Origin of the sequence: Streptomyces cinnamoneus (assembly GCF_002939475.1) — a bacterium.
Taxonomy (GTDB): domain Bacteria; phylum Actinomycetota; class Actinomycetes; order Streptomycetales; family Streptomycetaceae; genus Streptomyces; species Streptomyces cinnamoneus_A.
The window spans coordinates 2,171,804-2,400,602 of sequence record NZ_PKFQ01000001.1 but is presented as its reverse complement, the minus strand read 5'-3'; the positions used below and the strand labels follow the sequence as shown (position 1 = coordinate 2,400,602).

Here is a 228,799-nt window from a genome sequence, read left to right as displayed (position 1 = left end):
GTTACGGCACGACCTTCTCGATCTTCACGCTGCCGCTGCCCGCGACCGTCCCGGCTGCGGTGACCAGCTGGACGTCACCGAGGAAGGAGCGCCCCTCGGGGGCCGCGCCGGCCACCACGACCTGGGCCGTGAGGGGGGCGGTCCCGCCGGCGGCGAGCTTGACGGGCCGCGCGTCGGTCTTGATCTCGCCCAGCGAGGGGGCGAAGTACACGTCGCGGTAGTCGTAGGCGGTCGAGCCCGCCGGCACCGAGTAGCCGGTCACCTCGACGGTGTACTCGCCGGGCTCCGGCTTGACCAGGTTCACGGCCTCGTCCGAGCCGCCGCCGGCGGAGGAGCCGACCTGCTTGCCGTCCTTGTAGACGGTGAGGTCCAGATCGGCCTTGGGGTCGGCCGCACCGCTGATGACGGCGGCGAAGCGGCTGACGCCCTCACCGAGGGTGACCTTGCTGGTCTGCTTCGCCCCCTGCTGGATGACCGGCCGGTCGATCTTCGAGGAGCCGAGCTGGCCGCCCTTGAGGGAGCCCTCCAGCGCGGCGAAGCCGTTGGTGGCCTGCCAGGTGACGGCCGCCGGGGTGCCGACCTTGGCCTCGGGGACCGACTGGAGGGCGGGCTCGAAGGAGACGCCCAGCGCCGTGGCGGTCACGGTGTAGGGGTTGTCCAGCAGCGGGGACGTGCGGCGGGACTCGACCTCGATCTCCCAGGTGCCCGGCAGCGGGTTCGCGTAGGAGCGCAGGTCCGGGCGGCAGGTGTCGGCCGGGTTGGGGTAGTTCGGGTAGCAGTTCGGCGTGGACGTCGGGTCGACCGGGACGCCGTAGGGGTTGATGGCGATGAAACGGGTCTGGCTGCCGGCGGCCAGGCCGCTCATCGCGACCTCCAGCGTCTTCGCGCCCTTGGGGACCGTCACGAAGTAGGAGGTCGTGGCGTTGCGCTGCACCGTGCCGGAGGCCTTGAGGACGTACGACGGCTTGGCGAGCGGCTCGGCGACCACGACGGTCGTCATGATCTGCTTGTCGACGCCCTCGGTGCGGTCGTCGTCGACGGTCAGGATGGCGCTGTGGATGCCGGCGCTCTTGGCCTTGGCCTTGACCTTGACGGTCACGGGCGTGTTCAGCGGCAGCTTGACCTCGTCGTCGCCGGCGAGCTTGAAGGTGCCGTCGTTGTGCCGCCACTTCAGCTCGTGCCACACGGCCTTGTCCGGGCCGGAGGTGCGGGTGATCGTGACGTCGTAGGTCCGGCTCTCGCCGGCCTTGAGGCCGCCTTCGCGGTCGTAGACGCCGGTGCCGTAGCCGGGGGTCTTGAGCGAGCCGGACAGCGCGGTGGTGACCGGGGCCTTGACGGTGTAGTCGTGGGCGGTGGCGCCGTGGCGCAGCGCGTCCCAGGCGTCCTCGATGTTGATCAAGCCGGCGCCCTGCTCGTGCGCCTGGAAGCCCTTGATCTTCTTCGCGGTGCTGGTGAGCGCCGTGCGCAGGTCCGCCGGGCTCAGCTTCATGTGCTTCTGCTTGGCCGCCGAGATCAGCAGCGCCGAGGCGCCGGCCGCCTGCGGGGAGGCCATCGAGGTGCCCTGGAGCATGCCGTAGCCGGGCGGCAGCGCGTAGCCCGCCTCGGCGACGGGGGCGCCGGGCTCCCAGGTGGGCGTGGTGTTGACCGAGGCGCCCGGGGCGGTGATCGTCGGGGTGAGGCCGCCGTCCTCACGCGGGCCGCGCGAGGAGAACGGCATCATCGCGTAGGGGGTCTTGACCTGCGAGCCGTAGTTGGCCGCCCAGGTCTCCCGGGAGACGGAGGCGCCGACGCTGATGACCTTGTCGGCCAGGCCGGGGTCGCCGATGGTGTTGGTGCCGGGGCCGCTGTTTCCCGCCGAGATCACCAGCTGGACGCCGTAGGTGTCGATGAGGCGGGTGTAGAGCTCGGAGCGGGCGTTGTTGCCGTCGTTGAGCGCCGGCAGGCCGCCGATCGACATGTTGACGATGTCGACGCCGTGGTTCACCACGAGGTCGATCATGCCCTCGGTGAGCGCCACGTTGGTGCAGCCGCCGGTCCAGGTGCAGGCCCGGGAGGAGACGATCTTCGCGCCGGGGGCGGCGCCGTTCATCCGGCCGCCGAAGAGCCCGTGGGCCGCCGTGATGCCCGCGACGTGCGTGCCGTGCTCGGACTCGATGACGCCGATGTTGACGAAGTCGCTCTTCTTGCCGACCCAGTCGCCGCCCAGCGGGTCCAGCGGGACGTCCTTGCGGATCTGCACGACGAAGGGGATGCGCTCGGCGATCGGGGTGTCGGGGTTGTCCTTGCCGAAGTAGCCGACCTGGAAGCCGTCCTTGTACGGCTTCATCTCCTCGTCGTCGGTGAAGTCCCCGTCGTCGTCGAGGTCGACGCGGACGGTTCCCCTGGCCTTGTCGTACAGGACGGCCCAGGAGTCCTTGGTGTCGCCGTCCCGGTTGAGGTCGCCCTTCATGTCGCCGCCGGCGGTGACGCTCTCACGGAACAGGCTGACCTGGTACGAGCCGGCGGGCGCGGTGTAGGTGCGGCCGTTGTAGGAGAAGCTCGGGCCGGAGGCGTCGGTGAGCATCGGCCGCCAGGTGCCGTCCTGGTCGGTGACCGGGTCGGTGGCGGTGACCCAGTCGACGATCTTGCGCTCGCCGGTGGTGGTCTTCTGCAGCGCCGGGTGCGCGAGGTCGACGCCGGAGTCCAGGACGCCGATGGTCACGCCCCGGCCGTCGGCCTCGGGGTGGTCCTCGACGAAGCCGACGGCACCGGTCTCGAAGGCCGGCTGGTAGGGGTTCTTCGCCGGGGTCCGCCTGTCGGGGGCCGGGTACTTGCGGTCCTTGGCGAGGGCCGGCGCGTTCTGCGCGGCGTCCGCGCGGGGCGTCGGGTCCGGGAGCCGGATCTCCTGCTTGAGGTCGATGCCGTGCACCGAGGACAGCTTCTTCGCCTCGTCGATGGCGGCGTCGGCCTTGGCCGTCGGCACCGTGGCCCGCACGTAGCCGAGCTTGTCGTAGGCCTCGCCCACCGACGCGCCGTCGATGGCGCCGAGCTTGCCGGCGACCTGGCCGGTCTGGCCGGGCGCGGTGGCGATCATCATGGTGACCGTCTCGTCGCCCTTGGCCTTGGCCTTGGCGAGCAGCTCGGCGTCCTGCGAACCGAGCTTGTCGCCGCCCGAGTTGGGCGCCTTCACGGGCCCGGTGGGCGGCGCCACCGTCCACGGGTCGTCGACGGCGAAGGCGGGCGCGGCGCCCGCGGCGGTGAGCGCGGCCACGAGTCCGGCCGCGAGGGCTATTCGGACCGCGGGTCTCGCGCCGCCGCGCGGCGTGTTCGCGGATTCGGCTGTGGGGGTCATCAACATCCCTGACTGGAAGTAACGAGGTGAACAAAAAGGGCAACGACGACGCGTCCGGAAATCGGAACCGGATGACCGATCACTTTCATGGAAGTGACGGGGGTTTGGGGAGAGTTGTCAGGGCAGGAATGTAAGGATGGCGTAAACCCGCCACGCACCACACGGGATGAAGCAGGACGGACACCGTGAAGCGGTCAGGGGCGTCACCGCAGCTCAGCACCTCTACGACAAACGGGCTAGAGCGCCGTGCCCGCGACCGGCCCCGCTGTTCCCTCGCGGGTGAACGCTGAGTGAGCGTCAGCACTCCAGGGGACGAGTGGTGTATGTCAGTTCGCAGTAGCCAAGATCGATGTGAGGTGATCGGCGGCGACCGTTGCGGCCCAGTTCACGCCCAGGCCACCCGCGCTGCCAACGATCCTCACTGACACCGCCCGCCGCCCGCCGCCCGCCGGCCAGACCGCCTGCCTTCGCGTTCGCACTGGGGAGACCGCCATGCATCGCAGATCCCGCAGAACCGCAGCCTCGCACCTCGACCGCCGCGCCTTCCTGGCCGCCGCGGGTGCCGTCACCACGGCCGCCGGACTGGACCTCGCCGTGGGCGCGGGCAGCAGCCCGGCCGCCGCGGCCCCGGCCGGCCCGGACCCCGACCCCGCGGCGGCACAGGCCGCCGCGCCCACCGGCGCCGGCACCACCCTCGCGTCCGTCGCCGCCCCGCGCGGATCGGGCGGCTACCGGCGCCTGGGCGACGGCCCGGGCTGGCCGCGGCTGGTGCGGTCCGAGCTGGCGGAGGCACGCCGGGGGCGCGAGGACCGGCGCACCACGCTCGCCTCGTTCGTGCAGTTCACCGACCTGCACCTGACGGACGTACAGCACCCCCTGCGCTACGAGTTCTTCCGCTCCGGGGAGCCCGGCGCCTGGCGGCCGCACGAGGCGCTGACCCTGCCGGGCGTGGTGTCCCTGGTCGAGCGGGTCAACAGGGTGCGCCGGGGGCCCGCCACCGGTACCCCGTTCGGCTTCGTCATCACCACCGGCGACAACGGCGACGAGAACGCCAAGATCGAGGTGGAGTGGTTCCTCACCGCCCTCAGCGGCGGCCGGATGAATCCCGACACGGGCGACCCGAACCACTACGAGGGCGTCCAGGACAGCGGCCTGAAGCTCTACTGGCACCCCGAGAGCGCCCTGCGGGACCAGGACAAGGCGCTCGGCTACCCCAGGATCGACGGCTACCTCGCCGCCGCCCGCCGCCGCGTCACCAGCCCCGGGCTGAACGTCCCCTGGTACTCCACCTTCGGCAACCACGACCTGCTCTCCGGCGGCTGCTACCCGGCGGCCGGCTCCTTCATCGCCGACGTCTGCGTCGGCAACCGCAAGCTCCAGTACATCCCGCCCGCCGAGGCCAAGTGGCTGATGGAGGGCGAGGCCGCCGGCGCGGACCCCAAGGGCAAGCGCATACAGGACATGCTGAAGGCCCACCGCAGGGAGATGCGCACCGTCACCGCCGACCCGGGCCGGGTGCCGCTCACCCCCCGCCAGTACGTGGCCGCGCACCTCGACCCGCGCTACACCGGCCGCGGCCCCGTCGGCCACGGCTACAGCAAGGCCAACCTCGACTCCGGCACGCTCTACTACAGCTTCCGGATCTCCGACCGGGTCATCGGCGTCAGCCTCGACTCCACCGACCCGGGCGGCCACTACCAGGGTTCGCTGGGCTCGGCGCAGTTCACCTGGCTGGACCGCACGCTCGCGGCCCACAAGGACCAGTACGCGATCATCTTCAGCCACCACCCGAGCTGGAGCATGAGCAACACCGTGCCCGACCCGGGCCGCCCCTCCGAGAAGCGGCACGGCGGCGACGAGGTGCTCGCCCTCCTGGGGCGCCACAACAACGTCCTGGCCTGGGTCAACGGCCACAGCCACCGCAACCGCATCCGCCCGCGCGGCAGCTTCTGGGAGATCGCCACCGCCTCGCACGTGGACTATCCGCAGCTCGCCCGGATCATCGAGGTCACGGACAACCACGACGGCACGATCTCCCTGTTCACCACCCTCATCGAATCCGCGGCGCCCTACCGCACCGACTTCCACGACCTCTCCCAGACCGGCCTCGCCGCCCTCTACCGCGAGCTGGCCTTCAACTCCCCAGGGGCGGACACCTCCCTGGCGGGGGACCCCACCGACCGCAACACGGAACTGGTCCTCGCCCGGCGCTGACGCGAGCTCACCTCGGCAGGACGACGACGTAGGCACCGGGCTCGCGGTCGGCCGACGCCACCAGCGCCGTACGGACGACCGCGGCCTGCTGCTCCAGCGCCGCGGCGTCGCGCAGCATCCCCGGCGCGAGGCGCACGACCGTGATCCCGAGCCGTTCCATGTGCGCGCGCCCGCGGAGGTGTTCGGACCAGGGGTCCTCCTCCTGCCGGGGGTTGCGCAGGTCGAGTTCGAGGGCCACCGCGTGGTCGGGCCAGTAGGCGTCCACGCCCACCAGGAAGGGGCCGCCGGGCAGGCGCAGCTCGACGTTCCACAGCGGGGCCGGCAGGGCGTGCGCCCGCACCATCTCGTACAGCCGGCCCTCGGCGATCGCCCGGCCCTCGGTGACCAGCGCGTCCACCGCGTCCGCCACGTACGGCCGGCGCAGCAGCCGGGCCCGTGACAGCTCCCCGACGAGCGCGCCCGCCTCGCAGTGGCCGCCGCGCACGGCCTCCGCCAGGAGCCGGCGCACGGCGGCCGACTCGGTCATCCGGGCCACGGTGTCGGCCACCGCCCGCTCCGCCGGGGCGACCGGCACCCCCGTCAGCAGCTCCGTGCGCGGCAGGGTGTGCGCCCGCACCAGCCGGACGAACCCGGTGGGGCGCAGCCGGCGGGTGCGCGGCAGCAGGACGTCGATGTGGTCCAGGGACAGCAGCGAGGGCACCGAGGTGAAGCGGTGCAGGGCCAGGGCGGCCGGCCCGGTGATCATGGCCTGGCCGTAGGAGTCCGCGCCCGCGTCCCGGGGCGCGGCGGAAGTCGGCCCCGGCTGGGCGGGCACCCGGGCGCGCGGCAGGGTGTACATCAGGGCCGCGTGCAGTCGCTCCTCGCTGGTGGCGGGCCCGGTGTGGAGCAGGAAGACGCCGGGCAGCAGCTGTTGCCAGGGGCCGCCGGGACGGCAGCGTTCGGCGACGGTGGCGGCGGGGACGCCGTGCTCCCGCAGCTGACGGCTGGTCAGGATGCGGTGACGGACGTCGGACAGGTGGTGCAGGGGGCGGGGGGAGAGGGGGGTGTTCGGGTTCATGCCCCGGCCATTCCCGCTCCCCGCCCGCCCTCTAACCGCTGTTACGCGCCCGTCGGGGAATCACGACGGCGCCGTACCGGTGAAACGCCGGAACGGCGTCAAATGCCGCGCCCGCACCGGTGGTTGGCTCGCACAGGCGTTGCGGCGTGCGACGTCCGTCCGGTTCAGACGGCGGCCTTCGCGTCGCACTCCTGGGCGCGCAGCGCCCGGGCCAGGTCGTCCCGCGCCTCCAGCACCAGGCGCCGCAGCGCCGGGGCGGCGTCCGGGTGTCCGGCCAGCCAGGCGTCGGTCGCCTCCAGCGTCCGCGGGTCGTCCTGGAGGGAGGGGAACAGCCCGCGCACGACCGCCATGGCGATCTCGATGGACCGCTCCCGCCAGACGCGCTCGACCGCCTCGAAGTAGCGCGGGGCGAAGGGCGCCAGCAGCTCCCGCTGTCCCGGCTGGTCGAAGCCCGCGATGGTGGCCTCGGCGAGGGCGTTGGAGAGGGCGTCCGAGTCCACGACCGCGGCCCACGCCTCGGCCTTGACCTCGGCCGAGGGCCGGGCGGCCAGGCAGCGCACCTGGTGCCGCTTGCCGGAGGCGGTGTTGTCCCGCGCCAGCTCGGCCGTCAGCTCGGGCTCCTCCACCGCGCCGCGGGCGGCGAGCGTGCCGAGGAACGTCCAGCGCAGCTCCTGGTCGACGTCCAGGCCGTCGATCTTCGCGGTGCCGTCCAGCAGCCCGCGCAGCAGCTGGAGGTCCGCGTCCGAGGCGGCCTGCCGGGCGAAGAACCGCGTCCACGCCAGCTGGTGGCCGCTGCCGGGCTCGGCGGTCCGCAGCTCGCGCAGCGCGCTTTCGGCCAGGGCGGCGCCGCCCTCCTCGCGCCACGCGGGCGTGACGTAGTGCGTGAGGGCGGTGGAGGCCTGGGCCTGGACCATCTGGAGCACACCGATGTCGGTCTCGGCGCCCGCGAAGCGCCGCACCAGGTCCAGGTAGTCACGGGCGGGCAGCAGGCTGTCGCGCGTGAGGTTCCACAGGGCGGACCAGCACAGGGCGCGGGCGAGCGGGTCGGTGAGGTCGCCCAGGTGCTCGCGCAGGGTGGCCAGCGAGCCCTCGTCGAAGCGGACCTTGCAGTAGGTGAGGTCCTCGTCGTTGACCAGGATCAGCTCGGGGCGCTCGGCGCCGGCCAGCTCGGTGACCACCGTGCGGGGCCCGGCGACGTCGACCTCGGCCCGGGCGTAGCGCTCCAGGGCGCCGCCCGCCTCCGGCCTGCGGTAGAGGCCCACGGCCACCCGGTGCGGGCGCAGTTCGGGGTGCGAGGGGGCGGCCTCCTGGAGGACGGCCAGCTCGGTGATCCGGCCGGCCGCGTCGTAGGTGGCCTGCGGGGTGAGGGAGTTGACGCCCGCCGTCTGGAGCCAGGACCGCGACCAGGCCGCCATGTCCCGGCCGGAGGTCTCCTCCAGCACCTCCAGCAGGTCGGTCAGGCGCGTGTTGCCGTAGGCGTGGCGCTTGAAGTACCGCCGTGCGCCTTCGAGGAAGGCGTCCCGGCCGGCGTGGGCGACGAGCTGCTTGAGGACCGCGGCGCCCTTGGCGTAGGTGATCCCGTCGAAGTTGAGCTTGGCGTCCTCCAGGTCGTGGATGTCGGCCGTCACGGGGTGGGTCGAGGGCAGCTGGTCGGCCCGGTAGGCCCAGGCCTTGCGGTTGTTGGCGAAGGTCACCCAGCCGTTGGTGAAGCGGGTCGCCTCGGTCAGCGAGAAGGCGCCCATGAAGTCCGCGAAGGACTCCTTGAGCCACAGGTCGTCCCACCACTCCATGGTCACCAGGTCGCCGAACCACATGTGCGCCATCTCGTGCAGGATGACGTTGGCCCGGCGCTCGTACGACGCCTGCGTCACCTTGCCGCGGAAGACGAACTCCTCGCGGAAGGTCACGCAGCCCGGGTTCTCCATGGCGCCGATGTTGTACTCGGGCACGAACGCCTGGTCGTACTTGCCGAACGGGTACGGGTAGTCGAAGTTGTCGTGGAAGAAGTCCAGGCCCTGCTTGGTGACGGTGAAGACGTCGTCGGCGTCGAAGTGGCGGGCCAGGCCCTTGCGGCACAGCGCGCCCAGCGGGACGTCGAGGACCGTGCCGTCGGGCAGGGTGCGGCTGTAGTGGTCGCGCACGACGTGGTACGGGCCGGCGACGACGGCCGTGATGTACGTGGAGATCGGCAGCGTCTTCGCGAACCGCCAGGTGGCGGCGGTGCCGTCGACGGCCTCGGGCTCCCCCTCCTGCGCGCCGTTGCTCAGCACCGTCCAGCCGGCGGGGGCGGTCACCGAGAAGGCGAAGGGGGCCTTGAGGTCCGGCTGCTCGAAGTTCGCGAAGACGCGGCGGGCGTCCGCCGGCTCGTACTGCGTGTAGAGGTAGACCTCGCCGTCCTCCGGGTCGACGAAGCGGTGCAGGCCCTCGCCGGTCCGGCTGTAGGCGCACTGCGCGTCGACGACCAGCTCGTTCTCGGCGGCCAGGTCCGCGAGCGCGATCCGCGAGCCGTCGAAGACGGCCTTGGGGTCCAGCTCGTGCCCGTTGAGCGTGAGGCGGGTGACCGAGGGGGCGACGAGGTCCGCGAAGCTCCCGGCGCCGGGCTCGGCGCAGCGGAAGCGGATCGTGGTCACGGAGCGGAACGTCCGCGGCTCGGCGCTCTCGCCCACCGCGGACCGCAGGTCGAGCGCCACGTCGTAGGCGTCCACGGTCAGCAGGCGGGCCCGAAGCCGGGCCTCCTCGCGGGTCAGGTTCTCACCGGGCACGACGTGGCTCCTCGTCTTCGTCACGTATATCGAACACCAGGAATCATGGCACGGGGGGTGGTTGTTGAATCACTGACCGTCCAGCTCTTTCAGAGACGTTCAGAGATGTTCAAACCCCGCAGAGGAGATCGCGTGACCGCGGAGAGAGTGACCGCCGACTTCTGGTTCGACCCCGCCTGCCCCTGGGCCTGGATGACCTCGCGCTGGATGACCGAGGTGGAGAAGGTACGGCCCGTCGACGTGCGCTGGCGCGTGATGAGCCTGGCCGTGCTGAACGAGGACAAGCTCGACCAGGTGCCCGAGGAGTACCGCGCGTACCTGCGCACCGACGCCTGGGGGCCGGTGCGGGTGTGCGTCGCGGCGGCCGCGGAGTTCGGCGACGAGGTGCTCGGCCGGCTGTACACGGCGATAGGCACCCGCTTCCACAACGAGGCGCTGCCCCGTGACCGCGGGACGATCGCGGCGGCCCTGGAGGAGGCCGGCCTGCCGGCCCGCCTCATCGAGGCCTACGACTCGGACGCCTTCGACGAGGACCTGCGCCTGTCCCACAAGGAGGGCATCGACAAGGTCGGCCAGGACGTCGGCACCCCGATCATCGCCGTGCCGGGCCCCGAGGGCCAGGAGGTCGCCTTCTTCGGCCCCGTCGTCACCCCCGCCCCCCGGGGCGAGGCCGCGGCCAGGCTCTGGGACGGCACGCTCCTGGTCGCGGGCACGCCGGGCTTCTTCGAGATCAAGCGGACGCGCACCGTGGGTCCGGTCTTCGACTGACCGGCGGCGGGAGAGGGTGGCGGGGCCGGGCGGCGACGCGCGGGACGCGGGGGTGCGCCCCGGCGGGCGCGGCCGACGCGCGGCCCCGCGGCCGCTCCATTAATGTCCCGGTATGGATCAGACCGACCTCACCCGGCCGCTGGGCCGCGACGGCGGCTGGCCCGAGGCGGAGGCGCCCTGCGCCAACGCCGCCTACGGGGAGCTCCCCGTCCGCGCCTACGACCTGCTGACCCTGGCCCTGTGCCACGTGCTGGGCGCCCTGTGGGCCCTGCTGGGCCTGCGCCGCGCGGCGGGCGCGCTGCGGCACTACCTGCGCCGCAGCGGCACCCCCTACCGGGTGGACGCCGAGGCGCTGCTGACCCTGCCGGCCGTACGGGCGGCGGCCGACGGCCAGCTGGCGCGGTGGCGCGCCGAGGCGCTCGCCCGCTGGCGCGCCGGGCCGGGCGGCCCCGCCGCCTACCCCGCCGACAGCGGCTGGCGCGACGTGCTGCTCACCCGCGAGGTGAGCACCGACTGGTGGCTGGCCCTGCGGTGCGCCGAGTTCCGGCTGACGGGCACGGTCCGGGTGGACGCCGCCGGCCACACCGCCGTGGACTACCGCTTCGCCGTGCAGAAGGCGTGGAACTTCGACCGGGGCAAGTCCGAGCTGGGCGTGCCGTTCGCCCCGTTCGCCCGGCTGCACGAGACGGGCCTGGCCAGGGAGTTCCTGGTGACGGGCGAGGCGTTCGGGCACGCCTGAGCACGCCCCCGGCGGCCGGCGCCCCGAGAAGTGGTGCAATGGAGACAGGCCCCCGCGCGATGTGACCGCGCGGGGGGCCTGTCTCCTGCCCGCTCCGTGAAGGGTGAGAAGACGATCACGAGCAGGCGGTCCGTGCCCCGGCCGGGGTCAGGGGGCCAGCAGGATGCTGTTGCCCTTCGCCTTGGCGGCGGCGTAGCGGGCGGCCACGTCCTGCCAGTTGACGACCTTCCACATGGCCTCGATGAAGTCCACCTTCTGGTTCTTGTACTGGAGGTAGAAGGCGTGCTCCCAGGCGTCGAAGACCAGGACCGGCACCGAGCCCTGGCCGACGTTGCCCTGGTGGTCGTAGACCTGCTCGACGATGAGGCGGCCGCTGACCGGCTCGTAGGCGAGGACGCCCCAGCCCGAGCCCTGGGTGGTGGCGGAGGCCTTGGACAGCTGGGCCTTGAACTTCGCGAACGAGCCGAACGACTCGGCGATGGCGTTCGCCAGCTCGCCGACGCCGTCCTGCTCCAGGGGCTCGCCGCCGCCCTCGCCGCTCATGTTCTGCCAGTAGATGCTGTGCAGGATGTGCCCGGAGAGGTGGAAGGCGAGGTTCTTCTCCAGGCCGTTGACGGCGCCCCACTGGTCCTTGTCGCGTGCCTCGGCCAGCTGCTCCAGGGTGTCGTTCGCACCCTTGACGTACGCCGCGTGGTGCTTGTCGTGGTGGAGCTCGATGATCTCGGGGCTGATGACAGGGGCCAGCGCCGAGTAGTCGTACGGAAGTTCAGGAAGTGTGTAGATGGCCATGCCGAGCCCTCCGACTGCTTACTGCAATTAAGTTGCAGGTAGACGCTATCAGCAAGAGCATCTGAAACGCGGTCATGGGGGTGGGACTCGGTCCAAAGACGGAGGCGGGGTAGGTCCTGGAGATCAGGACCTACCCCGCCTCGGGGGAACGGGTGGTGGGGGCGCGTCAGCCGGTGACGGCCGGCGCGTCCTTGGCGGCGTTCAGACGCTGGCGCACGTATCCGGCCGCCGCGAGGACGAGGGTGAGGCCGCCGGTGAAGTACAGCTGGATCCGGGTGTCCTCCTCGCGCAGCATCAGCGCCAGGACCCCGACGATGCCGGCCAGGGCCAGCCAGGTCAGGTACGGGAAGAGCCACATCCGCACGATGAGCTTGTCCTCGGGGATCCGCTTGCGCATCATCAGCTGGGCCACCGCGATGAAGCCCCACACGACCAGCACGGCCGCGCCGACCATGTTGAGCAGCCATTTGAAGATGGTCTCCGGCCACCAGTAGCTCAGCAGCACCGCGACGAAGCCGAAGGCTGCGGAGGCGACGACCGCGACGCGCGGCACGCCGCCGCTGACCTTGCCGAGGAACTTCGGGCCCTTGCCGCGGGCCACGAGCGAGTACGCCATGCGGGAGGAGCCGTAGATGTTGGCGTTCACCGCGGAGAGCAGCGCCGCCAGCACGATCACCTTCATGATCTGGCCGGCCCCGGGGATGTCCAGGTGGTTCAGGACGGCGACGTACGGGCCCTTCTCGACCACCGCCTTGTCGTTCCAGGGGATCAGGGTGACGACGACCAGCATGGAGCCGACGTAGAAGAGGCCGATCCGCCACATCGAGGTGCGCACGGCGGTGGCGACGCTCTTGCGGGGGTTCTCCGACTCGGCGGCCGCGATGGTCACCGTCTCCAGGCCGCCGTAGGCGAAGACGGAGGCGAGCAGTCCGACGACGAGGCCGTTGACCCCCGTGGGGAAGAGGCCGCCCTCACCCGTGAGGTTGTCGCCGCCCGGGGCGTCGGTGCCCGGCAGGACGCCGGCGATGGCGAGGATGCCGAGAATGAGGAAGATCCCGATCGCGGCCACCTTGAGGGCGGCGAACCAGAATTCGAACTCACCGAAATTCCGCACCGCGGCCAGATTCGCCACGGTGAACATGATCATGAACAGCGCGACCCACATCCAGGAATCGGTGCCCGGGAACCAGCTGGTCATGATGGATGCCGCGCCGATGGCCTCGGCGGCGACGGCCACGCACAACAGGGTCCAGAACACCCACCCGACGGCGAATCCCGCCCAGGGGCCGATGGCGCGCTCCGCGTGCACCGAGAAGCTGCCCGAAGCCGGATTGGCGGCGGACATCTCGCCGAGCATGCGCATCACGAGCATCACCAGAAGCCCGGATGCCGCATAGGCCAGCACGATCGACGGGCCGGCGGCGGCGATGCCCGCGCCCGAGCCGACGAAGAGGCCGGCGCCGATGACGCCACCGAGGGCGATCATCGAAAGATGGCGCTGCTTGAGGCCGTGCGAGAGCGAGGGCCCCTCGGCGATCGACGGCTTGGCCTCGGGGGGCCCGGACACCGGCGGGGAGGGTATACCAGTCATTTTCGTGTGCGCCCCGTTGGATGAGTGCGGAAAAGTTGCCTCAGTGTGGGGGCCAGGTTCACTCAGGACAACACTTTTGACAGAGGAGTCCGATATTCGGACGGCCATGCGACCGTCCGTGCCTGACATATCGCCACATGCGGAGTTCGTTCAGCGGATTCGATATCGGTTCGATATCAGGGTGTCTGCCGGGTGCGCCGGTCCCGGAACTCCCGGAGCACCGCCACGAGAAGGACGGCGCCGGTCGCCGCGGCGGACCACAGCAACTGCGGACGGGCGTCGCGGTCGGTCAGCATCAGCACGAGCACCCCGCCCATGCCGGCCAGCGCGGCCCAGGTCAGATAGGGGAAGCACCACATGCGCAGCGTCAGCCGCTCGGGCATCTCCCGCTCGATCCGCCGCCGCAGCCTCAGCTGTGACGCGGCGATCAGACCCCAGACGAAGAGCAGGACCGCGCCCACCGCGTTGAGCAGATAGCGGAAAATCGAATCCGGCCACTCGAGGTTGAGGATCACCGAGGCGAAGCCGAACGCCACCGACGCCAGCACCGCCCTGCGCGGTACCCCGCCGCCCGAGACCTTCAGCAGCCCCCGCGGCGCCTCACCGCGCTCGGCCAGGGAGAAGACCATGCGGGAGGAGCCGTAGAGGTTGGCGTTCAGGGCGGACAGCAGCGCCACGAAGACCACGATGTTCATGATCTGCCCGGCACCCGGCACCCCGACGTGGTCCAGCACGGCCACGTACGGGCTCTTGCCGGCCTGCATCGACGACCAGGGGAGAAGGGTGACGATGACGAGCATCGAGCCCACGTAGAAGAAGAGGATGCGCCACACCGCGCTGCGCACGGCCCGGCCCACGGCGCGCGCCGGGTCGTCGGACTCGGCGGCGGCGATGGTGACGACCTCCAGCCCGCCGAAGGCGAAGACCACCGCGAGGACGCCGGAGATCACCCCGCTCCAGCCGTTCGGCAGGAAGCCGCCCTGCCCGGTGAGGTTGGTCATCCCCACCGCTTCGGTGTCCGGCAGCAGGCCGAAGATCGCCAGCAGGCTGAGGCCGAGGAAGAGCACGATCGCGCCCACCTTGAGGGCGGCGAACCAGAACTCGAACTCACCGAAGTTCTTCACCGCCGCCAGGTTCGCGGACGTGAACACCACCATGAACACCAGCACCCAGGCCCACTGCGGCACGGACGGCAGCCAGCCGTTCGCGATCTGGGCGGCACCGGTCGCCTCCACGGCGAGCACGACCACCAGCAGGAACCAGTACAGCCAGCCCACCGTGAAGCCGGCCCACCGCCCCAGCGCCCGCTCGGCGTGCACCGAGAACGCGCCCGAGGCGGGCATCGCCGCAGAGAGCTCCCCGAGCATCCGCATGACCAGCATCGCGAGCGCGCCCGCGATCAGGTACGACACGATGATCCCGGGCCCGGCCACGGCGATGCCGGCACCCGAGCCGACGAACAGCCCGGCCCCGATCACCCCGCCGAGGCCCAGCATCGTGAGGTGGCGCTGTTTGAGCCCCGCGGCCAGCGGTTCCTTCTCGCCGCCGGCAAGGGGCTCGGCGGCGGACTGTGCGTCGTGCATGGGGCTCGTTCTCTCGGATCTGTGCGACAGGCGCAAGAGCGCAAAGGTGCAAACGGGTGAGGACCAGAGTCCCCCGGCCGGGCTGATCTGGCCAAGCCGCACGGGTCCTCTCGTGACGAGCATCACGTTTCCACCGCCAAGTGTTCCTAACGGTGCACACGCGCTCGGAACCCGCCAAGCCCGGCCGCTCGCCTTTGTCACTGCCGCCCGGTGCCCATCAGGTGACGCTCGGCTAACGTCGGGCTGTCCTTATACGTCTTTCACCTCGCGGAGTACCGATGGCCACCGCCGTTGCCCCAGTCACCCGGACCGGTACGGTCCTCGCCGACCTGCTCCCCGCCTCCTCCGCCGGCCGGGCCCGCGTGCGCGACGCGGCCCTGATCCTCGGCGGCGCCGCGCTGACCGGCGTCACCGCCCAGATAGCCGTGCCGGTCCCTGGCTCCCCGGTCCCGGTCAGCGGCCAGACCTTCGCCGCCCTGCTCGTCGGCACCGCGCTGGGCGCCCGTCGCGGCTTCCTCTCCCTCGCGCTGTACGCCGTGGCCGGCATGGCGGGGATGCCGTGGTTCGCCGAGGCCCGCTCCGGCGCCGCCTTCCCGTCCTTCGGCTACGTGCTCGGCATGCTGCTGGCCGCGACCGTCGTGGGCGCGCTGGCCCGTCGCGGCGCCGACCGCTCCGTGCTGCGCACGGCGGGCACCATGGCGCTGGGGTCGGCCGTCATCTACGCGGTCGGCGTGCCCTACCTGGCGCTGGCCACCCACATGCCGCTGTCCGAGGCGGTCGCCGTGGGCCTGACGCCCTTCCTGATCGGGGACGCCCTCAAGGCCGCGCTGGCGATGGGCGCGCTGCCGGCGGCGTGGAAGCTGCTGGGCCGGCGCGGCTAGCGGGAACGCGGCGGTCCTCGCCCCGCCGGTGAGACCGGCGGGGCGAGGACCGTGCGGCACCTCAGTGGCGGCCCTGCCTGCGGGCCGCCGCCCACAGGCCCGCGCCGCCGCCGATCAGCAGCAGCGCGACGGCCCCCACCGCCGCCAGGAACGTGGCGGAGCCGCCCGTGTGGGCCAGCTCGTCCCCGTCCTCGTCGTCCCGGTCGTCAAAGTCGTCGTCCCGGTCCCGGCCGGGGGAGCCGGCCGCCGGGCCGTCCTTGCCGCCGGGGCTCCGGCTCGGCGGCGCCGTCCGCGCCGGGCCGCTGCCCGGCCCGCCGGGACTCGCGCTGGAACTCGCGCCGGGAGTCGTCCCGGCGCTCGCGGAGGACGTGCCGCTGCCGGACGGCGTGCCGCTCGGGGACGCGCTCGCGCCCGGGGACGTGCTCGCACTCGGGGAAGCGCTGTCGCTCGGCGTGGCCGAGCCGGACGGCACGTTCTTGGTCCCCAGCAGCAACGGCGTGTCAGGCGCGTCCGAGCTGGTGTCCGTGGTCCCGAAATGCACGGGACCCTGCTGCCACAGCAGCGTCTTGCCGTCGGCCAGCGTGACCGGCAGACAGATCTGCCCCGTGTTTCCCAGATCGAAGTGCGCCGAGACGCGGTACGTACGGCTCTGCCCCGCCCCGAGTTTGTCGATGGCGCACACGTATCCGCTGTTCGAACCCGCCGGGAGTTGTTCGGACGGGATGGCGGTACACCCCTCCACGCCCGTGATGCGCATTCCCTGGAACCCCACGACCTTCAGCCGGACCGCTCCGGTCTCCTTCGCCTCGTTGTTGTGCACCGTGGCCGTCAGACTGGTGTTCCCCGACTTTTTGTTCACCGCTATTTTTCCCGGCAGTTCGGTGCTGACCTTGTAGCCGGCCGGCGCACTGGGCCCCGGGCTCCCTCCCTGGCTGCTCCCGGGCGTGGGCTCCGCGGCCAGGGCACCGGACGGCAGCACCAGCACCGCCGCGGCGGCCGCCGGCGCCCAGAGGCGCGTTCGCCGATTCCTCCGGAACATTTTCGCTCCCCCCTATCTCCACTCCATGCAGAAGTATTTGAATAGGTACCACAAGATTCCAGTACCGAAGGGTGCGGAAGTCCTATTCCGCAATGGGGGCGGGCCTGGTGGGGAATTCGAGTGGTGAGATGCAGGGGCGACTCGTGGTGGGCCGTTACCGGCTGCTGGAATTGATCGGGCGCGGGGGAATGGGGCGGGTGTGGTGCGCGACCGACGAGATCCTCGGCCGGCGGGTGGCGGCGAAGGAGATACGGGTCGACGGCCTCGTGGGCGAGGAGAGCGCCGTCCAGCGCGAGCGCAGCCGGCGCGAGGCGCGGGCCACCGCCCGCATCGACCACCCCAACGTCGTCCGCGTCTACGACGTCGCCGAGGAGGGCGACCGGCTGTGGATCGTGATGGAGCTGATCGACGGGCGGTCCCTGGACCAGGTGCTGACGCACGCCGGCCCGGTCGGCCCGCGCGAGGCCGCGCGCATCGGCCTGGGCCTGGTCGGCGCGTTGCGCGCCGTGCACGCGGTCGGGGTGCTGCACCGGGACATCAAGCCGGGCAACGTCCTGCTGACGGCGGGCGGCCGGATCGTCCTCACCGACTTCGGCATCGCGGCCATGCAGGACGCCGCGGCGCTGACGATGGCGGGCACCCTGGTCGGCTCGCCGGACTACATGGCGCCCGAGCGCGTCGAGGGCCGCCGGCAGGGCCCGCCGTCCGACCTGTGGTCCCTCGGGGCGACCTTGTGCGCGGCGGTCGCCGGCCAGTCGCCCTTCAGCCGCGCCACGACGATGGCGACCCTGCACGCCGTCCTGTACGAGCAGCCTGTGATCCCGGCGGAGGCGGGACCGCTGCGCGACCTGCTGGCCGGGCTGCTGCTCAAGGAGCCCGGCCAGCGGCCCACCCTGGACGCCGCCGAGGAGGCCCTCGCGGCCCTGCTGGAGCCGCTCCCGCACCCTCCGACCGCCCTGTCCGAGCAGCCGCCCCCCGCGCCGCCGCCCGCCCCCGCGCCGCCGCCCGTCCAGCCGCACCGGCCGCCGCCCGGGGCCCCGGTGCAGGACGAGCGGCCGGGGACCGCCCCGGCGCCGCCCGGGCGCAGGAGGGCCGTGCTGGTCACCTGCGGGGCGGTGGCCGCCCTGTGCGTGGTGGTGGCCGCGGTCGTGCTCGCCGGCCGGGGCTCGCAGGGCGGGGGAGGGCAGACGCCGGACCCCGGGACGCGGGGCCCGTCGGTCAGCACGGCGTCCAGCACCCGGGCGTCGTCCCCGGCGTCCCCCTCGTCCCCGCAGGACACGGCGACGGCCGCCACAGCGGCGCGCCGCGCGGAGGACGGCTTCAGCTGGGTGCCGCCCGCCGGCTGGAACCGCACCCAGCAGAGCCCCAGCGACGTGACCTACACGTCGAAGGACGGCGCCGTCGAGCTCTCCGCCAAGCAGGGCCGGACGACCGAGGACCTGCTGACGCACTGGCAGCGGTTCGAGGAGGGCTTCCACGGCACCCCGGGGTACCGCAAGATCCGGCTGGAGCGCACGACGTACGCCGGAGACCCGGCGGTGATCTGGGAGTACGCCTTCCTCCAGGGCGGCCAGCCGCGGCACGGCCGCCAGCTGGGCTTCGAGAGCGGAGGGCGGACGTTCCAGGTGAGCGTCTGGTACGCCGACCCGGCGGAGACCACCGCCCTGCGCGTCTACGAAAGCGTGAAGGAGTCGTTCCGCACCGGCTGACGGTGCGGGACGACTCCTTCGGGGGTGCTGCCCCGGCCGGGGCGGCGGACTACTTCTCGACCGAGGCCGCGGCGCCGCGGCGGCGGCGGTCCAGGACCACGCCGATGCCGAGGACGACCACGCCCACCAGGGTGGAGAGCAGGACCTGCTCGCGGTTGTCCCCGCCGTCCACGACCATGTAGCCGAGCACGAAGAGGATCATGCCGATGGTCGCCCAGGTCAGGTACGGGAAGAGCCACATGCGCACCCGGAGCTTCTCCGGGGCCTCGCGCAGGATGATGCCGCGCATCTTCAGCTGGGTGAAGCAGATGGCCAGCCAGACGAAGAGGGCGATGGCGCCGGAGGCGTTCAGCAGGAACTTGAACACCGTGTCGGGCCACATGTAGTTGAAGAACACCGAGATGAAGCCGAAGACCACCGAGCCGATGATCGCCGCCGCCGGGACGCCGCTCTTGTTGGTGACGGCGAACGCCTTCGGCGCGTCACCGCGCTGGCCGAGGGAGAAGGCCATGCGGGAGGCGGTGTAGAGGCCCGAGTTCAGGCAGGACAGGACGGCGGTCAGCACGATCACGTTCATGATCTGGCCGGCGTGCGGGATGCCGATCGAGTCGAGCGCCGCGACGTAGCTGCCCTTGTCGGCGATCTCCTTGCTGTCCCACGGGAGGAGGGAGACCACGACGAGGATCGAGCCGAGGTAGAAGACGCCGATGCGCCAGATGACGCTGTTGGTGGCCTGGGAGACCGCACGCTGCGGGTCCTCGGACTCGCCGGCGGCCAGGGTGACGATCTCGCTGCCCATGAAGGAGAAGACGACCATCAGCACACCGGTGAGGATGGCGCCGGGACCGTTCGGCAGGAAGCCGCCGTGCGAGGTGAGCAGGTCGAAGCCGTGACCCGGGTTGTCGGAGCCGGGGAGCACGCCGAAGACGGCGAGCAGGCCGATGATGACGAACGCGGAGATCGCGACGACCTTGATGCCCGCGAACCAGAACTCGAACTCACCGTAGGAGCTGACCGAGGCCAGGTTGGTGATGGTGAGCACGATCATGACGATCAGCGCCCAGCCCCACTGCGGCACGGCCGGCATCCAGCCCTCGAGGATCTTGGCACCCGCCGTCGCCTCGACCGCCAGCACGACGACCCAGAAGAACCAGTAGAGCCAGCCGATCGTGAAACCGGCCCAGCGGCCCAGCGCACGGTCGGCGTAGGCCGAGAAGGATCCGGAGGTGGGGTTGGCGGCGGCCATCTCGCCGAGCATCCGCATCACGAAGACGACCATCGCGCCGACGAGGGCGTACGAGATCAGGATGCCGGGACCCGCGGCGGCGATGCCGGAGGCGGAACCCACGAAGAGGCCCGCGCCGATGACGCCGCCAATGGCGATCATGGACAGATGGCGGTTCTTGAGGCCGGCCTTGAGGCCGTCCCCGCCGGACGCGGGGGCCTGGCCGGGGTCGCCGGTCGCCTTCGGCGTCATAGTCGGCGGTGTCGCGCTCATGTGCACGTCCTTCTGGTTGATCCTTCGATGCTCGGGTTACGAGCCCCCGCATTAGAACTTTTTAAAGGCGCCTTTCGGAAGACCCGAATCCATTTCGTTGTATTCACAGAGAGTCACCAAGGGCCGGTGGCCGATCGCCGCCGCGGGACGTGCCACACTCGGACGCATGCGCGTGTACCTCGGCTCCGACCATGCCGGCTATGAACTGAAGAACCACCTCGTCGAGTGGCTGAAGGCCCAGGGCCACGACCCCGTCGACTGTGGTCCGCACATCTACGACGCCCAGGACGACTACCCGCCGTTCTGCCTCCGCGCGGCCGAGAGGACCGCCGCGGACGAAGGCAGCCTCGGCATCGTGATCGGCGGCTCGGGCAACGGCGAGCAGATCGCCGCGAACAAGGTCGAGGGCGTACGGGCCGCCCTGGCCTGGAGCGAGCAGACGGCCGCGCTCGGCCGCGAGCACAACGACGCCAACGTGATGAGCGTCGGCGCCCGCATGCACACGGAGGACGAGGCGACGAAGTTCGTCGAGATCTTCCTGGCCACGCCGTACTCGGGTGACGAGCGTCACACGCGCCGCATCGAGATGCTCAGCCGCTACGAGCGCACCGGTGAGCTCCCGGAGATCCCGGCCCACCACCCGCAGCAGGACTGAGGCGGAGCCTCGTCGACCACCCGCCCGCCGGGCGCCGGGGCCAAAGGCCCCGCGCCCCGGCGGGCGCGGCGGCTCCGGGGCCGACGACGAGACCGTCCGGGAGGACGACGCACCATGCCCGAAGGGCATACGATCCACCGCCTGGCCGCGGACCACCGCGACCTGTTCGCGGGCCGCCCCGTCCGCGCGAGCAGCCCCCAGGGCAAGTTCGCCGACGGCGCCGCGCTGATAGACGGCCGGGTCTTCGAGACCGCCGAGGCGCACGGCAAGCACCTCTTCCTCGGCTTCGCCGGCACCGGCTGGGTCCACGTCCACCTCGGCCTCTTCGGCAAGTACACCCTCGGCGGCGGCCAGGCCCCGCCCCCCACCGAGACGGTGCGCCTGCGCCTCGCGAGCCCGGACGCCCACGCGGACCTGCGCGGCCCGACGGCGTGCGCCCTGATCACCGACGCCGAGAAGCAGGCGGTGCACGACCGCCTCGGCCCCGACCCGCTGCGCCCGGAGCACGACGGCGAGGCCGCCTACGCCCGCGTCTCCCGCAGTCGCAGCAGCGTGGCCGCCCTGCTCATGGACCAGAAGGTCGTCGCCGGCGTCGGCAACGTCTACCGGGCCGAGGTCCTCTTCCGGCACGGCGTCGACCCCTACCGCGCGGGCCGTGACCTGACGCGGGCCGAGTGGGACGCGATCTGGGCGGATCTCGTGGAGCTCATGCGCGAGGGCGTGCGCAACAACCGCATCGACACCGTGCGGCCCGAGCACACCCCCGAGGCCATGGGCCGGCCGCCGCGCGTGGACGACCACGGCGGCGAGGTGTACGTCTACCGCCGCGCCGGCATGCCCTGCCACGTCTGCGGCGACGCGATCCGCACCGCGGGCCTGGCCGCCCGCAACCTCTTCTGGTGCCCGGAGTGCCAACGGGCCTGAGACGGCGGCGGCGGGCGGCGCCCCGGCGTGCGCGGAACACCGCGCGACCGTCGTCCGCGTCCACGGGCTCCGGCAAGCGCGGATACGCGCCATGTGTTGCGTATGAGGTTGCTGAGTCGGCCGGTTCACGGGCGTCGAAAACCGGCCGCGGATTCCTTTATCACCGGAGCCGGCCGGCCGTGAGCAGTACGCGGATCTTCGTCGCCGAATCCCGTACTGAGCGGCGCATTCCCGTTCAAGAGAACGAAGCTCGCATATGGTTGCTCTCCGGGTGCCGGCCGGGTGCCCCCGAGGCGACCGTGTCGGCGCGGCGTGAATCGACGCACCGCCGAATGGGTGGATAAGGTCCCGATGCAATGACTGGCGGTGCGGAGACTCCGACGGCCCGGATGCGCAAAGCACTGCACCGGGCCCGCACGAGCGTGCGCAAAGCCGGTGTCGACTACTTCCGCGGCGACGGCTCCGACTCCGTCGCCCTCACCGCGCTGTTGCTGTCCGTGCCCGCCCTCGCGTGGGGCACCGTCGTACAGCCGGAATGGTGCGCGCCGGCCGCCCTCGTCCTGCCCATCGTCGCCGGAGGGCTGCTGCTGCGCCCCGCCAGTCTCCTCGGGCTGTACGCGGCCGCTGCCGCCGCCCTCATCCTCGAGTCCGCGGTCCTGGACGACCCGTCCGCCTCCGGCGCCGGCCGGGTCTCGCCCGGCACCATCCTCGTCGTCGCGGCCGTCGGCTTCCTCGGACTGCTCATCGCGCAGTTCCGCAGCCGTGTCGGGGTGCCCTGGCGGCGCGGCGGGACCATGCTCTTCGACCTGCGCGAACGCATCCGCGTCCAGAGCAAGCTGCCCAAGCTGCCCCACGGCTGGCACCGGGAGATGGCCCTGCGCCCGGCCGGCGGCCAGTCCTTCTCCGGCGACTTCGTCGTGGCCGCCCGCACCAACGGCGGCCGCACCCTGGAGGTCGTCCTCACCGACGTCTCCGGCAAGGGCATGGACGCGGCCTCCCGCGCCCTCCTGCTCTCCGGCGCCTTCGGCGGCCTCCTCGGTTCCCTCCCGCCCCACGACTTCCTCCCCGCCGCCAACGGGTACCTCCTGCGCCAGGACTGGGACGAGGGCTTCGCGACCTCCGTCCACCTCGTGCTCGACCTCGACACCGGCGACTACGAACTCCTCTCCGCCGGCCACGTGCCCGGCCTCCACCTCACCGCCGGTACGGGCCGCTGGGAGGAGAAGGCCGGTGAGGGACCCCTCCTCGGGGTCTACGACGGCGCCCAGTTCGACTCCGTCAAGGGCACCCTGCGCCCCGGCGACGTCCTCATGCTCTTCACGGACGGCCTGGTGGAGACGTCCGAACGGGAGCTGACCGAGGGCATGGACCGCCTCACCGGCGAGGCCGACCGCTACGTCACCTCCGGCTTCCACGGGGCGGCCTGGCACCTGATCGAAGCGGTCGCCAAGGACGTCAACGACGACCGCGCGCTGCTGCTCATCTGCCGCGACTGACGGGGCACCGCCGCGCCCGCTCCGGACGCCTCCGGTTGTCAGTGGCGGCTGCCATGATCTGGGCGTGGACGAGAGGACTCTCACGACGTTCTTCACGGCATCGAAACGACCTCCACGGTCTCGTAACAGAGGCCCCGTCAGGTGGGGGAGAGCTTGGTGGTCACCTCGGTGATGTTGGTAGACATGTTCGGGTAGCCGTGTGACGCAGGTGAAGCAGCGGGGGTGAGCTCGATGAAGTTCGACATGGGCAGTACGACACTGTCCGGGCTGGTTTCGAAGACGCGGGGTTCCAGTGATGACCTGGGCGGTCTGATCCGTCAGCTCATCGTTGCCGCACAGCCGTTGGAGGGGAAGTTCAACGGGGCGGGCAAGGCGGCGTTCGACCAGTTCAAGTCGCACTCGGACGAGGTGACGGCGGCGCTGAACAGCTCGCTGAGCGCCATTCTGGGTGGTCAGTCGGGGATGGACTCGTCGTTCGGTCAGGGTGACCAGGAGTCGGCGGACAACGCGCGCCAGCAGATGGCGGCGGCGAACTTCGACGCGGCCCGTTTCTCGGGCCGGTAGGAAGCGGGGGAGAACAACGATGGCTGGTGCGGGTGCGGATCGCCGTAGCTATGACACGGGTGCTTCGAGTGAGGTGCAGGGTTCGTTGCAGGGCATCATCTCCCGTCTGGAGACGGTGCTGACGGAGCGTGACGGCGCGGTGAAGGCGGCGATGGCGGACTTCCGGGCGGACGGGGTCTCGGACGCCTACCACGACAAGGAAGTGCGCTGGAACCGGGCGGCGACCGAGGTACGGCAGATCATGACGCTGCTGCGGTCGACGATGGAGAAGAACGACGGTACGGCGCAGTCGACGCTGGCCAAGGCGAAGGCCGCTGTCGACGCCATCGGCTAGAAGCCGGCAGCACGGAGTACGAACGGGGGAGGGGTCGGCGTGGGTGGCAAGTGGGACATCCAACTGGACGGCGTGCGCGCCGCCTTGGGTCACACCGGTGAAGTCGCCGGCAAATTCGAGGAAGAGTTCACGTCCTACGGTGAGCACGTGTCGGGCGCGGCGACATCGGCGGGCACGATGGCCCTGGGGGGAGCGACGGCGCCCGAGGGCGGTTTCGTCGGTCCTGTGGGCGCGGCGCTGAAGGAGTTCGCGGACGGCACGGAGAACGACCTCCGCTTTCTCCCCGTTCGTGCGGGCAAGTCCATCAAGGGCGCGCGGGAGGCCGCCGAGGCGTACCAGCAGGGCGACCTCGAGATGGCCCAGAACAAGGAGGACGCCGCCCTGAAGGCGCCGACTCCGGAGGAGCTCAAGCCGCCGAAGGACGCCAAGAAGTGATCGAGCCGGGCAAGATACCCACTTTCACGGGCAAGCTGGACGTCCTGGAGACGCACGCGGCCGCGCTCAAGACCACGGCGTCCAACATCCGTGGCACCGGCAAGGACGTCCACAACGCCTTCCAGGCCCTGGGCCCGTCCTTCGACACCCCGCACACGCCGGAACTGCTCGCGACCACGGCTCCCGTGCGCGACAAGGCGGACGACTTCGCGAAGAAGCTCGAAACCGTCAGCGGTGCCCTGTCCACCTTCGCGACGACCGCGAAACCGCTGGTCGACAAGATGGACCGGCTGCGGCACGAAGCCGAGACGTTCGTCAAGGACAACAAGGGCGACGACGACTGGAAGAAGGACCAGAAGAAGGTCGATCAGAACGAGCACCTGGTCCATGAGGTCGGCGCCACGTGGGCGGCGTTCCAGGCGGCCGAGCGCGACGCGGCGAACAAGATCACCGCGCTGGTGAAGGACGGCACGCACTTCGTCCTCGACGACGGCTCGCACAAGGCAGGCATGTACGGCTTCAAGGCGGACGACGTCGCGAAGGCAGACGAGACGCCGTGGGGCAAGGTCGACGAGCGCGAGTACACGGGCCTGCGGGCGGCGTGGGAGTGGACGAAGGACAACGTCGGCGGCGCGCTGAAGGGCTTCTTCGTCGACGGCGTCTGGGGCACCCTCAAGGGCCTCGGCAGCATGGTCAACGTCTTCGACTGGGACAACTTCAAGAAGACCTGGTCGGGCATCGGCGACGTCTTCGGCGGCGTGAGCGCGTACCTCATGACGCCGTACGACTGGGCCATGGACAAGATGTTCGGCCCGGTCGACCACAGCGACACGGACCGCCAGAAGGCGGCTCTGCGTGACTTCGGCAAGTCGATGGTCGCCTGGGACGAATGGGGCAAGGACCCCTCCCGCGCCTTCGGCACCGTCCTCTTCAACGCGGTCACCCTCGGCTCGGGCACGGCCCTCAAGCTCGGCAAGGCGGGCAAGCTGGGGGCGGCCTCGGAGGCCGTCGCCGCGGTGGGCAGGGCCGGCGCGCTCGCCGACCCGATGACGTACATCAGCAAGGCGGGTGGCGTCGCCAAGCTCAAGGTCGGCGACTTCTTCAACGGCCTGAAGGCGTCCCAGACGGGCCTCGACGACCTGGGCCGCAACCTGCCCGCGGGTAAGGGCGCCCACCCGGGCGAGGTGTCGGTGCCGCCCGTGCACGGGGGCGAGGCGTCGGTGCCGCAGCCGCACGCGGGGGAGACGCCGTCGGCGCCCACGCGTCCGGCACACGGGGCCGAGGCCCCGTCGGCTCCGTCTAAACCGGCTTCGCAGGGCCTCCCCTACACCGACCACGCGGGCAACGAGCGGGTGGTCGGCGGCGACGGCGTCATCAGGGACAAGCACGGCGACCCGGTCCCGGACACGGAGCCGGTCAGGGAGCCGCACAAGTCGGACCTGCCGAACAACGCGCACGAGACGGCCCCCGCGAAGGAGGACGCCAAGGTCCTCGAGGGCGCGGGCGGCCCCGGCCACGTGGAGGGCGAGGGCGCCCACCCGGCGTCGCCGCACTCCCCGCCCGCGCAGCCGACGAGCACGCACCACCCCACCGACGGCGGCCACCCGACGGGCGGCGGCAGCGGTGGCCCGAACACCACGCCCCACACGGGTGGCGGCCACGTCTCGGACCACCCGACGGGCGGCGGCTCGGGCTCGCACGGTTCGCAGGGCGGCGGCTCGCTCCCGCCGGCCCACGGCGGAGGCGGAGGCCACGGCACGCCGGGCCACGGCGGCGGTCACGACGGGCCGGGCCCGGAGGGTGGCCACGGCGGCGACGCCCACCCGGCCTCAGGCGACCACGGTCATGACGGGTCGCAGAGCTCGGAGCCGCGTCACGAGCCGTCCGAGGCGCCGCACGACGTGGACTCCGGTGCCGGTCACGGGTCGGACGATCACCAGCCGACGACGGATGCCGAGGGCGCGGAGCATCGCGGTGGGGACGAGGCGTCCCACACCATGCGGTCGGACTACATCGCTCCGGACGACCCGAAGTCGAGGGTGCCGGCTCTCCCCAAGGAGCACGGCGACATCGTCCTCTCGACCGGTGACCATGTGTACTTCGAACCGGGCCTGACCACGATCGGGTACGACGACATGTCGCGGCTGAACCGCGAGATGACGGCCCGGATCGAGGGCTATCACGACGTCGTCGTGCACGGGAACAACAAGGGCTTCTTCATGCCGGGCAGGAAGAACGCAGCCGGAGTGGACTTCCCGCCCGGTGAAGTGAGCGCCGGCCACATCATCGAGGCGATCCGGAACAACCCGAGCTACAACGGTGGTCCCATCAGGCTCATCTCCTGCCACACGGGTGTGCTCAAGGAAGGCGAATTGGGCATTCCTGCCGCCCAGGCAGTGGCCAACGAGCTGAAGGTTCCGGTGATGGCACCGACGGACGAGGTGGGCATTTACCCGTCCCGAGGCAAGGGGCAGCAGCCGGAGGTGCAGAATGGCGGATATTGGAGAACCTTCCTTCCCCTTCTCCAGTAACTCAGCGAAAGGAAGACTCCCATGAAGATCCTGGGTCTCCACCAGGAGACGTGGCCGTCGGCCCCGGGCGCCGTCGGCAGCATCCGGGACGACGTGACGGACTCGCCGTGCCCGGACGAGAAGGAGATCGCGTCCTACCTCCGCGGTGGACACGTCCTCTTCGCGTCCATGGGTGTGGTGGACGACGTGCTCGGGTCCGGCGAGAGCATCGTCGGCGGCGGCTCCCTGTTCACGGACGGGGAATGGGTGTGGCGCGGTGATCTCTGGTTCTATGTGACCACCTATCACCTCCTGCTGCCGGACGAGTTCGTGAACAAGGCGCGCGCAGCGGGGTTCCACGTCCCCGCGGTGGAACAGGATCGCCTCATCGAGCTCACCGACGAGATCCAGGCGATCAGGTCGAAGAGGTAACCGCGACACCGGCTCGCGGGAGTGGCCCGGTGACCGGAGCGGGAACCTCCAGGTGGTCCCTCCGGGCCGGCATCAGGCGAGGAAAGGACCGGCGGCTCCGTGGCCCGCATAGACACCCTCCTCGGCGTCGACTTCGACGGCCGGGCCGTCGACGATCCGTATGACGTCGTCGACGAGGGTCTGGACGACCCCCGGCACCGGGAGCGCGTGCCCGGGCTCGTCGCGCTCATGCACGATTCCGCCGCGTCGGACCACGACCGGCTCACCGCCTGCATCGCGCTGCTGACGTGGGGCGAGGCGGCCGGGCACGAGGCGGTCGTCGCGGGGGCCGCGGATCCGAAGAAGGCGGCCTGGTACGACAGCTGCATCGACCGGAAGTTCTCCGTCGACAACACCTTCGGGCACATCGCGCGCGCCATGGCGTCCTACGGCAGCAGCGGCATGTGCGAGGAGAAGGGCACGCAAGCCGGTCGCGTCGAGGCCGTCCGCGCCCTCATCCGCATCGCCGACACCGAGTACTTCGACGAGCAGCTGGAGTGGGCCGTCGCGAGTTGTGCCGAGGAGCCGGGCGTCGTCGACGACGTCGAGGACGTCATACAGCGCGGAGTCCTCCGGCTCTCCGGCGACACACGCGTCATCGGGTTCGACCTCGCCACCCAGCTCGTCGACCTCGCCTGCGCCGTCTCGGACGCCGACCCCCGCCGGGCCATGCGCCTCGCCGCCGAGGTGCTCTTCGTGGCCCCGAGCGACCGGGCCCTGAAGCACGCGGAAGCCATCGCATCGCGGGCGGACGGCCCCGACGAGGAGCTCTTCGCCGGACACCTGCGCAGCGTCGGCGCCGCCCTGCACTCGTTCGTCAAGATCCGGCAGAACGCCTCAGCAGCACGTACCCCGACCGCGACAGACAGGACAGCCACCGCATGACCAAGGACGTGATCGCGCTCACCCGGCGCATGCCGGACGCCATGAGCGTCCTGGCGGGACTGCTCGCCGGTGGTCCGGACGTGCGGGTGGACACCGTCGGCGACGGCGCCGTGATCCAGTTGTGCGACGCCGAGGGCCGGCCGCTCGTGTCGGTCGAGACGCCGGTGATGGTCCAGGTCCCCGACGAGGCGGACCGGCTGCTCGGACCGGGGGCGGAGCCGCCGGGCGAGGAGCCGCAGTGGTGGGTGGAGGCGCGGGCCACCACCGGTGTTCCCGAAGCCGAGCGGCTGGCCGGTGCGTTCGCCGCCCGTCTGACGATGCTGCTGGGCGGCCGTGTGTGGCCGCCGGACGCCCCCGGCACCCAGGGCGCCGCGCATCCCGTCGACATGTCGGGGGTGACGGCCGTACCGGTTCCGGCCGCCGCGCAGCCGGCCGTCGACATGTTGACCGAGCAGGCGGCCGTCGTCCTCCAGGACCGTCCCGTCGTCCCGATGACGAGCTGGCTCTCGGAGGCCCTGCGGGCCACGGTGGAGAGCGACCGGTCCCTCCAGGTCATCACTCCGCCGCACTGCCGCCTCTCCCTCCCCACCCGGCTGCTGCTGCAGTCCGTGCCGTCGCGGTGGGTGGTCCAGGACGAGCGGTGCGGCTACTACGACGGGCTGACGGGCGCGGTGCTGCGCTGGCAGGAGAACGCCTTCGTCCCGGACCGGGACGACAGGGGCGAGACCCCGGTGGCCGACTCCTTCGCGGAGTTCCAGCCCACCGACGAGCGGCAGCTCGTCCTGTCCTTCCGCACCCTGCACCGGCCCGATGCGGACCTCGTCCTGGGCGGCGCCGTCGAGGCCGCCTGGCAGGCGCTGACCGGCGCTCTGCCGGCCGGCTGGGGCACGGCCGAGCCGGCGGGGCTCGTCTGGTCCCGCCGCCAGCTGACCGACCTCGCCTACCGGCGGGCTCCCGAACCCACCTGGACCGTGGTCGTCGGCGACGCCGACCGGCCCGCCATCGCCACCCTCCGTGTGATCCGCACCCCGGAGGGCGTGGAGGAGGACGTCACCCTCACCGTCGGCTACGGCGCGGGCGAGAAGCCGCCCCTGGAGGCACTGCCGGAGCTGGCCGCCGAGCTGGTGACCGGGCACGGCCTGAAGACGATGCTGTGTCAACTGCGGGCGGCCCGCCGCGACCTGACCGCTCCCGCCCGCTTCGAGCGCCCCCCGATGCCGTACGCCTTCGTCCTGGGCGCCGCGGAGGTCCGGGAGGCGGGCCGTGAGCTGGCGAGTCGTACGCCGCTGGCGCGGACGCCCGTTCAGCTGGGCCCCGACGCCGCCCCCGGCTTCTACTACCCGCTCGGCGACGGCGAGTCGGAGGAGTGCTGGGAGACCTTCGGCGGGCTCGTGCGGCATTTGCGCGGTGCCGAGGCCAGTTGACCCCCGGAGCGCGTGCCGAGCCGGAGAACGGGCGGTGTCCTGCCGCGGTTCCACCGGCCATCGCCCGGATTGTCCCCGCGCTTTGCATGTGTATTGCAAGGTTGGTAGACATGGCGGCCGGTACGCGCCCCGCGTGTGCCCGATGAGGGATTCTTTGATTGATACGGGGGACATTCGTGGCGACTCCGCCGCAACCACAGCCTTTTTCTCAGCCCCAGCCTTTCCAGGCTCCCCAGCAGCCCGGGTTTCCGCAGCAGCAGCAGCCCGGCTTCGCGCCGCAGCAGCAGGGCATTGCGCAGCAGCAGGGCTTTCCGCCCCAGCACGGCATGCCGCCCCAGCCCGGCTTTGCGCAGCACGACTCGCACACCTACTGCCGCATCTGTGGGGGATTCCCCGCCGTCAGGACGACCGTCCGCGGGCATCAGGGCATTCTGATCATGATGCGGTTCCTCCACCTGGACGGGCCGTTCTGCCGGAACTGCGGAATGTCCGTGTGGCGCGACATGACCGGCAAGACCATGCTGCAGGGCTGGTGGAGCCCGCTCTCGCTCGTGCTGATCACGCCGCTCACCCTGCTGTGGAGCCTCGTGGTCAGGGCGAAGCTGACCAAGCTCCCGCCGCCGGTGCCCGGACAGCCGGGGCCGCAGCTGGACCCGGGGGTGCCGCTGCGCAAGCGACCCGCCATGTTCGGGTTGTTGCTGCCCGTCGCCTGGGTGCTGTTCATCGTCTTCCAGGCGGCCCGCGGTTCATAGGAAGTCTGAAGGAATCCCATAGGAAGTCCGTAGGAAGTCGGTAGGACGTCCTGGGGAGTTCGCAGGCGGGCGGCGGCGTCGCCGTGCGGCGGCCGCCCGCCACATTCTCGTACCAGAGGCCCGGACGAGGCGGGGGACGATGGCGAAGGATTACGACAGTCAACTGCTGGAGTCCGTCTCGGTACGGCGCCGGCGTATGCGCGACGCGCTGCTCTTCGGCGCCCAGCGGGCGCGCCGGACGGCGGACGAGAAACTCGGCAAGGTATTCGCGGGAATAGCCATTGCCGCGGTGCTGTGCGCCGGTTGTGTGGGCTGGTCCTTCATTCAGAACACCCTGGCCAAGCAGAAGGAACAACAGAAGCAGCAGGAACGGCGATACGCGCCGGCGGCGCCTTCACCGTCCACCGCCACCGAACCGTCCCCTGCGCAGACGGAAGCGGCGAAGCAGCCGAAAGGAACGCACTGAGTGACGGAAGTCCACTCCAGAGGCCGAGTGATAGGTTCTGCCGCGTGGTGAACGTGGGGGTCGATCGGCGTACGGAATTGAGCAGGGTGACCCTCGTCGGCGACCGCCGTCGAGTAGACCTCGTTCTGCCCGCGGACGAACCGATCGGGCTGCTGCTGCCCGACGTCCTGCGGCTGTTGGACGACAAGGCCGGTGAACGCCCGGCCGCCCGGCACCTGATCACGGCTGACGGTACGGTTCTGCCGCAGGACGGCACCCTCGCCGGGGCCGGCGTGCCCGACGGCGCGTTGCTGCGGCTCGTGCGCGTCCACGACGCGCCCTCCGCCCCCGTCGTGCACGACGTCACCGACGAGGTCGCCGAGGACCTGGACGTACGGGCCTGGCGCTGGCGCCCCGAGGCGCGGGAGTGGACCGCGGTCCTGGCCGCCGTCGGGCTGGCCGTGACCACGGGCGTGCTCGCGCGCACCGGACTCGGCGGGGGAGCCGTCGCCGCCCCCCTCATGGTGGCCGCCGCCCTCGCGGCCGCCGTCGGCGCGGTCGTCGCGAAGGCCGTCAGCGCCGGCCGGACCCTGGGAACGGCCCTCATGCTCACCGGTGGTGCCCTCGGCACGCTCGCCGCCTGGACCGCCGCCGACGCCCACGCCTGGCCGGGCGTCGCGCGACTGGCATCGGTCGCCGCCGTGCTCGCCGTCACCCTGACCCTGCTCGGCCTGTTCTCCCGGCTCGGACGGGGCGGGCTGATCGGCGCCGGAGCCGTCGCCGCGGGCACCGCCGCGTGGGAGGCCGTCGCGGCGTTCCAGAGCGACCCGGCGCGCCTCGGCACCGTCATGGCCGTCGTCTCGGTCGTGGTCCTCGGTCTGCTCCCGCGCCTCGCGCTGACGTCGGCCGGTCTGACCGCGCTCGACGACAGCCGCTCCGGCGGTGCCTCCGTCAGCCGGCACCGGGTCGAGACGGCGCTGGTGGCCACCCACCGGGGCCTGGCCCTGGCCACGGTCGCGGTCGCCGGGTCCGCCACGGCGGGCGGGCTGCTGGCCGTGGCCGAGGCCCCCACCGCGTGGACCGTCACCCTCACGGCCGTGCTCGCCGTCGTCCTGCTCTCCCGCGCCCGGGCGTTCCCGCTGGTGGCCGAGGTGGTGGCGCTGCTGGCCGCGGGCCTGCTGCTGCTCGTCCGCCTCGCCGTGCTGTGGATCGACCACACCCACGGCGGGGTGTACGGGCCGCTCGCCGCGCTCTGGCTGGCGACGCTCGTGCCGCTCGGCGTCCTCGCCGTCCGGCCGCCGGAGCACGTGCGCGTGCGGCTGCGCCGTGCCGTGGACCTGGTCGAGACCACCGGCGTGATCGCCCTGTTCCCGCTCGCGGTCGGGGTGTTCGGCGTGTACGTACGCCTGCTCCACCAGTTCTAGTCCCGGGAAGGCGGGGAGAGACACATGTCCCAGGACGAGGACTGGCAGAAAGACGTCCTGCGCAGCCTGCGCGGGCTGACGGAAGGGCCCGGGGAGGCCACGGAGGCGACGGAGCCCCCACGGCCCGTAGCGCCGCCCGCCGGGCCCCCGGCGCAGGCCGTGCAGCCCGTACCGCCCGCACGGCCACCCGCCGGCCCCCCGCCCCGGCCGCTGCCCACGCCGGTGACCATGGAACTGCCCCTGCCGGCCGAGCTGGTCAAGGGCAAGCCGCTCAGCGGCGACTCCGCGGCCCGCCGCACCTCCCGCTCGCTGCGCCGCCTGGTCGGCTCCTCCGCCACCCGCGACGTGGAGGAGGCCACCCGCACCGCGCAGGCGCTGCAACAGCCGCTGACCACGGGCCGGCAGATCGTCGTCACCAGCATCCGCGGCGGCGCCGGCAAGACCACCGTCACCGCGCTGCTGGGACGCACGTACGCGCACTACCGCCAGGACCCGGTGCTGATGCTGGAGGCGGACGCCGTCCTGGGCACCCTGCCGGCGAGGCTCGGGGTCACCAAGGTGCGCTGGACCACCAGCGACCTGGCCCGGATCCTGGACCCGTCGATGCAGCTGACCGACGTCGTCGGCTACCTCGTCCAGGCGCCCGGGCGCGGGTGGCTGCTGCCCGGCAGCCAGGGCCGCGTCGGCAACCGGCTGGAGCTGGCGGAGTACCGCGCGGCGATGGTGGCGCTGCGCCGCTACTTCGGCGTCACCGTGGTCGACTGCGACACCCTGCCGAGCGAGCTGTCCCGCACCGCCCTCTCGGCGGCCCAGGCACGCGTCCTCGTCACCCCGGCCACCGCCGAGGGCGTCACCAGCACCCGTGCCGTCCTGGACTGGATGGCCTCCGTGCCGCGGCCGAGGATGCTGCCCGGAACCGTCGTGGTCCTCACCGCGTCGTCCCCCCACACGACCCTCGACGTGGCCGCCGCCAGCGAGCACCTGCGGCTCGACGGCGTCAAGGTGCTCGCCCTCCCGTACGACCGGCACCTTGCCGGCGGCGGTCCCGTCCGCACCGATCTGCTGGGCCAGGGCACCCGAGAGGCCGTCACCGAACTGGCAGCCGAAGTCCTCACCAGCGCCATGAGCAGGCGCCCGTCGAGCAGCGACCGATAAGCAGGTGTCCCGATGACCACCCGCATAGTCCACCGCCCTGCCCGCACCACCCGTCCGCTGCCGGTCCCCGAGGCGCGCACCATCGAGCCGCCGCCCAACCTGCCCGAGGGCAAAGCGGGCGGCGCCCTGCACTCCCTCATGCCGATCGCCGGCGTGCTCAGCTCCGTCGTCATGATGACGGTCGTCCGCAACAGCCAGTTCGCGGCGCTGGGCGCGATCGTGCTCGTCGTCACCGTCGTCGGCTCGGTCGGCATGCTGCTCTCCCAGCGCGGCAAGGCCCAGCGCACCCGCCGCCAGCAGCGCGAGCGCTACCTGGAGTACCTCGAAGAGCTCCGAGAGGAGCTCGGCGCCGAGGAGCGCGAGCGCCGCGAGGCCGCACGCGTCCTCGACCCGCCGCCCGAGGCGCTGTACGACGTCGTGCGCGACCCGGCCCGGCTGTGGGAGCGGCGCCGCCTGGACGGCGACTTCCTGCGCGTGCGCGTGGGCACCGGCCGGGTGCCCGTACGGGAGCTGGCCGTCGGCCGGCCCGGCGGGGGCGTGCTCACCCCGCCCGACCGCTTCATGCTCAACGAGGCCGGGGCGCTGAAGAGCCGCTTCTCCACCGCGGCCGACCTGCCGCTGACCGTCCCCCTCGACCGGGCCGGCGATGTCAGCGTCGTCGGCGACCGCGAGGGCGTGCTCCGCGTGGCTCGCGCCCTGCTCACCCAGACCGCCGTCGCCCACGCCCCCGACGACGTCGCCGTCGCCCTCGCCTGCCCCGGCGACCGCATGGCCGCGTGGGACTGGCTGAAGTGGCTGCCCCACACCCTCGACCCCGAGGAGCACGACGGCCCCGTCGCCGCCCGCCGCATCGCCCCCTCCCTCGCCGCCCTCGGCGCTCTGACGGGCCGCGACCTGCGCCGGCGCGCCGCCTATGCCGCCGAGGTGCGCCGCGGGCTGTCCGGCAGGGACGCCCTCGGCATGGCGAGCCGCCTGCTGGTCGTCAGCGACGGCTACGGCGAGGACGCCACCGAACTGCCCCGCCCCGACGAGGCCGTGGCCCTGCCGGACATGGGCGTCACCGTGCTGCACCTCGTCGCCGAACGCGTCCAGGAGCCGGGTCACGTCGCCGTGCGCGTCACCGTCGACGGCGACCAGGTCCACATCGAGGACCTCCGCGGCGCCGTGCCCTCGTCCGCCCGGGGCACCGCCGACCCGGCCACCGCCGCCGGCGCCGAGGGGCTGGCCCGGCTGCTCGCCCCGCTGCGCCTGTCCGCCGAGACCCTCGTGGACGCGCCCCTGTCCGGCCCCGTCGGCTTCACCGAACTCCTCGGCATCGACGACCCGGCCGCCCTCGACGTGCGCGCCCTGTGGCAGCGGCGCGGCGAACGCGCCTTCCTGCGCGTGCCCATCGGCGTCGGCGACGGCCGCGAGGCGGTCCTGCTCGACCTCAAGGAGTCCTCCGAACTCGGCATGGGCCCCCACGGCCTGTGCGTCGGCGCCACCGGCTCCGGCAAGAGCGAACTCCTGCGCACCCTCGTCCTCGCCCTGGTGGCCACCCACCCGCCGGAGGACCTCGCGATGGTCCTCGTCGACTACAAGGGCGGCGCCACCTTCGCGCCCTTCGCCGGCCTGCCGCACGTCGCCGGCGTCATCACCAACCTGGAGAACCAGGCCGGCCTCGTCGAGCGCGTCCACTCCTCGCTCGCCGGCGAGGTGCAGCGCCGCCAGCGGGTCCTCAAGGACGCCGGCAACGTCGCCGACATCGGCCACTACGCCGCCCTGCGCGAGACCCGCCCCGACCTGGAGCCGCTGCCGCACCTCTTCGTCGTCATCGACGAGTTCGGCGAACTGCTCACCGCCAAGCCCGACTTCATCGACCTCTTCCTGTCCATCGGCCGCATCGGCCGCTCCATCGGCGTGCACCTGCTGCTCTCCAGCCAGCGCATCGAGGGCGGCAAGCTCAAGGGCCTGGACACCTACCTCTCCTACCGGCTGGGCCTGCGCACCTTCTCCGCCGACGAGTCCCGCACGGTCCTCGACACCACCGACGCCTTCAACCTGCCGCCCATCCCCGGCTTCGGCTACCTGAAGGTCGACGTCAGCGCCTACGAGCGGTTCAAGGCCGGCTTCGTCTCCGGCCCCCACCGCGGCCCCGCCCGGACCACCGGCGAGGACACCGCGCCGGCCGTCCTGCCCTACCCGGCCTACAACACCCTCGCCGCGCCCGGGGCGGGACCGGAGGGGAGCGGGCCGGCCATGCGCCACCGCGACCCCGGCCCCACGGTCCTGTCCGTCATGGTCGACCAGCTGCGCGACGCCGCCCCGCCCACCCGCGCCATCTGGCTGCCGCCGCTGCCGCGGGCGGTCACCCTCGACGGCTGCGCCGGACCCGTCCGGGCCGACGCCCACGGCCTGCGGCTCGCCGCACGGCCCGGCCCCATGAAGGTGCCGCTCGGCCTGCTCGACGACCCGGCCAGGCAGCGGCAGGGCCAGTGGATCCTCGACCTCGGCGTCGCCGGCGGCCACGCCGCCGTCATCGGCGGCCCCCAGTCCGGCAAGACCACCCTCCTGCGCACCCTCGTGCTGTCCCTCGCGATGACGCACACCCCGCGCGACGTCGCGGTCTACGGCCTCGACCTCGTCGGCGGCGGCCTCGCCGCCCTGGCCGGGCTGCCGCACGTCGGAGGCGTCGCCGGCCGGGCCGACCGCGAGCGCGCCGCCCGCACGGTCGAGGAAGTGCGCGGCATGCTCGCCGAACGCGAGGAGCTCTTCCGCGAGCACGGCATCGACTCCCTGGAGCGGCTGCGCGAGCTGCGCGCCGAGGGCCGCCTGCCGGAGCTGCCCTCCACCGAGGTCGTCCTCGTCATCGACGGTTTCGGCGCCCTGCGCGACGACTTCGACGGGGCGTTCACCCAGATCGAGGACGCCGTCACCGACCTCCTCAAGCGCGGCGGCGGCTACGGCGTCCACGTCGTGGCCTCCATGCTCCGCTGGAACGACGTCCGCATCGCCACCCAGGCCACCTTCGGCACCCGCGTCGAGCTGCGCCTGAACGACCCCGCCGACAGCAGCGTCGACCGCAAGCTCGCCGAGACGCTGTCCCCCGACGAGCCGGGCCGCGCGCTCACCGACGGCAAGCTCTTCGCCCAGACGGCGCTGCCCCGCATCGACTCCCTGGCCACCACCTCCGAGCTGGGCGCGGCCGTCGAGCAGGCCGCCGCGGCGATCCGCTCGTCCTGGCCGGGCGACGGCGCCCGCCGGGTCCGGGTGCTGCCCCACCGCGTCCCGGCCGCCGCACTGCCCTCGCCGGCGGCCGAGCCGAACCGGGTGCCGGTCGGGCTCGACCAGAGCGCGCTGGCGCCCGTGCTCCTGGACCTGTTCAAGCGCGACCAGCACCTGGTGATCCTGGGCGACAGCGAGTGTGGGAAGACCAACCTGCTGCGGCTCGTCGCCCAGGGGCTCATGCGGCGCTACAGCGACGAGGAGATGGTCTTCGCCGTCATGGACCCGCGGCGCGGCCTGCGCAAGCTGGTGCCCGAGCCGTACCGCGGCGGGTACGCGCACCACGCCAAGGTGTGTGGGGGACTGGCCGCGGGCATCGCCACCGAGCTGGAGAAGCGGATGCCGGACGACCTGGCGAGCCAGGATTCCCTGGAGTCGGGCACCTGGTTCACCGGGCCGCGCGTCGTCGTCCTCGTCGACGACTACGACATCCTCACGACCGCCGGGCAGCAGCCGCTCGCCCCGTTCCTGCCGTTCATCCCCTCAGCGCAGGACATCGGCCTGCACTTCGTGGTCACCCGCCGGGTGGCCGGCGCCTCCCGGGCGCTGTACGAACCGTTCCTGATGGGCCTGCGCGAGAGCGGCACGACGGCCGTCGTCATGACCGGCGACCGTCAGGAGGGCCAGCTCTTCCCCGGCGTGTACGCCGACGCCCAGCCGCCGGGCAGGGGCACGCTCGTGCGCCGCGGCGAGCCCGTCCGGCTGATCCAGACGGCACTGGCCGAGGACGACCACTGACGCGGGCCGGCCGGGGCGCGCCGCCGGCCCCTACGGGGCGGCGGGCTTGCGGCCGGCCTCCGCGCGGAAGGCCCAGTCCATCCGGGGCTCCACGACGTAGCGGAAGACCCGCCGGACGGGAGCGCTGCACAGCACGCTGATCATCGTGACGGCGAGGACGGTCACCACGACCAGGCCGGCGGGGCTGCGGATCCAGTCGGCGGCCTCGTACCACTCCTGCCAGCGCGAGAGCTTGATCAGGAAGCCGTGCAGCAGGAACCCGTAGAGGGTGCCGCCGCCGAGCGCGGTGAACCACGTCGTCCGGCGCGGCACCCAGGCGAGGAAGCCGGCCGTGAGCACGGCGGCGACGCCGAACAGGGCGAAGACCATGACGGGCGCCATCCAGAGCGGCGCGTGCAGCTCCTGGACGCTGTAGTTGTGGAAGAGCCAGCCGTCGTCCCAGGTCGGCGCCAGCCAGTACGCCGCGCCCAGCGCCGCCGCGAAGGCGGGGACCGCGGCGATCCGCACCCAGCGCCGGTCCACCAGCTCGAAGTGCGAGCGCTTCATGCGCAGCCCGATGACGAAGAACGGCAGGAACTGGAACACGCGCTGCAGGTCGAAGTCGGCGCCCAGGTCCGGGCAGACGGCGGCGAGCACCGCGATCACGAAGGCGACCGGCACGGGCCACCGGAGGACCTTCCAGACGGGCGTGGTCAGCCGCCAGACGAAGAGCGCGGCCAGGAACCAGTTGAGGTAGTAGGGATTGAGCAGCGAGATCGGCTCGGGGGGCGCGTCCTCCCCCCAGTGCTGGAACCAGGTGTACGCGACCTCGAAGATCACGTACGGCACCACGATGCTCGTCATCAGCCGTTTGACCTTGGCCGGACTCATGTCGAAGCCGCGGGAGAAGTAGCCCGAAATAAGGATGAAGGCCGGCATGTGGAAGGCGTACACGAGCATGTACAGCGCGGTCGCGGCACGGCTGGTGTACGTCAGCGGCTGCCACGCGTGACCGAGGACGACCAGGACGATCGCCAGATACTTCGCGTTGTCGAAGAAGGGGTCGCGCGCCGCCGGGGTGGGGGTCCCGGCAGGGGCCTCGGCGGGACGTGACAGGGGAGCGGTGGCCACCGTGGCGGGAGTGGCGGTGGGGGACATTCGAGGCACCCTAGCGGCGGAACCTGAGCCGGTAAAACCCCTCGGAAGGGTGATGGTGGGCGGCCGGTCCGGGGCCCGTCCCCCAGGTCGCCTTTTGTCGGACTTTTGCTCCGTCCGCATGGATTCAGCCCGTATGCAGCCCCTAGAAACCCCTGGTTATCCGGCGATGAATCGTCACGGCACCACATTTGCGGGCGAGTTGGTGGCACGATGGTGGACGAGTGGGGGGCGTGCGGAGGACATGGCTCCCGGGCCCGGCCAGGTGTCTGTCGACCGAAGGTGTGATCAGTGTGGTCATTTCACTGTCCGTGGTGCTGCTCTTCGGGATCATCCTCGTGGTCATGGTCCGCAGCAACAAGCTCAAGATGGGACCGGCCCTCGTCGCCATCCTCTTCGGCTTCTTCCTCGCCTCCACGGGCATGGCGCCGTCGATCAACAGGCTCGTCAGCTCGGTCGCCGAGACGATAAACAACATCAAGTTCTGACCGGGGGGCCGCGGCGACCCGAACGGTCCCGCGGCGCGTCGACGGCCTCAAGGCCCGCGCGCGTCCACATACACACAACGCCTCCGGCCGGGACCGGAGGCGTAAGTGACGTGAGTCTGGAGCGGGCGACGGGAATCGAACCCGCGTAGCCAGTTTGGAAGACTGGGGCTCTACCATTGAGCTACGCCCGCGCGCACCACCGGGACGCACGAGGCGTTCCGCACGAAGGCGGCGTGGCACGGTGTGCATCGTAGCGGGTCGGGGCGGTGCGCCGCACGTCACCCCCACACCTCACGCGCGGCCCGTTTCCGGCCCGCGGAAAGCGGCGTCCGGCCCCCCTGCGGCCATGTACCCTACGTCTCGCACCGACGGGGTGTGGCGCAGCTTGGTAGCGCGTCCGCTTTGGGAGCGGAAGGTCGTCGGTTCGAATCCGGCCACCCCGACCAGCATGATCACCTTGTGGGCCCCATCCTGCTTGCGGTTACTATGCAAGCTGCGCGTCTGTGTGTCTCTGTACCGGGCGCGATCGGCTGAGCAGCAACATCCGCTGACCAGCCAAACCCCAGCAGTCAGCCCCAAGGAGACCGAACCGTGAAGAGCGCCGTGGAGACCCTGAACCCGACTCGGGTTCGGCTCACTGTCGAGGTGCCCTTCGAGGAGCTCAAGCCCAGCCTCGACGCGGCGTACAAGAAGATCAACCAGCAGGTCACGGTGAAGGGCTTCCGCCAGGGCAAGATCCCGGCCCGCGTCATCGACCAGCGCTTCGGCCGTGGTGCGGTGCTGGAGGAGGCCGTCAACGACGCCCTTCCCAAGCTCTACACCGAGGCCGTCAACGAGGCCGAGCTGAACCCGCTGGGTCAGCCCGAGGTCGACATCACCGAGCTGAAGGACGGCGAGCTGCTGGCCTTCACCGCCGAGGTCGACATCCGCCCGGCCCTGGAGATCCCGGACTACTCCGGCATCGAGGTCACCGTCGACGCCGTCGAGGTCACCGACGAGGACCTTGAGAAGTCCGTCGAGCAGCTCCGTGAGCGCTTCGCCACCACCTCGCCGGTCGAGCGCGCCGCCGCCGAGGGCGACATCGTCACCGTCGACCTGGAGGCCAAGGTCGAGGGCGAGGTGCTGGAGGACGGCGTCGCCAGCGACGTCGACTACACCATCGGCTCCGGCCAGCTCCTCGAGGGCATCGACGACGCCGTGACGGGCCTGGAGGCCGGTGGCACCGCCACCTTCACCTCCGAGCTCAAGGGCGGCTCCGCCGAGGGCAAGGAGGCCGAGATCACGGTCGTCGTCAAGGCCGTCAAGGCCCGCGAACTGCCCGAGCTGGACGACGACTTCGCCCAGATGGCCAGCGAGTTCGACACCCTCGACGAGCTGAAGGCGGACAGCCGTAAGCGCCTTGAGCGGATGAAGAAGTTCGACCAGGCCACCCAGGCCCAGGAGAAGGTCCTCGAGGAGCTGCTGAAGCTCGTCGAGGTCCCGATGCCGGAGAAGCTGCTCGCGGACGAGGTCAACACCCGCAAGCACAACCTGGAGCACCACCAGCTGGGCCAGATCGGCATGACCCTGGACAAGTACCTGGAGATGCAGGGCAAGTCCGCCGAGGAGTTCGAGGCCGAGCTCAAGGAGCAGGCCGAGAAGGGCATCAAGACCCAGTTCGTCCTCGACGAGATCGTCAACAAGGAGAAGGTCTCCGTCGGCCAGGAGGAGCTCACCGAGCACCTCATGCGCCGTGCGCAGTCCTCGGGCATGGCCCCCGACCAGTTCGCCCAGGCCGTCGTCGAGCAGGGCCAGGTCCCGATGCTCGTCGGTGAGGTCGCCCGCGGCAAGGCGCTCGCCACCGTCGTCGAGGCCGCCACGGTCAAGGACTCCAACGGCGAGGTCGTCGACCTCGAGGACGAGGACGAGACCGAGACCGCCGTCGAGACGGTCGAGGCCGCCGAGGCCGGCGACGAGAAGACCGAGGCCTGAGCCTCACCCCTCCTTCAGGCCGCCCGGCTCGCATGAGCCGGGCGCCCTCCGGGCCCCACGGATCCCGCGCCCCGCGGAATCCGTACGGGCCCGCCTGGAGCCCTTGCGGACGGGCCCGGACGCTGACCCCCCGCGCCACCGGCGCGAGGGCTCACGGCCGGGCCCGCCGCGCTCCCCGGCCCCGCCGTGCGTCCGCGCCGAACCTGCGCTCAGAGCGAACAGTTACGGATGCGGGATGGCGCCTGCCGACCAGCGCGTTAGGGTCCGTAGATACGAGGGCAGGGGAGACTTTGGCAGCGCGCCGGCGAGCAGTCCGGCCGTGCCGGCCCCGGCCCCGGAGAAGACGCGGAGACGGCCCGTTGCCGTCAGAGACGAGCAGGTGGATACGTGACGAATCTGATGCCTTCCGCCGCCGGTGAGATCGCCATCGGTGGTGGCCTCGGCGACCAGGTCTACAACCGGCTGCTCGGGGAGCGGATCATCTTCCTGGGTCAGCAGGTCGACGACGACATCGCCAACAAGATCACCGCGCAGATGCTCCTCCTGGCCGCCGACCCGACCAAGGACATCTACCTCTACATCAACAGCCCCGGCGGTTCGGTGACGGCCGGCATGGCGGTCTACGACACCATGCAGTACATCCCGAACGACGTGGTCACCATCGGCATGGGCCTCGCCGCCTCGATGGGCCAGTTCCTCCTGACCGGCGGTACGGCGGGCAAGCGCTTCGCGCTGCCCAACACCGACATCCTCATGCACCAGGGCTCCGCGGGCCTCGGCGGCACCGCCTCGGACATCAAGATCCAGGCCGAGCAGCTGCTGCGCACCAAGAAGCGCATGGCCGAGATCACCGCCGCGCACACCGGCCAGACCGTGGAGACGATCATCCGCGACGGTGACCGCGACCGCTGGTTCACCGCGGAGGAGGCCAAGGAGTACGGGATCATCGACGAGATCATCACCCACGCCTCCGGCGTTCCGGGCGGCGGCGGCACCGGGGCCTGAGCCCCGGGCAGTACGTACCGCCAGCCAGCCGCACCCAGCCCACCGACCGCCACCAGGATGGTGAAACCCGCATGAACATCTCGTCCCCCAGCGGCCTGTACACCGGCCCGCAGGCCGAGGCTCGCTATGTCGTCCCGCGCTTCGTCGAGCGCACCTCGCAGGGCGTGCGCGAGTACGACCCGTACGCGAAGCTCTTCGAAGAGCGCGTGATCTTCCTCGGCGTCCAGATCGACGACGCCTCCGCCAACGACGTCATGGCGCAGCTGCTGTGCCTGGAGTCGATGGACCCCGACCGGGACATCTCGATCTACATCAACAGCCCCGGCGGTTCGTTCACGGCTCTCACGGCCATCTACGACACGATGCAGTTCGTGAAGCCGGACATCCAGACGGTGTGCATGGGCCAGGCCGCCTCCGCGGCCGCGATCCTGCTGGCCGCGGGTACGCCCGGCAAGCGGATGGCCCTGCCCAACGCCCGTGTGCTGATCCACCAGCCGTCCAGCCAGACGGGCCGCGAGCAGCTCTCCGACCTGGAGATCGCCGCCAAGGAGATCATGCGGATGCGCACGCAGCTGGAGGAGATGCTGGCCAAGCACTCCACCCAGCCGATCGAGAAGATCCGCGACGACATCGAGCGCGACAAGATCCTCACTGCCGAGGAGTCGCTCGCGTACGGTCTGGTGGACCAGATCGTCTCCACGCGCAAGTCGTCCGTGGCGGTCTGACCGCACCCGTCGGTCCGACAGCTCCCGGCCACCACCGTGCCGCCGACGACGGGCCCTCCCTTGGCCGAGTAGGGCCAAGGGGGGCCCGCGCGGGGGGCCCGGCAAGGTACCGTCGATAGGCAAGCACCCGGGTTCGCAGAGCAAGGCGGATCCCAGGCGAAGGGGAAGCACCTCGTGGCACGCATCGGTGACGGCGGCGACCTGCTCAAGTGCTCGTTCTGCGGCAAGAGCCAGAAGCAGGTGAAGAAGCTCATCGCGGGTCCTGGTGTGTACATCTGCGACGAGTGCATCGACCTCTGCAACGAGATCATCGAGGAAGAGCTCGCGGAGACCTCCGAGGTGCGCTGGGAGGAGCTGCCCAAGCCCCGCGAGATCTACGAGTTCCTCGAGGGCTACGTCGTCGGCCAGGAGGCCGCCAAGAAGGCCCTCTCCGTCGCCGTCTACAACCACTACAAGCGCGTGCAGGCCGGCGAGAACGGCGGCCACAACCGCGACGACGGCATCGAGCTGGCGAAGTCCAACATCCTGCTCCTGGGCCCCACCGGCTCCGGCAAGACGCTGCTCGCCCAGACGCTCGCCCGCATGCTGAACGTCCCCTTCGCCATCGCCGACGCCACGGCCCTGACGGAGGCCGGCTACGTCGGCGAGGACGTCGAGAACATCCTCCTCAAGCTGATCCAGGCCGCGGACTACGACGTCAAGAAGGCCGAGACCGGCATCATCTACATCGATGAGATCGACAAGGTCGCCCGAAAGAGCGAAAATCCGTCGATCACACGAGATGTGTCGGGCGAGGGCGTCCAGCAGGCCCTGCTCAAGATCCTTGAGGGCACCACGGCCTCGGTTCCGCCGCAGGGCGGCCGCAAGCACCCCCACCAGGAATTCATCCAGATCGACACCACGAACGTCCTGTTCATTGTGGGCGGTGCCTTCTCCGGCCTGGAGAAGATCATCGAGTCCCGGGCGGGTGCGAAGGGCATCGGCTTCGGCGCCACGATCCGCTCGAAGCGCGAGATCGAGGCCAGCGACCAGTTCCAGGAGGTCATGCCGGAGGACCTGGTCAAGTTCGGCATGATCCCCGAGTTCATCGGCCGTCTCCCGGTCATCACGAGCGTCCACAACCTCGACCGCGAGGCGCTGCTCCAGATCCTCGTCGAGCCGCGCAACGCGCTGGTGAAGCAGTACCAGCGGCTGTTCGAACTCGACGGTGTCGAGCTGGACTTCGACCGCCCCGCCCTTGAGGCCATCGCCGACCAGGCGATCCTCCGCGGGACCGGCGCGCGAGGCCTGCGCGCCATCATGGAAGAGGTCCTGATGTCGGTGATGTACGAGGTGCCGTCGCGCAAGGACGTGGCCCGCGTCGTCATCACGGCGGACGTCGTCCAGTCGAACGTGAACCCGACGCTCGTCCCGCGCACACGCGGCAACGAACCGGGCGAGCGCCACGAGAAGAGCGCGTAGCGCGCGCAGCACCCGTGCGAAGAGGGGGCGCCCGGCCGACCGGCCGGGCGCCCCCTTCGTGCTGCGCGGCGGGGCGGGCGAGCAGCCGCTGGTGAAGGCCTCTGGAGGCGCGAGCGATCACTTGTTCGGGCGGCTGGGGCCGTTCAGGCGTGCGAAAGGGCCGCCGTGTCGCCCTCAGACGGTCGCGGCGGCCCCTGTGAAGCGGGGTGGGGTGAGCGGGATAAGCGGCTCACTTGTTCTTGCGGACTTCGTTGCGGACCTTGACCGTCGCGTCCGAGAGTTCCTTGGCGGACATGCCCTCGCCGGTGGCGGAGGTGACGCCGCCCGCGATGCCGCCCGACGTCTTCGAGACCACCTGGCGGACGATGCCCATCGCGCTCGAGTCGCCCCAGATGCACACGCTGAGGTCGCCCGTGCTCGAGACGGCGCCCATGGTGTAGGTGGACTTCTTCGTCTCGCACTTCATGACCGCGCCGTCGAACCCGGCCGGGGTGAACTCCGTCCAGGCCGTGACCGTCTGGATCTGGAGACCCTTCATGGTCTCCTGGTTCTTCTTCTCGCTCTCGTCCATCCTGGCGATCATGGCGTCGACCGTCTTCTTGGGGTCGGCGAGCTGGCCGTACGCGCCCACCACCATGAGCTTCTGCTTCTCGGCGCTCGTGTAGGAGCCGGAGACGCCGGTGCCGCCCTCGATGCCCATCTCCTTGGCCTTGGCGTCGTCGGCGAGGCTCTTGGAGTCGTCGCCCGACTGGCCGCCGGGCGCGGTGACCTTGGTGTACTTCCCGTCCAGCAGCGCCTGCGGCAGCTCGATCGTGTAGGGCTGCACGGCCTTGGCGCTGCCGCTGCCCCCGCCGCCGTCGTCGTCCTTGCCGCCCTTGAGGAACACGAACCCGCCCACGACCGCGCCCACCACCACGAGCGCGCCGATCGTGATGCCGATGGCCTTGCCCTTGCCGCCGCCCTGGGGCGGCACCGGCGGCGGGTACTGGCCCGGCATGCCCGGCATGGGCTGCTGGCCGTAGGGGCCGGGGGGCTGGGGCTGGCCCCAGGCGCCGGGGGGCGGCGGCGGGGCGCCGTAGGGGGCCTGTGGCTGCTGGGGGTAGCCGTAGCCGGGCTGGCCGGGTGCGCCGCCCTGGCCGTACGGGTTGGGCCCCTGGGGCGGCTGCGGGGGCTGGCCGTACGGGCCCGGCTGGTGGTAGCTCATCGTGTCCTCTTCGACGCAGGTCTCACGCGACAGTTCTGCGCCATCTTTCCCGATGTCTTATCCCGGCCTTACCCCGGGGCGGCAACGGTTTCGGAACAACTCTCCACCAGCGATTACGGCCTGATCTCGGTGCGCACGTCCCGGCGCACCTTCGCCGCGAGGGTGGCGGCCTCGCTCAGGGAGGTCTCCTTGCCCGTGGCGACGGCCGCCGCGTCGATGGTGAACACCTCGGCCGCCGTGCTGTGGTCGGCCCAGACGCACACCGGCATCGTCATGGGCCGGTCCTGTGTGAGGGTGTTGGAGACGCGGGCGGTCTGGCACTTCATCACGGCGTCGTCGAGGCCGTCCGGGGAGACCTTCCGGGGCGGGCCCACCAGTTCCAGTCTCTCGCCGTTCTTCTCCTGCTCGGAGAAGTGCGCGAGGGCGGCGAACATGCCGTTCACCACCGCCTCGGGCTCCTTGATGCGGCCCCAGGTGCCCGTCCAGCGGATCTGCTTCTTGTCGAGCCCGGTGCCGCCGTCGTACGCGGCCGAGGCGGTCTCCGGGTCGGTGACGCCCAGGCGCCTGAGGTCCCGCAGGTCCGAGCTGTTGAGCCCTTCGCCCGCGCCCGCGGCCTTCACGTAGGCGCCGCCCAGGATCGTTGCGGGCGTCGTGAGCATGTAGCGCTTGCCGTCGCCGCCCACCGGGTCGTGGCCGCTCCTGGTCTTGTAGAGCAGGAGCCCGCCGCCGGCGATGGCGGTCACCAGGACCAGGCCCGCGAAGACGACGCCGACCACCTTGCCCGCCCGGCCCCCGTTCCCCGGCGGCACCGGCGGCGGGTACGGGCCCGGCGCGCCCGGCTGCCCGTAGGCCGCGTACGGGTACGGACCCGGGGCGGGCTGCTGCGGGTGGGCGTAGCCGTGGCCCTGGCCGTAGCCGGGCTGCGCGGGCGGGCCGGGCTGGCCGTACGGGCCGGGCTGTTGCGGGTACGTCATGGCGTTCCGGGGTCGTCCTTCGCTGGGGGTCAGTGGTTCTCGACGCGGAGGCCCTGGCGGAGCGTCACCGTCCGGGACGCGGCCTCGTCGAGGCTCAGCGCCTTGCCGCGCTCGATCAGCGCGATGTCGGCGACGAACACCATGCCGAGCGTGCTGGTGTCCGCCCAGACGCAGACCGGCATCGTCATGTTGTCGGGGCCCGAGGCCGTGCCGCCCTTTTCGCGGCTGCTCATCTTGGTGAGCTGGCACTTCATGACGGCGCCCGGCTCCAGCCCGGCCGGGGTCACCTTCTGCGGCTGCCCCTGCGGGTCCGTGCGCACGTCGGAGCCGCCGTTCTTGCCCGTCCCCACCTTGATGCTCATGAACATGAGGTCCACGGCCGCCTCGGGGTGCTTGAGCTCGTCGCCCCAGCCGCCGGTGAACGTCATCAGGCGCTGCGGCCGGCCGCCCGCGCCCGCGCCCGCGGTGTACACGGCGTCGACGCTCTTGGGATTGGTCAGGCCGAAGGCCGTGAGGGCCTGCACGTCGTCCTGGGAGGTCGATTCGCCCGAGCTCTGGGTGGGGTCCTTCTTGTACTCGCCCACCGTGTCCGGCGTGATCAGCTTGTAGCGCTTCGCGGCCGGGGAGGCGCTCGGCGAGGGGCTGCCGGAGGCGCCGGGAGAAGAGCCGGCCCCGGCCTTGCCCGCCTTGGCGCCGCCGTCGCTCTTGCCGTCCTTCAGGAGGAACAGGCCGCCGGCCACGAGCGCGGCCGCCACGACGACGGCGCCGACGACCAGGCCGGTCCGCTTGCCCTTGCCGCCGCCCTGCGGCGGCACCGGCGGGTACGGCGAGGGGTAGTGGGGCGCCCCGTAACCGGGGGTCGGGTACTGCTGCGGCGCGCCCTGCGGCGCGCCCTGCGGCGGCCCGTACGGCGTGCCCTGCGGCGGCCCGTAGGCGGGCGGCTGCTGCGGTTGCTGCGGCGGTGGCCCGTACGGGCCCGGCTGCTGGTGGCTCATGGCGTCCCCCGGAGGTTCTCCCCGCCGCGGGATCCCACGGCACTGTCAGGTCCCGGACATCCTTGCCGATCGTGTGTTCGGTCCTCGCGGCGGGGCCGGTCCGGGGCGCGGCCGGGGGGTGGAAACGGGTTCGTGAGCTGTCACCCCCGCCCCGTAGAATTCCGTCCGTGACCGATAACACTCAGCGCCCCGACAGCGGGCCGAACGAGCGCACCCCCGAACTGCCGACCCAGTACGCGCCGGCCGAGGTAGAGGGGCCGCTGTACGAGCGCTGGGTGGAGCGGGGCTACTTCGAGGCCGATGCCAAGAGCGACAAAGAGCCCTACACGATCGTCATCCCCCCGCCGAACGTCACCGGCTCGCTCCACCTGGGCCACGCCTTCGAGCACACGCTGATCGACGCCCTCACCCGCCGCAAGCGGATGCAGGGCTTCGAGGTCCTGTGGCAGCCCGGCATGGACCACGCCGGCATCGCCACGCAGAACGTGGTCGAGCGCGAGCTGGCCAAGGAGGGCAAGTCCCGGCACGACCTCGGCCGCGAGGCGTTCGTCGAGCGCGTGTGGCAGTGGAAGGCCGAGTCGGGCGGCCAGATCTCCGGCCAGATGCGTCGTCTGGGTGACGGCGTGGCCTGGAGCCGAGAGCGCTTCACCATGGACGAGGGCCTCTCCAAGGCCGTCCAGACGATCTTCAAGAAGCTCTACGACGACGAGCTGATCTACCGCGCCGAGCGCATCATCAACTGGTGCCCGCGCTGCCTGACGGCCATCTCCGACATCGAGGTGGAGTACCAGGACGACGAGGGCGAGCTCGTCTCCATCCGCTACGGCGAGGGCGACGCCTCCATCGTGGTCGCCACCACCCGCGCCGAGACGATGCTCGGTGACACGGCCGTGGCCGTCCACCCCGAGGACGAGCGCTACAAGCACCTCGTCGGCACGGAGATCGAGCTGCCGCTGACCGGCCGCCGCATCCCCGTCGTCGCCGACGAGCACGTCGACCCCGAGTTCGGCACGGGCGCCGTCAAGGTCACCCCGGCCCACGACCCGAACGACTTCGAGATCGGTCGCCGCCACGACCTGCCGTCGCTCACCGTCCTGGACGAGCACGGCGTGATCACCGCCCACGGCCCCTTCCTCGGCCTGGACCGCTTCGAGGCCCGCTCGGCCATCGTCGGCGCGCTGCGCGCCGAGGGCCGCATCGTCGCCGAGAAGCGCCCCTACACCCACTCCGTCGGCCACTGCTCGCGCTGCAAGACGACGCTGGAGCCGCGGCAGTCCATGCAGTGGTGGGTCAAGACCGCTCCGCTGGCCAAGGCCGCGGCCGACGCCGTCCGCGAGGGCAAGGTCAAGATCCACCCCGAGGAGATGTCGAAGCGCTACTTCGACTGGGTGGACAACCTCCACGACTGGTGCATCTCCCGCCAGCTGTGGTGGGGCCACCGCATCCCCGTCTGGTACGGGCCGAACGGCGAGATGGTCTGCGTCGGTCCGGACGACGAGGCGCCCACCGGCGAGGGCTGGCACCAGGAGACCGACGTCCTGGACACCTGGTTCTCCTCCGGCCTGTGGCCCTTCTCCACCCTCGGCTGGCCGGAGAAGACCGAGAGCGTCGCGAAGTTCTACCCGAACTCCGTCCTCGTCACCGGCTACGACATCCTCTTCTTCTGGGTCGTCCGGATGATGATGTTCGGCCTGTACGCGATGGACGGCACCCCGCCGTTCCACACCATCGCCCTGCACGGCATGGTCCGCGACCAGTTCGGCAAGAAGATGTCGAAGTCCTTCGGCAACGCCGTCAACCCGCTGGACTGGATGGACAAGTACGGCTCCGACGCCGTCCGCTTCACCCTCGCCCGCGGCGCCAACCCCGGTGTGGACGTGCCGATCGGCGAGGACTGGGTCCAGGGCTCGCGCAACTTCGCGAACAAGATCTGGAACGCGACGCGCTTCGCGATGATGAACGGCGCGACGGTCGAGGGCGAGCTGCCGCCCGTCGAGAAGATGTCGGCCACCGACCGCTGGATCATGTCGCGCCTCAACGCGACCGTCGCCGAAGTCGACGCGTACTACGACGACTACCAGTTCGCCAAGCTCTCCGACGCCCTCTTCCACTTCGCGTGGGACGAGGTCTTCGACTGGTACGTCGAGCTGTCGAAGACGACGTTCCAGGCCGGCGGCGAGCAGGCCGGGGTCTCCGCGCGCGTGCTCGGCGAGGTCCTGGACGTCACCCTGAAGCTGCTCCACCCGGTGGTGCCCTTCGTCACCGAGACGCTGTGGACCACGCTCACGGGCAAGGAGTCGGTCGTCGTCGCCGACTGGCCGAAGGACAGCGGCTTCCGTGACGCCGCCGCCGAGGCGGAGATCGAGAACCTCCAGCAGGTGATCACCGAGGTCCGCCGCTTCCGTGCCGACCAGGGCCTCCAGCCCGGTCAGCGCGTCCCGGCGCGGCTCGACCTGTCCGGCACGACGCTGGCCGCCCACGAGGACGCCATCCGCCAGCTGCTGCGCCTGCAGCCCGCCGAGGACGGCTTCCAGGCCACCGCGACCCTCCCGGTCGCCGGTGCCACGGTCGCCCTCGACCTGTCCGGCACGATCGACGTCGAGGCCGAGCGCAAGCGCCTGGCCAAGGCGCTGGCCGCGGCCGAGAAGGACAAGGCGCAGTGCACGGCCAAGCTCGGCAACGAGGCGTTCCTCGCCAAGGCCGCCGAGGCCGCCGTGGAGAAGATCCGCACGCGCCTGACGAAGGCCGAGGCCGACATCGAGCGGATCAGCGCCCAGCTGGCGGCCCTGCCGCAGGGCTAGCAGCCCAGGCCCGGCGGGCCCGCGGCCTCACCGGCCCGGGCCCGCCGGTCTGCCGGCCCATCGGACGCCCCCTAGCGGGCCCAGGGCCTGGAACGACCCGGGTCCCACATGGGGCCCCACGGTCCCTCCACAGGTCCCTCCTCCACCCGGTCGAGGGGCCTGTGCTGGTTCCGGTCCCGGCGGTCGCGCACGGGCGCGAAGAGCACGTAGGCCGTCGAGACGACCACGAAGCCCAGCCGGATCAGGCCCTTGACCGACTCGTCGGGCACGAGGAAGACGCTGCCGTAGAGGACGATCAGCGCGATCCAGCTCCACCACGGCACCAGGCGCCGCTGCCCGCACACGTCCCACAGCAGTGTGCCGAGCAGTACGGACGCCGTGTAGTACGTGTAGACGCTGGGGTCGAGGACGATGCGGGCGTTGGCGCCCAGCAGGACGACCGCGGCCCAGCGGCCGCGCCAGACGGCGATCGCGCCGAGGCCGAGGCCGAGCGCGGCCTGCGCGGGCCGGGCCCAGTCCGGGGTCTGGGGGGTGTTGCCGCCCAGCCAGCGCAGCGCCGAGGCCGGGTTGTTGGGGATGGTGAACTTCGCGGCGGCGAAGGAGTCCGGGTCGACGACGAAGAACGGCAGCCAGGCGAGGGCCACCAGACCCGCGCACCACAGGCCCGCGCGCAGCCAGCGGTCCCTGGGCAGGGCCAGCAGCAGCGGCAGGAAGGCCAGCGCGGTGGGCTTGGAGTCCAGGGCGAGGGCCATGCAGATGCCGGTCGCGGCGGCGTCGCAGCGCGTCAGGCAGCGCACCGCGAGGGCGGTGAAGAAGAGCGCCAGGACGTCGTCCAGGTGTGCGAAGCGGACCGAGACCTCGATCCACATGGGGATGAAGGCCAGGCCCGCGACGAGCACGCGCTGCCGCAGCCGCTGGTGGTTGGTGCCCGTGCCCAGGAGGTGCCGGGCGGCGCTGCGGCCGGCCAGGACCAGGATCACCAGGCCCAGCACCGACATGAGCGCCTCGGCCAGCACCTGCCCCACCGCTGCCGGGAAGGGGTTGAACAGGCCGGCCACCAGGAAGCTGACGGGCCCCATCTGCAACTCGGGGTGGCGGGCGTAGAGGTTGAGCCCGCCGTCGCCCGAGGAGCCGCCGTCGTAGATCAGCTCGCCGCCGGTGCGCAGGTAGTGCCAGGAGAAGCCGCCGCTGGGCTCGACGACGACGAACCAGAGCACTGCCCACGCGGTGAGCAGCAGCAAGTGCGTCCGATTGCTGAGTTGTGGTATCCGCACAACGCTCCGTTCCGCCACCCGGAACCGTTCCGGGCATAGATATCACCGGCGGTCAGATGGCGGAAGGGTGTGCGGAGTTGCCCCGGCGGCCACTTCTGTGACCGAACTCATGGTTTGCGGACGGGGGCTCAGGCCTCGATGGCCACGGGGCCGGACTCGACGCTCTCGGCGTTGCGCCGGGTCTTCGCCCAGCCGTTGCGGCCGCGCAGCATCCGTACGAAGCCCCGGGCGGACGCCGGGAACAGGTGGTACGCGTACAGCCACAGCGCCAGCCCCCACAGCAGGGCGGTCAGCAGCGAGCGGTCGGCCGCGCGGTCCCGGCGGTAGACCGGGCCCCACAGGACGAAGGGCGTGACGGACACCACGGCCAGGGCGACGACCAGCGGCCACAGCGCCAGCATGCCGCCGAAGGCCTCGCCCGCGCCCTCCCGGGCGGTCGTCAGGCCGAGGAAGGCGAACATGACGGCGCACAGGGCGAGGGTGACCAGGTGGGCGACCGGCTGGAGGAAGGTGTAGAGCGTCTCCAGGACGCCCTTGCCGCCGTAGTGGCGGGAGGAGACGATGCGCGGCGCGTAGCGGACGCACTGGAGGTTGCCCTGCGCCCAGCGGGTGCGCTGGGTCAGGAAGCGGCGGCCGTGCGGCAGGCCTTCCTGGGAGACCCAGGTGTCGGCTATGTGGGATATCCGGTCGCCGCTGAGGATCATGTGCAGGCCCAGTTCGTAGTCCTCCAGCAGCGCGCCGCGCTGCCAGGGGCGGCGCTCGGCGGCGGCGATGCGGTCGAGGGAGGCGAGCCGGGTGAACTGGCCGTTGCCGCCGAGCCCCACGGAGCCGGTGCGGCCGCGCAGCAGCTGCATGCCGGCGTTGGAGACGGAGAACTCCATGTCCTGCATGCGCACGAGGAGACGGGCGACGGCGTTGCCGATCCGGCCGCGGTCCTCGCCGAGCGGGCGGGGGTCGTCGGTGTTGCGCATCCGCACGCTGACCTGCACGCCGCCGGTCCCGGGGTCGCCGAAGCCCTGGGGGCCGGAGACGCGGGCGAGGGCGTGCGGGTCGAGCTGTCCGTCGGCGTCGATGACGCAGACGACGACGCGCTCGCGGTCGACGTCCTTCGACAGGAAGTCGTTCAGCTCGTCGTAGGCGGCGTTCAGCGCGGCGCCCTTGCCCTGCCGGGCGTGGGGGCGGTGCCGGCGGACGAGGTGGACGCGCCGGTCCTCCTCGGCGAGCCCGGCGACGATGGCCCCGGTGCGGTCCTCGCTGTCGTCGTCTATGACCCACACGTGCGCGTCGGGATGGTCGGCCCGCAGCCGGTTCACGGTGGTGCCGACCACGGCCTCCTCGTCCCGGCAGGGGACGAAGAAGTGCCAGTCGAACGCGCCGGGGTCGCCGTTCTCGACGGCGGGGCGGCGCAGGTACGCGTGGCGGGCGCCGGCCCAGTAGAGGAGGAAGCAGAGGAGGAGGAAGAAGGGAAAGGCGAGGAGGATGGGGCTGGAGAACATGCGGGTGGGGGCTCCGGTGCGGGTGCGGGGTGGTCGGTGCGTGTGCGGCGTGGAAGAGGCCCCGGTCCCGCCCTTTCGCCGTTCCTCGTCCTCAGGCGCCGGACGGGCTGGAGGGTCCAGCCCGTCCGGCCCTTTTGCGGACCGGGGTCCGGGGCGCGGCCCCGGCGACGGGAAGGGGAGGGGAGGGGTGGGGGAGAAGGGCCCTTACGCCGCTGTGGCCAGCTCCGCGGGCGCCGCGATCGCGACCAGGAGGTTCACGATCCGTTCCGACGCCAGTCCGTCCCCGAAGGGGCTCGGCAGGGCCGCGAGCCGCGCCAGGCCCTCGGGGCCCTCCGCCAGCCGGCGGCGGGCCGCCTCGCCGATCTCCCGGCCCGGCCGCACCAGGTCTGCGAACTCGGCCATCGCCTCGGGGCGTTCCGTGGAACGCCGCACCACGACCAGCGGGCGGCCGAGCACCGTGCACTCCTCCTGGATGCCGCCCGAGTCGGACACCAGCAGCGCCGCGTGCCGCGCCAGGGCGAGGAACTCGGAGTAGCCCAGCGGGGCCGTCACCGTCAGGGGGGCCAGCAGGTCCGTGAGGCCGGCGGCCTCGATCCGGCCGCGCGTGCGCGGGTGCAGCGGCAGCACGACCGGCCGCCCGGCCGTCGCGAGGGCGCCCAGCTCGCCGAGGATCGCCCGCAGCGCGTCCGGCGCGTCGGTGTTCTCCGGCCGGTGCACGGTCGCCAGGACGTATCCGTCGGCGGTCAGCCCGCGCCCCGCCAGCAGCCGGGTGCGCTCCCGCTCGCCGGGCAGCTGGCCCAGCACCGCCTCGACGACGGTGTTGCCGGTCACGGCGACCCGGGCGTCGTCGACGCCCTCGGCGAGCAGGTTGGCCCGGTTGTCCTCGGTGGCGGCGCACAGCACGTCGGCGAGGCGGTCGATGAGGACGCGGTTGTGCTCCTCGGGCATGGCGCGGTCGTGGCTGCGCAGACCGGCCTCGACGTGCACCAGGGGGATGCCGCGGGCGTTGGCGGCGAGCGCGCCGGCGAGGGCGGCGTTGGTGTCGCCCTGGACCACGACGGCAAGCGGCGGCTCGGTGGTGAACAGGTCGTCCAGCTGCGCGAGGGCGGCGGAGATCTGCACGGCGCGCGGCCGGCCGCCCACCCCGGTGAGGAAGGTCGGCTCCGGCAGGCCCAGCTCGGTCAGGAAGCGGCCCGACAGCTCCTCGTCGTAGTGCTGCCCGGTGTGCACCAGGTGAGCGGCGGGGCCCAGGAGACGCACGAGGTCCGTGAGCTTGACGAGCTCGGGGCGGGTACCGAGGACGATCGCGACGCTGCGCGGGGGCAGGGGGGACAGCACGGGCGTGACTCCTGGGGCTGGCGGGCAAGGACAGCTCCAGAGCCTGCGGGCGCCCGGTTGCCCCCGTGGGGGAGCCTCGGTTGCCGGACGGTTGCGAAGGGGGCACGCGGGACCATGGTCCCGCGGGGGTCAGGGACCTTCGGCCTCGTGCGCCGCCTCCCGGCCCGCGCCCTCCGCCCGGTAGCGGTAGCCCAGGCCGCGCACGGCCTCCAGCGGGTCGGCCGCCTCGTCCCCGGCGGCCTGGCGCAGCTTGCGGCGCAGCCGCAGCACGGCGAACTTCACCCGCTCCCGGCCGGTGCCCTCCGGGTCGTCCCACACCCGGTCGAGCAGCTGGTCGGTGGTGATCACCCGGCCCCGGTTGCGGACGAGCACCTGGAGGAGCCGGTACTCGATGTCGCTGAGCCGCGCCTCGTGCCCGTGCCACACCGCCGAGCGCCGCTCGGGCACGAGCCGCAGCCCGTCGCCGCCGAAGGAGTCTCCGGCCCAGCGGGCAGGGGCGCTGCGGCGCAGGAGGGCCTCGACGCGGGCGAGCAGCTCGTCGTTGCCGAACGGCTTGGGGAGGTAGTCGTCCGCCCCGGCGCGCAGGCCCCGCACCCGGTCGCTCTCGGCGCCGCGCGCGGTCAGCAGCAGGACGGGCAGGTCGCTGAGGTCACGGGTGCGTTCGAGGACCTCCCAGCCGTCGAGCCCGGGCAGCCCGATGTCGAGGATCATCAGGCCGGGCCGCTCGGCGAACAGCAGCCGCAGGGCCTCGCGGCCGTCGTCGGCGTGCACCGCCTCGTGGCCGGCGCGGGCGAGCAGGACCCGCAGCGCGAGGGCGAGGTCGGGGTCGTCCTCGACGACCAGGACCCGGGTCACGGGCCCGGCCCGGGCGCGGGCGGCGGCCCCTCGACGGGCAGCCGCAGCCGGAGGACCGCGCCCTCGCCCTCCCGCCCGCCGGCGGTGATCGTGCCGCCGTGGCGCTCGACGACGGTGCGGGCGATGGCGAGGCCGAGGCCCGTACCGGGGTAGCCGCCGCTGCGGGCGTTGGGGGCCCGGACGAAGCCGGTGAAGATGTCGTGGCGGTGCTCGTCGGGGATGCCGATGCCGGTGTCGGCGACCTCGATGTCCCAGTGGACGCCCCGGGGCGCGGCGGTGATCGTGATCCGGCCGCCGGGCGGGGTGAACTTGGCGGCGTTCTCCAGCAGGTTGCCGAGGACGTGCTGGAGCCGGTGGCGGTCGCCGCGCAGGGTGGGGCCGTCCGCGCAGTCGAGGACGGCGAACAACCGGGCCCGTTCGATCTCGCCCATGTGGTCCATGAGGGTGTCCGTCAGCATTCCCGGCACGTCCACGGGGGCGAACTCCAGCTCGGGCCCGCTGGCCCGCATGCGGGTGGTCAGCAGCAGGTCGGAGATCACCCGTTGCATCCGTCCGGCGTTGCGCCGGATGGCGTCGAGGAAGGAGGACTGCTCCGCGGTGAGGGCGCCGACGGCGGGATCGGCGAGCAGCTCGGCGAAGCTGCTGACGGCGGCCAGGGGGGTGCGCAGCTCGTGGGAGGCGGCGGCGGTGAAGGCGTTGCGCTGCCGGGCCAGCTGCGTGAGGGTCAGGTTGTCGCGCTCCAGGTCCCGCTCGCTGCGCTTGGCGTCGCTGATGTCGGTGAACAGCCACAGGGCGCCCAGGTAGGCGCCCTCGCGCCGCAGCGGCTCGACCTCGCGGCGGATGGTCCGCCCGTCGGTGAGCGGGATCTCGGCGACCCGGTGGGCGTGGCGGCGGGCCAGGATCTCCCCGGGTGTGTGGGGCAGGGCGAAGCCCGCGGAGAAGAACGCCCGCACGAGGGGGACGAGGGGGCGCATGGGGACGCCGGGGGAGAGGTCGGCCTTGCCGGCGAGGTCGAACATGTCCACGAACCTGCGGTTGACGGCCAGCACCTCGTCGGTGGGGCTCTGCACCAGAGCCCCGGCCGGCAGCGCCTCCAGGACCGCCTGGAGCAGGTCGCGGTCCTCGGTCCCCATGGCTCTCACCCGCCGAATCCACACTCGAACCGCACTCGAAGGAACCTTCCGGGACAAGACAGGAAAACCGTATGCCACGCCGGATGAGCGCGCTTCCCGTGCCGTGGGAGGTGCCCCGGCCCTCCGCGCGCCCCCGGTCCGTAGACTGGACCGCGTGACCGAGCGCCCCCTGAACGACGACACCGGCGACCACGAATCCGGAGAACCCGGTGAAAACGGCGTCCCCGACGAGTTCGAAGAGATCGTAGGAGCCGAGACCGACCGCGACCCCGACCTGGCGGTGATCGAGGCCGGCAGCCGCACCCTGCGCACCCAGGCCGGCCCTCCGCAGGGCGACGGCGTCCCGGCGCGCCCCGAGGACCCCGAGGTGGACCGGGCGCTGCGCGAGGTGGAGGCCGAGCTGGCCGGCCGCTGGGGCGAGACCAAGCTGGACCCGTCGCTGGTGCGCATGGAAGCGCTGATGGACATCCTGGGCCAGCCGCAGCGCTCCTACCCCTCGATCCACATCACCGGCACCAACGGCAAGACCAGCACCGCCCGCATGATCGAGGCCCTGCTGGCCGCCTTCGACCTGCGCACCGGCCGCTACACCAGCCCGCACGTGCAGTCCGTCACCGAGCGGATCAGCCTGGACGGCGCCCCCATCTCCGCCGAGCGCTTCATCGAGACGTACCGCGACGTCCAGCCCTACGTCCAGATGGTCGACGACCGCGAGGAGTACCGGCTCTCCTTCTTCGAGGTGCTCACCGGCATGGCCTTCGCGGCCTTCGCCGACGCCCCCGTGGACGTGGCCGTCGTCGAGGTCGGCATGGGCGGCACCTGGGACGCGACCAACGTCGTGGACGGCACCGTCGCCGTGGTCACCCCGATCGCGCTCGACCACACCGACCGGCTCGGCGAGACCCCCGGCGAGATCGCCGGGGAGAAGGCCGGGATCATCAAGGCCGACGCCACCGTCGTCCTCGCCCAGCAGCCCGTGGACGCGGCCCAGGCCCTCCTGAAGCACTCCGTCGGCGTGGACGCCACGGTCGCCCGCGAGGGCATGGAGTTCGGCGTCACCGCCCGCGAGGTCGCCGTCGGCGGCCAGCTGCTGACCCTGCGCGGCCTGGGCGGCGACTACGAGGACGTCTTCCTGCCCCTGTACGGCGCGCACCAGGCGCACAACGCCGCGGTGGCCCTGGCCGCCGTCGAGGCGTTCTTCGGCATCGGCTCGCAGCACGCCCGCACGCTCGACATCGACACCGTCCGCCGCGCCTTCGCCTCGGTCACCTCGCCGGGCCGGCTGGAGGTCGTGCGCCGCAGCCCCACCGTCGTGCTGGACGCCGCGCACAACCCGGCCGGCGCCCGGGTCACCGCCGAGGGCGTCACGGAGGCGTTCGGTTTCAGCCGTCTCGTCGGCGTCGTCGGCACCAGTGCCGACAAGGACGTGCGCGGCCTCCTGGAGGCCTTCGAGCCGATCTTCGCGGAGATCGTCGTCACCCGGAACTCCACCCCGCGCGCCATGGACGTGGACGAGCTGGCCGGCCTGGCCGTCGAGGTCTTCGGCGCCGAGCGGGTCCAGGTCGAGCCGCGCCTGGACGACGCCCTGGAGGCGGCCATCACCCTCGCCGAGGAAGAGGGCGAGTACTCCGGGGCGGGCGTCCTGGTCACCGGCTCGGTGGTCACCGTGGGCGAGGCCCGGCTGCTGCTGGGGAGGGGCTGATCATGCGGACGCTGTGTGCGAGCACCCTGATCGGGGAGTTCTTCGTCATCGGCTTCGCCGGCCTGGTCGCCATGCAGACCTCCGACCTGTCCACCGGCACCGTCTGGGCCGTCAGCGGGACGGCGATGGTGCTCAGCGTGCTGCTGTGCGGGATGCTCACCCGGCCCGGCGGGGTCCAGCTGGGCTGGGCGCTCCAGATCGGGCTGATCGCCAGCGGCCTCGTCGTGCCGATGATGTTCATCCTCGGGGTGGTCTTCGCCGGTCTGTGGTGGGCCTCGGTCCACTTCGGCCGCAAGGTCGACGAAGCCAAGGCCCGCTTCGCCGCCGCCCAGGCGGAGGCCTCCTGACCGGCGCGCCCTTCCCGGACCGGGTGATCCCGGTCCGGGTGCCGCCGCCCGGCCGGCCCCCTGTACTCTCTGCCCACCACACTCGATCGCCGCAAGGAGCCGCAGTATGAGCCAGCGCACCCTCGTCCTCCTCAAGCCGGACGCCGTGCAGCGGAAGCTGGTCGGCGAGATCATCGCCCGCATCGAGCGCAAGGCCGGCTGGACGATCAGCGCGCTGGAGCTGCGCACCCTGGACCGCGCGACGCTGGAGCAGCACTACGCCGAGCACGTCGGCCGGGACTTCTACGAGCCCCTGATGGGCTTCATGTCCTCCGGCCCCGTCGTGGCCATGGTCGTCGAGGGCGAGCGCGTGATCGAGGGCGTCCGGGCGCTGGCCGGCCCGACCGACCCCATCGCGGCCGCTCCCGGCTCCATCCGCGGCGACTTCGGCACCATCACGCGGGAGAACCTGATCCACGCCTCGGACTCCGAGGAGTCCGCCCAGCGGGAAATCAAGATTTTCTTTCCCGGCCTCGCCTGATACCGGATCAGACGAACGCCCATGGTGATCTGGGGCGACCGATTACTGTGTTTTCCCGGGGGTGAGCACCCGGGCTCCCCGGCCCAGTAATTCAACGGTCGCCCTTGGCATATGCGCGGCGAACGAGGGAACCTCTCACTCCGACACGACGTCACCATTACTGGGGCCGGGTCGTGTTCCGCCCACAATGGCGGAGGAACCCTCGCACCGCGTTCGAGCGGGCGAGACTACGATGAAGCCTCGGCGCCCCGCAGCGCACCACCTGCCGACCTCAAGTAAGCAATCGCTCCAGCTGGGAAGGCCAGACGTATCCTCATGGGGAACAACATGTCGTTCATCGGCCGTGACATGGCTGTCGACCTCGGGACCGCCAACACGCTGGTGTACGTCAGAGGCCGCGGCATCGTTCTCAACGAGCCGTCAGTCGTCGCGATCAATACGAACACCGGTGGCATTCTCGCGGTCGGCGCCGAGGCGAAGAAGATGATCGGCCGGACCCCGGGCAACATCGTCGCGGTGCGCCCGCTGAAGGACGGTGTGATCGCCGACTTCGAGATCACCGAGCGGATGCTCCGCTATTTCATCCTCAAGATCCACAAGCGGCGCTGGATGGCCCGCCCCCGGGTGGTCGTCTGCGTGCCCTCCGGCATCACCGGCGTCGAGCGCCGCGCCGTCATCGAGGCCTCCACCCAGGCCGGTGCCCGCCAGGTGCACATCATCGAGGAGCCGATGGCCGCCGCGATCGGCTCGGGCCTGCCCGTCCACGAGGCCACCGGCAACATGGTCGTGGACATCGGCGGCGGCACCACCGAGGTCGCCGTCATCTCCCTCGGCGGGATCGTCACCGCGCAGTCCATCCGGGTGGCCGGCGACGAGCTGGACAACGCGATCATCCAGCACATCAAGAAGGAGTACAGCCTCCTGCTGGGCGAGCGCACCGCCGAACAGATCAAGATCACCATCGGCTCGGCCTACGACCTGGAGCAGGACGAGCACACCGAGATCCGCGGCCGCGACCTCGTCAGCGGCCTGCCCAAGACCGTGGTCATCTCGGCCGCCGAGGTCCGCAAGGCCATCGAGGAGCCCGTCAACTCCATCGTCGACGCCGTCAAGACCACGCTCGACAAGTGCCCGCCCGAGCTGTCCGGTGACGTGATGGACCGCGGCATCGTTCTCACCGGCGGCGGCGCTCTCCTGCGCGGCCTCGACGAGCGGCTGCGCCGGGAGACCGGCATGCCGATCCACATCGCCGAGGACCCCCTGGACTCCGTCGCGCTCGGCTCCGGCAAGTGCGTCGAGGAGTTCGAGGCGCTCCAGCAGGTGTTGGACGCCCAGCCCCGTAGGTGACCGGTGCCGGCCCCCGGTTCCCCCGGCGCGCCGGGAGCACCGAAACAACCTGATATACAGGCAGAACGCTTCCGATGACCGCCCGGAACCGCAGCCGGACGGTCCCACGAGAAGGGCACGCCGCCGCACGTGAGGGACACACGAGAGAGCCGGCTGCTGCTGGTGCTGCTGATCGCGATCGCGTTCGCGCTGATCACGGTCGACATCCGCGGCGGTGAGCAGTCCCCGCTCGACGGCGCGCGGCACGCCGCCGCCTCGGTCTTCGGTCCGGTGGAGAAGGGCGTCGCCGCCGCCGTCGACCCCGTGGGCGACGCCGTCGCCGCCGTCCGGGACTCCGGCGACCGGAGCCGGCGGATCACCGACCTGGAACGCGAGAACACCGCCCTGAAGCAGAAGCTCGGCAGCGACGACCGCAACCGCGGCCGGCTCCGCGAGCTCGACACCATGCTGGGGACCGCCGCCCGCGGCCAGTACGGCATCAAGGGCGCCCAGGTCATCGCCATAGGAGCCGCGCAGGGCTTCTCCTGGACCGTCACCATCGACATCGGCAGCGACGACGGCGTCCGGCGCGACATGACCGTGCTCAACGGCGACGGCCTCGTCGGCCGCGTCACCACCGTCGGCCCCTCCACCTCCACCGTCCTGCTCGCCAGCGACCCCAAGTTCACCGTCGGCACCCGCATGGAGAAGACCGGCGAGCTCGGCTTCGCCGGCGGCCAGGGCGACCGCTCGCTGCGCGTCGAACTCCTCAACGGCAAGGCCGTCGTGCACGAAGGCGACCGGCTGGTGACCTTCGGCTCCAGCAAGGACAAGCCCTTCGTCCCCGGCGTCCCCGTCGGCGAGGTCACCCGCGTCGAGCCCGCCGGCGGCGGCCTCACCCGCACCCTCCAGGTCCGCCCCTTCGTCGGCTTCAGCAAGCTCGACCTCGTCGGCGTCGTCGTTCAGGCGCCCCGCGAGGACCCGCGCGACACCGTCCTGCCGCCCAAGCCCGAGGCCCCCAAGCCCGCCCCCACGGTGACCGTCACCGTCTCGCCCTCCCCGAGCGCCCAACCCCAGGACTAGACCGATGCGCCTCAACCGGATCCTGCTGTCGGCCGCGCTCGTGGTGCTGGCCCTCGTCGTCCAGGTCAGCATCTTCGCCCGCCTGCACCTGCCCGGCGCCGTGCCCGACCTGGTGCTCCTCGTCGTGGTCGCCCTCGCCCTCGTCCACGGCCACACCGCGGGCGCCCTCGTCGGCTTCGGCGCCGGCCTCCTCGCCGACCTCGCGCCCCCCGCCGACCACGCCACCGGCCGCTACGCGCTGGTGCTCTGCCTCATCGGCTACCTCGTGGGCCTCGTCCGGCCCGAGACCGGCCGGCTCCGCTCGGCCACGGTCCCCATGCTCGCCGTCCTCGCCGCGGCCATCGGCTCGACGCTGCTGTACGCCCTCGTCGGCTCCCTCGTCGGCGACACGGCCGCCCGTCACGTGGGGCTCACCGGCCTCGTGTGCACCGCGGCGCTCTACGACCTGCTGCTGGCGCCCTTCACCGTGCCGCTCATCATGGCCCTCGCCCGGCGCACCGCCGGTGACCCGCTCACGGCCGAGGGGACCGCCGTCGCGACGGCCGAGGGCCCCTACAGCCGGATGTCCGGCGGCAGCTTCCGCGTCGGCCGCGCGAGCCGGACGGGCCGCAAGAACCTGATGGGCCGCAGGAGCTGGATCGGCGGCCAGCGCGGCGGACTGCTGGTGCGGTCCGCCAAGAAGCAGCGCATCAAGATCAAGGGGGGCAAGCGGCTGTGAGCGGCAACCACCCCGACTCCGGCCGGACCTCACGCATCACCATCCGGCTGGTGGTCATCCAGATCCTCGTCTTCTCCCTGCTGATCACCCTCGCCGGCCGCCTGTGGTACCTCCAGATCCGCAACGGCGACCAGTACACGGCCGAGGCCGCCAGCAACCACATCCAGCAGGTCGTCGCCCCGGCCACGCGCGGCTCGATCCTCGACGCCCGCGGCGTGCCGCTCGCCGACAACGAGACCCGCCTGGTGGTCTCCGCCAACCGCACCGACCTGATGAAGATGAAGGACAAGGGCAAGACCGTCCTGGGCCGCCTCGCCGGCGTCCTGGGCCTGAAGCCCGAGGAGGTCGCCGCCAAGGTGCGGCTGTGCGACGCCAAGACGCCCAAGCCCTGCTGGGCCGGCTCGCCGTACCAGCCCATCCCCATCACCGACGAGGCCACCACCCAGCAGGCCCTCCAGATCCGCGAGCGCCAGGAGGACTTCCCGGGCATCACCGCCGAGCCCACCGCCGTCCGCCGCTACGGCGGCCCCGCGGGCTCCAACACCGCCCAGGTCCTCGGCTACCTGTCGCCCGTCACCGACGAGGAGATCACCAAGGCCAAGGACTCCCACACGCCGCTGATGCGCTCCGACCAGGTCGGCCGCTCGGGCCTGGAGCGCCAGTACGACGCCGAGCTGCGCGGCAAGGCCGGCGTCACCCGCTACGAGGTCGACAACCTCGGCCGCGTCATCGGCAAGGCCAAGAGCGACAAGGCCGTGCCCGGCGCCGCCGTCGTCACCAGCATCGACGCACGGGTGCAGGCCATAGCGGAACGCGAGCTCGACCAGGCCATGAAGGACGCCCGCAAGGAGATCGACCGCAACACCGGCGTCCCCTACAAGGCCGACTCCGGAGCCGTCGTCGTGATGGAGTCCAAGACCGGCCGCGTCGTGGCCATGGCCTCCAACCCCACCTACGACCCCAACGCCTGGGTCGGCGGCATCTCCGCGAAGGACTATCAGGCCCTGACCGGCAAGGACTCCGACTACCCGCTGCTCAACCGGGCCATCCAGGGCCAGGCCGCCCCCGGCTCCATCTTCAAGGTCATCTCGACCACGGCGGCCGTCAACGCCGGATACGACTTCAACGGCAACTACAACTGCTCCAGCTCCTACAGCATCGGCAACCAGGTCTTCAAGAACTTCGAGTCCAAGGGCTACGGGTCCATCGACCTCGGCCGCGCGCTGGAGGTCTCCTGCGACACCGTCTTCTACGACCTGGCCTACCGCCAGTGGCAGAAGGACGGCGGCAACAACCCCAAGCACCCCGCCGACTGGTTCTACAAGACCGCCCACCAGTTCGGCCTCGGCAAGGAGACCGGCATCGACCTCCCCAACGAGGTCCGCGGCCGCGTCCCCGACCGCGAGTGGAAGAAGCGCTACTGGGACGCCAACAAGGACGCCTGGTGCAAGCAGGGCGACAAGGACGACAGCTACGCCGGGAAGATCGCCAAGGAGAACTGCGAGTCCGGCATGCGCATGCGCGCCGGTGACTCCGTCAACTACTCCATCGGGCAGGGCGACACCCTGGTCACCCCCGTCCAGATGGCCACCATCTACGCCGCCATCAGCAACGGCGGCACCCTCTACAACCCCACCGTGGGCAAGGCCGTCGTCAGCCCCGACGGCAAGAGCATCCGGGAGATCGCGCCCACCTCGCACGGCAAGCTGCCCTTCGACGCCAGGACGCGCGACCAGATCGACGCCGCCCTCGCCGGCGTGGCCACCCAGGGCACCGCCGCCTGGCGGTTCGGCGGCTGGCCCCAGAAGCAGATCCCCATGCACGCCAAGACCGGCACCGCCGAGGTCTACGGCAAGCAGACCACCTCGTGGTTCGCCACCTACACCGCGGACTACACGGTCATCATGACCATCTCCCAGGGCGGCACCGGCTCCGGCGCCTCCGGCCCCGCCGTGCGCAACATCTACAACGCCCTCTACGGCGTCGACGAACAGGGCAAGATCGACGACAAGAAGGCCCTGCTGCCCCACCCCGAGGCGAAGCTCCCCAAGGTCGAGAAGGACGGCACCATCGAGGCCCAGCCCCTCCCGTCGCCGTCCCCGTCGCCGTCCGGCTCGGAATCGGCCTCCCCGTCCGCCTCCGCCTCCCCGCCCGAACCCGAGCCCGCCCGCCGGGAGGACGACGACCGATGACCGCCGCCGAGGGCTACCCCCTGCGCCGCTTCTCCCCCGAACGCGGCGCCTGGTCCCGTCTGACCGCCCGCGACTCCGTCCTGCGCCGCCTCGACTGGGTCATGCTGCTCGCCGCCCTCGCCCTGTCCGGCATCGGCACCCTGCTGGTCTACTCCGCCACCCGCAACCGCACCGAGCTCAACCAGGGCGACCCGTACTACTTCCTCCTGCGCAACGTCCTCAACACCGGCATCGGCCTCGCCCTCGCCCTCGGCGCCGTCTGGCTCGGCCACCGCGCCCTGCGCGGGGCCGTGCCGATCCTCTACGCGATCTCCCTGCTGTTCACCCTCGCCGTGCTCACCCCGCTCGGCGCGACCATCAACGGCGCACGCTCCTGGATCCAGCTCGGCGGCGGCTTCTCCATCCAGCCCTCCGAGTTCACCAAGATCACCATCACGCTGGGGATGGCTATGCTGCTGGCCGGCAAGGTCGACGCCGGCGACCGCCGCCAGCCCGACCACCGCACGGTCATGGAGGCCCTCGGCCTCGCCGCCCTGCCGATCGTCGTCATCCTGCTGATGCCCGACCTCGGCTCCGTCATGGTCCTGGTCGTGATCGTCCTCGCCGTGCTGCTCTCCTCGGGCGCCTCCAACCGCTGGGTCCTCGGCCTCGTCGGCGCCGGCGTCCTCGGCTGCGTCCTCATCTGGCAGCTCGGCGTCCTCGACGAGTACCAGATCAACCGCTTCGCCGCCTTCGCCAACCCCGCCCTCGACCCGTCCGGCGTCGGCTACAACACCAACCAGGCCCGCATCGCCATCGGCTCGGGCGGCCTCACGGGCGCCGGCCTCTTCCACGGCTCCCAGACCACCGGCCAGTTCGTCCCCGAACAACAGACCGACTTCATCTTCACCGTCGCCGGCGAGGAACTCGGCTTCGTCGGTGCCGGAGCGATCATCTTCCTCCTCGGCGTCGTGCTCTGGCGCGCCTGCCGCATCGCCCGCGAGAGCACCGAGCTCTACGGCACCATCGTGGCCGCCGGCGTCATCGCCTGGTTCGCCTTCCAGAGCTTCGAGAACATCGGCATGACGCTGGGCATCATGCCCGTCACCGGACTCCCGCTGCCCTTCGTCTCCTACGGCGGCTCCTCGATGTTCGCGGCCTGGATAGCGGTCGGGCTCCTCCAGTCGATCAAGGCCCAGCGGCCGATGTCCGCCTAGGGGGTGTCCAGGTGGCGCAAGGAGGCCCTGCCGCCCCCGGCGTCCGCCGACTAGATTCGGCGTCATGGCGGACACCGTGAGAGAGATCGAGCGGAAGTACGAAGCCGGAGACGCCACGGGCACGGCCCACCTCCCCGGCCTCGCGGGGGCCGGCCCCGTCGCGCGCGTCACCGACCCGGACACGGCGGAGCTGGACGCCGTCTACTACGACACCGCCGACCGGCGCCTCGCCGCCGCCGGCATCACCCTGCGCCGCCGCACGGGCGGCACCGACGCGGGCTGGCACCTCAAGCTCCCCGTCGCCTCCGGAACGCGGGACGAGATCCGCGCCCCCCTGAGCGACGACCTCCCCCGCACCCTCACGTCGCTGGTCCGCGCGCGGACCCGGGACGCGCCCCTCGCCCCCCTGGTCCACATCGCCACCCACCGCGAGACCCGGCACCTGCTCGCCGCCGACGGCACCCCCCTGGCCGAGGCCAGCGCCGACGCCGTCACCGCGACCCGGCTCACCGGCGGCGCGGACACCGCCCGGTGGAGCGAAATCGAGATCGAACTCGCCGCCGGCCAGGACCCCGCCCTCCTGGACGCCCTCGAACCCCACCTGCGCCGGGCGGGCCTGCGGCCGTCGGCCGCACCCAGCAAACTCGCCCGGGCGCTGAAGGAGACGGGTTTCGACGACCCACCGGCGCCGGCCGCCGCCCCGGCCCCCGGCCGCGCGGCGTGCGCCGGCGACCACGTACTGGCCTACCTGCGCGAACAGGTCGACGCCGTCACGGCCCTCGACGCCGGTGCCCGCCGGGGCACCGAGGACGCCGTCCACCAGATGCGCGTCGCCACCCGCAGGCTCCGCAGCGCCTTCCGCACGTACGGGAAGGTCCTCGACCGGCACGTCACCGACCCCCTCGGCGACGAGCTGAAGTGGCTGGCCGGCGAACTGGGCGTCGCCCGCGACCGCGAGGTCCTCGCCGAACGGCTGCGCGAGGGGATCGACGCGGTGCCCCGCCCGCTCGTGCGCGGCCCCGTCCGCGCCCGGCTGCGGATCTGGTCCGGCCGCAACCACGCCGAAGCCCGCCGGCGCGTGACCGCCGTCCTCGACGGCAAGCGCTATCTGGCCCTCCTCGACGCCCTCGACACGCTCCTCGCCGACCCGCCCCTGCGCCCCGCCGCCACCCGCCCGCCCGGCCCGGTGTTCGCCAAGGCGGTGCTGCGCGACTACGAGAGGCTGGCCGGCCGCGTCGAGCACGCGCTCTCCACCGACGCGGGCCAGGACCGGGACGTGGCCCTCCACGAGGCCCGCAAGGCCGCCAAGCGGGCCCGCTACGCGGCGGAGGCGGCCACCCCGGCGCTGGGCAAGCCGGCGAAACGGTTCGCCCGCCGGATGAAGGACGTCCAGTCCCTCCTGGGCGACCACCAGGACAGTGTCGTGGCCCGCGCCGCCCTGCGCACGATCGCGGGCCAGGCGGCGCTGGCGGGGGAGGACACGTTCACGTACGGCCTGCTGTACGGGAGGGAGGAACGGCGGGCGGCGGACGACGAGCGCGAACTGCCGCGGGTGTGGGCCGAGGCGTCGGACGAACGGTGGCGGGAGGGGCCGACCGCGTGACCGGCCGGCGACCCCGGTCGTTCGCACGGTGTTCCCGCCGCCGCGGGGGTGGGGAAGATCGCGCACGGGGGGCGATTCCCGGCACGTTACGCTTGAGAGTCGCCCCTGCCAGCTCACGAAGGTTCGCCCAGATGACTGCCGAATCGGTCTTCCCACAGCTTGAGGCCCTGCTCCCGCATGTGCAGAAGCCCATCCAGTACGTCGGTGGAGAGCTGAACTCCACCGTCAAGCCGTGGGAGGAGTGCGACGTCCGCTGGGCGCTCATGTACCCGGACGCCTATGAGGTCGGCCTGCCCAACCAGGGCGTCATGATCCTCTACGAGGTCCTCAACGAGCGCGAGGGCGTCCTCGCCGAGCGCACGTACAGCGTGTGGCCGGACCTCGAGGAGCTCATGCGTGAGCACCGCGTGCCGCAGTTCACCGTGGACAGCCACCGCCCCGTCGGCGCGTTCGACGTCTTCGGCCTGAGCTTCTCCACCGAGCTCGGCTACACCAACATGCTCACGGCCCTGGACCTGGCCGGCATCCCGCTGGAGTCCAAGGACCGCACCATCGACGACCCGGTCGTCCTCGCGGGCGGCCACGCGGCCTTCAACCCCGAGCCGATCGCGGACTTCATCGACTGCGCGGTCATCGGTGACGGCGAGCAGGCCGTCCTGGAGATCACCGAGATCATCCGGGCCTGGAAGGCCGAGGGCCGCCCCGGCGGCCGCGACGAGCTGCTGCTGCGCCTCGCGAAGACCGGCGGCGTGTACGTGCCGCGTTTCTACGACGTGGAGTACCTGGCCGACGGCCGCATCGCCCGTGTCGTCCCGAACCGTTCCGGCGTGCCGTGGCGCGTGTCCAAGCACACCGTCATGGACCTGGACGAGTGGCCGTACCCGAAGCAGCCGCTGGTGCCGCTCGCGGAGACCGTTCACGAGCGGATGTCGGTCGAGATCTTCCGCGGTTGCACGCGCGGTTGCCGTTTCTGCCAGGCCGGCATGATCACGCGCCCCGTGCGGGAGCGAAGCATCACCGGCATCGGCGACATGGTGGACAAGGGCCTCAAGGCGACCGGCTTCGAGGAGGTCGGCCTCCTCTCCCTGTCCTCCGCCGACCACACCGAGATCGGTGACATCGCCAAGGGCCTGGCCGACCGCTACGAAGCGGACAAGATCGGTCTGTCCCTGCCCTCGACCCGTGTCGACGCGTTCAACGTCGATCTCGCGAACGAGCTGACCCGTAACGGCCGCCGTTCCGGTCTGACGTTCGCGCCCGAGGGCGGCTCCGAGCGCATGCGCAAGGTCATCAACAAGATGGTCTCGGAGGAGGACCTCATCCGGACCGTCGCCACCGCCTACGGCAACGGCTGGCGCCAGGTGAAGCTGTACTTCATGTGCGGCCTGCCCACCGAGACCGACGAGGACGTGCTCCAGATCGGCGACATGGCGGTCAACGTGATCGCCAAGGGCCGTGAGGTGTCGAAGTCCAACGACATCCGCTGCACCGTCTCCATCGGCGGTTTCGTGCCCAAGCCGCACACCCCGTTCCAGTGGGCGCCGCAGCTCTCCGCCGAGGAGACCGACGCCCGTCTGGAGAAGCTGCGCGACAAGATCCGCGGCGACAAGAAGTACGGTCGCTCGATCGGCTTCCGCTACCACGACGGCAAGCCCGGCATCATCGAGGGCCTGCTCTCGCGCGGTGACCGCCGCGTGGGCGCGGTCATCCGCGCGGTCTACGAGGACGGCGGCCGCTTCGACGGCTGGCGCGAGCACTTCAGCTACGACCGCTGGATGAAGTGCGCCGAGCAGACCCTGCCCGAGCAGGGCGTCGACGTCGACTGGTACACGACGCGCGAGCGTACCTACGAGGAGGTCCTGCCCTGGGACCACCTGGACTCCGGTCTGGACAAGGACTGGCTCTGGGAGGACTGGCAGGACGCGCTCGACGAGACCGAGGTCGAGGACTGCCGCTGGACGCCGTGCTTCGACTGCGGCGTCTGCCCGCAAATGGACACGTCCATCCAAATTGGCCCGACGGGCAAGAAGCTGCTGCCGCTGAGTGTCGTTAATCCTGTGACGAGCGGAAACAGCTGCTGATTCGGGATCAGCGCCACGGTTGGTAAATGCACAGCCCCTCATGCGGCCCGTCGCCATCAGGCGACGGGCCGCACTGCTTTGAAGCGGAAGGTGCGGGGTGCTGGAAGTCCAAGCGCTGAGGCGGGTGAAGTTCATCGCGAGGTGGAAACCTCAGGAACGATGTCGCCAGTGCGGGCTCATTTCCGTACAACCGGGATGACTGATTTGTCGCGGAAGACCACCCGAATGTTCCACTCTTTGTGACGGCGTAATCCCCCACGGATCACTAGCATTGGCCTGAACGTTCAGTGAGCAGAATCTCCACCAGGGCGGCGTAGGGTAATCGCATTTTCTGGCGTCGGAATTCTGTGCACTAGGAGGTCAGTATTCAGGGCCGTCTGAAATGAGTTCTACCGAACCCTTCGAAGGAGGTGGGCGCCTCGATGAAATCGGACGTCTTTACCGTTTCCTATTGGCGCGGATTCATGGCGTGGGCGGCTGCCGTCCTCACGCTGGCGCTCGTTGCCGCCGGGATGGCACTGACGCCTACCCGCGCGAGCGCGATTGGGGTAGCCCCCAATCTCGGTACGGCAGACAGCTACGCGGTCCTGGGCGGCCAGAGCGTCACCAACACCGGCCCCTCCACGATCAATGGGGACCTTGGTGTGAGCCCGGGGTCCTCGGTGACCGGATTCCCTCCCGGCACGGTGAACGGAACCATTCACGCCGCAGACGCGCAAGCGGGCCAGGCGCAGAGCGATCTGACCATCGCGTACGACAGCGCCGCCGGTCAGGCGCCTGACGCCACCCTCACCTCCCCCGGAGATCTCGGCGGCATGACGTTGAACCCGGGGGTCTACAAAGCAGCGTCGTCGATCGACATCACGGGCACGCTCACGCTCGACGCCCACGGCGACCCCAACGCGGTCTGGATCTTCCAGATCGGATCGACGCTGGAGACGGCCTCCGGCAGTTCGGTGTCCCTCATCAATGGCGCGCAGCCGTGCAATGTCTTCTGGCAGGTGGGCAGTTCCGCCACGATCGGGACCGACTCCAGCTTCGTCGGCACGATCATGGCCCTGACATCGATCTCGGTCACCACCGGGGCGACCATCGACGGCCGCGCGCTCGCCCGCAATGGGTCGACCACGTTGGACACCAACACCATCACCCGGGAATCGTGTGCGGCCGGCACGGGCGGCGTGATCGCCGGCACGACGGGTGGGGTCACCGGCATGACGACGGAGGGAACCGCCGGCATGATCGCCGGTCCGGCGTCTGGGGGCACGACGACGACTGGCGGCCCGACGACCGGGGGTCCGGCTGGCGGTCCGACGACCGGGGGTCCGGCCGGCGGTCCGACGACAGGGGGCCCCGGAGGTGCGGTCGCGGGTGGTCTGCTCGGGGGGCCGATCACCGGAGGCCTGCTGGGAGGCCCGATCATCGGAGGTCTGATCGGGGGCACGACCACCGGCGGTCCGGGTGAGGGGCACCACCATCACCACCACCACGGTGAGGATCACGACCACGGCGATCACGACCACGGCGATCACGACCACGGCGATCACGACCACGGTGATCACGAGCACGGTGATCACGAGCACGGTGATCACGGTGATCACGACCATGGTGAGGATCGCCACCACGGTGAGGGCCGCCACCACGAGTGCGGTCGCTGCGACCACGAGCACGGCCGTGACCACGGTGAGGGCGGCCACCACGAGTGCGGTCGCTGCGACCACGAGCACGGCCGTGACCACGGTGAGGGCGGCCACCACGAGTGCGGTCGCTGCGACCACGAGCGTGGCCGTGACCGGCAGTTCGAGTCCTGTGACCGTCGGCACGACGGAGAGTACGGGCACGGCGGCCACGATGGGTGCGGCCACGAATGCGGTCGGCATCACCCCGAGTGCGAGGACCACGGACGTCGCAGCCGGTGACGTCGTGCAGGTCCGTATGAGGTAGTCCGCCATGGCGCGGTCCCGCGGAGCTCGCGGGCCGCGCCGGGCGGGCGGACCGCACGGCGTATTTCCCGACGAGAAACGACGTACTTGCCGCCGCCGCGGGCGACGTGCACCGCGCCCGGCGCGGACGCCGTCAGGGCCTCGGGCGGCGCGTGGCGAATGGGCCGAATCCATGAGTTCACCACGCGAGCCCACGCGACAGTTTCCGTGACAGACGCTTCTCCTTGAAAATCACTCGGATGCTCCACTCCTTTGCAAGGGTCCGGTTTCTTCAACCGTGTCTACTATTCCCTGGGCTTATTCGAAGCGCTTGGTCTCCGTTCGGCAGAACTGAAAGACAAGAGGTTTTCTCTCCGAGACGGAATTCCTTGTGTGCTTTCAGAGTAAGCGCCTTAGGCCGCCTGTACAGGATTCACCGAACCCTTGAAGGAGTTGGGCACCTCGATGAAATCGAACATTCCTTGCGCGCCTCATTGGCGCAGATTTACCGCTTGGGCCGCAGCGGTCCTCACGGCGGTACTCGGCGCTGCGGGGATGGTGCTGATGCCGACCAGTGCGAATGCGATCGACCTGACCATTCCGCCGGTCATCCCGGTCACGAATGTCACCCTGGGACTGACGTCGGGGGGCGTTGTTGGGCTGACGGGCGGCCATTTCGGCCTTCTCGCCGGTTCGACCGCCGGGAGCCTCCTCGCCCCCAGGAGCACCGCCACGGTGACCGGCGGCTCGGGCACGAGCACCACAGGCGGCGGCTCTTGCTGGCATGGGCAGCATGGTCACGGGTGTGACCGTTGCGACCACGATTACTGCGGTCATGGGCGCGGCCACGACCGGGACTTCGGGCCGTGTGACCGTTGGCACGACGGTGGGCACGGGCACGGCGGGTGTGGCGGCCACGAATGTGGCGGGCGCGAATGCGGCCGGCACGGCGGGCACGGCGGCCACGGCGGCCACGAATGCGGCGGGCACGAATGCGGCCGGCACGGCGGGCACGGCGGCCACGGCGGCCACGGCGGCCACGAATGCGGCGGGCACGAATGCGGCCGGCACGGCGGGCACGGCGGGCACGGCGGCCACGAATGCGGCGGGCACCACTCCGAGTGCGGGCACGACGACCGACACGGTTGGTGACATCGCGGGCATCCGCGTTCGGCAGCTTGTGAGGGCGCGGTCTCGCGCAGTTCGCAGACCGCGCCCGGCGGGCGGAATCGCACGATGTATTTCCCGATGCCCCGGGCGGCGTCCACCGCGCCCGGGGCGGACGGGCGGACCGTTGTGGTCGGCGGGCACCGCGGGCCAAGCGACAAAGAGGACGGGATGAGCAGCACCGACTACAACCGCGCGGGGAATGGCAGTGTGCCGGTAAAGGATGAAGGGGTGGTTCCCAAGCTGCCCATAACCGCTACCAGGCCCGCCGCGGCGGACGTGGAGGAAACCGGTTGCGAAGGGCCGGCCTCGCCCGTGCCGATGTCGAGACCGGCGGGGTTGGTGATCGCCTTCGCGGCCGCCGTGTGCGTCGCGACGGTCATGGTGCACGTGTGCATGGTGTTCTTGTCCGTCGCGCCTCCCAACACTGTCTCCCAGCGGTACGAGGGGAGGATCAGCACGTGGGTCTATCCCTACTTCGAACAGAACTGGCGGCTGTTCGCCCCCGATCCGGAGGGTGCTCGGCGGAGGGTCCTGGCCCGGACTGCGACGATGGCGCCCGATGGCGCCCGGCAGGTGAGCGGCTGGATCGATCTGAGCGCCGTCGACGCCTCTGCCGTGCGGCACAACGCCTTCCCCAGTCACATCAACCAGAACATGCTGCGACGGGCCTGGTCCGCCTACCTCGACTCGCACGGGACCAGGGACCAGTCCGAGTCGGATCGGGCCAGGATCATCCAGAGATATCTGCTCAACATCGCCGCACAACGCGCAGCCCGCAGCCACCGCTCCTTTGACGCGATCCAGCTGCGCGTCATCACCACCCCGATCGCGTCGCCGGCGCGGAGGGCCGACGGCAGCCGCTCCCCGCAACCTCCCTCCGACTCCAGGTACCTCCCGTGGTGGCAGGTGACATCCCATGACAACTGACCGGACGACCGGCGCCGACGCCTGGCCGGACAGCCCGCCGCCGAGCGCCGCGTCTCGGCACCCCGACCCTGTGACCAGGGCGTTCGCCTTTCTGACCGAACGAGCGGTCTCACTCCACGCGGCGGCAGTGCTGCGCATGGGATATGGGCTGCTGTATTTGGTCTTCCTTCTGCGTGAGTTCCCCCACCGAGACGAGATCTGGGGACCCGGTTCGCCCTGGACTCCGGACCTCTCGCGAGAACTGACCGCTCAGACCGGCTGGTTCACCTTTCTGCCCCTGTCCGACCGGCCCGTGTACTTCGAGACCTGCTACGGACTGGCTCTCGTCACGTGCGCGTTGTTCATGCTGGGGTGGCGCACCCGGGTGCTGTCCGTGCTGTTCGCCGTCGTGGTGACCTCCTTTCACGGCAGGAACATCTTCATCACGGACGGAGGGGACAACCTCATCGTCCTGATGGCCCTGTACCTCATGTTCACCGCGTGTGGCCGGCGCTGGTCCCTCGACGCCCGCAGAAAGCGGCTCCGCGCTCGCGCGGACGGGCGCGGACACCAACGGTCGAGTTGGCTGCCCGCCCGGCAGCAGGACGTGTTGGTCCGGGGGCAGCTGAGTGTCCTGCTGCACAACTGCGGGATGTTCGTCATCGCGGCCCAGGTCTGCATCCTGTACGGATGCGCCGGTCTGTACAAGGTGCAGGGAGGCACGTGGCGCGACGGCACCGCGCTGCACTATGTGCTGAATCTCGACCTGTTCCGCCCCTGGCCCGGGCTCTCCCATCTGGCCGACAGCCACCAGCTCCTCATGGCCGTCGTCGGTTACCTCACCGTGCTGGTCCAGGTGGCCTGCCCGTTCGCCCTGTTCAGCAGGGCCAAATACGTCGTTCTCGTCCTGTTGATCGGCATGCACGTCGCGATCGCCGTCATGCTGGGGCTCCCGGTGTTCTCCGGTGCGATGATCATTGCCGACACCGTGTTCCTGCCCGACCGCTTCTTCCAGTTCCTCCAGCGGGCCTGGCGTGCGCGCCTGTCACGGCCCGCCGGCGAGGCGACGGTGCCCCGGGCACGCACCGGAAGCCTCGTCCCGCCGCGGGCCGGTGCTCCGGTGGCGGCTCGCCACGCTCAGGAAAAGGTCCCCGATCAGCAGGAATAGCGGACTGTGGGGGAGCGTCATCCTGTGCGCCTCTCACCCACGTGAGAATGGAGGCAGGGTTCACAAGGCCGCGAGCGGGTACGTGGACCCAGATTGACAAGCGTTCCAACGAGGGCCCTGCCGGATCGGCAGGGCCCTCGTTGCACGTACTCTAGGTAGCAGAATGACCGCACTCACGAGGGACTGAAAGACACTGGGCAAGCGACAGCCCGAAGGCCCGCCGCCCGCACCCGCGGTGCAGCGCATCCGTCTGCGTTACACCAAGCGCGGCCGCCTCCGGTTCACCAGCCACCGCGATTTCCAGCGCGCCTTCGAGCGGGCCCTGCGCCGCGCCGAGGTACCCATGGCGTACTCGGCGGGCTTCACCCCGCACCCGAAGGTGTCGTACGCCAATGCCGCACCCACCGGCACGGGCAGCGAGGCCGAGTATCTGGAGATCCAGCTCGCCGAGGCCCGCGACCCCGCAGTGCTGCGGGATCTCCTCGACGAGTCGCTGCCCGACGGGCTCGACATCACGGACGCCGTGGAGGCCCATACCTCCTCGTTCGCCGATCGGCTGCAGGCCTCCGTGTGGGAGCTGCGGCTGGAGGGCGTCGAGCTCAAGGACGCCGAGAAGGCCGTCGCGGCGTTCATGGCGGCGGAGACGGTCGAGGTCCAGCGCCGGACGAAAAACGGGTTGCGAACCTTCGACGCGCGTGGCGCGGTGACCCGACTCGAGGCGCTCGCTGCTCCGGCCGATAGGCCCGGCGACGGTGCCTGTGCGATACTGCGGCTGGTTGTTCGGCATTCGACACCTGCCGTTCGACCCGACGACGTCCTGTCCGGTCTCCGCGCCACGGCCGACCTGGCGCCGCCGGTCCCCGCTGCGGTGACCAGGCTGGCGCAGGGGCTGCTCGACGATGAGACCGGCACGGTGACCGATCCGCTCGCGCCCGACCGCGACGCCGCCCCGGCCGCTTCTACCACGGCCGCCGGGCCGAGTGCCGCGCAGCAGGTGCCGGAAGGTTCCGCGTAAGGACGGCCGTCGAAGCGCCGCCGCGCCACCTGGGAGCCACCCGGTCCGGCAGGCGCACTGACCAGGAGACTTTCGCCGGTGCCGTAGATAACCGGACCCGGCGAGCGAGACGACAGCTCCCGTGCGGCGACCGCGCCCCGGACGGCGGTACCGCGCTCATCACGCGGGCCGACGGGCCGGAACCGGCGCGGCGCCCGGGAGCGTGACGGGAGAACCGCCCGCATGCTCGAATCCATTGAGCCCACGGAGCCGGGGGCCGCGCAGAGCGTTCCCGGCAACAACGACAATTCGCCGAGCGACACCCTGCCGCCGAGGCGCCGCCGCCGTGCGGCGTCCCGTCCGGCGGGTCCGCCCGCCGGTGGCGCGGGAGCGGCGGCCGAGGCCGCCGAGCCCGTAGCCGCTCCGGACGCCGAGGCCTCCGCCGAGACCCCGGCCGCATCCGAGACGCCCGCACGGCCGCGCCGCCGGGCCACCCGCAAGACCGCTGCCGCCGCCCCGGCGCAGGCGGAGGCCGCCGAAACCGGCGCCGAGCCGGCCGCCGAGGCCGCGGCCGAGACGCCCGCCCGCCCCCGTCGCCGCGCCACCCGCAAGGCCACCGCCCCGGCGGGCGCCCCGCAGGCCGCCGAGGAGACCGTGGAGGCCGCCGCCGAGGCCGCCGCCCCCACCACCCCGCGCCGCCGCGCCACCCGCAAGGCCACCGCCCCCGCGGGCGCCCCGCAGGTCACCGCCGCCGATGAGGCCGTGGAGGCCGCCGTCGAGCCGGCCGAGGCCGCCGAGGCCCCGGCGGAAGCCGCCGCGCCGGTCCGTGCGCGTCGCCGTGCCACCCGCCGTGCGTCGGCTCCCGCTGGTGCGCCGCAGGCCGCCGAGCCGCTCGCCGCCGCTGAGGAGGAGGAAGTGGAGGCCCCCGAGGCTGCCGCCGAGCCCGCCGAGGCCGCCGCGCCGGTCCGTGCGCGTCGCCGTGCCACCCGCCGTGCGTCGGCCCCCGCCGGTGCGCCGCAGGCCGCCGAGCCGCTCGCCGCCGCTGAGGAGGAGGAAGTGGAGGCCCCCGAGGCCGCCGCCGAGGCCGCCGAGGCCGCCGCGCCGGTCCGTGCGCGTCGCCGTGCCACCCGCCGTGCGTCGGCTCCCGCTGGTGCGCCGCAGGCCGCCGAGCCGCTCGCCGCCGCTGAGGAGGAGGAAGTGGAGGCCCCCGAGGCCGCCGCCGAGCCCGCCGAGGCCGCTGCGCCGGTCCGTGCGCGTCGCCGTGCCACCCGCCGTGCGTCGGCCCCCGCTGGTGCGCCGCAGGCCGCCGAGCCGGTGACCGAGCCCGTCGAGGCCGAGGAAGCGGAGGCGCTGGAGGCCGCGGCCGAGCCCGCCGCCGCCCCGGAGGCCCCCGCCGCCAAGCCGGCCCGCACCCGTCGCCGCGCCACGCGCGCCGTGAGCGCCCCGACCGGTGAGCCGCTGGCCGCCGAGCCGACCGTCGCGGAGACCACCGAGGCCGTCGCCGAGGCCGCTCCCGTGATCGCCCGCGGGGCCGAGGAGGCGCCCGCCGCCAAGCCCGCGCGCCGTCGCCGGGCCACCCGCCAGGCCGGCACCGCCGAGGCCGCCGCCCCGGAGGCGCCCGCCGCCGAGCCGGCCCCCGCCGAGGGCGGCCGCGGCCGCCGTCGTGCCGTACGACCGCCGACCGCCGTGTTCCAGGCGCCGGTGTTCGCCGAGCCGATGTTCCAGACCCCGGAGACCGCCGCGGCCGCCGCTGCCGCCGCCACGGTCGCCGAGGAGGAGCGCGAGGAGGAGGCCCCCGCGGCCGAGGCCGCGCAGCCCGCCGCCGGCCGTCGCCGTCGTCGCCGCCGGGGCGAGCCCGCCGAGATCGTGGCGGAGCCCGCCGCCGAGGCCGTCGAAGAGGAGCCCGAGGCCGCCGAGGAGGAGCCCGAGGGCGCCCTGGCGGAGGACGAGGACCAGGGCGAGCGCACGTCCCGCCGTCGCCGCCGGGGTGGCCGTCGCCGCCGCCGGGGCGAGGCCGCCGAGGCCGAGGGCGGCGAGGAGGAGCCGTCGTACACCGAGGAGGCCGCCGAGGCCGCCGAGGAGGAGGCGGAGGAGGAGGCCGAGGAGGCGGGCGCGTCCGCGTCGGCCGGCAGCCGTCGCCGTCGCCGCCGTCGCCGCCGCAGCGGTGAGACCGCCGAGACCGAGCCGGGCACCGACGAGCCGGAGCGCACGGTCGTCAAGGTCCGCGAGCCGCGCAAGCGCGAGGAGCGGGAGCCGGGCACCGGCTTCGACGAGGTCCAGTCCATCAAGGGCTCGACCCGCATGGAGGCGAAGAAGCAGCGCCGCCGCGAGGGTCGCGAGCAGGGCCGCCGCCGGGTGCCGATCATCACCGAGGCCGAGTTCCTGGCGCGCCGTGAGGCCGTCGAGCGCGTGATGGTCGTGCGTCAGCACGGGGACCGCACCCAGATCGGCGTGCTGGAGGACAACGTCCTCGTCGAGCACTTCGTCAACAAGGAGCAGGCCACCAGCTACGTCGGCAACGTCTACCTGGGCAAGGTCCAGAACGTGCTGCCGTCGATGGAGGCCGCCTTCGTCGACATCGGCAAGGGCCGCAACGCCGTCCTCTACGCCGGCGAGGTCAACTTCGACGCGCTCGGCATGGGCAACGGCCCGCGCCGCATCGAGACCGCCCTGAAGTCCGGCCAGTCCGTGCTCGTCCAGGTCACCAAGGACCCGATCGGCCACAAGGGCGCCCGGCTCACCAGCCAGGTCTCCCTGCCCGGCCGCTACCTGGTCTACGTGCCCGAGGGCTCGATGACCGGCATCAGCCGCAAGCTGCCCGACACCGAGCGCGCGCGTCTGAAGCAGATCCTCAAGAAGATCGTCCCCGAGGACGCGGGCGTGATCGTGCGCACCGCCGCCGAGGGCGCCAGCGAGGACGAGCTGCGTCGTGACGTGGAGCGGCTTCAGGCGCAGTGGGAGGAGATCCAGAAGAAGTCGAAGCAGATCTCGACGAGCTCGCCGAGCCTGCTGTACGGCGAGCCGGACATGACCGTCCGCGTCGTGCGCGACATCTTCAACGAGGACTTCTCGAAGGTCATCGTCAGCGGTGAGCAGGCCTGGGAGACCATCCACGGCTACGTCTCGCACGTCGCGCCCGACCTGGCCGACCGCCTGCAGAAGTGGACGTCGGACGTCGACGTCTTCGCCACGTACCGGATCGACGAGCAGCTGATGAAGGCGCTGGACCGCAAGGTCTGGCTGCCGAGCGGCGGTTCGCTCGTCATCGACCGGACCGAGGCGATGGTCGTCGTCGACGTCAACACCGGCAAGTTCACCGGCCAGGGCGGCAACCTGGAGGAGACGGTCACCAGGAACAACCTGGAGGCGGCCGAGGAGATCGTGCGTCAGCTGCGGCTGCGCGACCTCGGCGGCATCATCGTGATCGACTTCATCGACATGGTGCTGGAGTCCAACCGGGACCTGGTGCTGCGGCGCCTGCTGGAGTGCCTGGGCCGGGACCGCACGAAGCACCAGGTCGCCGAGGTCACCTCGCTGGGCCTGGTCCAGATGACCCGCAAGCGGGTGGGCCAGGGCCTGCTGGAGTCCTTCTCCGAGCAGTGCGTGCACTGCAACGGCCGCGGTGTGATCGTCCACATGGACCAGCCGGCCGCCGTGGGCGGTGGCGGCGGCAAGCGCGGCAAGAAGAAGGGCAAGGGCGCCGTCGAGGCGCAGCCCGCCGCCGAGGCCGTCACCGAAGAGGTCGTCGACGAGGCCCCGGAGGCGCCCGAGCTGGAGCCCGTCGCGGTCACCGAGGCCGAGCTCGAGCCGTCGGTCGGCGGGGACGAGGAGTGGTTCGGCAGCCCGGCCGAGGCCGAGGCCGCCGCCTCCCGGCGGGGCGGCCGTACGCGCCGTCGCGCCACCCGCAAGGTGTCCGCTCCGGCGGGTTCGCCGAAGGCGGCCGAGGCCGTGGAGCCGGAGATCGTCGTGCCGGCGGTCCCGGTGGAGGCGGCCCCCGAGCCGGAGCCCGCGCCGGCCCCGGCCGAGCCGGAGGCCGTGGAGCCGGTGGCCGAGGCTGTCGTCGCCACGGAGAGCGCCGCTCCGGCGCGGCCGCGGCGCCGGGCGACCCGCAAGGCGTCCGCCCCGGCGGGTGCGCCCGCGGGTGCGGAGGAGGCGGCCGTGGTCGTCGTCAGCGCGCCGGTGGCGGAGCCCGCTGCCGAGCCTGCTGCCGAGCCCGCGGCGGAGCCCGCGCCCGTGCTGACGGAGGAGGCCGAGGAGGCCGCTCCGGCCAAGAAGACGGCCCGTAAGACGGCCGCCAAGAAGGCACCGGCGAAGAAGGCCGCCACGGCGAAGAAGACGGCGGCGAAGAAGACCACCGCCAAGAAGGCGACGGCCAAGAAGGCCGCCACCAAGAAGGCACCCGCCAAGAAGACGGCGAAGAAGGCGGCGGCCTCCTCGGAGGACTGACCGCGGCTTCGTCCGCGATCGACCGGTCCCGGCCGCCGGGCGGGCTGACACGTCAGCCCGCCCGGCGGCCGGGGACGGGGGCGCCCCCTCAAGGGCGCCGGTTTGACCCCCTGGTCAAGGCCCCGTAACCTTGACCGTCGGCGTCTGTGTGGCGCCACACCACTGAGCAAACACCTCCCGGTCCGCCGGGAGAGGCCGCTCGTCCACTCGGACAGTCACGGGCTTCTGCCCGTGCGAGCGGCTGGCATCAGCGGTCCCGTTTACTAGCGAGAGTGAGATCCGCGTGTACGCAGTCGTGCGTAGCGGTGGTCGCCAGCACAAGGTTGCTGTCGGCGACATCGTCGAGGTTGACAAGATTTCCGACGGCAAGGTGGGCGACTCGGTCGAGCTCTCCACGCTGCTCGTGGTCGACGGCGAGTCCGTCACCAGCGACCCGTGGGTCCTGGCGGGCATCAAGGTCCAGGCCGAGATCGTGGACCACCACAAGGGTGCCAAGATCGACATCCTGAAGTACAAGAACAAGACCGGCTACCGCAAGCGCATCGGTCACCGCCAGCAGTACACCGCGGTCAAGATCGTCGCTATCCCGACGGCTGCGAAGTAAGGGACTGAGAACACATGGCACACAAGAAGGGCGCATCGTCCACTCGGAACGGTCGCGACTCCAACGCTCAGCGGCTCGGCGTGAAGCGCTTCGGCGGTCAGGTCGTCAGCGCCGGTGAGATCCTGGTCCGCCAGCGTGGCACCCACTTCCACCCGGGCGCCGGTGTCGGTCGCGGTGGCGACGACACCCTGTTCGCGCTGCAGGCCGGTGCGGTGCAGTTCGGCACCCACCGTGGCCGCAAGGTCGTCAACATCGTTCCGGCTGCCTGATCAAGGCTTCCGTAGAGCGATAAACGAGGGCGGACCTCCCTTCCCCTGCGGGGAAGCGGGTCCGCCCTCGCTGCGTTACAACTGAGACAATCCCGTTCGTATCTGGAGGCACACCGCTATGACCACCTTCGTGGACCGCGTCGAGCTGCACGTCGCCGCGGGTAACGGAGGCCACGGCTGCGCCTCCGTACACCGTGAGAAGTTCAAGCCGCTCGGCGGCCCCGACGGCGGCAACGGCGGCCGTGGCGGTGACGTGATCCTGGTGGTCGACCAGTCGGTCACGACACTTCTGGACTACCACCACAGCCCCCACCGCAAGGCCACCAACGGCAAGCCCGGTGAGGGCGGCAACCGGTCCGGCAAGGACGGCACGGACCTCGTCCTGCCGGTCCCCGACGGCACCGTCGTCCAGGACGGCCAGGGCAACGTCCTCGCCGACCTGGTCGGCCACGGCACGACCTTCGTCGCCGCCCAGGGCGGCCGCGGCGGTCTCGGCAACGCCGCGCTGGCGTCCGCCCGCCGCAAGGCCCCCGGCTTCGCGCTGCTGGGCGAGCCGGGCCAGACGCAGGACATCGTCCTGGAGCTGAAGACCGTCGCCGACGTGGCGCTGGTGGGCTACCCGAGCGCGGGCAAGTCCTCGCTGATCTCGGTGCTCTCGGCCGCCAAGCCGAAGATCGCCGACTACCCCTTCACCACGCTGGTGCCCAACCTGGGCGTGGTGACCGCCGGCGCGACCGTCTACACCATCGCCGACGTGCCCGGACTGATCCCGGGCGCCAGCCAGGGCAAGGGCCTGGGCCTGGAGTTCCTGCGGCACGTCGAGCGCTGCGAGGTGCTGGTGCACGTGCTGGACACGGCGACGCTGGAGTCCGAGCGCGACCCCCTGACGGACCTCGACGTCATCGAGGCCGAGCTGGCCGAGTACGGCGGCCTGGAGAACCGGCCCCGCATCGTCGTCCTCAACAAGGTCGACATCCCGGACGGCAAGGACCTCGCCGAGATGATCCGCCCCGAGCTGGAGGGGCGCGGCTACCGCATCTTCGAGGTCTCGGCCGTCTCCCGGGAGGGCCTGAAGGAGCTGTCCTTCGCGCTGGCCGGCATCGTCGCCGAGGCGCGGGCCGCCAAGCCCAAGCAGGAGGCGACCCGCATCGTCATCCGGCCGAAGGCCGTCGACGACGCGGGCTTCACGGTGGTGCAGGAGGAGGACGGCCTCTTCCGCGTGCGCGGCGAGAAGCCGGAGCGCTGGGTGCGCCAGACCGACTTCAACAACGACGAGGCCGTGGGCTACCTGGCCGACCGCCTCAACCGCCTCGGCGTCGAGGACCAGCTGATGAAGGCCGGTGCCCGCGCGGGCGACGGCGTGGCCATCGGCCCCGAGGAGAACGCGGTCGTCTTCGACTGGGAGCCGTCGATGGCCGCCGGCGCGGAGATGCTCGGCCGCCGTGGCGAGGACCACCGCCTTGAGGCCCCGCGCCCCGCCGCGCAGCGCCGCCGCGACCGCGACGCGGAGCGCGACGAGGCATCTCAGGAGTACGAGGGCTTCAACCCCTTCGGGGGCTGAGCCCCGGGGCCGCGCGGCCCCGCCCCGTCCACGGCGAAGGCCCCCGGGAGGAGAACCTCCCGGGGGCCTTCGCCGTGTCCGTGCGTGCGCGGTGCGGCTACGCGCTCACCGTCTCCTCGGCGTCGCCGAAGCGCGGCGCGGGGATCTCGGAGGCGCGGGCCTCCATGCGGGCCCGGCGCTCGTCCGCCTTCGCGGCCAGCGCCAGGGCGGCCGCGTTGAAGCGGACCAGCGACGGCGGGTCGGCCGGACCCAGGAGCTGCACCTTCAGCTCGGCGCGGGCCGGCGCCAGACCGTCCAGCGAGGGGTCGCGGACCGCCGCGAGCAGACCGGGCACGCCCGCCGCCTCCGGCGTGAGGATCGTCGCCGCGCTCACCGTCGGGAAGCTCGCCCGGAACTCCTCCTCCGACATGCCGCTGGTGTTGGCGACGGAGTACGGCTTCTCACTGATCAGGTAGTCGGACACGACGCTCGACACGTCGCTGATCAGCAGGTCGGCCTGGTTGAAGCAGCTGAAGAGCGCCGGCCGGGCGTCCGTGATGATCTGGTGCTCCCACTCCGGCAGCGAGGCCCAGTAGGCGGCCTCCCAGGCGGCCGTGGCGGCCTCCACGGTCGCCGCGCGGCCCTTCTCCGGGGTGCCCTGGAGCATCATGCGCTCGACCTCGTCGGCGCTCTCCCGGAAGCCGCTGGTGGTGAGGCGGTCCAGCTCGGTCGTGCGGCGGGCCAGCTCGGCGGCGGCAGCGGCGTCGGGGCGGGCCCCGGAACGGGCGGCGTTGGCCTCGCGGATCATGGCCTGGATGCGCTCGTTGGCGCGGCCGGCGCGGGGGTCCACCGAGCCCGTCATGGGGTGCGGCTTGTAGAGCAAGCGGACCTTGGGGTCGGCCAGCAGCGCGCGGACGACGTTCTCGCCGGCGAGCATCACCGAGGTGTTGCCGGGGTTGCCGTCCCAGCCTTCCCAGGTGGGGGCGTAGAGCACGGTGGTGTAGTCGCCCGTGGGCGCGCCCGTGTACGGCAGGATCGGCGCGAGCTGCGGGCGGCCGACCTCGACGACGTCCTTGTCCTCGACGCCGATGTCGGCGAGCTGGTAGCGCTCGCGCGCGGCGGGACCGGCGACCCAGACCTCGTCGTAGGCCTTGGAGTACGGGTTGCAGCTGGAGAGCTTGTCGCTCTCGCCGTGGTTGATGAAGGCGTGCTTGATCGACGGCATCCGCAGGACCTGCGAGGTCTTACCGGAGTTCGCCGGGTGCAGCATCATCTTCAGCGAGGACTTCTCCAGGGCCATCAGGTGGACGACCTTGGGGATGCAGACGATCGGCACGTCCGTGGCCTCGATCTTCTGCATCATGAAGCGCTCGCGGAGCACGATGACGGGGTTGCCGTCCAGCTCGGCGAGGGTGGAGAGCCACATGTTGGCCTGGTAGGCCGAGGTGGTGCCGCCGGAGAAGTACATGCCGACGGTCGGCTGGTAGGCGGCGAGCCACTTGTCCAGCCACTGCAGGGCCTGCTGCTCGTTCGCGACGCGCTTCTTGGGGCGCAGCCAGCCGGCCAGGTACGCCGTGCCGCCGAGGGCGAGCACGACGGCGGCGCCGACGCCGATCTCCGCCCACAGCGCCCGGTGGGTGCCCGCGGTGACCAGCAGGCCCGCGGTCGCCGGGACGGCGAAGCGCAGCAGCCGGCGGCCGTGCTGGCGGGCCAGCAGGCGGGGCGGGGCGGCGGTCAGGCGCAGCCCGGAGGCGTCGATGTTCCGGGTCAGGAACGGCAGCGTGCGGCTGCGGCGCACGAGGATCGCGGTGGCCTGGCAGGCCAGGTGCGCGGCGTAGAAGAGCACCAGCCCGGCGACGACCGGGACGTAGCCGCGCAGCGAGTCGTCGCCGTTCAGCCGCACCAGTCCGATCAGGACCAGCATGTCGCGCAGCAGCTGCCGCACCATGACGTCGAAGCGGATCTTGCCGAGGACGGCGACCAGACCGGGGTCCCGGTGCTGGAGGTAGAGGTCGAGCGCGAGCCCCGCCGCCGAGGCGGAGATCAGAAGCGGTACGAGGGGCAGCAGCGCACCGACGAGCTGTGCGGCGAAGAACACCAGCATCGCGAGCAGCGCCGCGAGCTGTACGGCTCGGCGGGAGGCTGTTCCGGCAGAAGGCACTGGGCGGGCTCCTGGCAGGAGGTCTAGGGGTAGGGGGAACCGTCGTGGGCACGTTCGGTCTCACGCGGACCCGCGGTGGACAACGGTCGACCACCGACCGTATGACGGCCGCCGGTCCAGGAGCAATCTTCCGGCATGCCAACCCTCACAAAATAGGGTCGAACGACCACAATCGTCAGGCGGTAGATTTGCGGGCCTGGACAGGCCCGGCATCGGCACGGCTCAGGCACGGCCGCCGCGGCACGGCATAGGGAACACAGGGGTGTGCGTACGGTGAGTGGGGCAGGGGAGTCGCAGCGGCTGAGGCAGGAGGTCGTGGGCGCCCGCAGGATCGTGGTCAAGGTGGGATCCTCGTCACTCACCACCGCGGGCGGCGGACTGGACGCCGACCGGGTTGACGCCCTCGTCGACACGCTCGCCAAGGCGTCCGGCGACAAGGAGATCGTGCTGGTCTCCTCCGGCGCCATCGCCGCCGGTCTCGCGCCCCTGGGGCTCGACCGGCGCCCGCGGGACCTGGCCCGCCAGCAGGCGGCCGCCAGCGTCGGCCAGGGCCTCCTGGTCGCCCGTTACACCGCGTCGTTCGCCCGTTACGGCCGCCGGGTCGGGCAGGTGCTGCTGACCACCGACGACACCAGCCGCCGCGCCCACTACCGCAACGCGCGCCGCACCCTGGACCAGCTGCTGGCCATGGGCGCCGTCCCGGTCGTCAACGAGAACGACACGGTCGCCACGGACGAGATCCGCTTCGGCGACAACGACCGGCTGGCCGCCCTCGTGGCCCACCTGGTGCGGGCCGACCTGCTGGTGCTGCTCTCGGACGTCGACGGCCTCTACGACGGCGACCCCAGCCTCCCCGGCACCTCCCGGATCGCCGAGGTCCAGGGGCCCGCGGACCTGGAGGGTGTCTCCATCGGCAGCGCGGGCAAGGCCGGCGTCGGCACCGGCGGCATGGTCACCAAGGTCGAGGCGGCCCGGATCGCGGCCGCCGCCGGCATCCCCGTGGTCCTCACCTCCGCCACCCACGCCGCGGACGCCCTGGGCGGCCGCGCCACCGGCACGCTCTTCCACCGCACCGGCCGCCGCTCCGCCGACCGGCTGCTGTGGCTCGCGCACGCCTCCACCCCGCGCGGGGCCCTCACCCTGGACGAGGGGGCCGTGCGGGCGGTGATCGAGGGGAGCGCCTCGCTGCTGCCCGCGGGCATCGCGGCGGTCGAGGGCGAGTTCAGCGCGGGCGATCCCGTGGAGCTGAGGGACACCGGGGGGCGGGCCGTGGCCCGCGGGCTCGTGGCCTTCGACGCGGCGGAGATCCCCCGGCTGCTCGGCCGCTCCACCCGGGACCTGGCCCGTGAGCTCGGGCCCGGCTACGAGCGCGAGGTCGTGCACCGCGACGACCTGGTCGTGCTGCGTGGCTGACGAGCGTTAACCCCGGACGAGAGGCGCGGTAAGGCCAGCCTTTCCATGGGGCCTTTCGGTAAAACCGCCACGCGGCCGCCCGCATGCTGGTCAACTTTGATGCGGGGGCCGTCGCGGACGGAGGGCGCCCCGCAGCACCAACGGCTCCGCCGCGCGCGCGGGGCCAGCGAGCAACAGGAGGCCGCCGGTGAGACGAGGTCGCCCAGGGGCGCTGCCTCGAGGTGGGGGCACCCCCCACGCCCGCAGGGCGATGGGCGAGGAGCGCACCCTGACCAGCGTCGGGCCAGTCGACACGGGGGAGCGGACGGGGGAGGAGGACGCCTCGCGGCTGTGGCACATCACCTTGAGCGTCTCGGGCGCGGAGGCGCCGCTGAAGGAGGTCCGGCGGGGCCTCGAACAGCTCGCCCACGACCACCCCTTCCTGCTGACCAGCCGCTACGCCAACGACCACGCCGAGATCCGGTACTGGGAGGAGGCCCGCGACCTGCACGACGCCGCGGCCGTGGCGCTGCGGCTGTGGGGCGAGCACCGGTCCACGGCGCAGCTCCCGCCGTGGGAGATCGTGGGCCTGGAGGTCATCGACCGTGAGACCTACCACCAGCGCATCGCCGAGGGCTACGGCCCGCTCCCGGCCAGCCCGGTGGGGGTCCATCCCTTCTGAAGCCGGGCGCGCCGGGCCGCGCAGGCGTCCGCCCGCCGTCCCGCAGAGTGGAATACCGGGTGGCCGCGGCCTGCCTCAGGGCTAGGCTGCGGCCATGAGCAGTGTCTTCCCCTCCCCCCTCGCCGATCCCATGCCGCAGTCCCCGGTGCTGCGCGCCGCCTACCGCGCCCGCGCCGCGGCCGCCGACCTGGCGCCGCTGCCACGCTCGGCGAAGGACGAGGCGCTGCTGGCGATCGCCGACGCGCTGGAGGTCCGCACCCGCGAGATCCTCGCGGCCAACGCCGAGGACGTCGAGAAGGCGCTGGCCGCGGGCACCGCCGAGAGCGTCGTCGACCGGCTGACCCTCACGCCCGAGCGGGTGCGGGCCATCGCGGCGGACGTCCGCGACGTGGCCGCCCTGCCGGACCCGGTGGGCGAGGTCGTGCGCGGCTCCACCCTGCCCAACGGCCTGGACCTGCGGCAGGTGCGGGTGCCGCTGGGCGTCGTCGGCATCATCTACGAGGCCCGGCCCAACGTGACCGTCGACGCCGCCGCCCTGTGCCTGAAATCCGGCAACGCCGTCCTGCTGCGCGGCTCGTCCTCCGCGTACGCCTCCAACACCGCGCTGGTGCGCGTCATCCGGGACGCCGTGGGCGGCGCCGGCCTGCCGGCGGACGCCGTGCAGCTGGTGCCCGGCGAGAGCCGGGAGTCGGTGCGCGAGCTGATGCGCGCCCGCGGCATGGTCGACGTGCTGATCCCGCGCGGCGGCGCCTCGCTGATCCGCACGGTCGTCCAGGAGTCCACCGTCCCCGTGATCGAGACGGGCACCGGCAACTGCCACGTGTACGTGGACGCCGAGGCCGACCTGGACATGGCCGTGGAGATCCTCGTCAACTCCAAGACCAGCCGGGTGAGCGTGTGCAACGCCGCCGAGACCCTCCTGGTGCACCAGGACATCGCCGAGCGCTTCCTGCCGCTCGCCCTGCGGGCGCTGGCCGAGTCGGGCGTGACGGTCCACGGCGACGAGCGGGTGGTGGAGCTGGCGGAGACGGCGCGCACGGGCGCCACCGTCGTGCCCGCGACGGCCGAGGACTGGGAGACGGAGTACCTGTCGTACGACATCGCCGCCGCGGTCGTCGAGGACCTGGACGCGGCCGTGCGCCACATCCGGCTGTGGACCTCGGGGCACACCGAGGCGATCGTCACCACCTCGCAAGCGGCCGCCCGCCGGTTCACCCAGCTGGTGGATTCGACGACCGTCTCGGTCAACGCCTCGACGCGGTTCACCGACGGCGGGCAGTTCGGTTTCGGCGCCGAGATCGGGATCTCCACGCAGAAGCTGCACGCGCGCGGGCCGATGGGACTGCCGGAGCTGACGTCGACGAAGTACATCCTCACCGGCGACGGTCATCTGCGGTAGACCCGGAGGGTGTCCGACGCGACGGCACGGCCCGTCGGGCACCCTCTAATTCCCGTACTGCCCGCGCGGATTGACCGGTTCGGGTCTACGCTGGACGGGTGCCGGACGACGTGGGGGGCAGGCCGTTCCCGGACGGCGAGGAGCCCGACAGCGACCGCCACGGAGGCGCGGACGATCCGTTCGCCTCCGTGGTCTTCGACGAGGAGTTCGTGCGGTCCGCCGCGATCCACGAGCCCTCCGCCGCCGAGCGGAGGCTCGCCGCCGAGCGGGCCCGCGCGGAGGCCGACGCCGCGCGGGCCCGGCCGGGCGGCCATCCCGCCGACGACGAGCCCTACGAGGCCGTCCCCGGGGGCCCCGCCGGGTACCACCCCGGCCGGTTCGGCGAGCCGCTCGGCCTCGCCCGGAACCTGGACCCGGACGACGCCTACGGCCCGTACGGGCGCTACGGCACCGCCCGCGGCCCGTACCGCGGTCACGCCCGCTGGCACCGGCCGGTGGCCTGGGTGCTCGCGGTGGTCATGGGCATCGGGGTGATCGCCCTCGCCCTCACCGCCGTCTACCGCGGCACCTCCTCCGGCAACCGCCAGAGCCCCGCGCCGCCGCCCGCCACGACGGGCGTGGACGCCCCGGCGGGGGCGCGGCAGGGCCCGCTGCCCTCGGTCTCGGCCGACTCGGAGCCCCCGGTGGCCACGGCCGTGACGGCCGCGCCGTCGGGTCCCTGAAACCCCTCCCGTACAGTCACCCAGCGTGACGAGGGGCCGATCGGGTGACGTACGGCCAGGGCCTTGGCCAGGGTTCACGGCCCCCGTCGGGCGGCCGCCGACTTCCGCGGAACTTGTCGCGTACCAGGGCGTTTACCTGGGGCCTTCCGGACCTACTCTTGAGATATGAACGGGCCTGGAGACCCGCCTGAGGGCACGCCCGAAGGTGCCCCGGGGGGTGGCGACGAAGAGTACCGATCCGTCGTCTTCGACGAATCGTTCGTCAGGGCTGCCCGGCTCCAGGAGTTCTCCGCGCGCGAGCGCATGGACGACCACGCGCCCGCCGTCCGCACCCGGCACGCCTGGGCGCGCGTCAGCGCCTCGCGCCAGGTGCTGCTGCTGGTGATACTGATCGCCCTCGCCTTCGGCACGGCCGTCTACATGGGCCTGCGCCACCCCTACAAGGAGCCCAGGCCGCCCGCCGCCGAGCCACTGCACAGCGCCGTGATCCCGCTCGCCCCGCGCGACCCGGTGCCCGGCGCGCCCGCGAAGGACCTCTTCGACCACAGCCCGGCGGCCCAGTTCCGCGACGGCAGCGAAGGCGTCAACCTGCCGGCCGCCCGGCGCACCCAGAACTTCTCCGAGAGCCTCGTCATGGCCGCCCTGGCCACGGCCAAGGAGTACACCGTCAAGTCCGCCCTCGACCCCGGCGTCCTCGCGGGCGACAAGCAGCGGACGGTCCGGCTGCTGCTGGCGCCCTCGCAGCTCGACCAGTTCGACCGCAGCATGGCCCACCCCGCCGCCGACGGGCGGCACGCGGCGACCGGCTGGATGGTCCGCTTCGACCCCGGCCAGGTCGCCCTCGCCGACCCGACGGTCCGCACCCAGGGCACCTTCTCGCTCACCGAGGTGTCCCCGGCGGCGCTGGAGGTCCAGGCCGACCACACCTTCGTCTACGCCGTCCGCGCGGCCACGGGCCCCGGTGACGTGTCGCTGTTCGTCGTGCGGCGCACGATGCGCTTCCGCTTCGACCGCGACGACCTCCAGGACCACCACCTCCAGGTGATCCAGAGTTCGGTGCAGGCGGGCCCGGAGTCCTGCTCCGCCGACGCCTCGGCCTATCTGCGGCCCCTGCTGGCCGGCCAGAAGGCCGGCACGGAGGGCCCGGCCGACACGGACCCGTACGGCACCGGCCCCACCACGGCGGCCCTGTGCGGCACCCTGGCCCCCGGCGCCCAGCCGAGCCCGCCGCGGCACTGAGCGGGCCCGCGGCGCCCTGCCTACGGCAACGGTGAGCCGTCCGCCCCGCCGGGTCCGCCGGGGCCCTCCTTGCCGTCTCCGGGCGGCGACGGCCGGCGCCCCGTGAAGGTGTCCCGCAGCCGGCCCCCCAGGTCCCCGGCCCCGCCCGCGATGTCCCGCACCAGGCCCATCAGCGGGTCCTTGCTCGCGCGCACCGACTCGGCGTAGTGGCTCGCCGACTCCCGGAAGGAGTCGGACACGGAGGCGTCCTTGTCCTCGGACCGGCGCGGGTAGTGGCCGTCCATGAGCCGCTGGTAGTCGCGGCTCTCGGCCCACTTCTTCAGCTCCGCCGCGCGGACCGCCGCGAACGGGTGGCTGCGCGGCAGCACGTTCATGATCTTCAGGACGGAGTCCCGCAGGTCGCCGGCCCGCTCGTACTCCTCGGCCTGGGCGAGGAAGGCGTCCACGTTCATCTCGTGGAGGTGGTTGCCGCCCGCGATCTTCATCAGGCCCCGCATCGAGGCCCGCAGGTCCTGGCAGGCCAGCAGCCCCGCCCGGTCCGCCGACAGCTCCGACTTGCGGAACCACTCGCGCAGCGCCGTCACCAGCGCCGTCACCGCGATGTTGCCCAGCGGGATCCAGGCGACCTTCAGCGCGACGTTGCTCAGGAACAGCAATATCGTGCGGTAGACGGCGTGCCCCGACAGGGCGTGGCCCACCTCGTGGCCCACGACCGCCCGCATCTCCTCGTCGTCCAGCAGCTCCACCAGACCGGTGCTGACGACGATGAGCGGCTCGTCCAGCCCGATGCACATGGCGTTCGGCTGGGGGTTCTGCGTGACGTACATCGCCGGGACCCGCTCCAGGTCCAGGACGTAGCAGGCGTCCAGCAGCATCGTGTGCAGGTGCGGGAACTGCTGCTCGCTCACCCGGACGGAGTCGGACAGGTAGAGCAGTCGCAGACTGCGCTCCGGCAGCAGCCCGCTCAGCGCCTTGAACACCGTGTCGAAGCCGCTCAGCTTGCGCAGGGCCACCAGGGCGGACCGGTCCGCGGGGTGCTCGTACGCACGCGAGGAGATCCCCGGGAAGCGCCTGCGGCTCCCGGCCCGCTCCCGCTCGCCGCCGTCGCTCGTGCTCTCGGTCATCGCGACCCCCTCCATGGGCTGGATCATGGCCCGTCCCCCGGCTGCCGGCCCCCAGCCTAGGTGCTGGCGACGGCATGGCTACCGTGGAGGCATGCCCGACATCACCGCACTCGCCGCCCAGCCCGCCGTCATCGACGTCCTCGCCGTGTCCAAAGGCGACCAGGGGCCGGGCGCGCTGCTGCGCACGGTCCTGATCGTGGGCGTCGTGGGCATCGTCCTCGTGGCGTGGTTCCTGCTGCGCGGCTACCGCAAGAACGACTAGCCGGCGGCCTCCCGCGGAGTCGGCGTGAGCTCGGTGACGCCCCCCGCATACGATGTGGCAGAAGTCTCCACCCGATCCCATCCCGGATAGGTCCTGCCGTGATCATCGCCTCCGCCCACAGCGCCCTCGTCAGCCTCGCCTCCGAGGGCGAGCACGTGGACACCCACGAGAGCATCAGCCCCTTCATGACCGGTGGCGCCGCCCTCGTCATCCTGCTGCTCCTGCTCTGGGTCACCACCCGCTTCAACCGCGACCGCTGACCTCAGGGGTCCCTGAGGGTCAGGCGTGACGGCGCGCCCAGTAGGGTCTGCACGCATGGGAGAGCAGACAGGGCCCGTGAAGCGGCGGCTCGGAGTGATGGGCGGGACGTTCGACCCGATCCATCACGGACACCTGGTCGCCGCGAGCGAGGTGGCCTCGCAGTTCCACCTGGACGAGGTGGTCTTCGTGCCGACCGGGCAGCCGTGGCAGAAGAGCCACAAGCAGGTGTCCCCGGCCGAGGACCGCTACCTGATGACGGTGATCGCCACTGCGTCCAACCCGCAGTTCTCGGTCAGCCGCATCGACATCGACCGCGGCGGTCCCACCTACACGACCGACACCCTGCGCGAGCTGCGGTCGCTCAACGAGAACGCGGACCTGTTCTTCATCACCGGCGCCGACGCGCTGGCGCAGATCCTGACCTGGCGGGACACCGACGAGCTGTTCTCGCTCGCCCACTTCATCGGCGTCACCCGGCCGGGCCACATACTGGCCAACCCCGGGCTGCCCGAGGACCGGGTCTCCTTCGTGGAGGTCCCCGCCCTCGCCATCTCCTCCTCGGACTGCCGCGCCCGCGTGGCGCAGGGGGAGCCCGTCTGGTACCTGGTGCCCGACGGTGTGGTGCGCTACATCGACAAGCGCAGGCTGTACCGTCACGACGGCTGACTTTCCGGCGCCGCGTCGAACCGGCTCCGGCGTGACGCCCGACTTCCGGCACGAGGCCCGACCGCGGGCTTGAGGGGCACCGAGGGGTACTGGTGAACGACCGACAGGACCCGTACGCGCACGACCCGTACGCACGACCGCAGGTGTACGGCTACGACGCGTACGGACAGCCGGTGTACCGGCCGGACGCCCCCGACCTGGCGTACGACGCGTACGGCCGGCCCCTCCAGCAGGCGCAGCCCCAGCAGCAGACGCAGCCGTACGAGCAGTACGACGCCTACGGCCAGAGCCCCCAGCCCCAGCAGCAGACGCAGCAGGAGTGGATCCCCCGCCAGGCCGGCCCGCCGGTCCACGAGGAGCCGCCCCGTCAGGCCGCGCCGCACGAGCAGATCCCCGAACCGCGCGCCGCCTCGGACCAGGCCGCGCAGGATCCCGCACCGGAGGCGTACCGCACCGAGCAGTTCTCCTTCATCGAGGAGCCGGACGAGGACTCCGAAGACGTCATCGACTGGCTGAAGTTCACCGAGAGCCGCACCGAGCGCCGCGACGAGCGCAAGCGCAAGGGGCGCAACCGCGTGATCGCCCTCGCCGTCGTGCTCGTCCTCGCCGTGGGCGGCGGAGTCGGCTGGTTCCTGCTCTCCGGCGGCGACGCCGGCAAGGGCGCGGCCAAGGCGGGCGCCGGGCAGAAGCGCGACGTGATCGTGGTGCACCTGCGGGAGACCCGCGGCGGGGGCAGTTCCACGGCCCTGCTGGTCGACAACGAGACCACCAAGAAGGGCACCACGGTGCTCCTGCCGAACACCCTCGCCGTCGCCAAGGACGGTGGCGCGGCCACCACGCTCGGCAAGTCCGTCCAGGAGGCGGGCACCGGCGACACCCGGGACGCCCTGAACACGCTCCTCGGCGCCGACATCAAGGGCAGCTGGCGGCTGGACACCCCCTACCTGGAGAACCTCGTGGAGCTGGTCGGCGGGATCTCCGTCGACACCGACGTCACCGTCCCCGGCGCCAAGGCCGGTGACCGGCCGCTGGTGACCCAGGGCAAGGGCCAGACGCTCGGCGGCCAGGCGGCCGTGGCCTACGCCACCCACCGGGCGCCCGGCGAGGCCCCGGACAAGCAGCTGACACGCTTCGGGCAGGTCATGCAGGGCGTGCTGCGGAAGCTGTCCACCGATCCCGCGACGGCGACGACCACGGTGGAGTCGCTCGCCCAGATCCCCGACCCCTCGCTGTCGGTGCCCCAGCTGGGCGCCTCGCTGGCCCACCTGGCGGCCAAGGCCAAGCAGGGTTCGTACGACACCTCCGTGCTGCCCGTGCGGGCGGACGGGACGCTCGGCGAGCAGGCCGCGGACACGATGGTCAAGGACGTGCTGGGCGGCACGGTGAAGAACACCGACAAGAACGCGCCGCCGCGGGTGAGCGTGAAGAACGCCACGGGCGGGGCCGCTGCCGCGGGGGCCGCCCAGGTCACCCTGGTCAACGGCGGCTACACCTACGTGGACGCCGGCAGCGCCTCCTCGGCCGAGGCCGCCTCCGCGGTGGTCTACGCGGACGACGCCCGGGCGGCCGAGGCCAAGGAGGTCGCCAAGACCCTGGGCCTGCCCGAGCGGGCGGTGAAGAAGGGCCAGGCCGCGGGCAACGCCGACGTCACCGTGGTGCTGGGCAAGGACTACAAGGGCTGAGAGGGGCGGATCACACGGGCGGGGAGGGCCGTGCACGCGCGCGTGCACGGGGCGTGGATAACCCCAGGAAGGCCGTCGGCGGGTCGTGAGACCCTTGAGGTGTACTGACCCTCTTTACGAAAGCATGGCTTGTGACCGCCACCGACCGCTCCATCGAGCTCATCCAGGCCGCCGCCCAGGCCGCCGCCGACAAGCTCGCGCACGATGTCATCGCCTACGACGTCAGCGACGTCCTGTCGATCACCGACGCCTTCCTGCTGGCCTCGGCGCCCAACGACCGCCAGGTCAAGTCGATCGTCGACGAGATCGAGGAGCGGCTGCTGAAGGAGCTGGGCGCCAAGCCGGTCCGCCGCGAGGGCGACCGCGACGCCCGCTGGGTCCTGCTGGACTACGTCGACATCGTCGTGCACGTGCAGCACAGCGAGGAGCGCGTCTTCTACGCCCTGGAGCGGCTGTGGAAGGACTGCCCCGAGATCGAGCTGCCCGCCGACGCCGCCGCCACCCGCGGCAAGGCCGAGGAGCACGCCCGTGCGCAGGCCGGTGAGGCGGATCTGGACGGAGACCTGAGCTGAACGGCAGCGGGGGCGGCCGGGGCCGCCGGATCGTCCTGTGGCGGCACGGCCAGACGGCGTGGAACATCGAGCGCCGCTTCCAGGGCACCACGGACATCGAGCTGACCGGGACCGGTGTCGCCCAGGCACGCCGGGCGGCCCGGCTGCTGGCCGCGCTGCGGCCCGACGCCATCGTCGCCTCGGACCTGAAGCGAGCCCGGGCCACGGCCGCCGAGCTGGCGTCGGTCACCGGCCTGGAGGTCGCCGCCCACGCGGAGCTGCGCGAGACCTACGCGGGGGTGTGGCAGGGCCTCACCCACGAGGAGATCATCGAGCGCCACGGGGCCGAGTACGCGGCCTGGAAGCGCGGCGAGCCCGTGCGGCGCGGCGGCGGTGAGCTGGAGACCGAGGTCGCCGACCGGGCCGCTCCGGTCGTGCTGTCCCATGCCGAGAAGCTGCCGGACGGCGGCACGCTGGTGGTCGTCAGCCACGGCGGCACCATCCGCACCACCATCGGGCGGTTGCTGGGCCTGGAACCGTACTCCTGGGAGGCCCTGGGCGGCCTCACGAACTGCTGCTGGTCCGTGTTGGGCGAGGGTGCCCGCGGCTGGCGGCTGCTGGAGCACAACGCCGGAACGCTGCCCGAGCCGGTCCTCGGCGACGACGACTGAGCCCTTCGAGCCGGCCGCCGGGTGGCCGCCGGGGTCCGATTTCACATTCGGGCTGGTGGCAGGCTAAAGTTCTTCTTGTTCGCGGGGAACGCGGGGGGTAAACCTCCGGGAGATCCGGGAACAGCGGGGCTATAGCTCAGTTGGTAGAGCGCCTGCATGGCATGCAGGAGGTCAGGAGTTCAATTCTCCTTAGCTCCACAGTGAACACGATCCCGTCTCCCTGGTACAGGGAGGCGGGATCGTTGCTGTTCCCGCGGGGTCCCGTGGCAGAATCGGACGGTCGGGGCCGCGCGGGGCCGAAGGGGAGGGAACGGGCTGACCCATGGGTGCTCACAGCCGGAAGTGCGACTGGTGCGGCAGCGGTACGCCGATCGTCCGCGACATGGAGCCGCTCAACTCCGCCTTTCAGTACTGGTGCGTGGAGTGCGCGCGGGCGCTGATCATAAAAGGCGACCCGATCGAGACCTACCGCGAACTGGAAGGCGAACCGATCTACGGGCGCCTCCTCGACGAGCACTGCACCCTGAAGCGCTTCTACTCCTTCGTCGCGGCATAGGTCGCAACACAGGTCAAACCGGTCAAAATGGTGCGAGCTAGCCCCCGGTGGGAACCGATTTGGCAGATGGGGGGGAGGTCCGTGTAATGTATTCCGTGTCGCCAGGGGGAACCGGCAAGGGAAACCCGGCGGAAAACAAAACAAGGGGCTATAGCTCAGTTGGTAGAGCGCCTGCATGGCATGCAGGAGGTCAGGAGTTCAATTCTCCTTAGCTCCACAGGAAACGAGAGGGTCGTCCACAGGACGGCCCTCTCGTGCGTTGTCCGCGCGCGGTGTCCGGGTTTTCGGGCGCGGGGGCGTGGGCGGGCTTCGGCGATCTTCGCCGGCGGGTGGCCGCGGCTCCGGAGAAGAGCGGTGCGGAGGCCCGGCGCGTGCGCGCGCCCCGGCTGTCGTCCGTTTCTCAACGACCCATCGCTGTAGGGGTCTTGGCGGCTTCGGATTGCGAGTTCCTGGGGCCCCCTTGATCACTTCTTGGCGAACGCATGCCCCATGGATGAACGGTTCATCGAAAGAGTGACGTGGACCATTCGCATCGCATGGGGGTTTCCTTGACTTCACGTCGCTCCAGAGCGCGCGCCGGACTGTCCTTGGCGGCGGCGCTGCCCCTGGTCGCCGGGGCGCTCGCCGTCGGTACGGCCGCCCACGCCGACCCCGCTCCGCACGACCGGCAGCCGCTCGTGGGCACCAAGCCGCAGTGGGCCACCGACCGGGCCGACCGCGGCACCACCTCCGGATCGGACGCCGTCGGCGCCCGGGTCTACCTCGCCGGGCGGGACGCCGAGGGTCTCGCCGCCTACGCCCGCGCCGTCTCGGACCCGAAGTCGCCTTCCTATGGCAAGTACTTGACGGCCGAAGAGGCGAAGAATCGATTCGGCACCACCAAGGACCAGATAGCCCGGGTCACCGGCTGGCTGAAGTCCTCCGGCCTGAAGGTGACCGGCGGCAACGACCACTACGTCACGGTGAGCGGTGACGCCGCGGCCGCCAAGAAGGCCTTCGGCACCGAGCTGCACGACTACGTCAAGGACGGCAGGACGTACCACGCTCCGTCGGGGACGGCCTCCGTGCCGGCGTCCCTCGGCGGCGCCGTGCTGACCGTCGTCGGCCTGAACAACGCCCCCCGTCTGGCCCACCACGACGACACCCTGCCCGGCCCCAGCGCGGTCTTCCGCAATGCCGGGCCCTTCTCCACGTACTACGGCTCCAACGTCAACGACGGCCTGCCCTCCGCGTACGGCTCCCACGCGCCGTACGCGATCAAGGGCTACACCGGCAAGCAGCTGCGTGCCGCGTACGGGGCGAAGAACTTCACCGGCAAGGGCGTCACGGTGGCCATCACCGACGCCTACGCCTCGCCGACGATCGCCAAGGACATCGCGGAGTACGCCGAGCGCAACGGCGACAAGGCGTACCGCAAGGGCCAGTTCTCCCAGGTGCTGCCCGCCGACTACACGCACACCAAGCCCGACGAGTGCGACGCCGCCGGCTGGTACGGCGAGGAGACCCTCGACATCGAGGCCGTGCACGCTGTGGCCCCCGAGGCCGGCATCGTCTACGTGGCAGGCGCCTCCTGCCAGGACGACGACCTGATCGACTCCCTGCACAAGATCGTCGACGGCCGGCTCGCCGACATCGTCTCCAACTCCTGGGGCGACATCGAGAACAACGAGACCCCGGACGTGGCCGCCGCCTACGACCACGTCTTCCAGCAGGGTGCCGTCGAGGGCATCGGCTTCTACTTCTCCTCCGGCGACGACGGCGACAACACCGTCAAGCACGGCGTGAAGCAGGTCGACACGCCCGCCAACTCCGCGTGGGTCACCTCCGTCGGCGGCACCTCGCTCGCCGTCGGCAAGGGCGACAAGTACTTGTGGGAGACCGGCTGGGGCACCCACAAGGCGGGCCTGTCCAAGGACGGCCTGACCTGGGAGGGCTTCCCGGGCACCTTCACCGGCGGCGCCGGCGGCGGCACCAGCAAGGCCGTCGAGCAGCCCTTCTACCAGCGCGGCGTCGTCCCGGACGCGCTGGCGAAGGCGGACGGCGCGGCCAAGCCGATGCGCGTCGAGCCGGACATCTCGGCCGTCGCCGACTCCAGCACCGGCTTCCTGGTCGGCCAGACGCAGACCTTCCCCGACGGTTCGCAGAAGTACAGCGAGTACCGCATCGGCGGCACCTCGCTGGCCGCCCCCGTGATCGCGGGCGTCCAGGCCCTGGCGCAGCAGGCACGGCACGGCGTGCCGATCGGCTTCGCGAACCCGGCGATCTACGACCGCTACGGCACCGCCGCATACCACGACGTGACCGACCACCCGCTCGGCCAGGGCCGCGGCCTGGGCGTCGTACGCGTGGACTACGTCAACGGCGCCGACGAGAAGGAGGGGCTCACGACGTCGCTGCGCAGCATGGGCGGCGACACCTCACTCTCCGCGACGCCCGGTTACGACAACGTGACGGGCGTCGGCTCCCCGGCGGACGGCTACGTGACCTCGTACGTACCCCGAAACCACCGCTGACGCGGCCGCCACGGGGCCCGCACCGGCCGTCCGGCCTCAGTGCGGGTCCTGTGGGCCCTGGGGTACCCTGAGCCCATGCGTGCCGTACGCCTCCTGCTTAGCGAGCCGCGCTGATCAGCACCGGCCGGTGAGACCCGGCCGGCATCGGCGCGGCGTCCCCTCCTGTGCGAGGGGATTTTTCATTTCCGGGAAACGCCCTCCGGAGATACCGGGAGATGCCGGAACATCGCAGCCGCAGGCAGAGACGACGATCGATGGAGCTTAGAGGACGATGAGCGAGACCCCCACCGCCGCCGAGGTGGCCGCCCCGCACCGCTACACGGCCGCGCTGGCCGCCGACATCGAGGCCCGCTGGCAGGACTTCTGGGACGCGGACGGCACGTACGAGGCGCCCAACCCCGGCGGCGAGCTGGCGGGCGACGCGGAGGTCGTCGCCCGGCCCAAGAAGTTCGTCATGGACATGTTCCCGTACCCCTCGGGTGCGGGCCTGCACGTCGGTCACCCGCTCGGTTACATCGCCACCGACGTCTACGCGCGCTACCACCGCATGACGGGCCACAACGTCCTGCACACCCTCGGCTTCGACGCGTTCGGCCTGCCCGCCGAGCAGTACGCCGTGCAGACCGGCACCCACCCGCGGGTCTCCACCGAGGCCAACATCGTCAACATGAAGGCGCAGCTGCGCCGGCTGGGCCTGGGCCACGACAAGCGCCGGTCGTTCGCGACGATCGAGCCCGAGTACTACAAGTGGACCCAGTGGATCTTCCTCCAGGTCTTCAACTCCTGGTACGACGAGGAGGCGAAGAAGGCCCGCCCGATCAGCGAGCTGGTCGAGCAGTTCGAGAGCGGGCGGCGCGAGGTCCCCGGCACGCGTGCGTGGAGCGAGCTGAGCGCCGCCGAGCGCGCCGACGTCCTGGGTGACCACCGCCTGGCCTACGCCTCCGACGCGCCCGTCAACTGGTGCCCCGGTCTGGGCACCGTGCTGGCCAACGAGGAAGTCACCGCCGACGGCCGCTCCGAGCGCGGCAACTACCCGGTCTTCAAGTCCAAGCTGCGCCAGTGGAACATGCGGATCACGGCCTACGCCGACCGCCTGCTGGAGGACCTGGACGCCCTGGACTGGCCCGAGGCCATCAAGCTCCAGCAGCGCAACTGGATCGGCCGCAGCGAGGGCGCCCGCGTCGACTTCGCCGTGTCCGACGGCTCCGAGGCGAAGGTCACCGTCTTCACCACCCGCCCCGACACGATCTTCGGCGCCACCTACATGGTGCTGGCCCCCGAGCACGACCTGATCGACTCCATCGTGCCCGCCGAGTGGCCCGAGGGCACCAAGGAGGTCTGGACCGGCGGTGCGGGCACCCCCGGCGAGGCCGTCGCCGCCTACCGCAAGCAGGCCCAGGCGAAGACCGACGTCGAGCGGCAGACCGAGGGCAAGGACAAGACCGGCGTCTTCACCGGCGCGTACGCCCTCAACCCGCTGACCGGCGAGAAGATCCCCGTCTTCGTCGGCGACTACGTGCTGATGGGCTACGGCACCGGCGCGATCATGGCCGTGCCCGGACAGGACGAGCGCGACTGGGAGTTCGCCACCGCCTTCGAGCTGCCCATCGTCCGCACCGTCCAGCCGCCCGAGGGCTGGGAGGGCGAGGCCTTCACCGGCCAGGGCCCGGCGATCAACTCCGCCAACGACGAGATCGACCTCAACGGCATGGGCGTCGACGAGGCCAAGCGCACCGTCATCGCCCACCTGACCGAGCGCGGCATCGGCGAGGGCACCGTCAACTTCCGCCTGCGCGACTGGCTGTTCAGCCGCCAGCGCTACTGGGGCGAGCCCTTCCCGATCGTCTACGACGAGGACGGCGTGGCCCACGCGCTGCCCGAGTCGATGCTCCCGCTGGAGCTGCCCGAGGTCGACGACTACACCCCGCGCACCTTCGACCCGGACGACGCCGACACCTCCCCCGAGACCCCGCTGTCCCGCAACGAGGACTGGGTCGACGTCGAGCTGGACCTCGGTGACGGCCCCAAGCGCTACCGCCGCGAGACCAACACCATGCCCAACTGGGCGGGTTCCTGCTGGTACGAGCTGCGCTACCTGGACCCGCGCAACGACGAGCAGCTGGTCTCCGCCGACGCCGAGCGCTACTGGATGGGCCCCCGCGAGGGCAAGCCCCACGGCGGCGTCGACCTGTACGTCGGCGGCGCCGAGCACGCCGTGCTGCACCTGCTGTACGCGCGCTTCTGGTCGAAGGTCCTCTTCGACCTGGGCCACATCTCGTCGTGCGAGCCGTTCCACAAGCTCTACAACCAGGGCATGATCCAGGCGTACGTCTACCGCGACGCCCGCGGCATGGCCGTCCCGGCCGCCGAGGTCGAGGAGCGCGACGGCGCGTACTACTACGAGGGCCAGAAGGTCAGCCGGCTGCTCGGCAAGATGGGCAAGTCCCTGAAGAACGCCGTGACGCCGGACGAGATCTGCTCCGAGTACGGCGCCGACACCCTGCGCCTGTACGAGATGGCCATGGGCCCCCTGGACGTCTCCCGCCCGTGGGACACCCGTGCCGTCGTCGGCCAGTACCGGCTGCTCCAGCGCCTGTGGCGCAACGTGGTCGACGAGGCCACCGGCGAGGTCACCGTCGTCGACGCCGAGCCCGACGAGGCGACCCTGCGCGCCCTGCACAAGGCCGTCGACGGCGTCTCCCAGGACATGGCGAACCTGCGTTTCAACACCGCCATCGCCAAGGTCACCGAGCTGAACAACTTCGTGACCAAGCTGCGTGAGGTCCCGCGGTCCGTGGCCGAGCAGCTGGTGCTGCTCATCGCCCCGCTGGCGCCGCACATCGCCGAGGAGCTGTGGCGCAAGCTCGGCCACACCGATTCGGTCGTCCACCGTGACTTCCCCGTGGCCGACCCGGCCTACCTGGTCGACGAGACCGTGACCTGCGTCGTCCAGATCAAGGGCAAGGTCAAGGCCCGGCTGGAGGTCGCCCCGTCGATCTCCGAGGACGAGCTGGAGAAGGTCGCCCTGGGCGACCCGGCGGTCGTCGCCGCGCTGGGCGGCGCCGGCGTCCGCAAGGTGATCGTCCGGGCTCCGAAGCTGGTCAACATCGTTCCCGCATAAGGTTCCCGCACAAGGCGGCGGGCCGGCCGCGCCGCACCGCCCGAGGCGGGGGCGCGGGCCGGGCCGGGCCGGGCGTTAAGGGTTTGTCCCTACGGGCAGGTTGGGGGTTCTTCTGGAACCCTCGGCCTGCCCGCTGCGTTTACGGTGGGAGGGAGGCGGACGGATCCCGCCCATGACCGCCGACGGGCCCCTTCCACGCCGGGGGCCGACGAGGAGCGCACATGGTAGTCGCCGCCGTGACCATCGCCCTGATCTTCACGATCCTCGTCGTCTGCGCGGTGATCGCCACGGTCAAGGCGGTGCGGACGGTCAAGCGCGGCGTCGACCGTACGGTCACCCAGGCGCGCCGCACCGTCGAGGACACGCGGCTCAAGGCCAGGCAGTACACCCAGCCGGGCCCCGCGGGCGAGCTCGCCCAGCTGCGGCTGTCCCTGCGCGCGTCGATGCGCGCCACCCAGGAGGTGCTGCGCGTGAGCGTGGCCGAGGACTCGTCACTGTCCGAGTCGCTGGCCCTGTTCGAGCGGCTCAGCGCGCACGGCCGGGAGCTGGACGAGGACCTCAGGAAACTGGAGGAGGAGCCCGACAAGGCGCGCGTCGCGACGTGCCTGCCGGAGCTGCGGGAGCGCACCGAGCGGGTCAGGCACGCGGCGGACTCGCTGCGCTGGGCCGCGCAGGACCGGGCCCGGCAGTTCGCGGAGGACGACCTCTCCCTGCTGAGCGAGCAGATCCGGATGGAGACGGGCGCGCTGCGGCACTGGGAGGACGACGACGGGGCGGCCGTGCCCCCGGCCTCCGGAGCGGCCGGGAAGCCGGAGGAGCCGCGCACCGGGAGGACCGGGGCGGGAGCGGCCGCCGAGGGCGGCACCGGTGGGCCGGCGTCCGAGGAGCCCGCGCGGCCCGCGCTCGACGGACGGAACGGGTCGTGGCAGGCGGGGTACCCCTGGCAGAAGGCGAAGCGTCCCGAGGGCACAGCCTGAGCGGCTGAAACGATCACGTCGGACGGGGGCCGTACTGCCATCGGCGCGGCCCGGCGGGTAACCTCCGGGGCATGTCCCGCCATGTCGCGATCATCACTGATTCCACGGCCTACCTGCCGCAGCGGGCGATGGAGCGGCACAGCATCAGCGCCGTACCGCTGACCGTCGTCCTGGGGGGCGAGGCGCTGGAGGAGGGCACCGAGATCTCGGCCAGATCGGTCGCCGAGGCCCTGCGTAAACGCAAACCCGTCACCACCTCCCGCCCGAGCCCGGAGGTCTTCGCGGCCGCCTACCGCGCGGCGGCCGAGGCCGGCGCGGAGGGCGTCGTCTCCCTCCACCTCTCCGCCGAGATCTCCGGCACGTACGACGCGGCCGTCCTCGCGGCCCGGGAGGCGCCTGTGCCCGTACGGGTCGTGGACACGGGCATGGTCGCCATGGCCCTCGGCTTCTGCGCCCTGGCGGCCGCCGAGACCGCGCAGGCGGGCGGGACGCCCGACGAGGTGGTGGCGGCCGCCGAGAAGCGGGCCCAGGGCACGGCCGCCTACTTCTACGTCGACACCCTCGACTATCTGCGGCGCGGCGGCCGCATCGGTGCCGCCCAGGCGCTGCTGGGCTCCGCGCTGGCCGTCAAGCCGCTGCTCCAGCTGGAAGGCGGTCGCATCGAGCTGCGGGAGAAGGTACGCACGGCGTCCAAGGCGATCGCCCGCCTGGAGGAGATCGCGGTCGAGCGGGCGGGGGCCGCGCCCGTGGACGTCGCGGTGCACCATCTGGCCTCCCCGGAGCGCGCCGGGTCGCTGGCCGAGCGGCTGCGGGAACGGGTGCCGGGCCTGGTGGACCTTCACGTGAGCGAGGTGGGCGCCGTCATCGGGGCGCACACGGGGCCGGGGCTGGTGGGTGTGGTGGTGTCGCCGCGATAGGCGGTGACGGCTGTTACCCGGGTGGGTGACGCGGTTTTCCCCAAAGAGTGGCTTGTCCACGGGATATGAGCAGGTTCCCCGCGGCTGGGCGGGGCGGCCTAGGGTCCCGGCATGACTGCTTCTTCACAGACAGTAACGGTGCCGGTGATGCCGGTGGGGGTGGAGGCCGCCTCCCCGGCTTCCCCGCCCTCCCCGGCTTCCGCGGCGTCCCGGGCTTCTGCCGTGGACGTCGCCGCGCTGCGCGACCGGGTGGCGGCGCCGGCGCCCGCTCCCGGGCGGGTGCCGGGCGCCTGGCGGCACGCCGTGGGGGAGCGGCTGCCGGTATGGGTGCGGCTGCGATGCGGCATCGAGCCCAGAACGCTTGCCGCGCTGGCCCTGGTGCTGGTGGCGGCCGGCCTCTTCGCCGGGTACCGCTTCTGGGCCGGGCGCCCGCAGACGGTGCGGGCGCCGGTGCGGGACGCCCCGGTCGCGGCGGCGGTGCCCTCGCCGGCGACGCCCTCGGCGCTGAGTCCGGCGCTGAGCGCGGCAGCCGGTGCGCCCGCGCCGGAGGCGCGGACGGCCGCCCGGGGCGTGGTGGTGGACGTGGCGGGCAAGGTGCGGCATCCCGGCGTCCGGCACCTGCCGCCCGGCTCGCGCGTCGCCGACGCGCTGGAGGCGGCGGGCGGCGCCAGGCCGGGGGTGGACACGAGCGGGCTCAACCGCGCCCGGCTGCTGATGGACGGCGAGCAGATCCTGGTCGGCGGCGGTGCGACGGCGGCCGGGGTGCCCGGTGCGGGCGGGGCAGCGGGAGCCGCCGGGGCCGGACCGGGCAGCCCGGGCGGCCCCGGCGGCCCGGCGGGCCCGGGCGGGGTGAGCGGGCCGGTGAGCCTGAACTCGGCGACCCTCGAACAGCTCGACGCCCTCCCCGGCGTCGGCCCCGTCCTGGCCCAGCACATCCTCGACTACCGCGCCCAGCACGGGGGTTTCCGCTCCGTCGCCGACCTTCGCCACGTCAACGGCATCGGCTCACGACGCTTCACCGACCTCAAGCCCCTGGTCCAGCCATGACCGGCACGGCCGGCGCCCCCGGCGGCGCGGCGGACGCCGGCGCCGGACCGGGGGAGCACCGAGTGGGCGTGCCCGACCTGCGGCTGGCTGCGCTCGCGCTCGCGGTGTGGGGTGCTGCGGCGGTGGCGCTCACGGCGGACGCCGGCATGGTGGCCGCGGGCTGCGCCGGGGCCGTGCTCGCGGCGGGCGGACTGCTGGTCGCGGTGCGCCGCTCCGGGGCAGGCGCAGCGAGGACGGCGGTCGCGGCGGTGCTGCTGTGTGCCTCCGCCGGCGCGGCGGTGGGGAGCGTGGCCGGTGCCGACAGCCGCAGGGGGCCCCTGCCCCAGCTGGCGCGGAGCTACGGCACGGTCGAGATCGAGGCCGTGGTCACCGCGGAGGCCCGTGCCGCCCGGCCGCGCGTACGCGGCTCCCACCGGACGGCACCGGCGGTCCTCGTCGAGGCCGAGGCCACCCGCGTCCTCGGGGCCGGGGACGCCGGGACGGGCCCGGCGGGGACCGGGCGGACGCGCGGTACGGGGCCCGCGACCGCCGTCCGCACCCCGGTCCTGCTGATCGCCCCCCGGTCCTGGGCGGGCCTGCTCCCCTCCACGCGACTGAGGGTGGAAGGACGCCTCGCACCGCCCTCGCGGGAGGGCGACCGGATCGCCGCCGTCCTCCGTGTCGGCGATCAGGGCCCGCCCCAGGTCGTCGCGCCGCCTTCCGCCACGCAGCGCGCGGCGGCCCGGCTGCGCGCGGGCCTGCGGTCGGCGACGGACGGTCTCTCCCCGGACGTCCGGGCGCTGCTGCCGGGCCTGGTGGTCGGTGACACCTCACGGGTTCCACCGGAGCTGGAGGAGGACTTCCGCGCGACAGGCCTGACACACCTTCTGGCGGTCTCCGGAGGCAACCTCGCGGTGCTGCTCTCGCTGCTCGTCGGCCCCTCCCATCTCGCCTCGCGCGCTGAACGGCGCGGCCTGGCCGCGAGACTGGGGATTCCGCTGCGACTGACGGCCGCGCTCGGGGGCGGCCTCGCGCTGGGCTTCGTGGTCCTGTGCCGCCCCGATCCCAGCGTGCTCAGGGCGGCCGCCTGCGGGCTGATCACCCTGCTGGCCATCGGCACGGGCCGGCGTCGCAGCCTGCTCCCCGCACTCGCGGCGGCGGTGCTGCTGCTGGTGCTCCACGACCCGTGGCTGGCCCGCAGCTACGGCTTCGCCCTCTCCGTGCTCGCCACGGGGGCGCTCCTGACGCTGGCACCGCGCTGGAGCGCGGCCCTGCGCCGGCGCGGTGTGCCGCCCCGGATCGCGGAGGCCCTGGCGGCCGCCGGCGCGGCGCAGGCCGTGTGCGCACCGGTGATCGTGGTGCTGGCGGCGCGGGTGAGCCTGGTGGCGGTGCCGTGCAACCTCCTGGCCGAGCCGGCCGTCGCGCCGGCCACGGTGCTGGGCTTCGCCGCCCTCGCCCTCGCGCCGCTCGCCCCGCCGCTCGCCCAGTGCTGTGCCTGGCTGGCCGGCTGGCCCGTCGCCTGGACGGCCGGTGTGGCCCGCGCGGGGGCCGGGTTGCCGGGTGCGGAGTTGTCCTGGCCCGGCGGCTGGGGCGGCGCCCTGCTGCTGGCCGCGCTCACGGTGCCCGCGGCGTGGGTGGCCCGCAGGATGCCGCGGCGCCCCTGGGCCCGCGCCGGATGCGCCGTGCTCCTGCTGCTCGCGGTGCTGCGGCCGGTCCCGCTGACGAGGGGCGTCACGGGCTGGCCGCCGCCCGGCTGGCGGCTCGTGGCCTGCGACGTGGGCCAGGGGGACGCGCTGGCGCTCGCCGCGGGGGACGGCGCGGCGGTGGTCGTGGACGCCGGGCCGGAGCCGCGTGCCGTCGACGGCTGCCTGCGGGGGCTGGGCGTCGACACCGTGCCGCTGCTGGTGCTCAGTCACTTTCACGCGGACCACGTCGACGGGCTGCCGGGGGTGCTGCGCGGCCGGAGCGTCGGGCTCATCGAGACGTCGCCGTTCGGCCGGCCGCCCGCCCAGGCCGCGTTCGTGCGCCGCGAGGCGCGGCGGGCGCATGTGCCGGTCGTCGAGGCGGTTGCGGGGGAGCGGCGGCATCTGGGCGGGCTGTCCTGGGAGGTGCTGTGGCCGCCGCCCCCGGGCCTGTCCGCCGTGGCGGAGGACGGGCCCAACGACGCCAGCATCGCCCTGCTCGTGCGCACCGCGGGGCTGACCCTCCTGCTGCTGGGCGACCTGGAGCCGCCGGCCCAGCAGGAGTTGTGGCGGAGCCACCCCGGGCTGCCGCCGGTGGACGTCCTCAAGGTGGCCCATCACGGCTCGGCCCACCAGGATCCGGAGCTGTTGCACGGCCTCCGGCCCCGGCTGGCGGTGATCTCCGCGGGTGCCGGCAACCCCTACGGCCATCCCGCCGCCCGCACGGTCACCGCACTCCGCTCCCAGGGGGCGGCGGTGCTGCGGACCGACACCGACGGCCCCGTCGCCGTGACCGGCGCGGCGACGGCCGTCACGGCACGGCGGACCGGGAGACGGGGGACCGGAGACGTAGGGCGCGTCCTACGCCCGGATGTAGGTCCAGGGCCCGATGTCACGGGTGTGTCCCGTGCGTCATAACTGACCCATGGATTCCACCGAGACCGACGCCTACCTCCACCGCATCGGCGCCGCCCGCCCGGCCGCCGCCGACGCCGCGGCCCTGCGGGACCTGCACCTGCGCCACCTGAAGACCGTGCCCTTCGAGAACCTCTCCATCCATTTGGGGGAGGAGATCGTGCTCGACCCCGGGGCCCTGCTGGACAAGGTCGTGCGGGGCGGGCGGGGCGGCTTCTGCTACGAGCTCAACGGGCTGTTCGCCGAGCTGCTGACGGCGCTCGGGTACCGGGTGACCCTGCTGGCGGGGCGGGTCGTGGGACCTGACGGTGAGTTCGGGATCCCCTTCGACCACCTGGCGTTGCGGGTGGAGACGGCGGGGGCGGGGGCGCCGGAGGCGTGGCTCGTGGACGTCGGCTTCGGCCGGAACAGCCACCACCCTCTGAAGCTGGCGGAGCGCGGCGAGCAGTCCGACCCGGCGGGGCTGTTCAGGATCGCCGAGACGGAGGAAGGAGACCTGGACGTCATCAAGGACGGCGCGGTGCAGTACCGGCTGGAGCAGCGCCGCCGGGAGCTCGGCGACTTCGAGGCGGGTGCCTGGTGGCACCGCACCTCGGAGAAGTCCCCCTTCACCCGCTCGCCGCTGTGCTCCCTCCTCACCGGCACCGGCCGGGTCACCATCAGCGGCCGCACCCTCGTGACGACCGCGGCCGGCGGGCGGGGCCGCCAGGAGCGCACGCTGGCGGACGACGAGTTGCTGCCCGCCTACCGGGAGCACTTCGGCATCGTCATCGACCGCCTTCCGGGGCGGACGGAAGGCGGCCCCGCGGCGGGGTGAGTTACTCCGTCTCCAGCCAGCCGTCGTACTCCTCGGCCAGGACGCGCAGGTCGGCGGCGCTCAGCGCGGCGTCCGGGTCCTCGACGACCACGAGCCACTGGGCGTCCTCGGCGTCGTCCTCGCCGGCGAGGGCCTCGCGGACGACCTGCGGGTCGTCGTCCAGGGGGAAGCGCCGGGCGGCTTCCTCGGCCACCTCCTCGGCTGCGTCACGGTCGGGCAGCACCAGCAGGTGCCGCACGGGATCAGAAGGAACGGAGTAGGAGAAAGCGCTGGTCACCCGCATATTGTGCGGCATGCCTCCCGGCGGCCCGCAGGGGAGTGTCACTGCCGCATGGGATGCTGGACGCGATGGCCAGGAAGACAGCAACCGACGACCTGCTCGCCCCCGTCACGCTCGCCGTGGGCCAGGAGGACCTCCTCCTCGACCGCGCCGTGCAGGAGGTGGTGGCGGCCGCCCGCGCGGCCGACGCGGACACCGACGTGCGCGACCTCGCGCCCGACGCCCTCCAGCCCGGCACGCTGGCGGAGCTGACCAGCCCCTCGCTGTTCGCGGAGCGCAAGGTGGTGATCGTCCGCAACGCCCAGGACCTGTCCGCGGACACGGTCAAGGACGTGAAGGCCTACCTGACCGCCCCCGCCGAGGAGATCACCCTCGTCCTCCTGCACGCGGGCGGGGCCAAGGGCAAGGGTCTGCTGGACGCGGCCCGCAAGGCCGGCGCCCGGGAGGTCGCCTGCCCGAAGATGACCAAGCCGGCCGACCGGCTCGCGTTCGTCCGGTCCGAGTTCCGGGCCACCGGCCGTTCCGCGACGCCGGAGGCCTGCCAGTCGCTGGTCGACGCGATCGGCAGCGATCTGCGCGAGCTGGCGAGCGCCTGCGCGCAGCTCGTCGCCGACATCGAGGGTGTCATCGACGAGTCCGTCGTCGCCCGCTACTACACGGGCCGTGCCGAGGCGTCCAGCTTCACCGTCGCCGACCGCGCCGTCGAGGGCCGGGCCGCCGAGGCGCTGGAGGCGCTGCGCTGGGCCCTGTCCACGGGCGTCGCCCCCGTGCTGATCACCAGCGCCCTCGCCCAGGGCGTCCGCTCCGTCGGCAAGCTCGCCTCCGCCCCCCGGGGCGCCCGTCCGGGCGACCTGGCCCGTGAGCTCGGCATGCCGCCGTGGAAGATCGACCGCGTGCGCCAGCAGATGCGCGGTTGGTCGGCGGACGGCGTGGCCGTGGCGCTCACGGCCGTCGCCGAGGCCGACGCGGGCGTCAAGGGTGGCGGGGACGACCCGGAGTACGCCCTGGAGAAGGCGGTCGTGGCCGTGGCCCGCGCCGCCCGCAGTCGCGGCTGAGGGGTCCGCCCCTCTGGGGGCGCCCCCCGGGGCGCCTTCGCCGGCCGCCGCCCGGAAGCACCGCCACCACCGGGGCGGCACCGGAGGGTGAGCACCAGAAGCAGAACGCGCCGGAGGCCCCGGGCCCGTCCTGGGGAAGGACGGGCCCGGGGCCTCCGGGATCGTTCAGTGAGCCGTCAGGCTCGTGCCGCACCCGCGTGGCGAACGACCGAGTACGGCGAGGGGTGCCGGGCTGGAGCGGTTGAGAGGGTCCGCTTGGTCCGTGCCGGCGGGGGACCGGGGCACTCAGGCCCCGGAACGGCTTCAGCCCTTGAGGGCCGCAGCCTGCTTGGCCAGCGCCGACTTCTTGTTGGCGGCGGCGTTCTTGTGCAGGACACCCTTGCTGGCGGCCTTGTCGAGCTTCTTACCGGCCAGCGCAACGGCGGCGGCGGCCTTGGCGGTGTCGCCACCGGCAAGGGCCTCGCGGGCCGCGCGGACGAAGGTCTTGACCTCGGACTTGACGGCCTTGTTACGCAGGCGCGCCTTCTCGTTGGTCTTGTTCCGCTTCATCTGGGACTTGATGTTCGCCACGAAAAGAGCCTTTTCAGGTTCGTTGGATTTCGATCAGTGTGCCGTGTACGTGGGAGAGGCCACGACAGACACAGTGCACCAGGCTACCAGTACGCCCTCCGGCGTCCCAAACCGGACCGAGGCCGCCGGTCATGGGAGCATGGAGGAGCCGTATACCCGACTCCCGCCGAGACTGGCGCGCAAGCGCCGAAGTCACCGAATGGATCCTGCGTGCCCGCGACCCCTACCAACGTGCCCGAGCCGAGCCGTACCGACCCGGCTCTGATCCGTAACTTCTGCATCATCGCGCACATCGACCACGGCAAGTCGACGCTCGCCGACCGGATGCTTCAGCTGACCGGCGTGGTCGACCAGCGGCAGATGCGCGCGCAGTACCTCGACCGGATGGACATCGAGCGCGAGCGCGGCATCACGATCAAGTCCCAGGCCGTCCGGCTGCCGTGGGCGCCCACCGAGGACCCGGGCAACACCCACATCCTCAACATGATCGACACGCCGGGCCACGTGGACTTCACCTACGAGGTCTCCCGCTCCCTCGCCGCGTGCGAGGGCTGCATCCTCCTGGTGGACGCGGCCCAGGGCATCGAGGCCCAGACCCTCGCCAACCTCTACCTGGCGATGGAGAACGACCTCACGATCATCCCGGTCCTCAACAAGATCGACTTGCCGGCCGCCCAGCCCGAGAAGTTCGCCGCCGAACTGGCCAACCTCGTCGGCTGCGACCCGCAGGACGTGCTGCGGGTCTCCGCCAAGACCGGCGTCGGCGTGGACGCGCTGCTGGACAAGGTCGTCCGCGAGGTCCCGGCGCCGGTCGGCGTCAAGGACGCCCCCGCCCGCGCGATGATCTTCGACTCGGTCTACGACGCCTACCGGGGCGTCGTGACGTACGTCAAGGTCGTCGACGGCACCCTCAGCAAGCGCGAGCGCATCAAGATGATGTCGACCGGCGCCGCCCACGAGCTGCTGGAGATCGGCACCAACTCGCCGGAGATGACCGCGGCCGACGGCCTGTCCGTCGGCGAGGTGGGCTATCTGATCACCGGTGTGAAGGACGTCCGCCAGTCCAAGGTCGGCGACACGATCACCACGCTGAGCAAGGGCGCCACCGAGGCCCTGGGCGGCTACAAGGACCCCAAGCCGATGGTGTTCTCGGGCCTGTACCCGCTGGACGGCTCGGACTACCCCGAGCTGCGCGAGGCCCTCGACAAGCTCCAGCTCAACGACGCCGCGCTGGTGTACGAGCCGGAGACCTCGGCCGCGCTCGGCTTCGGCTTCCGCGTGGGCTTCCTCGGCCTGCTCCACCTGGAGGTCGTCCGCGAGCGCCTGGAGCGCGAGTTCGGCCTGGACCTGATCGCCACCGCGCCGAACGTCGTCTACCGCGTGGACATGGAGGACGGCACCGAGCACACCGTCACCAACCCCAGCGAGTTCCCGACCGGCAAGATCGACAAGGTTCACGAGCCGGTCGTCCGGGCCACGATCCTCGCGCCCAGCGAGTTCATCGGCGCGATCATGGAGCTGTGCCAGACCCGGCGCGGCGTCCTGCTCGGCATGGACTACCTCTCCGAGGACCGCGTCGAGATCCGCTACACCCTGCCGCTCGCCGAGGTCGTCTTCGACTTCTTCGACCAGCTGAAGTCCAAGACCCGCGGCTACGCCTCGCTCGACTACGAGCCCACCGGCGAGCAGACCGCGGACCTGGTCAAGGTGGACATCCTGCTGCACGGCGACAAGGTCGACGCGTTCTCGGCGATCACCCACAAGGACAAGGCGTACGCCTACGGCGTCCGCCTCGTCGCCAAGCTGCGCGAGCTCATCCCCCGGCAGAACTTCGAGGTGCCGATCCAGGCCGCCATCGGCGCCCGGGTCATCGCCCGTGAGACCGTCCGCGCCATCCGCAAGGACGTCCTGGCCAAGTGCTACGGCGGTGACATCTCCCGCAAGCGGAAGCTGCTGGAGAAGCAGAAGGAGGGCAAGAAGCGGATGAAGATGGTCGGCAGCGTGGAGGTCCCGCAGGAGGCCTTCATCGCGGTGCTGTCCAGCGACGAGGGTGACAAGAGCAAGAAGTAGCCCTTCGCCCGCCCGCGAACGCCCCCGGCCCCCGGCCGGAACCGGTCCAAAAGGTGCCCGTCCCCGTCCGGGGGCGGGCACCTCGGCGCACGGGCCCGACACTGGCTCTTACGCGACGGCCGTCTCCGCTCTAGTCTGATCACTGCTCGAAAGGTTACTCACGAGTCACCAGCAGTCCAGCAACGAAGCGGGCCCCGGAGGATGCCGTGACCGAGACACAGGCTTTGATCGAGAACCGGCCGCCTTCCGTGGCGGCCCTCTTCCTCGACCGGGTCGAGGCCACACCCGACGCGGAGGCCTACCGCCATCCCGTGCCGTCCCCCTCCGGCCAGGGCCCCGACGGCTGGGCCTCGCTCACCTGGCGCGAGGCCGCCGACCGGGTCTTCGCCCTCGCCGCCGGCCTCATCGACCTCGGCATACTCCCCGAGGAGCGCGTCGCCCTCGCCTCCGCCACCCGTGTGGACTGGATCCTGGCCGACCTCGGGATCATGTGCTCGGGCGCCGCCACCACTCCCGTCTACCCGAGCACCAACGCCGAGGAGACGGCGTTCATGCTCGCCGACGCCGAGTGCCGGGTGCTCGTCGCCGAGGACGCCGCCCAGCTCGCCAAGGCCCGCCGGCACCGCGCCGAGCTGCCGCACCTGGCTCACGTCGTCGTCATCGAGGCCGCCGACGCCGTCGTCGAGGAGGGCGACCCGGAGGGCTGGGTGCTCTCCCTCGCGGACCTCGAGAAGCGGGGCGCCGCCCGCCTCCAGCAGGACCCCGGCCTGGTCCGCGAGCGCATCGCCGACCTGCGCCCCGACCAGCTCGCCACCCTCATCTACACCTCCGGCACCACGGGCCGCCCCAAGGGCGTGCGCCTGCTGCACGACTCCTGGGCGTACATGGCCCGGGCGATCGAGGCGACCGGGCTGGTGCGCCCCGACGACCTGCAGTACCTGTGGCTGCCCCTCGCCCACGTCTTCGGCAAGGTGCTGACCGCCGGGCAGATCGCCGTCGGGCACGTCACCGCCGTGGACGGCCGCGTCGACAAGATCATCGAAAACCTGCCCGTCGTCCGGCCCACCTACATGGCCGCCGTGCCCCGCATCTTCGAGAAGGTCTACAACGGCGTGGCCGCCAAGGCCCGCGAGGGCGGCGGTGCCAAGTACAAGATCTTCCGCTGGGCCGCGGAGGTCGCCCGCGAGTACGCCAAGACCTCACAGGACAACTTCCGCCGCACGGGCAGCGCGTCCGTGCCCTTCGGGCTCGCCGCCCGCCACCGCGTCGCCGACGCGCTCGTCTACGCCAAGCTCCGCGACGCCTTCGGCGGGCGGCTGCGCGCCTGCGTCTCCGGCGCCTCCGCCCTCTCCCCGGACATCGGCTTCTTCTTCTCCGGCGCCGGCATCCACATCCTGGAGGGCTACGGCCTGACCGAGACCAGCGCCGCCAACCTCGTCAACCCCGGGGAGGCCTACCGCACCGGTACGGTCGGCAAGCCGCTGCCCGGCACGGAGGTCCGCATCGCGGACGACGGCGAGGTGCTGCTGCGCAGCCCCGGCGTCATGGCCGGCTACCACGGCCAGCCCGAGAAGACCGCCGAGGTCCTGGAGAGCGACGGCTGGTTCCACACCGGCGACATCGGTGAGCTCTCGCCCGACGGCTACCTGCGCATCACCGACCGCAAGAAGGACCTGATCAAGACCTCTGGTGGCAAGTACATCGCGCCCGCCGAGGTCGAGGGCCGCTTCAAGGCCGTGTGCCCGTTCGTCTCCAACATCCTGGTGCACGGCGCGGACCGGAACTTCTGCACCGCCCTCATCGCCCTGGACGGCCCGGCCATCCTCACCTGGGCGAAGGAGCACGGCGTGGCGGGCGACAGCTACGCCGAGGTGATCGCCGCCAAGGAGACCGAGGAGCTGATCCAGGGGTACGTCAAGCGGCTCAACGAGGGACTGCAGAGCTGGCAGACGATCAAGAAGTTCCGGCTGCTGCCCCGCGATCTGGACATCGAGCACGGCGAGTTGACGCCCAGCCTCAAGCTCAAGCGGCCGGTCGTCGAGCGCACGTACAAGAACCTGATCGAGGAGATGTACGAGGGCACGCGCGAGGCCTGAGGGACCGACGGCGCGGCACCCGGTGCCTCCGGGAGCGAACGGCCCGGTCACCGGGCCGGTGCCGCCCCCGGCACGCCGTGCCGCGCCGCCGCCCGAACAGCCGTCCGCCCACTCGTAGCGGCGCACTTACGCGACTCGCCGCACCTGACCCCGATGGTTCTGCCAGGCTGTCGGTGGCGAAATCCGCACGATGCCGCAAGCGGTCAGGAGCGTCAGCGTGACGACACGGCCAACTTCCGGGAACCGCAGGTCGGTTGCCGAAACATCCACCCACGGCTCCGGTCCGCCGCCCGACGCGCCACCCGGTCCGCGGACCGGGCACCCGCAGGAGGCGCGGCCCGACCCGCCGCCGTGTCCGCTGTCCGGCCCGGGAGTGCCCGCCGGGCCGCCGCCCCGCCCGCCGGCCGGCTCTCCGCCCGGCCCGCCCACGGCCCGTACGCGCCTGCCCGGCGACGTCCGCGCCCCCTCCGCCGCCCGCAGGTTCGTCCGCAGCGTGCTCGCGGGCTGGAACGCCCACGCCAAGGTGACCGACGACGCGACGCTGCTGGTCAGCGAGCTGGTCACCAACGCCGTCGTGCACGCGGGAACCTCCGTGGACCTCGAGTGCAGGATCGACGCGGCGCGCGGCGGCGACGGCGGCAACCTCGTCGTCGAGGTCACCGACCACCACCCCGCCCGCCAGTTCCGGGCCCGTCCCTGCCGGCGCTCCGCCGACCGCGAGGGGGCCGCCCAGGCCGGCCACGCCGGACACGGGCTGCGGCTCCTCGCCGAACTGGCCGAGACCTGGGGCACCGCCTACCGCCGCACCGACAAGACCGTCTGGTTCCACCTGCCCACGAGCCCGGCCGCCGGGCCGGCCGCCCCCGCCGGCCCCCTCTCCGAACAGACCCTGCTGGGCGACCTGGGCGTCGCCGAGGTCCTCGCCCCCGGCGCCGGCTCCGCGCCGCCCGGCCGGCGCCTCGGCGACCACGGCCATCCGCGCGCCCTGTCCTTCCTCGCCGAGGCCTCCGAGCTGCTCTCCGGCCAGTTCGACGAGGACACCGTGGCATCCCTGGCCACCCAGCTCGCCGTCCCGCGCCTGGCCGACTGGTGCGCCGTCTGGCTCGACGCCGACAGCGCGCCCGGCGCGATCCGCCCCGCCCCGCGCCTCTCCCGCGTCTGGCACGCCCGGGAGAGCCGCGTCGAGCCCCTGCGGCTCGCCCTCCAGCGCACCCCGCCCGCCCTGCCCGCCGCCGGCTGCGCGGTCCCCTGGCCGTACGGGCCCGACGGGCCCGCGCTCGCCTGCCGCCTCGTCGCCGGCCGCAGCGGTCTGGGCACCCTCCTCCTCGGCCGGACCGGGACGGCCGCCATGGCCGGCGACGTCGTCTCCCTCACCGAGGACTTCGCCCGCCGCGTGGCCCAGGCCCTGGCCTCCGCCCGCCGGTACACCCACCAGGCCACCATCAGCAGCATCCTCCAGCGCGGACTGCTGCCCCGCGGCGTCGCCCGCATCCCCGGCGTCGACCGGGCCGTGGTCTACGAACCCCGCGGCGACGCCTCCGCCGGCGGCGACTTCTACGACGTCTTCACCGCCGGCCGGGGCCGCTGGTGCTTCGTCCTGGGCGACGTCTGCGGCAGCGGCCCCGAGGCGGCCGTCACGACCGGGCTCGTCCGCCCCTGGCTGCGGCTGCTGGGAAAGGAGGGGTACGGCGTCGGGGAGGTGCTCGACCGGCTCAACCGGATGCTGGCGGACGAGACGGCCGAGGCGGAGCCGGGGGCCGCCCCGCGCTTCCTGTCCCTGCTCTACGGCGAGCTGGTCCCGCACGGGGCGGGAGGCGGTGCCCGCTGCACGCTCGCCAGCGCCGGGCACCCGCTTCCGCTGCTCCTGCGCCCCGACGGCTCCGTCCGCGCCGCGGCCGGACCGCAGATGCTCCTGGGCGTCGTCGAGGACGTCGGCTACCGCGCCGAGACCTTCGACCTCGCCCCCGGGGACACCCTGCTGTGCGTCACGGACGGCGTCACCGAGCGCAAGTGCGGCCATCGTCTCTTCGACGACGGCGACGGCCTCGCCACGGCCCTCGCGGGCTGCGCGGGCCTCAGCGCGCAGGACGTCGCCGCCCGCATCCGCCGCACCGTCCACGGCTTCTCGCCCACCCCGCCGGACGACGACCTGGCCCTGCTGGTGCTGCGGGCCGAGTAATCCGCGGCATGCCGGACAATGGGCGGTATGCCTTCCGTACTGCCCGATGGCGAGCCCATGCCCGAGGACGGGGCACTGCCCCGCCGCGCCCTCGACGGCTCGGGGCAGCGGCCCCTCGGCTTCTACCTGCACGTCCCCTACTGCGCCACGCGCTGCGGGTACTGCGACTTCAACACCTACACGGCGAGCGAGCTGCGCGGCTCCGGCGGCGCCCTGGCCTCCCGCGACAACTACGCCGACACCGTCGCCGAGGAGATCCGCCTGGCCCGCAAGGTGCTGGGGGACGACCCGCGCCCCGTCGAGACGGTCTTCGTCGGCGGCGGCACGCCCACGCTCCTGCCCGCCGCGGACCTGGGGCGGATGCTGGCCGCGATCCGTGACGAGTTCGGGCTGGCGGACGGCGCCGAGGTGACCACCGAGGCCAACCCGGAGTCGGTCGACCCGCGCTATCTGGAGGAACTGCGCGCCGCCGGCTTCAACCGCGTCTCCTTCGGCATGCAGAGCGCCCGGCAGCACGTCCTGAAGGTCCTCGACCGCACCCACACGCCGGGCCGCCCCGAGGCCTGCGTCGCCGAGGCGCGGGCGGCGGGCTTCGAGCACGTCAACCTCGACCTGATCTACGGGACCCCGGGCGAGAGCGACGACGACTGGCGCGCCTCGCTGGACGCGGTGGTCGGCGCCGGCCCCGACCACGTCTCGGCCTACGCCCTGATCGTCGAGGAGGGCACCCAGCTCGCCCGGCGCATCCGGCGCGGCGAGGTGCCGATGACCGACGACGACGTGCACGCCGACCGCTACCTCATCGCCGAGGAGACGCTCTCGGGGGCGGGATTCTCCTGGTACGAGGTCTCGAACTGGGCGACGACCGAGGCGGGCCGCTGCCGCCACAACGAGCTCTACTGGCGCGGCGCCGACTGGTGGGGCGCGGGCCCCGGCGCACACTCCCACGTGGGGGGCGTGCGGTGGTGGAACGTCAAGCACCCGGGCGCCTACGCGCAGGCTCTCAGCGAGGGGCGCTCCCCGGGTGCGGGCCGTGAGGTGCTGGCGGACGAGGACCGCCGGGTCGAGCGGATCCTGCTGGAGCTGCGGCTGGTGGACGGCTGCCCGCTGTCCCTGCTGAAGCCGGCGGGCGCGGCGGCGGCCGCGCGGGCGCTCGCCGACGGGCTGCTCCAGCCCGGCCCGTACGAGGCGGGACGCGCGGTGCTGACCCTGCGGGGGCGGCTGCTGGCCGACGCCGTGGTGCGGGACCTGGTGGACTGACGCCCCGGCCCCGCCCACCCGCCGTCTCCCGGGGGCTCCGCCCCCGGGTCCCCGGTCCGCACCCGCGGGACGGGCTGAAGGCCGGCGCGCCCTAGGTGCCCGCCGTCACGAAGTCGATCAGCTCCTCCACCCGCCCCAGCAGCGCCGGCTCCAGGTCCTTGTACGAGCGCACGCGCGAGAGGATCCGCTGCCACGCGGCCCCCGTGTTCGCCGGCCAGCCCAGGGCCTCGCACACCCCCGTCTTCCAGTCCAGCCCCCGCGGCACCCGGGGCCACTCCGGGATCCCCACGGACGACGGCTTCACGGCCTCCCACACGTCCACGTACGGGTGGCCCACCACCAGCACGTGCTCGCCCGTCACCTCCGCCGCGATCCGGGACTCCTTCGAGCCCGGCACGAGGTGGTCCACCAGCACCCCCAGCCGGGCGTCGGGCCCGGGGCCGAAGAAGCGCACGAGGGCCGGCAGGTCGTCGACGCCCTCCAGGTACTCGACGACCACGCCCTCGATCCGCAGGTCGTCGCCCCACACCCGCTCCACCAGTTCCGCGTCGTGGCGCCCCTCGACGTAGATGCGGCCCGCCCGGGCCACCCGCGCCCGCGCCCCCGGCACCGCGATCGAGCCGGAGGCCGTGCGCACGGGCCCGGCCGGCGCGGAGGACGCCGCCGGGCGCACAAGGGTGACCACGCGCCCCTCCAGCAGGAAGCCGCGCGGCTCCATGGGGAAGACACGGCACTTCCCGAAGCGGTCCTCCAGCGTGACCGTCGGTCCCTGCGCCGTCTTCTCGCAGCGGACCACCGCCCCGCAGAAGCCCGTCGTGGTCTCCTCCACCACCAGACCGGCCTCGGCCGGCACCTCCGGAACGGGTGCGCTCCGCTTCCACGGAGGGGTCAGGTCCGGGCCGTACTCTCTGCTGCGCATGGGCGCAATTGTGGATCACCCGCACGGCGCGGGTCACGACACGCCGAAACGCTCCGCGAGGGCGTCACGCTGCCTCCGCACGAACTCCGCGTCCACGACCGCCCCGTGGCCCGGCACGTACACCGCGTCGTCCCCGCCCAGCGCCAGCAGCCGGTCCAGCGCGGCCGGCCAGGCGTGCGGCAGGGCGTCCGGCCCCGCCTGCGGCTCGCCGGACTCCTCGACGACGTCGCCGCAGAAGACCACCTCCGGCCCGCCGGGCACCGCCACGAGCACCGCCAGGTCGTGCGCCGTGTGCCCGGGACCGACGTTGGCCAGCAGCACCCGCACCTCGCCGCCCAGGTCCACCGTCAGCTCCCCCGACACCGGGTGGTGCGGCAGCACGAGCAGCTCCACGGCCTCCGCCGCGACGTCCGGGGCCACCCCGTGCCGCACCGCGTCGTGCCGCAGCTCGTCGCGGTCCCGGCGCAGCAGGTCGGCGGCGCCCACCGCCCCGTACACCTGGACGCCCGCGAAGGCCGCCGTGCCCAGCACGTGGTCGAAGTGCGGGTGCGTGAGTGCGATATGCGTCACGGGCGGCCCGAACAGCTCCTGCACCTCACGGCGGATCTCCACCCCCTCGTGCAGCGAGGAGCCCGTGTCGACGACGAGCACCCCGCCCTCCCCGGCGATCGCTCCGACGGTCGCGTCCCAGCCCGGCAGCCTGCGGCGTACGACACCCGGCGCGAGCCGCTCCCAGCGTGCTTCCGCACCACCGGAATCCCCTTGCATCTCCATGCCGCGACGCTATCCGCAGAGCGGTAGCGTTGCCTGCCCGGAACGCCCCCGTCCGGCAGCCGGGAGGCTCGCGACGAGGACGGCCCTTGCCCTGGCCGTGGTGCCCGGCCGTACACTGGCTGGAGGGGTTTGGCACTCGTGACCATTGAGTGCCAGGGGTGAGACCACCCAAAGGCCCCCGCAAGACGGCTGGACCATTGGACTGGAGGTGCGCGCGATGCTGAGTGAACGCAGGCTCGAGGTGTTGCGCGCGATCGTCCAGGACTATGTGGGCACCGAGGAGCCCGTCGGCTCCAAGGCCCTCACCGAGCGACACCGGCTGGGCGTCTCCCCGGCCACCGTGCGCAACGACATGGCCGCGCTGGAGGACGAGGGCTTCATCGCCCAGCCCCACACGAGCGCGGGCCGCATCCCGACCGACAAGGGCTACCGCCTTTTCGTCGACAAGCTGGCGGGCGTCAAGCCCCTGTCGACCCCCGAGCGGCGCGCCATCCAGAACTTCCTGGACGGCGCCGTCGACCTGGACGACGTCGTCGCGCGCACGGTCCGGCTGCTGGCGCAGCTGACCCGGCAGGTCGCGGTGGTGCAGTACCCCTCGCTGAGCCGTTCGACCGTGCGGCACGTGGAGCTGCTCGCGCTGGCTCCCGCCCGCATCATGCTCGTCCTGATCACCGACACCGGGCGGGTCGAGCAGCGGATGGTCGACTGCCCCGCGCCGGTCGGCGAGACCTCTCTGGCGGACCTGCGCGCCCGGCTCAACAGCCGGGTCGTGGGGCGGCGCTTCACGGACGTGCCGCAGCTGGTGCAGGACCTCCCCGAGTCCTTCGAGCAGGACGACCGCGGAACCGTTTCCACGGTCCTCGCGACCCTGCTGGAGACCCTGGTCGAGGAGACCGAGGAACGGCTGATGATCGGCGGCACCGCCAATCTCACTCGTTTCGGTCATGACTTCCCGCTGACCATCCGGCCGGTGCTGGAGGCGTTGGAGGAGCAGGTCGTGCTGCTCAAGCTGCTCGGCGAGACCAAGGGCGCGGAGATGACCGTGCGCATCGGCCATGAGAACGCCCACGAGGGGCTGAACTCCACATCGGTCGTCGCCGTCGGCTACGGTTCGGGCGACGAGGCAGTCGCCAAACTCGGCGTGGTCGGACCGACCCGCATGGACTACCCCGGAACGATGGGAGCGGTACGCGCAGTGGCACGTTACGTCGGACAGATCCTGGCGGAGTCGTAAGTGGCCACGGACTACTACGCGGTCCTGGGCGTACGGCGTGATGCCTCGCAGGACGAGATCAAGAAGGCCTTCCGCCGTCTCGCGCGCGAGCTGCACCCGGATGTGAACCCGGACCCCAAGACGCAGGAGCGGTTCAAGGAGATCAACGCCGCTTACGAGGTGCTCTCCGACCCGCAGAAGAAGCAGGTCTACGACCTCGGTGGCGACCCCCTCTCCGCCTCGGGCGGCGCGGGCGCCGGCGCCGGCTTCGGTGCCGGTTTCGGCAACTTCTCCGACATCATGGACGCGTTCTTCGGCCAGACGTCGCAGCGCGGGCCCCGCTCGCGCACGCGCCGCGGCCAGGACGCCATGATCCGGCTCGAAGTCAGCCTCAACGAGGCCGCCTTCGGCACCACCAAGGACATCCAGGTCGACACGGCCGTCGTCTGCACCACGTGCAGCGGCGAGGGGGCGGCCCCCGGCACCTCCGCGCAGACCTGTGACATGTGCCGCGGCCGCGGCGAGGTCTCCCAGGTCACGAGGTCCTTCCTCGGCCAGGTCATGACCTCCCGCCCGTGCCCCCAGTGCCAGGGCTTCGGCACGGTCGTGCCGACCCCGTGCCCGGAGTGCGCCGGCGACGGCCGCGTCCGTTCGCGCCGCACCCTGACCGTCAAGATCCCCGCCGGTGTCGACAACGGCACCCGCATCCAGCTGGCGGGCGAGGGCGAGGTCGGCCCGGGCGGCGGTCCCCCCGGCGACCTGTACGTGGAGATCCACGAATCCAAGCACCCGGTCTTCCAGCGCCGCGGCGACGACCTGCACTGCACCGTCACCATCCCGATGACGGCGGCGGCGCTGGGCACCAAGGTTCCCCTGGAGACCCTGGACGGCGTCGAGGAGATCGACATCCGCCCGGGCACCCAGTCCGGCCAGTCCATCCCGCTCCACCAGCGCGGCGTCACCCACCTGCGCGGCGGCGGCCGGGGTGACCTCGTCGTGCACGTCGAGGTGACGACTCCGGCCAAGCTGGACCCGCAGCAGGAGGACCTGCTGCGCCAGCTCGCGAAGCTGCGCGGCGAGGAGCGCCCGATGGGCGAGTTCAAGCCGGGCCAGCAGGGCCTGTTCTCGCGGCTGAAGGACGCCTTCAACGGTCGCTGAGGCTGGTCGCTGGTCGCTGTGTCGTCGGTGCCGGGTGGGCTGGGAATCCCCAGCCCACCCGGCATCCGGCGTTCGGGGGCCGGGGGCGGGGTGGGACGGGGCCTTCTGGGGGCTGCGTTCTTTGCGGCTCCTGGTTCCGTGCCGAGCGTGCCCGGCACGCCCGCAAAGAACGCCTTACGCCCCCTGCCAGGCCCCGTCCCACCCCGCCCCCTCCCGCCGTTCGGATTCCGGGCCCGCGTCCGGGGTTCCGCGTACGGGGCCGGGGCCACGGTCCGCACGGGTCTCCCGCTTCCCTTATGACACGATGAGCCCATGGCTCCGTTGACCGGACTCTTCGAGCACCCGATCGTGCAGGCCCCCATGGCCGGCGCCTCCTCACCCGTCCTCGCCGCGGCCGTCAGCGACGCCGGCGGCCTCGGATTCCTCGCCGCCGGATACCGGACCCCGGCCGCGATGCGGGAGCAGATCACCCGGCTCCGCGCCCTGACGGCCCGCCCCTTCGGCGTCAACCTGTTCATGCCGCAGCCACCCGTCACCGACCCGGCCGCCGTCGACGCCTACGCCGGGCGGCTGGCGGACGAGTCCGCGCGGTACGCGACGCCGCTGGGCGACTGGGACCAGAGCACCGACGACGCGTACGACGCCAAGCTCGCTGTCCTCCTCGACGACCCCGTCCCGGTCGTCTCCTTCCACTTCGGCTGCCCCGACCGCGACGTCCTCCACGCGCTGGCCGCGGCCGGCACCGTCACGATGGTGACCGCGACCTCGGCCACCGAGGCGCTCGCCGCGCAGGAGGCCGGCGCGGCCGCCGTGTGCGTCCAGGGCGTGGAGGCCGGCGGGCACCAGGGCACGCACCGCGACGACCCGCGGGCGGACGGCACCGGCCGGGGCCTCCTGGAGCTCCTCGCCGAGGTCCGCGCCAGTGTGACGATCCCGCTCGTCGCCGCCGGCGGCCTGATGCGCGGCGACCACATAGCGACCGCCCTCGCGGCGGGCGCCTGCGCGGCGCAGCTCGGCACGGCCTTCCTGCCCTGCCCGGAGTCGGACGCGAACCCGCTCCACAAACGGGCCCTGACCGACCCCGCGTTCGCCCGCACGGAACTGACCCGGGCCTTCACCGGCCGCCCGGCACGCGGCCTGGTGAACCGGTTCATCCGTGAGCACGGCCCGGCTGCCCCGGCGGCGTACCCCCAGCTCCACCACCTGACGTCCGGCCTCCGCAAGGCGGCCGCCGCGGCCGGCGACCCGCAGGCCATGGCCCTGTGGGCGGGCGAGGGCCACCGCCTGGCGCGGGCGCTTCCGGCCGGGGAACTGGTGGCGGTGCTGGCCGCCGAGCTGGACAGGGCGCGGAAGTCGTCGAGTTGATCGGCCCCGAGGGGCCGGAAATGTTGATCCGAGAGAGCGAGTACGTCATGACAGCGCCGGTCTTCCTGGTCGAAGAGGACGCCCTCACCGGTGTCTTCCCCGGCACCGTCTTCCCCCTGGACGGCCCCGAGGGCCGTCACGCGGTCTCGGTGCGCCGGCTGCGCGTGGGCGAGGAGATCGTGCTGACGGACGGCGCGGGCACGGGCGTGCACGGCACGGTGACGGCGGTGGAGGGCAAGGACCACCTTGAGGTCACCGTCACCTCCGTGCGCTCCGAGCCGCTGCCGCAGCCGCGCATCACGGTCGTCCAGGCCCTGCCCAAGGGCGACCGCGGCGAGCTGGCCGTGGAGACCATGACCGAGACCGGCGTGGACGCGGTCGTCCCGTGGACGGCCTCGCGCTGCGTCACCCAGTGGAAGGGCGACCGGGGGCTGAAGTCCCTGGGCAAGTGGCGGGCCACGGCCCGCGAGGCGGGCAAGCAGTCGCGCCGGCTGCGCTTCCCCTCGGTGGCCGAGGCGATGACGACCCGCCAGGTGGCGGCGCTGCTGGCCGACGCCGACTTCGCGGCGGTCCTGCACGAGGAGGGCAGCACTCCGCTCGCCACGGCGGAGCTGCCGGAGACGGGCGACATCGTCCTGGTCGTCGGCCCGGAGGGCGGCGTCTCCCCGGAGGAGCTGACCGCCTTCGCGGAGGCGGGCGCCCATCCGTACCGCCTGGGGCCCAGCGTGCTGCGCACGTCGACGGCCGGCACGGCGGCGGCCGCGCTGCTGCTGGGCCGGACGGGACGCTGGGGCTGAGGGAACCGACCGGGGGCCGGGGAGCTGGGAGATGGCGGAGGGGGCGGCGCTGCTCGGCGCCAGGGACTACGAGCGCATGCTCGACCTCGTCGTGGAGGTCCTGGGGAATGACGGGACGGCGGGCGGCGGCGGGACGGTGGGGATCGGCGGCGGTGCGCCGGCGGACGCCCGCGGGGTCGGGGGCGACGCCGGCGCCGGCACGGACACCGACCACTCCTGGCACCTGGTCACCCGCCACCTCCTCGACGCGCTCGACTGCGGCTCCGCGACGTTCTCGGAGGTGAACCTCGCGGAGGGCACCGGGCGCATCGAGGGCTGGGCGCCGGACCGGCTCGGCCGGTACGTCGGCGGTCTCGTCCAGCGGCGCATCCGGCAGCACCACCCGCTCATCTCCTACGCCCAGAGCGGCGACCTCGCACCGGTCGACGTCGGCGAGATCTGCGACGGCTGGCGCCGCACCCAGTGGTACAGCGAGGCGCGGCGGGACTTCGGCGTCACCCAGCAGGTGGGCCTGCCGCTCACGGCCGGCCCCGGCGTCGTCCGCCTGGTCATCGTGGGCCGCGACGGCAGGTTCGGCTCCCGTGAGCTGGCCTTCGCGGCCCGCGTCCGACCGCTGCTGGAGGCGGTGGGCGGCCATGTGCGGGAGCGGCGCCGGCTGCGCGCCATGACGCCCGCCCTCCCGGCCGGCCGGTTGACGGGCCACGGCCTGACCCCGCGTGAGCTGACGGTTCTGGGCCTGCTGGCGGAGGGTCTGACGGCGGAGGCCATCGGCCGGCGGCTGGCCATCTCCCCGCACACGGTCAACCGGCACCTGGAGAAGGTCTACCGCAAGCTGGGCACCAACAACCGGGTCCGCACGGTGCTGCTGGCGCGACAGGCCGGGCTTGTGCCCTGACCTGGGGTGCGTGATTGACTCTCTCCCGCGGGGGGCCGGTGGAACTGACGAAGAAGCCGAGCCGTTGGGAGAACGTACCGGCCATGGCGCTGCTCCGTGCAAGCGATTACGAGCGCATGCTCGACCTTGTGGTGGAGGTCCTGGAGACCGACGCCCCGGAATCCGTGTGGCCGCTCATGGCCGCGCACCTGCGGGAAGCCTTCGCCTGCGACACGGTCATCTTCGCCGAGTTGTTCCTGCCGAGGCAGAGCGGACGGGCCGAGGGCTGGGCGCCGGAAAACCTCGGGGATTCGGTGCGGGACATCGTCGAAAGGCGAATGCGTCAGCGCCACCCCCTGATCGCCTACCTTGAGGCGAATCAACAGCGCCCGGTCACCATGACGCAGATCTGTGAACACTGGCGCCATTCCCTGTGGCGCAGCGAAGCGCGCCGGGATTTCGGGACGACGCATCAGATGGGTCTTCCGATGCCGGGTGTGCCGGGTGCGGTACGCGCGGTGTCGCTGGGCCGCAAGGGCGATTTCACCGACCACGAACTCGCGCTGGCGACGCGCATTCAGCCGCTGTTGCTGAGCGCGGACAAACACATCCGCGAACTGCGCCGCGTGCGGGAGGAGCGGGAGCGGCGATCGGGGGTTCCGGCCCTGCCGCACCACGACTTGACCCCGCGTGAGCTGACGGTTCTGGGCCTGCTGGCGGAGGGTCTGACGACGGAGGCCATCGGCCGGCGGCTGGCCATCTCTCCGCACACGGTCAACCGGCACCTGGAGAAGGTCTACCGCAAGCTCGGCACCAACAACCGGGTCTCCACCGTGCTGCTGGCCAGGGGAACCGGCCTGGTCGCGGGCTAGGGGGACCTCGGAAGAGGCCCGGGGCGGCCCTCGGGAAGCCGGTCGCGGGGGCGTAGGAAGTTCTTCCCATGGCAGACCCCCCGGGGCGTCCGCCATGCTTTCTCCCACGGGGGAGAGGCGCCGCCGACGCCGGCCACGGGGGATTCGGCGTCGGCGTGGCGCACCCCGGGGCGGGGCCACGGGTGGCGTGCCGAGCGGCGAGCCCTGGTGTGCCGGGCATCACACCGCACATATCGTTCTTTGTTCGCTATTCGCCGTTGAATGATCGAGGACTGATCGACAACTCCTTAGTCTTGATGGTCCCATCACGGGGCATCGAACGGGGAGGCAATGCCGTGAGTGAGGCCGGCAGCGGAAAGGTCCTGGACATCAAGGCGGAGGACCTGAAGTCCTCAGCGCCGACGTTCAGTGAACAGAGTGGAAAGCTTCGCGAGGCGCTGACCACTTTGACCACGACTCTGGACGGCCTCGGGGCGCCGTGGGGTGAGGACGAACAGGGCAAGCAATTCGCGAAGGGCTACACGCCGGCGCGCAAGAAGATCGAGAACGCCACGAAGATCCTCATCGGCGGACTCGCCAGCATTCACGAGGCGATGGCGGACATGTCGGACGGCCACGTCGACAACGACAAGCTGATCGGCTCGATGTTCAGCAAGAAGGGCGTCAAGGACGGCGGCCGGCAGGATGCGGGCAAGGCCGGCGAATGAGTCTCAAGCACAAGGTCCAGAGCTTCCTCGTCCACCACATGGGCCTGTACTGGCCGGACGGGGACGCGGCGAAGCTGCGTAAGGCCGCGAAGGCGTGGCGGGCGTTCGCGGAGAGCGTCGACGACGTCCGCGGCCCGGTCAACAACACGGCGGGCGCCCTCATCCACAACAACAAGGGTGAGGCGATCGAGGCGTTCGAGACCTTCTGGGGTCGCTACGCCAAGGGCAAGGACGCCGGATGGCTCAGTGACGTCTCCGACTCCGCCAAGGAGATGGCGAAGGCCTGCGACAAGATGGCCGCCGCGATCGACCACGCCATGGAAGAGCTGTGGGAGAAGATCGCCGTCGACCTGGCGGTGCTGGCGGCGGGCGTCACCCTGGCGATAGCCACCGGCGGTGCCCTGTCGGGCGCGGCCGCTGCCGCCGCCGAGGCGATCATCGCCGGCGGCGCGTCCGTGGGCATCGCGGTGACCGCGACGGTGGCCGAGATCGCCGGGTTCACGCTGGCCGGGGCCGCGTTCGGCGGGCTGGAAGCGGTGACCGTGGACCTCGCGGTGGCCCAGCCGATGAAGATATCCCTGGGCCTGCAGAAGGACTTCGACTGGGGCGAGGCCGACAAGTCGATCAAAGACGGCATGTTCTTCGGCGGGGCGTTCGGCGGTGCCGGAGCCTTCGCGAAGAACGCGGCGGAGGCGGGAGGCGTCCGCAACCTGCTCAACGGCGTCCGGCCGGGCCTTGCGGAGGAGTTCGGCGCGGCGGCCCGTCTCCCCTCGCAGATCAAGTGCGAACTCGACCCCATCGACGTCGCCACCGGCGCGATGCTGCTGCCGCAGACCGACGTCACCCTGCCGGGCGCCCTGCCGCTCGTCGTCGAGCGCACGCACCTGTCGTCGTACCGGGCCGGCAACTGGTTCGGCCCGACCTGGGCCTCCACGCTCGACGAGCGCGTCCAGCTGGACCCCGAAGGCGTGGTGTTCGCGGCCGCGGACGGCATGCGCCTCGTCTACCCCGTACCCGTGCCCGGCGAGCCGGTGCTGCCGGTCAAGGGCCCGCGCTGGCCGCTGGAGTGGGACGGCACGCCGGACGGCGTGATGACCGTCACCGACCCGTACAGCGGCCTCGTCCGCACCTTCGCCCACCCCGCGCCCTGCGCGGTCCCGGGCGCGGCCCAGCTGCCGCTGGAGAGCGTGCAGGACCGCAACGGGATGCGCGTCGACATCGAGCGCACCCTGAGCGGCACCCCGACCGCCATCCGGCACTCGGGCGGCTACTACGTGGCGGTCGACACCGACGGCCCGCGCGTCACCGCCCTGCGGCTGCTCGACGAGGCACCGTCGCAGTACGAGCCCCAGCAGACGCCCGGCGGCGGCACGCTCCTGGTCCGCTACGGCTACGACGACGCGGGCAACCTCACCGAGGTCGTCAACTCCAGCGGCAAGCCGCTGCGGTTCACGTACGACGCCGAGGGCCGCGTCACGTCGTGGACCGACCGCAACGGCACGTCGTACGGCTACGTCTACGACGAGCGCGGGCGCGTCGTGCGCACGGAGGGCAGCGACGGCTTCCTCTCGGGAACGCTGGAGTACGAGGACGGGTCGCGGACGACGACGGTCACGGACGCGCTGGGACGGCGGAGCGTCTTCCAGTACGACGCCGACGCCCTGGTCGTCAGCGAGACGGACCCCCTGGGGCACGTCACGCTCACCGAATGGGACGCGAGGGGCGAGAACCCCCTGTCGGTGACGGACGCGGGCGGCCGCACCACGCACTACGCGTACGACGACTCCGGCAACCTGACGAAGGTCACCCTGCCGGACGGCACGGCGGGCACAGCCGTCTTCGATGACCGGTGCAGGCCGGTCGAGGTGACCCAGCCGGGCGGGGCGGTATGGCGCCACACCTACGACGAGCGGGGCAACCTGCTCACGAGCGAGGACCCCACCGGCGCGGAGACGCGCTACGGCTACGACGAACGGGGCGGGCTGACCTCCGTCACCGACGCCCTGGGCCACACGCAGCGCATCGAATGCGACGCGGCGGGCCTGCCCGTGACGCTCACCGACCCCCTGGGCCGGTCGACGACCGTCCGCCGTGACACCTTCGGCCGCGTCGTCGAGGTCGTCGACCCCCTCGGCCACACGACCCGGATGGGCTGGACCACCGAGGGCAAGCCGAGCTGGCGCGAGTCTCCGGACGGCCGCCGGGAGACCTGGACGTGGGACGGCGAGGGCAACCTCCTCACCCACACCGACCCCGGCGGGGGCGAGACCAGGCACGCCTACACCCACTTCGACCTCCCGGCCTCGCGGACGGAGTCCGACGGCACGACGTACGCCTTCGCCTACGACAAGAACCTGCGGCTGGTCGAGGTGACCAACCCGCAGGGGCTGAGCTGGTCGTACGACTACGACGAGGCGGGCCGCCTGGCGTCCGAGACGGACTTCAACGGCCGGACGCTCACCTACGCCCACAACCCGGCGGGCGACCTGGTGTCGCGGACGAACGGCGCCGGAGAAACGCTTCACTTCACCCGTGACGAGCTGGGACGCGTCGTCGAACAACGTGTGGCGGACTCGGGTGAGACCACGACGTACGCGTACGACGAAGCCGGCTACCTGAACCGCACGGCCAACGCGGACGCGGAGGTCGTCTTCGCCTACGACGCACTCGGCCGACCGCTGTCGGAAGCGGTCAACGGCAGGGTCCTCACGCGCGCGTACGACACCCTCGGGCAGTGCGTCGAGCGGACCACGCCGTCGGGACTGCGGTCACAGTGGACGTACGACGCGGCGGGCCGGCCGGTGGAGCTGCGCGGTGACGCGGGCACGCTGGCGTTCTCCTACGACGCGGCGGGACGCGAGACGGAACGACGCCTGGGGGAGGGCGCGACCCTCGGCCAGACCTGGGACGAGGCCGACCGCCTCACCGCCCAGTCGATCACGGCCAAGCGGGGCCCGGAGACCGACCGGCTGCGGCAACACCGCGCCTACACCTATCGCGCCGACGGCTACCTGACCGAGATCCGCGAGCTCACGTCCGGCACCCGCCGGTTCGACGTGGACCGGACGGGTCGTGTGACGGGCGTCAGGGCCCACGGCTGGACCGAGACGTACGCCTACGACGCGGCGGGCAACCTCACCCACGCCACGGCCCCGGCCCACGACGCGCCCGGCAAGCGCGAGTTCGAGGGCACGCTGCTGCGGCGCGCGGGCCGGACGACGTACGAGCACGACGCGCAGGGACGCGTCGTGCGTAAGACGCGCAAGCTGCTGAACGGGCAGACGCGGACGTGGACGTTCACGTGGGACGCCGAGGACCGCCTGACGGGCACCACGACGCCTGACGGTCACTGCTGGCGGTATGCGTACGACCCGCTGGGCCGCCGAATATCCAAGCGACGGCTGACGGATGACGGGGCGGTCGCGGAGTCGGTGTCGTTCGCGTGGGACGGCACGCGCCTGGTCGAGCAGACGACGGCAGAGGGCGCGATCACGACCTGGGACCATGCCCCGGGCACGCACCGCCCGATAGCCCAGACGGATCACAGGACGACGCCGGCCGGTCCGGCGGAGACGTCGCTGATCAAGCAGTTCGCGGACGCTGATCGCACGCCGCGCTTCCACGCCGTCGTCACGGACCTGGTCGGCACGCCGACGGAGCTTGTGACGCCGGACGGCGAGCTGGCCTGGCAACAGCGAACCTCGCTGTGGGGCACGCGCTTGCCGGCACCGGACGCGGGTGTCGACTGCCCGCTGCGCTTCCCGGGGCAGTACGCGGATGCTGAGACGGGGCTCGCCTACAACTATTTCCGGTACTACGACCCGGAAACGGCTTCGTACATCGCCCTTGATCCACTGGGCTTGGCTGCTGCTCCGAACCCGTCCAGGTATGTGAGCAACCCGTACGGGCTTGCCGACCCACTCGGTCTCGCACCCTGCACGCCTCTGGAACTGGAGGCGCCCAAGACATCGACCACCATGCGCAACACGCCAGGGTCGGTAACGGGCGGATCGGGCCTCAGAGATGTCGACGGCAAATGGCTCAGGGGTAGCGCCGGTAATGCTGGCAAGATTCCCGGGCAGATTGCCCGCGCGCTTCAGGGAAGGCAGTTCAGGAACTTCGACGAATTCCGTCAAGCGTTTTGGACCGAGGTTTCCAAGGACCCGAATCTCGCATCTCAGTTCACCAAGTCGGACCGGACGCTCATGGCGGATGGGAAGGCGCCGTGGACTGTGAAGAATCAAGCCCTCGGGAAAAATGGGCGCTATGTCCTCCATCATGTGGTGCCCATTCAGCGTGGCGGAGGCGTGTATGACCTGGATAACCTCATCGTGGCCACGCCGCGGTACCATAAGGAAGTGCTGGAGCCCGGGTATCACATGGGTTGAACCGGACTCTGAGATGGACCTTTAGGTAAGGGGTGAACATGACGCGAGAAGAGCTGATTCAGCTCGTGGAGAGGATCATGGCCGGTGAAGGGGAGACGGAGGCTGAGCATGACGAGCTCGTCCATACCCTTGAGCGGAACGTAATTCATCCCGCGGTCACGGACCTGATCTACCACACCAGGCCTGAGCTGACTGCTGAAGAGGTCGTGGACCGGGCGCTCGCCTACAAGCCCATCGCCTTGTAGGCGGGTCCGGTGTGAGCGTCCCCTTGGGCAAGGATCGTGCCTGACGGTTTGAGGATTTTTGAGCCCGCCTTCCATGAAGGCGGGCTCAGTGTCGTCCGTCGTGTGTTTCCTGGCTCCTTATTCATTCCTGGTGGAAAAGCGGAGCCGGGTCGGCGGTCTATAACCGGGCCCTGCCGGGGCGCCCCCTCAAGCTCGCACCGACAGCGTGAAACTGACCTCGAAGCCCGCTCGTTCCACGGGTCCCGCCTCGAACGCGCCCCATGCATCCGCACCCGCTCCGCATGTCGATCAGCCCGTGCCCGCCTCCTGGCATGTCGGGGCGGGCCTCGCCGGGGCACGGGGCGGACCGGGCCGTCATCTGCCCCCATGAGAAGATCATTTGGCAGATTTCGAACGTGGAGGGGGACCATGTACGCGATATCCCTGGGCGACGACGGCGCGGAGCTGCGGCCGCTTGAGCCCTGGCAGGCCGAGGAGTTCCTCGCCCACGTGCGGCGAGGGCGGGACTTCGTCGGGCGGTTCCTCCCGCTCTCCGAGGTCGTCTGGGACCTGGAGTCCAGCCGGGCGTACCTCCGCTCGTACGCGCAGAAAGCCGCCACCGACACCGGGCGGATCCACGGCATCTGGGCGGACGGCCAGCTGGTCGGCGTGGTCCTGATCCGGTCGATGGACGTCGGACAGGGCGTCGCCGAGGTGGGCTGCTGGCTGGAGCCGTCAGCGGTGGGCAAGGGCCTGATCACCCGCGCCGCCCGCTCGGTCATCGACTGGGCCGTCGAGCAGCGCGGCATCCACCGCGTGGAGTGGCAGGCCGCGACCGCCAACACGGCCAGCATCGCGGTCGCCCGACGGCTCGGGATGACGAAGGAAGGCGTGCAGCGGGAGAGCTTCCCCCTGCGGGGCGAGCGGTACGACATGGAGCTGTGGTCGGTGCTCGCGCCGGAATGGCGGGCGGCCCGGGCGGCGGCCGCGACCGCGGCCGTGGCCGCGTCCATGCCCTGACGTGGCTCAGAGTTCGACGTACGCCGGCGTCGGCGACCACGTGGGCGGCAGGTGGTCCTCGCGCCGGGTGCCGGACACGCGCTGCGGGTAGCGATGCCGCCACCAGCGCTCCGGGTTCGCCACCGCGCCCGCTCCGTGGGGCCGTATCGGCGCCGTCGCCGCGAGGAAACGGTCATCCAACGCGTCCAGTTCGCCCTGGTAGTGCGCCCGGATGCGCTCCGTCAGGATCGGCCAGGCGTCGTGCAACCAGTCTCGGCAGCGTATGTCCTGGTCGTACTCCCACACCCACGTGGTGTCGAAGCCCTCCTCGACCTCGCTGACGAACCACTCCCAGCGCCGGACGCGTTCGTCCAGCGTCGGGCCCTCGCCGTGGCCGGCCGACAACAAACGTGTCGCCCGGCGGACGGACTCGTGGTCCTCGTCCTGCCAGTGATCTTGCGCCATGAGCAGCAGTTTTGCTCTGGCCGGGGCACGTGTCGAGCCCGGTGGGCCCGGAAATCCGGTGGCTTCACTGATGTGCGGTGTGCCCATACTGCCGTCTATGACTGCTGCTGAGGTGAATGTTCTGACCGTCGGCGCGGAGGACGCCGGGCTCACCGACCGTTTGGAGAACGAGCTCGACGCCTTCAACGACGCGGCTACGGGCAAAGCCGAACGAGGTGACTTCTCGGTGCGCGTGGACGACGCGGACGGCCACCTGGTCGGCGGCCTGACCGCCTGGACCTGGGGCGGCCTCTGCGGCATCGAACTGCTCTGGGTGCGCGAGGACAGCCGCGCGGGCGGCTGGGGCAGCAAACTGCTGCTCGCCGCGGAAGCGGAGGCTGTGCGGCGGGGGTGCGACCGCGTGATGGTGTCGTCCTACACGTTCCAGGCGCCGGGCTTCTACGAGCGGCACGGGTACGGGGAAGTGGGCCGCGTGCCCGGGGTGCCGGGTGGGCACGCGGACGTCTACTTGTTCAAGTCGCTAGCGGGTGGGGCGGTCCAGGGCTCCTGACTTGATGCTGGATATGAGGCGGCGCAGTCTTCGGGGGGTGGCGGTGATGATGATGTTGGGGGCGTCGCTTTCGCGGAGGTGGATCGCTTCGGTTGCGGCGAGGTAGAGGCAGGCATTGCCTTCGCCGCTGAACGATGACTTCTGCCAGCCATATCGCGTGGCCACGTAGATGCAAGACGACCCGTATTCGCTGTACGTCGACTTTTGCCAATTGAGCGTGCTCACTTGTTCCTCTCAGACGTTCTGGGCAATGCCGTGGATGAGGTCGCGTGACAGGTCAGGCTTGAGTGCGACGCTCTCCATGCGGTCCAGCACGAGGCGGCACCGGTCGAGCTGTGCGCTGGCATCGATGAAGGTGCCGTTATGGGCTGTGTCGAGGAGAACGGTGTCCAGCTGCGGAACGGTCCCGCGAAAGCAATCGATGCCATGGCCTGCGCTGGGGAACGACGTGCCGTCGAAGGGGATGACGACCACAGTGATGTTCTCCCTCTCGCTCATGGCGAGGAGGTGCTTGAGCTGGGACTTGGTGACGGCTGTGCCGCCGAACTGCATGCGGAGAGCCGCCTCGTGGATGATTGCCGTGTAAGCCGGCTGGGTCTTACGGTAGAGGACTGCCTGTCGCTTGATGCGGTGGGAGATGCGGTGCTCGACTTCGTGAGGAACAAGCTCTGGCACCGCCTCGCGGAAGATCGCACGGGCATAGTCGGTGGTCTGAAGCAGACCAGGGATATTGATGACCTGGGAAACGCGGATCGCAGTGGCGTGATGCTCTACCTCGGCGAGGTCGAGGAGGCTGGCGGGGAGCAGCTCGCGGTACTCCTCCCACCACCCGCGTTTGCGCTCCCCCGTCATTCCGGCCAGCGCTTCGATCAGCGCCTGGTCCGAACAGTCGTAGATCCGGGCCAACGCGCGCACCCTGTCGGCGCTGACTCCGTACCTTCCTGCCTCGATGTTGCTGATGCGCGATTGAGTGGCCCCGAGCAGCGCGCCGGCTTCGGTGGCGGACATGTCCGCCCGCTCGCGAAGTCTCCGCAGCTCCGCGCCCAGGCGCCGACGCCGGATCGTTGGTAGGGGCGTGCTCGGCGGCATCGTGCTCCTCGTTTTGTTCGCACACGGTGTCCTGATGTCACTCAGACGGGTCTAGATGGGCTACGGTCCGCGAAGTTCATGGAATGTAGTCCATAGGCGGCGCTACGGTGTGAGTCAAGCCACTCGCCCCACCTGAGTGCTCCAACTCCACCTCCCGCCAGGAGACTTCCATGGCCACCGTATCGCCGTCACAGCCCTGGTCGTACACCCTCGAACTGCCGCGCGATCTGCGCTCTCCCGCCATCGCCAGGACCACCCTCCGCGCAGTCCTCGGCAGTCACGGAATGACAGAACTGATCGATAACGCCCAACTGTTGACCAGTGAACTGGTCACCAACGCCTGTCTGCACACCAGCGGCCCCTGCACCCTGCGGTTGCGCGGGCGTGAAGGCGGGCGGCTTCGGGTGACCGTGTGGGACACGAGCCCCTTCGTTCCGGCGCCGTTCGCGACCGGAACACTCAGGCGGCGGTCCTGGCGTGACGGGCGGGGCGCCGAGTCCGGGCGCGGGCTGACGCTCGTACGGCAGTGTGCCAGCACATGGGGGAGCCACACGTACGACAAGCGGCGCTTCGGCAAGGCGCTGTGGTTCGAGTTGCTGCCTCCGGGGGCGGCGGGATGCGTTGAGTGTGGCGACCTGGGGGCCGTGCAGCGCGCGGCAGTCGATCGCGGGGACCGGGCGCAGGCGGTCGCGGCGACGGTCGCCGTACGCGGACATTGGCGGGAGGCGCATCCGTCGCAGGCCGGTGATCCCTGGTGACCCTCACGGGTGAACACGGCTACGGCCCGGTGGGGCAGTGAATTCGGTCCTGCCGGGTGCGGCTTTCGTCTCGCGCCTTCGGCGCAAGGCGCCGGCAGCGGAGGGGAGGGGGACGGGCCGGGGTCCGGTTGTCGGTCGGGCGGGCCGGTGGCCGGCCGGGGTCACCGAAGCCTCCGCTGCGCTCCGGAGCGGGCTGCTGCCGCGATCCTTCCGCCGGTCCGTCGTCGTCTGCGGCCGCGTGGCCGGTGTGCGGAGTGCCGGGCTGCGCCCGGAGGCCGCCCCGCTTCGCGGAGCGGACGTGCGTCAGAGCAGGGGCTCTTCCTCGTCAGCGTTCACTCAAGGGCCGTGTACTCCACCGGTGGATGGACCAGTTCGGGATGCTCCACCGTGTACCGCTCGCCGTGAAGGTCCAGCATCGCCCAGTGCCATGGCTCGTCGTGGAAGACAAGGCCGCGATGCGGTGTGCCGTCCGGCTCGTAGGGGTAGGCGGCCAGGGCCGCCGCCCAGGATTCCGGCAGCGTCAGGTTGCCGTGGCGCCGCATCACCCACGCGTACAGACGCCGCTCGCTCTGCAAGTATTCGACATACTCGGCCTCGCTCCAGGTCACGGCCTCACCCTAGGAGCCGCCGGGGAATCCCGCGCATCCGCACCGCTGGAGCAACCCAGTGGTGACGGCGCCCCTCACGCCCGGAACGGCTTCACCCAGCGCCGCCAGTGGTCCTCGCGCTCGTAGCCGGCGGCGGCCCACGCGTGCTGCGCCCGCTCGTTCGCTTCCAGCACCATCGCGTCCCCGCGCCGTCCGCCCACCGCCCTGAACCGTTCCTCCGCCGCCGTCAGGAGCGCCGTCGCGATGCCCTGGCGGCGGTGGGACGGGCGTACCGCCAGGCGGTAGAGGGAGCACCGCCAGCCGTCGTAGCCCGCGATCACCGAGCCCACGAGCAGCCCCTCCGACTCCGCGAGGATCAGCGCCTCGGGGTCGCGCTCGATCAGCCGGGTCACCCCGTCGGTGTCGTCCGTGATGGACGTGCCCTCCGCCGCCTCCTTCCAGAAGGTCAGCACGTTCTCGGCGTCGGCCTGGACAGCGGTCCGTATCTTGATCACGGACCCAGCCCAGCACGACGCATGGCGGCGTGCCAGTGACTTTCCACCTTGTGAGACGCACGAAAGAAGTTCCGATGCACCCCGCAATCAGTCGGCTCGTCGACATCGTCCCGCCTGCCGCGCCCCCGCGTCCCCGCGATTGGACGACCGTCGAGGCCGCCCTGGGCACCCCGCTGCCCGACGATTTCAAGCAGCTCGTCGACGTGTACGGCGGCGGTCTCTTCGACGAGACCATCTGGCTCCTCGACCCCGGCTGCGCCGACCCCGGCTACGAGCTGCTCGCCATCGCGGCCGAGCGCGACGAGATCCTCGCCGACCTCTGGGACGGAGGCGAGCCGAAACCCGCCGAACTCCTCGACGGCGAGGCACGGGTGATTCCCTGGGCGTACGTCGAGGGGAGCGGCCACTACCTGTACTGGCTCGTCCGGCCCGGGCAGCACCCCGACTCCTGGACCGTGATGCTCAACGAGGGACGCGGGCCGGAATGGGAGCACCACCAGCAGACCTGCGCCGGGTTCCTCGCCGGAGTGATGACCGGGGACGTGGAGTCGTTCTACTTCGACGATCTCCCCGGCATGGACCACACGTTTGTGCCCAACGACGAGATCCTGACGGCCACGTGAGCGACTGAGCCACGGGCCCGCCCCACCGCACAGGGCGCGGGCGGGCCTCCAGCCGTCACCTCCTGCACGCCCACCCCGTCGCCTTCGGGTCCAGCCTCAGCGGGTCGTCCCGTCCGTTCACCTTCAGCGGCCCGTAGCCGTGGTCCTTCAGCCACGCGCAGCGGGCCCGCGTCGTCTCGGCGACCGTCTTCGGGAAGACGGTGGGCACGCACACGTTCTCCGCGCCGTAGTGGCGGTCGCAGCCCGCTATCCCGGGGGAGACCGGGTGGGAGGCCCGGGGCTGCTCCGGGCGCTTCGGCGTCTTCTCCATCGTCTCCGCGAAGCCGTGCACCATCGGGGCCGCCATCGCCTCCGGGCCGCCCAGGTGGACCCACGAGGCCACCGAGGGGACGCCGTCGGCGTCCACGGCGAAGAGCATGTACCAGCCCGGGGGTGCCATGTTGGGGTTGCTGGTGACGTTGAGGTCGATCGTCCTCCCGTCCTCGCCGACCGTCATCGGCAGGTCCACGAAGCGCTGGTTCGGGTCCGAGGAGTGGGTGACGGCCGCCGGGCGGATCAGTTCGGCCTTGACCACCGGGCGGTCCACCGTGACGCGCTGCGTGCTGGCGTACTGCCACCTGTCGTTCGCCACGGACGTGATCTGCGGCCGCGGGCCCTTGTAGAGGTACGGGGGCGTGTACACCGAGACGTGGTCGTCGAAGGTGCCGTTGCCCGGGTTGTCGCCGACCGCCATCACCCGGCCGTCCGGGAGCAGGAAGGCCGACGAGTGGTACGTCCGCGGGATCGGGTCCGTCGGCAGGCCCGCCTGGAAGGTGTTGCTCACCGGGTTGAAGAAGCTCGCCTCGTACACCGGGTCCGCCCGGTCGTGCAGGCCACCGCCCGTCTCCAGGACCTTGCCGTCGGGCAGCAGGACCGCCGACACGTACATCTTGCCCTGCGCGCCCGTCTCCGGTTTCCGGCCCTGGCCCTGGTCGACCGTGCCCTGCGGCAACAGCGGGCCCGGCACGTAGCGGGGGCTGGGCTGCTTGAGGTCGATGATGTCGGTCAGGCGGCTCGCCTCGGGGTTGCTGTTGACGTTGCCGCCGCCCATCGTCAGCACCCGCTGGTCCTGCGCCGGCGGGAGCAGCACGCTCATCGACTGGTCGCGGTGGTCCTTGTCCTGGAGGCCCGGGACGTCGGTGACCTTGTTGGCGTCGTAGTCGTAGACCGAGGCGCCCGTCCCCGGTGTTCCGTTGCCGAAGACGTGGCTGCCGGAGTAGAAGAGCCGCCCGTCCTGCATGAGGATCATCGACGGGTACAGGCCCCAGTACGACCAGGTCTGGTTGACCTCGGTGCGAGGCAGCCACTTCTGTTGTGCCTGGGAGAACTTCTCGGCGGTGACGCTGCCCGTCGAGTCCTCCTTCAGCCCGCCCAAGGAGATCACGTCGCCGTTGCCGAGGAGGGTGGCCGAGGGGTACCAGTGGCCCTCGTTCATGTCGTTCGTCTTGACGTACGACTCGCCGGCCGGGTCGAAGACGTAGCTGTCCTTGAAGCCCTCGTACCCGTGGCTGCCGTCCGCCGCCGGGTAGGCCTTGTTGCCGCTCATGATGAGCACCCGGCCGTCCGAGAGCTGCACGTGGCCGGCGCAGAACATGTCGACCGGTGTGGGGATCGTCTTCATGGCGCCGGTCCTCGGGTCGTACAGCGCCGAGGTGAACGTGCCGGCTTTGAACAGGTCCGGGTCGTTGCCGGAGCCGGCGACCAGCAGCACCTTGCCGTTGTGCAGGACGACCGAGTGCATGCTGCGGACCGGGTTCCTGAACGGCATGACCGCCCAGCTGCCCTTGGTGCAGGCCTTCCCGGCGGTGCAGTCGTCGTCGGGCGGTGCCTGCGTGACGTCCTGCATGTCGTAGTCGTCGGTGGTGACCGTGCCCGTGCCGTAGACGGAGACACCCCAGGTGATCTGGTCGGTGCCGGGCGGGACGACGGGCGTACGGACCTCCACGCGCGCGTACTGCTCGCTGACCGGCAGGGACTTGAGGTCGGTCCAGTACTGCCAGCCCGCCTTGGCGTCGTGGCGGAAGACGGTGATGGACGCGTCCGGCGTGGTGCTCTTGTACCAGAGGGACAGGTCGTACTGGTGGGACGGCGCCACACCGGGCGCACAGGCCGGGTCCTCGGCCATCAGCGCCTTGCGGTCGCCGGTCACCCGGCGCGTGACCGAGACGGTCAGCGCCCTGGTGCCGCTGTGGGCCTGGCCGGTGGTGGTGACGGTCGCGTCGTTGTCGCCCCAGCCGGAGCTCTCCCAGCAGGTGGGCAGCGTGTCCGTGGCCCGTACGGCCTCGAAACCCGGGTTGTTCACCAGGTTCGTGCCCGCCCGTGCCGGGCCGGGCGTGGCCAGCAGCAGGCCGAAGGAGGCGCCGGAGGCGAGGAGGAGGGCCGTGGCGGCCGACAGACGCCGTCGGTGTCTCTCCCGGCGGGCCCTCCGGCGGGGCGGGGTCACGTTCAGGGTCATGCTTCCCCCTTCGTCTTCGTGAGGGACCGCCCGGCCCCCGCCACGCGGCGGATCTCGATCCGGTCCTCGCCCTCGCCGAAGGAGGCCACCGCCTCCGAGTGCTCCAGCGCCGCCCGCACCAGCGGCAGCGTCGCCGCGTCCCGCCGCACCGTTGGCGAGGCGACCACGTAGTCGACGTCCCGCCAGCCGCGCGGCAGGGTCGCGGCGACCGCCGGGTCGAGGTCGGCCTTGTAGAACCAGATGGCCCCCGTGCCGGGGCGGTAGCCGGCGTGAACCAGATCGAGCCAGATCGCGTCGTCGGCCAGCACGCGGGTGCCGGCCGGGTCGGCGACGTGGTCACGGTCGCGCAGCCAGTGCGCGGCCCCGCGGTAGGGGGCGTTGGCGTCGGTCGTCATGGCGGTGCGGTCGCCGTCGTACCAGCGGGGTACGACGAGCGCGGCGGCCGTCGCCGCGAGCACGCCGACCGCCCCCCAGCGCACCGCCCGCCAGCGCGGGCCGCCCTCCGGCCGGGTCCGCAGCAGGGCGCCGGTCGCCGCGGTCGCCGCGGCCGCCAACGCCAGGGCCAGGAACGGCAGCGCCTGGACGACGTACATCGCCGGCAGGTAGCCCGACGGCCGCAACGCGACGAGCGCGAGGATCACCGCGGCGAGCGCGGGGCCGGCCAGGGCGCGGCCGGTGCGGGAGCAGCGGGCGGCGACCAGGAGCAGCACGGCGGCCGCCAGGCCGCACAGCGGCAGCACCCGGTCGTAGTACAGCCAGGAGCGCAGCACCGCGTGCGCGCTCGAACCGGAGTCGAGGAGGAAGCCCGAACCCGCGCGGCTCATCTGGTACCTGACGCCCTCGATCAGCGACACGTGGCCGGGCCCGGGGAAGAGCTCGTGGTTGAGCAGTGCGAAGAGCGGATAGGCGAGCCCCACCAGCCCGCAGGCGGTCACCGCGCCCGTCACCGCGAACTTCCGGGTGTCGCGGTGGCTGTGCCGCCACATCGTCACCAGCAGCGCGGGCAGGACGACCAGCATGGTCTCCTTCGACAGCACGGCCACCGCGGCCGCGAGTCCCGCCCCGAAGTGGTGCCACAGGTGGCGGCGGGGGGAGGCGGCCAGGCAGAAGGCCAGCAGGATCCACATCACGGCGATGTTGTCGAGGAAGATCTCCCGCTGGAGCACCACGGCCAGCGGGGACAGCCCGAAGAGCAGCATGCCCAGCCCCGCCGCCCAGGGCGCGAGCCCCAGCCGCCGCCCGAGCACGTACACCAGCACCGCGCTCGCCGCCGTCACCAGCAGCATGGCGCCGCGCATCGGGGCGACCGTCAGGGTGCCGGGGGAGAACAGCGAGGCCGGCCAGGTGAGCGCGGCCAGCTGGATCCAGCCCAGCGGCGGGTGGTCGTACCAGTAGGTGTAGTGGGCGAGCCCCTCGCCCTGCTGCACGGCCCAGGCCTGGGCGAGGTAGGTGCCCTCGTCGTCGCTGAGCGCGGGGAAGCCGGGGGTGTTCCAGCCCTGGACGAGCAGGACCGCGGCCAGCAGCGCCCCGCACAGCAGCAGGTCCGGGCGGGAGCGGCGCAGTCGCAGGACGGGTCTGAGGGGGGTTGGGGCGGTGGGGGGCGCCGCCGCGGGCGCCGCGGCGGTCGGGAGGGTGGTGGTCACGACGTGACGTCCTCTCGGGCGAGGTGTGCGCCGACGTGTCGGGTCAGCTCCCAGTCGCTGCGGCCCCGGTGCTCCCGCCAGACCGCGCGGATCGCGGCACCGGCGAGGAGGAGCTGGTAGAAGGGGCCGCCGACGACGAGCTTGAGGTAGTGGACGAAGCGCACGCGCAGCCCGTACTGGACGCCGAAGTCGTGCAGTCCGACGATCTCGAAGACGAAGGTCACCAGCGCGGTGACGGCCGGCAGGAAGGTCACCACGGCGACGCCGACGGGGACGTCGAGGAAGAGCGCGACGGCGACGTTGATCGGGACGATCACGCCCGTGAACGCCTGGAAGAAGGGCGTCATCAGGGTGTAGCGGGCGAGCATCCGCTGGGCGACGGTGGGCAGCCGGCGCCAGTCCCGCTTCCTGTACACCTGGAGGAATCCCTGGTTCCAGCGGGTGCGCTGCTTGAGCAGGCACATCAGGGTGCCGGGCGTCTCCTCGCGGGTGACCATCTCGGAGTCGTACGCGACCACGACCTTCTTGCCCTTGCTGGACAGCCGCACGCCCAGGTCGCAGTCCTCGGCCAGACACCCGGGGTCCCAGCCGCCGGCCTCGCGCAGGACCTCCGTCCGCACGAAGACGGTGTTGCCGCCCAGCGGGATGAAACCTTTCTCCGCGTGGAGGTGCAGCCGGCTGCGGAACCAGAAGAAGTACTCCAGGCAGTTGCGCAGGCTGTACCAGCTGGAGTGGAAGTCGATGAGCTGCACGCCGCCCTGCACCACGTCCGCGCCGGTCGCCCGGAAGGCGTGGTCGACGTGGGCGAGCAGCTCGGGATGGACCTGGTCCTCGGCGTCGAAGACGCCGACGACGTCGCCGAGGCAGTGCGGGAGCGCGGTGTTGAGCGCCTTGGGCTTGTTCTTCTCCGGATGGGTGTCCACGATCACGCGCACCCGGTGGGGCGCGGTCGCGGCCACCCGCTCGGCGACCTCCGTGGTCCCCGGGTCGTCGTGGCCCACGATGACCAGCACCTCGAAGCGGGCATGGGTGGAGCGCAGCAGCCGGGTGACGGTGTGCTCCAGGACGGCCTGTTCGTGCCGCGCGGGCACGAGCAGGGAGAAGGACAGGGCGCCCTCGCCGCTGGGCCGGGCGAAGCGCGTGGCCGCGAGCGTCTCGGGCGTGCGCCAGGCGTGCATCTGCCACCAGAGCGTGAAGGCGGCCATCTGGAAGAGGGCCAGTGACACCACGCAGACGAGCATGGAAACGAGCAAGGAATTCCCCCCTAGAGAGCATCACGGAAGCGCTGCGACGTTGCCGGAGCCCTGGACGCGCTCGAACGCGCGCTTCCGGATCTCCCCCCTCACGCGCCTCCCCGAGCAACGCGTGTTTCTCCCCTTCGGGAGAGAGTAAGGGGGGAAGGTGAAACTCAGGTGCGGAAACGATAAATCCTGTGTTTCCCAACGAACTCCACTTCCATCACGCCAAGTTGGCATAGGCCCTCGCGTGCCGGGGAAGCCGCTGGGGGTGACCAGTCATGGCCGAAGGGCGTTCTTCCGTACGGAACGGGCCAGTGGGACACTCCACCCCATGGGTGCGTTCGGGCGCATACGCATGCGCGTCCCCCTGCCGAGGCCGCTGCCGGCCCGCCGCCTGGGGTACGCCTCGGGTGCCGCGGTGCTGACGGCCGCGGCCGTCGTGGGACTCACCGGCTGCGATCCCACCGGCGGCCTCGACTCGGCGACCGTCGCGCTCACGACCCAGCGACAGGCCTCCCTCGCGCTCCGCCACGCGGACGTCGACGTCAACTGGCTGAGCTGCCGGGGCAAGGCGGAGAACGGCGGCAAGGACGACTCCGGCGCCACCCAGCCCGTCACGATCGTCGGCGTGGACTGCGAGGGGCGCACCGGCGCCGGCAAGAAGATCATCGTCTACGGCAAGGTGACCGGCATGGACACCGACGCCTGCGTCCGCGGGCTGCTGACCGCCAAGGTCGACGGGAAGACGGTGTTCTCGCTCAGCGTGCTCGGCGACTGCTCCAAGGGGAGCGGTGGCAGCGGGGCCAGCGGAGGTCCGCCGCCCCCGCCCAGCCGGCCTCCGTCCGCGAGCCCCGACTGCCCCGCCGCGTCGCACGGGCCGGGCTCCACCGGCCATCCGCAGGGGAAGTAGCGGGCCGGGTGCCCCAGGTCGCACGGACGGCCCGGTAACATCCGGGCTGTACGAGCCGACGACCCGTGAGGAGCCCACCGGTGGCGGGAGAACCGCAGGCGGACTGCCTGTTCTGCAAAATCGTCAAGGGGGACGTGCCCGCGACCGTCGTCAAGGAGACCGAGACGACCGTCGCGTTCCGTGACATCAACCCCCAGGCGCCCGTCCACGTCCTGGTGATCCCCAAGGTGCACTACCCCGACGCCGCCTCCCTGGCCGCCGCTGAGCCGGCCGTCGCCGCCGACGTGCTGCGCGAGGCGGGCGAGGTCGCCCTCCAGGAGAACGGGGACAGCGGCTTCCGTATCGTCTTCAACACCGGGGCCGGCGCCGGGCAGACCGTCTTCCACGCCCACGCCCACGTCCTGGGCGGCCGCGGCTTCAACTGGCCTCCGGGCTAAGCCTTGTCCGTACGCGAACTCGTCGTGCTCGGCACCGCCAGCCAGGTGCCGACGCGCCACCGCAACCACAACGGCTACGTCCTGCTCTGGGACGGCGAGGGCATCCTCTTCGACCCGGGCGAGGGCACCCAGCGGCAGATGCTGCGCGCCGGGGTGGCCGCCCACGACCTCAACCGGATCTGCGTCACCCACTTCCACGGTGACCACTCCCTGGGCGTCGCCGGCGTGGTCCAGCGCATCAACCTCGACCGGGTGCCCCACCCGGTCACCGCGCACTACCCCGCCAGCGGCCGGCGCTTCTTCGAACGGCTGCGGTACGCCACGGCGTACAAGGAGACGGTGAAGCTCACCGAGGAGCCCGTCGCCGGCACGGGCGCCGTGCTCGCCCGGACGGGCTCGTACGTCCTTGAGGCCCGCAGGCTCTCGCACCCCGTGGAGTCCTACGGCTACCGCCTCGTCGAGCCCGACGGCCGGCGCATGCTGCCCGAGCGGCTGGCCGAGCGCGGCGTCAGCGGCCCCGACGTGGGCCGGCTCCAGCGCGAGGGCTCCGTCGGCGGGGTCACCCTGGACGAGGTGAGCGAGGTGCGGCGCGGCCAGCGCTTCGCGTTCGTGATGGACACCCGCCTGTGCGCGGGCGTCCACGAGCTGGCCGAGGGCTGCGACATGCTGGTCATCGAGTCGACGTTCGTCGACGAGGACGAGACCCTGGCCGGCGAGCACGGCCACCTCACGGCGGGCCAGGCCGCCCGCGTCGCCGTGGAAGCGGGCGTGCGGCACCTGGTGCTGACGCACTTCTCCCAGCGCTACGACGACCCGGCCGTCTTCGAGCGGCAGGCCCGGGCGGCGGGCTTCGAGGGCGAGCTGACCGTCGCCCGCGACCTGATGCGGGTGCCGGTGCCGAAGCGGCGGTGACGCCGGCGGGCGGCACGTACGGCGGGAGCCGGGGCCCGGAGCCCTTCGCCGGGTCCCGCTGTGACGGAAGACCGGGATTGCGGACCCACGGGTAGCTGCCGAGCATGTGCCCATGGCCGAGCCCGGGGGACCGGATCCGACACAGGCGCGTGACGCGGCAGCTCTGGTGGCCCTCATGCGGGAGCTGAGGGAACGCTCCGGGCTCACCTACCGCCGCTTGCAGCAGCGCGCCGCCGAGCAGGGGATGGCGCTGCCGCGCAGCACCGTCTCCGCCGTGCTCGCCCGGGACGCGGTGCCGCGGGCCGAGGTCCTGAAGGCGTTCGTGGTGGCGTGCGGTGACGGGGCGCGGCTGGGGGCGTGGCTGGAGGCCCGGGAGCGGGCCGCCGCGGCCGGCCCGGTGCCGGACGACGCCGGGCGCGCGGCGCCGCGAGCGGGGGCACGGTCCCGGCTGCTGTGGCTGCCCGCGCTGGCAGCCGTGCTGGGGCTGGCCTGCTGGGGCTTCGCCGTGGCCGCCCACCGGGCGGGCGGCGGTGAACGCTCCCGGGGCGCGAGCCCGGCGGCGAGTGCCACACCGGGCCGCGCCGGCGGGTTCAGCCTCTTCGAGGGCAGAAGCACCAAGGGCGCGACGATCGCCAGCGTCGGGTACCGGTACTGGGACACCGGGGACGGCTGGTACGGCGTCGAGTACGTGATGCCGTACTCCCGCGACGACCGCGAGGCCTACGACGACGGCTGGGGCGGGCGGCTGCTCATGCACTACGAGGACCGCCACGGCCGGCACACGGCCGTCCTGGCCGACCACCCGGACCGGGGACAGCGCGCCGGCCGGGACGCCGTCCACTACGGCGTCAAGAACGTGTGGTTCGAGGTGTGCGACTGCGACGGTGACGCACTGCGGGGGTGCCAGCGGCTGCGGAAGGCCCGCACCTGAAGCGGGCCGAGGGGGCGGAACCGCCGGACGCGGTCCCGCCCGGTGCGCCCTACGGCAGGTAGTACATGGGGTTCGGCATCTTGTAGGTGCGGTCGGCGTGACCGCCCTGCAGGTCGCTGTACTGGTCGCCGAAGTTGGCGACGATGTCGAAGCCCTTGGACTCGATGTACTTGCGGGTGCCCGCCTTGTACTCGACGGTGGTGCACTTCGCGCCGCACGGCAGGTACGCCGGCGGGTTCTGCTTGTTCTTCAGGAAGAAGTGCGTGGTGTCGGCGACGGGCTTGTAGCCGACGTTCTTGAGGTTGCGGGCGCTCCACTCGCGCTGGTGCTCGCCGCGGCCGGTGACGTAGAAGACCTCGATGCCCTTGGACTGGGCCCAGTTGACGAGCGTGGGCATGCCGAAGACGGGGGCCATGTCGGTGGACTTCAGGTACGCGTCCTGCGACTCGGGCGTGAAGTGGAAGCCCTGCTGGAGCTCGTAGTTGTAGGTGAGCAGGGTGGTGTCGTCCAGGTCGAGGACGATGGCGGGCTTGCCGCCCTTGTGGTTCTTGCTCTTGACGACCTTCTCGAGCTGGGCCTTGGCCTTCTTCTCGATGCCGGCGACCTGCTTGGCGTAGTTGCCGTCCGCCGAGGCGTAGTGCTGGCCGGACGCGTCCACGGTGTCGCCGTAGTACGCCTTGATCTTGTCCTGGACCTGGGTGAGGTTCGGGATCTCCTTGTCCGAGCGCGGCACCGAGTGCTCGGCGGTGGCGGCGCCCGCCGTGTAGAGACCGGCACCGGCGGCGACGGCGGCCACGGCCGCGGCCACGCGGAGACGCTTGGACTTCGGGGAGGGGGACGACACGTTATGACTCCTGGGTAACAAGGAAGGTGCCTCGCGAAGCTAAGCCCTTGACCGTGCCTGGTCAAGGGACCTCTACGCGCGCAGAAGCCACCCCGGGCGTACGGTGGGTGGGCAGACCAGCGACACGAAGGGTGGGGCGCGAAGCATGGCGCAGGAAGTACGCGGAGTCATCGCACCGGGGAAGAACCAGCCGGTCCGGGTGGAGACGATCGTCATCCCGGACCCGGGACCGGGCGAGGCCGTGGTGAAGGTCCAGGCGTGCGGCGTGTGCCACACCGACCTGCACTACAAGCAGGGCGGCATCAACGACGACTTCCCCTTCCTCCTCGGCCACGAGGCGGCGGGCGTCGTCGAGGCCGTCGGCGAGGGCGTGAGCGAGGTGGCGCCCGGCGACTTCGTCGTCCTGAACTGGCGCGCCGTCTGCGGCCAGTGCCGGGCCTGCAAGCGGGGGCGTCCGCAGTACTGCTTCGACACCCACAACGCCCGGCAGAAGATGACGCTCAAGGACGGCACGGAGCTGTCCCCGGCCCTGGGCATCGGCGCCTTCGCGGAGAAGACCCTCGTCGCGGCCGGCCAGTGCACCAAGGTCGACCCCGGGGTCTCCCCGGCCGTCGCGGGCCTGCTCGGCTGCGGTGTGATGGCCGGCATCGGCGCCGCGATCAACACCGGCGGGGTGGGGCGCGGCGACTCCGTCGCCGTCATCGGCTGCGGCGGTGTCGGCGACGCGGCCATCGCCGGCTCCCGGCTGGCGGGCGCGGCCCGGATCGTCGCCGTCGACATCGACGACCGCAAGCTGGAGACCGCGCTGCGGATGGGCGCGACCCACACCGTCAACTCCCGCACGACCGACCCGGTCGAGGCGATCCGCGAGCTGACCGGCGGCTTCGGCGCGGACGTCGTCATCGAGGCGGTCGGCCGGCCGGAGACGTACAAGCAGGCGTTCTACGCCCGCGACCTGGCCGGCACGGTCGTCCTGGTCGGCGTCCCGACGCCGGAGATGACGCTGGAGCTGCCGCTGCTGGACGTCTTCGGGCGGGGCGGCGCGCTGAAGTCCTCCTGGTACGGCGACTGCCTGCCCTCGCGCGACTTCCCGATGCTGATCGACCTGCACCAGCAGGGGCGGCTGGACCTGGGCGCGTTCGTGACGGAGACCATCGGCCTCGGGGACGTCGAGAAGGCGTTCGAGCGCATGCACGCGGGTGACGTGCTGCGGTCGGTGGTGGTCTTCTAGGGGGCCTCTCGGGCGGCCGGGCCGTCAGTGCCCGGCCCGCTCCAGGATGCGGGCCGCCACCGCCGGGGAGTCCACCAGCGGGTGCAGGGCCAGGGCCCGCAGGGCCGCGTCGGAGCCGGGCCGGAGCGCCGCCTCGATCGTCGCCCGCTCGACGGCCTTGAGCTGGAGCATCAGCCCCAGCTGGTCCTCCCGCAGCGGAGCGCACGGCACCGGGTGCGCACCCTTCGCGCTCACGTCGCAGACCGTCTCGACGATCGTCTCGGGCGCCAGCGCCGGGACGGTCGTGCCGTTGGGCACGTTGAGGATCAGGCGCGTGCTCTCGTCACCGGCGATCGCCCGCATCAGGGCGACCGCCACCCGGTCGTAGCCGCCGCCCTCCAGGTCGCAGGAGTCCCGCTCCCAGCCGCCGCTGGCCGCCCGGCTCTCGGCCATGTACGTCTCCTCGCGGCGCAGCCGCGCCCGCTCCCACAGCTCGGACGCCCGGTGGGGCTCGGCGGTGGCGCCCGTGAAGAAGTCGCCCTGCTGCCGGTCGAGGAACTCGCCGCGGGTCTGCGCGGCCTCCCGCACCGACGCCAGCGTCTCGCGCCGGAAGTAGTAGTAGTGCAGGTATTCGTTCGGCAGGGCGCCCAACGCCCGCAGCCACCGCGCGCCGAAGAGCTTGCCCTCCTCGAAGGAGGCGAGGGCCCCGTCGTCCGCCAGCAGCCCCGGCAGCAGCTCGCGCCCGTCGACCGACAGGCCGCGCAGCCAGCCCAGGTGGTTGAGGCCCACGTAGTCGTAGCCGACCCGCTCGGGGTCCGCGCCCGCCGCCCGCGCGGCGCGGCGGACCAGCCCGACGGGTGAGTCGCAGATGCCGATCACCCGTTCACCCAGTGCGGCGGACATCGCCTCGGTGACCAGGCCGGCCGGGTTGGTGAAGTTGATGACCCAGGCCTCGGGGGCCAGTTCCGCGATCCGCTCCGCGATGCGCAGCGCCACCGGGACGGTCCGCAGCCCGTAGAGCACGCCGCCCGCGCCGACCGTCTCCTGGCCCAACACGCCCTCGGCGAGCGGAACGCGCTCGTCCAGCACGCGTCCGGCCGTGCCGCCCACACGGATCGCGGAGAAGACGAAGTCCGCGCCGCGCACGGCGTCGTCCAGGTCGTCGGTCATCCGTACGGAGGGGGCGCCCGGCACCCCGGCCGCCCGGGCCTCGAGCACGGCGGCGATCACTCTCATGCGCGCCGAATCGGTGTCGTGCAGCACCAGTTCGGTGCACCGGCCCGGCGCGCCGCGCCGGGCGTCCTCCAACAGGGCCCGGTGCACCAGAGGCACCCTAAACCCGCCACCGCCCAGAATCGTCAGCCTCATGGGCGGAACGTACCGCAGCATCGGGCACACTGTCCGGACCCGCACCCGTGCATCCCCGAGAGGAGCAACGAGCGAGCATGACGGTCCCTTCGCCCCACCCGGCCGGCAGCCCCGAAGAGCGCTTCGAGGGGGCGGCCCCCGTGCTCGACCCGCTCGCCGAGGTCCGTTCCGAGAGCGACCCGCTGACGGACGTCTATCTGACCGGGACCGTCTTCCTCGACATCATCTTCACGGGCCTGGACTCCGCCCCGGTGCGCGGCACCGAGTCGTGGGCGCGCGGCATGGGCTCCAGCCCCGGCGGCATCGCCAACATGGCCACCGCGCTGGCGCGGCTGGGCCTGCGCACCTCGCTCGCGGCGGCCTTCGGCGACGACATGTACGGCGAGTACTGCTGGGAGTCCCTCTCGCGCGGCGAGGGCATCGACCTCAGCCTCTCGCGCACGGTCCCCGGCTGGCACTCGCCGGTCACCGTGTCCATGGCGTACGAGGGGGAGCGCACGATGGTCTCCCACGGCCACGAGGCCCCGCCGCCCGAGGAGCCCGCCCCCGAGTGCCCGCCGCCGGCGCGCGGCTGCGTGGCGCTGCTCGTGCCCGGCCGGCAGGAGGAGTGGATCGCGACGGCGGCCCGCCGGGGCAGCCGGGTCTTCGCCGACGTGGGCTGGGACGAGACCGGCCGCTGGGACCCGGCGGACCTCGCCGACCTGGAGCACTGCGAGGCGTTCCTGCCCAACGCCGAGGAGGCCATGCGCTACACCCGCACCGACGACCCGCGCGCCGCGGCCCGCGCCCTCGCGGACAAGGTGCCGGTCGCCGTGGTGACGATGGGGGAGCGCGGCGCCTACGCGGTGGACGGGGGCACGGGCGAGAGCGCCGAGGTGCCGGCCATCGCGGTGGAGGCGCTGGACCCGACCGGCGCCGGGGACGTGTTCGTGGCCGGCTTCGTCACCGGCACCCTCGCCGGCTGGCCGCTCGCGGACCGGCTGGCCTTCGCCGGGCTGACCGCCGCCCTGTCCGTACAGGAGTTCGGCGGGTCGCTCTCGGCACCCGGGTGGGTGGAGATCGCCGCCTGGTGGCAGCACGTGCGGTCCTTCGACGACCAGACCCGCTCGACCCTGCGCCGCTACGCCTTCCTCGACGGCGTCCTGCCCGCCGCGGCCCGGCCCTGGCCGCTGCGCCGGGCGGTGCCCACGCTGGGCTTCCGCTGCCCGTAGCCGACGGTGACGCCCGGCGGCCGGCCCGTAAAACCCCTCGGGCCCGCCGGGGCACCGTCGTACCCTTGGTATTCCAAGGTTCCCGGACACGGGAACGCAGGAAAGAAGGGGATGAGCAGGCCTTCAGTGCCGGCCCATGACTCAGACACCGACACGAGCGCAGGCGACAGCACACTTCACCGTCCCGGCCAAGCACCCCATGGTGACGGTCCTGGGCTCCGGGGACGCCCTCCTGCGCGTCATTGAGAACGCCTTCCCGTCGACGGACATCCACGTACGGGGGAACGAGATCAGCGTCGCCGGGGGAGCGCGGGAAGTCGCCCTCGTCCAGCGGCTGTTCGCAGAGATGATGCTGGTGCTCCGCACCGGGCAGCCGATGACGGAGGACGCGGTGGAACGCTCGATCGCCATGCTCAGGGACGAGGCGAAGGGGGTCGAGACCCCCGCCGAGGTCCTCACCCAGAACATCCTCTCCAGCCGGGGCCGCACCATCCGCCCCAAGACGCTCAACCAGAAGCGCTACGTCGACGCGATCGACAAGCACACGGTCGTCTTCGGCATCGGCCCCGCCGGCACCGGCAAGACCTACCTGGCCATGGCCAAGGCCGTCCAGGCCCTTCAGTCCAAGCAGGTCAACCGGATCATCCTCACCCGCCCGGCCGTCGAGGCGGGCGAGCGCCTGGGCTTCCTGCCCGGCACGCTCTACGAGAAGATCGATCCCTATCTGCGGCCGCTCTACGACGCCCTGCACGACATGCTGGACCCGGACTCGATCCCGCGGCTGATGGCGGCGGGGACGATCGAGGTCGCGCCGCTGGCGTACATGCGTGGAAGGGCGCAGCCTGTCTTCACGAACGTCCTGACCCCGGATGGCTGGCGTCCCATCGGCGACCTCCAGGTCGGTGACCTGGTCATTGGCTCGAACGGTGAGCCGACCCCGGTCCTGGGCGTGTACCCGCAAGGCGAGAAGGACATCTACCGTGTCACCGCCCAGGACGGTTCCTGGACCCTGTGCTGCGGCGAGCATCTGTGGACGGTCCGTACAGCCGCGGACAAGCGCCGCGACAAGCCGTGGCGGGTCCTGGAGACCCAGGAGATGATCGGCAAACTGCGTGCCGCGCACGCCCGGCGGTACGAGCTGCCGATGCTCACGGCGCCGGTGTGCTTCCCGGAGCGCGAGGTCCCAATGGACCCCTACGCCCTGGGGCTTCTGCTGGGTGACGGTTGCCTCACGGGCCGTACGACCCCTGCCTTCTCCACGGAAGACCCGGAGCTTGCCTCCGCCCTGGAAGCGGCCCTGCCGGGCATCCAGGTGCGTTGGAAGAGCGGGGCCGACTACACCCTGAACCGAGTGAAGGCGCCGGGTGACGTGGTCACTCTGGAGAACCCGGTCACCGGACTGCTGCGAACCATGGACCTGGTCGGCACACGGTCGCACTCGAAATTCATCCCGGACGAGTACCTCCGCAACTCTGCCGAGGTTCGCCTGGGTGTTCTCCAAGGGCTGCTGGACTCCGACGGCGGTCCGATCGCGCAAGCCGGCCGTACATGCCGCATCCAGTACACGACCACGTCGATCATGCTGCGGGACGATGTGATCTCACTGGTCCGATCGCTGGGCGGTGTCGCGTACACCCGTCGCCGGGCGGCCGAGGGCAGGACCCCGGGAAGGGCGAGGGGCCGCGACGTCCACCACCGCCACGACGCCCACATCGTCGACATCCGGCTTCCCGAGGGCCTCGAGCCGTTCCGCCTCGCCCGCAAGGCCGAGAAATACCGTGCGTCCGGAGGCGGCGGGCGCCCGATGCGCTTCATCGACAGCATCGAGCCCGCGGGCCGTGAGGAGGCTGTCTGCATCCAGGTCGCGGCGGAGGACTCGCTGTACGTCACGCAGGACTACCTGCTCACACACAACACCCTCAACGACGCGTTCATCATCCTCGACGAGGCCCAGAACACGAGCCCCGAGCAGATGAAGATGTTCCTCACCCGGCTCGGCTTCGACTCCAAGATCGTGATCACGGGTGACGTCACCCAGATCGACCTGCCCGGCGGCACCAAGAGCGGTCTGCGCCAGGTACGGGAGATCCTCGACGGCGTTCCCGACGTGCACTTCTCCATGCTGACCAGCCAGGACGTGGTCCGGCACAAGCTCGTGGGACGTATTGTCGACGCGTACGAGCAGTACGACAGCCGCAACGGAAAGTAAATCGCGAGACCCATGGCTATCGACGTCAACAACGAATCCGGCACGGAGGTCGACGAGCAGGCGATCCTCGACGTCGCCCGCTACGCCCTCGCGCGGATGCGCATCCACCCGCTCTCCGAACTCTCGGTCATCGTCGTCGACGCCGAAGCCATGGAGCAGCTCCACATCCAGTGGATGGACCTCCCCGGGCCCACCGACGTGATGTCCTTCCCGATGGACGAGCTGCGTCCGCCGGCCAAGGACGACGACGAGCCGCCGCAGGGCCTCCTCGGCGACATCGTGCTGTGTCCCGAGGTCGCCAGGAAGCAGGGCGAGGAGGCGCCGACCGGGCACTCGATGGACGAGGAGCTCCAGCTGCTCACCGTCCACGGCGTCCTGCACCTCCTCGGCTACGACCACGAGGAGCCCGACGAGAAGGCCGAGATGTTCGGTCTCCAGGCCGCGATCGTCGACGGCTGGCGCGCGGAGCACGGCATCGAGGGCCCCTCCCCGGCGCCCACGTTCACGTGACCGGCCAGCTGATCACCGCGGCGGTCCTGCTGCTCGTCGTCGCCTGGCTGGCCGCCTGCGCGGAGGCCGGCCTGGCGCGGACCACCCGGTTCCGCGCCGAGGAGGCCGTCCGGTCCGGCCGGCGCGGCGGCGCCCGGCTGATGGCCGTCGCCGCCGACCCGACCCGCTACCTCAACCTGGCGCTGCTCGTCCGCGTCGCGTGCGAGATGGCGGCGGGCGTCTTCGTCACCTACGTGTGCCTGGAGGAGTTCGACGCCACCTGGCAGGCGCTGACCGTCGCCGTCGCCGTGATGGTCCTCGTCTCGTACGTGGCCGTCGGCGTCTCGCCGCGCACGATCGGCCGGCAGCACCCCCTGGGCACGGCCACCGCCGCCGCGTACGTCCTCCTGCCGCTCGCCCGGGTCCTGGGCCCGGTGCCCCGGCTGCTGATCCTCATCGGCAACGCCCTCACCCCCGGCAAGGGCTTCCGCATGGGCCCGTTCGCCTCCGAGGCGGAGCTGCGGGCCATGGTCGACCTGGCCGAGAAGGAGTCGCTCATCGAGGACGACGAGCGTCGCATGGTGCACTCCGTCTTCGAGCTGGGCGACACGCTCGTGCGCGAGGTGATGGTCCCGCGCACGGACCTGGTCGTCATCGAGCGGGGCAAGACCATCCGGCAGGCCCTCACGCTGGCGCTGCGCTCGGGCTTCTCCCGCATCCCCGTCACCGGCGAGAACGAGGACGACATCGTCGGCGTCGTCTACCTCAAGGACCTCGCCCGCAAGACCCACATCAGCCGGGACGCGGAGGCCGAGCTGGTCTCCACGGCCATGCGGCCCGCGGTGTTCGTGCCCGACACCAAGAACGCCGGCGACCTGCTGCGCGAGATGCAGCAGCAGCGCAACCACTGCGCGGTCGTCATCGACGAGTACGGCGGCACGGCCGGCATCGTCACCATCGAGGACATCCTCGAGGAGATCGTCGGCGAGATCACCGACGAGTACGACCGGGAGCTGCCGCCCGTCGAGGAGCTGGGCGAGGGCCGCTACCGCGTCACGGCCCGGCTCGACCTGGGCGACCTCGGCGAGCTGTACGGCCTGGAGCTGGACGACGAGGACGTGGAGACCGTCGGCGGCCTCCTCGCCAAGTCCCTGGGCCGGGTGCCCATCGCCGGCGCGATGGCGGAGGTCCCGGTCCCGCTGGTGGACCAGGGCGGTCCGGCCCCGTCGCCGGCGACGCTGCGGCTGACGGCCGAGTCCGCGGCGGGACGCCGCAACCGCATCGTCACGGTGCTGGTGGAGCCCGTCGACGGGCCGGGGGACGAGGCGTAGCGGAAGACGGCCGGTCGGGGGAATCGCCCGGCGCGCGGCTTTGAGGCGGGACGCGGACGGGGATGCTCGCGGAGTGCCGGTACTCAGAAGACTCGCCCGTCCCCTGCTGGCCTCGGCGTTCGTGACGAGCGGCGTGCAGACGCTCCAGCACCCGGAGGCGGTGGCGCCGATGGCCGAGCGCGTCGCCCTCGCCATCGCCGACCACGTCCCCGGGCTGCCGCACGACGCCGTCGCGCTGGTGCGCGTGAACGGCGCCGTCCACGTGGGGGCCGGCGTGCTGCTGGCCCTCGGGGCCTTCCCCCGGCTGGCGGCGCTGGCCCTGGCGGGCAGCCTCGTGCCGACGACGCTGGCCGGGCACGCCTACTGGCAGGAGGACGACCCGGCGAAGCGGATGCAGCAGCGCATCCACTTCTTCAAGAACCTCTCGATGCTGGGCGGTCTCCTGATCGCCGCCGCGGACACGGCGGGACGCCCGTCGCTGGGCTACCGCGCCAAGCAGGCGGTGCCGGCCCGCTGACGGTTCCTCGTGCGCCGGACGGGCCGCCTTCAAGCGGCCCGTCCGGCGCACGAGGAACACGGGAGTGCCTCAGCGTCCCGCCACCCTCCGCAGCCCGGCCGCCACGAGCACCGCCACCGCCGCCACCACGGCGGCGTCCAGGCCCAGGGCCAGCTTGATGCCGCCGAGCGTCGCCGAAGCGAACCCCTCGCCGCCGTCGCCCAGGGCGGCGACCCGCGCCGAGGACACGGCGCTCAGCAGGGGGATGCCGATCGTGATGCCGATCTGCTGGGAGCTGGTCACCAGGCCCGTGGCCAGGCCCTGCTCGGCGTCCGGCAGGCCCGACGTCGCCGTCACGCCGTACGCCACGATGGCCCAGAGGTGGCCGACGCAGCCCAGCGACACCCCCGCCAGGGCCAGCCAGGCGCCGGAGGAGACGCCCAGGCCCAGCAGCGACGCCGTGAACCCGGCCTGCACCAGCAGCCCCGCCACCAGCGTGGTGCGCGCCCCGAAGCGGGCTATGACCCTGGGTGCGACCATCCCGGACGCCGCCGCCAGCAGGCCCTGCACACCGAAGACCAGGCCGGTGCGGAACGCCGACAGCTCCAGGACCTCCTGGAGGTACAGGGTCAGCAGGAAGATCACCGTGCTCATCATCGCGAACGTGACGAGCCCGGCCAGGTTCCCCCAGGCCACGGTCCGCCGCCGCAGCATCGGCAGCGAGACCAGCGGTTCCGCGGCCCGGGCCTCGACCACGACGAAGGCCACGAGCAGCAGAACGCCCGCGATCAGCGTCACCAGGACGTCCACGCCGCCGAAGCCGTGCTGGGCCGCGGTCGACAGCGCGTAGATGACCGCCAGCAGACCGCCCGTCACCGTCACCGCGCCCGGCACGTCCAGCCGGGGCCGCGTGGCGAGCCGGGACTCGGTCAGCAGGCCGGGCGCCGCCAGCAGCACGCCCACACCCGCCACGGCGAGCAGGCCCATCGTGGAGCGCCAGCCCAGCGCGTCGGTCAGCACGCCGCCCAGCACCATGCCGATGGTGAAGCCCAGGGACATCAGCGTGCCGCTGATGCCCAGTGCCCGCTCCCGCTGCGGGCCCTCGGCGAAGGTGGTGGTCAGCAGGGACATGCCGGTCGGCACGATGACGGCCGCCCCCAGGCCCTGCAGCGCCCGTCCCGCGAGGAACGACGCCGGGTCCCAGGCGAGGGTGGCCAGCACGGAGGCCGCGGTGAAGAGCGCCAGCCCGGCGAGGAACAGCTTGCGGCGCCCGTACAGGTCGGCTGTGCGGCCGAAGAACAGCAGGAAGCCGCCGGACGGCAGGGCGAACGCGGTGACCGCCCACTGGAGGTCGGCCTGGCCCATGCCGAGGTCGTCGCCCAGGACGGGCAGCGCCACGTTCAGGATGGAGAAGTCGAGCGCGACGATGAACTGGGCGGCGCACAGGAGCAGCAGGACGAGCTTGTCGCGGGTCGCCATGCCGGGTGAGGCGGGGGGAGCGGAGGTCAGGGGAGGGGTTTCGATCGCCATGCGATCAGCCTGGTGGCCGGGGAATACCCGTGGGGAGAGGGTGTTTATGGTGGTGGCCGCACCACCAGGCAGGGGGACAGGGGGAGCCGTTGACCACCGCGACACACGCGGCCGCCGCGAGGCCGCGCCGCCGTACGGAGCTGCGCGAGTTCCTGATGAGCAGGCGCGCCCGGGTGAGTCCGGCCGAGGCCGGGCTGCCGGACGGCGGGGCCCGCCGCCGCACGCCGGGGCTGCGCCGGGAGGAGGTCGCCGTCCTCGCCGGAGTGGGCGCCTCCTGGTACCAGTGGCTGGAGCAGGGCCGGGACATCACCGTCTCCCCGCAGGTGCTCGACGCCGTGGCGGGCGTGCTGAGGCTGAGCGGCCCCGAGCGGCGGCACCTGTACGTCCTGGCCGGGCTGAACCCGCCGCTGCCCGAGTCCGAGTACGAGACGGGCTACGTGTGCGACAGCCTCAAGCGGCTGATCGACGGCTGGGCGCCGTTCCCGGCGCACATCATGGACCCGTACTGGAACCTGGTCGCCTACAACGAGCCGGCCGGCCTCGTCATGGGCTTCCGGCCGAAGGCCCGGCAGAACTGCCTGGTCGACTTCTTCACCGACCCGGTCTACCGCTCCCGGGCCGCCAACTGGGAGCAGAACGCGCCCCGCGTCGTCGCCCAGTACCGGGCCGCGTGCTCGGAGCACCGGGGCGGCGACGAGGGGTTCGAGGAGATCGTCGAGGAACTGGCCGCCGTCAGCCCCGAATTCGTCCGGCTGTGGGCCCGCCGTGACGTGCAGCCCGCGGGCATGCTGGTCAAGGAGTTCCAGCACCCCCTGGTCGGCACGCTCCACATGGAGAGCACCTCTCTGTCCGTGCCCGCCCGCCCGGACCTGCGGCTCTGCCTCCACAACCCCGTCCAGGGCACGGGCACGGCGGAGAAGCTCCAGTGGCTCGACTCGCCGGAGGGGCGGCGCGGGGGCATGTCCTCGGTGGCCGGCTGAGGGCCCGGGCCGGGCCGCCCCTATGCTCCCGGGTATGACGGAGACGCTGGATCCCGAAGACCGCAAGCTCATCACCCTCGCCCGCGCCACCCGCGCCCGCAACGCCGTCGCCGAGGGCGCGGCCGTCCGCGACGAGACGGGACGCACGTACGTCGCCGGCACCGTCGCCCTGGACTCGCTGCGGCTGAGCGCGCTCCGGACGGCCGTGGCCATGGCCGTGGCCAGCGGTGCGAGGTCCCTGGAGGCCGCGGTGGTCGTCTCGGAGGCGGCGGCCGCTTCGGACGAGGACCGCGCGGCCGTCCGCGACCTGGGCGGGGCGGACACCCCGGTGCTGCTGGCGGGCCCCGACGGCACCGTGCGCACCGTGACCGCCGCGGGCTGAGCGGGTGGCACGCCCCCGGACCTCGCCGCGTGGTTCGCCCTGGGGGGTGTCCGCCCCGCGGGCCGGGCCCGCTGGTCGGCGGGGCGTGGACGATCGGGGAGAATGTGAGGCATGGACAACGCCTCCGCTCCCTCCCAGGCCCCCCACCGCGCGGGCTTCGCGTGCTTCGTCGGCCGGCCCAACGCGGGCAAGTCGACCCTGACCAACGCACTGGTGGGGACGAAGGTCGCGATCACCTCGAACCGCCCGCAGACCACCCGGCACACCGTGCGCGGCATCGTGCACCGCCCGGAGGCCCAGCTCGTCCTGGTCGACACCCCCGGCCTGCACAAGCCGCGCACCCTGCTGGGCGAGCGGCTCAACGACGTGGTGCGGACCACCTGGGCCGAGGTCGACGTGATCGGCTTCTGCCTGCCGGCCGACCAGAAGCTCGGCCCCGGCGACAAATTCATCGCCAAGGAGCTCGCGGGGATCAAGAAGACCCCGAAGATCGCGATCGTCACCAAGACGGACCTGGTCGACTCCAAGCAGCTCGCCGAGCAGCTGATCGCCATCCAGCAACTGGGCGAGGAGCTGGGCATCCAGTGGGCGCAGATCGTCCCGGTCTCGGCCGTCGGCGACAAGCAGGTCTCCCTGCTGGCCGACCTGATCGCCCCGCTGCTGCCGGAGAGCCCGCCGCTCTACCCCGAGGGCGACCTCACCGACGAGCCCGAGCAGGTCATGGTCGCCGAGCTGATCCGCGAGGCCGCCCTGGAGGGCGTCCGGGACGAGCTGCCGCACTCCATCGCCGTCGTGGTCGAGGAGATGCTGCCGCGCGAGGACCGGCCCAAGGACAAGCCGCTGCTGGACATCCACGCCAACGTCTACATCGAGCGGCCCAGCCAGAAGGGCATCATCATCGGCCCCAAGGGCGCTCGTCTGAAGGAGGTCGGCATGAAGTCCCGCAAGCACATCGAGGCCCTGCTGGGCACGCCGGTCTACCTGGACCTGCACGTCAAGGTCGCCAAGGACTGGCAGCGGGACCCGAAGCAGCTGCGGAAGCTGGGGTTCTGACCTCCGTCAGGCTCCCTCCTTCAGCACCGTGCGGATCAGTTCGCGCTGTTCCTCGGTGAGGTGCGGGTCGGCGAGGTGGACCGAACGGCCGTCCACGTTGATCTCGTAGTGGAAGCCGTCCGGTACGCCCCTCGTCGGTGCCTCCCGGCCCGGCGCGAGGGCGCGGTGGGCCAGGGCCTCCAGGTGCGTGGCGTCGGACCGGCCGCAGGTGTCCAGCTCGGCCCGGCGCTCGATGCCTGCAAAACCGCCGGTTCGGGTGATGACGATACGCATACGGTCACCCCTACCCCGGGAACGGCCTTCTAGCGGTTCAGCCGTCCGTGGGCACCCCCACCTGGCTCCACGCCTTGAGCACCGCCCGCGTCACGTCTCCCTCGCCGAACAGCGAGCGGGCCGAGGCCACGGTCAGCCGCGCGAAGTCCTTGAACTGCGCTCCGGAGGCCAGCTCGCCGCCGGTCAGCGTGGCGTACCAGACCTTGCCGGCACGCTCCCAGGCGTTGCCGCCGAGGTCGCTGGCCAGCAGGTAGAAGGCGTGGTTGGGGATGCCGGAGTTGATGTGCACCCCGCCGTTGTCGCGGCTGGTGCGGACGTAGTCCTCCATGGTGGCGGGCTGCGGGTCCTTGCCGAGGACGTCGTCGTCGTAGGCGGTGCCCGGGGCCTTCATGGAGCGCAGGGCGGTGCCCCGGTCGACGCCCGGGCCCAGCAGCCCCTGGCCGATCAGCCAGTCGGCCTGGGCGGCGGACTGCCCGAGCGCGTACTGCTTGATCAGCGAGCCGAACACGTCGGAGACCGACTCGTTGAGCGCTCCGGACTGGCCGTAGTAGTCCAGGTTGGCCGTGTGCTGGGTCACTCCGTGCGTCAGCTCGTGGCCGATGACGTCCACGGGGATGGTGAAGTCGAGGAAGAGGTCGCCGTCGCCGTCCCCGAAGACCATCTGCTCGCCGTCCCAGAAGGCGTTGTCGTACTTCTCGCCGTAGTGGACGGTGGCGTTCAATGGCATTCCGGCGCCGTCGATGGACTGCCGGCCGTAGACCTTCGCGAAGAGGTCGAAGGTGGCGCCGAGCCCGGCGTGGGCCCGGTTGACGGTGGCGTCCTTGGCCGGCGGCTCGCCCTCGGCGTGCACCTTCCTGCCGGGCGTGACCTCGCGGTGGGCCGCGTCGAAGATCGTGCGCTGGGCGGTGCCGGCCTGGGGGGCGGGGCCGGAGGCGTCCGTCGCGGTGCGCACGGCGGTGATGCGGCGGCGGGTGCGCAGGACGCCGTCGTGTTCGAGGGTGCGGCGTGCCGGCTCGTAGTGCCGGGGGTCCTCGGCCTGGGCCAGCCGGTCGAGCACGTGCGGCGGCACGATGCCGCAGAAGACCTTGCTCTCGGTGGGGTTCATGGCCTGCAATCTGGCACCGGCCCCCGGCCTTGTCACTCCTCGGGACGGCGATTCCCGCAATCGAGTGGTCGCGTTCCGCGTCCCGCATGCTGGACCTCCCCTTCCCTTCCCGCAGAGCTCGGCTACTGTGCTGTGCACCATGCGTGACGTGCTGCTTCTCCTTAGCTGCCGCGGCGAGGGCCTGTAGTCGAAGGCCGACCCCCTCCCCGCGGAGTTCGGTGTTGCGGTCACCCCGTCGTGATCAGCCCGTCGGCCCTCCCGCGCGGATCCCCGAGGAGCCCTCCGCAGATGCCCGAGATTTCGCCCTCCGTCGGCCGTCCCACCCCTGTCACCGCGGCCACCGTGCGCCAGCGCCCCTCCGGGATGCCGGTGCACCGCTACCGCCCGTACGAGGCCGTGGCCATCCCCGACCGCACCTGGCCGGACAACCGGATCACCACCGCTCCCCGCTGGCTCTCCACCGACCTGCGGGACGGCAACCAGGCCCTGATCGACCCCATGTCGCCCGCCCGCAAGCGCGAGATGTTCGACCTGCTGGTGCGCATGGGCTACAAGGAGATCGAGGTCGGCTTCCCCTCCTCCGGGGCGACGGACTTCGAGTTCGTCCGTTCGATCATCGAAGAGGGCGCCATCCCCGAGGACGTGACGATCTCCGTCCTGACCCAGGCCCGCGAAGAGCTGATCGAGCGCACGGTGGAGTCGCTGCGCGGCGCGCACCGCGCCACCGTCCACCTCTACAACGCCACCGCCCCCGTCTTCCGGCGGGTGGTCTTCCGCGGCTCGCGCGAGCAGGTCAAGCAGATCGCGGTCGACGGCACCCGGCTGGTCGTGGAGTACGCCGACAAGATCCTCGGCGACGGCACGGTCTTCGGCTACCAGTACAGCCCGGAGATCTTCACCGACACCGAGCTGGACTTCGCCCTGGAGGTCTGCGAGGGCGTCATGGACGTCTGGCAGCCCGAGGCGGGGCGCGAGATCATCCTGAACCTGCCGGCGACCGTCGAGCGGTCCACGCCCTCCACCCACGCCGACCGCTTCGAGTGGATGTCGCGGCACCTGTCCCGGCGCGAGCACATCTGCCTGTCCGTGCACCCGCACAACGACCGGGGCACCGCCGTCGCCGCCGCCGAGCTGGCGATCATGGCCGGGGCCGACCGCATCGAGGGCTGCCTGTTCGGCCAGGGCGAGCGCACGGGCAACGTCGACCTGGTCACCCTGGGCATGAACCTCTTCTCCCAGGGCGTCGACCCGCAGATCGACTTCTCGCAGATCGACGAGGTCCGCCGCACCGCCGAGTACTGCAACCAGATGGAGGTCCACCCGCGCCACCCCTACGCGGGCGACCTGGTCTACACCGCCTTCTCCGGCTCCCACCAGGACGCCATCAAGAAGGGCTTCGAGGTGATGGCGGCCGACGCGGCCGCCGCAGGCCGCAGCGTGGACGACATCGAGTGGGCCGTCCCGTACCTGCCCATCGACCCCAAGGACGTCGGCCGGTCGTACGAGGCCGTCATCCGCGTCAACTCGCAGTCGGGCAAGGGCGGCATCGCCTACGTCCTGAAGAACGACCACAAGCTGGACCTGCCGCGCCGGATGCAGATCGAGTTCTCGAAGATCATCCAGACCAAGACCGACGCGGAGGGCGGCGAGGTGACCCCGCAGGAGATCTGGTCCGTCTTCCAGGACGAGTACCTGCCCACGCCGGACAACGCCTGGGGCCGCATCGCCCTGCGCGGCACCCACACCTCCACCACGAGCGAGGGCCGCGACGCGCTGACCGTCGAGGCCGTCGTGGACGGCCGGGAGACGGTGCTGACCGGTACGGGCAACGGCCCCATCTCCGCGTTCTTCGACGCGCTCACCGCGACCGGGGTCGACGCCCGGCTGCTGGACTACACCGAGCACACGATGAGCGAGGGCGCGAGCGCCCAGGCGGCCTCGTACATCGAGTGTGTGATCGACGGCACGGTGCTGTGGGGCATCGGCATCGACGCCAACACCACGCGCGCGTCCATCAAGGCGGTCGTCTCCGCGGTCAACCGGGCGCACCGCGGCTGAGGGGCGTACCACCGGCCCGGGACCGGGGGCTCGCGCGGCCGGCGCCGCGTCAACGCGGCGCCGCCGAAAACACCGCATCCGGTGGGCTCGGCGGCGACTTCGGCCAGCAGCCGCCCCGAACTCCGGGCCGGGGGTACTGACGCCACATCATGGATGTGGCTAACATCACGTCAACGCGGCGACCAGGCCGTGGCGTTATGGAGGTGCGCCGTGAGGGACGCGCAAGGCCGACACAGCCCGGACCGGTGTGTGGTGGGCGTACGCACCGTCTGGCGCACTGTCGGAGACGGCGAATTCTTCTGCCCCGGTTGCGGCGGCGACCGAAATTTCCACCGCCGTACGGGGCGCCGCCGCCTTGTGGCGTTCGGGGTGCCCCTGTTGCCGCGGGGACCGGTGGGTCCCATCGTCGAATGCACGGCCTGCCGGGGCCGGTTCGCCATGGATGTCCTGGACCACCCCACGACGACGCGCTTCTCCGCGATGCTCCGCGACGCCGTGCACACGGTGGCCCTCGCGGTCCTGGCCGCGGGCGGCACCGAGGCCCGTACGGTCCGGCGCGCCGCGGTCGGGGCGGTCCGGGCGGCCGGTTTCGCGGACTGCAGCGAGGAACAGCTGGTCACGCTGATCGAGGCCCTCGCGGCGGACACGGGCCGGCTCCCCGGCCGGTACCCCACCCCGCCGGGCGGGGCCAGCCGCCACGGCTTCGACCCGTGCGGCACCGCCCTGGCCATCGAGCTGCACGAGGCCCTGGAGCCCCTGGCCCCCCACCTGGCGCCGGCGGGCCGGGAGTCCATCCTGCTCCAGGGCGCCCGCATCGCCCTGGCGGACGGGCCGTACCGGCCGGCGGAGCGGGAGGTGCTCGCCACGGTGGGGCGGGCCCTGCTGCTCTGTCCCGAGGACACGGACCGCCTGCTGGAGGCGGCGCGCACGCCGTCGTAGGGGACGGTCAGGCGGCGCGCCTGACCGTTCCGAGGAGGTAGAGGCCGGTGCCCGACGGGATCGCCAGCAGCAGGAGGGCCGCCAGCACCGACCCGCCCTGGCCCAGGTCCCGGGGGAGCAGCCCGTACAGCCACAGGACGGCGCCCACGGGGAAGACACCGGTGGCCAGGGTCGCGATCCCCTTCTGCCGGGTGCGCCAGTACGGCGCCCGCCACAGCAGCGCCAGCCCCACGAGCCACAGCAGGGCGGCCGGGTCGGAGGGCCACAGCCAGGTGCTGGCCACCAGCGGCACGACGGCGCCTGCGACGTATGCCACGGCCTTCACGAGCGGTCTCCAGTCGGTGCGCGGGGCGGTCACGAGGTGATCACCTTAGCCAGTGCCCGAGCGGCCCCCGGGGTACGGGACAATGACCCCATGAGCCTTTTCCGCGACGACGGCATCGTCCTCCGGACGCAGAAGCTGGGCGAAGCGGACCGGATCATCACCCTCCTCACGCGAGGCCACGGCCGGGTGCGGGCGGTGGCCCGGGGGGTGCGGCGCACCAAGTCGAAGTTCGGGGCGCGGCTGGAGCCGTTCTCGCACGTCGACGTGCAGTTCTTCGCGCGCGGCAGCGAGCTGGTCGGGCGCGGGCTCCCGCTGTGCACCCAGAGCGAGACCATCGCCCCGTACGGCGGCGGCATCGTCACCGACTACGCCCGCTACACCGCCGGCACCGCCATGCTGGAGACCGCCGAGCGCTTCACCGACCACGAGGGCGAGCCCGCCGTGCAGCAGTACCTGCTGCTCGTCGGCGGTCTGCGCACCCTCGCCGCGGGCGAGCACGCCCCGCACCTCATCCTCGACGCGTTCCTGCTGCGCTCCCTCGCCGTCAACGGCTACGCGCCCAGCTTCGGCGCCTGCGCGAAGTGCGGGATGCCGGGGCCCAACCGGTTCTTCTCGGCGGCCGCCGGCGGGGTGGTGTGCGGGGAGTGCCGGGTGCCCGGAAGCGTCGTACCCTCCTCGGAGTCGATCGAGCTCCTGGGCGCGCTGCTGACCGGGGACTGGGCGACGGCGGACGCGTGCGAGGCGCGGTACGTCCGGGAGGGCAGCGGGCTGGTGGCGTCCTACCTGCAGTGGCATCTGGAGCGGGGGCTCCGTTCCCTCCGCTACGTCGAGCAATAAGCGAACACAGGCATCAAGGAGAAGTGGCACCCATGGCACGACGCGGGATTCTGGGCCGTTCCCGACGCGAGTACCGCACCCCCGAGCCCCACCCGTCGGGCGCGCGGCCGCCGAAGATCCCCGGCGAGCTGGTGCCCGAGCACGTGGCGATCGTCATGGACGGCAACGGCCGCTGGGCCAAGGAGCGCGGCCTGCCCCGCACCGAGGGCCACAAGGTCGGTGCCGAGCGGGTCCTGGACGTGCTCCAGGGCGGGATCGAGATGGGCGTCGGGGCCATCTCCCTGTACGCCTTCTCCACCGAGAACTGGCGGCGCTCGCCCGACGAGGTGCGCTTCCTGATGAACTTCAACCGCGACTTCATCCGCAAGACCCGGGACCAGCTCGACGAGCTCGGCATCCGGGTGCGCTGGGTCGGCCGGATGCCCAAGCTGTGGAAGTCGGTGGCCAAGGAGCTCCAGGTCGCCCAGGAGCAGACCAAGGACAACGACCGGCTCACGCTGTACTTCTGCATGAACTACGGCGGCCGTGCGGAGATCGCGGACGCGGCGCAGGCCATGGCGGAGGACGTGAAGGCGGGCCGGCTCGACCCCTCGAAGGTCAGCGAGAAGACCCTCCAGAAGTACATGTACTACCCGGACATGCCGGACGTGGACCTGTTCCTGCGGCCGAGCGGCGAGCAGCGCACCTCCAACTACCTGATCTGGCAGAGCGCCTACGCCGAGATGGTCTTCCAGGACGTCCTGTGGCCCGACTTCGACCGCCGCGACCTGTGGCGCGCCTGCCTGGAGTACGCCCAGCGCGACCGCCGCTTCGGCGGTGCCCTGCCGAACGAGGACCAGCTCGTGAAGGAGCCGTCGGCCGGTGAGTGAGGCAGTGGCGGCGCCGGTTCCGGCGCACGCCGACTCCCTGACGTTCGACTACGAGCTCACGGTCGCCGACATGCGGTCGGCGCTGCGTGCCCGCGCCCGGGTGGTGCGCAGTGCGCGTCTGCAGAAGGTGCTGCTGCCGCTGTGCTACGCGGTGTTCGCGGCCGGCATCCTCGTCAAGGGGCCCGAGGCGCGGGACTGGCCCCCGCTGGTGATCTGCGGCCTGGTGGCCGTGTTCGCGCTGGTGGGAGGCCCGGTCCTGCAGGCCCGTTCCTTGCACAAGGCCCTCCAGGGGCAGGGGCCGAGGCATACGACGGTGGCGGCCGGCGGCATGGCCGCCTCGTGGGCGCACGGCAGTCAGTCGATGGCGTGGTCGGCCTTCGGCCGCTACACCGAGACGAAGGACCACTTCGTGCTGCTCAGCCCCGACAAGCGCGGCGCCTGCCTGGTGATCCTGCCCAAGCGGGCGCTGGCCGCCCCCGGTGACGCCGACCGGCTGCGGGCCCTGCTGGACGCCGGTCTGCCCCGCGCGTGACGCGTGCGCGACGCGAACGGCCCCGGACGTCGGATGACGTCCGGGGCCGTTCGCCTGCGGTTCAGCCCTTCGCGGCGCACTCCCCGCACGTGCCGAAGATCTCGATCGTGTGGGCGACGTCCACGAAGCCGTGCTCCTCGGCGATCGAGTCGGCCCACTTCTCCACGGCCGGCCCCTCGACCTCCACGGCCTTGCCGCACATCCGGCAGACCAGGTGGTGGTGGTGCCCGCTGGAGCAACGGCGGTAGACCGCCTCGCCCTCGCTGGTGCGCAGGACGTCGACCTCGCCGGCGTCGGCGAGGGACTGCAGCGTGCGGTACACCGTGGTCAGGCCCACCGAGGCGCCGCGGTGCCTGAGCATGTCGTGGAGTTCCTGCGCGCTGCGGAATTCGTCCACCTCGTCGAGCGCGGCCGCGACCGCGGCCCGCTGCTTGGTGGCTCGGCCGCGTACCGGGGGACCGGCGGTCGCCACAGTTGCCTCCTCAAGCTCGCCTGAACACCTGTCGCACGTTTTGCCACGACAATTGTGCCAGGCCCGCCGGGTGCACCCGGCAAGCAGTCGAAGCCCCCGGCGCCCGCGGTGCTCAGACGTGGACGTCGTCGGCGGGCGCGCCCGGGGCCTCCGGCTCCAGCGTGCAGTGCTCGGCCCGCGCCGTCCTGGCCGCCCGCTTCCTCGCCAGCGGCGTCGCCAGCGCGGTCAGGGCGACGAAGACGCCGATGGCCATCAGGACGATCGTGGCGCCGGACGGCACGTCCACGTAATACGAGGTGACGGTGCCCGAAAGGGTCACCAGCACCCCAGTGGCGACTGCCATCGCGAAGGTCGTGGCGAAGCTGCGGGCGATCTGCTGCGAGGCGGCCACGGGGATCACCATCAGGGCGCTGACCAGCAGCAGGCCCACCACGCGCATCGCGACGGTCACGGTCACGGCGGCGGTGACGGCCACCAGCAGGTTCAGCAGCCGCACCGGCAGCCCCGTCACCCGGGCGAACTCCTCGTCCTGGCAGACGGCGAACAACTGCCTGCGCAGCCCGACCGTGGTGAGCACGACGAAGGCCGCCAGCAGGCAGATGGCGACGATGTCCTCCTGCGAGACCGTGGCGATCGAGCCGAACAGGTAGCTGGTCAGGTTGGCGCTGGAGCCGTTGGAGGACAGGCTCATCAGCATCACGCCGCCCGCCATGCCGCCGTAGAACAGCATGGCGAGCGCGATGTCGCCGCGCGCCTTGCCGTAGGAGCGGATCAGCTCCATCACCACGGCGCCGACGATGCAGACGGCGGTGGCCACCCACACGGGGCTGGTGTTGAGCAGGAAGCCCAGGCCCACGCCGGTGAGGGCGACGTGACCGATGCCGTCGCCCATCAGCGCCTGCCGGCGCTGGACGAGGTAGATGCCGATCGCGGGGGCGGTGACGCCCACGAGGAGGGCGGCCAGCAGCGCCCGCTGCATGAAGGCGAGTTCGAGGATTTCCATCAGGTCAGCAGCCCTGTCCGGATCGGTTCCGCGGCCGGGTCGGCGTGCGGGTGTACGTGGTCGTGGCCGGGGAGGGCGTGCTGGCCCACGGCCTTGGGCGGGGGGCCGTCGTGGACGACGCAGCCGTCGCGGAGCACCACCGCGCGGTCGATGAGCGGCTCCAGCGGGCCCAGCTCGTGCAGCACGAGCAGGACGGTGGTGCCCCGGGAGACCTGCTCGCGCACGGCGCTCGCGAGGACCTCCTGGCTGGCGAGGTCCACGCCGGCCATCGGCTCGTCCATGATCAGCAGGTCCGGCTCGCCGACCAGCGCCCGGGCGATCAGCACCCGCTGGTGCTGGCCGCCGGAGAGCGCGTTCACCGAGTCCTTGATCCGGTCGGCCATGCCCACCAGCTCCAGCGCCCGGGCCACGGCCTCCCGGTCGGCCTTGCGCGTCGGGCCCAGCTTGGTCCGGGCCAGCCGCCCGGCGGCGACGACCTCGCGGACGGTCGCCGGCACGCCACTGGCCGCGGTGGTGCGCTGGGGTACGTAGCCGACCCGGGCCCAGTCGCGGAAGCGGCGGCGCGGGGTGCCGAACAGCTCCAGCTCGCCGCCGGTGAGCGGCACCTGTCCGACGATGGCCCGGACGGCCGTGGACTTGCCGGAGCCGTTGGCGCCGAGCAGGGCGACGACCTCGCCGCGGCGCACGGTCAGGTCGACCCCGCGCAGCACCGGGCGTGAGCCCAGTGCCGCCGTGGCGCCGCGCACGGATATGACGGGCTGCTCCATGTTTGCCTCCTCGGGCGCGTTCACTTGGTGCCGAGCGCCTTCTGCAGGGCGGTGAGGTTGGCCTCCATGACCCCGAAGTAGTCGCGGCCCCTGGAGTCCTTGGTGATCCCCTCAAGGGGATCGAGGACGTCGGTCTTCAGGCCGAGGTCCTGGGCGAACGTCTTGGCGGTGCCGGGGTTGGCGAGGGTCTCGAAGAAGACCGTGCCGACGTGGTGCTCCCCGGCGAGCTTGTGCAGGTCCTTCATCCGGGCGGCGCTGGGCTCGGACTCCGGGTCGAGGCCGCTGATGGCCTCTTCGACCAGTCCGTAGCGGTCCGCGAGGTAGCCGAAGGCGGCGTGGGTGGTGATGAAGGTGTCCGAGCCGCGGTTCTTCAGGGTATCGGCGAACTTCGTGTTCAGCGCGCCCAGCTTCTCGATGAGCGCGTGGGCGTTGGTCTCGTAGTCCGCCGCGTGGCCGGGGTCCGCGTCGGCGAGGGCCTTGCCGACGCCCCTGGCGACCTCGGCGTACTTCACGGGGTCGAGCCATATGTGGGGGTCGGCGCCGCCCTCCTCGTGCTCGTGGCCGCCGTGCTCCTCGTCCTCGTCGTGGCCGTCCCCGGCGCCGTTGTCGCCGGTGGTGTGGTGGCGGCCGTCGACCTCGCCGCCGTGCTTGGTCAGCGCGGTGAGGGAGGCCGCGTCCACGGCGTGCTTGTTTCCGGACTGTTTGACGGCCTTGTCGACGGCGGGCTGGACGCCCTTGAGGTAGAGGATCGTGCCCGCGTCGGCGAGGGAGCCGGTCTGGCGGGCGGTGAGCTCCATGTCGTGCGGCTCGACGCCGGGCTTGGTCAGACCGGTGACGGCGACGTGCTCGCCGCCGATCTCCTTCGCCAGGAACTCCATGGGGTAGAACGACGCCACGACCCGCAGCTTCCCGTCCTTGTCGCGGCCGGAGCCCCCGTCGACCGCGCAGGCGGACAGCGTGACCAGGCCGAGGACGGCGGCCAGGGCGGTGGCGGCGGCGGGTGTCCGGCGGGAGCGGATCGGTCGTACGTTCATGACACTCATTTTCAACAAAAGTGGAAACGATTGTCAACAAGGAGGGGGGCGGGGAACGAGTCAGGCCAAGGCCAGAGCCGATTTGCTGAGGAGGGTGTAGGCGCCGGTAACCTGAATCATTCGCTGTTCGTCGTCGCAATGAAGAGAGCACCGTGGCCGCCGACAAGATCGACACCATCGTCAGCCTGAGCAAGCGCCGTGGCTTCGTCTATCCGTGCAGTGAGATCTACGGCGGCCAGCGCGCCGCCTGGGATTACGGGCCGCTCGGTGTGGAGCTCAAGGAGAACCTCAAGCGCCAGTGGTGGCGCTACATGGTCACCTCGCGCGAGGACGTCGTCGGTATCGACTCGTCGGTGATCCTGGCCTCCGAGGTGTGGGTGGCTTCCGGTCACGTCGCCACCTTCAGCGACCCGCTCACCGAGTGCACCTCCTGCCACAAGCGCTACCGCGCCGACCACCTGGAGGAGGCGTACGAGGCCAAGCACGGCAAGCTCCCCGAGAACGGCCTCGCCGACGTCAACTGCCCCAACTGCGGCAACAAGGGCCAGTTCACCGAGCCCAAGCAGTTCTCCGGCCTGCTCTCCACCCACCTCGGCCCGACCCAGGACACCGGCTCGGTCGCCTACCTGCGCCCCGAGACCGCCCAGGGCATCTTCACCAACTTCGCCCAGGTCCAGCAGACCTCGCGGAAGAAGCCGCCCTTCGGCATCGCGCAGATGGGCAAGTCCTTCCGCAACGAGATCACGCCCGGCAACTTCATCTTCCGCACCCGCGAGTTCGAGCAGATGGAGATGGAGTTCTTCGTCAAGCCGGGCGAGGACGAGCAGTGGCAGGAGTACTGGATGGAGCAGCGCTGGAACTGGTACACCGGTCTCGGCCTGCGCGAGGAGAACATGCGGTGGTACGAGCACCCGAAGGAGAAGCTCTCCCACTACTCCAAGCGCACCGCTGACATCGAGTACCGCTTCCAGTTCGGCGGCAACGAGTGGGGCGAGCTCGAGGGCGTCGCCAACCGCACCGACTACGACCTCGGCGCCCACGCCAAGGCGTCCGGCCAGGACCTGTCGTTCTTCGACCAGGAGGCCGGCGAGCGCTGGACCCCGTACGTCATCGAGCCCGCCGCCGGTGTCGGCCGCGCCATGCTCGCCTTCCTGCTCGACGCGTACGTCGAGGACGAGGCCCCCAACGCCAAGGGCGTGATGGAGAAGCGCACCGTCATGCGCCTCGACCCCCGCCTGGCCCCGGTCAAGGTCGCCGTCCTGCCGCTGTCCCGCAACCCGCAGCTCTCCCCGAAGGCCAAGGGCCTGGCGGCGGACCTGCGCAAGAACTGGAACATCGAGTTCGACGACGCCGGCGCCATCGGCCGCCGTTACCGTCGCCAGGACGAGATCGGCACGCCGTTCTGCGTCACCGTCGACTTCGACACGCTGGACGACAACGCCGTCACCGTGCGCGAGCGCGACACGATGAAGCAGGAGCGCGTCTCCCTCGACCAGATCGAGGGCTACCTGGCCAGCCGCCTGCTGGGCTGCTGATCCCGGACGCTTCACGGGCCGAGGGCCCCGGTTCCCGCCGCGCGGGGCCGGGGCCCTCGGTCTGGGTCGGGCCTTCCCCTCCGGGGCGTCGGGTCCGCGCGTACCGCGCCAGGGGTGGCACTGCTTGCAGCCCCGCTCCGGGCACCACCGCCATCGACCCCTCCCACCTGGGTGCCTACCGTTTCGTCCATGCGAATCACTCCCCTTCTGCGCCCCTTCGACGGGGCCGGCCGCACGGCCGCCTTCCTCGCCGCCGGCGTCCTCGTCCAGCTCGCCGCGGCCCTCGTGCTGGCGGTGCCGTGGCTGGACGGGGGGCCGACCCGGGCGCTCAGCTGCCTGCTGGCCCTGCTGGCGGGGTTCGCGGTGCTCGGGGCGGCCACGCCGGTGCTGACCCGGATGCAGCGGGCGCGGTTCCTCGGCCGCCGGGGCGTGGGGATACCGGCGCCGGGACGCCGTTGGTCCTGGCGGCAGGTCTCGTACCACCTGCTGTTCGGGCCGCTGCTGGCGCTGGGCGGCGCGTGCGTGCTGACGCTGTGGGCGGCGGCGGGCGCGGCCGCCAGCGTCTACGTCTGGATCTGGGTGCTGCCGCCCGAGACGCGACTGGGGCAGGCCGGCTACACCACCCAGGCCGCCTACGCCACCGTCGCCGGCGCCGCCGGGCTGTACGCGGCGGCGTGGCTGTCGAGCGCGCTCCAGGAGCTGGACGTGCGGGTCGCCGGGGCGAGGCTCGGGCCCAGCCGCACCGAACAGCTCGCGCGGCGCGTCGAGGACCTCACCGCCCGGCGCTCGGAGGTCGTCGCCGCGACCGACGCCGAACGGCGCCGCATCGAGCGGGACCTGCACGACGGCGCGCAGCAGCGGCTGGTGTCGCTGGCGGTGAACCTCGGCCTGGCGAAGGTGACGCTGGGCGACCTGCCCGACGACGCGCGCAAGGTGATCGACGACGCGCACCGGGAGGCCAAGGAGGCGATCGAGGAGCTGAGCGACCTCGTGCGCGGCCTGCACCCCGCCGTGCTGGAGGACCGCGGCCTGGACGCGGCGCTGTCGGGACTCGCGGACCGGGCGCCGCTGCCGGTCGGCGTACGCGTGGACCTGCCCGCCCGGCCCGCGCCCGCCATCGAGGCCGTCGCCTACTTCGTGGTCTCCGAGGCGCTCGCCAACGTGGTCAAGCACGCGGAGGCGGCGAGGGCGGACGTCAGCGTCGAACGCCGGGGAGGCATACTGCTCGTCGTCGTCTCCGACGACGGCGTGGGCGGGGCCGACTTCACGGGGGGCACCGGGCTGGCCGGGCTGGCCAAGCGCGTCGCGTCGGTCGACGGCACGTTCTCGATCAGCAGCCCCGCGGGGGGCCCGACCGTTGTGACCGTGGAGCTGCCGTGCGCGCTGTGATCGCCGAGGATTCCGTCCTGCTCCGGGTGGGCCTGGTGAAGGTCCTGGAGGCGGCCGGATTCGAGGTGGTCGCCGAGACCGGCGACGCGGAGGCCGTCCTGGCGGCGGCCCGCCTGCACGAGCCGGACCTGGCGGTGCTCGACGTGCGCATGCCGCCGAGCTTCACGGACGAAGGCGTCCGCGCGGCCCTCGCCCTCCGCGCGAGCCACCCGGCGACGGCGGTACTGCTGCTGTCGCAGTACGTGGAGGAGCGGTACGCCACCGACCTGCTGACCGGGGAGACGGCCGGCTTCGGCTACCTCCTCAAGCAACGGGTCGCCGACGTCGAGGAGTTCATCGACGCGGTGCGCCGCGTGGCGGCGGGCGGCACGGCACTGGACCCGCAGGTGGTCTCCCAGCTCCTGACGCGCCGGCACAGCGACCCGCTGGACCGCCTGACGCCGCGCGAGCGCGAGGTGCTCGCCTCCATGGCGGAGGGCCGCTCCAACGCGGGCATCGCGGAGCAACTGGTCGTCAGCGAGAGCGCGGTGGCGAAGCACATCAACAACATCCTGGCGAAGCTCGACCTGCCGAAGGCGGAGGCGGACCACCGCCGGGTGCTGGCGGTGCTGCGGTTCCTGGGCGTCAGCGGCTAGGAGCGTTTCGGCCAGGAGCGGTTCAAAGGGCGAGCCGCAACAGCACGCACCCGGCGAGAAGGCCGGCGGCCGGCCACAGGAGCCCCTTGACCAGGCGCCGCTGGATCGCCCGTCCACGCTCGTACCTCTCCGTCCGCCACGTGGCACCGCGGACCACCCCCGGTCCGCCGAGGCACACCATCGCCAGGGCGGCGAGGAATCCGGCGAACCAGCCGCTCGCGTTGACACGGTCGATCTCGTAGCAGGTGTCGGCGAAAGCGCACGAGACGTCGACGCGCCGCCCCGCCTCGTACTCGCGGTCGACGCTGAGCCCCTGCCGCGCCCCGCCGCCGCCCGCCGGGCGGAAGGAGCCGGTGCAGTCGACGCCGTCCGCGCCCCGCCCGCCGCCGCGCTGCGTCGTCGACCGGTGCTCGCACCGCTCGACGGTGAAGGTCCCGCGCGTCCCCAACGCCCCGGACGAGTAGGCGGAGACGCCCGCTCCGAACGTCCCGAGCACCAGCCCGCCCAGGACGAGCAGGGCACCGCCGAACCGCATGGCCGCACCCGGGGCTCCCTTCCCGGGCGGTGCGGCGGGTGTCACGTGAACGCGCTGTGGGCGCGAGCGATGAGCCATGTCGGAGATCCAGCCCTGTCGGTTCTCAGGCGCTCAGCCCGGCGCGCCGGCGTTCGTAGCGCTCGCCCACGGAGTAGCGGCCGAAGCTGCGGATGAAGAAGGGCAGAACAGCGCCGAGCGCGAGAGGGATGGCGAGGACCATGAACACCGGGGTCAGGGCAGTGGCCGCCCTCGCGACCACACTCCTGCGCCCGTCGAGGCCGGCCTGCTCCCTGCTCCCGGCTCCTGTGGTGCCGAACCGGTCGACGGTGTGGATGTGCCTGGTGACGATGCAGGCCGCGCCGCCACAGAGCAGGGCGTACACACCCAGGGCGACGGCCAGGACAGTGGTCCCGTCCGGGATGGACGTCACGATGACGGCCACGGCCATCGCGCCTGTCACTGCTGCGGCGAGGAACCAGAAGAGCGTCGTCCCGGCTCGGCGCAGCCAGTAGGCCGGGCCCCGGTCCACCCACGTGAGTCCCACGAATTGCAGGGGCCGCGGCGGCAAGGCGTGTGGCGGGTGCTCCTTGAAGCGCTGCCTAGTCAAAGAGGCCATGCCACACGTTCTCGGCACCGCTCTTGATGCCGCTCCCCACCTTTTTTGCCGTTTCCACGCCCCTATCCTTCATACCTTCAAGGTCGTTCTTCACCCATTCTCCGCCTGCCTGAGCAAGACTGTGCCCGATGCCATCGACAACACCGTACTTGTGGATATTGCTACCCCAATGAGCGTTATGGGTGAGCTCGTAGCCGAGGGTGCCCACACCGTAGCCGACGACGACACCACTCACGACCCCGAGTGCGACAACGGGGTTGGCCGCCGACGCCCCGACGATCCCGCCCTCCACAGCCGTGCCGATTGCCATGCCCGCCGCCGCGGGCGCCGCGTCGCGTGTAAACGCCTCACCGTACGACCACCCCCTCGTCCTGCGGTCGTCGTACATCTGCAAGCCGACCATGGCCCCGGTCAGACCTGCGCTGGCCGCGCCCAGCTTGCCCACCGCTCCCACCCCCCGGACGCGGTAGTCCTCCGCGATGTCCCCGATGGTGACCCGCGCCGCGCCGCTGCCTTTCACCCTGCTCCGCCATCCCTCGACGGAGGCGGTTCGGAGGCGCTGTTCGCTCAATGCGGCCCGGGCCGCGCGACGCTGCTGCAGCCGCTCGTTCCACGCGTCACTGCCCCGGGGCAGCTTGTTGTGACCGCGCTTCAGGTCCTTGGCGCCTTGTCGCAGCCGGGCCAGCTTCTTCGCGCTCTCCTGGCTGAGCGCGGCGGGCGTGGTGTAGAGCCCCCGCAGCACCTCGGCGAGCGTGCATGCGTCCGCACCGTTGTAAACCTTCGCGTCGCCCTTGTTGAGGATCTGGTCGAGAACCGAGTTCAGACTCCGCGTCGCCAACTCGCGGGCGTTCTGCGCCCGCCCCAGCGCCGCGTCCCGACCCTTCCGGTACGCGTCCAATGCTGCCTGCCGGTCGGCCTTGCCCTCAGCACCACCTTGGCTGTCGAGGGTAAGGCCGGCCGCGCGGGCGGTGTCCTGGGCGTCGCCCAGATCCCCCCTGGCAGCGGCCAGCTCTTCCGCCAGGACGCTGACGATGTCGGAGACCTGCGACATCGCTTCCGAAATCGCCGCCGCGACCGTGCCGTCGTTCGCCCACACCGTCTGGAAGGCTTCGGCTCCTTCACCGCTCCAGCCCGCCTCGTGAACGACGGCGTTCACTTTCCTGTTGAGGGCCCGGGAGGTGGAGTCGTACTTCCCGACGGCCGATGTGTAATCCGTGGCGACAGCGTTGAGGCCTGCTACGTCGTCGTCGATCACTTGGCCTTGCCCATCATGTCCCGGAACAGGGTCTCGATGTCCACGTCCTGGTCCTGGTAGTCGGCCGCCGCGCCCCGCAGACTGGTGCCGTGGCGGTCCACCAGGCCGGTGAGCAGCTCGTGGGCGATGCCGAACGCGTCGCTGAGCTGTACCAGGGCCGAGCTCAACGCGAGATCCCCCACGCCGGGAGTCGCCGGCGAGGCGAGGTGCTTGAACTCGCCGAGGTGGATCGCCTCGCGGTGGAATCCCTTGCCCGCGTCGTCGATGTGCTCCACCGTGGTCCTGAGCTCGTCGCTCATGGCGTTTCCGCCGGGATGTACGGGTCCACGGCGACGACGGATATGCCCGTCTCTCCGAGCAGGTGCCGTAATGCGCCGATGGGCAGTGCCACCCACGGCTGGTCCGGGCCGAGGCGGGACACGAGCGCCTCGGTGGAAGTGAACGCGAGCCCGCACCGTTCCCCGGTGGCCGAGCGACTGGTCTCGAAGACGACGCCGTCCTCGGCGCCTTCGTGGCCGCCCCGATGGGGACGCGCGGGCGCCAGGACGATATGACCGTCGCTAAGGATGGGGCTGGTCAAGGGAACTGACCCTCCTGCCGGGCCGGTGAAGCGGAACAGGAGATCAGCCTAGGAACGCCCTTGGGGGCGGTCCAGCGAAAACGGGCCGTTCCGCCGTCAAGGATCCGTCAGGCGCTCAGCCCGCGCAGCACCAGCTCGCAGACCGTCTCGAAGGCCGTGTCGATGCCCGGTTGTGCCCAATCCGCCGCGTACGCCGGGTCGTGGAAGCGGCTGGTGGCGTCCCAGACGGCGCGGGCCGTCGTCGCCGGGTCGGTGGTGGCGAACTCGCCCCGGGTGACGCCCGCTTCGACGATGCCCGCGATCTGCTCGATCATCGTGGCGATGTGGCGGTCGACCGTCGCGCTGTTCTCGCCGACGAGGACCATGTAGGTGGCGAACAGCTCGGGGTCGCCGCCCGCCTTGCGGCGCTTCGCGGCGAAGAGCGCGGACAGCCAGGCGCGCAGCCGGGGGCCCGCCGGACCCTCCGTGCCGGCGACGGCGGACAGTTCGGCGTGGGACTGGTCGAGCCAGCGGTCGGTGACCGCCTCGCGCAGGGCCGCCTTGCTGCCGAAGTGGCGGTACACGCTGCCGTGGCTGACGCCCAGCGCCCGTGCGACGTCGACCACGGTGGCCTTGGCGGGGCCGTAGCGGCGCAGCACGTCCTCGGTGGCTTCGAGGATGCGGTCGGGGGTCAGGGTCTCGGGCGGCATGGGGGTGCGGGTCCCTTCGGGGTGCGGAGGCTCTTACGACCGTACCCGGCGGGGGCGGAGGGGGCTGATCCGCCTCCCGCGGCGGCCGCCGGGCGACGGCCCTCCCGTCAGTGCTCGCTGTCCAGGTGGGCCATCTGCTCCGCCGGGTAGCGCTCGCCCGCGGCGGCGTCGGCCGGGACGGCCTGCTCGATGGCGGCCAGGTCGTCGGCGTCCAGCGCCACGTCCAGGGCGCCCAGCGCCTCGGTGAGGCGGTCGCGGCGGCGGGCCCCGACCAGGGGGACGATGTCCTCGCCGCGCGAGAGCACCCACGCGATCGCGATCTGCGCCACGCTGGCCTCGCGCTCCTCGGCGACCTTGCGCAGCGCGTCGACGAGGTCGAGGTTGCGCTGGAGGTTCTCGCCCTGGAAGCGCGGGCTCATGCCCCGGAAGTCGTTCGCGGGGAGCTGCCGGTCGCGGGAGAAGTGGCCGCTGATCAGGCCGCGCGAGAGCACGCCGTACGCGGTCACGCCGATGCCCAGCTCGCGGCAGGCGGGCAGGATCCGCTCCTCGATGCCACGGGTGATCAGGGCGTACTCGATCTGGAGGTCCGCGATGGGCGCGACGGCCGCCGCGCGGCGGATCGTGTCGGCGCCGACCTCCGAGAGGCCGATGTGGCGGACGTGGCCGGCCTCGACGAGCTCGGCGATGGCGCCGACGGTCTCCTCGATCGGGACGTCGGGGTCGACGCGGGCGATCCGGTAGATGTCGATGTGGTCGACGCCGAGTCGCTGGAGGGAGTAGGCGGCGAAGTTCTTCACGGCGGCGGGCCGGCCGTCGTAGCCGGACCAGTCGCCGTCCGGGCCGCGCAGGGCGCCGAACTTGACGCTGGTGAGCGCCCGCTCGCGGGCCGCCGCGGGGGCGGAGCGCAGGGCCTCGCCGATGAGCATCTCGTTGTGGCCCATGCCGTAGAAGTCGCCGGTGTCGAGAAGCGTGACGCCGGCGTCGAGGGCGGCGTGGATCGTGGCGATCGACTCGGTGCGGTCGGCGTCGCCGTACAGGGCGGACATGCCCATGCAACCGAGCCCGAGGGCGGAGACCTGGGGGCCGGTCGTGCCGAGAGTGCGCTGCTGCACGGGGGGCTCCTTGGGGGAAGAGGACGTGCGGGTACCCCTGAAGAGTGACACATGGAATGACAGATTTCAATATCTGTCATTCCATGTCCGTTCCCCCGGTTCCTCAGCTCACCGACCTCGGCAGCCGCAGCGTCAGCAGCACCGTCACCACCACGGTCACCAGCTGCACCCCCCACGTGATCGCCAGCGCCTCCCGCATCCCCGTATGGGGCGTGAGCGACAGGAACAGCGAGCCGAGCGTCGCCACGCCCAGCGCCATGAACGCCTGCTGCGTGGTCACCAGCACCCCGCTGCCGACCCCCGCCTTGTCCACCGGCACCTCGCTCAGCACCAGCCGCATCGTCATCGGCATCAGCAGGCCCTGGCCCAGCCCCTGGACCGCCAGCCCCGGCGCCGTGCCGAGCGCGTCCAGCCCGTCCCAGCCGAACCAGAACGTCCCGGCCACCATCAGCAGCCCGGCCGCCTGGATCAGCGCACCGGCCGTGGCCAGCCGCCGCCCGTACCGCGCCGCCAGCCGCGGGCCCGCCAGCGAGCCCACGAAGAACGTCACGCACATCGGCACCAGCGCCAGCCCCGCCGCCAGCGGTCCGAGCCGCAGCCCCTCCTGGAGCGCCACCGCCAGGACGAACATGAAGCCGCCCCAGCCGATCGAGAACGGCGTGATCAGCGCCAGCCCGCTGCGCACCGCGTGCACCCGCAACAGCGACGGCGGCACCAGCGGGGTCCGGCCGGCCCGCTCCTCGCGGCGCTCGACCACCACGAACGCCACCGCCGCCACGGGGAAGACCGCCAGCAGCACCCACGACCACACCGGCCAGCCCGTCGAACGGCCCTCGGTCAGTGGCAGCAGCAGCGACACCAGCGTCACGGACAGCAGCACCGTGCCCCAGCCGTCCACGCCCGTCGGGCGGTCGGAGCGGGTCTCGGGCACCGCGCGCAGGGCGAGCACGAACGCCACCACCGCGATCGGCGCGTTGATCAGGAAGATCGACCGCCAGCCCGTGCCCGCGAGGTCGACGGAGACCAGCACGCCGCCGAGCACCTGCCCGACCGCGCTCACCACCCCGGCCGTGCCGCTGTACAGGCTCAGCGCCTTGGTGCGCCGGTGGCCGGCGGTGGTGGCCTGGATGGTCGCCAGCACCTGCGGCAGCATCAGCGCGGCCGCCGCGCCCTGCGCGACCCGGGCCGCCACCAGCGTCCACGCGTCCGGCGCCAGCCCGCAGGCCACGGACGTCACGCCGAAGGCGGCCGTGCCCCACAGGAACAGGCGCCGGCGGCCCACCATGTCGCCCAGCCGCCCGCCGAGCACGAGCAGCACGGCATAGGCGACGCCGTAGCCGCCCACCACCATCTCCAGCAGGGCCGGGCCCGCGTCCAGGTCGTGGTCGATCGTCGGCAGGGCGACGTTGACGATGAAGAAGTCCAGGAACGGCAGCGCCGCCCCCAGCAGCACGGTCGCGAGCCCCAGCGGGCTCAGGGCCGGCGTGGGGGAGGCGGAGGAACGGGAGGTCGTCGAAGGGGCCGGAGTCGTCGGGGAGGGGGCGTCGCTCGCTATTCGGGGTTCACTCACGGATACGACGATGACGGCCTCCCCAGCCGGGTACCAGAGTGTCCTTATCCTGGTACAAGGACTACCTGGCAACAGGCTGGGAGGGCGCGCACCCTGGAGACATGACGACGATGACGCTCGACACCCCCGCCGTGGCCACCCCGCCCGCGAAGGCCCCGGCCGTCGACACCGCCGACGGCATACGGCGCAGGGAGCTGGCCCTCTTCCTGAGGTCCCGGCGCGAGCGCATCACCCCGGAACAGGTGGGCCTGCCGCGCGGCCCGCGGCGCCGCACCCCGGGCCTGCGCCGGGAGGAGGTGGCGCAGCTCGCCGCCGTCGGCGTCACCTGGTACACGTGGCTGGAGCAGGCCCGCGACATCCAGGTGTCCGTCCAGGTCCTGGACTCCGTGGCCCGCGCCCTGCTGCTCGACCGGGGCGAGCGCGCCCACCTCTTCGCCCTGGCGGGCGTCGTCGACCCGCAGCCCGGCACGGACAGCCCGAGCGTCACCCCGGAGCTGCGCGCGATGCTGCGGGCGCTGGAGCCGCTGCCGGCCTCCGTGCAGAACGCCCGCTACGACATCCTGGCCTACAACCGCACCTACGGCCGGCTGATGTGCGACCTCGACGCCCTGCCGCCGGAGAACCGCAACTGCCTGTGGCTGCACTTCACCGACCCCGTGTGGCTGGCCAACGCGCTCAACGGCGCGGAGGCGCGGCGGTCCATGGCCGCCAAGTTCCGCGCCTCCATGGCCGAGCACATCGCCGAGCCCGCCTGGAAGTGCCTGCTCAAGCGGCTGCTCGACGCCTCGCCGGAGTTCCGCGAGCTGTGGGCGCGGCACGAGGTGATCCCGGTCGACGACCAGAAGGCAGCCATCCTGCGCCACCCCCGCGTGGGCCTGCTGCGCCTGGACCACACCAGCCTGTGGACGGGGCCGGTCCCCGGCACCCGTCTGATCACCTTCACCCCCGCCGACGAGGACACCCGCGCGGGCCTGGAGCGGCTCCACGCCCTGGCGCTCGCCGAGCAGCACGCGTCCGCCGCCCCACAGAGCGGCCCCCGCCCGGCGGGGGACCTCCGCCCGATGAAGGGCCTGGGCCGGATGGGGGACAATGGACGGTCCGCCCAACCGCCCCGATGACTTCGAGGAAGCTCCCTCCATGACGCTCCAGATCGGTCCGCACTCCGTGCAGCCGCCGGTGGTCCTGGCCCCGATGGCGGGGATCACCAACGCTCCCTTCCGTACGCTGTGCCGCGAGTTCTCGGGCGGCAAGGGGCTCTTCGTCAGCGAGATGATCACCACGCGGGCGCTCGTCGAGCGGGACGCCAAGACGATGCGGCTGATCCACTTCGACGGGACCGAGAAGCCGCGCTCGATCCAGCTCTACGGCGTCGACCCGGTGACCGTCGGCAAGGCCGTCCGCATGATCGTGGACGAGGACCTGGCCGATCACATCGACCTCAACTTCGGCTGCCCCGTCCCGAAGGTCACCCGCAAGGGCGGCGGCTCCGCGCTGCCGTACAAGCGGAACCTGCTGCGCTCGATCCTGCGCGAGGCCGTCGGCAACGCGGGGACGCTGCCGGTGACCATCAAGATGCGCAAGGGCATCGACGACGACCACATCACCTACCTCGACGCCGGACGGATCGCCGTCGAGGAGGGCGTCACGGCCGTCGCCCTGCACGGCCGCACCGCCGCCCAGCACTACGGCGGCACCGCCGACTGGGACGCCATCGCCCGGCTCAAGGAGGCGGTGCCCGAGATCCCGGTGCTGGGCAACGGCGACATCTGGTCGGCCGACGACGCGGTGCGGATGATGCGCGAGACGGGCTGCGACGGCGTGGTGGTCGGGCGCGGCTGCCTGGGCCGGCCGTGGCTCTTCGGGGACCTCGTCGGCGCCTTCGAGGAGGGCGGCCCCCGCCCGGCCGCCGCGCCCACCCTCCGGGAGGTCGCGCGGGTGATGCGCCGCCACGCCGAGCTGCTCGGGCAGTGGCTGGAGAACGAGGAGCGCGGAGTCATCGACTTCCGCAAGCACGTCGCCTGGTACACCAAGGGCTTCTCGATCGGCTCCGAGCTGCGTAAGAAGCTGGCAATCACCTCATCTCTGGATGAAATGGACGCTCTTCTGAGCGAGCTGGACCTGGATCAGCCGTGGCCCACCGGGGCCGACGGCCCCCGCGGCCGGACGTCCGGACGCAATCGCGTGGTGCTTCCGGACGGATGGCTGGACGACCCGTACGACCGCGCGACCGTGGGCGCGGACGCCGAACTGGACACTTCAGGCGGGTGAAACGCCGGCGAAGCCAGCGTGATTCTCGCCACCTCTGATAGGGGGTTCGCTCAGATGAGCGCTCTTGGCCGGGGTGCGACTCTCCAAGGGGTGGCACTGGGTGCCACCCCTTTTGGGTTCACCTCTCGACGACGGATCTGGGAAATTCTCGACGGAGAGTGATCGGCATGCCACCGCAGCGGGACCTTGTGTTCGAGAAGTGAATGAAGTGGGTGGGCCTCTCATATGAGCACGCAACTTTCGATCTGCTGGCTGACCCGCCGTTACGCCCTCAGGTTGGCGGAGTAGACCTCCTCAGAAGCCTTCGATCTGGGTACGCTCCCCGCCGTCAGGGCAGCCCTCCACCCCAACTGCGTCCGGGATGCCCCAGTGAGGAGTCGATTCCCGTGCCGGTAACAGAAGATCGCCAGAAGTTCGTCTACGACTTCACCGAGGGCAACAAGGACCTCAAGGACCTGCTCGGCGGTAAGGGCGCCAACCTCGCCGAGATGACCAACCTCGGTCTGCCCGTCCCCCCGGGCTTCACCATCACCACCGAGGCCTGCAAGGTCTACCTGGAGGGCGGCGAGGAGCCCCTGTCGATGCGCGACGAGGTCTCCGCCCACCTGGCGGCCCTCGAGGAGCGCATGGGCAAGAAGCTCGGCCAGGCCGACGACCCGCTGCTGGTCTCGGTCCGCTCGGGCGCCAAGTTCTCCATGCCCGGCATGATGGACACCGTCCTGAACATCGGCCTGTCCGACGCGTCCGTCGCGGGCCTCGCCACCCAGGCCGGCGACGAGCGGTTCGCCTGGGACTCCTACCGCCGCCTCATCCAGATGTTCGGCAAGACCGTGCTGGGCGTCGACGGCGACCTCTTCGAGGAGGCGCTGGAGGAGGCCAAGCACACCAAGGGCGTCTCCACCGACGTCGAGCTCGACGCGGCGGACCTGAAGCGCCTGGTCGAGGGCTTCAAGGCCATCGTCGCCCAGGAGACCGGCCGCGACTTCCCGCAGGACCCGCGCGAGCAGATGGACCTGGCGATCCGGGCGGTCTTCGACTCCTGGAACGGCGACCGCGCCAAGCTCTACCGCCGTCAGGAGCGCATCCCCGGCGACCTCGGCACGGCCGTCAACGTCTGCTCCATGGTCTTCGGCAACCTCGGCCCCGACTCCGGCACCGGCGTCGCCTTCACCCGTGACCCCGCCAGCGGCCACCAGGGCGTCTACGGCGACTACCTGCAGAACGCCCAGGGCGAGGACGTCGTCGCCGGCATCCGCAACACCATGCAGCTCGCCGAGCTGGAGCAGCTCGACAAGGCGTCGTACGACCAGCTGATGCAGATCATGGAGACGCTGGAGACGCACTACCGCGACCTGTGCGACATCGAGTTCACCATCGAGCGCGGCAAGCTGTGGATGCTCCAGACCCGCGTCGGCAAGCGCACCGCGGGCGCCGCCTTCCGCATCGCCACGCAGCTGGTGGACCAGGGTCTGATCGACGAGGCCGAGGCGCTCCAGCGCGTCTCGGGCGCCCAGCTCGCCCAGCTGATGTTCCCCCGCTTCGACGAGAAGGCCACCACGGAGCTGCTGGGCCGGGGCATCGCCGCCTCGCCGGGCGCCGCCGTCGGCAAGGCCGTCTTCGACTCGTACACCGCCGTCAAGTGGTCCCGCTCCGGCGAGAAGGTCATCCTGATCCGCCGCGAGACCAACCCCGACGACCTCGACGGCATGATCGCCTCCGAGGGCATCCTGACCTCGCGCGGCGGCAAGACCTCGCACGCGGCCGTCGTGGCCCGCGGCATGGGCAAGACCTGCGTCTGCGGCGCCGAGGAGCTGGAGGTCGACACCAAGCGGCGCCGGATGACGGCCCCGGGCGGCGTGGTCGTCGAGGAGGGCGACGTCGTCTCCATCGACGGCTCGACCGGCAAGGTCTACCTCGGTGAGGTCCCGGTCGTGCCGTCCCCGGTCGTCGAGTACTTCGAGGGCCGCATGCACGCGGGCGCCGACGACGCCGACGAGCTGGTGCAGGCCGTGCACCGGATGATGGCCTACGCCGACCGCACCCGCCGGCTGCGCGTGCGGGCCAACGCCGACAACGCCGAGGACGCCTCCCGCGCCCGCCGCTTCGGCGCCCAGGGCATCGGCCTGTGCCGCACCGAGCACATGTTCCTCGGCGAGCGGCGCGAGATGGTCGAGCGGCTCATCCTCGCCGACACCGAGGCCGAGCGCGACGAGGCGCTCGGGGCCCTGCTGCCCCTGCAGAAGGCCGACTTCGTCGAGCTGTTCGAGGCGATGGACGGCCTGCCCGTCACGGTCCGCCTCCTCGACCCGCCGCTGCACGAGTTCCTGCCGGACATCACCGAGCTCTCGGTGCGGGTCGCGCTCGCCGAGGCCCGCCAGGAGGCGCACGAGAACGAGCTGCGCCTGCTCCAGGCCGTGCACAAGCTGCACGAGCAGAACCCGATGCTGGGCCTGCGCGGCGTGCGCCTCGGCCTGGTCATCCCGGGCCTGTTCGCCATGCAGGTGCGGGCCATCGCCGAGGCCGCGGCCCAGCGCCTGGGCTCGGGCGGCGACCCGCGCGCGGAGATCATGATCCCGCTGGTGGGCACCGTCCAGGAGCTGGAGATCGTCCGCGAGGAGGCCGAGCGGGTCATCGCCGACGTCGAGGCCGCCACCGGCACCGACCTCAAGCTGACGCTGGGCACGATGATCGAGCTGCCCCGCGCCGCGCTGACGGCCGGTCAGATAGCGGAGGCCGCCGAGTTCTTCTCCTTCGGCACGAACGACCTGACCCAGACCGTGTGGGGCTTCTCCCGCGACGACGTCGAGGCCAGCTTCTTCACGGCGTACCTGGAGAAGGGCATCTTCGGCGTCAGCCCCTTCGAGACCATCGACCGCGACGGCGTCGGCTCGCTCGTCCGCGCGGCGGTCCAGGCCGGCCGGGCCACCCGGCCCGACCTGAAGCTCGGCGTCTGCGGTGAGCACGGCGGCGACCCGGAGTCGGTGCACTTCTTCCACGAGGTGGGCCTGGACTACGTCTCCTGCTCGCCCTTCCGCATCCCGGTGGCCCGCCTGGAGGCGGGCCGGGCGGCGGCGCTGAACGGCACGGCGAGCGACAGCCGCTAGCTCGTGCCCGGTTGAACTCCGGAGCCGCGGTATGGGATGACCTCGACCCTCAGACCCTGCGGCGGCTCCGGACCGACGGAAGGGGCGGCACCCGTGCGGGGGGCCGCCCCTTTCGCGCTGCGGGTCCCGGGCGGGGCGCGGAGCGCGGGAGAGGGCGTCGGACGGGTACGCCGTCCTCGGCGGCCCGGCGGAACGGCCCGGCGCCTCGGGGCGGTTGCCCGTGGACGGGCCGCATGGGGTAACCCCCGCGTAACCCGCGGGAGACGCCCGGATCACCGCGGGCCGGACCCCGCGGGTCCCGCGCGGCCCCCCGGGCGTCCCGGGGCATGCGAAGGGGCGGCGCCCGTGCGGGAGCGCCGCCCCTCTTTACTCCCCCACCGGGAGTTGTTGCCGCCCGCATCGGCTCGGGCGGCAACTCGCGTACTCAGCGGCCGCTTTTTCGCTCGCCACCCCCCACGGGAACGAGCGGGACGGCCCTGAGTGCGTGAATAGCATTTCGCTTCTGCGATGTTCGCCGCGAGTCCTTTCAACTGTGGCCAAAAGGACGTGGTAACACCTCGTATCGGTGTGCATACTCAGTGAGCGGGGGGTGGCCGCGGATGTCTCATGTGGGGGTTTGGTGCTGCGTGTCCATTTCACTGGACTCGATCTGGCCCGGTTGCGCCTGGCCGGCGACCCGGACGTGCTCTGGGAAACCGTATTGAGCCTGCACCGGCTCCGGGACAAACAAGGCGAGTCGATCTTCGGCGATTGGCGCTCGGAAACCCGTCCCCGGTTGAATGGTGAAACGCGGCTACTGGCCCCGCTGGTTCCGCCTCGCGGGTATTTCCCGGACTTCCTGACGCCGGCCGAAGGGTTACTCGGACTCGAGTCGGGCATGGAGGCCCTGCGGGCCACGCCCGCCGACCGGGTGCACCGTGAGCTGAGCCGGCTGTCCACCGTCCGCACCCTGCCGGCCTGGATACGATCGCTGGCCGAGGGCGACGTCCGGGCGTTCGGGAAGCTGATCGGCGCCCTGCACGCCTACCACGAGGCCGCCATAGCCCCCTACTGGTCGCACATCCAGGCCCAGATCGAGGCCGACCGGGCGGTGCGCGGCCGGGCCCTGCTGGACGGCGGCGCCGACGCGCTGCTGTCCTCGCTGCCGCCCACCATGCGCTGGCGGGCCCCGGTCCTGGAGGTCGACTACCCCGTCGACCGGGACGTGCACCTGGACGGGCGCGGGCTGGTGCTCCTGCCGTCGTTCTTCTGCCGGCGCACGCCGGTCACGCTCCAGAACCCGGAGCTCACGCCCGTGCTCGTCTACCCCGCGCGGACCATGTCGGAGTCGGCGCCCGTCGTCCCCGCCGCCCCGCGCTCGCTGGGCAAGCTGGTGGGCCACACCCGCTCGGCCGTCCTGGGGTCCATCGGCGGCGGCTGCACGACCAGCGAACTCGCCCGCAGGGTGGGGGTGTCGGCGGCCTCGGCCAGCCAGCACGCCGGTGTCCTGCGCGAGGCGGGGCTGGTGCTGACGCTGCGCAACGGCAGCGCCGTGATGCACACCCTGACGCCCCTGGGGGCGGCCCTGCTGCGCGGCGGCCACCGCAACCCGCAGTCCCGCGCGAGGGCGCGGTCGGCGACGATGTAGCACGGGAGGAACGGGCGCGGCATCCGCCGAGGCGCGGGCCGCCGGTCCGTGCCCCCCTCCGGCTCCGTCCCCCCGGCCCTCCCCCCCCGGGTCCTCGCGGAGGACTCCGTCGAAGCGATCCGGCCACGCGGCCGCCCCCGTTGATCGTCTCGAACTCCGGTGCGAGCCCTGGGGATACCCTGAAACGGCCCGTGCCGGAAACCCGGCCACCACACCGGTCGGCGACCCCGGTCAAGGGGTCATGCCCGGACCGCAGGAACGGAGTTCGCCTCATGCCCGGACCGGACGTCACGGTCGTCATCGCCGCGTACAACGCCATGCCGTACGTGACCCGCAGCGTCACGTCCGTCCTGGAGCAGACCCTGGGCGCCGACCGCATCGAGCTGTTAGCCGTCGACGACGGCTCGACCGACGGCACCGGCGCCGAGCTCGACCGCCTGGCGGCCAAGGCCCCGCTGATGCGCGTGATCCACCAGCCGAACTCCGGCGGTCCCGCCGGGCCGCGCAACACGGCCCTCGACCTGGCCACCGGCCGTTACGTGTTCTTCCTCGACGCGGACGACCACCTCGGCCCCGAGGCCCTGGAGCGCATGGTCGCCGCCGCGGACGACAACGGCTCGGACGTCGTCCTCGGGCGGATCGTCGGCGAGGGCGGGCGCCGCGCCCCACGGTCGATGTTCGGCCGGAACCAGCCCCGGACGGACGTCTTCTCCTCCCGCGTCTACTGGACGCTCAACCCGATGAAGCTCTTCCGGCGCACGTTGGTCGACCGGCTCGGCCTGCGGTTCGCCACCGGCCTGTCCATCGGCGAGGACCAGCCGTTCACCGCGACCGCCTACCTGGAGGCCGCCGCGATATCCGTCGTCGCCGACTACGACTGCCTGTACTGGGTGGCGCGCGAGGACGGCCACAACATCACCTCGCAACCGCACGGCACGCGCACCCGCATCGACCTCTTACGGCTGATGACCGCCCTCGTCGCCGAGCGCGTCGAGCCCGGCCCCGACCGGGACACCCTCATGCACCGGCACTTCGCCGTGGAGCTGCGCGACGCCGTGCTCCAGCTGTGCCGCGAGCCCCACCGCGACGTGCAGGACAAGTACCTCAAGGAGCTCGGCGACCTGATCGAGCCCTACTACCACGAGGGCCTCGCCGCCCGGCTGCCCGCCGTGGTCCGGCTGCGCTGCCACCTCGTCCGACGCGGCCTCCTCGACGAGCTGCTGACGCTCGTCCGGTGGGAGCTGGACCGGGGAGCCGCCAGCTACGGCATCACGACCCTCGCCGCCACCGCCGCCGACGGCCCGGAGGTCCTCACCGAGAACGGCCGCGCCTACGCGCTCTACCCGTACTTCCGCGACTCCACCCTGAACATCCCGGTCGACTGCTACGACATCACCGGCGAGCTGCGCGTCCGCCACCTCGTCGAGTCCGCGGACCTCGACGGCACCGGACTGCGCCTCACGGGCCACGCCTACGTGCACCGCATAGCCACGCGCGAGGTGACCACCGAGCTGATCCTGCGCAAGCGGGGCACCGGTGCCGAGCACCGCCTCCCCGTGCGCCACACCGCCACGCCGGGCCTGGGCGCCGACGAGGACGGGGGGCGCTTCGACTACGGGACGGCCGGCTTCGACGTGACCGTCGACCCCGCCACCGCCGCCGGAGGGGCGCCGCTGGACGCCGGCATGTGGGACCTGTTCCTGGCCGTGGGCGCCCAGGGCGTCGTCAAGGAGGCGCGCCTCGGCAGCCGCCGCGCGGACTCCGTCACCGTCGCCACCACCACCGTCGTGACCGCCGCGGGCACGGCGGCCGCCCTCTTCACCACCAAGCCCTACGGCAACCTCACCCTCGACCTCGGTGAGACGCGGCACCGGGTGCCACCCCGGCTGCGCGTCACCGGCGCCACCTGGGCCGCGGACGCACCCGCCACCCTCGTCGTCACCGGACGCTGCACGCTCGCCTCCTGGCCGGCCGGCGCGCTGACCGTACGGGCCGTGTGCGCCGACGGCACGACGCTGACCGTCCCCGTCGAGACGGCGGCCGACGGCTCCTTCGCGGCGCGGGTCCCCTGCACGACCGCCGGCGAGTGGCGGATCGACGGCTGCCTGGCGGCCGGCGACAAGAAGTGGACGGTGCCCGTCCCGGTCAAGTCGCCGCTGCGAGCCGCCCGTTGGCAGCGCCTCGGCCTGCCCTGGTACGCCAAGCCGGTGGCCGGAGGGGAGACGCTCACCCTGCGCGTCGGCCGGGTGGAGCTGCTCAAGGCGGTCAAGGGACGGCTGACCCGCAGGGCCTCCTGAGGGGCGGCGGGGCCGGCGCTCAGGCCGTGCCGGCCCCGACGCGGAAGCGCAGCCGGCAGATCACCGCGTCGGTGTCGCGCCGCACGGCGTGGGCGACGACCGCGCCGCGCTGGTTCTGCAGCAGGCGCTGCCAGACGTGCGCGGGCTCGACCTCCGGTATCAGCACGGTGACGCGGTTGTCGGGGTGACGGCCGGACAGCTCGCGGACGTAGTCCACGATGGGGCGGCCCAGGGCGCGGGTGGCCGCGGGCAGTTCGACCAGGTCGACGCCCGGGTTCCACAGCTCCCAGTCGCGGCGCAGCGACTCCGCCGCCCGCCGCCCCTCCTGGTCGGGCTGCGTCACGGTGACGGCCACGACCTCGTCGCCGAGCGAGACGGCGGCGGTCAGCGCCTTGCTGGTCAGCCGGGAGAGCGAGGACACGGGAACGACCACCACCGAGTGGCAGCGGCGCGGGGCCTCGGGCACCCGGCCCAGCTCCAGGCGCTCGCCGATGCGCCCGTAGGCCCGGTGGACGGTCTCGAAGGCGAGCACCAGCACGGGCAGCGCGAAGACGATCAGCCAGGTGCCCTCGGTGAACTTGGTGGCGGTGACGACGACCGCGGACACACCGGTGAGCACGGCCCCGAAGCCGTTGAGGAGTGCCTTGCCACGCCACCCGGCGGAACGTTCCCGCCGCCAGTGCCGGACCATGCCCACCTGGCAGACGGTGAACCCGACGAACACCCCGATCGCGAAGAGCGGCACCAGTGTGTTGACGTCGCCGCCGGAGAAGACGAGCAGCAGCGCGGAGACGGCGGCCAGGGCGAGCACGCCGTGGCGGTGCACCTGCCGGTCGGCCTTCAGGGCGAAGACGTGCGGGAGGTAGTTGTCCCGGGCCAGCAGGCTCATCAGCACGGGAAGGCCGCCGAACGAGGTGTTCGCGGCGAGGGCCAGCAGGACGACGGTCGCGCACTGCACGACGTAGAAGCCCCAGTGGTGGCCCAGCGAGGCGTCGGCGAGCTGGGCGAGGACGGTGACGCCCTCGACCGGCTGGAGGTGGAAGCGGCCGATGAGCAACGACAGGCCGATGAGCATGGCGCCGAGCAGCGCGCCCAGCGCGACCTCCGTGCGCTGCGCCCGCCGGGTGGCCGGGGCGCGGAAGGACGGCACGGCGTTGGCCACGGCCTCGACGCCGGTGAGGGCGGAGCAGCCGGCGGCGAACGCCTTCAGCAGGAGCAGGGCGCCGACGGCGGTGGCGTCGCCGGCCAGGGCGGAGGCGTGCCCCTCCGCGGCCTGGGTGCTGACGGGGGCGTCGCGGAAGAGCCCGACCACGATCACCGTCAGGACCGAGCCGACGAAGACGGCGGTCGGCACGATGAACGCCTTGGCCGACTCGGCGATGCCGCGCAGGTTGACGCCGGTGACCAGGACCAGCACGGCCAGGCAGATCCACAGCCGGTGGCCGTAGAGGGAGGGGAAGGCCGAGGTCAGCGCCGCGACGCCGGCGGTGACGGACACGGCCACGTTCAGGACGTAGTCCAGCACGAGGGAGGCCGCGGTGACGAGGCTGGTGCGCCGCCCCAGGTGCCGCTTGGCGACGGCGTACGAGCCGCCGCCGTCCGGGAACGCCGCGATGACCTGCCGGTAGGAGGCGACGAGCACGGTCAGCAGGGCGGCGATCGCGAGCGTGACCGGCAGTGTGCACCCGAGGCCGTGGGCCCCGGCCGCCGCCAGCACGAGAACGATCGACTCGGGCCCGTACGCCACCGACGCCATCGCGTCGAGTGACAGGGCCGCCAGGCCCTGGGTGGCGGTCAGCCGGTGCCGGTCCTCCGCGGTGGTCCGCGCGGCGCCGGTATCCGGCGGTTCCCCTCCGGCTGCCGCGGGTGCCCCCACGCCGGTGCCGGCGGCGTGCTCCGAATCGGCCAGCTTGGACATCTTTTGTCGTACCTCCGTTGGGTCGGAGGCTCAGACTGCGCCCGCGTCGCCGGGACCGCGCCGTTTCTTGGCGCCGCCTTGGCGCCTTCGGGGGAGATCCCTACGCGTTCTTGACGGGCGCGGGGGAGCGGGGGCGGTGCGGTCCGACGGCATGTCAGGGCTGCGCAAGGATTGGCCAAGGCGACGTCAGCACGACGTCAACATGTCGTGGCATGCCGCCCGTTCCGCTCTAGCGTCGGCATCATGGGACGGCGACAGACATTCCGGTTGCGGGCGTGGGGACGCGAGGAGCACCACGGCCGGAAGGCCGCGACGGTACGGCCTCCGGCGGACAGGGTGCTCGCCTTCGACCGGGGCTGGCGGCGCGAGGCCAGGTCGGCCTGGTGGTGCGGCACGGCGCTCGGTGGTGCGCTCCTCCTCGTGGACCTCGCCCGGGGCGGGCTCGACTGGCCCCGCGGCTGTGCCTGGACCGTGCTGGGCGCCGCCCTGGTCGCCATCCTCTGGCCCCCGCGCGTCACCGCGGGGGAGAACTGGCTTTCGGCCCGGGGCCTGCTGCGCGAGCAGCGGGTCCGGACCGATCTGCTCACCCGGGTGCGCCGCGCGGACGGCATGGCGCCGCGCCTGATCCTCCGGGACGTCGGCGGCGGCCGGGTCGAGCTGGACCCCAGGGTCCTCGCCGACAACCCCCTGCTGTGGCACCGCCTCGACACGGGCGTCCGCCGCTCCCGCGCCAGCGGCCTGCTGCGCGACGGCACGGCGCCGCTGACGGCGCTCGCCGAGCGCGTCGACGGGGAGGGCGCGCGCCGGCTGCTGAAGTCGGCGGGCCTGGACTAGGGGGTGTCCGATGGGCCGGCGCGGCCCTCCGCCCGGACGCCGCCTAGTCCCCGTTCCAGGCGTACGTGACCCCGGTGAGCCGTTCGGAGGCGGCCCACAGCCCCGCGCTCGCCCGGTCGTCGAGCGTCCACCGCGCCCGCACGGAACGGGTGGGGGAGCCGCGCCACAACAGGACGCGGGGCCCGATGAAGTCGTCCTGCCGCACGCCCGGCGCGGTGGCCGCGTACAGCGAGGGCAGCGCCCCGTCCTCGGCGCTCTGCGCGACCGTGCGGTTGAGCAGCTCCACGGCCCGCTCGGCCACGGCCCGCTCCTCCATCCGCAGGCCGGCGGTCTGGAGGTTCGTCGCCGCGTACCCGGGGTGCGCGGCCGCCGCCACGACCGCCGAGCCCTCGGCGGTGAGCCGGCGCGACAGCTCGTGCGTGAAGAGGAGGTTGGCGCTCTTGGACCGGCCGTAGGCGATCCACCGGCGGTAGCGGTGGTCCATCTGGAGGTCCCGCGGGTCGACGGTGCCCAGGAAGTGCAGCCCGCTCGACACCGTCACCACCCGGGCCCCGGGCCCGGCCGCGCGCAGCCGGGGCAGCAACAGACCGGTGAGCGCGAAGTGGCCGAGGTGGTTCGTGGCGAACTGCATCTCGAACCCGTCGACGGTCCGGCGCTGCGGCAGCGCCATCACCCCGGCGTTGTTGACCAGCAGATCGAGCCGCTCCTCGGGCAGCTCCGCGGCGAACGCCCGTACGGACGCCAGGTCGGCCAGGTCGAGCACGGCGAGCCGCACGTCCGCGCCGGGCACCTGCTCGCGCATCAGCTCCTCGGCGGCCTTACCGCGCGTGACGTCCCGGCACCCCAGCACCACCCGGGCCCCCTGCCGGGCGAGCTCCCGGGCGGTCACGTACCCGATGCCGCTGTTGGCCCCCGTCACGACGGCGATGCGGCCGCTCTGACCTGGGATGTCGCTCACGGTCCAGCCGTTCATGGGGTGTGTGCTCCTCTGCGGTCCGGTCTGCGACGACGCGTGCGGGGATGGTTCACCGGGGTCAGGCCAAGGGAGCGGGAGATCCCATCGTGGTCATGTTCGGCTCACGGGAGGGGAGGTCTCACTCCACTCCACAAAATACCGCCGGCGCCCGTCGCTCCCCTTGCTACTGTCCCCGCCATGTCCGACACACAAGCATCGCCTACCACGGCCGACGCTCCCCGAACCCCTGTCTCCGCCGATGACGTCGAGGAGGTCGTGCGCCTCATCGTCGCCGCCTTCCAGGACGTGCCCGAGGAGACGTGGGGGCGGTCCGCCGGGGAGCTGGAGTGGGACTGCTGGGAGACCGTCGAGCACCTCGCCGACGACATGTTCTGCTACGCCCTGCAACTCTCCGCGCCCAACCCGCCGTTGGACAGCTATGTGCCGACGCTGATGACCTGTCAGCGGGACGGGGGGCCGCGGGAGACCATCCACGCCGAGCGCGAGGCCGGCGTGGCCGGGCTGATGCAGGTGCTCCAGGCGTGCACCGGCCTGCTGGCGGCCGTGGTGCGCACCCGGGGGCCGCAGACGCGGGCGCATCACTCCTACGGCGTCTCCGACCCCGAGGGCTTCGCCGCCATGGGGATCGTGGAGGCCGTCGTGCACGCGCGCGACGTCGCCGACGGGCTCGGCGTCGCCTGGGAGCCGCCCGCCGGGGTGTGCGAGCGGGTGCTGGCCCGGCTGTTCCGGAACGTTCCCGTCGGGGACGACCCCTGGCGCACGCTGCTGTGGGCGACCGGCCGGCTGGAGCTGCCCGGGCTGCCCCGGCGGGAGTCCTGGCGGTGGGACGGCACCCCGCTGGACTGACGCCCCCGGCGCGCACGTCCAGACCCACCGGCCCGTGCCCGCCGCCGAAGTGACGGGGGGTCAGAACCGGTGGCCGCGCGAACCGGGCGTCCGTCCGGTACGGTCCCGGGCCACCGGCTCCGATGTGTCCGCCGCCACTTCCCGGCACCACGGCGGGGCCCTGCCACGGCGGAAGCCCTACGATCGCGCCGGTGGCCACCGACATATCACTGACGACGCTGATCGTGCTCTGCCTCGCCGCCGCTGCCGCCGGCTGGATCGACGCCGTGGTCGGCGGCGGCGGACTGCTCCAGCTGCCGGCCCTGCTGGTGGGCCTGCCCCACACGGCACCCGCGCACATCCTCGGCACCAACAAGGCCGTGGCCATCTGCGGGACGACCGCCGCCGCCGTCGCCTACTCCCGCAAGGCCCCCCTCGACCTGCGCACCGCCGTGCGCATCGGTCTCGCCGCCCTCGGCGGCTCGCTGGCCGGGGCGTTCTTCGCCTCCGGCATCGACAGCGCCGTCCTGCGCCCCCTGATCATGGCGGTGCTGATGGTGGTGCTCGCCTTCGTGCTGCTGCGGCCGGCGTTCGGCACCACGGTCGCCGACGCCGCCCCGCCGAGCCGTCGCCGCGTCCTGACCGCCATCCTCGTCGCCGGTCTCGGCATCGGCTTCTACGACGGGCTCATCGGCCCCGGCACCGGCACCTTCCTCGTCCTCGCGCTCGCCGGGATCCTCCACATGGAGCTCGTCACGGCGTCCGGCACGGCGAAGATCGTCAACGTCTGCACGAACGTCGGCGCGCTCGTGACCTTCACCTGGCAGGGCGCCGTGCTGTGGCAGGTGGCCGCGCCCATGGCCGTCTTCAACCTGATGGGCGGCGCGCTCGGCGCGCGCATGGCGCTCCGGCGCGGCAGCGGCTTCGTCCGGGCAGTGCTGGTCGTGGTGGTGGTGTCGCTGGTGTGCAAGCTCGGCTACGACCAGTGGGGCGGCTGAGCCGGGACGCCCGGCGGAGCGGCCGCGCGCCCCGGGGCCGGGAGCGCAGTCTGAGCATTCCCTTTGAATTCGCGCATTCCCTTGCTCCTCCCTCCGCCTGGTGACAGATTCAGTCCAGATTTGTCGGTCATTCGTACTACTGACCATGCGGAAAGCAGTCCGGTGCACGGCGTACCCGGGGATTCCGGTTAGCCTGTCGACTACCTTCCTGACGTGGTGGGGGTGCATGTGCGTTTCTCCCGGTGGCGCCGGGCCCGGTGGGTCCGGGCCGTGCTCGCGGGGCTCTACGTGGTCGCGCTGGCGGCCGCCGTCCCGAAGGGGGCCGGCGGGCACGGGCGGGAGGGAAGCTGGTCCAGCGAGGAGGCCCGCCGCTTCTGGGGGCCGTCGAGGATGTCGGAGGCCACCGAGGCCCCGGCCGACGACGCCAACGCCGACCCGCAGATCGAGGCCCAGCGCATCACCGGCAGCGCCCGGCACTTCGCGGGGGTGCCCTCGGTCGGCGTGCTGTTCTACGTCGGTGACGACATGCGGAACCACTTCTGCACCGCCAGCGTCGTGCACAGCCCCAAGGGCAACATGATCATCACCGCCGGGCACTGCTCGCACGGCGACGAGGCGGCCTTCGTGCCGGACTACCGGCAGGGTTCCGGCAAGCAGCCCTTCGGCGTCTGGGCCGTCGACCGGGAGTTCGTCGATCCCCGGCGCGACAGCACCGGCGAGGACTCCGACCTCGACTTCGCCTTCGCCACCGTCAAGCCCGACGGCCGCGGCCGCCAGATCGAGCGCGTGACCGGAGCCAACAGACTGGTCCGCACGCCCGGCTACACCAACCGCACCACGGTCATCGGCTACCCCAGTTCGGACGCCGACGCCGCCGACCAGGCCATCCGCTGCACGGCCATGACCACGCGGCTGGAGGGGTACAAACAGCTGCAGATGCGCTGCGACGGCTTCTACTCCGGCACCTCCGGCAGCCCCTGGCTCATCCGCTTCGACGAGCGCACGAAGACCGGCGACCTGATCGGCGTGCTCGGCGGGCTCAACGGGGGCGGCCCCGACGGCGACGAGAGCGACAAGGTCTCCTACAGCCCCATAAACGACGACGAGATCTTCAAGCTCTACCTCGACGCCATCAACAACCGCGAGCCCAAACGCGCCTGACCGGCCCGTGGAGGACCGCCGCCCGACGCCGGCCCGCTACGGCCCCTCGTCCGCCAGCGCCCGCTCGACGCCCGGCTCGTGCGGCCCCAGGAAGGCCGGGCTGGGCCGTACGAGCGCGTCCAGCGCGGCCTTGCCCGACGCCAGGACCTCGCGGGCACCGCCCGCGTACCACGTGATGTCGTGGGGGTCGGAGGACGCCCCGACGCCGTACGCGTCGATGCCCGCCGCCCCGCACAGCGCCAGCGCCCGCCGTATGTGGAAGCCCTGACTGATCAGCACCGCCTGCTTCACGCCGAAGACGCGCCGGGCCCGGGCGCAGGAGTCCCAGGTGTCGAAGCCCGCGAAGTCGCTCACGATGCGCGCGTCGGGCACCCCGCGGTCCCGCAGGTACGCCCGCATCGCGTCCGGCTCGTCGTAGTCGTCGCGGCTGTTGTCGCCGGTCACCAGCACCACCCGGACCTTGCCCGCCCGGTACAGCCCGGCCGCCGTGTCCAGGCGGTGGGCCAGATAGGGGGACGGCCTGCCCTCCCACAGGCCCGCGCCGAAGACCATGGCCACCGGCGCGGACGGCACGTGCCCGGCGTCCCGCACCCGGGGCGTCGCCGAGACGTACACCCAGGTGGCGGGCGTCAGGGCCAGCGAGCAGACCGCCATGGCGGCCCACAGCGCACGCCGTCTGCCGGCTCTGCTCGCGGGCAGCCGCAGCCACGACCGCGGCCTCGGCGGCAGCCACAGCTTTCGCGCCGTACCCATCGTGGACCTCCCCCATCCGCCAGGAATCAACGTCACGGACACCCGCGCGGTTCCCCGGGTGACCAGAGCTTAAAGGGAAGGCAAACCGACGGCTCCGGGGGCCGCCCCCTCGGCGGCCGGGCACGTCGCCGCTGTCAGAGGCGGGGACTACCGTCGGGGTATGAACGGCAGCTCAGGCAGGACCGAAGGCAGGCCCCGGGGCGGGGCGCACGACCGGACCGAAGGCGGAGCGGAGGGCACCGCCGTCCCCGGGTACGACGCGGCCGACCTCGAGCGCTGGGCCCCCGAGCCCGACAAGCGCCCCGGCCGCACCGCCTTCCAGCGCGACCGCGCCCGCGTGCTGCACTCCGCCGCCCTGCGCCGCCTGGCCGGCAAGACCCAGGTGGTCACCCCCGGCGTCACCGGCGTCCAGGCCTGGGACGCCAGCCCCCGCACCCGCCTGACCCACTCCCTGGAGTGCGCCCAGGTGGGCCGGGAGCTGGGCGCCGCCCTCGGCTGCGACCCCGACCTCGTCGAGGTCGCCTGCCTGGCGCACGACCTCGGCCACCCGCCCTTCGGGCACAACGGCGAGCAGGCCCTGGACGAAGTCGCCCGGCCCTGCGGCGGCTTCGAGGGCAACGCCCAGTCGCTGCGCCTGCTCACCCGGCTCGAACCCAAGCGCTTCGTCGCGGGCCCCGGCCCCGGCGGCATGGTGAGCGTCGGGCTCAACCTCACGCGCGCCGCCCTGGACGCCGCCACCAAGTACCCCTGGCCGCGCGGAGGGCACCCCACCGACCCCGGCTCGCGGAAGTTCGGCGTCTACGCCGACGACGTGCCCGTCTACGCGTGGCTCCGGCAGGGCGCCCCCGGCCACCGGCAGAGCTTCGAGGCCCAGGTCATGGACTGGGCCGACGACGTGGCCTACTCGGTGCACGACGTCGAGGACGGCCTCCACGCCGGCCACCTCGACCCGAAGGCGCTGCTCGCCGGGCCCGAGCGCCGCGAGGTCTTCGCCGTCGCCGCCCGCCGCTACGCCCCCGGGGCCGCCGAACAGGAGCTGGCCGAGGCCCTCGACCGGCTCCTGGAACAGGAGTGGTGGCCGCACGGCTACGACGGCTCGGCCGTCGCCCAGGCCCGGCTCAAGGACGCCACCAGCCAGCTCATCGGCCGCTTCTGCCTCGCCGCCGAAGGGGCCACCCGGGCCGCCTGGGGGGCCGGCCGGCTCACCCGCTACCGCGCCGAACTGGTCGTGCCCCGGGGCACGCGCCTGGAGTGCGCGGTGCTCAAGGCCGTCGCCGACCGGTACGTCATACAGCGCGAGGACCAGGAGAAGCTCCGCGCCGAGCAGCGCGTGGTCATCGCCGAGCTGGGCGAGGCCCTCGTCGCCCGCGCGCCCGACGGCCTCGACCCGCAGTTCCGCTCGCTGTTCACCGAGGCCGCCGACGACGCCGGCCGGCTGCGCGCGGTCGTCGACCAGATCGCCGCCCTCACCGACAGCTCCGCCCGCTCCCTGCACGCCCGTCTCACCGGCGGGCCGGCCGGCTCCGGAACCGGTCCCGGGTGACCCCTTGCGGGCGGTGACCCGTCCGGGGTAGTCCCTCTACCGGCGGCACTCGGGGTGCGGGACGCTCGGCAGTGGCGCTTCACGACCGGGGGCGAGAAGACGCAGACGTGACCGACCGGCGTTCTGCGCGGTAGCGAGGAGGCAGCAAGTGGTGGACGCACACCAGACGTTCGTCATCGTCGGAGGGGGTCTGGCCGGAGCGAAGGCGGCCGAGACCCTCCGCAGCGAGGGCTTCACCGGCCGGGTGATCCTCATCTGTGACGAACGCGAGCACCCCTACGAGCGCCCACCGCTCTCCAAGGGGTACCTCACGGGCCGCGACGCCCGCGACAGCGTCTTCGTCCACAAGCCCGACTGGTACGCCCGGGCCGACGTCGAACTCCACCTCGGCCAGCCCGCCGTCCACCTCGACCGCGCGGCCAAGTCCGTCCGCCTCGGCGACGGCACCGTCGTGCACTACGACAAGCTGCTGCTGGCCACCGGCGCCGAACCCCGCCGCCTCGACATCCCCGGCACGGGCCTGGCCGGCGTCCACCACCTGCGCCGCCTCGCGCACGCCGAGCGGCTGCGCGGCGTGCTGTCCTCCCTCGGCCGGGACAACGGCCACCTCGTCATCGCCGGAGCCGGCTGGATCGGCCTGGAAGTGGCCGCCGCCGCCCGGGGGTACGGCGCCGAAGTGACCGTCGTCGAGCCCGAGCCCACCCCGCTGCACACCGTCCTCGGCCCCGAACTCGGCCAGCTCTTCACCGATCTGCACAGCGAGCACGGCGTCCGCTTCCACTTCGGCGCCCGCCTCACCGAGATCGCCGGCCACGACGGCATGGTCCTGGCCGCCCGCACCGACGACGGCGAGGAGCACCCCGCGCACGCCGTGCTCGCCGCCATCGGCGCGGCCTCCCGCACCGCCCTCGCCGAGGCCGCCGGGCTCGCCCTCGTCGACCGCGCCGACGGCGGCGGCGTCGCCGTCGACGCCTCCCTGCGCACGTCCGACCCCGACGTCTACGCCGCGGGCGACGTCGCCGCCGCCGAGCACCCGTGGCTGGGCACCCGGCTGCGCGTGGAGCACTGGGCCAACGCCCTGAACGAGGGCCCCGCCGCGGCCCGCGCCATGCTGGGCGCGGAGGTCTCCTACGACCGGGTGCCCTACTTCTTCTCCGACCAGTACGACGTGGGCATGGAGTACTCCGGCTACGCCCCGCCCGGCTCCTACGACCAGGTGGTGTGCCGGGGCGATGTCGGCAAGCGGGAGTTCATCGCCTTCTGGCTGAGCGAGGGACGGCTGCTGGCCGGCATGAACGTCAACGTGTGGGACGTCACCGGGCCCATCCAGCGCCTCATCCGCGCCGGTGCCCGCGTGGACCCCGAGGCCCTGGCGGACCCGGGTGTGCCGCTGGACACGCTGGCCGCCTCATGAGGCCGCCGCGCACCGCGCTGGTCCCGGCCCGGGACGTCCTCGCCCTGCGCCACGCCGTCCTGCGGCCGGGCCTGCCGGCCGAGGCCGCCGCCTTCCCCGAGGACGCCGCGCCCGCCACCTTCCACGTCGCGGCCCACGACGCGCAGGGGAGGGTGCGGGCCTGCGCCACCTTCCTCCCCCAGCCCCTGCCGGACACGGGCGAGGAGGCGTACCGCCTGCGCGGCATGGCCAGCGACCCCGCCGTGCGCGGCCTCGGCTACGGCGTCGCCGTCCTGCGGGCCGGCCTCGCCGAGGCCGCGGCCCGCGGCGCCTGCCTGGTGTGGTGCAACGGCCGCAGCGGGGCCCGCGGCTTCTACGAGCGGCAGGGCTTCGAGGTGCGGGGCGAGGAGTTCCTGGTCGAAGGGGTGGGCCCGCACTTCGTCTGCGCGATCAAGCTGCCCGCCGCCGGTGGAGGCGGGGATGTCCGACCCGGGCCGTAGACTTCTCGCGTGGCAGGCAGGATCAACGATGACGACGTGAAGGCGGTCCGGGACGCGGTCCCGATCGACGCCGTCGTGTCCGAGTACCTCCAGCTGCGCAACGCGGGCGGCGGCAATCTGAAGGGCCTCTGCCCGTTCCACGACGAGAAGTCCCCGTCCTTCCAGGTCAGCCCGGCCAAGGGGCTCTTCTACTGCTTCGGCTGCCAGACGGGCGGGGACACGGTCGACTTCGTCATGAAGATCGACCACCTCTCCTTCTCCGAGACGATCGAGCGCCTCGCCTCCCAGGCCGGCATCACCCTGCGGTACGAGGAGGGCGGCTACACCCCCGGCCGCCAGCAGGGCGAGCGGATCCGCCTGGTCGAGGCCCACAAGCACGCGGCGCGGTTCTACGCCGACCAGCTGGCGGGCCCCGAGGCGGAGATCGGCCGGAAGTTCCTGGCGGGCCGCGGCTTCGACCAGGCCGCCGCCGAGCACTTCGGCGTCGGCTACAGCCCCGCCGGCTGGGACCACCTCACCCGATTCCTGCGCGGCAAGGGCTTCAGCGACAAGGAGCTGCTCCTGTCCGGCCTCGCCCAGGACAGCCGCAGCGGCAAGCCCATCGACCGCTTCCGCGGCCGCCTCATGTGGCCCATCCGCGACATCACCGGCGAGGTCATCGGCTTCGGCGCCCGCAAGCTCCGCGACGACGACAACGGCCCCAAGTACCTCAACACCCCCGAAACGGCGATCTACAAGAAGTCGCACGTCCTCTACGGCATCGACCTCGCCAAGAAGGACATCGCCAAGACCAACCGCGCCGTGGTCGTCGAGGGCTACACCGACGTCATGGCCTGCCACCTCGCCGGCGTCACCACCGCCATCGCCACCTGCGGCACCGCCTTCGCCGGCGACCACATCAAGATCCTGCGCCGGCTGCTGATGGACAACGCCGCCTCGGAGGTCGTCTTCACCTTCGACGGCGACGCCGCCGGCCAGAAGGCCGCCCTGCGCGCCTTCGAGGACGACCAGAAGTTCGCCGCCGAGACCTCCATCGCCATCACCCCCGGCGGCATGGACCCCTGCGAGCTGCGGCTGGCCGAGGGCGACGCCGCCGTGGCCGCGCTCGTCGAGACCCGCACCCCGCTGTTCGCCTTCGCCATCCGCCAGGTCGTCGCCCGGCACAACCTGGACACCGCCGAGGGCCGCGCCGCCGCCCTGGAAGCCGCCGCGCCGATCGTCGCGAACATCAAGAACGGCGCCATCCAGCATGAGTACGCGGTCCAGCTCGCCGGCATGCTCGGCATCCTCGACACCCAGTTCGTCGTCCGCCGCGTCGGCCAGCTCGCCCGCTGGGCCCGCGACCGCGGCCAGCGCCCCGACGCCCGCACGGCGCAGCGCCAGGCCCCGCAGCAGCCGGCCCCGCAGCCGCAGGCCGCGCGCGGCCCGGCGCTCAACCTCCGCAGCCCCGCCGCCCTGACCGAGCGCGAGCTGCTCAAGCTCGCCCTCCAGCGCCCCGAGCTGGTGGCGCCCGCCTTCGACGCCTACGGCGAGGACGAGTTCACCGCACAGCCCTACGTGGCCGTCCGCCGGGCCATCGAGCAGGCCGGCGGCGTCGGCCACGCCGCCGACGGCTATCTCGCCCGGGTCCGCGAGGCCGCCCCCGACGACACCGTCCGCGCCCTGGTCACCGAGCTCGCCGTCGAGGCCATCCGCAGCAAGAACGTGGACGAGGCCTACGCCGGCGTCCAGCTCGTCCAGGTCCGCCTGCGGGCCGTCGAGCGCCGCGTCAAGGACGTCCAGGCCTCCCTGGTCCGCCTGGGCGCCCAGGCGGACCCCGCCCAGCTGGCCGCCGTGCAGAACGAACTGTGGGTCCTGGAGCAGTACGGCCGCGCCCTGAAGGACCGCGGCGCCGCCGCGCTGTAGCCCCCGCCGCCGGGCCGTCGAACCACGCCCGGCAAGCGCATCACGCCCGCCGCTCCCGTAAGCGCCCGGTCACGGTCCGGGCTCAGAAAGTGAGCGCACGCCCCTCGTGGCGGGCCCGCGTCGTGCCCCACACTGGTGGGCGGTGCCCTCACGTCCCGGAGCGCGGCATGTCCGGCCTCGCCGGACCGGGCCCCCGCGAAGCCGCTCCAGATCCCCGGCCGTGGGCGGAGGTCCCGCCGCCGCCGCGCCCGAACGCTCCGCCGCACGCTCTGCCGCCTCAGCAGCGATCACCCTGGAGGTCGCCCCCGTGCAGACCCGGACCCCGACCCTGCCCCAGGTCCCGGCCGATCCGGCACCGACCGTGCCGCAGCAGGCCGAGCCGCCCGCGTCCGAGCCCCCGGCCCTCACCGAGGAGGCGGCGCCGGAGCCGGCCGCGCGGGCCGATACCAGCGGCCCGTCCTCCGACCTCTTCCGCCAGTACCTCCGCGAGATCGGCCGGATCCCGCTGCTGACGGCGGCCGAGGAGGTGGAGCTGGCCCGCCGTGTCGAAGCCGGCCTGTTCGCCGAGGAGAAGCTCGGCAACACCCCCGACCTCGACACCCAACTCGCCCTCGACCTCGACCGGCTGGTGGTCCTGGGCCGCATGGCCAAGCGCCGCCTCATCGAGGCCAACCTGCGCCTCGTCGTCTCCGTCGCCAAGCGCTACATCGGCCGCGGGCTGACGATGCTCGACCTGGTTCAGGAGGGAAACCTGGGACTCATCCGGGCAGTTGAGAAATTCGACTACGCCCGGGGCTACAAGTTCTCGACGTACGCGACCTGGTGGATCCGGCAGGCCATGTCCCGGGCGCTCGCCGACCAGGCGCGCACCATCCGCGTCCCCGTCCACGTCGTCGAGCTGATCAACCGCGTGGTGCGGGTCCAGCGGCGCATGCTCCAGGAGCGCGGCTACGAACCCACCGCCGAGGAGGTGGCCGTCCACCTCGACCTCTCCGAGGAGCGCGTCAGCGAGGTGCTGCGGCTCGCCCAGGAGCCCGTGTCGCTGCACGCGCCTGTGGGGGAGGAGGACGACGTCGCGCTCGGCGACCTCATCGAGGACGGCGACGCCACCTCGCCCGTGGAGTCGGCCGCCTTCCTGCTGCTGCGCGAGCACCTGGAGGCCGTGCTGTCGACGCTGGGGGAGCGCGAGCGCAAGGTCGTCCAGCTGCGGTACGGGCTGGCCGACGGCCGGCCGCGGACGCTGGAGGAGATCGGCCGGATCTTCGGGGTGACGCGGGAGCGGATCCGGCAGATCGAGTCCAAGACCCTCAACAAGCTGCGCGACCACGCGTTCGCCGACCAGCTGCGCGGCTATCTGGACTGATCCGCCGCGCCCGGCTCACCCGGTGCCGAAGGCCCCGGGGTGGGTCTGCTCGCGCACGGTCGTGTACTGCTGGCGCACCGCGTGCCCCACGGCCAGCTCGTCGCCCGTCGGCTCGAACACCTGGGTGGCCGCGGCCGGCCACAGCGGCGGCTGCTGCGGGGACAGCACGCCCTGCTGCACGCCCAGCGACCAGGCGGCCTGCCGGGCCGCCCCCAGCGCCGCGTAGTCCGCCGGCTGCGGCACGACGACCTGGGTGCCGAACAGCGACGGCGCCGTCGCCTGCACGGCCGGCAGCTCCGCCGCGGCGCCCAGCAGGAAGACCCGGCGCACGTCCACGCCGCGGCCGCGCAGCACGTCGAGGGCGTCGGTCAGCCCGCAGAGCATGCCCTCGAAGGCCGCCCGCGCCAGGTGCTCGCGCTTCATGCTCTCGCGCCGCAGCCCGGTCAGGCTGCCCGCGGTGTGCGGCAGGTGCGGGGTGCGCTCACCCTCCAGGTACGGCAGCATCACCATCCCGTACGAGCCGGGCGAGGACGCGAGGGCGAGGTCGGACAGGCCCGGCAGGTCGGTGCCCAGCAGCTCGGCGGTGCCGCGCAGGACGCGGACGGCGTTGAGGGTGTGCACGACGGGCAGGTGCATGCCGGTGGCGTCGGCGAACGACGTGATGGTGCCGGAGGAGTCGGCGAGCGCGCTGTGGTGGACGGCGAAGACCGAGCCGGAGGCTCCCAGGGAGATCACCGCGTCGCCGAGTCCCAGGCCCAGCCCGAAGGCGGCCGCCATCGTCTCGCCCGTCCCGGCGGAGATCAGCAGTCCCTCCGGGGTGTGCCCGGCGGGCTCGGCGGGGCCCAGCACGTCGGGCAGCGACGTCTGCCGGCCCAGCGCCAGCTCGACCAGGTCCGGCCGCCAGCTCTCGGTGGCCGCCGACCAGAAGCCCGTGCCGGAGGCGTCCCCGCGGTCCGTCGTGCGCCGCAGGGGCCGGCCCAGCAGCTGCCAGACCAGCCAGTCGTGCGGCTGGAGCACCGCCGCCACACGGGCCGCGGACTCGGGTTCGTTGCGGGCCAGCCAGCGCAGCTTCGCCAGCGGCTGCGCCGCCTGCGGCACCGCCCCGACGGCCTCCGCCCAGGCGGTCCGGCCGCCGAGCGCCTCGGTGAGGTCGGCCGCGGCGGCCTGGACCCGCTTGTCGTTGCCGAGCAGGGCGGGGCGTACGAGCACACCGCCGGCGTCCAGCGTGAGCAGGCCGTGCTGCTGGGCGGAGACGCCGATGGCCTGCACGCCCTCCAGCAGACCGCCGGCGGCCGCCTCACCGAGCGAGATCAGCCACGCCTGCGGATCGCCCTCGGGGGAGGACGGGGGATGGGGCGCGTACCCCTGCCGGAGCACGGTGCCCGTGTCCGCGTCGCAGACGACGATGCGCGTGCTCTCTGAGGAACTGTCCAACCCGGCGACTATGCCCATGCCGAGATGATGCCAAACCCGCGGCGCCTTTCCCGCATCCGGGCGCGTGTTCACCGCGGGTTCGCTCAGGTGTTGCTGGTCCCCCACTCGTCCTCGTCGGCGCCGCGCTGCTCGCGCAGCGAGCGGACCCGCCCGGCCACGGAGCCCGGCAGCCGGTCGCCGGCCTTGCCCGCGGCCTTGGCGGCCAGCGCCCGGCCGTTGACGGCGGCGGACTCGGCGGTGTTGCGGACCACCGGGTTCTGCGCGATCCGCCGGGCCCCCTTGCGCAGCTCCTCGTACCGCTCGCGGCCTGCCCGCGCGCCGAGCACGTAGCCGACAGCTACCCCGGTGATGAACGTCAGCCGGTAGCGCATCGCGCCCCATCCTTCCTTCGGATCCGCTGTGCTCGCCGCCTACCCGGCCGGGCCGTAGGTCACTCCCGGAGCCTGCGGGGATACCGATTGGCGGAGCACCCCCCTGCTTGCGCTAATGTATGTGTCGCAGCGAGCGCACGCCGCCCGGGAGACCGAGCAGGCGGGCATTCGAGGCACACGCGACATTCCCCTGTAGCTCAATTGGCAGAGCAGCCGGCTGTTAACCGGCAGGTTACTGGTTCGAGTCCAGTCGGGGGAGCGCGATCCCCTGTAGCTCAATTGGCAGAGCAGCCGGCTGTTAACCGGCAGGTTACTGGTTCGAGTCCAGTCGGGGGAGCAGTAGGAAAACAGGACCTCTCCGGGGGTCCTTTTTTCATGCCGGAAGGGAACCGGACGGGCGTGATCGAAGTCCTCATGGTCAGACCGATCACACGATACGGCCCCTCCGGGGCAACAGATCGTATGAGCGGCTATGCTGCGGCAGACGGCGCGCACAGATGTGCGCGACGCGCCGTGAACGGGGCGGTAGCTCAGCCGGTTAGAGCAGCGGACTCATAATCCGTCGGCCGTGGGTTCGAGTCCCACCCGCCCCACCACGCGGCATAGGTGCAGAAACGTTCTGACCTGCGTATCGGATGCCCCGCCCGGCTTAGGCCCCGGCGGGGCGCCGTCGTATCCACGGCGGGTCCGCTCGTCGCGGGAGCACCCGGGGCCGGGCCACACTGGACGGACCAGACAACCGGGAAGCGGGTAGGCCGTCATGAGCAGCAGCACCGTGGAGCTCACCAAGGACAACTTCGACGAGATCGTCTCCGACAGCGGATTCGTCCTCATCGACTTCTGGGCCGAGTGGTGCGGGCCCTGCCGTCAGTTCGCCCCCGTGTTCGAGAAGGCGGCCGAGCGGCACCAGGACATCGTCTTCGCCAAGGTCGACACCGAGGCGCAGCCCGAGCTGGCCGTCAGCTTCGAGATCCAGTCGATCCCCACCCTGATGATCGTGCGCGACAACATCGCCGTGTTCGCCGAGCCGGGCGCCCTGCCCGAGGCCGCGCTGGAGGACCTCATCCGGCAGGCCCGCGACCTCGACATGGACGAGGTGCGGGCCTCCGTCGCCGCGGCCCGGCAGCGGGCGCAGGGGGCGTCCGGGGCCGCGCCCGGCGATGAGTGAGCTCCTGCTCGTCCGGCACGGCGAGACCGAGTGGAGCCGGGACGGCCGGCACACCAGCTGGACCGACAAACCCCTGACGGCGCGCGGCGAGCGGGAGGCCGCGTCGCTGCGGCCGGCGCTGGCGGCCCGGGACGTCGGGCTCGTCCTGGTCAGCCCCATGACCCGGGCCGCGCGGACCGCCGAGCTGGCCGGGCTCGTGGCCGCCCGTACCGAGCCCGACCTGCGGGAATGGGACTACGGCGGCTACGAGGGCGTCACCACCGCCGAGATCCGGCGCACCCGGCCCGGCTGGTCGCTGTTCGAGGACGGGGTGGTGCCCGGCCCCGAGGGGCACCCCGGGGAGACGCCGGAGCAGGTGGGCGCCCGCGCGGACCGGGTCCTGGCGCGGATCGAGGGCCGTCCCCGCGAGCCGGGAGGCGATGTGGTGCTGGTCGCCCACGCGCACTTCCTGCGTGTGCTCACGGCTCGTAGGCTCGGGCTGCCGCCGTCCGCGGGAGCGCTGTTCCGGCTGGACACCGGGACCGTCAGCGCCCTCGGCACCGAGCACGGGCGCCCGGTGCTGGTCGCCTGGAACGGGCGTGTCGGAACCGGGGGGGACCCCGCGGGGGCACGATGATCGGGGCATTGTCCTCGATCTTCATATGACACGTTCTTCTTTGGGAGGAATCACCGTGGCCACCAACCGCATCGCGACCACCGTCTGGGAAGGCGAACTGCTCAACGGCAGCGGCGTCGTCGCCCTCGAGTCCTCCGGCATCGGGAAGTACCCCGTCTCCTGGCCCTCGCGCGCCGAGCAGGCGAACGGCAAGACCAGCCCCGAGGAGCTGATCGCGGCCGCCCACTCCAGCTGCTTCTCCATGGCCCTCTCCCACGGCCTGACCGGCGCGGGCACCCCGCCCACCCGCCTGGAGACCAAGGCCGAGGTGACGTTCCAGCCCGGCGAGGGCATCACCGGCATCCACCTCACCGTCCGGGGCGAGGTGCCCGGCCTGGACGAGGAGGGCTTCGCGGCGGCCGCCGAGGACGCCAAGAAGAACTGCCCGGTCAGCCAGGCCCTGACCGGGACGACGATCACGCTGGCCGCCGAGCTCGCCTGACCCCGTCAGGCGGACGGCGGGCGGTCAGGGCTTGAGCGCGGCGTAGACGACGAGGTTCTCCGCCGCGTGGCCGTCCGCGTCCAGCTCGCCGGCGCACGTGACCAGACGCAGCGCCTTCTCCCCGGTCGGTCCGTAGACCTTCCGCGTGGGGAAGGCGTTCCTGCGCACGGTCTCGGTGCCGGTCACCGTGAAGTGCAGCACGGTGCCGTCGCCGCGCCGGACGTCGATCGCCGTGCCCTCGGTGACCTTGTGCAGGTCGTGGAAGACGCCCTTGCCGCCCCGGCCGTCGTGGTGGCCGACGATGACGGCGGCGCCGGGCTCGCCGGGCCGCGCCCCGCCGGTGTACCAGCCCGCCGTCATGACCTTCTCCGGCGGCGGCACCTGGACGTTCTCGTCCTTGCCCTTGCCCAGCCGGATCAGCGGGCTGTCCACGCCGATGGCCGGTATGAGGATGCGGGACGGCTCCTCGGCCGACGCGGGACCGCCGATGACCTTGTCCGTGCCGCCGCCCGGCGCGCAGGCGGCCAGCAGCACGGCCGGCACGAGCAGCAGCAGGGCGAGGGCGGGGAAGCGGGTGCGGCGGGAGGGGGACATGCGGTCCAACCTACGGAGCGGACCCCCGCGCACGCCTCGGCCGATCGGCCACTTCGGCCTCCTCCCGCGGGGGGACCCGTTTCCCCCGGCGGCTCAGCGCACCAGGCGCTGGAGGAGCCCCCAGGTGAATTCGGCCACATGCTCGCGCCGCCCGCCCGTGGCGTCGGGGGCCGTGAAGGCCAGCTGCCAGCGCGTGGGGGCGGTGCCCTCCATGGGCCGGGCGGGCGGGAAGGCCCGCGCCACCTCGTCGACGGTGCACGACCAGGGCCGCAGGTCCGCCACCGTCCGCAGTACGGGGCCGGGTGCCCCGGGGGCGCGCACCAGCCACTCGTTCCAGACCGCGCCGCCGGGCGCGGCCAGCACCTCGAAGCGCAGATCCGGCCAGAGCGGCACCGGCCACGTCGCGGCCTCGAAGGTCAGGTCCCCGACCCGGCGCTCGCCGGTGGTCTCGGGCGGGCCGAGCACGGACCGGTGGGGCGGGCGGGCGCCGCCCCGGCGCGGCGAGCGCAGCATGGCCTGCCAGCGGCGGTTGGCCTCGCGTATCTCGCCGCGCTGGACGCCCAGTTCGCGCAGGGCGTCCTCGACCAGGCCGGGCTGGTGGTCGGCCATCCGTCTCAGCAGGACGAGCTGGAACTGCAGGGGCCCGAAGGCGGGGCCAGAGCCCCGGGTTCCGGGGCCGGGATCCTCTCTCATGAGGTCATCGTCGCGCACCGCCGACCCGTCCGGGCCACCGGCGGGGAATCCGCGGCGAGTTGCCCCGCCGTGCGGACGGCGGGCGTCGCCGGGGTCGTACTTTCGCGCAAGCTTTACCCCCCGTCAGCCGGGAGCTGGCCGGGAGGCCGCCCACGCCGTGGTCGCGGCCGGTACGGTCTGGCCATGACGGAAATCGACCCCCAGCGCACCGCACTCGTTCTCGTCGACTTCATGGAACGCCTCCTGGCGTTGCCCCTCGCGCCGCATTCCGGCGACGAAGTGGCCGAGACGGCGGTGGAGTTGGCGCGCGGCTTCCGCAAGGCGGGCGCGCCGGTGGTGGTCGTACGGGTCGAGCGGCCCCACCTCCCCGAACAGCCGCCCGGCAGCGGGCTGCTCGCGGGTCTCGCCGAGCCCGGCGATGTCGAGATCGTCAAGCACACGGTCGGGGCGTTCCACGGCACGGACCTCCACGAGCGGCTGAGGGAGCGCGGCGTGCGGACGCTCGTGCTCGCCGGCATCGCCACCAACCTGGGCGTGGAGTCCACCGCCCGCGCCGCCGCCGACCACGGCTACGACCTGGTCTTCGTGGAGGACGCGATGAGCGCCCTGACGGCCGAGGAGCACCGGGCGTCGGTGGCGCTGGACATGCCGCGGCTGGGCACCGTGGTCACGGCGGCGGAGCTGCGTCTGCTCGGCTGAGCGGGCCCGGGCCGGCGGACCGGTCCGTACGGCCGCCTCAGTCGCCGAGCATCCGCTGGAGCAGGTCGCGCAGCGCGGTGCGCTCCCGCGTCGACAGCCCGGCCAGCGGCTCGCGGGCGAAGTGCAGGGATTCCCGCAGCCGGGCGGACGTCGCGCGGCCCTCGTCCGTGACGGCGGCGAGCTTGACGCGCCGGTCGGCGGGGTCGGGGCGGCGCTCGACCAGGGAGCGGGCCTCCAGGCGGTCGACGATCCCGGTGACGTTCGACGGCTCGCACTTCAGCTTCTGCGCTATGCGCCGCATCGGCATCGGCTCGCGCGCGAGGAGCGCCAGGACGCGGGCCTGGGCGCCGGTGAGGGAGTGCTTGGCGGCCGCCTCCTCGTACTCCTCGTGGTAGCGCGCCACGACGGTCCCGATGAGTTCGACCACCTCAAGGGTCAGGGCGTCGGTCGGAGGGGGGTGAGGAGTCATGACATCCAGGGTACCCACTTGCTTGACAACATGAAATATCGAGGAGCATGGTTGTTTCAGTTCCTGAAGCATTCGGAAGGTTGATCTCATGACGGCCCACGCCGCAGGCACCCCTGTCAAGAGCCGCGAATGGCACCTCGTCGCCCGCCCGCAGGGCTGGCCGAAGCCGGAGGACTTCGCGCTGCGCGAGGCCCAGGTGCCCGCGCCCGGCGAGGGGCAGATCCTCGTCCGCAACCGTTACTTCTCCGTGGACCCGTACATGCGCGGCCGGATGAACGACGTGAAGTCCTACGTGCCGCCCTTCCAGCTCGACCGTCCGATGGACGGCGGCGCGGTCGGCGAGGTCGTCGCCTCCCGGGCGGAGGGCTTCGCGGTCGGCGACCACGTCCTGCACGGCCTGGGCTGGCGCGAGTACGCCCTCGTGGACGCCCGGCACGCCACCAAGGCCGACCCCGGCCTCGCCCCGCTCTCCGGCTACCTCGGCGTCCTGGGTATGACGGGCATGACCGCCTACGCCGGCCTGCTGGAGGTCGCCTCCTTCAAGGAGGGCGACGCCGTCTTCGTCTCCGGCGCGGCGGGGGCGGTCGGCAGCCAGGTGGGCCAGATCGCCAAGCTCAAGGGCGCCTCGCGGGTCGTCGGCAGCGCGGGCTCCGACGAGAAGGTCAAGCTCCTGGTCGAGGAGTACGGCTTCGACGCGGCCTTCAACTACAAGAACGGCCCGGTCGCCGAGCAGCTCAAGGCCGCGGCCCCCGACGGCATCGACGTCTACTTCGACAACGTCGGCGGCGAGCACCTCGAAGCGGCCATCAGCTCCCTGAACGTCCACGGCCGGATCGCCGTCTGCGGCATGATCTCGCAGTACAACGCCACCGAGCCGCCCGCGGCGCCGCGCAACCTCGCGCTGGTGATCGGCAAGCGGCTGCGGATGCAGGGCATGCTCGTGTCGGACCACAGCGCCCTGCACCCGAAGTTCGTGGAAGAGGTCTCGGGCTGGGTGCGTTCGGGCGAGCTCCAGTACCGCGAGACGGTCGTGCAGGGCATCGACAACGCGGCGGACGCGTTCCTCGGCATGCTGCGCGGCGAGAACATCGGCAAGATGATCGTCGGCCTCGACGCCTGACCGGGTCGCCCCTTCCGGCCCCTTCCGGCCGGCCACCTCCTTTCCCCCTCGTCATCCTCAGGAGTAACCATGCCCATCCAGCCCGTCGACGTCGCCTACACCGCCGTGGCCACCGCCGAGAACGGCCGTGACGGCCGCGTCGCCAGCGACGACGGCAACCTCGACGTCGTCGTCAACCCCCCGAAGGAGCTGGGCGGCAGCGGCGCCGGCACCAACCCCGAGCAGCTCTTCGCGGCCGGTTACAGCGCCTGCTTCCAGGGCGCGCTGGGCGTCGTCGCCCGCCAGGCGAAGGCCGACATCTCCGGCTCGACCGTCACCGCCGAGGTCGGCATAGGCAAGACCCCCGACGGCGGCTTCGGCATCAAGGTCGCCCTCACCACCCGCATCCCGAACGTCGACGAGGCGACCGCCCGCGCGCTGGTGGAGAAGGCCCACCAGGTGTGCCCCTACTCCAACGCCACCCGCGGGAACATCGAGGTCACGCTGACCGTCGGCTGACGGCCCGGCGGCCGTTCCCGGCCGTGCACAGCCCGCTCCGGCGCGAGGGTCCGGCCCTCCGCCGGAGCGGCTACGCTTTCCCGCCATGCGAGATCTTGTGGCGGGCATGACGTACCTGGTCAAGGGCCAGCGGTGGGTGGGGCGCAACCGCCGGCAGTGGGGATTCGGGCTGCTGCCCGGCCTCATCACCCTGGCCGGGTACGCGGCGGCGGTCGTCGCGCTCGTCCTCTGGTCGGACGACGCCGTCGCCTGGGCCACGCCCTTCGCCGACGGCTGGGGCTCGCCCTGGCTCGGGCTCTTCCGCGGCGCGCTGACCGCCGTCTTCTTCGGCGGCTGCCTGCTGCTCGCCCTGATCTCCTTCACGGCCGTGACGCTGCTGGTCGGGCAGCCCTTCTACGAGGCCCTGTCCGAGCGGGTCGACGCGGCCGAGGGCGGCGAGGCGCCCGCATCCGGACTGCCCCTGTGGCGGGAGCTGTGGATCTCGGCACGGGAGAGCCTCGCCGTGCTGGTGCGGGTGGCCGTGTGGGGCGTGCTGCTCTTCGCGCTGGGCTTCGTGCCCGTCCTCGGCCAGACCGTCGTCCCCGCGATCGGGTTCTGCGTCTCCGGCTTCTTCCTCGCCGAGGAGCTCACCGCCGTCGCGCTCCAGCGCCGGGGCGTCCCCCTGCGCGAGCGGCTGCGGATGCTGCGCTCGCGCAAGCTCCTCACGCTGGGCTTCGGGGTGCCCCTGGCGCTGCTGTTCCTGGTGCCGCTGGTCGCCGTGTTCGTCATGCCGGGGGCGGTCGCGGGAGCGACGCTGCTGGTGCGGGACCTGACGGGGGAGGCGGAGGCGCCGCTGCCGAGGGCCGGCGCGGGGGAGCTCACCGCCCCCTGACGGCCTCACCCGGCGACGGCGCCGGGGGCCCGGACCCCCGTCCTCGCGGGCACCAGAGCGGTGTCGTCCCCCGGCCCCTCCGCCAGGACCTCGCCGTCCGGCCCCCACACCGCGCTCAGACCGCACGCGTCGTACGGGCCCGCCGGCCCGACGTGGTTGGCCAGCACCACGTACAGCCCGTTGTCCCGGGCCAGGGACGGGAAGACGGCCATCCGCTCCGCCGCGCCCCCGCCCCGCCCGTACAGAGAGCTCGCGAGCAGCACGGAGCAGCCGTCCGCCGCGGCCCGCGCCGCGAGGTCGGGGAAGTGGGCGTCGAAGCAGATGGCGAGCCCGAAGGCCACACCCCCCAGGGTGAACCGCCCGTCCCGCGTCCCCGCGACGAACCCGGCGGCTTCCTCCGCGGCCGTCACGTGCTGCTTCTCGTAGCGGGTCAGCGGCGCGCCGTCCGGGCCGTAGACGAACGAGGAGATCGTCGGGCCGGCCGGCAGCCGGCCCGCGCAGTTCACCACCGCCGCGACGCCCGCCGCGCGGCAGGCGTCGCGGAGCGGGCCGAGACGGGGGTCGTCCGGGTCCACGGCCAGCCGGTCCGGGTCCGCGGCGACGGCCGCGAGCTCGTAACCCGTGACGGCCAGTTCGGGGAAGACGACCAGCGCCGCGCCCCGCTCACCGGCCTCGGTGACGACGGCGGCCATGCGCGCCACATTGGCCGTGACGTCGAGCGGACGGGCGGTGAACTGGGCTGCTGCAATGATCATCGGGCCATCATGGCCGACCGCCGGAACCCACGGCCACCGCCAGCAGCGAGCGGATCTGGGCGGTGATCGCCAGCCGGTCCGCGACGAACGACGGGTCGGTGACCCGCCCGTTCGCCGGATCGGTGTTGCCCGCCCCGAAGGACAGCACCGGCGTGTGGAGATGCCCGCCCGGCACACGCAGTCGGACGGCGTCGCGCAGCAGCGTGGCGCGGTAGGCGATCTCGTTGGAGAGGTAGTCGCCTCCGCCGCCCGCGCGGGCCGTCGAGCCCGGCGTCGGCCCGTCGGGCCGGTCGGCCTCCTCGGTGCCGCCTGCGGGGATCTCGGTGACCGAGGTGTTGTCGCGCACGGGGAAGCGGCCCGTCGGCGTGGCCGTCAGCGCGGCGTACGGCAGGGAGGTGGTGGTCCACTGCGGCTGCGGCGTCACGGTCGGCAGGCCGCGCGGCACGGGCACCGTCCCGGTGCGCGAGAGGTTCACGTTGTCCGGGGAGCCGCCCCGCCAGGCGCCGTTGGTGCGCTCCACGTCGAAGCGGCCGGGCCGCCCCTGGCTGATGGTGGTGAACAGGTCCACCCGGCCGGGCCCCGGGGTGAAGTGCGGCAGCAGCGTCCGTTCGACCGTGCCGCCCGCGAAGTCCTCCCAGCGCACCGGGAAGACGGCGGCCTCCACCCGGGCCGGGCCCGCCGGGGTCTGGATCGTGGTGCCGTCCAGAGCGAGCGCCGCCGCCCCCGAGGGGTTGGAGCGGCGGATGTCGGAGTCGAGCTGGAACGGGTCGAAGCCGGTGATCACCACCCGCTTCACCGCCGAGCCCGTGGGCAGCTCCACGGAGTCCTGGCCCCGCGAGCCGCGCTCCAGGCGCGCCACCAGGTCCGCGCGCCGGCCCTCGTCCAGGGAGAAGGCCGGCCGCCACTCCCGCAGCGCCCGCGTCATGCCCAGCCGGGCCCAGTACAGCGGACGGTCGTCGTCCGCGCTCAGGTCGCCGCCGGCGGGCCCCCGGCCCTGCGCCCGGTCCACGGCCCGGCGCCACAGCCTCCGGCCGTCCTCGGCCGCCAGCCGCCGGGCCTGGTCCAGGGAGCGCGTGCCGGCCAGGGCGCGGGCGAAGCCGGGGGCCACGTCGTCGAACCCGCTGCGCCGCAGGATCTCCTGAGGCACGGCGCCGTCCAGCCGCTGCTCCTCGACGGTGGGCGGGGCGGCCGCCGGGGCCGCGGAGGCGGGGACGGCCGTCAGCGCGAGCGGAGCGCACGCGAGCAGGGCGGTGCCCAGGACGGCGAGACGGGTGCGCCGGGGCGCCCGGGAAACAGGGGCGGTTATGTGCGTGGGTCTCATGGGACCGAAGCCAATCACCGGGGTGGCATTGGTGCCTAGAGGGCGGCCATCTCCCTTCTAGAACCATGGATTTCGGCCACAATGGCCAGATGGACATAGTGGAGCTCCTCACGGGCCCGTTCATATCCGCCGGAAGAGTGCACGCCGCCCCGCTGTTCGATCCGGGCAACGGCCAAGGGGCCCGGCAGTACGCCGAGTTGGCCATGGCCCTGCTGCTCTCCTCGCTCATCGGCATGGAGCGCGAGTTGCAGCAGAAGAGCGCCGGTCTGCGCACCCACACGCTGGTGGGGGTCGGCAGCGCGCTGTTCATGGAGGTGTCCATCCACGGCTTCGGCGCGCTGTCCGGGGTGGCCGACGCGCGGCTGGACGGGTCGCGGGTGGCCGCGCAGATCGTGTCGGGCATCGGCTTCATCGGCGGCGGCCTGATCTTCGTCCGCCGGGACGCGGTGCGCGGCCTGACCACGGCCGCGACCATCTGGCTGACCTGCGCCATCGGCATGGCCTGCGGCGGGGGGCTGCCGCTGCTGGGCGTCGCCGCGGCCCTGGTGCACTTCCTGGTCGTGCGCGGCTTCCCGCTGGTCACCCGGCGGCTGCCGGCCGCGCCGTCCACCACCCACCGCGTGGAGCTGCGGCTGTTCTACCGGACCCGGCGGGGGCTGCTGGCCCGGGTGCTGGAGCTGTGCACCCAGCGCGGCTTCCGGGTGACGGACGTGCGGATCGACGCGCGGCCGTCGTCGGAGGAGAACCCCGAGCGCGGCAGGGGCAAGGTCAAGGAGGCCGGCCTGGTGCTCGGCCTGGAGGGCAAGGGGTCCGCGCATCCGCTGGTGGAGGAGCTGACGGACTGGGACGGCATCCTGGGCGTGGGCCTGCGTTCCCACCGCGACAGCACCGAGTGAGCCGCGTGAGAAGGGCAGTTGTCCCCGTGACGGGTGAACTCGCTTGGGGCAACGGTCGCTTCATCCGCTACCGTGCGGGGCAGAGGGCGATCGCGGATCTTCCGCGGTCCGCCCTCGGCCGAGGCCTGGCCGGCCGCCGGGAGGCGGACGGGCGCCGGCTGCCCGGGGCGAGGGTACGGGCGGCCGCGCGCGGTTCGCGTCCGCGACCGGCGGCGGGCCGGGCCGGCCGCTCCCGGGGGCGGGGCCACCTGACAGGTCCCGCCCCCGCTCCACCGGACCGCTACGCGGCGGGGTTCTCGGCGGTGATCGTGCGGTAGGCCATGGCGGCCAGCTGCCCCTGGCCCTTCTGGCTGGGGTGGAACCAGTCCCACTTGCTCAGCTCCTGGCCCGTGAAGCCGTAGCCGTGCACGGTGTCGTCGAAGCGGCACAGCTCGTCCCGCGAGCAGACGTCCTTGAGGACGGCGTTGTACTCGCGGACCCGCTGGTCGACCTGGACGCGGCGGGCCGCGCTCGCCTCGTCGGTCGACTCGGAGTCGTGCAGCATCGACGGACAGATGGAGCCCAGCTTCCAGACCTGCCGGCCGATCATGTTCTTGTGGCCCTCCGACCACAGCCGCATCAGGTCCGGCACGCCGGCCACGTACACCTGGGTCTTCGGCAGCTCCAGGCGGAGCTGGCGCATCGCGCCCTCGAAGTCCGTGCGGAAGTCGGCGACCGGCGTCATGGCGGCCACGTTCGCCCGGCAGGCGTCGTTGGCGCCGAGGAGCACGGTCACCAGCTGGGGCTTCTGGGCTATGGCCGAGCGCATCTGACCGGGCAGGTCCGCCATGCGCGCACCGGTCTTGGCGTAGTTCCAGCTGCTGGTCTGCGGGGAGGCCAGCAGCCGCCGGGCGAGGCTGTCGACCCGGGTGCCGGTGGCCCAGGACGCCTCGGGGCAGTCCTCGAGCACGGAGCAGGCGTCGAAGCCGCGCGTGATGGAGTCGCCGAGGGAGGCGATGGACCGGGGGTGGGTGTTCCAGGCCGAGCGCGGGGGGCTCGGCGCGGCCGACTTGCCCTCCGTGCCGCCGTCGTCGCAGCCCGTGGCGAGGAGTGCGAGTGCGAGCGCCGCCCCGGCCGCCCTCACGGCGGCCCGCACGCCCCCGTACGGACCGCGCCGCCTGCTCGCGCCCATGGTTCTTCCCCCTCCGGCCGGGTGATATCTCTTCCGGACCGACGGTACGTCACCCTTGCGCGGTTCCCGCACGGTAGCTTTTCTTCCGGGTGATCAGGTACGTCCGCCAAGTTTCGTACCGCGACCCCGCGAAATCACAACACGTCACATCCTGTCCTTTTTCAGGAGAATTGCTCACGATGGTGTTTACTGTTGGTAACCTCGGGAGCTGGTGCGGGAGTGGCCCTTGGGACAGAAAGTCTGCTGCTGTCCCGGGCGGGACCGGTACGGCTGCGAGGCCGCTGGGGAAGGTGAACCTCGAACCGCACTGGAGGTCCCGGTGACGACACGTGGAGTTCTGTTCGTCCACTCCGCGCCCCGCGCGCTCTGCCCCCACGTCGAATGGGCCGTGGCGGGTGTCCTCGGCGTCCGGGTCGCCCTCGACTGGATCCGGCAGCCCGCCGCGCCCGGCACCTGGCGCTCCGAGTTCTCCTGGCAGGGCCAGCCCGGCACCGCCTCCAAGCTCGCCTCCGCGCTGCGCGGCTGGCACCTGCTGCGCTTCGAAGTGACCGCCGAACCCTGCGCCACCGCCGAGGGCGAGCGCTACAGCTCCACCCCCGACCTGGGGATCTTCCACGCCGTCACCGGCATGCACGGCGACATCCTCATCCCCGAGGACCGGCTGCGGGCCGCGCTCTGCCGCGCCGACAAGGGCGAGACCGACCTCCCGGCCGAGCTCGCCAAGCTGCTCGGCAAGCCCTGGGACGACGAGCTGGAGCCCTTCCGCTACGCCGGCGAGGGCGCGCCGGTGCGATGGCTGCACCAGGTGGTCTGACCCCCGGCCCCCGGCCGCGTCTTGCCCTGGAGCGCACTCCAACACCTAGCGTCACAGCCATGTCGGAAACACGTACGACCTCAGTCGCCGTCCTCGGTACCGGGATCATGGGCGCCGCCATGGCCCGCAACCTCGCCCGCGCCGGGCTGTCCGTGCGCGCCTGGAACCGCAGCCGCGAGAAGGCCGAGCCGCTGGCCGCCCACGGCGTCGGCGTCGAGGACACGCCCGCCGCGGCGGTCCGCGACGCCGACGTCGTCGTCACGATGCTGTACGACGCGCCGGCCACCCTCGACGCCATGCGCGCCGCCGCCCCGGGCCTGCGTCCGGGCACGGTCTGGGCGCAGTCCGCCACCGCCGGCCTCGACGGCTTCGGCGACCTCGCCGCCTTCGCCCGCGAGCGGGGCCTCACCCTGGTCGACGCCCCCGTCCTGGGCACCCGGCAGCCGGCGGAGGAGGGCAGGCTCACGGTCCTCGCGGCGGGGCCCGAGGACGTCCGCACCGTCGTGGCCCCCGTCTTCGACGCCGTCGGCGCCCGGACCGTCTGGGTCGGCGACGACGCCGCGACCGGCGCCGCCACCCGCCTCAAGCTCGTCGTCAACAGCTGGATCCTGGCCGTCACCCACGGCACCGCCGAGGCCCTCGCGCTGGCCGAGGGCCTCGCGGTGCGGCCCGAGCAGTTCCTGGACGCCGTGGCGGGCGGCCCCCTCGACATGGGCTACCTGAGGGCCAAGGCCGGGCTGCTGCTGGACGGCGCCCTCACGCCGCCCTCCTTCGCCACCACCACGGCCGAGAAGGACGCCCGGCTCATCGTCGAGGCGGGGCGGGCCGCCGGGGTGCGCCTGGACGTGGCGGCGGCGGGCGCGGAGCGGTTCCGCCGGGCGGTCGAGCAGGGCCACGGCGACGAGGACATGGCGGCGTCGTACTTCGCCAGCTTCGAGGAGTAGCCCGCCGCGCGAGGCGTGAACGGACGAAGGGCCCGCCCCGGCTTCTCTCAGCCGGGGCGGGCCCTTCGCCCGTGGTACGAGGTGGGATCAGACCGTCCGCAGGGCGAGCACCACGTTGTGGCCGCCGAAGCCGAACGAGTTGTTGATCGCCGCGATGGAGCCCTCCGGGAGCTGACGGGGCTCGTCGCGCACGATGTCCGCGTCGATGTCCTCGTCCAGCTCGTCGACGTTGATCGTCGGAGGGGCGGTGCGGTGGTACAGCGCGAGCACGCTCATGACCGTCTCGATGCCGCCCGCACCGCCGAGCAGGTGGCCGGTCATCGACTTGGTCGCCGAGACCGCGACGTGGTCGAGGTCGTCGCCGAGGACCTTGCGCAGGGCCTTGATCTCGGCGGCGTCGCCCTGCGGCGTGGAGGTGGCGTGCGCGTTCAGGTGCACGACCTCCGCCGGCTTCAGGTCGGTGCTGTCGAGCAGGTTCTGCAGCGCGGCGGCGATGCCGCGGCCGGTGGGCTCGGGCTGGGCGATGTGGTGGCTGTCCGCGGACAGGCCCTGGCCCAGCACCTCGCAGTAGACGCGGGCGCCGCGCGCGGCCGCGTGCTCGGCCGACTCCAGGACGACGACACCGGCGCCCTCGCCGAGGACGAAGCCGTCGCGGCCCTTGTCGTACGGGCGGGAGGCCCTGGTGGGGTCGTCGTTGTTCTTCGACATCGCCATCATGCTGGCGAACGCCGCGACCGGCAGGGGGTGGATGGCCGCCTCGGTGCCGCCCGCGACCACGATGTCGGCGCGACCGGAACGGATCATCTCGTAGGCGTAGCCGATGGCCTCGGCGCCGGACGCGCAGGCGCTGACCGGGGTGTGCACGCCCGCCCGGGCGTTCACCTCCAGGCCGACGTTGGCGGACGGGCTGTTGGGCATCAGCATCGGCACGGTGTGCGGGGAGACGCGGCGGGCGCCCTTCTCCTTGAGCACGTCGTACTGGTCGAGCAGGGTCGTCACGCCGCCGATGCCGGAGGCGATGACCGCGCCCAGGCGCTCGGGGGCGATCGCGGAGTCGTCACCGGCCTTGCCGGTGAAGCCCGCGTCGGCCCACGCCTCACGGGCCGCGATCAGGGCGAACTGCGCCGACCGGTCCAGCTTGCGGACCAGCGGGCGGGGCAGGACGTCCTCGGGGTCGACGGCCGCGGAGGCGGCGATGCGGACCGGCAGGTCGGCGAAGCGCTCGCTCTCCAGGGGCTTCACCCCGGAGCGTCCGGCGAGCAGCCCTTCCCAGGTCGATGCGCTGTCGCCACCCAGCGGTGTGGTTGCGCCGATACCGGTGACGACCACGGTGCGATTGGTCGAGTTCACAGGAATTGTCTCCACGTGTAGAGGTGCTGGAACCGCCACCACCGGGTGGCGACGAGCGCTGGATCAGGCCTGGTGCTTGAGGATGTAGTCCGCGGCGTCGCCGACGGTCTTCAGGTTCTTGACGTCCTCGTCGGGGATCTTCACGTCGAAGCGCTCCTCGGCGGCCACGACGACCTCGACCATGGACAGCGAGTCGACGTCCAGGTCGTCGGTGAAGGACTTGTCCAGCTTGACGTCCTCGGTCGGGATGCCGGCGATCTCGTTGACGATCTCGGCGAGACCCTCGACGATCTGCTCCTGGGTGTGAGCCATGGTGGCGCTCCTTCTATGCATGTGCGATGTGCTGCTGATTAAGGGAACTGCGGTGCGGCGAGGTCCGCGACCGGCACCGGGTGCCGGCGGATCTCGCCTAGGGGAGGGTAACGACCGTGGCGGCGTACACGAGACCCGCCCCGAACCCGATGAGGAGCGCGGTGTCCCCGCTCTTCGCCGCCCCGGTGGCCAGAAGCCGCTCCATGGCCAGCGGGATGGAGGCCGCGGAGGTGTTGCCCGTGGTCTCCACGTCGCGGGCGACGGTGACGTTCTCCGGCAGTTTGAGGGTCTTCACCATCGAATCGATGATGCGCATGTTCGCCTGGTGCGGGATGAAGACGTCCAGGTCGTCAGGGTGCACCCCGGCCTCGTCCAGCGCCTGCTGGGCGATCTTCGCCATCTCGAAGACGGCCCAGCGGAAGACCGCCTGACCCTCCTGGGTGATGGCCGGGAAACGGACGTCGGTCTCCTCGCGGTAGACGTCCCAGGCGACCGTCTGCTTGATGGTCTCGGCCTTGTCGCCCTCCGAGCCCCAGACGATCGGGCCGATGGCCGGCTGGTTCGAGGGACCGACCACCACGGCACCCGCGCCGTCGCCGAACAGGAAGGCCGTCGCCCGGTCCTTCAGGTCGGTCAGGTCGGAGAGCCGTTCCACGCCGATGACCAGCGCGTACTCCGCCGAGCCGCCGGTCACCATGTCCTTGGCGAGCGTCAGGCCGTAGCCGAAGCCCGCACAGCCGGCCGAGATGTCGAAGGCGGCGGGCTTGCCCGCGCCGATCCGGTGGGCGATCTCGGTGGCGATGGCCGGGGTCTGCTTGAAGTGCGAGACCGTCGAGACGATCACGGCACCGACCTGCTCGGGAGTGATGCCCGCGTCCGCGATGGCCTTGCCGGCCGCCTCGACGGACATGGCGGCCACGGTCTCCTCCGGGCCGGCCCAGTGGCGCGTGGCGATGCCCGACCGGGAGCGGATCCACTCGTCCGAGGAGTCGATGTGCTTGAGGATCTCCTCGTTCGGCACCACCCGCGTGGGGCGGTAGCCGCCCACGCCCATGATGCGCGCGTACGGAGCGCCCTTGGCGGGCTTGATGGTCGCGGTCATGCTCTCGGGCTCCTTATTCGGCCGGGGACCCGGCGGCGTCGGAGGCGTACTCGGCGATCAGCTCGCGAGCGGCCTCGAGGTTGTCCGGGGACTTGAGCGCGAGGGTACGGACGCCCGGCAGGGCGCGCTTGGCCAGGCCCACCAGGGTGCCGCCGGGGGCGACCTCGATGATCGCGGTGACGCCGAGCTCCTTGAAGGTCTCCATGCACTGGTCCCAGCGGACCGGGTTGGCCACCTGGCCCACCAGCCGGGCGACGACCTCCCGGCCGTCGGAGACGACGCGGCCGTCCTTGTTGGAGACGTAGGCCGTGTGCGGGTCGGCGGGGCTCAGCTCGCGGACGGCGCTCTCCAGGGCGGAGACGGCCGGAGCCATGTGGTGGGTGTGGAACGCGCCCGCCACCTTCAGCGCCACGACCTTGCGGGTGCCCTCGGGCTTCTCCGCGGCGAGCGCCTCCAGCTGCTCCTTGGTGCCGGCGGCCACGATCTGGCCCGCCCCGTTGACGTTCGCCGGGGTCAGGCCGAGGCGCTCCAGGTGCGGGAGCACGACGTCCGGCTCGCCGCCGAGCAGCGCGGCCATGCCGGTCTCGGTGACGGCCGCGGCCTCGGCCATGGCCAGCCCGCGCCGGCGGACCAGCTCCATGACGGAACGCTCGGAGAGCACCCCCGTCAGCGCGGCGGCGGCCAGCTCGCCGACGCTGTGGCCGGCGGCCGCGCCCACGACGCGGGAGAAGTCGTCCGGGCCGGCGAACAGCTGACGGGCGGAGACCAGGGCGGACGCCACGAGCAGCGGCTGGGCGACCGCGGTGTCACGGATCTCGTCGTCGCCGGCGTTCGTGCCGTAGTGGACGAGGTCCAGACCGATGGCGGAGGACCACTCGGTGAGACGGTCCGAGACACCGGGGAGGTCGAGCCAGGGGGTCAGGAAGCCGGGCGTCTGAGCGCCCTGGCCGGGGGCGACGAGTACGAGCACTCTCACACTCTCTCTCGGGGACGGCATCGCCCACCCGTGGGGACAGGGACGAAGAACCGTCAGGGGAATTGTTGACCCTCAACAAAAGCGTAGGGATGTCACTCCGCGTCGGCCAGACGGCCGAGGATCAGTGCGATCCGCAGGGTGAAGGCCGACCGGACATCGGAGGGTGACCAGCCGGTGACGTCGGTCACACGTCGAAGCCGGTATCGCACGGTGTTGGGGTGGACGAACAACATGCGTGCCGCCCCCTCCAGGCTGCTCGCCTGCTCCAGGTAGACGCTCAGCGTCTCCAGGAGTGCCGAGCCCGCCTCCTCCAGCGGTCTGTAGATCTCCTCCACCAGCTGTTCCCGGGCGACCGGGTCGCCGGCCATCGCCCGCTCCGGCAGGAGGTCGTCGGCGAGCACGGGCCGGGGCGCGTCCGGCCAGGCGGCGCAGGCCTTCAGGCCCGCCGCGGCGGCGGCCGCGGACCGGGTCGCGGCCAGCAGGTCGCCCACCACCGGGCCGGCCACCACCGGGCCCGCGGCGAACGGGCCGATCAGCGCCTTCGCCGCCTGGAGGGGATTGTCCGAGCCGCCCGCGATCACCACCAGCCGGTCGCCGAGCACCCCGGTCAGGACCTGCGCCTTGGCGTGCCGCGCGGCCCGGCGGATCGCCTCGACCGTCAGCTCGCTGTCCCCGTTCGGGGCCGTGCCCAGCACGACGCACACGTGCTCGGGGGAGTTCCAGCCCAGCGCGGCCGCCCGCGACAGCGCACCCTCGTCGGCCTCGCCCGACAGCACCGCGTTGACCACCAGCGACTCCAGCCGGGCGTCCCAGGCGCCGCGGGCCTCGGCGGCCTGGGCGTAGACCTGGGCGGTGGCGAAGGCGATCTCCCGGGCGTACACCAGCAGCGCCTCGCGCAGCGCCGAGGTGTCGCCCGGGGCGGCCACCTCGTCGATCGCCGACTCCATGACCTCGATGGTGGTGCGCACCATCTCCACGGTCTGGCGCAGGGTGATCGCCCGGGTCAGCTCGCGGGGAGCCGTGCCGAACACGTCCGTGCTGATGGCCTGCGGCGTCTCCGGGTGCCGGAACCACTCCGTGAACGCGGCGATGCCGGCCTGGGCCACCAGGCCGATCCAGGAGCGGTTCTCCGGGGGCATCGCCCGGTACCACGGCAACTGGGCGTCCATCCGGGCGATGGCCGCGGCGGCCAGCGTTCCGGAGGACTTCTCCAGGTTGCGCAGGGTGGCGCTGTGCGGATGCGGGGTACGGGCAGCTGGTTCGGGCACGGGACAAGCCTGCCTTATTCGGGTGGGGTGCGGGGCCGCCGGGACCCCTGTGGGGCGCTTCGCCGGGCTACGGTGGGCCGATGACGTACGTGCAGCGGGCCGCGGAGCGCTTCCGGGGCGGTGATCCGGAGGCCGGCATCGAGACCCGGCACGCCTTCTCCTTCTCCGGCTTCTACGACCCCGACAACGTCCGCTTCGGCCCGCTCGCGGCCTGTAACGAGGAGCGGCTGGCGGGAGGCGCGGGCTTCGCCGAGCACCCGCACCGGGACGTGGAGATCGTCACCTGGGTCGTGGAGGGTGAGCTCGCCCACGAGGACTCCGCCGGCCATGTGGTCACCGTACGCCCGGGCGACCTCCAGCGGCTCAGCGCGGGTTCCGGCGTCCGTCACGTCGAGCGCAACGCCGGGTCCGTTCCCTTGCGTTTCGTCCAGATGTGGCTGACTCCATCCGAATTCGGCGGCGATCCCTCGTACGAGGTGGTGCGGGGCATCGCCGACGGCACCCCCTACGCGCTGGAGCGCGCGGACGCCGTGCTGCACGTGCGGCGCCTGCGCGACGGCGAGCGCACGGCGCTGCCGGACGCGCCGTGGCTGTACGTGCACGTGGTGCGCGGCGCCGTGCGCACGGCCGGCGAGGTGCTGCGCGAAGGGGACGCCGCACGGCTGACGGACGCCGTGGACGTGGAGGCCGAAGCGATCGGCTCCGCCGAACTGCTGGCGTGGGAGATGCACGCCGAGCCGCACTTCGGCTGAGCCCGCGCGGTTCGTCAGGCGCGGAGCTCGGCGAGCACCGCGTCCGTCAGCGGCGGCCACGCCTCGACGGCCCAGGGCCCGAACGCCCGGTCCGCGAGCGCCACGCACGCCGCCCCCGCGTCCGGGTCCACCCACAGGAACGTGCCGGACTGCCCGAAGTGGCCGTACGTCCGCGGCGAGGACGAAAGCCCCGTCCAGTGCGGGGACTTCCCGTCCCGGATCTCGAAGCCCAGCCCCCAGTCGTTCGGGCGCTGGTGGCCGTAGCCCGGCAGGACCCCGGTCAGCCCGGGGAAGACCACCGAGGTCGCCTCCGCGAGCGTGGCGCGCGACAGCAGCCGCGGCGCCTGGAGTTCGGCGGCGAAGAGCGCCAGGTCGTCCACCGTCGAGACGCCGTCCTTGGCCGGCGACCCGGGGAGGTCCGTGGCCGTCATGCCGAGCGGCTCCAGCACCGCCTCGCGCAGGTACGCGGCGAAGGGGATGTCCGTCGCCTTGGCGATGTGGTCGCCCAGCACCTCGAACCCGGCGTTGGAGTACAGCCGGCGGGTGCCCGGCGCGGCCACCGCCCGGTGCTCGTCGAAGGCCAGTCCGGCCGTGTGCGCCAGCAGGTGCCGTACGGTGGCGCCCTCGGGACCGGCCGGCTCGTCCAGCTCGACCGCGCCCTCCTCGACGGCGATCAGCGCGGCGTAGGCCGCCAGCGGCTTGGTCACGGACGCCAGCGGGAAGCGGTGTCCCGTCGGCCCGCAACGTCCCGCCACGGTGCCGTCGGCGCGCACGACTGCCGCCGCCGCGGTCTCCACCGGCCAGTTCTCGATCATCCGCAGGCTTTCCATGCCGCGAAAGCCTACTTGCTTGGAGTGCACTCCAAGTCTCTAGCGTGGGGGTCACCGCACGACGCGGGAACGTTCGCGAGGGGGGAAGTGGCATGACCGTGCTGGAGACCGCACCGGTACGCAGCTGCGCGACGCTGGACCGGCGGCGCGAGGCGCGCCCCGGGGGCCGCGACCGCTACACGATCAGTGAAGTGGCCGCCTACGCCGGGCTGTCCGCCCACACGCTGCGCTGGTACGAGCGGATCGGGCTGATGCCGCACGTCGACCGCTCCCACACCGGACAGCGCCGCTACACCGACCGCGACCTGGACTGGCTGGACCTGGTGGGCCGGCTGCGGCTGACCGGGATGACCGTGGCCGACATGGTCCGCTACGCCGAACTGGTCCGCGAGGGCGAGCACACGCTCGCCGAACGCGAACGGCTGCTGACCGCCCACCGCGAGCAGGTGCGCAAACGGATCGAAGAGCTGCGCGGCACTCTCGACGTCCTCGACTACAAGATTGAAATCTACGCCGACGCCCAACGCCGGGCGTCCGAAGGGGCATGACGTACCCATGAGCAACGACAAGATCAAGAGCGTGACGCTGGGCGACGGCGGCCCCGAGGTCGGCGTGCAGGGCCTCGGCTGCATGGGCATGAGCTTCGCCTACGGGCCGACGACCGACGTGGCGGAGGCCCGCGCGACGCTGGAGCGCGCCCTGGAACTGGGCGTCACGCTCTTCGACACCGCCGACATGTACGGCATGGGTGAGAACGAGAAGTTCCTCGCGCCCTTCGTCCGGGCCCACCGCGAACACGTGGTGCTCGCCACGAAGTTCGCCATCGCACCCGACCCCGAGGACCCCACCGACACCACGAAGCGGACCATCCGCAACGACCCCCCGTACATCCGCCAGGCCGTCGAGGCCAGCCTGCGGCGGCTGGGCGTCGACGAGATCGACCTCTACTACATGCACCGCCGCGACCCCGAGGTCCCCCTTGAGGAGTCGGTCGGCGCCATGGCCGACCTGGTGCGCGAGGGCAAGGTCAAGCACCTGGGCCTGAGCGAGGTGACGGGCAGTGAGCTGCGTGCCGCGCAGGCCGTGCACCCCATCGCCGCCGTGCAGTCGGAGTGGTCCCTCTTCAGCCGCGACATCGAGACCAGCGTCGTGGCCGCCGCCCGGGAGCTGGGCGTGGCGCTCGTGCCGTACTCGCCGCTCGGCCGCGGCTTCCTGACGGGTGCTTTCGTCAGCGCGGACAAGGAGCTGTCGAGCGACGACTGGCGCCGTACGCAGCCGCGCTTCACGGGCGACAACGCCGAGGCCAACGCCGCCCTGCTGGAGCCGGTGCGGCGCATCGCCGAGGCGCACGGCGCCACCCCGGGACAGGTGGCCCTGGCCTGGGTGCAGCAGCAGGCCCGGGTGCACGGCCTGACCGTCGTCCCCATCCCGGGCACGCGGCGGCGGGCGCGCCTGGAGGAGAACACGGCGGCGACGCGCGTCGAGCTCACGGCGGACGACCTGGCCGCCCTGGAGCCGATCGCCGGCAAGGTCGCCGGCGACCGCTACTCCGACATGTCCCACACCTCGGCGGACCGCGAGTAGCGGAGGTTCACCCCTCGCCCGGGGACACCAGCCCCGACTCGTAGGCGAAGATCACCGCTTGGGCCCGGTCCCGCAGTCCCAGCTTGGACAGCACGCGCCCGATGTGGGTCTTGACCGTCTGTTCGGCGAGGACGAGCGTCGCGGCGATCTCCTGGTTCGACAGGCCCCGCGCGATCAGCTCCAGGACCTCCGTCTCCCGCGGCGTCAGCCCGTTCAGCCGCACCGGACGGCTGCGCCGCGGCGCCGGCCGGGCGGCGAAGTCGGCGATGAGGCGGCGGGTGACCGAGGGGGCCAGCAGCGCCTCGCCGGCCGCCACCACTCGCACCGCGGAGATCAGGTCGGCCGGCGGGGCGTCCTTGAGGAGGAAGCCGGAGGCGCCCGCGCGCAGGGCCTCGTAGACGTAGTCGTCGACGTCGAAGGTCGTCAGCATCAGCACCTTGGGCCGGTGCACCACGCCGGCCGGGGGGTCGAGGAGCCGGCGCGCCGCCTCCAGACCGTCCATCTCCGGCATGCGGACGTCCATCAGCACCACGTCGGGGTGCGTGGAGCGGCTCAGCTCCACCCCCTGCCGGCCGTCCGCCGCGTCGCCGACGACGTCGATGTCGGACTGTGCGGCCAGCAGCGCGGCGAAGCCGGCACGCACCATGGCCTGGTCGTCGACGATGATCACCTTGATGGTCATGCGGGGGCGGGTTCCTCTTCGGTCGTGGTCGGGTGCGGGAACGGGAGGCGGGCCGCCACCCGGAAGCCGCCGTCCGGCAGGGGGCCGGTGTCGAGGGTGCCGCCCACCAGCCGGACCCGCTCGCGCATGCCCACCAGGCCGTGGCCGGTGCCGGAGGTCTCCAGCGGCGGCGCGTCGGGGTCGTTCGAGGCTCCGTTGACGACCAGCACCATCAGCCCCTCGCCGCCCGGGTCGGGGGAGAGGGACACCCGGGTGGCCGCGCCCGGCGCGTGCCGGACCACGTTGGCCAGGGCCTCCTGCACGATGCGGTAGGCCGACAGGTCCACGGCCTGCGGCGGCGCCGGCACGCCCTCCCCGGGCATCGAGAGCTCCACCGGCAGCCCCGCCCGTACCGTCGCCTCGACGAGCTGCGGCACGCGCGCCACGCCGGGCTGCGGCGCCCGCTCCTTCCCGTCGCCGCCCTCCTCGCTGCGCAGCACGCCCAGCAGGCGGCGCATCTCGGTCAGCGACTCCCGCGCGGTGGCGGCGATCGAGGCGAACTCCTCGCGCGCGGCGTCGGGGAGGTCCGTGAGGCGGTACGGGGCGCTGTCCGCCTGCACGGTGATGACGGACATGTGGTGGGCGACCACGTCGTGCAGCTCGCGGGCGATGCGGGTGCGCTCCTCCAGGAGCGTGCGGCGGGCGCGCTCGGCCTCGCTGATGGTCTCCTGCTCGGCCAGCGCCTGCTGGGCGCTGCTGCTCTTGCGCAGCGCGCTGCCCACCAGCATCAGCAGGCCGCCGAGGATGACGGGGATCAGCCAGCTGCCGTTGCCGCGGGGCCGGTAGCCGGCGTCGAGGAGGTAGCCGGCCACGGTGACCAGCACCCAGACGGCGGCGACCGTCCGCAGGCGTTCGCGCAGGCCGACGGCGAACATCAGCAGCAGCATCCCGATGATCGCCGTCGGAGGCCACGGCACGACGGTGGAGCCCGGCAGCGGCGGTGGCAGCGTCAGCGCGCCCGCGACGCAGGCCGTGAACGCGATCGCCCAGGCCAGCAGGGGCCTGCGCACGGCGACCAGGAACGGGGCGGTCTGGGCGAGGGCCAGCGCCATGGCGAGGTCGCTGTTCACGCCGTACTCGTGCGGGAGCAGCGTCGCGGTGACGGGCAGCAGGGCGGCGACGAACGCGCCGGCGATCAGATACGGCAGCCGCCGCACGAAGGGCCGCCGGGACCGGCCGAGGAACGGATCCGGCGGTCCGGCGGGCACGAAGAGATCGCGGAGGAGGAGGAAGGGGCTCTGGCGCATGGCCCGACCAGCGTAGATCGCCGGTCCGGCGGGGACGTCACCCCACGGTGCCGGCCGGCGGGGCCGAGGTCATACCCCGGTATCAGGCCGCCCTCGGGGGACGGCCCGTCCCGAGGCGACGTCCTACAACTCGGCCAGGAGCTCGGCCTTCTTCACGCTGAACTCGTCGTCCGTGAGCAGGCCCGCGTCGTGCAGCTCGCCCAGGTGCCGGATGCGCTCGGCGATGCCGCCGGGGTCCGGGCGGGCGGCGGCCGCGGGGACGGTCTCGCGGTCGTGGGCGGGGGCCGTGGCCCGTACGGCCTCCAGGACGGCCGCGGCGAAGGGCAGCGACTCGTGGACGAGGCCGTAGCCCATGCCGAAGACCACGGCGGCCGGGTCCTGGTCGGCCGGCTCCGGGCGCAGGCCCTCGGTCCCGCGCCGGATGAGCCGCAGATGCCCGCCGAGGGTGTCGGGGGAGCGCCAGCGCACCCCGGCGAGCTCCTCGACGGCGAATCGCTGGTCGCCCGCCTTCCACTTGGCGGAGGTCGCCCCGGTCCAGAACCAGCGGAAGGAGACGGCCCGGCCGTCGAACGACGCCTTGCCGTCGTAGGCCTTGAAGGACGGCGGCGGCGTCGGTGCCGCCACCAGATGCCGCTCGGCGGGCTCGTCCGCGTGGCGGCCGAGCCGGGCCCGTATCTGCTCGGCGTAGTACTCGGCGAGCAGCTCGCGCTCGGCGGGGAGCACCAGCCGGTAGGGGTCGCAGGCCTCCTTCAGCCGGCCGTCGGCCGCGTCCATCAGCGGGTCCGCGCCGGGTCTGGGCACGGCGCGCAGCACCACCGTCCCGTGCCTCCCGGGGGTCTGTTCGACCGCCGCGAGCGCCTCGTAGGGGATGCGCCGCTCGCCGAGCACCTGGAGCAGCCTCGGTGTGCGGATCCCCCGTTCGAAGCGGATGAGCACGGAGTCGGTGTCGAACTCCCAGACGGTGTGGAAACCGGCCAGCACATCACCCATGCCGCTCATCGTATGCGGCGGCCGCCCGGCCGTCCCCCCTCCGCGTGCTACGCGCGTCAAACCGCGGGGACGGTCTGATCCGCCCCCAGCCCCTCCGTGCAGTCACTCGCGTCACCCGCGCACCGAACGGACGTGGGTGCTCCGACTCCGATGCCGGCGAAGTTGGCGAGGCTGGTGGTGCCGGGCTCGAAGTAGCCGCCGTGGCCGCGGGCCCCCGAGGCGGACAGCAGGCGGGCGCCGAAGCCGGCGGAGACGGGGTCCGCGCCGTGGCCCAGGCCGCCGACCTCCATGTGGGGCACGCCCTGGATCCAGTCGTCCTGATCGCGCATCGCCCATATCCGGGCGCCGGTGCCCAGGTCGGAGGCGTGTTCGGCGCGCATGCCGGGGCTGCCGGCCACCGCCACGTCGGTGACGCGGGGGGAGAGCTCGCGGGCGGCGACGCCGCACACCACCGAGCCGTAGCTGTGGCAGAACAGCGAGACGCGCGAGTCCCCCGGCAGCGTCCGCACCAGCTTGCGCAGCCGCAGCGCGCCCTCGGCGGCGAGCTTGCCCGTCGCGGCGTCCATGCCGACGCCCGCGGGCGAGGTGTAGTCGGCCCAGGCGATGACGGCCGTTCTGGTGCCGGGGCGGGTCTTCCCCTCGGCGGCGTAGAGGGAACGAGCCATACCCACAGGGGCGCTGTAGGCGCGCTGGGTCTTCTCGAACGTGAGGAGGTTGGTGTCGACGCCCGGGACGACCACCGAGACCCGGTCGGCGCGCTCCAGGTCTCCGAAGACCTCGGCGACCCGACCGGGGCCGGCGGGGTCGAAGGCGAGGACCTGCCGGCCCCCGGAGAGCAGGGACTCGAAGCGGTGCATCCTGCGGCTCGCCTCGGTGCGGCCGGCGGGGGTGAGCCCGTTGTCGCGCGCGCGGCGCTCCTCGACCGCGCGGGCGACGCCCAGGGAGACCTTGTTGGCGCGGTAGCGGAGGTCCACGGGTGCGCCGGAGAGGTTGCCGACGACGAAGGGGTAGCGGTCGGCGAGCTGCTCGCGCTGCCCGGCGGAGAGCGAGCCGAAGAAGCGGGTCAGCGCGCCGGGCTCCGCCGTGGCGGAGGGCAGCGGCCGGCCGCCTATGGAGCCGTGCAGCCATGCCTTGAGCGAGGCGGCGCGCAGGTCGGTGTCCACCCGGTGGCCTCTGACCGCGGTCCAGCCGGTCGTGGCGAGCATGACGAACACCACCGCCAGCGCGAGCAGCGCGCGCCAGACCGTGGTCGCGTTCGTCCAGGGGATCGAGGAGGGGGAGCCGAGCTCAGGGAATGAAGTCACCGCGCACCACAGTAGGAGAAAGCGGTGCGCCGTCGTAAGTTCGGTGAGCTATCTCACGTTTGGGTGGTCCGTGATGGAGCGCACTCACCCGCCAACCGCTCAAGAACGCCAGTTTTCCGCCAGCGCCGGTCCGATCTGGTCCAAATACCGCGCGGTGGTGCGCCGGAGCTCGGCCATGTCCCCGTCCACCACGTCGGCCCACAGCTTGCCGGTCTCGCGCATCACCCCGCTGAACGCCGCGACCAGGATCCGCGGCCGGGGGTCGTCCGCGGGCAGGTCCTCCCGGCGGGCGATCTCCTGGGCGAGCTGGTCCTCCAGCTCGGCGAGGCGGCGCAGGTGGGCGGCGAGCAGCTGGGGGGTCTCCTGGATCATCCGGTAGGTGCG

General features: G+C 72.4%; 200 protein-coding genes and 7 tRNA genes (1 of these 207 only partly in view). 135 read left to right on the top strand and 72 right to left on the bottom strand.

The features are described from left to right. Position 1: 1 nt before the first annotated feature. The gene (locus CYQ11_RS10175) at positions 2-3,331 is read right to left on the bottom strand and encodes a S8 family serine peptidase (protein WP_099200507.1); all 3,330 of its coding nucleotides are present in this window, start codon (positions 3,329-3,331) and stop codon (positions 2-4) included. 492 nt (positions 3,332-3,823) lie between these two features. Between CYQ11_RS10175 and CYQ11_RS10170 the strand changes: the two genes are divergently transcribed. Next, on the top strand, positions 3,824-5,545 hold the full coding sequence (locus CYQ11_RS10170) for a TIGR03767 family metallophosphoesterase (RefSeq protein ID WP_099200508.1): 1,722 nt from the start codon (positions 3,824-3,826) through the stop codon (positions 5,543-5,545). Between the two features lie 7 nt (positions 5,546-5,552). Here CYQ11_RS10170 and CYQ11_RS10165 read toward each other — a convergent pair whose 3' ends face one another. Together CYQ11_RS10165 and pepN are read right to left on the bottom strand one after the other, a co-directional pair. Beyond that, the gene (locus CYQ11_RS10165; protein ID WP_099197314.1) at positions 5,553-6,602 is read right to left on the bottom strand and encodes a hypothetical protein; all 1,050 of its coding nucleotides are present in this window, start codon (positions 6,600-6,602) and stop codon (positions 5,553-5,555) included. Between the two features lie 164 nt (positions 6,603-6,766). Then, entirely contained in the window at positions 6,767-9,364 is a 2,598-nt protein-coding gene (pepN, locus tag CYQ11_RS10160) for an aminopeptidase N (protein WP_099200509.1), read from the bottom strand. Positions 9,365-9,496: 132 nt separating this feature from the next. On the opposite strand from pepN, the gene CYQ11_RS10155 reads away from it, so the two are divergent. Next, positions 9,497-10,132, top strand: coding sequence for a mycothiol-dependent nitroreductase Rv2466c family protein (locus tag CYQ11_RS10155; protein WP_398779632.1), 636 nt, complete (start codon positions 9,497-9,499; stop codon positions 10,130-10,132). Between the two features lie 112 nt (positions 10,133-10,244). After that, positions 10,245-10,871 (top strand): hypothetical protein, encoded by a 627-nt coding sequence (locus tag CYQ11_RS10150; RefSeq protein WP_099200511.1) that lies wholly within the window; start codon positions 10,245-10,247, stop codon positions 10,869-10,871. 147 nt (positions 10,872-11,018) lie between these two features. On the opposite strand, the gene CYQ11_RS10145 is transcribed toward CYQ11_RS10150, so the two are convergent. The 3 genes from CYQ11_RS10145 to CYQ11_RS10135 form a co-directional block, all read right to left on the bottom strand. Further along, positions 11,019-11,660: a superoxide dismutase gene (locus CYQ11_RS10145; RefSeq protein ID WP_099200512.1), complete on the bottom strand. Its 642-nt coding sequence runs from the start codon at positions 11,658-11,660 to the stop codon at positions 11,019-11,021. Positions 11,661-11,826: 166 nt separating this feature from the next. After that, positions 11,827-13,146 carry an amino acid permease gene (locus CYQ11_RS10140; RefSeq protein WP_240003537.1) on the bottom strand — a complete coding sequence of 440 codons (1,320 nt, stop codon included), beginning with the start codon at positions 13,144-13,146 and terminating at the stop codon, positions 11,827-11,829. 281 nt (positions 13,147-13,427) lie between these two features. Next, positions 13,428-14,834 (bottom strand): amino acid permease, encoded by a 1,407-nt coding sequence (locus CYQ11_RS10135; protein WP_099200514.1) that lies wholly within the window; start codon positions 14,832-14,834, stop codon positions 13,428-13,430. 278 nt (positions 14,835-15,112) lie between these two features. On the opposite strand from CYQ11_RS10135, the gene CYQ11_RS10130 reads away from it, so the two are divergent. Then, positions 15,113-15,715, top strand: a complete 603-nt coding sequence (locus CYQ11_RS10130; RefSeq protein ID WP_099200515.1) for a biotin transporter BioY — start codon at positions 15,113-15,115, stop codon at positions 15,713-15,715. A 61-nt stretch (positions 15,716-15,776) separates the two neighbouring features. Here the strand turns inward: CYQ11_RS10130 and CYQ11_RS10125 are convergent, their stop codons facing one another. Next, on the bottom strand, positions 15,777-16,754 hold the full coding sequence (locus CYQ11_RS10125; RefSeq protein ID WP_146104664.1) for a hypothetical protein: 978 nt from the start codon (positions 16,752-16,754) through the stop codon (positions 15,777-15,779). 128 nt (positions 16,755-16,882) lie between these two features. Between CYQ11_RS10125 and CYQ11_RS10120 the strand changes: the two genes are divergently transcribed. After that, on the top strand, positions 16,883-18,463 hold the full coding sequence (locus CYQ11_RS10120) for a protein kinase domain-containing protein (protein ID WP_099200517.1): 1,581 nt from the start codon (positions 16,883-16,885) through the stop codon (positions 18,461-18,463). 49 nt (positions 18,464-18,512) lie between these two features. Here the strand turns inward: CYQ11_RS10120 and CYQ11_RS10115 are convergent, their stop codons facing one another. Continuing rightward, positions 18,513-19,961, bottom strand: coding sequence for an amino acid permease (locus tag CYQ11_RS10115; protein WP_181143627.1), 1,449 nt, complete (start codon positions 19,959-19,961; stop codon positions 18,513-18,515). Between the two features lie 166 nt (positions 19,962-20,127). Between CYQ11_RS10115 and CYQ11_RS10110 the strand changes: the two genes are divergently transcribed. The 15 genes from CYQ11_RS10110 to eccCa all read left to right on the top strand — a co-directional run bounded on the left by CYQ11_RS10110 (position 20,128) and on the right by eccCa (position 37,437). Then, complete coding sequence (locus CYQ11_RS10110) at positions 20,128-20,616, top strand: ribose-5-phosphate isomerase (RefSeq protein WP_099200519.1); 489 nt, start codon at positions 20,128-20,130, stop codon at positions 20,614-20,616. Positions 20,617-20,730: 114 nt separating this feature from the next. Continuing rightward, the gene (locus CYQ11_RS10105; protein WP_099200520.1) at positions 20,731-21,540 is read left to right on the top strand and encodes an Fpg/Nei family DNA glycosylase; all 810 of its coding nucleotides are present in this window, start codon (positions 20,731-20,733) and stop codon (positions 21,538-21,540) included. A gap of 356 nt (positions 21,541-21,896) precedes the next feature. After that, complete coding sequence (locus CYQ11_RS10100; protein WP_099200521.1) at positions 21,897-23,036, top strand: PP2C family protein-serine/threonine phosphatase; 1,140 nt, start codon at positions 21,897-21,899, stop codon at positions 23,034-23,036. Between the two features lie 231 nt (positions 23,037-23,267). Further along, entirely contained in the window at positions 23,268-23,600 is a 333-nt protein-coding gene (locus CYQ11_RS10095) for a hypothetical protein (RefSeq protein ID WP_099200862.1), read from the top strand. A gap of 19 nt (positions 23,601-23,619) precedes the next feature. After that, positions 23,620-23,934 (top strand): pore-forming ESAT-6 family protein, encoded by a 315-nt coding sequence (locus tag CYQ11_RS10090; protein WP_099200522.1) that lies wholly within the window; start codon positions 23,620-23,622, stop codon positions 23,932-23,934. A 39-nt stretch (positions 23,935-23,973) separates the two neighbouring features. Next, positions 23,974-24,369 (top strand): DUF6507 family protein, encoded by a 396-nt coding sequence (locus tag CYQ11_RS10085; protein WP_099200523.1) that lies wholly within the window; start codon positions 23,974-23,976, stop codon positions 24,367-24,369. After that, on the top strand, positions 24,366-26,900 hold the full coding sequence (locus CYQ11_RS30250; protein ID WP_240003505.1) for a DUF8616 domain-containing protein: 2,535 nt from the start codon (positions 24,366-24,368) through the stop codon (positions 26,898-26,900). The genes CYQ11_RS10085 and CYQ11_RS30250 overlap by 4 nt, the downstream gene beginning before the upstream one ends. Before the next feature lie 21 nt (positions 26,901-26,921). Then, positions 26,922-27,311: a hypothetical protein gene (locus CYQ11_RS10070; protein ID WP_099200524.1), complete on the top strand. Its 390-nt coding sequence runs from the start codon at positions 26,922-26,924 to the stop codon at positions 27,309-27,311. A 99-nt stretch (positions 27,312-27,410) separates the two neighbouring features. Further along, on the top strand, positions 27,411-28,235 hold the full coding sequence (locus CYQ11_RS10065; protein WP_099200525.1) for a hypothetical protein: 825 nt from the start codon (positions 27,411-27,413) through the stop codon (positions 28,233-28,235). Further along, the gene (locus tag CYQ11_RS10060) at positions 28,232-29,659 is read left to right on the top strand and encodes a DUF6177 family protein (protein WP_099200526.1); all 1,428 of its coding nucleotides are present in this window, start codon (positions 28,232-28,234) and stop codon (positions 29,657-29,659) included. The genes CYQ11_RS10065 and CYQ11_RS10060 overlap by 4 nt, the downstream gene beginning before the upstream one ends. 176 nt (positions 29,660-29,835) lie before the next feature. Then, positions 29,836-30,411: a hypothetical protein gene (locus CYQ11_RS10055; protein WP_099200527.1), complete on the top strand. Its 576-nt coding sequence runs from the start codon at positions 29,836-29,838 to the stop codon at positions 30,409-30,411. Positions 30,412-30,550: 139 nt separating this feature from the next. Beyond that, positions 30,551-30,877, top strand: coding sequence for a hypothetical protein (locus tag CYQ11_RS10050; protein WP_099200528.1), 327 nt, complete (start codon positions 30,551-30,553; stop codon positions 30,875-30,877). 44 nt (positions 30,878-30,921) lie between these two features. Continuing rightward, the gene (gene eccD / locus CYQ11_RS10045) at positions 30,922-32,280 is read left to right on the top strand and encodes a type VII secretion integral membrane protein EccD (protein WP_240003506.1); all 1,359 of its coding nucleotides are present in this window, start codon (positions 30,922-30,924) and stop codon (positions 32,278-32,280) included. Between the two features lie 24 nt (positions 32,281-32,304). Beyond that, positions 32,305-33,435 (top strand): MinD/ParA family ATP-binding protein, encoded by a 1,131-nt coding sequence (locus CYQ11_RS10040; RefSeq protein ID WP_099200530.1) that lies wholly within the window; start codon positions 32,305-32,307, stop codon positions 33,433-33,435. Between the two features lie 12 nt (positions 33,436-33,447). Further along, positions 33,448-37,437 (top strand): type VII secretion protein EccCa, encoded by a 3,990-nt coding sequence (gene eccCa / locus CYQ11_RS10035; protein WP_099200531.1) that lies wholly within the window; start codon positions 33,448-33,450, stop codon positions 37,435-37,437. 30 nt (positions 37,438-37,467) lie between these two features. On the opposite strand, the gene CYQ11_RS10030 is transcribed toward eccCa, so the two are convergent. Then, a complete protein-coding gene (locus CYQ11_RS10030; RefSeq protein ID WP_099200532.1) occupies positions 37,468-38,574 on the bottom strand; it encodes an acyltransferase family protein in 1,107 nt (368 codons plus the stop codon). 290 nt (positions 38,575-38,864) lie between these two features. Between CYQ11_RS10030 and CYQ11_RS10025 the strand changes: the two genes are divergently transcribed. Then, a complete protein-coding gene (locus tag CYQ11_RS10025; protein ID WP_099200533.1) occupies positions 38,865-39,059 on the top strand; it encodes a hypothetical protein in 195 nt (64 codons plus the stop codon). Between the two features lie 117 nt (positions 39,060-39,176). On the opposite strand, the gene CYQ11_RS10020 is transcribed toward CYQ11_RS10025, so the two are convergent. Continuing rightward, positions 39,177-39,250: transfer RNA gene (locus tag CYQ11_RS10020), tRNA-Gly, on the bottom strand. A 178-nt stretch (positions 39,251-39,428) separates the two neighbouring features. On the opposite strand from CYQ11_RS10020, the gene CYQ11_RS10015 reads away from it, so the two are divergent. From CYQ11_RS10015 to clpX, 5 genes are all read left to right on the top strand, one after another. Next, a tRNA-Pro gene (locus CYQ11_RS10015) sits at positions 39,429-39,505 on the top strand. A 145-nt stretch (positions 39,506-39,650) separates the two neighbouring features. Continuing rightward, the gene (gene tig, locus CYQ11_RS10010) at positions 39,651-41,030 is read left to right on the top strand and encodes a trigger factor (protein WP_099200534.1); all 1,380 of its coding nucleotides are present in this window, start codon (positions 39,651-39,653) and stop codon (positions 41,028-41,030) included. Positions 41,031-41,429: 399 nt separating this feature from the next. After that, on the top strand, positions 41,430-42,035 hold the full coding sequence (locus CYQ11_RS10005) for an ATP-dependent Clp protease proteolytic subunit (protein ID WP_099200535.1): 606 nt from the start codon (positions 41,430-41,432) through the stop codon (positions 42,033-42,035). 71 nt (positions 42,036-42,106) lie between these two features. Beyond that, the gene (locus CYQ11_RS10000) at positions 42,107-42,760 is read left to right on the top strand and encodes an ATP-dependent Clp protease proteolytic subunit (RefSeq protein ID WP_099200536.1); all 654 of its coding nucleotides are present in this window, start codon (positions 42,107-42,109) and stop codon (positions 42,758-42,760) included. A 174-nt stretch (positions 42,761-42,934) separates the two neighbouring features. Further along, positions 42,935-44,221 carry an ATP-dependent Clp protease ATP-binding subunit ClpX gene (clpX, locus tag CYQ11_RS09995; protein ID WP_086566545.1) on the top strand — a complete coding sequence of 429 codons (1,287 nt, stop codon included), beginning with the start codon at positions 42,935-42,937 and terminating at the stop codon, positions 44,219-44,221. A gap of 229 nt (positions 44,222-44,450) precedes the next feature. Here the strand turns inward: clpX and CYQ11_RS09990 are convergent, their stop codons facing one another. The 3 genes from CYQ11_RS09990 to CYQ11_RS09980 form a co-directional block, all read right to left on the bottom strand. After that, positions 44,451-45,425, bottom strand: coding sequence for a hypothetical protein (locus CYQ11_RS09990; protein WP_099200537.1), 975 nt, complete (start codon positions 45,423-45,425; stop codon positions 44,451-44,453). 113 nt (positions 45,426-45,538) lie between these two features. Then, complete coding sequence (locus CYQ11_RS09985) at positions 45,539-46,399, bottom strand: hypothetical protein (protein WP_099200538.1); 861 nt, start codon at positions 46,397-46,399, stop codon at positions 45,539-45,541. 29 nt (positions 46,400-46,428) lie between these two features. After that, positions 46,429-47,394 (bottom strand): hypothetical protein, encoded by a 966-nt coding sequence (locus CYQ11_RS09980; RefSeq protein WP_099200539.1) that lies wholly within the window; start codon positions 47,392-47,394, stop codon positions 46,429-46,431. A 167-nt stretch (positions 47,395-47,561) separates the two neighbouring features. Between CYQ11_RS09980 and CYQ11_RS09975 the strand changes: the two genes are divergently transcribed. Next, positions 47,562-50,195 (top strand): valine--tRNA ligase, encoded by a 2,634-nt coding sequence (locus tag CYQ11_RS09975; RefSeq protein ID WP_099200540.1) that lies wholly within the window; start codon positions 47,562-47,564, stop codon positions 50,193-50,195. Positions 50,196-50,266: 71 nt separating this feature from the next. Here CYQ11_RS09975 and CYQ11_RS09970 read toward each other — a convergent pair whose 3' ends face one another. The 5 genes from CYQ11_RS09970 to CYQ11_RS09950 form a co-directional block, all read right to left on the bottom strand. Continuing rightward, complete coding sequence (locus tag CYQ11_RS09970; protein WP_420894516.1) at positions 50,267-51,436, bottom strand: hypothetical protein; 1,170 nt, start codon at positions 51,434-51,436, stop codon at positions 50,267-50,269. A 161-nt stretch (positions 51,437-51,597) separates the two neighbouring features. After that, positions 51,598-52,965, bottom strand: a complete 1,368-nt coding sequence (locus tag CYQ11_RS09965; protein WP_099200541.1) for an XrtP-associated glycosyltransferase — start codon at positions 52,963-52,965, stop codon at positions 51,598-51,600. A 204-nt stretch (positions 52,966-53,169) separates the two neighbouring features. After that, a complete protein-coding gene (gene wecB / locus CYQ11_RS09960; RefSeq protein WP_099200865.1) occupies positions 53,170-54,300 on the bottom strand; it encodes a non-hydrolyzing UDP-N-acetylglucosamine 2-epimerase in 1,131 nt (376 codons plus the stop codon). Between the two features lie 132 nt (positions 54,301-54,432). Beyond that, on the bottom strand, positions 54,433-55,158 hold the full coding sequence (locus CYQ11_RS09955) for a response regulator transcription factor (protein ID WP_099200542.1): 726 nt from the start codon (positions 55,156-55,158) through the stop codon (positions 54,433-54,435). Next, positions 55,155-56,291, bottom strand: a complete 1,137-nt coding sequence (locus tag CYQ11_RS09950) for a sensor histidine kinase (protein WP_099200543.1) — start codon at positions 56,289-56,291, stop codon at positions 55,155-55,157. Before CYQ11_RS09950 ends, CYQ11_RS09955 begins: the two co-directional genes overlap by 4 nt. Positions 56,292-56,445: 154 nt before the next feature. On the opposite strand from CYQ11_RS09950, the gene folC reads away from it, so the two are divergent. The 18 genes from folC to obgE all read left to right on the top strand — a co-directional run bounded on the left by folC (position 56,446) and on the right by obgE (position 82,099). After that, positions 56,446-57,993 (top strand): bifunctional tetrahydrofolate synthase/dihydrofolate synthase, encoded by a 1,548-nt coding sequence (gene folC / locus CYQ11_RS09945; RefSeq protein WP_099200544.1) that lies wholly within the window; start codon positions 56,446-56,448, stop codon positions 57,991-57,993. 2 nt (positions 57,994-57,995) lie between these two features. Next, complete coding sequence (locus CYQ11_RS09940; protein ID WP_099200545.1) at positions 57,996-58,340, top strand: DUF4233 domain-containing protein; 345 nt, start codon at positions 57,996-57,998, stop codon at positions 58,338-58,340. Positions 58,341-58,446: 106 nt separating this feature from the next. Continuing rightward, the gene (gene ndk / locus CYQ11_RS09935) at positions 58,447-58,860 is read left to right on the top strand and encodes a nucleoside-diphosphate kinase (RefSeq protein ID WP_099200546.1); all 414 of its coding nucleotides are present in this window, start codon (positions 58,447-58,449) and stop codon (positions 58,858-58,860) included. A 327-nt stretch (positions 58,861-59,187) separates the two neighbouring features. Beyond that, complete coding sequence (locus CYQ11_RS09930; protein ID WP_004950903.1) at positions 59,188-60,207, top strand: rod shape-determining protein; 1,020 nt, start codon at positions 59,188-59,190, stop codon at positions 60,205-60,207. A 129-nt stretch (positions 60,208-60,336) separates the two neighbouring features. Beyond that, positions 60,337-61,269, top strand: coding sequence for a rod shape-determining protein MreC (gene mreC, locus CYQ11_RS09925; protein ID WP_099200547.1), 933 nt, complete (start codon positions 60,337-60,339; stop codon positions 61,267-61,269). A 4-nt stretch (positions 61,270-61,273) separates the two neighbouring features. Further along, positions 61,274-61,987, top strand: a complete 714-nt coding sequence (mreD, locus tag CYQ11_RS09920) for a rod shape-determining protein MreD (RefSeq protein WP_099200548.1) — start codon at positions 61,274-61,276, stop codon at positions 61,985-61,987. Further along, the gene (gene mrdA, locus CYQ11_RS09915; RefSeq protein WP_099200549.1) at positions 61,984-64,179 is read left to right on the top strand and encodes a penicillin-binding protein 2; all 2,196 of its coding nucleotides are present in this window, start codon (positions 61,984-61,986) and stop codon (positions 64,177-64,179) included. The genes mreD and mrdA overlap by 4 nt, the downstream gene beginning before the upstream one ends. Then, positions 64,176-65,375, top strand: coding sequence for a rod shape-determining protein RodA (gene rodA / locus CYQ11_RS09910; protein WP_099200550.1), 1,200 nt, complete (start codon positions 64,176-64,178; stop codon positions 65,373-65,375). Before mrdA ends, rodA begins: the two co-directional genes overlap by 4 nt. 64 nt (positions 65,376-65,439) lie before the next feature. Then, positions 65,440-66,978, top strand: coding sequence for a CYTH and CHAD domain-containing protein (locus CYQ11_RS09905; RefSeq protein ID WP_104650979.1), 1,539 nt, complete (start codon positions 65,440-65,442; stop codon positions 66,976-66,978). A gap of 131 nt (positions 66,979-67,109) precedes the next feature. Continuing rightward, on the top strand, positions 67,110-69,059 hold the full coding sequence (locus tag CYQ11_RS09900) for a TIGR03960 family B12-binding radical SAM protein (protein ID WP_099200551.1): 1,950 nt from the start codon (positions 67,110-67,112) through the stop codon (positions 69,057-69,059). A gap of 422 nt (positions 69,060-69,481) precedes the next feature. Beyond that, complete coding sequence (locus tag CYQ11_RS09895) at positions 69,482-70,978, top strand: ice-binding family protein (RefSeq protein ID WP_205041814.1); 1,497 nt, start codon at positions 69,482-69,484, stop codon at positions 70,976-70,978. A gap of 1,341 nt (positions 70,979-72,319) precedes the next feature. After that, positions 72,320-73,078, top strand: coding sequence for a DUF5819 family protein (locus CYQ11_RS09885; RefSeq protein WP_240003508.1), 759 nt, complete (start codon positions 72,320-72,322; stop codon positions 73,076-73,078). Then, complete coding sequence (locus CYQ11_RS09880) at positions 73,068-74,225, top strand: HTTM domain-containing protein (RefSeq protein ID WP_099200552.1); 1,158 nt, start codon at positions 73,068-73,070, stop codon at positions 74,223-74,225. Before CYQ11_RS09885 ends, CYQ11_RS09880 begins: the two co-directional genes overlap by 11 nt. A gap of 235 nt (positions 74,226-74,460) precedes the next feature. Beyond that, positions 74,461-75,240 (top strand): TIGR03936 family radical SAM-associated protein, encoded by a 780-nt coding sequence (locus CYQ11_RS09875; RefSeq protein ID WP_099200553.1) that lies wholly within the window; start codon positions 74,461-74,463, stop codon positions 75,238-75,240. A gap of 222 nt (positions 75,241-75,462) precedes the next feature. Then, on the top strand, positions 75,463-79,665 hold the full coding sequence (locus tag CYQ11_RS09870; protein WP_104650978.1) for an Rne/Rng family ribonuclease: 4,203 nt from the start codon (positions 75,463-75,465) through the stop codon (positions 79,663-79,665). Between the two features lie 283 nt (positions 79,666-79,948). Beyond that, positions 79,949-80,269: a 50S ribosomal protein L21 gene (rplU, locus tag CYQ11_RS09865; RefSeq protein WP_099200555.1), complete on the top strand. Its 321-nt coding sequence runs from the start codon at positions 79,949-79,951 to the stop codon at positions 80,267-80,269. Positions 80,270-80,283: 14 nt separating this feature from the next. Further along, complete coding sequence (gene rpmA / locus CYQ11_RS09860; protein ID WP_008738950.1) at positions 80,284-80,538, top strand: 50S ribosomal protein L27; 255 nt, start codon at positions 80,284-80,286, stop codon at positions 80,536-80,538. A gap of 118 nt (positions 80,539-80,656) precedes the next feature. Beyond that, positions 80,657-82,099 (top strand): GTPase ObgE, encoded by a 1,443-nt coding sequence (gene obgE, locus CYQ11_RS09855; RefSeq protein ID WP_099200556.1) that lies wholly within the window; start codon positions 80,657-80,659, stop codon positions 82,097-82,099. A gap of 97 nt (positions 82,100-82,196) precedes the next feature. Here obgE and CYQ11_RS09850 read toward each other — a convergent pair whose 3' ends face one another. Further along, a complete protein-coding gene (locus CYQ11_RS09850; protein WP_099200557.1) occupies positions 82,197-84,239 on the bottom strand; it encodes a hypothetical protein in 2,043 nt (680 codons plus the stop codon). A 273-nt stretch (positions 84,240-84,512) separates the two neighbouring features. On the opposite strand from CYQ11_RS09850, the gene proB reads away from it, so the two are divergent. The 5 genes from proB to CYQ11_RS09825 all read left to right on the top strand — a co-directional run bounded on the left by proB (position 84,513) and on the right by CYQ11_RS09825 (position 89,673). After that, positions 84,513-85,652 carry a glutamate 5-kinase gene (gene proB, locus CYQ11_RS09845; protein WP_181143626.1) on the top strand — a complete coding sequence of 380 codons (1,140 nt, stop codon included), beginning with the start codon at positions 84,513-84,515 and terminating at the stop codon, positions 85,650-85,652. A 187-nt stretch (positions 85,653-85,839) separates the two neighbouring features. Then, positions 85,840-86,313, top strand: a complete 474-nt coding sequence (locus tag CYQ11_RS09840) for a DUF8830 family protein (protein ID WP_181143625.1) — start codon at positions 85,840-85,842, stop codon at positions 86,311-86,313. A gap of 94 nt (positions 86,314-86,407) precedes the next feature. Further along, positions 86,408-87,712, top strand: coding sequence for a glutamate-5-semialdehyde dehydrogenase (locus CYQ11_RS09835; RefSeq protein WP_099200559.1), 1,305 nt, complete (start codon positions 86,408-86,410; stop codon positions 87,710-87,712). Positions 87,713-87,810: 98 nt separating this feature from the next. Then, positions 87,811-88,434 (top strand): SCO2584 family spore wall biosynthesis protein, encoded by a 624-nt coding sequence (locus CYQ11_RS09830; protein WP_099200560.1) that lies wholly within the window; start codon positions 87,811-87,813, stop codon positions 88,432-88,434. Positions 88,435-88,599: 165 nt separating this feature from the next. Then, positions 88,600-89,673: an SCO2583 family membrane protein gene (locus CYQ11_RS09825; RefSeq protein WP_099200561.1), complete on the top strand. Its 1,074-nt coding sequence runs from the start codon at positions 88,600-88,602 to the stop codon at positions 89,671-89,673. Between the two features lie 20 nt (positions 89,674-89,693). Here the strand turns inward: CYQ11_RS09825 and CYQ11_RS09820 are convergent, their stop codons facing one another. Continuing rightward, the gene (locus CYQ11_RS09820; RefSeq protein ID WP_099200869.1) at positions 89,694-90,797 is read right to left on the bottom strand and encodes a M48 family metallopeptidase; all 1,104 of its coding nucleotides are present in this window, start codon (positions 90,795-90,797) and stop codon (positions 89,694-89,696) included. Positions 90,798-90,888: 91 nt separating this feature from the next. Here CYQ11_RS09820 and CYQ11_RS29485 point away from each other — a divergent pair, with 91 nt between their 5' ends. The 16 genes from CYQ11_RS29485 (at position 90,889) to CYQ11_RS09745 (ending at position 107,414) form a co-directional block, all read left to right on the top strand. Then, entirely contained in the window at positions 90,889-91,059 is a 171-nt protein-coding gene (locus CYQ11_RS29485) for a hypothetical protein (RefSeq protein ID WP_181143624.1), read from the top strand. Positions 91,060-91,157: 98 nt separating this feature from the next. Then, a complete protein-coding gene (locus tag CYQ11_RS29480) occupies positions 91,158-91,319 on the top strand; it encodes a hypothetical protein (protein ID WP_181143623.1) in 162 nt (53 codons plus the stop codon). 55 nt (positions 91,320-91,374) lie between these two features. After that, entirely contained in the window at positions 91,375-91,986 is a 612-nt protein-coding gene (gene nadD / locus CYQ11_RS09815) for a nicotinate-nucleotide adenylyltransferase (protein WP_099200562.1), read from the top strand. A gap of 92 nt (positions 91,987-92,078) precedes the next feature. Beyond that, positions 92,079-93,668: an LCP family protein gene (locus CYQ11_RS09810; RefSeq protein WP_099200563.1), complete on the top strand. Its 1,590-nt coding sequence runs from the start codon at positions 92,079-92,081 to the stop codon at positions 93,666-93,668. Positions 93,669-93,799: 131 nt separating this feature from the next. Continuing rightward, the gene (rsfS, locus tag CYQ11_RS09805; protein ID WP_099200564.1) at positions 93,800-94,240 is read left to right on the top strand and encodes a ribosome silencing factor; all 441 of its coding nucleotides are present in this window, start codon (positions 93,800-93,802) and stop codon (positions 94,238-94,240) included. Beyond that, complete coding sequence (locus CYQ11_RS09800) at positions 94,237-94,890, top strand: histidine phosphatase family protein (RefSeq protein ID WP_099200565.1); 654 nt, start codon at positions 94,237-94,239, stop codon at positions 94,888-94,890. Before rsfS ends, CYQ11_RS09800 begins: the two co-directional genes overlap by 4 nt. Positions 94,891-95,015: 125 nt before the next feature. Continuing rightward, a tRNA-Ala gene (locus tag CYQ11_RS09795) sits at positions 95,016-95,088 on the top strand. A 124-nt stretch (positions 95,089-95,212) separates the two neighbouring features. Then, positions 95,213-95,446: a hypothetical protein gene (locus tag CYQ11_RS09790; protein WP_099200566.1), complete on the top strand. Its 234-nt coding sequence runs from the start codon at positions 95,213-95,215 to the stop codon at positions 95,444-95,446. Positions 95,447-95,590: 144 nt separating this feature from the next. Beyond that, positions 95,591-95,663: transfer RNA gene (locus CYQ11_RS09785), tRNA-Ala, on the top strand. A 331-nt stretch (positions 95,664-95,994) separates the two neighbouring features. Next, the gene (locus CYQ11_RS09780) at positions 95,995-97,959 is read left to right on the top strand and encodes a S53 family peptidase (protein WP_398779624.1); all 1,965 of its coding nucleotides are present in this window, start codon (positions 95,995-95,997) and stop codon (positions 97,957-97,959) included. Between the two features lie 271 nt (positions 97,960-98,230). After that, a complete protein-coding gene (gene leuS, locus CYQ11_RS09770; RefSeq protein ID WP_099200569.1) occupies positions 98,231-101,080 on the top strand; it encodes a leucine--tRNA ligase in 2,850 nt (949 codons plus the stop codon). A 221-nt stretch (positions 101,081-101,301) separates the two neighbouring features. Further along, complete coding sequence (locus CYQ11_RS09765; RefSeq protein ID WP_099200570.1) at positions 101,302-102,057, top strand: hypothetical protein; 756 nt, start codon at positions 101,302-101,304, stop codon at positions 102,055-102,057. Positions 102,058-102,128: 71 nt separating this feature from the next. Continuing rightward, complete coding sequence (locus CYQ11_RS09760) at positions 102,129-102,974, top strand: DegV family protein (protein ID WP_099200571.1); 846 nt, start codon at positions 102,129-102,131, stop codon at positions 102,972-102,974. A 111-nt stretch (positions 102,975-103,085) separates the two neighbouring features. Beyond that, positions 103,086-104,021, top strand: a complete 936-nt coding sequence (locus CYQ11_RS09755; protein WP_243469268.1) for a ComEA family DNA-binding protein — start codon at positions 103,086-103,088, stop codon at positions 104,019-104,021. Continuing rightward, positions 104,018-106,600 (top strand): ComEC/Rec2 family competence protein, encoded by a 2,583-nt coding sequence (locus tag CYQ11_RS09750; protein ID WP_099200573.1) that lies wholly within the window; start codon positions 104,018-104,020, stop codon positions 106,598-106,600. Before CYQ11_RS09755 ends, CYQ11_RS09750 begins: the two co-directional genes overlap by 4 nt. 7 nt (positions 106,601-106,607) lie before the next feature. Next, on the top strand, positions 106,608-107,414 hold the full coding sequence (locus CYQ11_RS09745) for an arylamine N-acetyltransferase family protein (protein ID WP_099200574.1): 807 nt from the start codon (positions 106,608-106,610) through the stop codon (positions 107,412-107,414). Between the two features lies 1 nt (position 107,415). On the opposite strand, the gene CYQ11_RS09740 is transcribed toward CYQ11_RS09745, so the two are convergent. Further along, complete coding sequence (locus CYQ11_RS09740; protein WP_099200575.1) at positions 107,416-107,697, bottom strand: hypothetical protein; 282 nt, start codon at positions 107,695-107,697, stop codon at positions 107,416-107,418. A gap of 65 nt (positions 107,698-107,762) precedes the next feature. Between CYQ11_RS09740 and holA the strand changes: the two genes are divergently transcribed. Next, positions 107,763-108,749, top strand: coding sequence for a DNA polymerase III subunit delta (holA, locus tag CYQ11_RS09735; protein ID WP_099200871.1), 987 nt, complete (start codon positions 107,763-107,765; stop codon positions 108,747-108,749). A gap of 303 nt (positions 108,750-109,052) precedes the next feature. Here the strand turns inward: holA and rpsT are convergent, their stop codons facing one another. Then, the gene (gene rpsT / locus CYQ11_RS09730; protein ID WP_099200576.1) at positions 109,053-109,319 is read right to left on the bottom strand and encodes a 30S ribosomal protein S20; all 267 of its coding nucleotides are present in this window, start codon (positions 109,317-109,319) and stop codon (positions 109,053-109,055) included. A gap of 210 nt (positions 109,320-109,529) precedes the next feature. Between rpsT and lepA the strand changes: the two genes are divergently transcribed. The 4 genes from lepA to hemW all read left to right on the top strand — a co-directional run bounded on the left by lepA (position 109,530) and on the right by hemW (position 116,924). Then, a complete protein-coding gene (gene lepA, locus CYQ11_RS09725; RefSeq protein ID WP_099200577.1) occupies positions 109,530-111,389 on the top strand; it encodes a translation elongation factor 4 in 1,860 nt (619 codons plus the stop codon). Positions 111,390-111,595: 206 nt separating this feature from the next. After that, positions 111,596-113,485, top strand: a complete 1,890-nt coding sequence (locus CYQ11_RS09720; RefSeq protein WP_099200578.1) for an AMP-dependent synthetase/ligase — start codon at positions 111,596-111,598, stop codon at positions 113,483-113,485. A gap of 373 nt (positions 113,486-113,858) precedes the next feature. Then, on the top strand, positions 113,859-115,664 hold the full coding sequence (locus tag CYQ11_RS09715; RefSeq protein ID WP_243469267.1) for an ATP-binding SpoIIE family protein phosphatase: 1,806 nt from the start codon (positions 113,859-113,861) through the stop codon (positions 115,662-115,664). A gap of 27 nt (positions 115,665-115,691) precedes the next feature. Then, complete coding sequence (gene hemW / locus CYQ11_RS09710; RefSeq protein WP_099200580.1) at positions 115,692-116,924, top strand: radical SAM family heme chaperone HemW; 1,233 nt, start codon at positions 115,692-115,694, stop codon at positions 116,922-116,924. Positions 116,925-117,015: 91 nt separating this feature from the next. Here hemW and CYQ11_RS09705 read toward each other — a convergent pair whose 3' ends face one another. Continuing rightward, the gene (locus CYQ11_RS09705; RefSeq protein ID WP_099200581.1) at positions 117,016-117,843 is read right to left on the bottom strand and encodes a DUF3097 domain-containing protein; all 828 of its coding nucleotides are present in this window, start codon (positions 117,841-117,843) and stop codon (positions 117,016-117,018) included. A gap of 33 nt (positions 117,844-117,876) precedes the next feature. Then, positions 117,877-118,617, bottom strand: coding sequence for an MBL fold metallo-hydrolase (locus CYQ11_RS09700; protein WP_240003510.1), 741 nt, complete (start codon positions 118,615-118,617; stop codon positions 117,877-117,879). 217 nt (positions 118,618-118,834) lie between these two features. Here CYQ11_RS09700 and hrcA point away from each other — a divergent pair, with 217 nt between their 5' ends. The 10 genes from hrcA to CYQ11_RS09650 all read left to right on the top strand — a co-directional run bounded on the left by hrcA (position 118,835) and on the right by CYQ11_RS09650 (position 131,235). Continuing rightward, on the top strand, positions 118,835-119,851 hold the full coding sequence (gene hrcA, locus CYQ11_RS09695) for a heat-inducible transcriptional repressor HrcA (RefSeq protein WP_099200582.1): 1,017 nt from the start codon (positions 118,835-118,837) through the stop codon (positions 119,849-119,851). Further along, positions 119,852-120,988 (top strand): molecular chaperone DnaJ, encoded by a 1,137-nt coding sequence (gene dnaJ, locus CYQ11_RS09690; protein ID WP_099200583.1) that lies wholly within the window; start codon positions 119,852-119,854, stop codon positions 120,986-120,988. A 312-nt stretch (positions 120,989-121,300) separates the two neighbouring features. Further along, a complete protein-coding gene (locus CYQ11_RS09685; protein ID WP_099200584.1) occupies positions 121,301-122,353 on the top strand; it encodes a nitronate monooxygenase in 1,053 nt (350 codons plus the stop codon). A 47-nt stretch (positions 122,354-122,400) separates the two neighbouring features. Beyond that, positions 122,401-123,150: a 16S rRNA (uracil(1498)-N(3))-methyltransferase gene (locus CYQ11_RS09680; RefSeq protein ID WP_099200873.1), complete on the top strand. Its 750-nt coding sequence runs from the start codon at positions 122,401-122,403 to the stop codon at positions 123,148-123,150. 31 nt (positions 123,151-123,181) lie between these two features. Next, a complete protein-coding gene (locus CYQ11_RS30245) occupies positions 123,182-124,045 on the top strand; it encodes a helix-turn-helix transcriptional regulator (RefSeq protein WP_240003511.1) in 864 nt (287 codons plus the stop codon). 38 nt (positions 124,046-124,083) lie between these two features. Further along, complete coding sequence (locus CYQ11_RS09670) at positions 124,084-124,896, top strand: helix-turn-helix transcriptional regulator (RefSeq protein ID WP_146104663.1); 813 nt, start codon at positions 124,084-124,086, stop codon at positions 124,894-124,896. A gap of 335 nt (positions 124,897-125,231) precedes the next feature. Then, on the top strand, positions 125,232-125,603 hold the full coding sequence (locus tag CYQ11_RS09665) for a hypothetical protein (RefSeq protein ID WP_240003512.1): 372 nt from the start codon (positions 125,232-125,234) through the stop codon (positions 125,601-125,603). Then, positions 125,600-129,991, top strand: coding sequence for a pyocin-S2/colicin E7-DNase domain-containing protein (locus CYQ11_RS09660; protein ID WP_099200587.1), 4,392 nt, complete (start codon positions 125,600-125,602; stop codon positions 129,989-129,991). Before CYQ11_RS09665 ends, CYQ11_RS09660 begins: the two co-directional genes overlap by 4 nt. Before the next feature lie 38 nt (positions 129,992-130,029). Beyond that, a complete protein-coding gene (locus CYQ11_RS09655) occupies positions 130,030-130,236 on the top strand; it encodes a bacteriocin immunity protein (protein WP_099200875.1) in 207 nt (68 codons plus the stop codon). A 408-nt stretch (positions 130,237-130,644) separates the two neighbouring features. Beyond that, the gene (locus tag CYQ11_RS09650; protein ID WP_099200588.1) at positions 130,645-131,235 is read left to right on the top strand and encodes a GNAT family N-acetyltransferase; all 591 of its coding nucleotides are present in this window, start codon (positions 130,645-130,647) and stop codon (positions 131,233-131,235) included. A gap of 6 nt (positions 131,236-131,241) precedes the next feature. Here the strand turns inward: CYQ11_RS09650 and CYQ11_RS09645 are convergent, their stop codons facing one another. After that, positions 131,242-131,679: a hypothetical protein gene (locus tag CYQ11_RS09645; RefSeq protein ID WP_146104662.1), complete on the bottom strand. Its 438-nt coding sequence runs from the start codon at positions 131,677-131,679 to the stop codon at positions 131,242-131,244. A 97-nt stretch (positions 131,680-131,776) separates the two neighbouring features. Here CYQ11_RS09645 and CYQ11_RS09640 point away from each other — a divergent pair, with 97 nt between their 5' ends. After that, positions 131,777-132,229 (top strand): GNAT family N-acetyltransferase, encoded by a 453-nt coding sequence (locus tag CYQ11_RS09640; protein WP_099200876.1) that lies wholly within the window; start codon positions 131,777-131,779, stop codon positions 132,227-132,229. Here CYQ11_RS09640 and CYQ11_RS09635 read toward each other — a convergent pair. Both CYQ11_RS09635 and CYQ11_RS09630 read right to left on the bottom strand, forming a co-directional pair. Continuing rightward, on the bottom strand, positions 132,200-132,454 hold the full coding sequence (locus tag CYQ11_RS09635) for a DUF397 domain-containing protein (protein WP_338105637.1): 255 nt from the start codon (positions 132,452-132,454) through the stop codon (positions 132,200-132,202). The two genes, CYQ11_RS09640 and CYQ11_RS09635, sit on opposite strands and share 30 nt — an antisense overlap. Before the next feature lie 9 nt (positions 132,455-132,463). After that, positions 132,464-133,318 carry a helix-turn-helix domain-containing protein gene (locus tag CYQ11_RS09630; protein WP_099200590.1) on the bottom strand — a complete coding sequence of 285 codons (855 nt, stop codon included), beginning with the start codon at positions 133,316-133,318 and terminating at the stop codon, positions 132,464-132,466. Between the two features lie 170 nt (positions 133,319-133,488). Between CYQ11_RS09630 and CYQ11_RS09625 the strand changes: the two genes are divergently transcribed. After that, entirely contained in the window at positions 133,489-134,076 is a 588-nt protein-coding gene (locus CYQ11_RS09625) for an ATP-binding protein (protein WP_107489256.1), read from the top strand. 332 nt (positions 134,077-134,408) lie between these two features. Here the strand turns inward: CYQ11_RS09625 and CYQ11_RS09620 are convergent, their stop codons facing one another. Both CYQ11_RS09620 and CYQ11_RS09615 read right to left on the bottom strand, forming a co-directional pair. Beyond that, positions 134,409-134,684 carry a hypothetical protein gene (locus CYQ11_RS09620; protein ID WP_099200591.1) on the bottom strand — a complete coding sequence of 92 codons (276 nt, stop codon included), beginning with the start codon at positions 134,682-134,684 and terminating at the stop codon, positions 134,409-134,411. A 74-nt stretch (positions 134,685-134,758) separates the two neighbouring features. After that, positions 134,759-135,178, bottom strand: a complete 420-nt coding sequence (locus tag CYQ11_RS09615) for a GNAT family N-acetyltransferase (RefSeq protein WP_240003513.1) — start codon at positions 135,176-135,178, stop codon at positions 134,759-134,761. A gap of 74 nt (positions 135,179-135,252) precedes the next feature. Here CYQ11_RS09615 and CYQ11_RS09610 point away from each other — a divergent pair, with 74 nt between their 5' ends. Beyond that, complete coding sequence (locus CYQ11_RS09610; protein WP_099200592.1) at positions 135,253-135,801, top strand: SMI1/KNR4 family protein; 549 nt, start codon at positions 135,253-135,255, stop codon at positions 135,799-135,801. Between the two features lie 55 nt (positions 135,802-135,856). On the opposite strand, the gene CYQ11_RS09605 is transcribed toward CYQ11_RS09610, so the two are convergent. Genes CYQ11_RS09605 through CYQ11_RS09595 form a run of 3 tightly spaced genes read right to left on the bottom strand, consistent with a single transcriptional unit; the run spans position 135,857 to position 141,179 of the window. Beyond that, the gene (locus CYQ11_RS09605; RefSeq protein WP_099200593.1) at positions 135,857-138,295 is read right to left on the bottom strand and encodes a galactose oxidase early set domain-containing protein; all 2,439 of its coding nucleotides are present in this window, start codon (positions 138,293-138,295) and stop codon (positions 135,857-135,859) included. Next, positions 138,292-139,938: an ArnT family glycosyltransferase gene (locus CYQ11_RS09600; protein WP_099200594.1), complete on the bottom strand. Its 1,647-nt coding sequence runs from the start codon at positions 139,936-139,938 to the stop codon at positions 138,292-138,294. Before CYQ11_RS09600 ends, CYQ11_RS09605 begins: the two co-directional genes overlap by 4 nt. Continuing rightward, positions 139,935-141,179 (bottom strand): glycosyltransferase, encoded by a 1,245-nt coding sequence (locus tag CYQ11_RS09595; RefSeq protein WP_099200595.1) that lies wholly within the window; start codon positions 141,177-141,179, stop codon positions 139,935-139,937. Before CYQ11_RS09595 ends, CYQ11_RS09600 begins: the two co-directional genes overlap by 4 nt. A gap of 328 nt (positions 141,180-141,507) precedes the next feature. Between CYQ11_RS09595 and CYQ11_RS09590 the strand changes: the two genes are divergently transcribed. From CYQ11_RS09590 to CYQ11_RS09575, 4 genes are all read left to right on the top strand, one after another. Beyond that, entirely contained in the window at positions 141,508-142,086 is a 579-nt protein-coding gene (locus tag CYQ11_RS09590) for a hypothetical protein (RefSeq protein WP_099200596.1), read from the top strand. An 80-nt stretch (positions 142,087-142,166) separates the two neighbouring features. Further along, on the top strand, positions 142,167-142,523 hold the full coding sequence (locus tag CYQ11_RS09585) for a histidine triad nucleotide-binding protein (protein ID WP_099200597.1): 357 nt from the start codon (positions 142,167-142,169) through the stop codon (positions 142,521-142,523). Positions 142,524-142,526: 3 nt separating this feature from the next. After that, a complete protein-coding gene (locus tag CYQ11_RS09580; protein ID WP_099200598.1) occupies positions 142,527-143,435 on the top strand; it encodes a ribonuclease Z in 909 nt (302 codons plus the stop codon). Between the two features lie 112 nt (positions 143,436-143,547). Beyond that, positions 143,548-144,366 carry a helix-turn-helix domain-containing protein gene (locus tag CYQ11_RS09575; protein WP_099200599.1) on the top strand — a complete coding sequence of 273 codons (819 nt, stop codon included), beginning with the start codon at positions 143,548-143,550 and terminating at the stop codon, positions 144,364-144,366. Positions 144,367-144,415: 49 nt separating this feature from the next. Here the strand turns inward: CYQ11_RS09575 and CYQ11_RS09570 are convergent, their stop codons facing one another. Further along, positions 144,416-145,210 (bottom strand): HAD family acid phosphatase, encoded by a 795-nt coding sequence (locus CYQ11_RS09570; RefSeq protein ID WP_099200600.1) that lies wholly within the window; start codon positions 145,208-145,210, stop codon positions 144,416-144,418. A 145-nt stretch (positions 145,211-145,355) separates the two neighbouring features. Between CYQ11_RS09570 and CYQ11_RS09565 the strand changes: the two genes are divergently transcribed. Continuing rightward, positions 145,356-146,441, top strand: coding sequence for an S-(hydroxymethyl)mycothiol dehydrogenase (locus CYQ11_RS09565; RefSeq protein ID WP_099200601.1), 1,086 nt, complete (start codon positions 145,356-145,358; stop codon positions 146,439-146,441). 24 nt (positions 146,442-146,465) lie between these two features. Here the strand turns inward: CYQ11_RS09565 and CYQ11_RS09560 are convergent, their stop codons facing one another. Continuing rightward, positions 146,466-147,788 carry a 6-phospho-beta-glucosidase gene (locus tag CYQ11_RS09560; protein ID WP_099200879.1) on the bottom strand — a complete coding sequence of 441 codons (1,323 nt, stop codon included), beginning with the start codon at positions 147,786-147,788 and terminating at the stop codon, positions 146,466-146,468. Between the two features lie 77 nt (positions 147,789-147,865). Between CYQ11_RS09560 and CYQ11_RS09555 the strand changes: the two genes are divergently transcribed. The 5 genes from CYQ11_RS09555 to CYQ11_RS09535 all read left to right on the top strand — a co-directional run bounded on the left by CYQ11_RS09555 (position 147,866) and on the right by CYQ11_RS09535 (position 153,545). Beyond that, complete coding sequence (locus tag CYQ11_RS09555; protein WP_099200602.1) at positions 147,866-148,999, top strand: carbohydrate kinase family protein; 1,134 nt, start codon at positions 147,866-147,868, stop codon at positions 148,997-148,999. 136 nt (positions 149,000-149,135) lie between these two features. After that, entirely contained in the window at positions 149,136-151,208 is a 2,073-nt protein-coding gene (locus tag CYQ11_RS09550; protein WP_099200603.1) for a PhoH family protein, read from the top strand. 12 nt (positions 151,209-151,220) lie between these two features. Next, positions 151,221-151,718 (top strand): rRNA maturation RNase YbeY, encoded by a 498-nt coding sequence (ybeY, locus tag CYQ11_RS09545; RefSeq protein WP_099200604.1) that lies wholly within the window; start codon positions 151,221-151,223, stop codon positions 151,716-151,718. Beyond that, positions 151,715-153,028: a hemolysin family protein gene (locus CYQ11_RS09540; RefSeq protein WP_099200605.1), complete on the top strand. Its 1,314-nt coding sequence runs from the start codon at positions 151,715-151,717 to the stop codon at positions 153,026-153,028. Before ybeY ends, CYQ11_RS09540 begins: the two co-directional genes overlap by 4 nt. Before the next feature lie 73 nt (positions 153,029-153,101). Then, positions 153,102-153,545: a DoxX family protein gene (locus tag CYQ11_RS09535; protein WP_099200606.1), complete on the top strand. Its 444-nt coding sequence runs from the start codon at positions 153,102-153,104 to the stop codon at positions 153,543-153,545. Between the two features lie 69 nt (positions 153,546-153,614). On the opposite strand, the gene CYQ11_RS09530 is transcribed toward CYQ11_RS09535, so the two are convergent. Beyond that, the gene (locus CYQ11_RS09530; protein WP_099200607.1) at positions 153,615-155,054 is read right to left on the bottom strand and encodes an MFS transporter; all 1,440 of its coding nucleotides are present in this window, start codon (positions 155,052-155,054) and stop codon (positions 153,615-153,617) included. Between the two features lie 89 nt (positions 155,055-155,143). On the opposite strand from CYQ11_RS09530, the gene CYQ11_RS09525 reads away from it, so the two are divergent. The 3 genes from CYQ11_RS09525 (at position 155,144) to era (ending at position 157,469) form a co-directional block, all read left to right on the top strand. Then, positions 155,144-156,034: a helix-turn-helix transcriptional regulator gene (locus CYQ11_RS09525; protein WP_398779609.1), complete on the top strand. Its 891-nt coding sequence runs from the start codon at positions 155,144-155,146 to the stop codon at positions 156,032-156,034. Between the two features lie 34 nt (positions 156,035-156,068). After that, on the top strand, positions 156,069-156,416 hold the full coding sequence (locus CYQ11_RS09520; RefSeq protein WP_099200608.1) for a cytidine deaminase-like protein: 348 nt from the start codon (positions 156,069-156,071) through the stop codon (positions 156,414-156,416). A 111-nt stretch (positions 156,417-156,527) separates the two neighbouring features. After that, entirely contained in the window at positions 156,528-157,469 is a 942-nt protein-coding gene (gene era / locus CYQ11_RS09515) for a GTPase Era (protein ID WP_099200609.1), read from the top strand. A 6-nt stretch (positions 157,470-157,475) separates the two neighbouring features. Here the strand turns inward: era and CYQ11_RS09510 are convergent, their stop codons facing one another. Together CYQ11_RS09510 and CYQ11_RS09505 are read right to left on the bottom strand one after the other, a co-directional pair. Then, positions 157,476-157,742 carry a protealysin inhibitor emfourin gene (locus tag CYQ11_RS09510; protein WP_099200610.1) on the bottom strand — a complete coding sequence of 89 codons (267 nt, stop codon included), beginning with the start codon at positions 157,740-157,742 and terminating at the stop codon, positions 157,476-157,478. A gap of 37 nt (positions 157,743-157,779) precedes the next feature. Continuing rightward, positions 157,780-158,847, bottom strand: coding sequence for a M4 family metallopeptidase (locus CYQ11_RS09505; protein WP_104651119.1), 1,068 nt, complete (start codon positions 158,845-158,847; stop codon positions 157,780-157,782). Between the two features lie 288 nt (positions 158,848-159,135). Here CYQ11_RS09505 and leuA point away from each other — a divergent pair, with 288 nt between their 5' ends. After that, positions 159,136-160,905, top strand: coding sequence for a 2-isopropylmalate synthase (gene leuA, locus CYQ11_RS09500; RefSeq protein WP_099200611.1), 1,770 nt, complete (start codon positions 159,136-159,138; stop codon positions 160,903-160,905). Between the two features lie 249 nt (positions 160,906-161,154). After that, the gene (locus CYQ11_RS09495; RefSeq protein ID WP_181143839.1) at positions 161,155-161,844 is read left to right on the top strand and encodes a tellurite resistance TerB family protein; all 690 of its coding nucleotides are present in this window, start codon (positions 161,155-161,157) and stop codon (positions 161,842-161,844) included. Between the two features lie 7 nt (positions 161,845-161,851). Here the strand turns inward: CYQ11_RS09495 and CYQ11_RS09490 are convergent, their stop codons facing one another. Next, positions 161,852-162,202, bottom strand: coding sequence for a hypothetical protein (locus CYQ11_RS09490; protein ID WP_099200613.1), 351 nt, complete (start codon positions 162,200-162,202; stop codon positions 161,852-161,854). A 57-nt stretch (positions 162,203-162,259) separates the two neighbouring features. On the opposite strand from CYQ11_RS09490, the gene recO reads away from it, so the two are divergent. Genes recO through CYQ11_RS09475 form a run of 3 tightly spaced genes read left to right on the top strand, consistent with a single transcriptional unit; the run spans position 162,260 to position 164,407 of the window. Further along, positions 162,260-163,006, top strand: a complete 747-nt coding sequence (gene recO / locus CYQ11_RS09485) for a DNA repair protein RecO (RefSeq protein WP_099200614.1) — start codon at positions 162,260-162,262, stop codon at positions 163,004-163,006. A gap of 32 nt (positions 163,007-163,038) precedes the next feature. Then, positions 163,039-163,875: an isoprenyl transferase gene (locus CYQ11_RS09480; RefSeq protein ID WP_099200615.1), complete on the top strand. Its 837-nt coding sequence runs from the start codon at positions 163,039-163,041 to the stop codon at positions 163,873-163,875. Continuing rightward, positions 163,868-164,407, top strand: a complete 540-nt coding sequence (locus CYQ11_RS09475) for a YcxB family protein (protein ID WP_146104661.1) — start codon at positions 163,868-163,870, stop codon at positions 164,405-164,407. The genes CYQ11_RS09480 and CYQ11_RS09475 overlap by 8 nt, the downstream gene beginning before the upstream one ends. A 61-nt stretch (positions 164,408-164,468) precedes the next feature. Here the strand turns inward: CYQ11_RS09475 and CYQ11_RS09470 are convergent, their stop codons facing one another. The 4 genes from CYQ11_RS09470 to CYQ11_RS09455 all read right to left on the bottom strand — a co-directional run bounded on the left by CYQ11_RS09470 (position 164,469) and on the right by CYQ11_RS09455 (position 167,683). Continuing rightward, the gene (locus CYQ11_RS09470; protein WP_099200617.1) at positions 164,469-164,879 is read right to left on the bottom strand and encodes a Fur family transcriptional regulator; all 411 of its coding nucleotides are present in this window, start codon (positions 164,877-164,879) and stop codon (positions 164,469-164,471) included. A gap of 112 nt (positions 164,880-164,991) precedes the next feature. Further along, positions 164,992-165,882, bottom strand: coding sequence for a metal ABC transporter permease (locus tag CYQ11_RS09465; protein ID WP_099200618.1), 891 nt, complete (start codon positions 165,880-165,882; stop codon positions 164,992-164,994). Further along, on the bottom strand, positions 165,882-166,649 hold the full coding sequence (locus CYQ11_RS09460; protein ID WP_099200619.1) for a metal ABC transporter ATP-binding protein: 768 nt from the start codon (positions 166,647-166,649) through the stop codon (positions 165,882-165,884). Before CYQ11_RS09460 ends, CYQ11_RS09465 begins: the two co-directional genes overlap by 1 nt. 20 nt (positions 166,650-166,669) lie before the next feature. After that, entirely contained in the window at positions 166,670-167,683 is a 1,014-nt protein-coding gene (locus CYQ11_RS09455; RefSeq protein WP_099200620.1) for a metal ABC transporter substrate-binding protein, read from the bottom strand. A 152-nt stretch (positions 167,684-167,835) separates the two neighbouring features. On the opposite strand from CYQ11_RS09455, the gene CYQ11_RS09450 reads away from it, so the two are divergent. The 3 genes from CYQ11_RS09450 to CYQ11_RS09440 all read left to right on the top strand — a co-directional run bounded on the left by CYQ11_RS09450 (position 167,836) and on the right by CYQ11_RS09440 (position 171,242). Continuing rightward, positions 167,836-169,218, top strand: coding sequence for a glycine--tRNA ligase (locus tag CYQ11_RS09450; protein WP_099200621.1), 1,383 nt, complete (start codon positions 167,836-167,838; stop codon positions 169,216-169,218). Positions 169,219-169,407: 189 nt separating this feature from the next. Beyond that, positions 169,408-170,607, top strand: coding sequence for a sensor histidine kinase (locus tag CYQ11_RS09445; RefSeq protein WP_099200622.1), 1,200 nt, complete (start codon positions 169,408-169,410; stop codon positions 170,605-170,607). Further along, complete coding sequence (locus tag CYQ11_RS09440) at positions 170,595-171,242, top strand: response regulator (RefSeq protein ID WP_099200623.1); 648 nt, start codon at positions 170,595-170,597, stop codon at positions 171,240-171,242. Before CYQ11_RS09445 ends, CYQ11_RS09440 begins: the two co-directional genes overlap by 13 nt. 22 nt (positions 171,243-171,264) lie before the next feature. Here the strand turns inward: CYQ11_RS09440 and CYQ11_RS09435 are convergent, their stop codons facing one another. From CYQ11_RS09435 to CYQ11_RS09400, 8 genes are all read right to left on the bottom strand, one after another. Next, positions 171,265-171,777, bottom strand: a complete 513-nt coding sequence (locus CYQ11_RS09435) for a hypothetical protein (RefSeq protein WP_099200624.1) — start codon at positions 171,775-171,777, stop codon at positions 171,265-171,267. Positions 171,778-171,880: 103 nt separating this feature from the next. Then, complete coding sequence (locus CYQ11_RS09430) at positions 171,881-172,321, bottom strand: hypothetical protein (RefSeq protein ID WP_146104660.1); 441 nt, start codon at positions 172,319-172,321, stop codon at positions 171,881-171,883. 55 nt (positions 172,322-172,376) lie between these two features. After that, the gene (locus tag CYQ11_RS09425) at positions 172,377-173,648 is read right to left on the bottom strand and encodes a WXG100 family type VII secretion target (RefSeq protein WP_099200626.1); all 1,272 of its coding nucleotides are present in this window, start codon (positions 173,646-173,648) and stop codon (positions 172,377-172,379) included. Next, positions 173,645-173,947, bottom strand: a complete 303-nt coding sequence (locus tag CYQ11_RS09420; RefSeq protein WP_099200627.1) for a DUF6317 family protein — start codon at positions 173,945-173,947, stop codon at positions 173,645-173,647. The genes CYQ11_RS09425 and CYQ11_RS09420 overlap by 4 nt, the downstream gene beginning before the upstream one ends. Then, a complete protein-coding gene (locus tag CYQ11_RS09415) occupies positions 173,944-174,228 on the bottom strand; it encodes an SAV_915 family protein (RefSeq protein ID WP_181143622.1) in 285 nt (94 codons plus the stop codon). Before CYQ11_RS09415 ends, CYQ11_RS09420 begins: the two co-directional genes overlap by 4 nt. A 107-nt stretch (positions 174,229-174,335) precedes the next feature. Next, positions 174,336-174,917, bottom strand: a complete 582-nt coding sequence (locus CYQ11_RS09410; RefSeq protein WP_099200629.1) for a TetR/AcrR family transcriptional regulator — start codon at positions 174,915-174,917, stop codon at positions 174,336-174,338. A gap of 107 nt (positions 174,918-175,024) precedes the next feature. Next, positions 175,025-176,029: an aldo/keto reductase gene (locus tag CYQ11_RS09405; protein WP_099200630.1), complete on the bottom strand. Its 1,005-nt coding sequence runs from the start codon at positions 176,027-176,029 to the stop codon at positions 175,025-175,027. Between the two features lie 103 nt (positions 176,030-176,132). Next, positions 176,133-177,599: an MFS transporter gene (locus CYQ11_RS09400; protein WP_099200631.1), complete on the bottom strand. Its 1,467-nt coding sequence runs from the start codon at positions 177,597-177,599 to the stop codon at positions 176,133-176,135. 101 nt (positions 177,600-177,700) lie between these two features. Here CYQ11_RS09400 and CYQ11_RS09395 point away from each other — a divergent pair, with 101 nt between their 5' ends. From CYQ11_RS09395 to CYQ11_RS09375, 5 genes are all read left to right on the top strand, one after another. Beyond that, positions 177,701-178,717, top strand: coding sequence for a helix-turn-helix transcriptional regulator (locus CYQ11_RS09395; protein WP_398779602.1), 1,017 nt, complete (start codon positions 177,701-177,703; stop codon positions 178,715-178,717). 19 nt (positions 178,718-178,736) lie between these two features. Further along, on the top strand, positions 178,737-179,867 hold the full coding sequence (dusB, locus tag CYQ11_RS09390) for a tRNA dihydrouridine synthase DusB (protein ID WP_099200882.1): 1,131 nt from the start codon (positions 178,737-178,739) through the stop codon (positions 179,865-179,867). Between the two features lie 386 nt (positions 179,868-180,253). Beyond that, a complete protein-coding gene (gene ppdK / locus CYQ11_RS09385) occupies positions 180,254-182,971 on the top strand; it encodes a pyruvate, phosphate dikinase (RefSeq protein ID WP_099200632.1) in 2,718 nt (905 codons plus the stop codon). 619 nt (positions 182,972-183,590) lie between these two features. Further along, the gene (locus tag CYQ11_RS09380; RefSeq protein WP_099200883.1) at positions 183,591-184,598 is read left to right on the top strand and encodes an ArsR/SmtB family transcription factor; all 1,008 of its coding nucleotides are present in this window, start codon (positions 183,591-183,593) and stop codon (positions 184,596-184,598) included. Between the two features lie 272 nt (positions 184,599-184,870). Further along, complete coding sequence (locus CYQ11_RS09375; protein WP_099200633.1) at positions 184,871-186,895, top strand: glycosyltransferase family 2 protein; 2,025 nt, start codon at positions 184,871-184,873, stop codon at positions 186,893-186,895. A 19-nt stretch (positions 186,896-186,914) separates the two neighbouring features. Here CYQ11_RS09375 and CYQ11_RS09370 read toward each other — a convergent pair whose 3' ends face one another. Next, complete coding sequence (locus CYQ11_RS09370; protein ID WP_099200634.1) at positions 186,915-188,813, bottom strand: APC family permease; 1,899 nt, start codon at positions 188,811-188,813, stop codon at positions 186,915-186,917. A 243-nt stretch (positions 188,814-189,056) separates the two neighbouring features. Here CYQ11_RS09370 and CYQ11_RS09365 point away from each other — a divergent pair, with 243 nt between their 5' ends. Beyond that, the gene (locus tag CYQ11_RS09365; RefSeq protein ID WP_240003163.1) at positions 189,057-189,647 is read left to right on the top strand and encodes a hypothetical protein; all 591 of its coding nucleotides are present in this window, start codon (positions 189,057-189,059) and stop codon (positions 189,645-189,647) included. 43 nt (positions 189,648-189,690) lie between these two features. Here the strand turns inward: CYQ11_RS09365 and CYQ11_RS09360 are convergent, their stop codons facing one another. Then, positions 189,691-190,620 carry an oxidoreductase gene (locus tag CYQ11_RS09360; protein WP_099197776.1) on the bottom strand — a complete coding sequence of 310 codons (930 nt, stop codon included), beginning with the start codon at positions 190,618-190,620 and terminating at the stop codon, positions 189,691-189,693. Between the two features lie 180 nt (positions 190,621-190,800). Between CYQ11_RS09360 and CYQ11_RS09355 the strand changes: the two genes are divergently transcribed. The 3 genes from CYQ11_RS09355 (at position 190,801) to CYQ11_RS09345 (ending at position 193,607) form a co-directional block, all read left to right on the top strand. Continuing rightward, on the top strand, positions 190,801-191,469 hold the full coding sequence (locus CYQ11_RS09355; RefSeq protein ID WP_099200635.1) for a hypothetical protein: 669 nt from the start codon (positions 190,801-190,803) through the stop codon (positions 191,467-191,469). Positions 191,470-191,660: 191 nt separating this feature from the next. Beyond that, positions 191,661-192,446, top strand: coding sequence for a sulfite exporter TauE/SafE family protein (locus tag CYQ11_RS09350; protein WP_181143621.1), 786 nt, complete (start codon positions 191,661-191,663; stop codon positions 192,444-192,446). A 213-nt stretch (positions 192,447-192,659) separates the two neighbouring features. Beyond that, positions 192,660-193,607, top strand: coding sequence for a trypsin-like serine peptidase (locus tag CYQ11_RS09345; RefSeq protein WP_240003514.1), 948 nt, complete (start codon positions 192,660-192,662; stop codon positions 193,605-193,607). 36 nt (positions 193,608-193,643) lie between these two features. Here CYQ11_RS09345 and CYQ11_RS09340 read toward each other — a convergent pair whose 3' ends face one another. Continuing rightward, positions 193,644-194,360: a SanA/YdcF family protein gene (locus tag CYQ11_RS09340; RefSeq protein ID WP_099200637.1), complete on the bottom strand. Its 717-nt coding sequence runs from the start codon at positions 194,358-194,360 to the stop codon at positions 193,644-193,646. A gap of 160 nt (positions 194,361-194,520) precedes the next feature. Between CYQ11_RS09340 and CYQ11_RS09335 the strand changes: the two genes are divergently transcribed. From CYQ11_RS09335 to CYQ11_RS09315, 5 genes are all read left to right on the top strand, one after another. Beyond that, on the top strand, positions 194,521-195,903 hold the full coding sequence (locus tag CYQ11_RS09335) for a deoxyguanosinetriphosphate triphosphohydrolase (protein WP_099200638.1): 1,383 nt from the start codon (positions 194,521-194,523) through the stop codon (positions 195,901-195,903). Between the two features lie 148 nt (positions 195,904-196,051). Further along, positions 196,052-197,317 (top strand): NAD(P)/FAD-dependent oxidoreductase, encoded by a 1,266-nt coding sequence (locus CYQ11_RS09330; RefSeq protein ID WP_099200639.1) that lies wholly within the window; start codon positions 196,052-196,054, stop codon positions 197,315-197,317. Next, complete coding sequence (locus tag CYQ11_RS09325; RefSeq protein WP_099197310.1) at positions 197,314-197,796, top strand: GNAT family N-acetyltransferase; 483 nt, start codon at positions 197,314-197,316, stop codon at positions 197,794-197,796. The genes CYQ11_RS09330 and CYQ11_RS09325 overlap by 4 nt, the downstream gene beginning before the upstream one ends. A gap of 9 nt (positions 197,797-197,805) precedes the next feature. After that, entirely contained in the window at positions 197,806-199,701 is a 1,896-nt protein-coding gene (gene dnaG / locus CYQ11_RS09320) for a DNA primase (RefSeq protein ID WP_099200640.1), read from the top strand. 220 nt (positions 199,702-199,921) lie between these two features. Further along, on the top strand, positions 199,922-201,064 hold the full coding sequence (locus CYQ11_RS09315) for an RNA polymerase sigma factor (RefSeq protein WP_099200641.1): 1,143 nt from the start codon (positions 199,922-199,924) through the stop codon (positions 201,062-201,064). Positions 201,065-201,079: 15 nt separating this feature from the next. On the opposite strand, the gene CYQ11_RS09310 is transcribed toward CYQ11_RS09315, so the two are convergent. Together CYQ11_RS09310 and CYQ11_RS09305 are read right to left on the bottom strand one after the other, a co-directional pair. After that, positions 201,080-202,516, bottom strand: a complete 1,437-nt coding sequence (locus CYQ11_RS09310) for an FGGY family carbohydrate kinase (RefSeq protein ID WP_099200642.1) — start codon at positions 202,514-202,516, stop codon at positions 201,080-201,082. Between the two features lie 65 nt (positions 202,517-202,581). Continuing rightward, positions 202,582-202,869 carry a hypothetical protein gene (locus tag CYQ11_RS09305; protein WP_099200643.1) on the bottom strand — a complete coding sequence of 96 codons (288 nt, stop codon included), beginning with the start codon at positions 202,867-202,869 and terminating at the stop codon, positions 202,582-202,584. A gap of 186 nt (positions 202,870-203,055) precedes the next feature. Here CYQ11_RS09305 and CYQ11_RS09300 point away from each other — a divergent pair. From CYQ11_RS09300 to CYQ11_RS09275, 6 genes are all read left to right on the top strand, one after another. Continuing rightward, positions 203,056-203,128, top strand: a tRNA-Asn gene (locus CYQ11_RS09300). A gap of 5 nt (positions 203,129-203,133) precedes the next feature. Beyond that, positions 203,134-203,206, top strand: a tRNA-Asn gene (locus tag CYQ11_RS09295). A gap of 182 nt (positions 203,207-203,388) precedes the next feature. Next, positions 203,389-203,465, top strand: a tRNA-Ile gene (locus tag CYQ11_RS09290). A 164-nt stretch (positions 203,466-203,629) separates the two neighbouring features. Then, complete coding sequence (gene trxA, locus CYQ11_RS09285; RefSeq protein WP_099200644.1) at positions 203,630-204,037, top strand: thioredoxin; 408 nt, start codon at positions 203,630-203,632, stop codon at positions 204,035-204,037. Beyond that, entirely contained in the window at positions 204,030-204,653 is a 624-nt protein-coding gene (locus CYQ11_RS09280) for a histidine phosphatase family protein (protein ID WP_099200645.1), read from the top strand. Before trxA ends, CYQ11_RS09280 begins: the two co-directional genes overlap by 8 nt. Before the next feature lie 55 nt (positions 204,654-204,708). After that, positions 204,709-205,134, top strand: coding sequence for an OsmC family protein (locus CYQ11_RS09275; RefSeq protein WP_099200646.1), 426 nt, complete (start codon positions 204,709-204,711; stop codon positions 205,132-205,134). A 24-nt stretch (positions 205,135-205,158) separates the two neighbouring features. Here CYQ11_RS09275 and CYQ11_RS09270 read toward each other — a convergent pair whose 3' ends face one another. Both CYQ11_RS09270 and CYQ11_RS09265 read right to left on the bottom strand, forming a co-directional pair. Further along, entirely contained in the window at positions 205,159-205,728 is a 570-nt protein-coding gene (locus tag CYQ11_RS09270; protein WP_099200647.1) for a class F sortase, read from the bottom strand. Positions 205,729-205,821: 93 nt separating this feature from the next. Next, on the bottom strand, positions 205,822-206,421 hold the full coding sequence (locus CYQ11_RS09265) for a hypothetical protein (protein WP_099200885.1): 600 nt from the start codon (positions 206,419-206,421) through the stop codon (positions 205,822-205,824). 183 nt (positions 206,422-206,604) lie between these two features. Between CYQ11_RS09265 and CYQ11_RS09260 the strand changes: the two genes are divergently transcribed. Further along, complete coding sequence (locus CYQ11_RS09260; RefSeq protein WP_099200648.1) at positions 206,605-207,120, top strand: isochorismatase family protein; 516 nt, start codon at positions 206,605-206,607, stop codon at positions 207,118-207,120. Between the two features lie 37 nt (positions 207,121-207,157). Here the strand turns inward: CYQ11_RS09260 and CYQ11_RS09255 are convergent, their stop codons facing one another. Then, a complete protein-coding gene (locus tag CYQ11_RS09255; protein ID WP_099200649.1) occupies positions 207,158-207,589 on the bottom strand; it encodes a MarR family winged helix-turn-helix transcriptional regulator in 432 nt (143 codons plus the stop codon). Positions 207,590-207,677: 88 nt separating this feature from the next. Between CYQ11_RS09255 and CYQ11_RS09250 the strand changes: the two genes are divergently transcribed. The 3 genes from CYQ11_RS09250 to CYQ11_RS09240 all read left to right on the top strand — a co-directional run bounded on the left by CYQ11_RS09250 (position 207,678) and on the right by CYQ11_RS09240 (position 210,078). Then, positions 207,678-208,709, top strand: coding sequence for an NADP-dependent oxidoreductase (locus tag CYQ11_RS09250; protein WP_099200650.1), 1,032 nt, complete (start codon positions 207,678-207,680; stop codon positions 208,707-208,709). A gap of 69 nt (positions 208,710-208,778) precedes the next feature. Next, positions 208,779-209,207, top strand: a complete 429-nt coding sequence (locus CYQ11_RS09245; protein WP_099200651.1) for an organic hydroperoxide resistance protein — start codon at positions 208,779-208,781, stop codon at positions 209,205-209,207. A gap of 85 nt (positions 209,208-209,292) precedes the next feature. Beyond that, positions 209,293-210,078, top strand: a complete 786-nt coding sequence (locus CYQ11_RS09240; protein WP_099200652.1) for an EI24 domain-containing protein — start codon at positions 209,293-209,295, stop codon at positions 210,076-210,078. A gap of 5 nt (positions 210,079-210,083) precedes the next feature. Here the strand turns inward: CYQ11_RS09240 and CYQ11_RS09235 are convergent, their stop codons facing one another. Both CYQ11_RS09235 and CYQ11_RS09230 read right to left on the bottom strand, forming a co-directional pair. Continuing rightward, positions 210,084-210,833, bottom strand: coding sequence for a carbon-nitrogen hydrolase family protein (locus CYQ11_RS09235; RefSeq protein ID WP_099200653.1), 750 nt, complete (start codon positions 210,831-210,833; stop codon positions 210,084-210,086). A gap of 7 nt (positions 210,834-210,840) precedes the next feature. Beyond that, positions 210,841-212,154: a pyroglutamyl-peptidase I gene (locus CYQ11_RS09230; protein WP_099200654.1), complete on the bottom strand. Its 1,314-nt coding sequence runs from the start codon at positions 212,152-212,154 to the stop codon at positions 210,841-210,843. Positions 212,155-212,243: 89 nt separating this feature from the next. On the opposite strand from CYQ11_RS09230, the gene CYQ11_RS09225 reads away from it, so the two are divergent. Next, a complete protein-coding gene (locus tag CYQ11_RS09225; RefSeq protein ID WP_099200655.1) occupies positions 212,244-213,050 on the top strand; it encodes an MgtC/SapB family protein in 807 nt (268 codons plus the stop codon). Between the two features lie 280 nt (positions 213,051-213,330). Here the strand turns inward: CYQ11_RS09225 and CYQ11_RS09220 are convergent, their stop codons facing one another. Further along, complete coding sequence (locus CYQ11_RS09220) at positions 213,331-214,221, bottom strand: SGNH/GDSL hydrolase family protein (protein ID WP_099200656.1); 891 nt, start codon at positions 214,219-214,221, stop codon at positions 213,331-213,333. A gap of 319 nt (positions 214,222-214,540) precedes the next feature. On the opposite strand from CYQ11_RS09220, the gene CYQ11_RS09215 reads away from it, so the two are divergent. Both CYQ11_RS09215 and CYQ11_RS09210 read left to right on the top strand, forming a co-directional pair. Beyond that, positions 214,541-215,035: a DUF3145 domain-containing protein gene (locus CYQ11_RS09215; protein ID WP_099200657.1), complete on the top strand. Its 495-nt coding sequence runs from the start codon at positions 214,541-214,543 to the stop codon at positions 215,033-215,035. A gap of 59 nt (positions 215,036-215,094) precedes the next feature. Next, a complete protein-coding gene (locus CYQ11_RS09210) occupies positions 215,095-215,979 on the top strand; it encodes an NAD(P)-dependent oxidoreductase (RefSeq protein WP_099200658.1) in 885 nt (294 codons plus the stop codon). A gap of 87 nt (positions 215,980-216,066) precedes the next feature. Here CYQ11_RS09210 and fabF read toward each other — a convergent pair whose 3' ends face one another. The 5 genes from fabF to CYQ11_RS09185 form a co-directional block, all read right to left on the bottom strand. Beyond that, positions 216,067-217,329 carry a beta-ketoacyl-ACP synthase II gene (fabF, locus tag CYQ11_RS09205; protein ID WP_099200659.1) on the bottom strand — a complete coding sequence of 421 codons (1,263 nt, stop codon included), beginning with the start codon at positions 217,327-217,329 and terminating at the stop codon, positions 216,067-216,069. Between the two features lie 63 nt (positions 217,330-217,392). Continuing rightward, positions 217,393-217,641, bottom strand: a complete 249-nt coding sequence (locus tag CYQ11_RS09200; RefSeq protein WP_099200660.1) for an acyl carrier protein — start codon at positions 217,639-217,641, stop codon at positions 217,393-217,395. A 97-nt stretch (positions 217,642-217,738) separates the two neighbouring features. Then, positions 217,739-218,743, bottom strand: coding sequence for a ketoacyl-ACP synthase III (locus CYQ11_RS09195; RefSeq protein ID WP_099200661.1), 1,005 nt, complete (start codon positions 218,741-218,743; stop codon positions 217,739-217,741). Between the two features lie 13 nt (positions 218,744-218,756). After that, the gene (locus CYQ11_RS09190) at positions 218,757-219,713 is read right to left on the bottom strand and encodes an ACP S-malonyltransferase (RefSeq protein ID WP_099200662.1); all 957 of its coding nucleotides are present in this window, start codon (positions 219,711-219,713) and stop codon (positions 218,757-218,759) included. Between the two features lie 98 nt (positions 219,714-219,811). Further along, positions 219,812-220,987, bottom strand: coding sequence for a PucR family transcriptional regulator (locus tag CYQ11_RS09185; RefSeq protein ID WP_099200663.1), 1,176 nt, complete (start codon positions 220,985-220,987; stop codon positions 219,812-219,814). A gap of 80 nt (positions 220,988-221,067) precedes the next feature. Here CYQ11_RS09185 and CYQ11_RS09180 point away from each other — a divergent pair, with 80 nt between their 5' ends. Beyond that, positions 221,068-221,739 (top strand): pirin family protein, encoded by a 672-nt coding sequence (locus tag CYQ11_RS09180; RefSeq protein ID WP_099200664.1) that lies wholly within the window; start codon positions 221,068-221,070, stop codon positions 221,737-221,739. A gap of 14 nt (positions 221,740-221,753) precedes the next feature. On the opposite strand, the gene CYQ11_RS09175 is transcribed toward CYQ11_RS09180, so the two are convergent. Beyond that, positions 221,754-222,569: a serine hydrolase domain-containing protein gene (locus CYQ11_RS09175; protein WP_099200665.1), complete on the bottom strand. Its 816-nt coding sequence runs from the start codon at positions 222,567-222,569 to the stop codon at positions 221,754-221,756. A gap of 92 nt (positions 222,570-222,661) precedes the next feature. On the opposite strand from CYQ11_RS09175, the gene CYQ11_RS09170 reads away from it, so the two are divergent. Then, complete coding sequence (locus tag CYQ11_RS09170; protein WP_099200666.1) at positions 222,662-223,117, top strand: MerR family transcriptional regulator; 456 nt, start codon at positions 222,662-222,664, stop codon at positions 223,115-223,117. Positions 223,118-223,124: 7 nt separating this feature from the next. Continuing rightward, positions 223,125-224,153 (top strand): aldo/keto reductase, encoded by a 1,029-nt coding sequence (locus tag CYQ11_RS09165; protein WP_099200667.1) that lies wholly within the window; start codon positions 223,125-223,127, stop codon positions 224,151-224,153. 7 nt (positions 224,154-224,160) lie between these two features. Here CYQ11_RS09165 and CYQ11_RS09160 read toward each other — a convergent pair whose 3' ends face one another. From CYQ11_RS09160 to CYQ11_RS09140, 5 genes are all read right to left on the bottom strand, one after another. After that, entirely contained in the window at positions 224,161-224,835 is a 675-nt protein-coding gene (locus tag CYQ11_RS09160) for a response regulator (RefSeq protein WP_099200668.1), read from the bottom strand. Then, complete coding sequence (locus CYQ11_RS09155) at positions 224,832-226,121, bottom strand: sensor histidine kinase (protein WP_099200669.1); 1,290 nt, start codon at positions 226,119-226,121, stop codon at positions 224,832-224,834. The genes CYQ11_RS09160 and CYQ11_RS09155 overlap by 4 nt, the downstream gene beginning before the upstream one ends. A gap of 123 nt (positions 226,122-226,244) precedes the next feature. After that, a complete protein-coding gene (locus CYQ11_RS09150) occupies positions 226,245-227,111 on the bottom strand; it encodes a DUF4429 domain-containing protein (protein ID WP_099200670.1) in 867 nt (288 codons plus the stop codon). A 56-nt stretch (positions 227,112-227,167) separates the two neighbouring features. Then, the gene (locus tag CYQ11_RS09145; protein WP_240003515.1) at positions 227,168-228,415 is read right to left on the bottom strand and encodes an alpha/beta hydrolase; all 1,248 of its coding nucleotides are present in this window, start codon (positions 228,413-228,415) and stop codon (positions 227,168-227,170) included. 99 nt (positions 228,416-228,514) lie between these two features. Further along, on the bottom strand, positions 228,515-228,799 hold the 3' portion of the coding sequence (locus CYQ11_RS09140; protein WP_099200671.1) for a TetR family transcriptional regulator. It continues 378 nt past the right edge of the window; the window shows 285 of its 663 coding nt (coding positions 379-663); the start codon falls outside the window, past its right edge; the stop codon is at positions 228,515-228,517.

What these genes read in the sequence shown, in the direction of transcription:
- CYQ11_RS10175 (WP_099200507.1), bottom strand. Translation starts at nt 3,331, where the DNA reads ATGACCCCCACAGCCGAATCCGCGAACACGCCGCGCGGCGGCGCGAGA.
- CYQ11_RS10170 (WP_099200508.1), top strand. Translation starts at nt 3,824, where the DNA reads ATGCATCGCAGATCCCGCAGAACCGCAGCCTCGCACCTCGACCGCCGC.
- CYQ11_RS10165 (WP_099197314.1), bottom strand. Translation starts at nt 6,602, where the DNA reads ATGAACCCGAACACCCCCCTCTCCCCCCGCCCCCTGCACCACCTGTCC.
- CYQ11_RS10150 (WP_099200511.1), top strand. Translation starts at nt 10,245, where the DNA reads ATGGATCAGACCGACCTCACCCGGCCGCTGGGCCGCGACGGCGGCTGG.
- CYQ11_RS10145 (WP_099200512.1), bottom strand. Translation starts at nt 11,660, where the DNA reads ATGGCCATCTACACACTTCCTGAACTTCCGTACGACTACTCGGCGCTG.
- CYQ11_RS10140 (WP_240003537.1), bottom strand. Translation starts at nt 13,146, where the DNA reads ATGATCGCCCTCGGTGGCGTCATCGGCGCCGGCCTCTTCGTCGGCTCG.
- CYQ11_RS10135 (WP_099200514.1), bottom strand. Translation starts at nt 14,834, where the DNA reads ATGCACGACGCACAGTCCGCCGCCGAGCCCCTTGCCGGCGGCGAGAAG.
- CYQ11_RS10130 (WP_099200515.1), top strand. Translation starts at nt 15,113, where the DNA reads ATGGCCACCGCCGTTGCCCCAGTCACCCGGACCGGTACGGTCCTCGCC.
- CYQ11_RS10125 (WP_146104664.1), bottom strand. Translation starts at nt 16,754, where the DNA reads ATGTTCCGGAGGAATCGGCGAACGCGCCTCTGGGCGCCGGCGGCCGCC.
- CYQ11_RS10120 (WP_099200517.1), top strand. Translation starts at nt 16,883, where the DNA reads ATGCAGGGGCGACTCGTGGTGGGCCGTTACCGGCTGCTGGAATTGATC.
- CYQ11_RS10115 (WP_181143627.1), bottom strand. Translation starts at nt 19,961, where the DNA reads ATGAGCGCGACACCGCCGACTATGACGCCGAAGGCGACCGGCGACCCC.
- CYQ11_RS10110 (WP_099200519.1), top strand. Translation starts at nt 20,128, where the DNA reads ATGCGCGTGTACCTCGGCTCCGACCATGCCGGCTATGAACTGAAGAAC.
- CYQ11_RS10105 (WP_099200520.1), top strand. Translation starts at nt 20,731, where the DNA reads ATGCCCGAAGGGCATACGATCCACCGCCTGGCCGCGGACCACCGCGAC.
- CYQ11_RS10100 (WP_099200521.1), top strand. Translation starts at nt 21,897, where the DNA reads ATGACTGGCGGTGCGGAGACTCCGACGGCCCGGATGCGCAAAGCACTG.
- CYQ11_RS10095 (WP_099200862.1), top strand. Translation starts at nt 23,268, where the DNA reads ATGAAGTTCGACATGGGCAGTACGACACTGTCCGGGCTGGTTTCGAAG.
- CYQ11_RS10090 (WP_099200522.1), top strand. Translation starts at nt 23,620, where the DNA reads ATGGCTGGTGCGGGTGCGGATCGCCGTAGCTATGACACGGGTGCTTCG.
- CYQ11_RS10070 (WP_099200524.1), top strand. Translation starts at nt 26,922, where the DNA reads ATGAAGATCCTGGGTCTCCACCAGGAGACGTGGCCGTCGGCCCCGGGC.
- CYQ11_RS10060 (WP_099200526.1), top strand. Translation starts at nt 28,232, where the DNA reads ATGACCAAGGACGTGATCGCGCTCACCCGGCGCATGCCGGACGCCATG.
- CYQ11_RS10050 (WP_099200528.1), top strand. Translation starts at nt 30,551, where the DNA reads ATGGCGAAGGATTACGACAGTCAACTGCTGGAGTCCGTCTCGGTACGG.
- CYQ11_RS10040 (WP_099200530.1), top strand. Translation starts at nt 32,305, where the DNA reads ATGTCCCAGGACGAGGACTGGCAGAAAGACGTCCTGCGCAGCCTGCGC.
- eccCa (WP_099200531.1), top strand. Translation starts at nt 33,448, where the DNA reads ATGACCACCCGCATAGTCCACCGCCCTGCCCGCACCACCCGTCCGCTG.
- CYQ11_RS10030 (WP_099200532.1), bottom strand. Translation starts at nt 38,574, where the DNA reads ATGTCCCCCACCGCCACTCCCGCCACGGTGGCCACCGCTCCCCTGTCA.
- CYQ11_RS10005 (WP_099200535.1), top strand. Translation starts at nt 41,430, where the DNA reads ATGCCTTCCGCCGCCGGTGAGATCGCCATCGGTGGTGGCCTCGGCGAC.
- CYQ11_RS10000 (WP_099200536.1), top strand. Translation starts at nt 42,107, where the DNA reads ATGAACATCTCGTCCCCCAGCGGCCTGTACACCGGCCCGCAGGCCGAG.
- CYQ11_RS09990 (WP_099200537.1), bottom strand. Translation starts at nt 45,425, where the DNA reads ATGAGCTACCACCAGCCGGGCCCGTACGGCCAGCCCCCGCAGCCGCCC.
- CYQ11_RS09985 (WP_099200538.1), bottom strand. Translation starts at nt 46,399, where the DNA reads ATGACGTACCCGCAACAGCCCGGCCCGTACGGCCAGCCCGGCCCGCCC.
- CYQ11_RS09980 (WP_099200539.1), bottom strand. Translation starts at nt 47,394, where the DNA reads ATGAGCCACCAGCAGCCGGGCCCGTACGGGCCACCGCCGCAGCAACCG.
- CYQ11_RS09965 (WP_099200541.1), bottom strand. Translation starts at nt 52,965, where the DNA reads ATGTTCTCCAGCCCCATCCTCCTCGCCTTTCCCTTCTTCCTCCTCCTC.
- CYQ11_RS09950 (WP_099200543.1), bottom strand. Translation starts at nt 56,291, where the DNA reads ATGGGGACCGAGGACCGCGACCTGCTCCAGGCGGTCCTGGAGGCGCTG.
- CYQ11_RS09940 (WP_099200545.1), top strand. Translation starts at nt 57,996, where the DNA reads ATGCGGACGCTGTGTGCGAGCACCCTGATCGGGGAGTTCTTCGTCATC.
- ndk (WP_099200546.1), top strand. Translation starts at nt 58,447, where the DNA reads ATGAGCCAGCGCACCCTCGTCCTCCTCAAGCCGGACGCCGTGCAGCGG.
- CYQ11_RS09930 (WP_004950903.1), top strand. Translation starts at nt 59,188, where the DNA reads ATGTCGTTCATCGGCCGTGACATGGCTGTCGACCTCGGGACCGCCAAC.
- mreD (WP_099200548.1), top strand. Translation starts at nt 61,274, where the DNA reads ATGCGCCTCAACCGGATCCTGCTGTCGGCCGCGCTCGTGGTGCTGGCC.
- rodA (WP_099200550.1), top strand. Translation starts at nt 64,176, where the DNA reads ATGACCGCCGCCGAGGGCTACCCCCTGCGCCGCTTCTCCCCCGAACGC.
- CYQ11_RS09905 (WP_104650979.1), top strand. Translation starts at nt 65,440, where the DNA reads ATGGCGGACACCGTGAGAGAGATCGAGCGGAAGTACGAAGCCGGAGAC.
- CYQ11_RS09900 (WP_099200551.1), top strand. Translation starts at nt 67,110, where the DNA reads ATGACTGCCGAATCGGTCTTCCCACAGCTTGAGGCCCTGCTCCCGCAT.
- CYQ11_RS09895 (WP_205041814.1), top strand. Translation starts at nt 69,482, where the DNA reads ATGAAATCGGACGTCTTTACCGTTTCCTATTGGCGCGGATTCATGGCG.
- CYQ11_RS09885 (WP_240003508.1), top strand. Translation starts at nt 72,320, where the DNA reads ATGAGCAGCACCGACTACAACCGCGCGGGGAATGGCAGTGTGCCGGTA.
- CYQ11_RS09880 (WP_099200552.1), top strand. Translation starts at nt 73,068, where the DNA reads ATGACAACTGACCGGACGACCGGCGCCGACGCCTGGCCGGACAGCCCG.
- CYQ11_RS09870 (WP_104650978.1), top strand. Translation starts at nt 75,463, where the DNA reads ATGCTCGAATCCATTGAGCCCACGGAGCCGGGGGCCGCGCAGAGCGTT.
- rpmA (WP_008738950.1), top strand. Translation starts at nt 80,284, where the DNA reads ATGGCACACAAGAAGGGCGCATCGTCCACTCGGAACGGTCGCGACTCC.
- obgE (WP_099200556.1), top strand. Translation starts at nt 80,657, where the DNA reads ATGACCACCTTCGTGGACCGCGTCGAGCTGCACGTCGCCGCGGGTAAC.
- CYQ11_RS09835 (WP_099200559.1), top strand. Translation starts at nt 86,408, where the DNA reads ATGAGCAGTGTCTTCCCCTCCCCCCTCGCCGATCCCATGCCGCAGTCC.
- CYQ11_RS09825 (WP_099200561.1), top strand. Translation starts at nt 88,600, where the DNA reads ATGAACGGGCCTGGAGACCCGCCTGAGGGCACGCCCGAAGGTGCCCCG.
- CYQ11_RS09820 (WP_099200869.1), bottom strand. Translation starts at nt 90,797, where the DNA reads ATGACCGAGAGCACGAGCGACGGCGGCGAGCGGGAGCGGGCCGGGAGC.
- CYQ11_RS29485 (WP_181143624.1), top strand. Translation starts at nt 90,889, where the DNA reads ATGCCCGACATCACCGCACTCGCCGCCCAGCCCGCCGTCATCGACGTC.
- nadD (WP_099200562.1), top strand. Translation starts at nt 91,375, where the DNA reads ATGGGAGAGCAGACAGGGCCCGTGAAGCGGCGGCTCGGAGTGATGGGC.
- CYQ11_RS09790 (WP_099200566.1), top strand. Translation starts at nt 95,213, where the DNA reads ATGGGTGCTCACAGCCGGAAGTGCGACTGGTGCGGCAGCGGTACGCCG.
- leuS (WP_099200569.1), top strand. Translation starts at nt 98,231, where the DNA reads ATGAGCGAGACCCCCACCGCCGCCGAGGTGGCCGCCCCGCACCGCTAC.
- CYQ11_RS09765 (WP_099200570.1), top strand. Translation starts at nt 101,302, where the DNA reads ATGGTAGTCGCCGCCGTGACCATCGCCCTGATCTTCACGATCCTCGTC.
- CYQ11_RS09760 (WP_099200571.1), top strand. Translation starts at nt 102,129, where the DNA reads ATGTCCCGCCATGTCGCGATCATCACTGATTCCACGGCCTACCTGCCG.
- CYQ11_RS09755 (WP_243469268.1), top strand. Translation starts at nt 103,086, where the DNA reads ATGACTGCTTCTTCACAGACAGTAACGGTGCCGGTGATGCCGGTGGGG.
- CYQ11_RS09750 (WP_099200573.1), top strand. Translation starts at nt 104,018, where the DNA reads ATGACCGGCACGGCCGGCGCCCCCGGCGGCGCGGCGGACGCCGGCGCC.
- CYQ11_RS09745 (WP_099200574.1), top strand. Translation starts at nt 106,608, where the DNA reads ATGGATTCCACCGAGACCGACGCCTACCTCCACCGCATCGGCGCCGCC.
- CYQ11_RS09740 (WP_099200575.1), bottom strand. Translation starts at nt 107,697, where the DNA reads ATGCGGGTGACCAGCGCTTTCTCCTACTCCGTTCCTTCTGATCCCGTG.
- holA (WP_099200871.1), top strand. Translation starts at nt 107,763, where the DNA reads ATGGCCAGGAAGACAGCAACCGACGACCTGCTCGCCCCCGTCACGCTC.
- hemW (WP_099200580.1), top strand. Translation starts at nt 115,692, where the DNA reads ATGCCTTCCGTACTGCCCGATGGCGAGCCCATGCCCGAGGACGGGGCA.
- CYQ11_RS09705 (WP_099200581.1), bottom strand. Translation starts at nt 117,843, where the DNA reads ATGCGCAGCAGAGAGTACGGCCCGGACCTGACCCCTCCGTGGAAGCGG.
- CYQ11_RS09700 (WP_240003510.1), bottom strand. Translation starts at nt 118,617, where the DNA reads ATGGAGATGCAAGGGGATTCCGGTGGTGCGGAAGCACGCTGGGAGCGG.
- hrcA (WP_099200582.1), top strand. Translation starts at nt 118,835, where the DNA reads ATGCTGAGTGAACGCAGGCTCGAGGTGTTGCGCGCGATCGTCCAGGAC.
- CYQ11_RS09685 (WP_099200584.1), top strand. Translation starts at nt 121,301, where the DNA reads ATGGCTCCGTTGACCGGACTCTTCGAGCACCCGATCGTGCAGGCCCCC.
- CYQ11_RS09680 (WP_099200873.1), top strand. Translation starts at nt 122,401, where the DNA reads ATGACAGCGCCGGTCTTCCTGGTCGAAGAGGACGCCCTCACCGGTGTC.
- CYQ11_RS30245 (WP_240003511.1), top strand. Translation starts at nt 123,182, where the DNA reads ATGGCGGAGGGGGCGGCGCTGCTCGGCGCCAGGGACTACGAGCGCATG.
- CYQ11_RS09660 (WP_099200587.1), top strand. Translation starts at nt 125,600, where the DNA reads ATGAGTCTCAAGCACAAGGTCCAGAGCTTCCTCGTCCACCACATGGGC.
- CYQ11_RS09655 (WP_099200875.1), top strand. Translation starts at nt 130,030, where the DNA reads ATGACGCGAGAAGAGCTGATTCAGCTCGTGGAGAGGATCATGGCCGGT.
- CYQ11_RS09650 (WP_099200588.1), top strand. Translation starts at nt 130,645, where the DNA reads ATGTACGCGATATCCCTGGGCGACGACGGCGCGGAGCTGCGGCCGCTT.
- CYQ11_RS09645 (WP_146104662.1), bottom strand. Translation starts at nt 131,679, where the DNA reads ATGGCGCAAGATCACTGGCAGGACGAGGACCACGAGTCCGTCCGCCGG.
- CYQ11_RS09640 (WP_099200876.1), top strand. Translation starts at nt 131,777, where the DNA reads ATGACTGCTGCTGAGGTGAATGTTCTGACCGTCGGCGCGGAGGACGCC.
- CYQ11_RS09630 (WP_099200590.1), bottom strand. Translation starts at nt 133,318, where the DNA reads ATGCCGCCGAGCACGCCCCTACCAACGATCCGGCGTCGGCGCCTGGGC.
- CYQ11_RS09625 (WP_107489256.1), top strand. Translation starts at nt 133,489, where the DNA reads ATGGCCACCGTATCGCCGTCACAGCCCTGGTCGTACACCCTCGAACTG.
- CYQ11_RS09610 (WP_099200592.1), top strand. Translation starts at nt 135,253, where the DNA reads ATGCACCCCGCAATCAGTCGGCTCGTCGACATCGTCCCGCCTGCCGCG.
- CYQ11_RS09605 (WP_099200593.1), bottom strand. Translation starts at nt 138,295, where the DNA reads ATGACCCTGAACGTGACCCCGCCCCGCCGGAGGGCCCGCCGGGAGAGA.
- CYQ11_RS09595 (WP_099200595.1), bottom strand. Translation starts at nt 141,179, where the DNA reads ATGCTCGTCTGCGTGGTGTCACTGGCCCTCTTCCAGATGGCCGCCTTC.
- CYQ11_RS09590 (WP_099200596.1), top strand. Translation starts at nt 141,508, where the DNA reads ATGGGTGCGTTCGGGCGCATACGCATGCGCGTCCCCCTGCCGAGGCCG.
- CYQ11_RS09575 (WP_099200599.1), top strand. Translation starts at nt 143,548, where the DNA reads ATGGCCGAGCCCGGGGGACCGGATCCGACACAGGCGCGTGACGCGGCA.
- CYQ11_RS09565 (WP_099200601.1), top strand. Translation starts at nt 145,356, where the DNA reads ATGGCGCAGGAAGTACGCGGAGTCATCGCACCGGGGAAGAACCAGCCG.
- CYQ11_RS09560 (WP_099200879.1), bottom strand. Translation starts at nt 147,788, where the DNA reads ATGAGGCTGACGATTCTGGGCGGTGGCGGGTTTAGGGTGCCTCTGGTG.
- CYQ11_RS09555 (WP_099200602.1), top strand. Translation starts at nt 147,866, where the DNA reads ATGACGGTCCCTTCGCCCCACCCGGCCGGCAGCCCCGAAGAGCGCTTC.
- CYQ11_RS09550 (WP_099200603.1), top strand. Translation starts at nt 149,136, where the DNA reads ATGACTCAGACACCGACACGAGCGCAGGCGACAGCACACTTCACCGTC.
- ybeY (WP_099200604.1), top strand. Translation starts at nt 151,221, where the DNA reads ATGGCTATCGACGTCAACAACGAATCCGGCACGGAGGTCGACGAGCAG.
- CYQ11_RS09530 (WP_099200607.1), bottom strand. Translation starts at nt 155,054, where the DNA reads ATGGCGATCGAAACCCCTCCCCTGACCTCCGCTCCCCCCGCCTCACCC.
- CYQ11_RS09520 (WP_099200608.1), top strand. Translation starts at nt 156,069, where the DNA reads ATGACGGAGACGCTGGATCCCGAAGACCGCAAGCTCATCACCCTCGCC.
- era (WP_099200609.1), top strand. Translation starts at nt 156,528, where the DNA reads ATGGACAACGCCTCCGCTCCCTCCCAGGCCCCCCACCGCGCGGGCTTC.
- CYQ11_RS09510 (WP_099200610.1), bottom strand. Translation starts at nt 157,742, where the DNA reads ATGCGTATCGTCATCACCCGAACCGGCGGTTTTGCAGGCATCGAGCGC.
- CYQ11_RS09505 (WP_104651119.1), bottom strand. Translation starts at nt 158,847, where the DNA reads ATGAACCCCACCGAGAGCAAGGTCTTCTGCGGCATCGTGCCGCCGCAC.
- leuA (WP_099200611.1), top strand. Translation starts at nt 159,136, where the DNA reads ATGCCCGAGATTTCGCCCTCCGTCGGCCGTCCCACCCCTGTCACCGCG.
- recO (WP_099200614.1), top strand. Translation starts at nt 162,260, where the DNA reads ATGAGCCTTTTCCGCGACGACGGCATCGTCCTCCGGACGCAGAAGCTG.
- CYQ11_RS09480 (WP_099200615.1), top strand. Translation starts at nt 163,039, where the DNA reads ATGGCACGACGCGGGATTCTGGGCCGTTCCCGACGCGAGTACCGCACC.
- CYQ11_RS09465 (WP_099200618.1), bottom strand. Translation starts at nt 165,882, where the DNA reads ATGGAAATCCTCGAACTCGCCTTCATGCAGCGGGCGCTGCTGGCCGCC.
- CYQ11_RS09460 (WP_099200619.1), bottom strand. Translation starts at nt 166,649, where the DNA reads ATGGAGCAGCCCGTCATATCCGTGCGCGGCGCCACGGCGGCACTGGGC.
- CYQ11_RS09455 (WP_099200620.1), bottom strand. Translation starts at nt 167,683, where the DNA reads ATGAACGTACGACCGATCCGCTCCCGCCGGACACCCGCCGCCGCCACC.
- CYQ11_RS09445 (WP_099200622.1), top strand. Translation starts at nt 169,408, where the DNA reads ATGCGAATCACTCCCCTTCTGCGCCCCTTCGACGGGGCCGGCCGCACG.
- CYQ11_RS09435 (WP_099200624.1), bottom strand. Translation starts at nt 171,777, where the DNA reads ATGCGGTTCGGCGGTGCCCTGCTCGTCCTGGGCGGGCTGGTGCTCGGG.
- CYQ11_RS09420 (WP_099200627.1), bottom strand. Translation starts at nt 173,947, where the DNA reads ATGAGCGACGAGCTCAGGACCACGGTGGAGCACATCGACGACGCGGGC.
- CYQ11_RS09410 (WP_099200629.1), bottom strand. Translation starts at nt 174,917, where the DNA reads ATGCCGCCCGAGACCCTGACCCCCGACCGCATCCTCGAAGCCACCGAG.
- CYQ11_RS09395 (WP_398779602.1), top strand. Translation starts at nt 177,701, where the DNA reads ATGACGACGATGACGCTCGACACCCCCGCCGTGGCCACCCCGCCCGCG.
- dusB (WP_099200882.1), top strand. Translation starts at nt 178,737, where the DNA reads ATGACGCTCCAGATCGGTCCGCACTCCGTGCAGCCGCCGGTGGTCCTG.
- CYQ11_RS09375 (WP_099200633.1), top strand. Translation starts at nt 184,871, where the DNA reads ATGCCCGGACCGGACGTCACGGTCGTCATCGCCGCGTACAACGCCATG.
- CYQ11_RS09370 (WP_099200634.1), bottom strand. Translation starts at nt 188,813, where the DNA reads ATGTCCAAGCTGGCCGATTCGGAGCACGCCGCCGGCACCGGCGTGGGG.
- CYQ11_RS09365 (WP_240003163.1), top strand. Translation starts at nt 189,057, where the DNA reads ATGGGACGGCGACAGACATTCCGGTTGCGGGCGTGGGGACGCGAGGAG.
- CYQ11_RS09360 (WP_099197776.1), bottom strand. Translation starts at nt 190,620, where the DNA reads ATGAACGGCTGGACCGTGAGCGACATCCCAGGTCAGAGCGGCCGCATC.
- CYQ11_RS09355 (WP_099200635.1), top strand. Translation starts at nt 190,801, where the DNA reads ATGTCCGACACACAAGCATCGCCTACCACGGCCGACGCTCCCCGAACC.
- CYQ11_RS09340 (WP_099200637.1), bottom strand. Translation starts at nt 194,360, where the DNA reads ATGGGTACGGCGCGAAAGCTGTGGCTGCCGCCGAGGCCGCGGTCGTGG.
- CYQ11_RS09335 (WP_099200638.1), top strand. Translation starts at nt 194,521, where the DNA reads ATGAACGGCAGCTCAGGCAGGACCGAAGGCAGGCCCCGGGGCGGGGCG.
- CYQ11_RS09325 (WP_099197310.1), top strand. Translation starts at nt 197,314, where the DNA reads ATGAGGCCGCCGCGCACCGCGCTGGTCCCGGCCCGGGACGTCCTCGCC.
- CYQ11_RS09310 (WP_099200642.1), bottom strand. Translation starts at nt 202,516, where the DNA reads ATGGGCATAGTCGCCGGGTTGGACAGTTCCTCAGAGAGCACGCGCATC.
- CYQ11_RS09305 (WP_099200643.1), bottom strand. Translation starts at nt 202,869, where the DNA reads ATGCGCTACCGGCTGACGTTCATCACCGGGGTAGCTGTCGGCTACGTG.
- trxA (WP_099200644.1), top strand. Translation starts at nt 203,630, where the DNA reads ATGAGCAGCAGCACCGTGGAGCTCACCAAGGACAACTTCGACGAGATC.
- CYQ11_RS09280 (WP_099200645.1), top strand. Translation starts at nt 204,030, where the DNA reads ATGAGTGAGCTCCTGCTCGTCCGGCACGGCGAGACCGAGTGGAGCCGG.
- CYQ11_RS09270 (WP_099200647.1), bottom strand. Translation starts at nt 205,728, where the DNA reads ATGTCCCCCTCCCGCCGCACCCGCTTCCCCGCCCTCGCCCTGCTGCTG.
- CYQ11_RS09265 (WP_099200885.1), bottom strand. Translation starts at nt 206,421, where the DNA reads ATGAGAGAGGATCCCGGCCCCGGAACCCGGGGCTCTGGCCCCGCCTTC.
- CYQ11_RS09260 (WP_099200648.1), top strand. Translation starts at nt 206,605, where the DNA reads ATGACGGAAATCGACCCCCAGCGCACCGCACTCGTTCTCGTCGACTTC.
- CYQ11_RS09255 (WP_099200649.1), bottom strand. Translation starts at nt 207,589, where the DNA reads ATGACTCCTCACCCCCCTCCGACCGACGCCCTGACCCTTGAGGTGGTC.
- CYQ11_RS09250 (WP_099200650.1), top strand. Translation starts at nt 207,678, where the DNA reads ATGACGGCCCACGCCGCAGGCACCCCTGTCAAGAGCCGCGAATGGCAC.
- CYQ11_RS09245 (WP_099200651.1), top strand. Translation starts at nt 208,779, where the DNA reads ATGCCCATCCAGCCCGTCGACGTCGCCTACACCGCCGTGGCCACCGCC.
- CYQ11_RS09240 (WP_099200652.1), top strand. Translation starts at nt 209,293, where the DNA reads ATGCGAGATCTTGTGGCGGGCATGACGTACCTGGTCAAGGGCCAGCGG.
- CYQ11_RS09235 (WP_099200653.1), bottom strand. Translation starts at nt 210,833, where the DNA reads ATGATCATTGCAGCAGCCCAGTTCACCGCCCGTCCGCTCGACGTCACG.
- CYQ11_RS09230 (WP_099200654.1), bottom strand. Translation starts at nt 212,154, where the DNA reads ATGAGACCCACGCACATAACCGCCCCTGTTTCCCGGGCGCCCCGGCGC.
- CYQ11_RS09225 (WP_099200655.1), top strand. Translation starts at nt 212,244, where the DNA reads ATGGACATAGTGGAGCTCCTCACGGGCCCGTTCATATCCGCCGGAAGA.
- CYQ11_RS09220 (WP_099200656.1), bottom strand. Translation starts at nt 214,221, where the DNA reads ATGGGCGCGAGCAGGCGGCGCGGTCCGTACGGGGGCGTGCGGGCCGCC.
- CYQ11_RS09210 (WP_099200658.1), top strand. Translation starts at nt 215,095, where the DNA reads ATGTCGGAAACACGTACGACCTCAGTCGCCGTCCTCGGTACCGGGATC.
- CYQ11_RS09200 (WP_099200660.1), bottom strand. Translation starts at nt 217,641, where the DNA reads ATGGCTCACACCCAGGAGCAGATCGTCGAGGGTCTCGCCGAGATCGTC.
- CYQ11_RS09195 (WP_099200661.1), bottom strand. Translation starts at nt 218,743, where the DNA reads ATGACCGCGACCATCAAGCCCGCCAAGGGCGCTCCGTACGCGCGCATC.
- CYQ11_RS09180 (WP_099200664.1), top strand. Translation starts at nt 221,068, where the DNA reads ATGACGTACGTGCAGCGGGCCGCGGAGCGCTTCCGGGGCGGTGATCCG.
- CYQ11_RS09175 (WP_099200665.1), bottom strand. Translation starts at nt 222,569, where the DNA reads ATGGAAAGCCTGCGGATGATCGAGAACTGGCCGGTGGAGACCGCGGCG.
- CYQ11_RS09170 (WP_099200666.1), top strand. Translation starts at nt 222,662, where the DNA reads ATGACCGTGCTGGAGACCGCACCGGTACGCAGCTGCGCGACGCTGGAC.
- CYQ11_RS09165 (WP_099200667.1), top strand. Translation starts at nt 223,125, where the DNA reads ATGAGCAACGACAAGATCAAGAGCGTGACGCTGGGCGACGGCGGCCCC.
- CYQ11_RS09160 (WP_099200668.1), bottom strand. Translation starts at nt 224,835, where the DNA reads ATGACCATCAAGGTGATCATCGTCGACGACCAGGCCATGGTGCGTGCC.
- CYQ11_RS09155 (WP_099200669.1), bottom strand. Translation starts at nt 226,121, where the DNA reads ATGCGCCAGAGCCCCTTCCTCCTCCTCCGCGATCTCTTCGTGCCCGCC.
- CYQ11_RS09150 (WP_099200670.1), bottom strand. Translation starts at nt 227,111, where the DNA reads ATGGGTGATGTGCTGGCCGGTTTCCACACCGTCTGGGAGTTCGACACC.